The sequence below is a fragment of the Acidovorax sp. GW821-FHT10E04 genome (assembly GCF_059415185.1).
The window spans coordinates 1-227,784 of record NZ_JBWKMT010000006.1 but is presented as its reverse complement, the minus strand read 5'-3'; the positions used below and the strand labels follow the sequence as shown (position 1 = coordinate 227,784).

Sequence of the window (227,784 nt, the reverse complement as noted above, 5' to 3'; positions counted from 1 at the left end):
TGGCTGGCCTCCATCACGATGGCCAGGCCGTCGGGCTGGGTCTTTTCCATGATGAGGTCGGCCAGCTGCACCACGGCCTCTTCCTGGATCTGCGGGCGGCCCATGACCCAGTCCACCAGGCGCGCGTACTTGGACAGGCCGATCACGTTGGTGTGTTCGTTGGGCATCACGCCGATCCAGATCTTGCCGATCACCGGGCAGAAATGGTGGCTGCAGGCGCTGCGCACGGTGATGGGGCCCACGATCATGAGCTCGTTCAGGTGCTCGGCGTTCGGGAATTCCGTGATGGCCGGCTGCGCCACGTAGCGGCCCTTGAACACCTCGTTGAGGTACATCTTGGCCACGCGGCGCGCGGTGTTGTTGGTGTTGTGGTCGCCTTCGGTGTTGATCACCATGCTGTCGAGCACGCCCTGCATCTTGACCTCGACCTCGTCGAGCAGCTTCTCCAGCTCGCCGGGCTCGATGAACTCGGCGATGTTGTCATTGGCATGAAAACGCTTGCGGGCAGCGGCAAGGCGCTCTCGGATCTTGACGGAGACAGGCGTGCCTTCATCATCCGGCGGGGTGGACGTCATATCGGCGGCGGGTTGGCTGGACATGGCCAGAATCGTAACAGCGATTGACACACCGCAGATTTCAAAGGTTTTTGACCTCCACCGCTTGATGGCAAAGCGCCAGCAGCTATGTTATTCATAGCAATACTTGCCAACGGCGCCGCCCCACGCCAGTGCCACCGTGGAAGCGGCTTTGCCGGGCCGCGGGGTGGCGTCCCCGGGGGGAAAGCGGCGCAGCCGCTCAGGGGGGCTCAATAGCTTTTTCCGGTGATCCACAGCGCCAGCCGCATGAGGCCGAAGGCAATGCGGTCCAGCACGCGCTGGCGCAGCGGGCGGCCCGCGTAGCGCGCCGGGTCCATGCGCCGGCCGGCATGCTGCATCGCATGCACCAGGCGCTGGCGCAGGTCGGTGGCAAAGGCGGCGTCCTCCACCACCACGTTGGCCTCGCGCGCCAGCAGCAGGCTCAAGGGGTCGAGGTTGGACGAGCCCACCGTGGCCCAGGGCCTGTCGCCCATCGCGTCGATCACGGCCACCTTGGCGTGCAGGAAGCTGGGCGCGTATTCGTGGATCTCCACCCCCGCCTCCAGCAGCGCGCCATACACGGGCCGTGCCGCGTGGTACTGCATGAAGTACTCGTAGCGCCCTTGCAGCAGCAGGCGCACCCGCACGCCCCGGCGCGCCGCCATCACCAGCGCGCGGCGCAGCTTGCCGCCGGGCATGAAATAGGCGTTGGCGATGATGACTTCGTGCCGCGCGGCGCCGATGGCGCGGCGGTAGGCCTTTTCGATGCGGCTGCGGTTGCGCACGTTGTCGCGCAGCACCAGCGCGGCGCGCATGGGCGGGCCGGCCTCGGCGGCCTGCAGCGCATGCTTGGCCGCGCTGGCGGCGCGCAAGGCCTGCAGGGCCTCGGGCAGGCGGCGCTGGCGCGCGTCGCGCACCGCCTGCATGCGCCACCACAGCTGGTCCATGGTCTCGCTGGCCGATGCCACCAGGCTGCCCGTGGCCTGCACCGCGAAGTCAAAGCGCGGCGCCTCCAGCGCGCCGTGGTTGGGGTCGTGGAAGTCGTCCAGCACGTTGATGCCGCCGCAAAACAGCATGCAGCCGTCCACCACGCACAGCTTGCGGTGCAGCCGCCGCCACCGGTGTGGCAGCAGCAGGCCCAGGGGGCCGAGCGGCGAATACACGCGGTACTGCACGCCGGCCGCCTGCAGGCGCTGCGCCCAGCCGTGGGGCAAGGCGCCCGTGCCCACGCCATCCACCACCAGCTGCGTGCGCACGCCGCGCTGCGCCGCGCGCATCAGGGCCTCGGCCACGGCGGCGCCCGCGCCGGTGAAGTCGAAGATGTAGGTCTCGAACTGGATGTCCGACAGGGCGGCGTCCATGGCCTGGATCAGCGCGGGAAAAAGCTCCTCGGCCCCTTGCAGCAGGCGCACCTGGTGGTCGTCGGAAAATCCTGCCCCATGGGCCCGCGCGAAAGGCTTTCTTCTCATTTCGGAAGCCCGTCGCCCGGCGGGGGCGTCGCCCCTTCCAGGGAGGAAGGCGCCGCGAACGGCACAACGGGGGTCATAGCCTGAACTCGGCGATCAGCGGGAGGTGGTCGGACATGCGCCACCAGATGCGGCCGCGCGGCACATGCAGCGACAGCGGCGTGAGGCCGCGCACGTACACATGGTCCAGCTGCGCCAGCGGCAGCCGCGCCGGGTAGGTGAAGGTGCGCGGCGCGTCGAACTCGTGCAGCGCAAAGCCGGCCAGCATGCGCTTGACCTGCTGGCCCCAGTCATTGAAGTCCCCGGCCACCACGACGGGCGCGCCGGACGGCACCTCGCGCTCGATGAAGCGCTGCAGGCGTTCGATCTGGCGGATGCGGCTGCCGGGAATGAGCCCCAGATGCACCACGATCACGTGGATGCGCCGCCCGTGGGCATCCACCTCGACATGCAAGAGCCCGCGCTGCTCGAAGCGGTGGTCCGAGATGTCTTCGTGCTGGTGCCCGATCACGGGCCAGCGCGACAGCAGGGCGTTGCCATGTTCTCCGTGTTTGGTGGTGGCGTTGGTGCGGTACACGGCCTCGTAGCCCTCGGGCGCGAGGAACTCGGCCTGGGGCAGTTCGGGCCAGCGCTGAAAATAGGTCGCCTCGCGCCGGTGGAGCTTGCGCACCTCCTGCAGGCAGACGATGTCGGCGTCGAGCTGCTCCACCGCCAGGCCCAGGTTGTGGATCTCCAGCCGGCGCGCGGGCCCGATGCCCTGCACGCCCTTGTGAATGTTGTAGGTGGCCACCCGCAGAATATCGTCGTGTTCCATGTCCTGATTGTGTCGCAAGCCGCGCTGGCTGCGGGTTTGCCCGACGCTGAAAGCCGCGGCGGCGGCTTACACTTGGTTGCACTCCACTCCCCCGCCGTGGCGGGCCGGCACACACCCTGATGGCTACCGAGAACGACCCATCCGCCGCGCCTGCGGTGCTGGCGCTGATCGTCGACAGCAATGCCACTTCCCGCAGCATCCTCGTGGGCCAGTTGCGCGAGTACGGCGTGACCCGCATCGTGCAGTGCACCCGGGTGCAGGATGCGCGCAGCCGGCTGGAGCACACGGTGTTCGACTACGTACTGTGCGAGCAGTATTTCGGCGAATCGGGCTATTCGGGCCAGACCCTGCTGGACGACCTGCGGCGCGCGCAGCTGTTGCCCTTCTCCACCGTGTTCTTCATGGTCACGTCCGAGGCCTCGTACGCCGCCGTGGCCGAGGCCGCCGAGTCCGCGCTCGACGGCTATCTGCTCAAGCCCTTCACGCCCAGCGCGCTCTTCGAGCGCCTGAGCCTGGCGCGCCTGCGCAAGATCCATCTGCGCCCGATCTTCGACGCCATCGAGGCCGAGGATTTCGAGCGTGCCGCGCAGCTGTGCGTGGAGCGCTTCGAATCGCGCCAGCCCTACTGGCTGTATGCCGCGCGCATCGGCTCCGAACTGCTGCTGCGCCTGTCCCGCCACGACGAGGCCCGCACGCTGTTCGAGGCCGTGATCGCCGCCCGCGCCCTGCCCTGGGCCAAGCTCGGGGTGGCACGCGCGCAGATCGAATCCGGGCAGGCGGCGCGGGCCATCACCACGCTGCAGGAGCTGATCGGCGAGGACGCCTCCTTCGCCGACGCCTACGACGTGCTGGGCCGCGCGCAAGTGGAACTGGGCAACTTCTCGCAGGCCATCGAGACCTACCGCACGGCCAGCGGCCTCACGCCGGATTCGGTGGTGCGGCTGCAGAAGCTGGGGATGATGTCGTACTACATGGGCGACCGCGAAACCGCCACCAAGGTGCTGGCACGGGCGGCCGTGCTGGGCATCGACTCCAAGCTGTTCGACTTCCAGTCGCTGGTGCTGCTCACGTTCTCGTACTTCGCCGACAACGACCGCAAGGGCATCGAGCGCTGCATGGCCGACTTTGGCCGCATCCTGGAGCGGCACGAGTCCAGCGCCCGCATCCGGCGTTTCGCGGCGGTGGCGCGCACGCTGCAGCTCATCCAGCAGCGCCAGTTCTCGCAGGCCGTGGAATCCGTGCGCGGCATGGCCGGCGAGATCACCTCCAGCGGCTTCGACTTCGAGGCCGCGTGCAACCTGGGCAGCCTGCTGGCCGTGCTCGCGGTCACCTCGATCGACCTGTCCGAGGGCGAGGGCTGGGTGCGCGCGCTGGGCATGCGCTACGCCAACACGCGGGGCCTGACCGAGCTGCTGGCCAACGCCTGCGGCCTGCACACACCTTACGGAGAGATGGTGCGCGACTGCCTCGTGCAGATCAACAAGACCGCCGAGGCCGCCATGGCACAAAGCCTGGCCGGCGACCCGGCGGGCGCCGTGAACCACCTGCTGCAGCAGGCCGGGCACACGCTCAACTCCAAGCTGGTGGACATGTCCCAGCAGGTGCTGCTGCGCCACCGCGCGCGCATGGCCTCGCCCGAAACTCTGCAGGACGCCATCGACGCGCTGCGCACGCGTGTGGGCACCGCGCCCACGCGGGCGATCCTGGGGCAGGACAGCGAACGCCGGCCCGGCGGCGTGGTGCTGCGCGTGCGCGGCGGAGGCGATGAGCCCACCCGCATCCCGTCGCCGCCCCAGGACAGCCTGGCCCCCGACCCCGCCGACCCTCCCGACCCTCCCGACCCCGCGGCCGCGCTGCGCCTGCGGCCGGTCTGAGAACCCGGGGACGCGCCGCTGGACGGACGCCCCTCCGGTGCCATCGGCGACGCGCCTGGCGCCCCCCAAGCCTCAGGCCTGCCCGGCGAACCGGGGCAACAGCAGGCAGGCTTCGGCGTTCGACGCGGAAAAACAGGCGTCCGCGGCGGCCTGCCAGGGTAGCCACCGGAACGCATCGTGCTCGCGCGGGCTGAGCACGACCGGGGTGCCTGAAGGCACGCGCAGCCCGAACACACGCTCCCGGTTGCGCACCACGCCGGGCGCGTAGCGGTACAGCCACTGCGGCCAGATGTCGTAGACGTTCTCCAGCGCCCAATCGGTCAGCACGCAGCCGGGTGACCGCGCATCGATGCCGGTTTCCTCCGCCACCTCGCGGCGGGCCGTCTCCTCAAAAGGCTCCTCCAGGCGGTCCTTGCTGCCGGTGACGGACTGCCAGTGCCCCTCGCCGCCCACGCGGCGAATCAGCAGCACCTCCAGCGCCGGGGTGTGGATCACCACCAGCACCGACTCCGGGAGCTTGCAGGGCCGCTGCGCTGCCACCATGGCGCCCTCCTCACCCGCCCCTGGAGCGCGTGGCGGCGGCGGTGGTGGGCACGGGCGGGGGCAATTCCTTGGCCTGCAGCGCACGCACCTGCACCACCAGCTGGTTGTGCGCATCCAGGAACGCCGCGGCGATGACCTTGCCCTCGTTGGTATTGCTCCAGCCCGCCCCCGCCGCGCCACCGAGCTTGCCGAACACGAGCCCGCCCACCCCCAGGTCGGTGGTGCGTGCCGCCCCGGTGGCCGCGGCCACCTGCTCGGTGGTTTCGTTGTCGGACAGCAGCAGGGCCGTCTGCGCCTCCTTGAACTTGACCTGCTCCACCAGACCGGCCAGGCCGGCAATGTCGCGCAGCACCGGAATCATCGCGATCACCCCGGCCAGGCCGCGCCCCGCATCCTGCTCGCTGAAGGTCAGGCTGGGGGTGAGCGTGTACTGCGCCTCATAGCCCTTGCCCTTGGCCACGGTGGAGTTGTTCTTGCGCAGGATGCCGGAGTCCTTCAGGTCCTGCTCCTGGATGGTGCCGCGCAGGCCGGCCGAGCGGTCCACCACGCGAAAGCAGCCGCTTTGCTGCGCCAGCAGCTTGACCAGGGGCACGGGGGATGCCGGCAGGTGGTAGCCCGAACCCACGGTGTAGCCGTTGGGGTTCTCGGCCAGCGCCAGCGTGGCCACGGGTGCTTCGCAGCGGACCAGCTCGCGGGCGGCGTTCTGCGCGCCCTGGGGCCCGGCCGAACCGGTGACCACCGAGCCGCCCTGGCCCAGTTCGGTCTTCTTTTCGCCGCAGCCCGCCAGGGCCAGCAGCAACACCCCTGCCAGCAGGGCCGGGATCGTCATGGAACGCATGGAAGGCTTCCTTTCAACGCTGGGGAACCAGCCAAGAAAAAAGCGGCATGGGGCCGAGGCCCCTGCCGCTTTGTGGTGCGATGCCGCCGGAGTGCATCTGCGGGATCGATCTGGCGGATGCCCCGGATCAGGCCGCCTTGATGGCGTCGGGGTTGCGCAGGCGGATGTGCAGCTCGCGCAGCTGCTTTTCGTCCACCGGCGAAGGCGCCTGCGTGAGCAGATCCTGGGCGCGCTGGGTCTTGGGGAAGGCGATCACGTCGCGGATCGACTCGGCACCGGTCATCAGCGTGATCAGGCGGTCCAGGCCGAAGGCGAGGCCACCATGCGGAGGCGCGCCGTACTGCAGCGCGTCCAGCAGGTAGCCGAACTTGGCCTGTGCGTCTTCGGGCGTGATCTTGAGGGCATCGAACACCTTCTTTTGCACATCGGCGCGGTGGATACGCACCGAGCCGCCACCCAGCTCCCAGCCGTTGAGCACCATGTCGTAGGCCTTGGCGATGCACTTGCCAGGGTCCGTGTCCATCAGGTCCTCATGGCCATCCTTGGGCGACGTGAAGGGGTGGTGCACTGCGGCCCAGCGGTCGTTCTCTTCGTCATGCTCGAACATCGGAAAGTCCACCACCCACAGCGGTGCCCAACGGCTTTCGAACAGGCCGTTCTTCTTGCCAAAGTCGCTGTGGCCGACCTTCAGGCGCAGTGCGCCGATGGAGTCGTTGACGATCTTTTCCTTGTCGGCACCGAAGAACAGCAGGTCGCCATCCTGGGCGCCGGTGCGCTTCAAGATCTCGGCGATGGCTGCGTCGTGCAGGTTCTTGACGATGGGGGACTGCAGGCCTTCGCGGCCGTTGGCCACCTCGTTGACCTTGATCCAGGCCAAGCCCTTGGCGCCGTAGATCTTCACGAACTCGGTGTAGGCGTCGATCTCGCCGCGCGAGATCTGCGCGCCGCCCGGCACGCGCAGGGCGACCACGCGGCCGCCCTTGGTGGTGGCGGGCGCGGAGAACACCTTGAAGTCCACGTCCTTCATCACTTCGGTCAGCTCGGTGAATTCGAGCTTCACGCGCAGGTCGGGCTTGTCGGAGCCGAAGCGGAACGCCGCCTCCTGATAGGTCATGATGGGGAACTCGCCCAGATCCACGCCCAGCTGGGTCTGGAACACCTCGGCGATCATGCGCTGGAAGATCGCGCGGATCTCTTCCTCGCCCAGGAACGAGGTCTCGCAGTCGATCTGCGTGAACTCGGGCTGGCGGTCGGCGCGCAGGTCTTCGTCGCGGAAGCACTTGGTGATCTGGTAGTAGCGGTCATAGCCGGCCACCATCAGCATCTGCTTGTACAGCTGGGGCGACTGGGGCAGCGCGAAGAACTGGCCATCGTGCACGCGGCTCGGGACCAGGTAATCGCGCGCGCCTTCGGGCGTGCTCTTGCCCAGCATGGGCGTCTCGATGTCGATGAAGCCTTCCTTGTCCAGGAAGTTGCGCACCTGGATGGCCGTCTTGTAGCGCAGCATCATGTTGCGCTGCATGTGCGGGCGGCGCAGGTCCATCACGCGGTGCGTGAGGCGGGTGGTCTCCGACAGGTTCTCGTCGTCCATCTGGAACGGAGGCGTGACCGAGGGGTTGAGCACGTTCAGCTCGTGGCACAGCACTTCGATCTGGCCGCTCTTGAGCTTGTCGTTGGTGGTGCCGTCAGGACGGGGGCGCACCAGCCCCTTGACCTGCACGCAGAACTCGTTGCGCACATCTTCGGCGGTCTTGAACATCTCGGCGCGGTCCGGGTCGCACACCACCTGCACGTAGCCTTCGCGGTCGCGCAGGTCGATGAAGATCACGCCGCCATGGTCGCGGCGACGGTTCACCCAGCCCGACAGGGTGACGGTTTGGCCCATCAGGGCTTCGGTCACAAGACCGCAATAGTGGGAACGCATGGCCATGGCAGAAACTTCCGGCGCCCAGGGGGCGCGTTAAGGGGATTACTTACTTGGATGAAACGAGCGTCGGGTCCGCCGGAGCGACCACGCCCATCGAAACAATGTATTTGAGGGCGGCGTCCACGCTCATGTCGAGCTCGACGCAGTCGCTCTTGCGCAGCATCACGAAATACCCGCCCGTGGGGTTGGGCGTGGTGGGCACGTACACGCTCACGAATTCGTCGCGCAGGTATGCCGCCACCTCGCCGTTGGGCGCCCCGGTGACGAAGGCCACGGTCCAGACGTCCTCGCGCGGCCACTGCACCAGCACGGCCTTGCGAAACGCGTTGCCGCTTTCGGAGAACAGCGTGTCCGACACCTGCTTGACGCTGGAGTAGATGGAGCGCACGACCGGGATGCGGTGCACCAGGGCATCGCCCCACTGCACGAGCTTGCGGCCCGCGAAGTTGCTGGCGATGGCGCCCACCACCAGCAGGATGAGCAGCGTGAGGACCACGCCGAAGCCGGGAATGTGGATTCCCAGCAGCTTGTCGGGGTGCCATGCGCCCGGCAGGATCTGCAGGGTCTGGTCGAGCGTGCTCACGATCCAGTTGAGCACCCACGCCGTGATGACCCCTGGCACGATCACCAGAAGGCCGGTCAACAGCCATTTGCGCAAGGCAGCCATGAAGGTACTCAGTTCGACGAAGGGGTTGTGGAGGTTGAACCGCCGCCAGCGCTTGGTGCAGCTGCGCTGGACGCTTCTTTTTTAGGAGCATCTCCGGTGCTGGCGGGAGCGGGCGCGTCGGACTTCGACTCCGGCTTGGCCTCGGTGGCGGGGGCGGAATTCCCGCCGTTGCCGCCGCGGAAATCCGTCACATACCAGCCGGAGCCCTTGAGCTGGAAACCCGCCGCGGTCACCTGCTTGGAAAAGGCCTGCGCGCCGCAGGCGGGGCAGACCGTCAGGGGCGCGTCGGAGATTTTTTGCAGCACATCCTTGGCATGGCCGCAGGAGCCGCATTTGTAGGCGTAGATAGGCATGTCAGAGTGTTGAGGGAAAGTGCAAAACCCTCAATTATAGGCGGCATGCCCCCGGCCACCGTGTCACTCCGTGCCGACGAGCCTGTGGTGCGCCGCATGGCTGTTGCGGATGGCCTGCGGGCCCAGCGAGCCGATCAGCATGCCCGCCAGCGCGGCCAGCAGCCCTGCCAGCTGGGCGGGGAAGACCGCGCCCGCGGGCGTGGCCAGGAACAGCAGCCAGGTCAGCAAGCCCAGCACGATCGCGAAGATGGCGCCCTGCGTCGTGGCGCGCTTCCAGTACAGGCCAAACACCAGGGGCACGAAGGCCCCCACCAGCGGCACCTGATAGGCGCCGGACACCAGCTCATAGATCGACGTGCCCTGCATGTAGATGGCATACGCCAGCACGAGCGCACTGAACACCAGCGTGGTGACGCGCATGGTGCGCAGGTGCTGCCTGTCCGAGCTGTGCGGGCGGAACTGGCGCCAGATGTTCTCGGTGAACGTGACGCTGGGCGCCAGCAGCGTGGCCGACGCGGTGGATTTGAGGGCCGAGAGCAGCGCGCCGAAGAACAGCACCTGCATCACGAAGGGCATCTTGGACAGCACCAGCGTGGGCAGCACCTTCTGCGGGTCGTCCTTGAGCAGCTCGGCCGTCTCGGCGGGCATGATGATCAGCGCGCTGGCCACGAGGAACATGGGCACGAAGGCGAACAGGATGTAGCAGATGCCCCCGATCACCGGGCCGCGCGTGGCGGCCTGGATGTTGTTGGCCGACATCACGCGCTGGAACACGTCCTGCTGCGGAATCGAGCCGAACATCATGGTGACCCCCGCCGCGATGAAGAACACCACGTCATGGAACTTGGGCTCGGGCAGGAAGCGGAACAGCTCGCGGCTGGACGCGAACTCGATGACCTTGCCGGCACCGCCCGCCATGTTGCCCGCGAACACCGCGATCACGGCCAGCCCCACCACCAGGATGATCATCTGGATGAAGTCGGTCACCGCCACCGACCACATGCCGCCAAACAGCGTGTAGGCCAGGATGGAGACCACGCCGATGGTCATGCCCACGGGGATGCTGATGGCGCCGGCCGACAGCAGGTTGAACACCAGCCCCAGCGCCGTGACCTGGGCAGACACCCAGCCCAGGTAGCTGAGCATGATGATGAGGGAGCAGACGATCTCCACCGTGCGGCCATAGCGCTCGCGGTAGTAGTCGCTGATGGTGAGCAGCGTCATGCGGTAGAGCTTGCCCGCGAAGAACAGGCCCACCAGGATCAGGCAGAAGCCGGCGCCGAAGGGGTCTTCGACCACGTTGCCCAGCCCGCCCTCGATGAACTTGGCCGGGATGCCCAGCACCGTTTCCGAGCCGAACCACGTTGCAAACGTGGTGGTGATGATCATGTACAGCGGCAGATGGCGCCCTGCAATGGCGAAATCCGCGGCATTCTTGACTCGCCGGGCTGCCAGCAGGCCGATGGCGATGGTGATCAACAGATAGACAATGACCAGGGTCAACAGCACGGCATGCTCCTCGATGTCGCGAAGGGGTGGGGAAGGGAAACCTAGAAAATCCGGAAACGCAGAAGCACTTGCAACTGCTGTACCAGCATCAGCGACAGCAGGCCCAGCACGAAGCCCGCGCCCACGTAGATGATGCCCTGCAGCAGGCGGTTGGTGCGCTTTTGCGCAGCCAGCAGTTCCAGCAGCTCGCGCCGATGGTCCTGCGGCTTGTGGCGCAGGTAGTCGTACAGCAGCCGGGGCAGCTCGGGAATCAGCTTGGCGTAGTGCGGCGCCTCGGCGCGCAGCTCGCGCAGTACGCGCTGCGGTCCCATCTGCTCGAGCATCCACTTCTCCAGGAAGGGCTTGGCCGTGCTCCACAGGTCCAGCTCAGGGTCGAGCTCGCGGCCCAGGCCTTCGATGTTGAGCAGTGTCTTTTGCAGGAGCACGAGCTGGGGCTGGATTTCCACATGGAACCGGCGCGAGGTCTGGAAGAGCCGCATCAGCACCATGCCCAGCGAGATTTCCTTGAGCGGCCGGTCGAAGTACGGCTCGCACACCGCGCGGATCGCCGATTCCAGATCGTTGACCCGCGTTTCGGGCGGCACCCAGCCGCTTTCGATGTGCAGTTCGGCCACGCGCTTGTAGTCGCGGCGAAAGAACGCCACGAAGTTCTGCGCGAGGTACTCCTTGTCCGATTCGGTGAGGGTGCCCACGATGCCGAAGTCGAGCGAGATGTAGCGCCCGAAGGTCGCCGGGTCCAGGCTCACCTGGATGTTGCCCGGGTGCATGTCGGCGTGGAAGAAGCCGTCGCGGAACACCTGGGTGAAGAAGATCGTGACGCCGTCGCGCGCCAGCTTGGGGATGTCCACCCCGGCATCGCGCAGGCGCTCCGTCTGGCTGATGGGCACGCCGTTCATGCGCTGCATCACCATGACCTCGGGGTGGCAGAAGTCCCAGAACATCTCGGGGATCAGCACCAGGTCCAGCCCCTGCATGTTGCGGCGCAGCTGCGCGGCGTTGGCGGCCTCGCGCACCAGGTCCAGCTCATCGTGCAGGTAGTTGTCGAACTCGGCCACCACCTCGCGGGGCTTCAGGCGCTTGCCATCCGCCGACAGGTTCTCCACCCAGCCGGCCATCATGCGCATGAGGCCCAGGTCTTTCTCGATCACCGGCAGCATGCCGGGGCGAAGCACCTTGACCGCCACCTCGCGCTCGATGCCGTGGCGGTCGCGCAGCGTGGCGAAGTGCACCTGCGCGATCGAGGCGCTGGCCACCGGCACGCGATCGAAGGACGTGAAGACCTCATCCACGGGCCTGCGGAACGCCCGCTCGATGGTGGCGATCGCGACCTCGGGATCGAACGGGGGCACGCGGTCCTGCAGCCGGGCGAGCTCGTCGGCCACGTCGGGCGGCAGCAGGTCGCGCCGGGTCGAAAGCACCTGGCCGAACTTGACGAAGATGGGCCCCAGCCGCTCCAGCGCCAGGCGAAGCCGCTGGCCCCGGGGGGCGTCCAGGTTGCGCCCGAACGACAGGATGCGCGACACCGGCCGCAGCCAGGGCTTCTGGAAGCTGTCGAGCACCAGGCCGTCCAGGCCGTACCGGAACCCCACCCAGAGGATGGCGGCGCCCCGCAGGAATTGCTTCATGCGCCGGCCCGGTCGGAGCCGCTGGCCGGCGCTGCCGGCATGGGGGGCACGGGCACGGCCGCAAAGGACGACGGCGCCACGCGCGCGCCCACGAACTGGCGCAGCGCCTGCGCGGCGCGGCGCGCAACCTGCGCCACCGTGTGCGCCGGGGCATCGCCGATCACGCGTGCGAGGTCTTCCTCGACATCCCAGCGCACATGGTCGACCAGCCAGTTGATCTCGGCGGCCAGCTGCACATCGCCTTCGATGCGGATGGAGGGCTTGTCCCCCCGCAGGACCGCCTGGGCGAGCGTGAGCGGCGAGCTCTCGGTCACTTCAAGGCGCAGGTCGGGCGCCGCGGTCTCGGGCGCCAGGTTGAACAGGCCTGCGGGCGTGATGACAAGCGCCATCGAATAGGCGCGCCACTGCACGCGGGCGATGCGCCCCTTCTGGCGCACCAGGCGGTCGGTGGCCTCCTTTTCCTGCATGAGGACATGGTTGAGGAACAGCACCATGCGCTGCTGCATCTCGTGCACCAGCCACTGCGGAGGTTGGGGGCCGGCGGCCACACGCTCGAAGAGGCCGTCCAGAAACGAAAAAGGGGACTGTGGTGTTGCCATAGTCCCCGATTATTCCCTGAACTGGGATAGCCCCAAATGGGGGTATCTCCTTTATTACTGCAGGGCCTGCACCCCTGCCACCAGCCAGCCGCTGCTGCCCGCCTTGGGCTTGGTCATGTTCCAGACCTCGCGGAACGGGCTCGGGCCCGCGGAGGGTTCCTCGCGGATCATGCCAGAGAACTCGACGCTGGCCATGTAGCCGTCGCCCAGGTCCTCGATGCCCAGCAGCTGGGCCTCGATCATGACCACGTCCGTGTGGTTAGGCTGCACGCCGCGGTGCGCTTCGCGCTCGGTCAGCTGGGTGCGGATCTCGTCCAGCATGCTGTCCGTCATCATGGAACGCAGCGTGGTGATGTCCGAGCGGTCCCAGGCGGCCTGCAGCGTGACGAAGTTGCGCTTGGCGGCGGACAGGAACCCTTCGGTGTCGAAATCGGCCGGAACGCCCCAGTTCTGCGAGCCCGACAGACCCGAACCGATGACCACACCCGTGCCGGCCCCGCCCTGCGCTGCGCGCGAGGCATCGAACGCCATGCTGCTGCGCTCCCAGGGGCGCGCCGAGGCGTCGTTGCCCACGTTGTTGGGGCTGTACTGCGGAGGCACCTGCGCCGCCACCGGCGAGGCGGCCCCTGCCCCCTGGAAGGCGAACGGCGCGCCTCCAGCGGCACCACCGCCCTGGCTGGCGCCACTGCGCGCGCGCATCACCATCTTGAAGATGGCGAACGCGGCCAGCGCCAGCAGCGCGATCATCAAAATATTGCCGAACCCTGCGCCCAGGCCCAGCGAACTGGCCAGCCAGGCCAGGCCCAGGCCCGCGGCCAGGCCACCCAGCATCGCGCCCCAGGGCTTCTTCGCAGCCGCGGCGGCAGGTGCCGCGCCCGCCGTGGCCGGCTTGGCGCCTGCCGCATTGGTCGCGTTCTGTGCCGGAGCCCCCGGCGTTGCGGGCGGCGTTGCCGACTCGCGCTGCGTCACATTGCTCGACTGCTTGCCCACCGATTTGCCGCCAGCCAGTCGCCGGGCGTCGGCATCGGCGTGTGCAAACGCCAGCATCGCGACCAACACCACAGACCACAGTTTCATCATGACTTCTCCGTCTCCGTTAATGACCGAGCGAAACGCTCACTCAGCACTTGATTCCAACATGCAGGGCCACGATTCCCCCCGTCATGTTGTGATAGTCCACATGCCCAAAGCCATTTTTCTGCATGAGGCTTTTGAGTTCTTCCTGTCCCGGGTGCATGCGGATGGACTCCGCCAGGTAGCGGTAGCTGGCATCGTCGCCCGCCACCAGCTTGCCCAGCTGGGGCAGCACCTTGAACGAATACCAGTCGTACACTTTTTCCAGCGGCTTGGCCACCTTCGAGAATTCGAGCACCAGCAGCTTGCCGCCGGGCTTGAGCACGCGGCACATCTCGGCGATGGCCTGGTCCTTGTGCGTCATGTTGCGCAGGCCGAAGGCCACGCTCACCACGTCGAAATGCGCATCCGGGAACGGCAGCTTTTCGGCATCGCAGACCAGCGTGGGCAGCACCACGCCCGCATCGATGAGACGGTCGCGGCCCACGCGCAGCATGGCTTCGTTGATGTCGGTATGCACCACGCGCCCCGTGGCGCCCACCTTCTTCGAAAATGCCAGCGCGAGATCGCCCGTGCCGCCCGCGATGTCCAGCACCTGGCTGCCCTCGCCGAGGTTGGCCACCATCACGGTGTAGGCCTTCCAGGCGCGGTGCAGGCCGGCCGACATGAGGTCGTTCATCACATCGTATTTGGAGGCGACCGAATCGAACACGCCACGCACGCGGCGCGCCTTTTCCTGCTCGTCGACCGACTGAAAACCAAAATGTGTGGTGCTCATAAGAATCATGCTAGGCGCGCAAGCGCCAGAGGTACAGCGACAACCCCGCACTGAAATGGGGCTTGTGTCGCAATTAGGACAACGCCATCAAAGAGAAAACAGCCGCTACCGCTTGCCTATATTGCGCTGGCAGCTCTTCTTTCAATAGCACATTGGTCAACAAGGGCTTAGGGGCTGCCCTTCAGTGACCGCCACAGGCATGCCCGCCTGCACCACCCTTGGGCGCCATCGGCGCGTCGCGGTCCACGCCCGCCGCGGCCAGGCGCTCGGTGTACTGCGTCCACAGCGCGTCCTGCTTCTGGCCCAGTTCGTAGAGGTAGTCCCAGGTGAAGATGCCGCTGTCGTGGCCGTCCGAGAACGTGGGCTTGACGGCGTAGTTGCCCACGGGCTCCAGGTTGACCAGCGTGACCTCCCGCTTGCCCGTCTGCAGCACTTCCTGGCCCGGGCCATGACCCTGCACTTCGGCCGACGGTGAATACACCCGCATCAGCTCAAACGGAATGCGGAACGTGGCGTCATCGGAGAACCCCACTTCGAGCACCCGTGATGCTTCGTGCACCGTGATTGCCTGCGGCGTGGGCGCGCCCGCTTTCAAACCTGCCATGGATTCACCTGTGAGAAAACTGTTGTCAGAAAAGGCGGTTGTGATTGTCCCACCCGCCGCAGACCCCACCGCCCAGAGGGCCGGCAGACGCACCGACTCCTGACAGAGCGCCAGTCACGCAGTAGCCAGGGTCGCCAGTTGCTGGCGCAAGGCGCTTTCCAGCGCTGGCAGCAGCGCCTGCACGGAAGCCTCTTGCGCCACAGGGCTGGGGCGCTGCGCAGCCGCCCACACGGGTGAGGGAAAGTGACTGTCCCAGTCAAACCGCGCAAACACATGCCAGTGCAGGTGCGGCACCATGTTGCCCAGCGCCGCGATGTTGACCTTGGTGGGCGACAGGTGCTGGCGCAGGGCCTGCTCCACCACCGTCACGGCCTCCATGCAGTGGGCACGTTCGGCAGCAGCCAGGTCAGAGAACTCGGCCACATGCGCATTCCAGACCACGCGGTAGAAGGCAGGAAACCCCGCCTCCTGCGCACGGATGACACGCAGGCGCTCACCGCGCCAGACCAGTGCGCCACCGTCTTCAGCGCACAACGGGCAGGCCGTCACACCAGCACCCGCTCGATGCCGCCGTTGTTGGCGCGCTGCACATAGTCCGGCATCCAGTTCTCGCCCAGGATTTCGCGCGCCATCTCGACCACGATGTAGTCGGCTTCGAGCAGGCCGTTGTTCAGGTCGCCTTCGTAGCGGTTCAGGCCCTGCAGGCAGCTGGGGCAGCTGGTGAGGATCTTCACGTTGTCCTGCGCTCCCACTGCGCCGCTGGCACGCAGCTGGGCCTCGCCCTTCTTGATTTCTTCTTCCTTGCGGAAGCGCACCTGCGTGGACACATCCGGGCGCGTCACGCCCAGCGTGCCCGACTCGCCGCAGCAGCGCTCGCTCTTCAAGACCTGCTCGCCCACCAGCGCCTTCACGGTCTTCATCGAGTCCTGCAGCTTCATGGGGTTGTGGCAAGGCTCATGGTACAGGTAGGCACCCTTGCCCTGCAGCTGGATGCCCTTCTCCAGCAGGTACTCGTGGATGTCGATGATGCGGCTGCCCGGGAAGATCTTGCCGAACTCGTAGCCCTGCAGCTGGTCGTAGCAGGTGCCACAGCTCACCACCACGGTCTTGATGTCGAGGTAGTTGAGCGTGTTGGCCACGCGGTGGAAGAGCACCCGGTTGTCGGTGATCATCTTCTCGGCCTTGTCGAACTGGCCGCTGCCGCGCTGCGGGTAGCCGCAGCACAGGTAGCCCGGCGGCAGCACGGTCTGCACGCCCGCATGCCACAGCATGGCCTGCGTGGCCAGACCCACCTGCGAGAACAAGCGCTCCGACCCGCAGCCGGGGAAGTAGAACACCGCCTCCGTCTCGGCCGTGGTGGCCTGCGGGTCGCGGATGATGGGCACGTAGTCCTTGTCCTCGATGTCGAGCAGCGCGCGCGCCGTCTTCTTGGGCAGGCCGCCGGGCAGCTTCTTGTTGATGAAGTGGATCACCTGCTCCTTGATCGGCGCCGTGCCCACCGTCGCTGGCGGCTTGGCCGTCTGCCTGCGGCCCACCTTGCGCAGCAGGTCCACGGCCAGGCGCTGGGCCTTGAAGCCCACGTCCACCATGGCCGAACGCATGAACTTGATGGTGTCCGGATTCGTGGCGTTGAGCATGGTCATCGCCAGCGCGTTGCCAGGCCGGAAGGTTTTCTTGCCCATCTTGCGCAGCAGGTTGCGCATGTTCATGGTGACGTCGCCGAAGTCGATCTTCACCGGGCAGGGGCTCTCGCATTTGTGGCACACCGTGCAGTGGTCCGCCACGTCCTCGAACTCCTGCCAGTGCTTGATGCTCACGCCGCGGCGGGTCTGCTCTTCGTACAAAAACGCCTCGACCAGCAGCGAGGTGGCCAGGATCTTGTTGCGCGGGCTGTAGAGCAGGTTGGCGCGCGGCACGTGCGTGGAGCACACGGGCTTGCACTTGCCGCAGCGCAGGCAGTCCTTGACCGAATCGGCGATCGCGCCGATGTCGCTCTGCTGCATGATCAGCGACTCGTGCCCCATGAGGCCGAAGCTGGGCGTGTAGGCATTGGTCAGGTCGGCATGCAAGACGGCGGGCCTGGAAGCCGGCCTGGAAGCCAGATGGGCCTCCAGCGCTTTCCCATCCAGCGCAGGCAGCTCCTGATTTCGGAGCAATTTTCCTTTGTTGAAGCGCCCTTCGGGGTCCACCCGCTGCTTGTACTGCGCGAACGGCAGCAGCTCGGCGTCGGTCAGGAACTCCAGCTTGGTGATGCCGATGCCGTGCTCGCCCGAGATCACGCCGTCCAGGCTGCGCGCCAGCACCATGATGCGCTCGACCGCCTCGTGCGCGGTCTGCAGCATTTCATAGTCGTCGCTGTTGACCGGCAGGTTGGTGTGCACGTTGCCGTCGCCGGCGTGCATGTGCAGCGCCACCCAGACTCGGCCCTTGAGCACGCGCTTGTGGATGGCCGTGGCTTCGTCCAGGATGGGCTGGAACGCCGCGCCCGCGAAGATGCCCGACAGCGGCGCGCGCAACTGGGTCTTCCAGCTCGCGCGCAGGGTGTGGTCCTGCAGCTGCGGGAACAGGGGTTCGACATCCTGCAGCCAGCCGGCCCACAGCGCGCGCACCTCGGCCACCAGCGCCAGGGCTTGCGCCACGCGGTCCTCCAGCAGTTCGGCCGAGGGGATTTCGCTCGCGTCGTCGTGCTTGCCCAGCGGCAGGTTGCCGCGCTCGAAGAACTCGGTGAGCGCGTCGCACAGCTTGATCTTGTTGCGCAGGGACAGCTCGATGTTGATGCGCTCGATGCCGTCGGTGTACTCGGCCATGCGCGGCAGCGGGATCACCACGTCTTCGTTGATCTTGAAGGCGTTGGTGTGGCGGCTGATGGCGGCCGTGCGCTTGCGGTCCAGCCAGAATTTCTTGCGCGCCTCGGGGCTGATGGCGATGAAGCCTTCGCCGCTGCGCGAGTTGGCGATGCGCACGACCTCGCTGGTGATGCGCGCCACGTCGTCGGCGTTGTCGCCCGCGATGTCGCCGAACAGCACCATCTTGGGCAGGCCGCCCCCGTGCTTCTTGCTCTTGGTGGCGTAGCCCACCGCTTTCAGGTACCGGTCGTCCAGGTGCTCCAGGCCGGCCAGCAGCACGCCCGAGCGCTTTTGCTCGGCGAACATGAAGTCCTTGATCTCCACGATGCTGGGCACGGCGTCCTTGGCGTTGCCAAAGAACTCCAGGCACACGGTGCGCGTGTGCTCGGGCATGCGGTGCACCACCCAGCGCGCGCTGGTGATCAGGCCGTCGCAGCCTTCCTTCTGGATGCCGGGCAGGCCCGAGAGGAACTTGTCCGTCACGTCCTTGCCCAGGCCTTCCTTGCGGAAGGTGCGGCCCGGGATGGCCAGGCGCTCGGTGCGCACGGGCGTCTTGCCGTCGGCCTCGAAGTACTGCAGCTCGAAGGTGGCCGTCTCCACGTCATGGATCTTGCCCATGTTGTGGTCCAGGCGGGTCACCTCGAGCCACTGGGCGTCGGGCGTGACCATGCGCCAGCTGGCCAGGTTGTCGAGCGCCGTGCCCCACAGCACGGCCTTCTTGCCGCCCGCGTTCATGGCGATGTTGCCGCCGATGCACGACGCCTCGGCGCTGGTCGGGTCCACGGCAAACACAAAACCTGCGCGCTCGGCCGCATCGGCCACGCGCTGGGTGACCACGCCGGCCTCGGTCCACACCGTGCCCACTTCGCGGTCCATGCCCGGCAGGCGGCGCATCTCCACCTCGGTCATGGCTTCGAGCTTTTCGGTGTTGATGACCACGCTTTTCCACGTCAGCGGGATGGCGCCGCCGGTGTAGCCAGTGCCGCCTCCGCGGGGAATGATGGTCAGGCCCAGTTCGATGCAGCCCTTGACCAGGCCTGCCATCTCGGTTTCCGTGTCCGGCGTGAGCACCACGAACGGGTACTCGACGCGCCAGTCGGTCGCGTCGGTCACGTGGCTCACGCGCGAGAGGCCGTCGAACTTGATGTTGTCCTTGGCCGTCAGGCGGCCCAGGGTCTTCTGGATCTGGCGGCGCAGCTGCGCGGCCTGCTCGAAGGTGGCGTTGAATTCGGCCACGGCGCGGCGCGCCGCCACCACCAGCTCGCCGACCAGGCGGTCGCGCCCGGCGTCGTCGTCGGGGGTGCGGCGCTTGTCGATCTCGGCCAGGCGGTGCTGCAGGGCATCGACCAGCAGCTTGCGGCGGTTGGGGTTGTCCAGCAGGTCGTCCTGCAGGTAGGGGTTGCGCTGCACCACCCAGATATCGCCCAGCACTTCGTACAGCATGCGGGCGGAGCGCCCGGTGCGGCGCTCCTTGCGCAATTGGTCCAGCACGTCCCAGGCCGGGGACCCCAGCAGGCGGATCACGATCTCCCGGTCGGAGAACGAGGTGTAGTTATAGGGAATCTCGCGCAGACGCACGGGCTCGGCAGCCTGCATCTGCAAGGCAGCCAACGCAATCGGAACATTCATGGGGGTCTACCTGGGGTGGGGGCGTGATTTTATGCCACCGTGCCTTCCCTTGCCGGCGCCCGCCCCGCCCAGGCAAAACCCCCCGTTCAGAACAGCACCCGGCTGCGCAGCGTGCCGCCGACCTTCGCCAGCTTGTCCAGCGCCAGGTCGGACGAGGCCGCGTCGATGTCGATGACCACGTAGCCGATCTTCTCGTTGGTCTGCAGGTACTGGGCCGAGATGTTGATCTGGTTGTCCGAGAAGATGCGGTTGATCTCCGACAGCACGCCCGGCACGTTGCGGTGGATGTGCAGCAGGCGATGCTTGCCAGGGTGCGCGGGCAGCGCGACCTCGGGGAAATTGACCGACGAGGTGCTGGTGCCGTTGTCGCTGTACTTCACGAGCTTTTCCGCCACTTCAAGGCCGATGTTGGCCTGCGCCTCCATGGTGGAGCCGCCGACATGGGGCGTGAGGATCACGTTGTCCAGCCCGCGCAGGGGCGACTGGAACTCGTCCTTGTTGGTGCGCGGCTCCACCGGGAACACATCGATGGCGGCGCCCAGCAGTTTCTTGGCCTTGAGGGCCCCGGCCAGGGCCTCGATATCCACCACCGTGCCGCGCGCGGCGTTGATGAGGATGCCGCCGGGCTTCATGGCGGCGATCTCGGCCGCGCCGATCATTCCCTCGGTGGACGGCAGCTCGGGCACGTGCAGGCTCACGATGTCGCTCTGGCCCAGCAGGTCGTGCAGATGCTGCACCTGGCGCGCGTTGCCCAGGGGCAGCTTGCTCACCACGTCGAAGAAGGCCACCTGCATGCCCATGGCCTCGGCCAGCACCGACAGCTGCGTGCCGATGGAGCCGTAGCCCACGATGCCCAGCGTCTTGCCCCGGATCTCATAGGCGTTGTCGGCCGACTTGAGCCAGCCCCCACGGTGAGCCACCGCGTTTTTCTCCGGAATGCCGCGCAGCAGCAGGATGGCCTCGGCCAGCACCAGCTCGGCCACCGAACGGGTGTTGGAATACGGGGCATTGAAAACGGCAATGCCGCGCTCGCGCGCCGCGTTCAGGTCCACCTGGTTGGTGCCGATGCAAAAACAGCCCACGGCCACCAGCTTGTGCGCCTGCGCAAACACCTCCTCGGTGAGCTGCGTGCGCGAACGGATGCCCACGAAGTGCACGTCGGCAATCTTGCGCTTGAGTTCGTCGTCGGGCAGCGCGCCGGACACCGTCTCGATCTGGGTGTAGCCGGCACCACGGATCACATCCACCGCGGAAGGGTGGATGCCCTCGAGCAACAGGAATTTGATCTTGTTCTTGTCCAGCGAATTGATGGCCATGGCAATAAGGAAGAAGGAGGAGAGGGGGAAAAGCAACCGGCGCGCGACGACGCGAACGAACCGGCGCGGCAGAGGCCTGCGCGCGACCGACAGCATGGTGCATTGCACAAAACCTTGCAAGCCTCGGCAAATGCGCCACACCTTGTCACAAAAGAGTCACAATCGCTTCCCTCATGGGGACCCCAAGGGGTTTCCCCGGTTGTTGCAAGCGACAGGCTCATGCGACAACGACATATCAATGTCACATCGGCTGCATAGCATCCGGCCCTTGTGCTTTTTGTCATCTTCGGAGGAAATATTCATGCAAACGAAGCATCTGGCGGTCTGCGCTGCCATCGCCATGTCGGCGTGCCTGCCTGCACAAGCCCAGGCTCAGGCGCCGGTCGAGATTCAGTGGTGGCATTCGATGAGCGCAGCGCTCGGCGATTGGGTCAACGACCTGGCAAAACAGTACAACGCGAGCCAGACCAAGTACAAGGTCGTGCCCACCTACAAGGGCACGTATGACGAATCGATGACGGGCGCCATCGCCGCGTTCCGTGCGGGCAATGCACCCCACATCCTCCAGGTGTTCGAAGTAGGCACCGCCACCATGATGGCCAGCAAGGGTGCCATCGTGCCCGCGGCCAAGGTGCTCAACGACGGCGGCTTCAAGTTCGACCCCACCCAGTACGTGTCGGCCGTGGCCGGCTACTACACCGCGCCCAACGGCCAGATGCTGAGCTACCCGCTCAACAGCTCCACCACCATCTTCTATTACAACAAGGACGCCTTCAAGAAGGCGGGCCTGGACCCCAACACCCCGCCCAAGACATGGCCCGAGGTGTTCGCCGCCGCGTCCAAGCTCAAGGCCAGCGGCCACAGCTGCCCGTTCACCACGAGCTGGATCAGCTGGACGCAGCTGGAGAGCTTCTCGCTGTGGCACAACACGCTGTTCGCGTCCAAGAACAACGGCTTTGACGGCAACGACGCCCAGTTGCAGATCAACACGCCGCTGCACGTGCGCCACTTCGAGAACCTGGCCAAGGCCTCCAAGGACGGCAGCTTCGTCTACAAGGGCCGCGGCAATGTGCCGGACGCCTCCTTCCCCTCAGGCGAGTGCGCCATGATCACGGGCTCGTCGGGCCTGTACGCCCGCGTGGCCAAGGAAGCCAAGTTCGCCTATGGCATCTCGGCCCTGCCCTACTACGCCGACGTGAAGGGCGCGCCCCAGAACACCGCCATCGGCGGCGCCAGCCTCTGGGTGATGGCCGGCAAGAAGTCCGAAGAGTACAAGGGCGTGGCCGACTTCCTGAACTTCCTGAACGACACCAAGGTGCAGGCGGCCAGCCACCAGCGCACGGGCTACCTGCCCGTGACCACGGCCGCCTACAAGCTCACCGAAGCCTCGGGCTTCTATGAAAAGAACCCCGGCACCGACGTCGCCGTCACGCAGATGATCCGCAAGGCCACCGACAAGTCGCGCGGCATCCGCCTGGGCAACTTCGTGCAGATCCGTTCCATCATCGACGAGGAAACCGAACAGATCTGGTCGGGCAAGAAGACCCCCAAGGAGGCGCTGGACACGGCCGTGACCCGCGGCAACGAACAGCTGGCCCGGTTCGCGCGCGCCAACAAGTAAGTTCTGACGAGCGCCTATGGATGCGACCGGGCCCTTGCGGCCTGGGGACATCGAAAGCCCGCCGCCCCTGTAAACCCCTGCGGTTCACTGGGCGGCGGGTTGTCTTTTTTTGCCGCCGGGCTGCCCCGGGGCAAAAAGCGGCCCCCCGAAGGGGCAGCGCCCCTGCGCAACAGCCAGCACGGGGGCATTTTTTGAGAGTCTGGACATGGAAAAACGCGTTCTCTTTCGCTCTGCGTGGCTGCCGTGGGTGCTTCTGGCACCCCAGCTGGCCATCATCAGCGTCTTCTTCTTCTGGCCCGCAGGCCAGGCCCTGGTGCAGTCGTTCCAGATGCAGGATTCCTTCGGCTTCTCGAGGGAATGGGTCGGTTTCGACAACTTCCGGGACCTGTTCCAGGACCCCGGCTATCTGGCGTCGTTCAAGACCACCGCCTTCTTCTCGATCCTGGTGGCGGTCAGCGGCATCAGCCTGTCGCTGATCCTGGCGATCTTCGCCGACCGCATCATCAAGGGCGCGATGGTCTACAAGACCGCGCTGCTGCTGCCCTATGCCGTGGCACCCGCCGTGGCGGGCGTGCTGTGGATGTTCATGTTCTCGCCGTCGCTCGGGGTGGTGGCCTACATGCTGCGCCAGTCGGGCTTCGACTGGAACCACATGCTCAACTCCGACCACGCCATGGCGCTGATCGTGATCGCCGCGGTGTGGAAGCAGATCTCCTACAACTTCCTGTTCTTCCTGGCGGGCCTGCAGTCCATCCCCAAGTCGCTCATCGAAGCCGCAGCCATTGATGGCGCGGGCCCCTGGCGCAGGTTCTGGAGCATCCAGTTTCCGCTGCTCTCGCCCACCACGTTCTTCCTGCTCGTGATCAACGTGGTGTATGCCTTCTTCGACACCTTCGCCATCGTGGACGCCACCACGCAGGGCGGCCCGGGCCGCGATACCGCCATCCTGGTCTACAAGGTGTACCACGATGGGTTCAAGGCCATGGACATGGGCGGATCGGCCGCGCAGTCGGTGGTGCTGATGGTGATCGTGGTGGTGCTCACCGTGATCCAGTTCCGCTACGTCGAGAAGAAAGTGCAGTACTAGATGACTCCCCCCCGAAGCGCCTGTGGCGCCTCCCCCTCGAGGGGGCGCCTCCAGCGGCCCGGCAAAGCCGGTTCCGCGGTGGCACGCGCATTGGCCCTCCTTAATTCACGCATGTCTTCTTCATCGCCCCTCTCTCCTGGAGCCCTCGCATGGTAGAGCGCAGTCCTTATCTCACCGCGTTCTCGCACCTCATCATGGTGCTGGGCGTGATCATCGTCGGCTTTCCGCTGTACCTGGCCTTCGTGGCCTCGACCCACACCGCGCAGGACATCGTGCAGGTGCCCATGCCCATGGTGCCCGGCGGCAACTTCTGGCAGACCTACCACGACGCCCTGTTCGGCGGCGGCACGGGCGCGGGCTCCACCGCGCCGGTGGCGCGCATGATGTGGGTGAGCTTCGTCACCGCCATCGTCATCACGCTGGGCAAGATCGCCATCTCGCTGCTGTCTGCGTTCGCCATCGTGTACTTCCGCTTCCCCTTCAAGGGCATCTGCTTCTGGCTGATCTTCATCACGCTGATGCTGCCGGTGGAAGTGCGCATCGGCCCCACCTACCAGGTGGTGTCGGACCTCGGCATGCTCAACACCTATGCGGGCCTCACGGTGCCGCTGATCGCGTCGGCCACCGCCACGTTCCTGTTCCGGCAGTTCTTCCTCACGGTGCCCGACGAACTGGTGGAAGCCGCCCGCGTGGACGGCGCGGGCCCCATGCGCTTCTTCAAGGACATCCTGGTGCCGCTGTCGCGCACCTCGATTGCCGCGCTGTTCGTGATCCAGTTCATCTACGGCTGGAACCAGTACCTGTGGCCGCTGCTGGTGACCACCTCGGAAGACATGTACCCCGTGGTGATCGGCATCAAGCGCATGCTGGCAGGCGGCGACGCGGGCAACGAATGGAACATCGTGATGGCCACGGCCCTCCTGGCCATGCTGCCTCCGGCCTTCGTGGTGGTGGTCATGCAGCGCTGGTTCGTCAAGGGCCTGGTGGACACCGAGAAATAAGACAAAACCCCTGCCAGCGCTTATCCATTCAGCACTTGTAGCTATCAAATTCATTGCATCATGGCATCCATCTCCCTTCGCAACATCATCAAGCGCTACGGCCATGGCCCCAAGGCCAACCAGGTGATCCACGGCGTGAACGCCGAGGTCCAGGACGGCGAGTTCATCGTCATCGTGGGCCCCTCGGGCTGCGGCAAGTCCACCCTGCTGCGCATGGTCGCGGGCCTGGAGGAAATCTCCGGCGGCGAGCTTCGCATCGGCGACCGCGTGGTGAACAACCTGGAACCCGCCCAGCGTGACATCGCGATGGTGTTCCAGAACTACGCGCTGTACCCGCACATGACGAACTTCGACAACATGGCCTATGGCCTGAAGATCGCCAAGGTGCCCAAGGAGGAAATCAGGGCACGCGTGGACAAGGCCGCCAAGATCCTCGAACTGGGCCATCTGCTCGAACGCAAGCCGCGCGAGCTGTCGGGCGGCCAGCGCCAGCGGGTGGCCATGGGCCGTGCCATCGTGCGCCAGCCCCAGGTGTTCCTGTTCGACGAGCCGCTGTCCAACCTGGACGCCAAGCTGCGCGCCCAGACCCGCCTCGAGATCCAGAAGCTGCACCGCGAACTGGGCATCACCAGCCTGTTCGTGACGCATGACCAGGTCGAGGCCATGACGCTGGCGCAGCGCATGATCGTGATGAACGCCGGCAACATGGAGCAGTTCGGCACGCCCGAAGAGGTCTACCACACGCCCGCCACCACCTTCGTGGCCAGCTTCATCGGCTCGCCGCCCATGAACCTGCTCAAGAACGCCCCCAGCGCCGCGCCCGGCACCATCCTGGGCATCCGCCCCGAGCACCTGGACGTGCGCAGCGAAGGCTGGGAAGTCAAGGTCGAGACGGTGGAACTGCTGGGCGCCGAGCGCCTCATCTACGGCCGCATCCATGGCGAACAGATCATTGTGCGCGTGGAAGAAGGCACCCATGCGCCCGCGCCTGACTCGGTGATCCACGTGGTGCCGCGCCCAGACCGCCTGCATGCGTTCGACGCCACCACCGGAAAAAGAAAGTGACCCACCCCTGAGCGGCTTCGCCGCTTCCCCCTTCTCCCGGCTGCGCCGGGAAGGGGGACGACGCCGTCGCTGCGGGGCGGCCCTTGCTCGGCGTCCGCGCGCGGTGCCGTGCCAGTGGCCACCGCGGCGTGGCCCGCAAACCACGAGGCAAGATGACCATGTCTACTCCCTGGCCCTACCCCCGCTGGATCGCCCACCGTGGCGCCGGCAAGCTGGCCCCTGAAAACACCCTGGCCGCGTTCCGGCTGGGCGCCCGGCATGGCTACCGCATGTTCGAGTGCGACGCCAAGCTGAGTGCCGACGGCGTGCCATTCCTGATGCACGACGCCACGCTGGACCGCACCACCAACGCGGCGCAGGCGCTGGGCACCACCGCCAGCCGCACCGGGGGCGATCACCCCTGGAGCGCATTGGCCCAGCTGGACGCGGGCAGCTGGCATTCGCGCACCCACGCGGGCGAGCCGTTGCCCACCCTGGAGAACACGGCGCGCTATTGCATCGCCAACGGCTTCTTCCTGAACATAGAGATCAAGCCAACGCCCGGGGTCGAGGAAAAAACGGGCCGGGTGGTAGGGGAACATGCGGCGCGTCTGTGGCAGGGCCAGGCCGTGCAGCCCCTGTTCTCATCCTTCCAGCCCGACGCGCTGGCGGGCGCCCGGGCCACGGCCCCCCACATTCCGCGCGCGCTGCTGCTGGACACGTTGCGCGACGGCTGGTTGGACCTGGCCCGCCAGCTAGGCTGCGTGGCCATCGTGTGCAACCACGCACTGTGGGATGCGGTGCTGGTCGCGCAGGTCCACGGCGCGGGCCTGCGTGCGCTGAGCTACACGGTGAACGACGACTGGGCCGCGCAGCGGCTCCTCCACCTGGAAACCGACGGCATCATCACCGACCGCGTGGACTTTTTTTCGCCCGCCACGCCCTAGGGCCTGCCGTCGCCCCAACCCCGCCCCAAGGCCCGCGCCACCGTGGAACCGGCTTTGCCGGGCCACCGGTGGCGTCCCCCTTCCAGGGGGAAGGCGCGCAGCGCCTCACGGGGTCAGTCCAATTTAGCGCCCGACTTCTTCACCGCGTCGGCCCAGCGCGGCATCTCTGCAGCCAGGAATTTCGCGAAGTCGTCCGACCCCAGGAAGGCTGGGTCCGCCCCCTGGGTCACCATGCGGTTGCGCACCTCGGGCATCTGCAGCACCTGGCCGAAGGCATCGCTGAGCTTGTTGACAACGTCCTTGGGTGTCCCGGCCGGAGCCAGGAAGCCGTAGAAGCCCACCACCTCGAAACCCTTGATGCCGCTCTCGATCACCGTGGGCACGTCAGGCAGCGCGGGGTTGCGCTCCTTGCTGGTCACGGCCAGAGCGCGCACCTTGCCCTGCTTGTGGTAGCTGGCGGCCTGCGGAATGCTTTCGGCCATGAACTGCACCTGGCCGCCCATGAGGTCCGTGAACGCGGGTGCGCTGCCCCGGTAGGGGATGTGCACCATGAACAGGCCGGTGGCCGTCTTGAACATCTCGGGCACCAGGTGGCTGATGCCGCCATTGCCCGCCGAGCCGAAGTTGACCTGGCCCGGCCGCGACTTGGCGTAGGCCATGAACTCCTGCAGGTTCTTGGCGGGCACGCCAGGGTTCACCAAAAGGGCCAGCGGCTGCATGGCGGTGCGCGCGATGGGCACAAAATCCTTGAGCGTGGAATACGGCAGGCGGCTGTAGAGCCCGGGGTTGATCACCATCACGCCCGTGTTGGCCAGCATGATGGTGTGGCCGTCGGGCGGCGCTTTCATCACGTCCTGCGCGCCCACGGTGCCACCCGCACCGGCCTTGTAGTCCACCACCACGGGCTGGCCCAGCACGGCCTGCAGCTTGTCGGTGAGCAAGCGTGCATGCTGGTCCAGCGGGCCGCCGGCCGGAAAGCCGATGACGATGCGCACGGGCTTGGAAGGAAAGGCCTGCTGGGCCTGCGCGGCCACCGACAGGGCGAGCCCCGCGGCCAGTACGGGCCAGGAATGCTTGAGCGTCATCGTGTTCTATCTCCAGGTTTTTGTGTTGTTGAGGATCGGGGAGTGTGCACCCGCCCCGCCCGGCGGCGGGTGCGGGGCATGGCACGGCATTGCGCGCGGGTGTGCGGCCGGTCAGGCCTTCCAGCCGCGCACCAGCACCCACTGGCAGGTGGCGCAGGCCACCACCAGCGCGGCATAGGTCAGCATACGGCCGTCGCGCCCCCACACCACCAGTCCGGCGGCCAGGGTTGCCACGCCCACGGTGAAGACGATCGCAAGGCGAGACCCGCCAGACAGCGGCAGGGGTGTTCTGGAGCCGATGAAGCGCCCCGACAAGGCAAGCAGCAGGGCCACGGCCGCGGCGGGTGCCACGAAGTTGAGCAGGTGATTGAAAACGTCCAGAGGACCCATGGAATTGACCCACATCAAGGCTTGAACAGGCAAGGCCGCCTGTTCGGGCCAACAATTTTATAATCGGGAACTATGGCAGTCTGGGCCCTCGGCATCAACCACACCACCGCGCCGCTCGATCTGCGCGGCCGGTTCGCGTTCGCGCTCGACCAGATCGCCCCCACATTGCACGGTTTGCGCCAGTCGCTGGGCACCTCCAGCCGCCACCCCGGGGTGGAAACGGCCATCATCTCCACCTGCAACCGCACCGAAATCTACTGCGCGGGCGAGCAGCCCGCCATGGACCACACGCTGGGCTGGCTGGCCCAGAGCGGCGGCGTGAGCCCCGCGCTGCTGCGCTCGCACTCCTACACGCTCGAGGACAGCCTGGTCGCGCGCCACGCCTTCCGAGTGGCCAGCGGGCTCGACTCGATGGTGCTGGGCGAGGCCCAGATCCTGGGCCAGATGAAGGATGCCGTGCGCGCCGCCGAGACCGCTGGCGCCCTGGGCACCACGCTCAACCAGCTCTTCCAGCGCAGCTTCGCCGTGGCCAAGGAGGTGCGCACCAGCACCGAGATCGGCGCGCACAGCATCAGCATGGCCGCCGCCGCCGTGCGCCTGGCCAGCCAGCTGTTCGAAGACCTCGGCAAGATCCGCGTGCTGTTCGTCGGCGCGGGCGAGATGATCGAGCTGTGCGCCACGCACTTCGCGGCCAAGAACCCCAAGCAGATCGCGATTGCCAACCGCACCCTCGAGCGCGGCGAAAAGCTCGCCACCCGCTTTGGCGGCGAGGTGATGCGCCTGGCCGACCTGCCCGAGCGCCTGCACGAGTTCGACGCCGTCATCAGCTGCACCGCCAGCAGCCTGCCCATCATCGGCCTGGGCGCCGTGGAGCGCGCGCTGAAAAAGCGCCGCCACCGCCCCATCTTCATGGTCGACCTGGCCGTGCCACGCGACATCGAACCCGAGGTCAAGGCCCTGGGCGACGTGTACCTGTACACCGTGGACGACCTGGCCACCGTGGTGCAGACGGCCCAGGCCAACCGCCAGGCCGCCGTGGCGCAGGCCGAGGCCATCATCGACGCGGGCGTGCAGAGCTTCATGCACTGGATGGAGCTGCGCAGCCCGGCGGGCGAAACCGGCGGCGTGGTGCCGCTGATCCAGCAGCTCAACGCCCAGACCGACGAATGGCGCGCCCTGGAGATCGCGCGCGCCAAGAAGCTGCTGGCCAAGGGCGAGGATGTGGACGCCGTGCTCGAAGCCCTCTCGCGTGGCCTCACACAGAAAATGCTGCACGGCACCCTGGCCGAGCTGCGCGCGGGCGACGCCGAGATGCGCGCCCAGACGGCCCAGACCGTCTCGCGCCTGTTCCTGCGCTCGCAAAGCAAGACCCCCCATAACGGCCTGTAGCGGCGCCCGCCCGCACCCCAGCCCGTTCCGATTTCAAGCCAGATCGGCCCTCAGCGCTTGATACACAAGCGCTAACAGCTACAAAATACGTAGCAACCCATTTCTCCAGGATTCCATGAAACCCTTTCTCCGAAGCCAGCTGGAGCGCTACGCGCAGCGCCTGGGCGAACTCGACTTCCTGCTCTCGCGCGAGGACATCATGAGCGACATGGCGCAGTACCGCACCATCTCGCGCGAGCATGCCGAGGTCACGCAGGTGGCGGGCCGCTACGCCCGCTACCAGCAGCGCGAGGCCGACCTGGCCGGCGCGCGCGAGATGCTGGCCGACCCCGACATGGCCGAGATGGCGCAGGAAGAAATCACCAGTGCCGAAGCCGAACTGCTGCAGCTGGAAGACGAATTGCAGCGCCTGCTGTTGCCGAAGGACCCCGACGACGCGCGCAACGCGTTCGTCGAAATCCGCGCCGGCACGGGCGGCGACGAATCGGCCCTGTTCGCGGGCGACCTCACGCGCATGTACACCCGCTACGCCGACCGCGTGGGCTGGAAGGTGGAGATCGTGAGCGAGAACGCGGCCGAGCTGGGGGGCTACAAGGAAATCGTGCTGCGCATCGAAGGCCAGCCCGGAACGGGCCCCTCCGGTAGCGGTGTCTACGGCACCCTCAAGTTCGAGTCCGGCGGCCACCGCGTGCAGCGCGTGCCCGCCACCGAAACACAGGGCCGCATCCACACCAGCGCCTGCACCGTGGCCGTGATGCCCGAGCCCGACGAGCACGAGGCCATCAAGCTCAACCCGGCCGACCTGCGCATCGACACCTTCCGTGCATCCGGCGCGGGCGGCCAGCACATCAACAAGACCGACTCCGCCGTGCGCGTGGTGCACTTGCCCACCGGCCTCGTGGCCGAATGCCAGGACGGCCGCAGCCAGCACGCCAACAAGGCCAAGGCCCTGCAGGTGCTGCAGGCGCGCATTCAAGAAAAAGAACGCAGCGAGCGTGCCGCCAAGGAGGCCGCGCTGCGCAAGGGCCTGATCGGCAGCGGCGACCGCAGCGACCGCATCCGCACCTACAACTTCCCGCAGGGGCGCCTGACGGACCACCGCATCAACCTCACGCTGTACAAGCTGCTGTACGTGATGGAAGGCGACCTGGCCGACGTGCTGCAGGCCCTGGCCCACGCACGCGAGGCCGAGCAGCTGGAAGAGCTGGAGATGGGCACCACGGGCTGATCTCCATCCAGAATTTGAATCAAACTGGCCTCTGGCGCTTGATGGACATGCGCCAGTAGCTATCAAAATAGTAGTGAACAACACCTCCCCCACCCTGGCCCAGGCTTTGGCCCAGGCCCGCACCCTAGGCCTGGAACGCATCGATGCGCAACTGCTGCTGCTGCACGCCCTGGCCCGGCCCGACGCCGGCCGCGCCTGGCTGCTGGCGCACGACACGGACGCGCTGGACGAGGCCGTGCACGCCCGGTTCATCGCCCTGTGCCAGCGCCGCGTTGCGGGCGAGCCCGTGGCCTACCTCACCGGCCGCAAGGAGTTCTACGGCCTGCACCTGGAGGTGGATGCGCGCGTGCTGGACCCGCGCCCCGACACCGAAACGCTGGTGGACTGGGCGCTGGAGATGATGGCCCCATTGTCCGCCCCCCGCGTCGTGGACCTGGGCACCGGCAGCGGCGCCATCGCGCTGGCGCTGCAGCACCAGCGCCCCACAGCCCAGGTGCTGGCGGTGGACGCGAGCGCCGATGCGCTGGCCGTGGCGAAGGCCAACGCCCGGCGCCTGGACCTGGCCGTGCAGTTCCAGCCAGCGAACTGGCTGGCGGGCGTGCCGGGCCTGTTCGATGCCATCGTCTCCAACCCCCCCTACATCGCCAGCGCCGACCCGCACCTGGCCGCGCTCAGGCACGAGCCCCTGCAGGCATTGGCCAGCGGCGCCGACGGGCTCGACGACATCCGCGCCATCGTGGCCCAGGCCCCCGCGCACCTGCGGCCCGGCGGCTGGCTGCTGCTGGAGCACGGGCACGACCAGGCCCCCGCCGTGCGGGCCCTGCTCGCCGCCACCGGTTTCATCCAGGTGCAAAGCCGCAACGATCTGGCCGGCATCGCGCGCTGCTCGGGCGGACAGTGGCCGACAGTGAAATAATCCCCCCATCGCGGGCCGGTGAGGCTCGCCCGCCTCTTTCAAGGAGTATCCCCATGAGCGACACCCAGCAACGCATCGACGCCCTCGTCAAATCCAGCGACATCCTGCTGTTCATGAAGGGCAGCGCCAGCTTCCCCATGTGCGGCTTTTCGGGCCGTGCCATCCAGATCCTGAAGGCCTGCGGCGTGGACCCCAAAGCCGTGGTCACCGTCAACGTGCTCGAGGACGACGAAATCCGCCAGGGCATCAAGGACTACAGCAACTGGCCCACGATTCCCCAGCTGTACGTGAAGGGCGAGTTCATCGGCGGCTCGGACATCATGATGGAGATGTACGAATCGGGCGAACTCAAGCAGGTGCTGGGCACCGAAGGCTGAGCCCATATCGGTTCGCACCCACACAGCCGCCTGCGGGCGGCTTTTTGCTTTCGCTCCAGGGCGATATGGAAATGGGGAAACTACCCCATGGAGGGGCAACCGAGAATGTTTGACTTCATGGTAAAACCGCCGTCTGCTCAGGCTCTCCCCCAAGACACCCATGAATCCCAAAAGCACTTTTGGCAGACGTGTATCGCGCGTTGTCGCGGCCTTTTTTCTTACGGCCCTTCTCGCGGCATGCGGTGGTTCAGACGACCCGAGTCCACCCGTTGCGTCCGAGCCACCGCCCGGCAATCCAGTCCCGACCGACCCGCCAACTGTGCCCTCCGGGCTCGCGAAATATGTGGGCACCTGGGAAGCCTGCTCATCTGCATTCCTCAAAACGACTTACTCCATCACTCTGAACGAGAATGGCAGCTTGGGCCTGGTGGCAAAAGGCACCTATTACACCGGCCCAGGTTGTACGGGGGACGCCAGAGCTGAACTAACACAAACGCCCCGCGTTCTTTCACACGCTGGGCAAACCACGCGTACTGCACGCACGTGGAATTCTGCGCACTATCCTGAAATCAACATCACCGCCGAGTTCGACGATTTTGTCTCTACTGGCACGGTTGGCTGGACACTCATTGGTCCCGAGGTCCATGAGTTCATCCAGTTTGGCGTCTACTCTTGCTTGCCGGTTCCCATCGGAGGTCGGCAGTGTTACCTGCGCCCAAGCTCCCACATTCAGGAGATCAATGTGGCGATGCACCGGGTTGGCGCAACCATGTATTTCTTCAATCGGCCATCCGAATTGGGCGCCAGCATGTCGGAGGGCATCCCCTTCCAGAAGGTGCAATAGCCAACTGGTTGGGCCCGTAGAGCTTCGAGAGGCTTTGTAACACTCCGAGAGATTCAATGGACTTTCGTCCAATCCATTGAACCCCTATCATCCGGCCGGCACGTTGTGTGCTTGAATGATTGCGTGACCTCACATCATGAAGGAGCATGCAATGACCAGCCATAGCCTTGTTCCCCAGCCCCCGGCCCTGCGCCTGCCGGTGGCCCAGATGCGCAACGTGTTCCACCCCGGCGATGTCGAGCGCAAGCTCGCACGGCTGCAGGAGTCCGGCAACCAGCGCGAATACGAAACCCTGCGCACCGTGTACGAACGCATGCTGGAGCGTGGCCCGGAGCGCTTTCAGGTCAAGCCCTCGGGCATCCCCGACATGGCCAGCCTGTACGGGCAGTTGCCCAACTTCACCGAGGTGCTGGACGACGTGAAGCGCCACGTGGCATTGGCGCAGGACAGCAGCGACGGCCTGGAGGTCACGCCCATGCTGCTGCTGGGCCCACCCGGCATCGGCAAGACCCACTTCGCGCGCCATCTGGCCGAGTTGCTGGGCACCGGCATGAACCTGCTGCCCATGAGCTCCATGACCGCGGGCTGGCTGCTGTCGGGCTCGTCGGCGCAATGGAAGGGAGCGCGCCCGGGCAAGGTGTTCGAGGCCCTGGTGGAGGGCGAATACGCCAATCCCGTCATCGTCGTCGACGAAATCGACAAGGCCAGCACCGATGCGCAGTACGACCCCATGGGCGCGCTGTACAGCCTGCTGGAGCACGACACGGCGCAGAGCTTCACCGACGAGTTCGCCGAGATCCCCATCGACGCGAGCCAGGTCATCTGGATCACCACGGCCAATGATGAACGGGGCATTCCCGACCCCATCCTCAACCGCATGAATGTGTACCAGGTGCAGCCGCCCAACCAGGAACAGGCCCGCGCCATCGCCCTGAACCTCTACCACGGCATCCGCGCGGGGCATGACTGGGGGCGGCGCCTCGACCCCGACCCCACGCCGGACGTGCTGGACCAGCTGGCCCAGATGCCGCCGCGCGAGATGCGCCGCGCGCTCATGACCGGCTTCGGCAACGCGCGGCTCGCGCAGCGCAGCACCGTGGAGGTGTCGGACCTGCCGCGCGCCGCCAGCGCCAAGGGGCGCATGGGTTTCATGCAGTAGCCAGGGCACGCCGGCTGAAGTCGGCCGAGATGCCCGCGCGGCGCGGGCCTCCTCCAGCCTCGGCAGCGTGGGCGCGCACTGGGGCGGCAGGCAGGCTGGCCGCTACACTTGTCCAAGGGGCTTGCCCAGCGCCCTGCCCGCCTTCGCCGTAGCCCGTCCCATGACCCTGTCCCAAAGCCTTTTCATCATCGGCCTGCTCATCGCGGCCAGCGCCTTTTTTTCGATGGCCGAGATTTCGCTCGCGGCGGCGCGCCGCCTGCGTTTGCGCCAGATGGCCGATGAGGGGGACGCGCGCGCGGACCGGGTGCTGCGCATGCAGGAGCAGCCCGGCGACTACTTCACGGTGGTGCAGGTGGGCCAGAACGCCGTGGCCATCCTCGGCGGTATCGTGGGCGAGGGAGCGCTGAGCCCCCATTTCAGCGCATTGTTCGGACTGTGGTTTTCGGAGCCGACCGCGCAGACCGCCGGCTTCCTCGCGTCGTTCCTGGTCATCACCTCGCTGTTCATCCTGTTTGCCGACCTGTTTCCCAAGCGCCTGGGCATGGCCGAGCCGGAGCGCCTGGTGGTGCGGCTGGCACAGCCCATGGCCTGGTGCATGACGCTGCTGCGCCCCGTGGTGTGGTTCTACAGCCGGGGGGCCGATGCGCTGTTCCGGGTGCTGGGCATGTCGTCCCTGCGCGATGACCGCATCACCTCGGACGACATCCTGGCGATGATGGAGGCGGGCGCGCGCGCCGGGGTGCTGGCGGCCCGCGAGCAGCAGGTCATCACCAACGTGTTCGAGCTGGATACGCGCACGGTGTCCAGCGCCATGTCGCCCCGCGACCGGATCGCCTTCTTCCTGCGCGACGAGCCCGACTCCGTCATCCGCCTGCGCATCGCGGCCGAGCCGTTTTCGACCTACCCCGTCTGCGAGGGCGATATCGACCACGTGGTGGGTTACGTGGACGCGAAGGATCTCTTCCAGCGCGTGCTGAACAACCAGCCCATCTCGCTGGCGGACGACAGCCTGGTGCGCAAGGTGCTGATCGTGCCCGACCGGCTCACCCTCTCGGAGGTGCTGGAGCAGTTCCGCCAGGTGCACGAGGACTTTGCCGTCATCGTCAACGAGTACAGCCTGGTGGTGGGCGTGGTGACCCTGAACGACGTGATGAGCACGGTGATGGGCGACCTGGTGGGCCCGGCGGACGAAGAGCAGATCGTGCGGCGCGACGAGAATTCATGGCTCATCGACGGTGTCACGCCGATCGAAGACGTGCTGCATGCGCTGTCGCTCGACGAATTGCCCCACGCGGAAGAATACGAGACGCTGGCCGGCTTCCTGATGGTGATGCTGCGCCGCGTACCGCGCCGCACGGACAGCGTGAGCTGGGGCGGCTACAAGTTCGAGGTGCTGGACGTGGACAGCTACCGCATCGACCAGGTGATGGTGTCCCGCCTGGGTGCGCCCCAGGCGGAAAGCCCTGCCACGCCCCCTCCGGCGGACAGCACCGCGGCGCCTGTGAAGTAGGGATGCCTTCGCGGCCATGCCCGTCGGGCCCGGTGCGGCACGGCGCCTGCCACAGCGGCCTGCCAAAGCATGGATCAAATCGGGCTCCAACGCCCTCAGCATAAGCGCCAGCAGCTATAGGAATAGGAGCACCCGTATCCGCATCGGTGGCCGCTGCGCGGATTCCACGGGTCTGTCCTCCGGCGCCGGGCTGCGTTGGCACCAAGGCCGGGCGCCGCAGGGGACCGCTTCAGGCTGCGGGCAGCTGAGGCTTCTCGCCAAACAGCCAGTTGCGCTGGGCGCCAAACACCGCATCCGGGTAGGGCGAGCGCCCACGGCTGCCGTTGTAGCGGCCCAGCGCCATGAACAGGTCGCCCCGTTCCCGGTCGATGTAGTGGCGAAGGATCACGCAGCCAAAGCGCAGATTGGTCTGCAGATGGAACAGCTTGCCCGCATCGCCGTCGCCGATCACGCGCGTCCAGAACGGCATGACCTGCATGTAGCCGCGAGCGCCCACGCTGGAGACGGCAAACTTGCGGAAGGCGCTTTCGACCTGGATCAGCCCCAGGACCAGGGAGACATCGAGCCCGGCGCGCTTGGATTCGTACCAGGCGGTCTGCAGGAAGTCGCGCCGGATCTCCCACTCGGGTTTGCGGCGGCGCAGCCGGTCGCTCATGGTGCCCAGCCAGCGCAGGTAGTGGATGCGGGCCTCGGTGGTGAAGAACTCGGGTTCGGGCGGGGCCTGGTTGGCAATGGCCGAGCTCAGCGCCGTGCGCACGGAGTCCATCAGAGGCTCTTCGAGCTGGCCGCCCGCATGCGCCGCTGCAGGGGCCGCCAGCCACGCCGCGGGGGCGGACAGGGCGGCCAGGCATGCACGGCGGGACAGGCCGCCGCCCTCGGGCGTCCCCCCTGCCGCCAAAGCCAGCCGCGCCTCGCTCATACCGCCATGCGGCCCTTCACGTGGGCCAGGATGTCTGCCGTGGGCACCTTGGTGGCCGCCGTGTCACGGCGATGCTGGTATTCGACCACGCCCTCCTTGAGGCTCTTGTCGCCGATGGTCACGCGGTGCGGCACGCCGATCAGCTCCCAATCGGCGAACATGGCGCCAGGGCGCTCGCCACGGTCGTCCAGGATCACGTCCACGCCCGCGGCCAGCAGGTCCGCATACAGCGATTCGGCCGTGGCCTTGACGGCCTCGCTGCGGTCCATGCCGACGGGGCACACGACCACGGTGAACGGAGCGATGGCGTCGGGCCAGATGATGCCGCGCTCGTCATGGTTCTGCTCGATGGCGGCGGCGGGCAGGCGCGTGACGCCGATGCCATAGCAGCCCATCTCGAAGAAGGCCGGCTTGCCGTCGTCACCCAGGAAGGTGGCGTTCATGTCCTTGCTGTACTTGGTGCCCAGATAGAACACATGGCCCACCTCGATGCCGCGCTCGATGGCCAGTTCGCCCTTGCCGTCCGGCGAGCGGTCGCCCGCCACCACGTTGCGCAGGTCGGCCACGGCATCGGGCTCGGGCAGGTCGCGGCCCCAGTTGACGCCGGTGATGTGGAAATCGGGCTCGTTGGCGCCGCAGATCCAGTCGGCCATGACGGCCACCTCGCGGTCCACCACGATCTTGAGGGGCTTCTTCAGGCCGATGGGGCCCAGGTAGCCGGGCTTGCAGCCAAAGTGGTCCTCGATTTCGGAGAGCGTGGCAAAGCGGAAACCCGCCATGCCCGGCACCTTGGCCACCTTGATCTCGTTCATGTCGTGATCGCCGCGCAGCAGCAGCAGCCAGACCTGGGTCTTGACGATCTCGCCCGCCTCATTGGTTTCGTCCGTGGCCAGGACCAGCGACTTCACGGTGGTCGCCAGTGGCACGCCAAGCAGCTCTGCCACGTCGGCGCAGGTGCTCTTGCCCGGCGTGGCCGTCTTGGTCAGCGCCCGCGTGGCAGCGCCGCGTGGACCAGAAGGGGCCAGCGCTTCGGCCTTTTCCATGTTGGCGGCGTAGTCGCTCGCCGGGCAGTAGACGATGGCGTCCTCGCCCGTGGCGGCGATCACCTGGAACTCTTCGGAGAGGTCGCCACCGATGGCGCCGCTGTCGGCCGCCACGGCGCGGTAGGTCAGGCCAAAGCGGTCAAAAATGCGGCGGTAGGCCTGCGCCATGACCTGGTAGCTGGCCTTGGCCGCCCCTTGGTCGCGGTCGAAGCTGTAGGCGTCCTTCATGACGAATTCACGCCCGCGCATGAGGCCAAAGCGTGGGCGGCGCTCATCGCGGAACTTGGTCTGGATCTGGTAGAAGTTCTTGGGCAGCTGCTTGTAGCTCTTGAGCTCCTGGCGCGCGATGTCAGTGATCACTTCCTCGCTGGTGGGCTGCACCACGAAATCGCGGCCATGGCGGTCCTGGATGCGCAGCAACTCGGGGCCCATCTTGTCGAAACGGCCCGTTTCCTGCCACAGCTCGGCCGGCTGCACCACGGGCATGGTCAGCTCCACGGCCCCCGCGCGGTTCATCTCCTCGCGCACGATGGCCTCGACCTTGCGGATCACCCGCAGCCCCATGGGCATGTAGTTGTAGATGCCAGCGCCCAGCTTCTTGATCAGCCCCGCCCGCGTCATGAGTTTGTGGCTGACCACTTCGGCATCCGCCGGAGCTTCCTTGAGGGTGGAAATAAAGAATTGGGAGGCTTTCATCGGAATCGATTTCGGGCAGAACGGGGCAGCCCACTTGCTGCACGCTAGGCGCCGTGCATAATGGACATAGTTTAAAAATTTGGGGTTTGATTATGCTTGACCGGGACGGCTTTCGGCCGAACGTCGGCATCATCCTGCTCAACCAGAAAAACCAGGTGTTCTGGGGCAAGCGCATACGCACCCACAGCTGGCAGTTCCCGCAAGGCGGCATTGACCGGGGTGAAACCCCCGAACAGGCCATGTTCCGTGAACTGCATGAAGAAGTGGGATTATTGCCCAACCACGTGCGCGTGGTGGCCCGCACCCGGGACTGGTTGCGCTATGAGGTGCCTGACCGGTACATCCGCCGCGATGCACGCGGACACTACAAAGGCCAGAAACAAATCTGGTATCTGCTTCAACTGGTGGGCCACGACTGGGACCTGAACCTCCGTGCCACCAACCACCCGGAATTCGACGCCTGGCGCTGGAACGACTACTGGGTTCCGCTGGACGTGGTGGTCGAATTCAAGCGCGGCGTCTATGAGATGGCCCTCACGGAACTGGCGCGCTACCTGCCCCGCCACGAGCAGCGCAACCGCTACCTGCGCAGCGGCATGCGCACGCGCGAAGGGGAGCACGCGGGCACGATGTTCCGGACCGGGTCCATGCTGATCAATCCGGGAATGGAGCTCCCTCCGGGCGCCAGCTTCGATCCCGACCCGCAGAACAGTGTGCCGGGGGAGCTGGACGGCCTGCCCACGGTCACCACGCCGCGCTAGCCCTTCAGTGGCCAGCCACCATGAAAAACGCCTGCGCAGAGCAGGCGTTTGACTGGGTGCGAGTGGCCTGGAGCTTGGCCATCAGCTGGTGGCAGCCAGCACCAGATTGTCGCGGTGCACCATCTCCGGCTCCGCAACATACCCCAGAAGCCTTTCGAACTCCGTCGAGGGCTTGCGGCACAGCATCCGCGCCTCGGCCGCCGCATAGTTGGCCAGGCCGCGGGCAATTTCAGCGCCGGAGGCGTCGCGCACGGCAATCACGTCACCACGGGAGAAGTCGCCCTCCACCGCCGTCATCCCGATGGGAAGCAGGCTCTTGCCTTCATCCCGCACCTTGGCGGCCGCCCCGGCGTCCACCACCACCGAACCCCGCAGCTGCAGGTGGTCGGCCATCCACTGCTTGCGGGCCTGCTTCTTCTGCGTCTGGGCCACGAGCAAGGTGCCCAGCGCCTCGCCCCGCACGAGGCGGACCAGTACGTCGGATTCACGCCCCCAGGCAATCACGGTGGACGCCCCCGAGCCGGCAGCCCGTTTGGCCGCCAGGATCTTGGTGATCATGCCGCCCTTGCCGATGCTGGAACCCGCGCCGCCGGCCATGGCCTCCAGTGCCGGGTCGCCCGCCTTGGCTTCGTGGACGAACTGCGCCGATGCATCACGGCGCGGATCGGCGGTGTACAGGCCCTTCTGGTCCGTGAGGATGATCAGCGCATCGGCCTCCACCAGATTGGCCACCAGGGCACCCAGCGTGTCGTTGTCGCCGAACTTGATCTCGTCGTTGACGACGGTGTCGTTCTCATTGATCACCGGCACCACGCCCAGGCGCAGCAGCGTGAGCAAGGTCGAGCGCGCGTTCAGGTAGCGCTCCCGGTCGGCCAGGTCCGCATGGGTGAGCAGCACCTGCGCGCTGCCCATGCCCTGCTCGCGCAGCTTGGTTTCGTACATCTGCGCCAGTCCCATCTGCCCGACGGCGGCAGCGGCCTGCAACTCGTGGACTTCGTGCGGCCGCGTGGTCCAGCCCAGGCGCTTCATGCCTTCGGCAATGGCACCGCTGGACACCATCACGACCTCGCGCGGTACGCCGCCGTCGCCACGCACCAGGGCCGCCAGCTGGCGGCTCCATTCACCAATGGCGGTTTCGTCGAGGCCACGCCCCTCATTGGTCACAAGACTGGAACCCACCTTCACCACGATGCGGCGGGCATCACGCAATACGCTGGAAACCATTTTTTTAGTGTTTTTGGCCACTAGCGCCTGTCCATCAAGCGCCGATAGCTATTAAAAATATAGCACTCAAACCAGAAAGGCTTTCGGCGGATCAGGCCGGAGCATCTCCGGCAAAGCGGGGATCCACCTCCACCGGCTCGTTCTCCACCCGCTGCTCGGACTGCACGTGGCGGAAGATGGCATGGATCAGCGGCTCGCAGCCTTCGCGCGTGAGGGCAGAAATCTCGAAGACGGGCCCTTTCCACTTGAAGCGCTTGACGAAGTCCTTCACCCGCGTTTCCCGCTCTTCGGTGGGCACCATGTCCAGCTTGTTCAACACCAGCCAGCGCGGCTTGTTGTACAGCTGCTGGTCGTATTTCTTGAGCTCGTTCACGATGGCCTTGGCCTGGGCCACCGGATCCACCGCATCATCGAAGGGCGCCAGATCGACAATGTGCAGCAGCAGGCGGGTGCGCTGCAGGTGGCGCAGGAACTGGTGCCCGAGGCCTGCACCTTCCGAAGCGCCTTCGATCAGCCCGGGAATATCGGCCACCACAAAACTCTGCTCAGGGCCCACGCGCACGACGCCCAGGTTGGGGTGCAGCGTGGTGAACGGGTAGTCCGCGATCTTGGGGCGGGCGTTGGACACCGCCGTGATGAAGGTCGATTTGCCCGCATTGGGCATGCCCAGCAGGCCCACGTCGGCCAGCACCTTCAGCTCCAGTTTCAGGTTCTTCTTCTCGCCGGGCCAACCCGGCGTCTTCTGGCGGGGCGCGCGGTTGATGGCGCTCTTGAAGCGCATGTTGCCAAAACCACCATCCCCGCCCTTGGCGATGGTGATGACCTCGCCCGGGTTGAGCAGCTCGTACAGCACTTCGCCTGTTTCAGCGTCGGTGATGATGGTGCCCACGGGCATCTTGAGGGTGATGTCGGTGCCAGCGGCACCGAACATGTCCGATCCCATGCCATGCTCCCCGCGCTTGGCCTCATGGCGCCGAGAGTAGCGAAAATCCACCAGGGTGTTCAGATTCGGATCCGCCACCGCGAACACATGCCCGCCGCGCCCACCGTCGCCCCCGTTGGGACCGCCGAACTCCTTGTACTTTTCATGCCGGAAAGACACGCAGCCATTGCCACCATCGCCTGCGGCAATGTCAATAAAGGCTTCATCGACGAACTTCATGGGATATCCAGTTTACAAAAGGGCGCGGCACCGACGGCAGGTTACCCGGCAGGTCGGAGCAGCGGAACGCCTCGGAGGCGCTGTCTGCGAATGGCTTGAACGCGCCATCGTACAGACCAAACAACAAAGCCCCGGCAAAGCGGGGCTTCGATGGCTACCGGAGGAATGAACCTCAGGCAGGAGTCACATTGACCGTGGACTTGGACAACGCACCCTTGGTGCCGAACGACACGTGGCCGTCCACCAGGGCGAACAAGGTGTGATCCTTGCCCACGCCGACATTGTTGCCGGGGTGGAAACGCGTGCCGCGTTGGCGCACGATGATCGAGCCAGCGCTGATCAGTTCACCACCGAACGCCTTGACACCCAGCATCTTTGGCTTGGAGTCGCGCCCGTTTCGCGTAGAGCCGCCGCCTTTTTTCTGTGCCATGACTAGCTCCTTCGATTAAGCAGCAATCGCACCGATTTGCAGCTCAGTGAACTGCTGGCGATGGCCTTGGCGTTTTTGATAGTGCTTGCGACGGCGCATCTTGAAGATGTGCACCTTGTCGTGCTTGCCGTGGGCCACGACAGTGGCTTTCACGGTTGCGCCGGACACCAGGGGCGTACCGATCTTGAGTTCAGCGCCGTTGCCGACTGCCAAAACCTGATCGATCACAATTTCCTGGCCTACGTCCGCAGCAATCTGTTCTACTTTAATTTTTTCGCCGGAAGCAACGCGATACTGCTTGCCGCCGGTTTTTATGACCGCGTACATGTTGACCTCTTGATATGAGTTCTGCAGACGAATTTCCGCAGAGCCCAAGAGTATAGCGCATCGATCCGAGCAGCGCCAGCCCCCGCATGCCGGCCGAGCGGCGGCCTCGCGCAACGCGCCGGGGCGCCTTCAGGGCTTCCTATAATCCGGTCTCTTTCTGCGACCACCATCTTGACTGACCACACCGCCCCCGCCGCATCGCCCCTCCTGCTCGTTGCACAAGACATGCACGAGGTCGACAAGGTCATCGGTCAGCGCCTGACTTCCAGCGTTCCCCTGGTCGCGCAGATATCCCAATACATCATTGCCGCCGGCGGCAAGCGCCTGCGGCCCGCGCTTTTGCTCATGGTGTGCGGAGCCCTGGACTACCGAGGCGCGCAGCGCCACAGTCTCGCGGCCGTCGTGGAGCTGATCCACACCGCCACCCTGCTGCACGACGATGTCGTGGATGCCTCCACCCTGCGCCGCGGCCGCCCCACCGCCAACGAAACCTTTGGCAACCCTGCCAGCGTGCTCGTCGGCGATTTCCTGCACACCCGCTCCTTCCAGATGATGGTCGAGGCGGGCAGCATGCGCATCATGGAAATACTCTCGGAAGCCACCAATGTGATCGCCGAGGGGGAAGTGCTGCAGCTCATGAACATGCACGATGCATCGCTGGACGAAGCAGGCTACCTGCGTGTCATCCGGTCCAAGACCGCCAAGCTGTTTGAAGCCAGTGCCCGCCTTGGCGCGGTGCTGGCGGGCAGCCCGCCCGATGTCGAAGAGGCCTGCGCAACCTACGGCCAGGCACTGGGAACCGCCTTCCAGATCATTGACGACGTTCTCGACTACGACGGCGACGCAGTGGAAATGGGCAAAAATCTGGGAGACGATCTTCGGGAAGGCAAGTCCACCCTGCCCCTGATCGCCGCCATGGAACGCGGAACGCAGAGCCAGGCGCAGACCGTGCGCCACGCCATTGAACAGGGCTCCACCGACCAATTGGCCGAGATCGTGCAGATTGTCCGCGACACCGGCGCACTGGACATCACCCGGGCGGCGGCCTTCGGCGAGGCCCGCCGCGCCATGGCCGCGGCCGAGCAATTACCCGCCAATGCCTATTCAGCAGGTTTGCTAGAATTGGCCGCGCAATTGCTTGCACGACGCAACTGAGATGCCCCATTGCATCCACTTTCGAGTGCAATCGCACACAACGGGGTGTAGCTTAGCCTGGTAGAGCGCTACGTTCGGGACGTAGAGGCCGGAGGTTCGAATCCTCTCACCCCGACCACAAGACCGCATTTTCAACAAAAGCGCCGGTTCTGTGGTGCTGTTGCCAATATCGACGGCTGTACAGCTTGTGGCTGATCGGTGATGATAGGATGGATTCTTTTCCACACCTAACACATTACCGGTTACATGGCCGCTGTTGATACTGCCCCCAAAGAAGCCTCTGCAGTGGCCCTTCCCGGATTGGGCAGGGCGTTGATGTCCGCCGGCAAGTTGACCCAAAAGTCGGCAGAGGACATTTACAAAAAATCACAAATCAGCCGCACCAGTTTTATTGCGGAATTGACGGGATCTGGTGCCGTGTCGGCTGCCGATTTGGCGCACACCGTTTCAGCCGTGTTTGGTGCGCCCTTGCTGGATCTGGAAGCGATTGATCCGCTTCGACTGCCCAAAGAGCTTCTCGATCCCAAAATATGCCAGGCGTACCGGGTCGTTGTCCTCAGCAAACGCAATAATCGCCTGATCGTCGCGACTGCCGACCCCACCGACCAGGAAGCCGCCGAGAAAATCAAATTCACGACCCAGATGGGAGTGGATTGGATTATTGCCGAATATGACAAGCTCAGCCGGCTGGTAGAGTCCACCACGAAATCTGCCAGTGAATCGATGGACACCCTGGTGAGCGGTGGAGGCGACTTTGATTTCGACGATGTAGCCATAGAAGAAGCACCCGACAACAACGATGCAGGCGCCGGCGATGTGGAAGATGCGCCCATCGTCAAGTTTCTCCACAAGATGCTGCTCGACGCATTCAATATGCGCGCCTCGGACCTGCATTTTGAACCCTACGAACACCAGTATCGGGTGAGATTCCGGATCGATGGAGAACTACGGGAAATCGCGTCTCCGCCCATCGCGATCAAGGACAAGCTCGCATCTCGCATCAAGGTGATCTCCCGTCTGGATATTTCTGAAAAGCGAGTCCCGCAAGACGGACGCATGAAATTGAAGGTGGGCCCGGACAGGGTGATCGACTTCCGTGTGAGCACCCTCCCCACCCTGTTTGGGGAAAAAATCGTTATTCGTATCCTGGACCCGAGCAGTGCCAAGCTTGGGATTGATGCGTTGGGCTACGAGCCCCAGGAAAAAGAGCGGCTGCTGGAGGCCATAGGACGCCCCTATGGAATGATTCTGGTCACGGGCCCGACAGGTTCCGGCAAGACCGTGTCGCTATATACCTGCCTGAATCTTCTGAACAAGCCGGGCGTGAACATTGCGACCGCGGAAGACCCGTCGGAAATCAACCTGCCCGGGGTCAATCAAGTCAACGTCAATGAAAAAGCGGGGTTGACTTTTGCCGTGGCCCTGAAATCCTTTCTGCGGCAGGATCCCGACATCATCATGGTCGGTGAAATTCGCGATCTGGAGACCGCAGATATTTCCATCAAGGCAGCGCAGACGGGTCACCTGGTTTTGTCGACCCTGCACACCAACGATGCCCCCACGACCCTGACCCGGATGCGCAATATGGGGATTGCCCCATTCAATATCGCGTCCAGCGTGATTCTTATTACCGCGCAACGCCTTGCACGCAGGCTTTGCCCGGTGTGCAAGGTGCCGGCTGATATACCGCACGAATCCCTTCTCGAAGCGGGTTACAAGGATGAGGACATCGACGGAAGCTGGGTGACCTACCGTCCTGTAGGCTGTTCGGCCTGCAACAATGGCTACAAGGGCCGGGTCGGCATATATCAGGTGATGCCAATCTCGGAAGACATCCAGCGCATCATATTGCGAGATGGAAGCGCGCTTGAGATCGCCGAGCAGGCACGAGCGGAAGGTGTTCGCTCACTGCGCGAATCCGGCCTGCACAAAGCAAGATTAGGTTTCACTTCGCTGGAAGAAGTGCTTGCCGTCACCAACGAATAACGGGTTAGAGGGACCAGCATGGCAACTGCTGCATCATCACGGGATATCAAGGAATTTGTTTTCGAGTGGGAAGGCAAGGACCGGCACGGGAAAATCGTGCGCGGCGAGGTGCGCGCTTCCGGGGAAAACCAAGTGCAAGCCACCCTGCGCCGCCAGGGTGTTTTCCCGACGAAGATCAAGAAAAGGCGCATGCGGTCGGGCAAGAAGATCAAGCCCAAGGACATTGCTCTGTTCACTCGGCAGCTTGCAACCATGATGAAAGCTGGGGTACCTCTCCTCCAATCATTTGACATTGTGGGGCGAGGCAATACCAATGCAAGCGTTACCAAGCTGCTGAATGACATCCGCTCTGATGTGGAAACAGGTACGTCGCTGAATGCGGCATTCCGCAAACATCCGATGTATTTCGACAGTCTCTACTGCAATCTGGTTGAGGCCGGGGAAGCTGCAGGTATTCTAGAGGCCCTGCTAGACCGATTGGCCACTTACATGGAGAAAACAGAGGCCATCAAGTCAAAAATCAAATCGGCGTTGATGTATCCCATCTCAGTGGTCATTGTCGCTTTTGTCGTCGTCACTGTGATCATGATTTTTGTCATTCCCGCATTCAAGGAAGTCTTTACTTCATTTGGAGCAGACCTTCCAGCCCCTACATTGTTTGTAATGGGGATTAGCGAAGTATTTGTAAAGTGGTGGTGGTTGATATTTGGTATTATTGGTGGTGGTGTTTTCTTTTTCATGCAAGCATGGAGAAGAAATGAAAAAATGCAAATGTTTATGGACCGAATTCTATTGAAGGTCCCAATCTTTGGCGCATTGGTTGAGAAGTCCTGTGTGGCACGCTGGACTCGGACACTATCAACTATGTTTGCAGCTGGCGTGCCTCTGGTCGAAGCTCTCGACTCGGTGGGTGGTGCCTCTGGCAATTCCGTATATTCGATGGCGACCGAAAAGATCCAGCAGGAAGTCTCCACCGGCACGAGCCTTACCGCAGCCATGGGCAATGCCAATATTTTCCCGTCCATGGTGCTTCAGATGTGTGCCATTGGCGAGGAATCCGGCTCCATCGACCACATGCTGGGCAAGGCTGCCGATTTTTACGAGGCAGAAGTGGATGAAATGGTGGCAGGTCTGTCGAGCCTCATGGAACCCATCATCATCGTCTTCCTGGGAACGCTGATTGGCGGGATCGTGGTCTCGATGTACCTCCCCATCTTCAAGCTTGGCCAAGTCGTGTGATGGAGATGGAGACTTGGTGGAATGCGAGTTGGGGCGCGGTATTGGGGCTTCTGATCGGCAGTTTTCTCAATGTGGTCATTTACCGGCTGCCCAAGATGATGGAGCGCAGGTGGGCAGAAGAGGTTCAGGCGATGCAGGCGCCGGCCGCACAAGCTGATACCAGCCCGGCGCATCCCGAGCCAGAGCGGTTCAATCTCATGGTCCCCCGCTCTCGCTGCCCGTCCTGCGGGCACTTGGTGCAGTGGTACGAGAACATTCCTGTCGTCAGCTATCTCTTTCTGCGGGGCCGCTGCTCGGCCTGCAAGGCGCGGATCTCGCTCCGATACCCTCTGATCGAGATGGCGACCGGTGCCCTGTTCTTCTTTTGCATCCAGCGCTGGGGTGCCACGGCCACGGGGATTGCATGGTGTGGTTTCTCGGTGGCCCTGGTGGCACTGGCATTCATCGACTGGGACACCACCCTCCTGCCCGACGACATCACCCTGCCGCTGCTGTGGGCCGGCCTTTTGTCGTCTGCCCTGCAGTGGATCGCAGTACCGCTGCACGCCTCGGTGTTCGGCGCCGTGGCGGGCTATCTTTCGCTTTGGCTGGTCTACTGGGGGTTCAAGCTCGCCACCGGCAAGGAAGGCATGGGTTATGGGGATTTCAAGCTGTTTGCCGCGCTGGGGGCCTGGTTCGGCTGGCAGGCCCTCGTACCCATCATTCTGATGTCCTCGGTGATCGGCGCCGTCATCGGCATCGCGATGAAAATCTTCAGCAGCCTGCGTGAAGGCGGCTACATCCCCTTCGGCCCCTTTCTTGTCGGGGCGGGATTCACGGCGATGGTGTTCGGGCCCCACGCCATTCTGGACACGGTGCTGAAACTCCTGGGCCTTTGAACGATGAATCCACGCAAGCATCCCTTGCGTCTGGGCCTGACCGGTGGCATTGGCAGCGGCAAGAGCACGGTGGGCCATGTGCTGGCCTCCCTGGGCGCCAGCCTGATCGACGCGGACCAGATCGCCCGCGAGGTCACAGGCCCGCACGGAGCGGCCATGGAGGCCATCCGCGCGACTTTCGGCAGCGGCTTCGTGGATGCCAGCGGGGCGCTGGACCGGGGCCGCATGCGTGCGCTGGCCTTCAGCCGGCCAGAGGCACGGGCCCAGCTCGAAGGGATCGTGCACCCGCTCGTCACCCTTCACGGCAATTTGAAGGCCGAGCAGGCGGCGCACGAGGGCCATGCGCTGATCGTGTTCGATATTCCGCTGCTGGCGGAATCCGATCGTTGGGCCCGCAGGCTGGACGCGGTGCTGGTGGTCGATTGCTCTGCTGAAACGCAGATCGAACGCGTCATGCAGCGCAACGGCCTGACACGGGAGGTGGTGCTGGGCATCATTGCGTCGCAAGCCAGCCGCCCGGCCCGGCGGGCCGTCGCAGATGCCGTGATTGCCAATGGCAGGGATTGCACGCTGGAGAACCTGCACGCGCAAACCCGGCAGGCAGCGGCGCTGTTCGGGCTATGATGCGAACGAAACCGTTTGTGCTTTCACTCCATGCCGTGCGCCACCGGCGTCAGAATACCCCCTGAGCCTCCAGGAACCCGCCAGCGTGATCCTTTACGAATATCCCTTTAACGAGCGTCTCAGAACCTATCTGCGGCTTGAGCAGTTGTTTCGCCGGTTGGGGGAATTGATACCCCGCTCCCACGCGCTCGATCATCACTTCGCGCTGGTCACGATCTTCGAGATCATGGACGTCGCAGCGCGGGCCGACCTGAAGTCGGACGTGCTCAAGGACATCGAGAAGCACAAGCACCAGCTCGACAGCTACCGGGGCAATCCCTCGATCTCCGAAGCGGCGCTGGATGCGATCATCGCCCAGCTGGACCGCTGTTTCACCGCGCTCAATACCCAGTCCGGCAAGTCGGGCCACTCGCTCACGGAAAACGACTGGCTGATGAGCATCCGCAGCCGGGTCGGCATTCCAGGGGGTACCTGCGGCTTTGACCTGCCCGCCTACTACGCATGGCAGCACCATGCGCCCGCCGTGCGGCAGCAGGCGCTCGAGGAATGGGCGTCCACACTGGCCCCCCTCGCTGAATCCATCTACGTGCTGCTCAAGCTGCTGCGCGATTCCGGCGTGCCCCAGAAGGTGGCTGCCGAGCGAGGCCAGTTCCAGCAGAATCTGCCGCAGGGCCGCACGTTCCAGTTGCTGCGCCTGCGCATCGATCCCGCCCTGGACCTGATTCCCGAAATCAGCGGCAACCGCCTCATCGTCTCGGTGCGGCTCATGCGGCTGGAGGGCGATGGACGCCTGCACGCCTGCAGCGAGGACGCTGCGTTTGAACTGACCCTGTGCGCCTGAGGCTCGGCGCTGGGTCGTGATTTGAGGACGACGACGAGACATGGCCGCTCCCGCCCCCCGCCCCGATGCGGCAACCGCCGCCCGCACCGTGACCTGCCCCACCTGCGGTGGAGACAGCGTCTACAGCCCTGCCAATGCCTACCGCCCGTTCTGCAGCGAGCGCTGCAAGCAGGTCGACCTCGGTGCCTGGGCAAGCGAGGATTTCCGGATGCCCGCAGAGGCCCCGCCCACCGATGCGCAGTACGGCGATCCACGCCAGCAACACTGACCCCGGCTGGCAGGCCAGCCCGCATCTTCAGGGAAATCGCCGCCCAGCGCCCTATCTGCAAGCGCAAATAGCTATTAATTCAATAGCGGTCTACGGAGGTGGTGGCGAAAACTCCACGCCCCGCTCCTGCGCAAGCCACTGCAGCACCGGGTAGGCACCTGGCAAGACAGGCGATACCGTCAGCGGAATCTGCTGCCATTGCATGGCCTGCCCTTCACGCATCTCGAACTGTCCCGACCATTCCCACACCTTGCACCAGTGCAGGCGCACCAGGGCATGCGGGTAGTCGTGCTCGGTGACTTTCCATACGCTGGCCGCCCCAATGGTCACGCCCAGCTCCTCGATCAATTCGCGGCGCAGTGCCTGCTCCACGGTTTCGCCCGCCTCCAGCTTGCCGCCCGGGAACTCCCAGTACCCGGCATAGGGCTTGCCCGGCGGGCGGGTGGACAACAGCATGGCGCCATCGGCGCGCAGCAGGATGCCCACCGCGACCTCCGTGTGCTTTCGGCTGGCTTGCGGGGCGGGAACCAGGGGCGTGGTTGCGGAATCAGCCACTGTGCCGTCCCGCATAGTCGCGCGCGAACTGGTAGGCCACGCGGCCGCTGCGCGAGCCGCGCTCCAGCGCCCAGACGAGTGCCTCGGGCCGCGCGGCCGTGATCGCGGCCCCGGACACCCCCAGGGAGGACAGCCATTGGGCCACGATGGTCAGGTACTCCTCCTGGCTGAAGGGGTAGAAGCTCACCCACAGGCCGAACCGCTCCGACAGCGAAATCTTCTCTTCCACCACTTCGCCGGGGTGCACTTCGCCATCCTCGGTGTGGGTGTAGGTGAGGTTTTCCGCCATGTACTCAGGCAGCAGGTGGCGCCGGTTGCTCGTCGCATAGATCAGCACATTCGGCGTGGCCGCCGCCACCGAACCGTCGAGGATCGACTTCAGGGCCTTGTAGCCCGGCTCGCCCTCCTCAAAGCTCAGGTCATCGCAGAACACGACGAATTTCTCTGGCCGGTCGGACACCACGTCCACGATGTCGGGCAGGTCGACAAGGTCGGCCTTGTCCACTTCGATCAGGCGCAGGCCCCGCCCCGCATAGGCATTGAGGCAGGCCTTGATGAGCGAGGACTTGCCGGTGCCGCGGGCGCCGGTCAGCAACACGTTGTTGGCGGGCTTGCCCTGCACGAACTGCTCCGTGTTGCGCGCGATCCTCTCCTTCTGCCCGTCGATTTCCTTGAGGTCCGACAGCTGCATGCCGGCGACATGGCGCACGGGTTCCAGGGTGCCGTGGCCGCTGCTGCGCTTGCGGTAGCGCCAGGCAATCGAGCCCGACCAGTCGGGCGCGCCCAGCGGCTGGGGCAGCACGGATTCAATGCGGGCGATCAGTTGCTCGGCCCGCTCGATCAGGTGTTCAAATTTTTCGTTCATTTTCGCCTTCAGCGCTTGTGAATAAAGCGCTAGCAGCTATCAAATCAGGAGTCACTCACGAACGGTAGTCCGCATTGATGGTTACGTATTCGTGGCTGAAATCACACGTCCACACCGTGTCGGACACGCTGCCCCGGCCCAGCAGGACACGCACGGTGATCTCGCTTTGCTTCATCACGCGCTGCCCATCCTCCTCGCGGTAGGCCGGATTGCGGCCGCCCTTGACCGCCACATGCACATCGTCCAGGTACAGGTCGATGCCGGTCTGGTCCAGATCATCGATACCGGCATACCCCACGGCCGCGAGGATACGGCCCAGGTTCGGGTCGCTGGCATAGAACGCTGTCTTGACCAGGGGCGAATGGGCGATGGCGTACGCCACCTTGCGGCATTCGTCACCCGTCTTGCCACCTTCCACCCGGACGGTGATGAACTTGGTGGCTCCCTCGCCATCGCGCACGATGGCCTGGGCGAGCTTTTGCGACACCGCCAGCATGGCTGCCTTCAGGGCCTGGCCCTCGGCGCTGGCCAGGGAAGCGATGGGCGCATGCGCGGCCTTGTTGGTGGCCACCACCACGAACGAGTCGTTGGTCGATGTGTCGCCGTCGATCGTGACCCGGTTGAAAGAGCCATCGGCCAGTTCGCGGGCCAGCTGCTGCATCACGGCCGGGGCCACACAGGCGTCCGTGGCCATGAAGCCGAGCATGGTGGCCATATTGGGCCGGATCATGCCGGCGCCCTTGCTGATGCCGGTGATGGACACCGTGGCGCCGCCAATCTGCACCTGCGCGGAGAACGCCTTGGGCAGCGTGTCGGTGGTCATGATGCCTTCCGCCGCACGGGCCCAATGGCCGGACTGCGCGTCAGCAATCGCGGCGGGCAGGCCGGCCTCGATGCGGTCGCTGGGCAGGGGTTCCATGATCACGCCGGTGGAGAACGGCAGGATCTGCTCGGGCGCCACGCCGAGCTGGCGCGCGAGCGCGCCGCAGGTGGCCCGCGCACGCGCCAGGCCATCGGCCCCCGTGCCCGCATTGGCATTGCCGGTGTTGACCACCATCGCACGGATCGCCTGGCCGGCGGCAAGGTGGTCGCGGCTGATCTGCACCGGTGCGGCGCAAAAACGGTTCTGCGTGAACACGCCCGCCACGCTGGCGCCCTCGTCCAGCAGGAACACGGTGAGGTCCTTGCGATGGGCCTTGCGGACACCGGCTTCGGCAACACCAATGCGGACGCCGGCGATCGGGTGCAGATCGGCGGCCACGGGGGCGACAAGATTGACAGGCATGGGAGACAGGGCCTTTCTGATAAAAACTGCGGCCGATTATCCGGAAAACCGTGGCCTGCCAATGAAAACACGGGCCGAAGCCCGTGTCATGTAAATCCACAGGCGTGGTTTCAACGCCTGCACGCGGGGGCGGTGCCCCGGGGCCTCAGGCCAGCTTGCCGTGGCACTGCTTGTACTTCTTGCCGCTGCCACAAGGGCAGGGGTCGTTGCGGCCCACGCGCATGCCTTCGGGCAGGTTCAGGCCGTCGCCGGGCTGCGCGCCCGCGGTGGTCTCCACCTCCCCCGTTTCGGTGGGGGCGGTATAGGTCACGTTGGCAATGCTCTCGCCGCGGCTTTCCATGTCCTGCGCAGCCTGGTCGAGCTGGGCCTGCGACTGCACCTGCACGGTCATGAGGATCTTGGTGACCTCGTTCTTGACCTGGTCGATCAGCTGGCGGAACAGCTCGAACGCCTCCCGCTTGTACTCCTGCTTGGGCTGCTTTTGCGCGTACCCGCGCAGGTGGATGCCCTGGCGCAGGTAGTCCAGCGCGCTCAGATGGTCGCGCCAGTTGGAGTCAAAGCTCTGCAGCAGCACCATGCGCTCGAACTGGGTGAAGTTCTCGCGCCCGACCTGCTCCACCTTGCCGTCAAAGGAGGCATGGGCGGCCGCCAGAACCTTGTCCAGGATCTCGTCGTCGGTGATGGCGCTGGCACCCTGCACCTGCTGCTGCAGGGCAATGGACACCTGCCATTCGTCCACCAGCGCCTTCTCCAGCGCCGCGAGGTCCCATTGTTCTTCCACCGACTCGGCCGGCACGTACTGGCGCACCAGGTCGGTCATGCAGTCTTCGCGCATCGCGGCGATCACGTCCGACAGGTCGGATGCGTCCAGGATGTCATTGCGCTGCTGGTAGATCACCTTGCGCTGGTCATTGGCCACGTCGTCGTATTCCAGCAATTGCTTGCGGATGTCGAAGTTGCGGGCCTCGACCTTGCGCTGGGCCGATTCGATGCTGCGCGTCACGATGCCGGCCTCGATGGCCTCGCCATCGGGCATCTTCAGGCGGTCCATGATCGCCTTGACGCGGTCGCCCGCGAAGATGCGCATCAGCGAATCGTCCAGGCTCAGGTAAAAGCGCGAGGAACCGGGGTCGCCCTGGCGGCCCGAGCGGCCACGCAGCTGGTTGTCGATGCGGCGTGATTCGTGGCGCTCGGTGGCGATGATGCGCAGGCCGCCCAGTGCCTTGACCTTCTCGTGGTCGATCTTCCACTGCTCACGCAAGGCGCTGACCTTGGCGGCGCGGTCGGCTTCGGACAGGCTTTCATCGGCTTCGATAGCCGCCACGTCCTTTTCGATGTTGCCGCCCAGCACGATGTCGGTACCACGGCCCGCCATGTTGGTGGCGATGGTGATCATGCCCTCGCGGCCGGCCTGGGCCACGATATCGGCCTCACGGGCGTGCTGCTTGGCGTTGAGCACCTGGTGCGGCAGGCCTTCCTTGTTCAGGAGCTGGTCGATGATCTCGGAGTTCTCGATCGACGTGGTGCCCACCAGCACCGGCTGGCCGCGCTCATGGCATTCGCGGATGTCCTTGATGGCCGCTTCGTACTTCTCGCGCGTGGTCTTGTACACGCGGTCGAGCTGGTCGTCACGGCGACTCGGGCGGTTCGGCGGGATCACGGTCGTTTCCAGACCGTAGATCTCCTGGAACTCGTAGGCCTCGGTGTCGGCCGTGCCGGTCATGCCCGCGAGCTTGTTGTACAGGCGGAAGTAGTTCTGGAACGTGATGGAGGCCAGCGTCTGGTTCTCGGCCTGGATGTTCACGCCTTCCTTGGCCTCGACGGCCTGGTGCAGGCCTTCGCTCCAGCGGCGGCCCGACATCAGGCGGCCGGTGAACTCATCCACGATCACGATCTCGCCGTTCTGCACCACGTAGTGCTGGTCGCGGTGGTACAGGTGGTTGGCCCGGAGCGCTGCATACAGGTGGTGCATCAGCGTGATGTTGGCCGGGTCGTACACCGAGGCGCCCTCGGCGATCAGGCCGTGGCTGGCCAGGATGCGCTCGGCGCTCTCGTGACCCTGCTCGGTCAGGAACACCTGGTGGGTCTTTTCGTCCAGCGTGAAGTCGCCCGGCTTGGTCACGCCCTCGCCCGTGCGCGGATCGGCTTCGCCTTCCTGGCGCACCAGCAGCGGCACCACCTTGTTCATGGCGATATACATGGCCGTGTGGTCTTCGGCCTGGCCACTGATGATCAGGGGCGTGCGCGCCTCGTCGATCAGGATCGAGTCCACCTCGTCGACGATGGCGAAGTTCAGGCCCTGCTGCACGCGGTCCTGTGCTTCATAGACCATGTTGTCGCGCAGGTAGTCAAAGCCGTATTCGTTGTTCGTGCCGTAGGTGATGTCGGCGCGGTAGGCTTCCTGCTTTTGCTCGCGCGGCATGTTGGGCAGGTTGATGCCCACCGTGAGGCCCAGGAAGTTGTACAGCCGGCCCATCCATTGCGCGTCGCGGTTGGCCAGGTAGTCGTTCACGGTCACCACATGCACGCCCTTGCCCGACAAGGCATTGAGGTACACCGGCAAGGTCGCGGTGAGGGTCTTGCCCTCACCCGTGCGCATTTCGGAAATCTTGCCAAAGTGCAGCGCCATGCCGCCCAGCAATTGCACATCGAAGTGGCGCATCTTCATGATGCGCTTGGAGCCCTCGCGGACCACCGCGAAAGCCTCCGGGAGGATATCGTCCAGCGACTCGCCCTTGGCTACACGGTCCTTGAACTCCTGCGTCTTGGCGCGAAGCTGCTCGTCCGACAGCTTTTCGTAGTCGGGCTCCATCGCATTGATGCGGGTCACCGTCTTGCGGTACTGCTTGAGGAGCCGGTCATTGCGGCTGCCGAATAGTTTGGTGAGGAAGTTGGTGGCCATGCGAACAGGACCGCTTGCCCGCTGCAATCAGCGCGCCAAGCGACCGAAATCCCTAAGATGAATTGAGTTCAGGTGGGTCCATCGCCATGGATTGCAAGCTCCTTGCAATCCCGGGCCTGAACACCGGACCCGCGATTTTACCTGCCCGCTGCGGGCACGGCCGGCTGGCCGGGCGATGCGCGGGGCTGGACCGCCGCAACCTGCGCCGCGGGGCCCGCGCCGCCCGCGCTCAGAAACTTCTGCGGGTCCTGGAAAACACCCTGCACCAGCACCTCGAAATGCAGATGGGGGCCCGTGGAACGCCCCGTGGTCCCCACCTCCGCGATCTTCTGGCCACGGCGCACGATGTCCCCCTGCTTGACCAGGGTGCGCGATGCGTGGGCGTAGCGCGTGACCAGCTGGTTGCCGTGGTCCACCTCGATCATGTTGCCGTAGGCGGGGTGGTATTCCTGCGTCACCACCACGCCACCGGCAGCGGCCAGGATGGGCGTACCCGTATCGGCCTGGAAGTCGAGCCCCGTGTGCAGCGCCGACTGGCCCGTGATCGGGTCCACCCGCCAGCCAAAGGACGAGCCGGGCACGCGGCCGGTCACCGGCGCATGGGTGGGAATCATCTTCTTTCGGATGTGCTGGTCGAATAGGCGCGATTCGAGCACCGTCATCAGGTCCACCCGCTGGTTGGTCAGGCGCTCCAGCTCATCGAGCGTGGACTGCAGCTCCTCCATCGACAGATTGCGCGCGCTCACGAGCACGCCCCCCCGGGCATCCGATTTCTGGATATCGGAGGGCGCCATGCCCGCCAGGCCCAGGACGCGGTCGCCCAGCGATTCCAGCTGCACCATGCGGGCCTGCATCTCGCCGACGCGGCGGGCCATCGCATCCAGGTTGGCGCGCATGAACCGGTCCCGCTCGGCAAACTCGTCCTTCACGACCAGCCGGACCAGCGAACCCACGATCGGCCAGCCTTCGCGCGCGCCCTTGAGGAAAACCCAGTGGTAGAGCGTCGCAGCCACCAGCATGAGGCACAGCGACACCGCCAGCCCGGCCAGCAGCAGGCGCGTGCCCGACAGGTGAATGGCCCGGCTGCGCGCCAGCCTGGCGTCCGTGATAATCAGATGCACTACGAATTCTCCACGCCCGAAGACGCACACCATGAACCGCCGCCACTACGCCGTCAGCCTGCAGCAGGCCAGCGAGGACTCTCCCACGCTGGCCAAGCTCACAGCGTTGACACGCGATTCCAGTGATCGGCTCAAGGCCATTGAAATGCTGATTCCTGCGGCGCTGCGTCCCACGGTCCAGGCGGGGCCCATCGATGGGGACTCCTGGTGCCTGCTCGTCAAGAGCAATGCCGCAGCGGCAAAAATACGCCAGCTGCTGCCTGCTCTGCAGGCGCATTTGCGCAGCCGGGGGTGGGAGGTTAACGCGATTCGCCTGAAAGTTCAAACCTGACGGCCTGCGCCAGGATCGGGGAATGCGTGGGAGACACCAGGGACATGGTGCCGGTTGTCGGAATCGAACTGACGACCTACCGCTTACAAGGCGGGTGCTCTACCAACTGAGCTAAACCGGCGAAGGCTGCATTTTATAGTGGAAAAAGCAGCCTCAAAAAAATGCTGGGGCCGTTATTTGACCCGCTTGAGAGAAGGCCGGGCACCACCCGCTGCCGGGGGAGGCCGCGGCGCGTCGCCGCCGTCGCCGTCCTTCTTGCCATCGTCGGAGGGCACCAGTTGGACCACGCGGTCCTCGGGAGCAGGCACAGCCCCGGCCGCCACCACATCCTGCGCCGATGGCAATGCCTCCGGCAGCGCTGGCGCCGCCGGGCCCGCACCGCTGCTACCAGCGAGCACATCCACCGGGGGAGGAAACGCCATGCCCTGGCCGTTTTCACGGGCATAGATGGCGATGACCCGGCCCACGGGCACCAGGATCTCGCGCGGCTTGCCGCCGAAGCGGGCCTTGAACTCGATGAAATCGTTGCCCAGCTGCAAGGCGCTCGTCGCGTCAAAGCTGATGTTCAGGACGATCTCGCCATCCTTCACGTACTCGCGCGGCACTTGCACGGAATCGTCCACGCGCACGGCCACATAGGGCGTGAGCCCGTTGTCGGTGCACCACTCGTACAGGGCACGAATGAGGTACGGGCGCGTGGAGGTGGATTCCTGTGCGGTCATGAAGATGGGTGGCTGCTGCGGTAGATGAAGAGAAATTGGGCAGGCCGCAGATTACTTGCGCATGACCTTTTCGGACGGCGTCAGCGCTTCGATGTAGGCAGGGCGCGAGAAGATGCGCTCGGCGTACTTGAGCAGCGGCGCCGCGTTCTTGGACAGGTCGATGCCGTAGTAGTCCAGGCGCCACAGCAACGGGGCAATCGCCACGTCCAGCATGGAGAAGTTGTCGCCCAGCATGTACTTGTTCTTGAGGAACACGGGGGCCAGCTGCGTGAGACGGTCGCGGATGTGGGCGCGCGCCTTTTCCAGCGCCTTTTCGTTGCCCTTGGTGGCGCGCGACTCCAGGATGTTCACGTGCACGAACAGTTCCTTCTCGAAGTTGAGCAGGAACAGGCGCACGCGGGCGCGGTCGACCGGGTCGCCGGGCATCAGCTGGGGGTGTGGGAAGCGCTCGTCGATGTACTCATTGATGATGTTCGACTCGTACAGGATCAGGTCGCGCTCGACCAGGATGGGCACCTGGCCGTACGGGTTCATCACGCTGATGTCTTCGGGCTTGTTGTACAGGTCCACATCGCGGATTTCAAAGTCCATGCCTTTTTCGAACAGGACGAAGCGGCAGCGGTGGGAGAAGGGACAGGTCGTACCCGAATAAAGCACCATCATGGTGGGAGGCTCCTAAAAATCAAAAGAGTGGGACGCCAAAAGCGCCCACTCTGCAAACAATCCGGCGGCACCCCGAAGGGCGCCTTCTCATGGATCTACGGCTCGTGCTGCTTACTTCACATCCTTCCAGAAGGCTGCGTTCAGCCTCCAGGCGATGATGGTGAAGAAACCGAGGAAGATCAGCACCCACACCCCCACGCGCACGCGGGTGTTCTGGGCGGGCTCACCCATCCACTGCAGGTAGTTCACGAGGTCGCCCACGGTCTGGTCGAACTGCAGCGGGGTCATCGTGCCTGGCTTGACCTGCTCCCAGCCCTTGAACACCTGGGTCTTGTGGCCATGGCTCTCGTGCTCTTCGAACACGGGGCGGCGGTCGCCCTGCATTTCCCACAACACATGGGGCATGCCCACGCTCGGGAAAGCCAGGTTGTTCCAGCCGGTGGCCTTGGTGTCGTCGCGGTAGAACGTGCGCAGGAAGGTGTAGAGGTAGTCGGCACCCGTGCCGCCGTGGCCGGCGCGCGAACGCGCGATCACGGTCAGGTCCGGCGGGTTGGCGCCGAACCATTCCTTGGCCTGCTTGGGATCGATGGACGCCTTCATGGTCTCGCCGACCTTGTCGGTCGTGAACAGCAGGTTGTCCTTGATCTGCTGCTCGGTCAGGCCGATGTCGCGCAGGCGGTTGAAGCGCATGAAGGCAGCCGAATGGCAGCTCAGGCAGTAGTTGACGAATACCTTGGCGCCGTTTTGCAGGGAGGCCAGGTCGTTGGTCTTGTTGGGCGCCTTGTCCCAGGCGATGGTGTCACCACCCGAGGCGTGGGCGGCACCGGCCGCTAGGCCCACCGCGGCGATCAGCGTGAGGATGAGTTTCTTCATTGTTGTTGTCTCCAGGCTCAGTGCGCCACAAAGGTCACGCGGTCGGGCACTGCCTTGGCCTCGCCAATGCGGCTCCACCAGGGCATCAGCAGGAAGAAGCCGAAGTAGAACAGCGTGCCCACTTGCGATACGCGTTCGCCGATGGGAGACGGGGGCTGCACGCCCAGGTAGCCCAGGATCAGGAAGATGATCACGAAGACGCCATACAGGTACTTGTGCCAGTCCGGACGGTAGCGGATCGACTTGACCGGGCTGTGGTCCAGCCAGGGCAGGAAGAACAGGATGACCACGGCACCGCCCATCACCACCACGCCCCAGAACTTGGCGTCGATGGACAGCATCATCGCGATCACGACCACAGCCGCACCCGCGATGCCCACCTTGATGAAGCTGGGCAGCTTCGCCTTGAGCACGCCAAAGCCCGCACCGGCCACCACGCACAGGACCAGCACGTACATCATTTCGGTGGTGATCGCACGCAGCATCGAATAGAACGGCGTGAAGTACCAGACCGGCGCGATGTGCGCGGGCGTCTTGAGCGGATCCGCGGGGATGAAGTTGTTGTACTCGAGGAAGTAGCCGCCGAACTCGGGCGCGAAGAACACCACCGCCGTGAAGGCCATCAGGAACATGGACAAGGCAAAGATGTCATGCACCGTGTAGTAGGGATGGAAAGGCACGCCGTCGAGCGGCTTGCCATTGGCATCCTTGGGCGCCTTGGGGCCCTTGATTTCCACGCCGTCGGGATTGTTGGAACCCACATCGTGCAGCGCCAGCAAGTGCGCCACCACCAGGCCGAGCAGCACCAGCGGCACGGCGATCACGTGGAAGCTGAAGAAGCGGTTCAGCGTGGCGTCGCCCACCACGTAGTCGCCACGAATCAGCAGCGCGAGGTCAGGACCGATGAAAGGGATGGCCGCGAACAGGTTCACGATCACCTGGGCGCCCCAGTACGACATCTGGCCCCAGGGCAGCAGGTAGCCCATGAAGGCTTCCGCCATCAGGCACAGGAAGATGGCGCAGCCGAAGATCCAGACCAGCTCGCGCGGCTTGCGGTAGCTGCCGTAGATGAGGCCACGGAACATGTGCAGGTACACCACCACGAAGAACGCCGACGCGCCCGTGGAGTGCATGTAGCGGATCAGCCAGCCCCAGGGCACGTCGCGCATGATGTACTCGACCGACGCGAACGCCAGGCTGGCATCGGGCTTGTAGTGCATGACCAGGAAGATGCCGGTCACGATCTGGATCACCAGCACGACCAGCGCCAGCGAGCCGAAGATGTACCAAAAGTTGAAGTTCTTCGGAGCGTAGTACTCCGACATGTGCACCTTGTAGGCGTCGAAAGCGGTCGGGAAGCGGTTCTCGAACCAGTTCGTGACCTTGGCGCCCGCCGAGGCGTTGGGAGAGATTTCCTTGAATTCAGCCATGTCGTCGTGCTCCTTCAAGCCTTCTTGTCTTCACCGATCAGCAGGCGCGTCTCGGTAAGGTACATGTGGGGGGGCACTTCGAGGTTGTCGGGTGCGGGCTTGTTCTTGAAGACGCGGCCGGCCATGTCGAACGTGGAGCCGTGGCAGGGGCACAGGAAACCGCCCTTCCAGTCGTCGGGCAGCGACGGCTGGGCGCCGGGCTGGAACTTGTCGGAGGGCGAGCAGCCCAGGTGCGAGCAGATGCCCACGCCCACGAAGATTTCCGGCTTGATGGAGCGGGCTTCGTTGCGCGCGTACTCGGGCGTGAGTTCGGAAGGCTTGCGTTCAGACTTGGGATCCGCGAGCTGGCCATCGAGCTTGGGCAGCTCGGCGAGCTGCTCGGGCGTACGCTTGATGATCCAGACGGGCTTGCCGCGCCACTCCACAGTGACTTTTTCTCCGGGCTTGAGGGCGGAAATATCCACCTCGACGGCAGCACCGGCGGCTTTGGCGCGCTCGGAGGGCTGAAAAGTACTCACGAAAGGTACGGCGGTTGCCACGCCGCCCACCGCACCAGCACAGCCGGACGCGATCAGCCACGTCCGTTTGCTGGAGTCGATTGGAGTGTCACTCATGGGGATCCTCGATGAACATCGCTAGATTGGGGTCAACCGCGAATTGTAGCGGAGTGAAAATGGTTATTTCAAAGTGAGGGACTGTCTTGACAGGCCACCGCTCCGGGCAATACTCCGGGATCGCCATTCACACAAGGAGCACAACATGGGGATGATGCAGGAGTTCAGGGAGTTCGCGGTCAAGGGCAATGTGATTGACCTCGCCGTGGGCGTCATCATTGGGGGGGCCTTCGGCAAGATCGTGGACTCTGTCGTGTCGGACCTGATCATGCCGGTGGTCGGGCTGGTGTTCGGCAAGCTCGATTTTTCCAACCTGTTCGTGGTGCTGGGCACGGTGCCGCCGGGCACCGCCATGACGCTGGACGCCCTCAAGAAGGCAGGCGTGCCGGTGTTTGCCTACGGCAACTTCCTGACCGTGGCCGTCAATTTCATCATTCTGGCGTTCATCATCTTCATGATGATCAAGCAGATCAACCGCCTCAAGCGCGAAGCCCCCGCTGCCCCCGAAGCCCCGGCCGCGCCACCGGAAGACATCGTGCTGCTGCGCGAGATCCGAGACAGCCTGAAGAGATAGCCCCCTGAGGCGCTGCGCGCCTCCCCACGGGGGACGCGCCCGGTGGCCTGGCAAAGCCGGCTCCACGGGTGCGCTGCCGTGAGGTGCGCCGGTTTCGCGGGTGGCGCTGGTTTGGTGCCACTCTCTCGATTGCTATATAAACAGTAGCACTCAGCGCTTTACCACCAAGCGCCGGTGTGCAACTCACTCACACAGCGCCCGCGCCATGCGCACCGCCTCGATGAGGCTCGCGGCGTCGGCCACGCCCTGCCCCGCGATGTCGAACGCCGTGCCATGGTCGGGGCTGGTACGCACCAGCGGCAGGCCCAGGGTCACGTTCACGCCCTTGTCCACGCCCAGGTACTTCACCGGGATGAGGCCCTGGTCGTGGTACATCGCGACAACCACGTCGAACTCGCCAGCGCGCGCGGGTGTGCTGCGCGCACGCATGAACACCGTGTCCGGCGCGAACGGGCCGTGCACGTCCAGGCCCTGTGCCCGCGCCGCGGCAATGGCCGGTGCAATCACCTCCACTTCCTCGCGCCCGAACAGCCCGCCCTCGCCCGCGTGGGGATTGAGCCCCGCCACCGCCATGCGCGGCGCGCGGCCCAGGCTGCGCGCCAATGCGGCGTGCGTGATCTGCAGGGTCTGCAGCACATTGCCTGGCGTGACCGCGTCGATCGCGTCGCGCAGCGACACGTGGATGCTGACCAGCACCGTGCGCAGCTCGTCGCTGGCGAGCATCATGCGCACGGGCATCTGCGCCAGTGCCACGCCCTGGTGCGCAGCGGCCTCGGCCTGCAGCAGCTCGGTATGGCCCGGGAAAGCGACGCCGGCGGCCGACAGCGCCTCCTTGTGCAGCGGCGCCGTCACCAGGCCCGCCACCTCGCCCCGGAGCGCTGCCCGCGCGGCCCAGACCACGCTGTCGGCCGCCGCCCGCCCCGCCTCGGCGCTGATCCGCCCCCAGGGCTGCGGTCCCGGGATGCCGGGCAGGGCCAGCACCGGAATGCAGCGGGGAGGCATCGCCAGGGCCTGCGCCGCCGCCGCGATCTGCGCCACCGGCACGGCCGGAACGCCGGGGCGCACGATGGCCTGCGCCGCACGGCGCAGCGTGGCGACGTCGCCCACCACGAAACAGCCCTGCAGGTCCTGGGGCGCATCGCGGAAGGCCTTGGCGACGATCTCGGGGCCGATGCCTGCGGGATCGCCTTGGGTGATGGCCAGTGGTGTCATGGGGATGGAATGGAAATGGAATCAGCGTCCAGCGCCGGAGGGAAAAGCGCCAAATGCTATTGATTAAATAGCAATATCACCAAAAGGCTTCGCGGCCCTCAGGCCGGGTTGGGGATTTCGATGAACACATGCTCCAGGCCCAGCAGCCCGGACACGTGCGCGGCGACGGCCGGCGCTCCGTAGCGCTCGGTGGCGTGGTGCCCCGCCGCGATGAAACACACGCCCATCTCGCGTGCCAGATGGGCCTGGGGCTCCGAAATCTCCCCGGTGATGAAGGCATCCGCCCCCGCGGCAATCGCTGATTCGAAGTAGCCCTGGGCGCCGCCCGTGCACCAGGCCACGCGGCCCAGAGGCTGCTGCCGCTGCGCGCCCGCCGCCTCGGGCTGCACGAGGGTCACGGCCCGTCCCAGTGCCCGGGCCACGTGGTCGGCCAGCGCCTGGCCGTCGGCGAAGGCCGCCGGCGCGGAGAATCCCAGGTCCTGCTCCCCGAACCGCGCATCGGCGGCAAGGCCCAGCACGCGCCCCAACTGGGCGTTGTTGCCCAGTTCGGCGTGCGCATCCAGCGGCAGGTGGTACGCGAACAGGTTGATGTCGTGCGCCAGCAGCAGCTGCAGCCGCTGCTTCATCCAGCCCGTCACCCGGCCGTCCTGGCCACGCCAGAACAGGCCATGGTGCACGAAGATGGCATCGGCCCGCTCGCGGATGGCCGCCTCGATCAGGGCGCGGCTGGCCGTCACGCCACTCACGATGCGGCGGACTTCGGCCTTGCCCTCGACCTGCAGGCCGTTGGGACCGTAGTCCTTGAAACGCTCGGGCTGCAGCAGGCTGTCGAAGGCCTGCAGAAGGTGGGTGCGTGAAATGCTCATGCGGCTATTGTCGCGCGCGCCGGCGGTCCCAGTTGGGGGACAATGTGCCCGCAGAGGCGGCCAGGGCCTGCCGTGCAGGCCGAAAGCCCCAGCCCCACACCCCCTTCCGCCCCATCCTCATCGGTACAGAAGAATTTCATGAAGCGCATCTGGTTGCTGTTTTCCCAGGCCGTGACGGTGTTCGTTGCCGCCTATTTCGTCGTCGCCACGCTGCAGCCGAGCTGGCTGGGCCGGGGTGCCACCACGCGCTCGGGCGCGGGCATCGCGCTGCTGGAGGCTCCCGCGACCACCGCCAGCCCGCAGCCAGCGGCGGGAAGCTTCAGCGCTGCCGCGCGCCAGGCCGCGCCCGCCGTGGTCAGCATCAATACCAGCAAGGCCGTGCGCCATCCGCGCAGCAACGACCCCTGGTTCCAGTTCTTCTTTGGCGACCAGGGCGCGCAGGCGCAGGCCGGGCTGGGCAGCGGCGTGATCGTGAGTCCCGACGGCTACATCCTCACCAACAACCACGTGGTGGAGGGCGCCGACGAGATCGAGGTGACGCTGACCGACAGCCGCCGCGCCCGCGCCCGCGTGATCGGCACCGACCCCGACACCGACCTGGCCATCCTCAAGATCGAACTCGACAAGCTGCCCGTCATCGTGCTGGGCAACTCGGACGTGCTCGCCGTGGGCGACCAGGTGCTGGCCATCGGCAACCCGTTCGGCGTGGGCCAGACGGTGACCAGCGGCATCGTGAGCGCGCTGGGCCGCACGCAGCTGGGCATCAACACCTTCGAGAACTTCATCCAGACCGACGCGGCCATCAACCCCGGCAACTCGGGCGGCGCGCTGGTGGACGTGAACGGCAACCTCATGGGCATCAACACCGCGATCTACTCGCGCTCGGGCGGCAGCATGGGCATCGGCTTTGCGATCCCCGTGTCCACCGCGCGGCTGGTGCTGGACGGCATCGTGAAGGACGGCCAGGTCACGCGCGGCTGGATCGGCGTGGAGCCCAACGAGCTCTCCCCCGAGCTGGCCGAGACCTTCGGCGTGAAGGCCACCGAGGGCGTGATCATCACCGGCGTGCTGCAGGACGGCCCTGCGGCCCAGGCCGGCATGCGGCCCGGCGACGTGATCGTGCGCGTGGATGGAAAAAACGTGGGCAATGTGTCCGAACTGCTGACCGCCGTGGCGGGGCTCAAGCCTGGAACCGTGGCCCCGTTCAACGTGCAGCGCGGCGACAAGCTGGTGGAGCTGAGCATCAACCCTGGCGTGCGCCCAAAGCCGAGAAAGAGGTAACAAGCCCCGCGCCGCCGCGCGGCGCCCTCAACGGGGGCGCCGCGGACGGCCCGGCGAAACCCGCGTTCCATGGCCCCTGGCTGGCTGCGCGCCAGTTCCCACCGATGGCCACGCAGCTGCGGCCGCGCTGCGGCGCACTATCAAAAAAATAGCTGCCAACGCTTGATGGACAAGCGCTGGCAGCTATTTTTATCTGGATATTCCTTGCGGAGCAGGAGGCCCGGGGCTCCCAGTGCAACCCCGCCTTCCAGCGCGCCACGGCGGCGCGCCGATCGATCAGGACGACGCGGAGGCGGATTCCTCGGTGTCCTCAGGCGCCTTGGTGTGCTTGATGAAGATCTGCGCGGCCCAGATGCCCACTTCGTACAGCAGGCACATGGGCACGGCCAGCGACAGCTGCGAGACCACGTCCGGCGGAGTGACGACGGCGGCGATCACGAACGCCAGCACGATGAAGTAGCCGCGGAACTCGCGCAGCTTCTGCACGCTCACGATGCCCATGCGGGCCAGCACCACCACGGCGATGGGCACCTCGAACGCCAGGCCGAACGCGAGGAACATCGACAGCACGAAGCTCAGGTAGGCCTCGATGTCTGGCGCGGCCGTGATGCTCTTGGGCGCGAAGCTCTGGATGAACGCAAACACCTGCCCGAACACGAGGTAGTAGCAGAACGCCACCCCGATGAAGAACAGCAGCGTGCTGGAGACCACCAGCGGCAGCACCAGCTTCTTCTCGTGCGAGTACAGGCCCGGCGCCACGAAGGCCCACACCTGCCACAGCACGAAGGGCAATGCCAGCAGGAAGGCCGACATCAGCAAAATCTTGAGCGGCACCATGAACGGCGAGATCACCGAGGTGGCGATCAGCGTGGCGCCCTTGGGCAGGTGGGCCACCAGCGGCGCCGCCAGGAAGTCGTACAGCGCGCCAGGGCCGGGAAAGAAGAACAGGATCGCCGCCGCGATGGCGATGGCAATGAGCGCCTTGACCAGCCGGTCGCGCAGCTCCATCAGGTGCTGCACGAAGGGCTGCTCGGTACCGGCCAGCTCGTCTTCTTTGGAGGGGGTTTCGGACATATTGGGTTTTCAGGGGCGTGGAGGCCGCCCATGCAGCGCGCACGGCACGCCGCGCCGCATCGTCGTCATCAATGGAATTTCTGGGGGCGGTAGCGCGCGACGCGCGCCGCGCCGGACTGCGCCTTCGTGCGCACGCCACTGCGGGACTTGTACCACTGGGGCACCGCGCCCCGCTTGAGGCGCCAGTTCTTGCCAGGGTGCTTGTAGGCCGGCACCACGGGCGCCTGCGGCTCGTGCAGGTCGGCGTTGCTGGTCTCCGTGGCCGAGGCCCAGTCCTTCTCGAACTCGCTGGCGCTGGTCTGGATGGAGTTGTGCACGTCGCGTGCGGCGGTCTCCACCGTGTCCTTCATTTTCTTGAGCTCATCGAGCTCCATGGACCGGTTCACCTCGGCCTTCACGTCGGACACGTAGCGCTGGGCCTTGCCCAGCAGCGTACCCACCGTGCGGGCCACGCGCGGGAGCTTCTCCGGCCCGATGACGATGAGTGCCACCGCGCCGATCAGCGCCATCTTGGACAGGCCAATATCAATCATGGGTCAGGCGAAAAGGCATGCGAGGGCCGGTGCGGACGGCGCGCTCAGCTCTTTTGCTTGGCTTCGACATCGATGGTGGTCTTGTCGGCCGCCGGGTTGTTGGCAACCTGGCCTGCGGGAGGGGTGGCGGGGGCATCGGCCGAACCGTCCTTCATGCCGTCCTTGAAGCCCTTGACGGCGCCCCCGAGGTCGGAGCCCATGTTCTTGAGCTTCTTGGTGCCGAACACCATGACGACGATCAGCAGCACGATCAGCCAGTGCCAGATGGAAAAAGAGCCCATGGAATATCTCCTAACGAATTGCAGTCATTTTAGACGGGGGCCGCGACCGAAGTCCGACGCCCTTGCCCGCCAGCGGGAAACTATCGGCACGCGCCGTCAGCCTGGTTCAGCCTTTGAGCCACGGGCGGGGGCCGCCCATCACGTGAACATGCAGGTGGTGGATTTCCTGCCCGCCTTCAAGCCCCGTGTTTACCACGACGCGAAAGCCACCCTCGGGGTACGGGTTGCAGCCCTGCTCCAGGGCCAGCCGGGGCGCCAGCGCCATCATGCGCCCCAGAACTCCCGCATCGTCTGCGGTGACCTGCGCCATCGAAGGGACATGCCGCTTGGGCACCATCAGAAAGTGCACCGGCGCCCAGGGGTGGATGTCGTGGAAGGCGAAGATCTCCTCGTCCTCATAGACCTTCCTCGAAGGAATCTGGCCCGCGATGATCTTGCAGAAAAGGCAGTTCGGATCGTGCATGAGAAAAATGTCGGTACGAAATTAACAGTTCACCGGGCGCTGCTCAACCCCAAGCCATTGCCACCGGCGCGCCCCAGGCCAGCGCCACCGTGGAACTGGCTCCGCCAGGCCACGGGTGGCGTCCCCCTGAGGGGGAAGGCGCCACAGGCGACACAGGAGGCTTCACGCATTGTCAGCGATCTTGATGGTCGGGCGCACGCCCACATCCTTGCGGTGCGCATGCAGCCATTCCTGTCCGGCCGTGCGGCCCAGGGCGAACAGCTTGCGCACGAAGGCCAGGTCCGCGCGCATCTTGCTGTCGGCGCCGAACGGGGCCAGCACCGAGCCGCCGTCGATGCGGTGCATGCGCACGCTCTTGTAGCGGCGCGGGTCGAGCTTGCCCTCGGCGAGCAGGCGGCGCACGAACTCGATGGCGCGCATCTCGGCCAGCAGGCTGGCGTTGAAGGTGACCTCGTTCATGCGTTCCATGATCTCGGCGCCGGAATGCGGCAGCTCCAGGTGCTCGATGGGGTTGATCTGCACGAGCAGGATGTCCGAGGCCTCGGTCTGGTAGATCAGCGGGTGCAGCGCGGGGTTGCCCGAGTAGCCGCCATCCCAGTAGTGCTGGCCGTCGATCTCCACGGCCTTGAACATCAGCGGCAGGCAGGCCGAGGCCATCACGGCATCGGCGCTGAGCCTGGGGCCCGAGAAGATCTCGCCCCGCCCCGTGCGCACGTTGGTGGCGCAGACGAACACCTTGGGCCCGCCCGCCGCGCTGCTGGCGCGCCGCGCGGTGCACAGCAGGTCGAAATCCACCTCGCGCTCCAGCAGGCGGCGCAGCGGGTTGATGTCCAGCGGGTTGGTCTGGTAGGGCGACAGCCACTGCCGCATCAGCCCCATCATGGGGTTGGCGGCCGACAGCGGCGAACCCCACATCAGGCTGCCCAGCGTGCCCACGCCTTCCCACAGGCGGGTGAGCGTCTCGCGCGCCTGCTGGCAGCCCGCCAGGTGGGCTTCGTGCGGGTCCTTGTGTTCGTGTGCGGCCTTGGCAAAGCCGTGTGCCAGGGCCACGGCGTTCATGGCACCGGCGCTGGTGCCGCTCACGCCCTCGAAGTGCCACTGCCCGTCCTCGAGCAGCGCATCCAGCACGCCCCAGGTCAGCGCGCCGTGCGAGCCGCCGCCCTGCAGGGCCAGGTTCAGGCGGGGGAGCGGCGCGCCAGGCTCAGGCATCCACGGCCTGGTTCTTGCTCATGGCCAGCATGCCGCGCACGATGCGGTACAGGAACCACAGCGAAATGACGCCCCAGGCGATCCAGCCCGGCGCGATCAGCAGCAGCCACAGCGGCGACGTGACCGCGTACAGCACGCCGGCCCACAGCACGGACCGGATGCGCCAGGAAAAATGGTTGGCCTGCCAGGTGCCTTCGGCATCTCCGCGCTTGACCAGATCCAGCACCAGCGCAATCAAGAGCAGCACCAGGCTGCCCTGCGCCCCCGGAAGGACGGCGCCCACCGCCACGATCAGGTGCAGCACATAGCTGACCCAGCCGATGTTCTTGAGGCCCTGCGCCTTCTGGCTGGTGGTCTGCACGTCGACGATATCGTTCATGGGGAACCCTCCTGGGTGGCGCGCGCAACGGCCTTGCGCAAGGCTTTTTCCTCGATGCCGCTGGTGCCCTCGCGGCGCTCCAGCTCGGCCAGCACGTCGGCGGGCGTGAGGCCATAGTGGGCCAGCGCCACCAGGGAGTGGAACCACAGGTCCGCCACCTCGTAGACGAGCTTGGACTTGTCGGCGCCGTGGTCCACGTCCTTGGCGGCCATGACGACCTCGGTGGCTTCCTCGCCGATCTTCTTCAGGAACGCGTCCGGCCCCTTGTGCAGCAGGCGCGAGACGTAGCTCTTCTCGGGATCGCCGCCGTTGGCCGGCTTGCGGCTTTCAATCACATCGGCCAGGCGTGCGAGGGAATCGTTGGAACTCATGGCTCTTACTTGTAGATGGATTCAGGGTCTTTCAAGACCGGATCGACCGCCTGCCAGGCGCCATCCTTGAGCACGCTGAAAAAGCAGCTGTGGCGGCCCGTGTGGCAGGCGATGCCGGGCTCGTGGCCCAGCTGGGTCACCTTGAGCAGCACCACGTCGTTGTCGCAGTCCAGGCGGATTTCATGCACCGTCTGCACGTGGCCGGACTCCTCGCCCTTGAACCACAGCTTGCCGCGCGAGCGGCTGAAATACACGGCGCGGCCGAGCTCCGCGGTTTTCTCCAGCGCCTCGCGGTTCATCCACGCAAACATCAGCACGTCGCCCGTGCCCTGCTCCTGCGCGATCACGGGCACCAGGCCCTGCGCATCCCATTTCACTTCGTTGAGCCAGTTCATGGGCGGGATTGTCGGCGATTTGGATCGCCGGGAACGTGCGTGCCCCCGGATTTACTCAGTCTTTTGGGCATCTGGCGCTTTTCCATCAAGCGCCGACAGCTATTCTTTTAATAGCAATTGCTTCACAGCCGCACGGGAATGCCGCGTTCGGCCATGCGCGCCTTGGCCTGGCCCACGGTGTATTCGCCGTAATGGAAGATGCTGGCCGCCAGCACCGCGTCGGCTCCACCGGTCTGGATGCCGTCGGCCAGGTGGTCGAGGTTGCCCACGCCGCCCGAGGCGATCACGGGCACGCCCACGGCGTCGCTCACGGCACGCGTGAGGGCGAGGTCGAAGCCGGACTTGGTGCCATCGCGGTCCATGCTGGTGAGCAGGATCTCGCCGGCGCCCCGGCGCGCCATCTCGGCGGCCCAGGCCACGGCGTCCAGGCCCGTGTTCTTGCGCCCGCCGTGGCTGTACACGTCCCAGCCCTCTCCCACGGCCCGGCCGTTGGGGCCGGTGCGCTGGGCGTCTTCTGGCGAGCGGCGCTTGGCGTCGATGGCCACCACGATGCACTGCGCGCCGTACTTGGCCGAGACGGCGTCGATCACCTCGGGGTTGGCGATGGCGGCCGAGTTGAAGCTGGTCTTGTCGGCGCCCGCGTTGAGCAGGCGGCGCACGTCCTCGACCGTGCGCACGCCGCCGCCCACGGTGAGCGGGATGAACACCTGGCTGGCCACGGCCTCGATGATGGGCAGGATCAGGTCGCGGCCATCGCTGGTGGCGGTGATGTCCAGGAAGGTGAGTTCGTCGGCGCCCTGCGCGTTGTAGCGCGCGGCGATCTCGACGGGGTCGCCCGCATCGCGCAGTTCGACGAAGTTGACGCCCTTGACCACGCGGCCTCCGGTGACGTCGAGGCAGGGGATGATGCGTTTGGCAAGCATGTCAGTCAGCGATTCGTGGATGGGGCGTTGCCGAGGCCAGCGGACGCCGTGGAACTGGCTTCGCCAGGCCACTGGCGTCGTCCCCCTTGGGGGAAGCGGCGCAGCCGATCAGGGGGGTTATCCATTCAACTCGTCGGCGCGCGCCTGCGCTGCCGCGAAATCAAGGTCGCCGCTGTAGATGGCGCGGCCGCAGATCACGCCTTCGACGCCCTCTTCCTCGACGGCGCACAGCTGTTCGATGTCGGCCATGTTGGACAGGCCGCCCGAGGCGATCACCGGAATGGAGAGCGACTGCGCGAGCTTCACCGTCGCGTCGATGTTGATGCCCGAGAGCATGCCGTCGCGGCCGATGTCGGTGTAGATGATGGACTCGACGCCCCAGTCCTCGAACTTCCTGGCCAGGTCCACGACCTCGTGGCCCGTGAGCTTGCTCCAGCCGTCGGTGGCGACCTTGCCGTCCTTGGCATCGAGGCCCACGATGATGTGGCCGCCAAAGGCGCTGCACGCGTCCTTCAGGAAGCCGGGGTTCTTGACCGCCGCCGTGCCGATGATCACGTAGCGCAGGCCGCCGTCGATGTATTTCTCGATGGTGTCCAGGTCACGGATGCCGCCGCCGAGCTGCACCGGGATGTCGTCGCCCACCTCCTGGAGGATGGACTTGATGGCGGTGTAGTTCTTGGGCACGCCCGCGAAGGCGCCGTTCAGGTCCACCAGGTGCAGGCGGCGCGCACCGGCATCCACCCACTTGCGCGCCATGGCGGCAGGGTCTTCTCCGAAGGTGGTGGATTGGTCCATATCGCCTTGCTTGAGGCGTACGCAGTGGCCGTCCTTGAGGTCGATGGCGGGGATGAGCAGCATGGTGGTGAAGTTCGGGAGGAAAAGGGCGAGGCAGGGCTCGGCCCGAACGGGTTGGATTAGGGATTCCAGTGCAGAAAATTGCGGTACAGGGCCAGGCCGTGCTCCGCGCTCTTTTCAGGGTGAAATTGCGTGGCGAAAATATTATCGCGCGCAACGGCGGCGGCGAACACACCGCCGTAGTCCGCCTGCCCCGCGCAGTGGGCCGCGTCTCGCGGCACCGCATAGAAACTGTGCACGAAGTAGAAGTAGCTGTGGTCGGGCACGCCGGCCCACACCGGGTGCACCTTGCCCGCGTGCGGCACTTGGCGCACCTGGTTCCAGCCCATCTGGGGCACCTTGTAGCGGCTGCCGTCGGGCTGGGTGCGGCCCGCCAGGTCGAACTTGCGCACATCGCCGTGGATCAGCGACAGGCCGGGCGTTCCTCCATGGGGGCCCTCGGCACTGTGGTCCAGCAGCATCTGCATGCCCACGCACACGCCGAACATCGGCTTGGCGGCGGCCGCTTCGAGCACGGATTCCTGCAGGCCGGATTCGCGCAGCTCGCGCATGCAGTCGGGCATGGCGCCCTGCCCCGGCAGCACGATGCGCTGCGCCGCGCGCACGTCCTCGGGACGCTGCGTGACGACCACGGTCCAGCCGGTGCCCTCTGCGGCGGCCTGCACGGCCTGCGACACCGAGCGCAGGTTGCCCATGCCGTAGTCCACGACCGCAACGGTTTTTGCTTCCATATTCATAGCTATTGGCGCTTATTCATCAAGCGCTAGCGCTTGATCTGGCTCAAAAATTTCACAAGGAGCCCTTGGTGGACGGAATGACGCCCACCGAGCGCGGATCGCGCTCCAGCGCCGCACGCAGCGTGCGCCCGAAGGCCTTGAAGATGGTCTCGCACTGGTGGTGGGCATTGATGCCCTTGAGATTGTCGATGTGCAGCGTGACGCCCGCGTGGTTCACGAAGCCCTGGAAGAACTCGTACACCAGCTGCGTATCGAGCTGGCCGATGCTGCCGGCCGTGAACTTCACGTCGATGTGCAGCCCCGGGCGGCCCGAGAAATCCACCACCACGCGCGACAACGCTTCGTCCAGCGGCACGTAGGCGTGGCCGTAGCGGCGGATGCCCTTCTTGTCGCCCACGGCGCGCGCAAAGGCCTGGCCCAGCGTGATGCCCACATCTTCGACCGTGTGGTGGCCGTCGATGTGCAGGTCGCCTTCGCAGTCGATGTCGAGGTCGATCAGCCCGTGGCGGGCGATCTGGTCGAGCATGTGGTCGAAGAAGCCGATGCCGGTGGAAAGCTTGGCCTGGCCCGTGCCGTCGAGGTTGATGCGCACGCGGATGCGCGTCTCGGCGGTGTTGCGGCTGACCTCGGCGATGCGGTCGGCCAGGGGATCGGGCGTTGCGGAAGTGACGAGTGCGGAGGAAGTCATAGGGAGGCTTGCAGGGCGGCGAGCATCTGCGCGTTGTCGGAGGCGGCGCCCACCGTGAGGCGCAGGCAGTTGGCCAGCAATGGGTGCATTGTAGAAACGTTCTTGACCAGGACCTTGCGGTTTTTCATGCCCTCGTACGCCCGGGCGGAATCCGCCACACGGACGAGGATCATGTTGGCCTCGCTGTCCCAGCATTTTTCGATGCCGGGCATCTGCCGCAGGGCCGCCAGGAGCTTCGTGCGCTCGGCGCGGATCTCGGCGGCCTGCCCGGCGAACACGTCGGCGTGCTCCAGCGCGAACAGCGCGGCCTCGCAGTTGAGCACGCTCACGTTGTAGGGTGGGCGCACCTTGTCGATCTCGCTCACGAACGCGGCGGGGCCGATGAGGTAGCCCAGGCGCACGCCCGCCAGGCCGAACTTGCTGAGCGTGCGCATGAGCAGCACGTGGGCGTTGCGCGCGGGCTCGGCCCGCATGCGGTCGATGAAGGTGCGGCTGGCAAAGGGCTGGTAGGCCTCGTCCATGACCACGATGCCGCCCTGCGCGCCCGCGGCGTCGACGATGCGCTGCACCGCGCCCTCGTCCCACAGCGTGGCCGTGGGGTTGTTCGGGTAGGCGATGTAGGTGATGGCGGGGTTGTGCTGCGCGATGGCGGCCAGCATGGCGGGCTCATCCAGCTCGAAATCGGGCGTGAGCGGCACGCCGACAAAATCCAGGCCCTGCAGTTGCGCGGACAGCGGGTACATCACGAAGCCCGGCATGGGCGCCAGCATGGTGGCGCGCTGGCCCGTGCCGGGTTGCGCGCAGGCCAGGGCCAGCAGGGTGATGAGCTCGTCCGAGCCGTTGCCCAGCACGATGCCGTAGCCCTCGGGCAGGCCGGCGTATTGGGCCAGCGCGGCCTTCAGGTCCAGCAGGCGGTCGCCGGGGTAGCGGTTGAGCGCGACCGCGCCCAGGCGCTGGCCCAGCGCGGCCTGCAGATGGGCGGGCAGGCGGAACGGGTTTTCCATCGCGTCCATCTTGAGCATGCCGGCGGAAGGCTGCACGCCGTAGGCATGCATGGCGCGCACGTCGGGGCGGATGCGGGCCAGGGCCTGGAGGGGAGACGACGCGGGAGTAGTCATTCGGTGGTGTCCAGTTCGTTGGGGGTGATGAGAAACGGGTTGATGGGGCGCACGGCGTCCAGGGGCTCGCCGTGCGGCAGGGCTTCGGTCAACAGGTAGCGGCAGCCCTGCTGGTGGGCGGACGAGAGGATGAGCGCATCCCAGTAGCCCAGGCGGTAGCGGTCCTGCAGGTCCCAGGCGCCGTCCACGGTGTAGGAGTCCAGGTGCGGCGGCAGCCACACGCGCAGGCGGCGCACCTGGGCGCGCACCTGCTGCAGCACCTGCGGGCCGTCAAAGCGCTGGATCGCCTGGTTGTACAGCTCGTTGAGCACCTGCGAGCTGATGCGGCCGCTGCGCGTCTGCCAGCAAAAGCTGATCCATTCGCGGGCCCGCGCCTGGCGCTCGGCATCGCGGTCGTCCACGCTGGCCAGCAGGATTTCGGTATCGACAAAGATGGGGACGGTGCTCATGGGTATTGCACCGCTCAGCGCAGAAACAGGGTCTCGCGGGGCACGTACGGTCCGCTGGACGCGCCCCAGGATTCGAACCCCAGCGCCTCGCGCATGGCCTGGGCGTAAGCGTCTTCCTGGCGCATCTTTTCGGCCAGCCATTCCCCCAGCAGGCGCGAGACGCTGCTGCCGCGCCTGGCGGCTTCCACGCGCACCCATTCGGCGACGGTGTCGTCCATGGTCACGGTGATGTTTTTCATGGCTGAAATATTACACGAACTTCGTGCACCACGAACTTCGTGTTGTTTTCTGGGCGGTTACGCGGCCTTGAGCTGTGTCCCTGCCCGCAGCATCTGGCACGCCATGTCGCCCACGGTGCGCAGGGCCGCCAGATGGGCAGGCGACCAGTCGCCCCCCACCCCGATGCGCAGGCAGTTGCGAAAGCGCCCGCTGGTGCTGAACACCGTGCCCGGCGCGATCAGGATCTGCCGGGCCAGACAGGCCTCGTGCAGTTGCACCGAATCGAGCGCGCGTGGCAGCTCCAGCCACATCAGCAAGCCGCCGGGCGGGTCGCTCACCCGGGTGCCCTGCGGGAAGTGCGATGCGATCACGCGGCGCGCCTCGTCCATGCGCGCCGCCACGCCTGCGCGCAGCTGGCGCATGGCGGCAGCATGGCCCGCCTGGGTGATGAGGTCGGCCAAAGCCAGTTCCAGCACAGCCGACTGGCCGCCCGCCTGCAGGTCCTTGATGCCGCGCACCTTCTCGCTCCAGCGCCCGGCCTCCAGCCAGCCCAGGCGCAGCCCCGGCGCCAGCGTCTTCGAAAACGAATCGCACAGCATCACGTGGCCCGTGGTGTCGTACGACTTGACGGTGCGGCGCATCTCGTCGATTTCGACCAGGTCGTTGTAGATCGCGTCCTCGATCACCGCCATGTCGTGCCGCGCCGCCATCTGCGCCAGGCGCTTGCGCTCGGCCTGCGGCATGCAGCTGCCCAGCGGGTTGCTGAGCGTGGGGACGATCATCACGGCCTTGACCGGCTGGGTGTCCAGCGCCAGCTGCAGTGCGTCCAGCGACAAACCGTGGCGCGGGTGCGTGGGGATCTCCAGCGCGCGCAGGTGCAGGCCCTGCAGCACCTCCAGAAACGAAAAATGCGTGGGCGACTCCAGCGCCACCACGTCCCCCGGCTGGGTCACGGCACGCAGGCACAGCGCAATGGAGTCCATGCAGCCGCCGGTGATCACGATGTTCTCGGGGTCCAGGCTGCAGCCCATGCCGACGGCGTAGCGGGCCAGGGCGCGGCGCGCATCCTCGTGCCCGGCCGACGTGGGGTAGGTACACAGCAGGTTGCGGTGGCGCTGTGCAGCGCGCACCACGGCGCGGCGCACGCGGTCGGGGTTGAACAGCTCGAAGCCCGGCGTGCCGCTGCTGAAGGAGATCATGTCCTCGGGCTGGTTGCGCCCCAGGATGCGCTGGCCCAGCCAGTCCACAGACACTTCGCGCGGGCGGCGCAGGGGGCGCGGCGTGCTGGGCTCCGGCAGGCTCACCGGCCGCGCCGCCACGAAGAAGCCCGAGCGCGGGCGCGCGATGATCAGGCGTGCATCCTCGAGCCAGTGGTAGGCCTGCACCACCGTGGTCTGCGCCACGGCATGCTGGCGCGCCAGCTCGCGCACCGACGGCAGCTTTTCGCCGCGCGCCAGGGTGCCATTGCGGATCAGCTGCGCGAGCTGCTCGGCGATCTGCAGGTACAGCGGGGGTGCGTCATCGGTGGCCATGCTGCATTCTGTACTGGCACCCTGGCCGGCAGACAGTACAGAGGCGGGCCAGTACAACCAGTACAGATGGGCTGGTACATGGTTCTGTACTGGCCCAGATGGTCCATGCCTGTGGCTGGCGGCGCACGGCGGGTGGCCGCACAGTGAAGGCATGAACTCGCTGCACACCCCCACCCTCCCGTCGCCCGCTTTGCCGACCCCGCCAGCGGTCCCGCTCACCCTGCAATGGAAGCGCCAGCCGCTGCCGCCGCTGCAGGCCGTCCAGGTGCTGGACTTCCGTGCGGGCGACATGGCCCTGCTCGAAGTGGAACAAGGCCGCGTGTGGGTGACCTGCGACGGCCTGCTGGAAGACTATTTCCTGGAGGCCGGCCAGCGCCTGTCGTTCACCGGGCCCGTGCGGCTGCGCGTGAGCGCCGAAGGCCACCGGCCCGCCCGCCTGAACTGGGCGAAGCACCGGTCCGTGGCAGGGGCTGCCTGCCCGCCCGCCCCCGCTGCAGCCTCTCAGCCCAAGGCGACGGTACCCGCGCCAGGCACCCTGCCACGGGGTGCGATCAGCGCGGCTTGAGGGGCGTCGTCAGCCGCATCTCTGCCGCCTGCGCGTGGGCCTGCAGGCCCTCGCCGTAGGCCAGCTCGGCGGCGATGGTGCCCAGCACCTGGGCACCGGCCTCGCTCACCTCGATGAGGCTGCTGCGCTTCTGGAAGTCGTACACGCCCAGGGGCGACGAGAAGCGTGCGGTGCCGCTGGTGGGCAGCACGTGGTTGGGGCCCGCGCAGTAGTCGCCCAGGCTCTCGGAGGTATACGCCCCCAGGAAGATCGCGCCGGCGTGGCGCAGCAGCGGCTCCCAGCGGTGCGGGTCGGTGCTGCTCACTTCCAGGTGTTCCGGTGCGATGCGGTTGCTGATGGCGCAGGCTTCTTCCATGTCCTTGGTGAGGATCAGCGCGCCCCGGCCGGTGAGGCTCTTGGCGATGATCTCGGCGCGCGGCATGGTGGGCAGCAGGCGGTCGATCTCGCGCTGCACGGCGTCGAGGTAGGCGGCGTCGGGGCACAGCAGGATGCTCTGGGCCAGCTCGTCGTGTTCGGCCTGGCTGAAGAGGTCCATCGCTACCCAGTCGGGCGGCGTGCTGCCGTCGGCCAGCACCAGGATTTCGCTGGGGCCCGCGATCATGTCGATGCCCACCGTGCCGAACACGCGCTTCTTGGCGCTGGCCACGTAGGCGTTGCCGGGGCCGGTGATCTTGTCCACCTTGGGCACGGTTTCGGTGCCGTACGCCAGCGCGGCCACGGCCTGCGCGCCGCCGATGGTGAAGGCGCGCGTCACGCCCGCCACGTAGGCGGCGGCCAGCACCAGTTCGTTGCGCTCGCCCTTCGTCGAAGTGCCCTCGCCCGTTCCACCGGTGGCCAGGCTGCCGCGCACCGGCGTGGGCACGACCATGATGATTTCCTGCACGCCCGCCACGTGGGCCGGGATGGCGTTCATCAGCAGGCTGGACGGGTACGCGGCCTTGCCGCCGGGCACGTAGATGCCCACGCGGTCCAGCGGGGTGACCTTCTGGCCCAGCAAGGTGCCGTCCTCGTCGCGGTAGCTCCAGCTCTCGCCCGAGGCCTTCTTTTGCGCCTCGTGGTAGCTGCGCACGCGCTGGGCGGCAGCCTGCAGCGCGTCGCGCTGGGCCTCTGGAATGGCGTCGAACGCGGCCTTGAAGTCGGCCTGGGTCAGCTCCAGCGCCGCCATATCGGGGGCCGAGAGGCCATCGAAACGGGCGGTGTACTCCAGCACCGCGGCGTCACCGCGCTTTTGCACGTCGGCCAGGATGTCGGCCACGCGCTGCTCGATGGCCGCGTCGGTGTCGGCCGACCAGTGCAGGCGGGCTGCGAAATCAGCCTCGAAAGTGGCCGCAGCGGTGGACAGACGGGCGGGAGCAGCTACCAGAGTCATAGTGTCAGTCAGTGGGTGGGGGTCAATTCTTTTCCGCAGGAATGGCCGAGGCGAACGCATCGATGATGCGGCGCAGCGGCGCCTGCTTGAGCTTGAGCGCGGCCTGGTTGACCACGAGGTGCGAGCTGATGTCCATGATGCGCTCGACCTCCACCAGGTGGTTGGCCTTGAGCGTGTTGCCGGTGGAGACCAGGTCCACGATGGCATCGGCCAGCCCGGTGAGCGGTGCGAGTTCCATGCTGCCGTAGAGCTTGATCATGTCCACGTGCACGCCCTTGGTCGCGAAGAAGTCGCGCGCGATGCTGGTGTACTTGGTGGCGACCTTCAGGCGCGAACCCTGCTTGACGGCACGGGCGTAGTCGAAATCGTTGCGCACGGCCACGCTCACGCGGCACTTGGCGATCTGCAGGTCCAGCGGCTGGTACAGGCCCTGGCCGCCGTGTTCGATGAGCGTGTCCTTGCCGGTCACGCCGATGTCGGCGCCGCCGTACTGCACATAGGTAGGCACGTCGGTCGCGCGCACCAGCACCACGCGCACGTTGGGCTGGTTGGTGGGCAGGATCAGCTTGCGCGACTTTTCGGGGTCTTCCAGCACCTCGATGCCGGCGGCGGCGAGCAAAGGCAGGGTTTCGTCGAAGATGCGGCCTTTGGAAAGCGCCAGGGTAATCATGCTGCTGCTCATGCTGTGATCCGTTCAATGTCCGCGCCGATGCCGCGCAATTTCGCTTCCATGCAGTCGTAGCCGCGGTCCAGATGGTAGATGCGGTCCACCATGGTTTCGCCGTCGGCCACCAGGCCCGCGATGACCAAGCTGGCCGAGGCGCGCAGGTCGGTGGCCATCACGGTGGCGCCCGACAGGCGGGGCACGCCCTCGATGATGGCGACCTTGCCGTCGGTCTGGATCTTGGCGCCCAGGCGCACCAGCTCGTCGACGTGCATGAAGCGGTTTTCAAAAATCGTCTCGGTCACCGTGGCCGTGCCCTGCGCGATGCAGTCGAGCGCCATGAACTGCGCCTGCATGTCGGTGGGAAAGCCGGGGTACTCGGTGGTGCGAAAGCCCTGCGCCTTGAGCGTGGCGCCGCCCGCGCTCTGCACGCGGATGCCGCCGTCGACGGCCTGCACCTGCACACCGGCCTCGCGCAGCTTCTCGATCACGGCGTCCAGGTGGTCGGCGCGCCCATGGCGCAGCACCACGTCGCCGCCCGTGGCGGCCACGGCGCACAGGAAGGTGCCGGCCTCGATGCGGTCGGCCACCACGCGGTGGGTGCAGCCGTGCAGCTTCTCGACGCCCTGGATGCGGATGCGGCTGGTGCCGTGGCCTTCGATCTTCGCGCCCATGGCGATCAGCATCTCGGCCAGGTCGGAGATCTCGGGCTCCTGCGCGGCGTTCTCCAGCACGGTCTCGCCCTCGGCCAGCGCGGCGGCCATGAGGAAGTTCTCGGTGCCCGTCACCGTGACCATGTCGGTGGTGATGCGCGCGCCCTTCAGTCGCGTCCAGCCTGCGGGCAGCTTGGCGATCATGTAGCCGTGCTCGACCACGATGTCGGCGCCCATGGCGGCCAGGCCCTTGATGTGCTGGTCCACCGGGCGCGAGCCGATGGCGCAGCCGCCAGGCAGCGACACCGTGGCCTCGCCGAAGCGCGCCAGCAGCGGGCCCAGCGCCAGCACCGAGGCGCGCATGGTCTTGACCAGCTCGTACGGCGCCTCGGGCGTGTTCAGGCCGCTGGCATCGATGCGCACCGTGCCATCGTCGGCACGCGCGGCCGCCACGCCCATGTTGCGGATCAGCGTGAGCATGGTGCTCACGTCCTGCAACTGCGGCACGTTCAGCAGCGTGACCGGCTCGGCCGTGAGCAGCGCGGCGCACAACTCCGGCAGGGCGGCGTTCTTGGCGCCGGATACCAGCACCTCGCCATGCAGGCGGCGGCCGCCGCGGATCAGGAGTTTGTCCATCTCGAAACCAGAAATATGAATAAAAAGTGCCGCCAGCGCTTTTCCATCAAGCGCAGAAAGCTATCAAAAAAGGAGCATTCCAGCAATCACCGGGGCTGCGCGGCCCATTCAGCGGGCGTGAAGGTCTTCATCGACAGCGCATGCACCTCGTCGGTGTGCATTTTGGCGCCCAGCGTGGCGTACACGCGCTGGTGCCGCTGGATGGCGCGCCGACCCTCGAACTCGGCCGAGACGATGGTGGCGTACCAGTGGCGGCCGTCACCCTCGAGCGCGATGTGCTCGCAGGCCAGGCCGGCGGCGATGATGTCTTTGAGTTGGTCTGCGGTCATGTCAATTCCGAATTTTGTAGCCGGTGCGCAGCAGGTGGACCGCCAGGGCGCTCACGGCCAGCCAGGCCACGCCCACGATGGAGAGACTGAGCCACGGCGAGGTATCGCTCTGGCCAAAGAAGCCGTAGCGGAAACCGTCGATCATGTAGAAGAACGGGTTGAGGTGGCTCACGGTCTGCCAGAAGGGCGGCAGCGACTGGATGGAATAGAACACGCCCGAGAGGAACGTCATCGGCACCACCACGAAGTTCTGGAACGCCGCGAGCTGGTCGAACTTGTCGGCCCACAGCCCGGCAATCAGCCCCAGCGTGGCCAGCAAGGCCGCCCCCAGGAAGGCGAACGCAAGAATCCACAGCGGCGCGGCGAACTCGGGCCGGGCGAACGCCAGCGTGACGATGAACACCCCCAGCCCCACCACCAGCCCGCGCACGATGGACGAGCCCACATAGGCCAGGAACCAGGCCCAGTGCGACAGCGGCGTGAGCAGCACGAACACCAGGCTGCCCATGATCTTGCTCTGGATCAGGCTCGACGAGCTGTTGGCGAAGGCGTTCTGCAGCACGCTCATCATCACGAGGCCCGGCACCAGGAAGGCGGTGTAGCTGATGCGGTCGTAGACCTTCACATGGTCTTCGAGCACGTGGCCGAAGATCAGCAGGTACAGCACGGCCGTGAGCACGGGCGCGGCCACGGTCTGGAAGCTCACCTTCCAGAAGCGCAGCACCTCCTTGTAGAACAGGGTCTGCCAGCCGGTCATCGTTGTGCTCCCACGCTCGGCACTGCGGTCTCCGCGCCGCCCCCCAAGGGGACTGCGCCCTGCCTGGGGCGGCCCGGCGCTGCGGCAGCCTCCACCCCCGCCAGAGGAATATTGGATGCCGAGGTGCCCGACATCACCTGCAGGAAAACGTCTTCCAGGTCGGGCCGGCGGATCTCCATGTCATGCACGTCCACGCCCGCCACCCGCAGCGCGGCCAGATGGCTTTCGATCTCGGCCGCGTCGTGCGCGGGCAACTGCACGATGCGGCCCGTGACGCGGGCGAGCGCGTTGAGCGAAGGCGGCAGGACCGCATCGGTCTTGAACTGCAGGATGCTGCCGGAGGCCGCCTGCAGCAGCTCGCTCGTGCGGTTCAGGGCCACGATGCGGCCCGACTTGAGCATGGCGATGCGGCCACACAGGGCCTCGGCTTCTTCCAGATAGTGCGTGGTCAGCAGCACGGTGTGGCCTTCCTTGTTCAGGCGCGCCACGAAATGCCAGAGCGTCTGGCGCAACTCCACGTCCACGCCCGCAGTGGGCTCGTCGAGCACGATGATGGGTGGCTTGTGCACCAGCGCCTGTGCCACGAGCACGCGGCGCTTCATGCCGCCCGACAGCTGGCGCATGTTGGCCGTGGCCTTGTCGGCCAGGCCCAGGTTTTCCAGCAGTTCGTCGATCCAGGCTTCGTTGTTCTTCACGCCGAAGTAGCCGGACTGGATGCGCAGCGACTCGCGCACGTTGAAGAAAGGGTCGAACACCAGCTCCTGCGGCACCACGCCCAGCTTGCGGCGCGCCTGGGCAAAGTCGGCCTGCACGTCGCTGCCCTGCACCAGCACACGGCCGCTGCTGGCACGGGCCAGGCCCGCGAGAATGCTGATGAGGGTGGTCTTGCCGGCACCGTTGGGGCCCAGGAGCCCGAAGAACTCGCCCTCCTCGATGTCCAGGCTGACCTGGTTCAGTGCCTGGAAAGGGCCTTTGGGCGTGGCAAAGGTCTTGGAGATGGCTTGGAATGAGACTGCGGGCATGAAGCCCCTGATTTTACGGCCTTGCACCAAAGAGCGCCGACCGGGGTCTGGCACGGCCCCTGGGCCGTCGCCGGCCCGGCCTGCCGCCGCTGTCAGGACGCTGGCGCGAGCAGCGTGCCCACGCCATACAGCCCCGCCAGGCTGCGCAGGGCGGCGGGCAGGCCTTGGACGGCAAAGGTCTTGCCATCGTCGATCGCTTCGCGCCGGCATTCGAGCAGCACCGCCAGCGCCGACGTGTCAAACACCGCCAGCGCATGGGCATCCACCATGACGCAGGGCTCGCGGTGCGCCTTCAGGCCCTGCAGCAGCATGTGCAGGCACACCGTGGCCTGGCGGTGGGTCAGTTCGGCGGGCAATACCAGCATGTCAGTGCCCCATGGTGCCGCGCGCCGGCCGCGGCGCATGAAACCGGTGTGCCATTTCAGCCCTTGGCGCCGGCATTGCTCTTGTTGCGGGCCACCAGGGTCTCGATCAGGCCGTCGATTCCCTTGGCGTTGATCTCCTGCGCGAACTGGCCGCGGTAGGTTTCCACCAGCCACACGCCCAGCACGTTCAGGTTGTAGATTTTCCATCCCGCACCGTCGCCGGGGGTTTTTTCCAGCCGGTAGTCCAGCTGGATCGGATCGCCACGGCCGACGATTTCGGTGCGCACCAGCACGTCCTTGTCCTCCGGGGCGGCCCGCAGGGGCTTGACCTGGATGGTCTGGTCGTTCACCTGCGCCAGCGCCCCCGCGTAGGTGCGCACCAGCAGGATCTTGAACTCGTCCTGCAGGCGCTTTTGCTGCTCGGGGGTGGCCTGGCGCCAGCCGGGGCCCACCGCCGCGGCGGTCATGCGGCGGAAGTTCACGTTGGGCATCACGGTCTTGTCCACCAGCGCGATGATCTTTGCCAGGTCGCCGCTCTGGATGGCCTTGTCCGCCTTCACGGTGCTGAGCACATCGGCCGACAGGCGCTTGATCAGCGCATCGGGAGCTTCATCCGCGGCCAGGGCGGCCAGGGGCGCGGCGCCCAGCGCGGCCACGGCCGTCAGGCACAGGGCCATGTGGCCCAGGGTACGTCGGTTCATCGTCATGATGTCTTCTACTTTCTCGGGAGCTGCGGGCGCCGGTGGCACCCGGCGTTCATTCATTGTGGGCGGCCAGCGCAGGCCCCGTGCGTCGCGCGGGTTGCGGATTGCAAGCAAGTGCAACACGCCTGCCCCGGACACGGCCCGCCACGGATTGCGCCGCCGCCTCAGCGCGGAGGCTCTTCGGGCAGCACGCCATCATTGGCGTTGCGCTCGTCCTTGTCGTCGCCATTTTGCGCCGTGCCCGCCTGCTGCTGGCTGCGCACCTGCAGGAACACGTCGCGGGTGAAGCTGTACTTGTCCAGGGCGGCGCTGTCGAGCACGGACCCCGCGCGCAGCAGGTTGGCGCGCACGTCCACGGCACGCAGTGCATACAGCGCATTGCGGGCCGATACCGGGTCCACATAGCTCACCGCGTTGCCCTTCCAGTCGACGGGCAGGGCCAGCGTGTCGCGCACGGTGGAGGGGCCCAGGATCGGCAGCACCAGGTACGGGCCCGTGCCCATGCCCCAGTACCCCAGCGTGAGGCCGAAATCCTGCTTGTAGCGGTCGATGCCCAGTTCGCTGGCGATATCGAGCACGCCGCCCAGGCCCATGAAGGTGTTCACGTTGACGCGCATGAAGGTGGACGCGGCGGCTTCCGCCCGCAATTGCAGCACGTTGTTCACGAACGACCACACATCTCCCACGTTGGCGAAGAAGTTGCTGACGCCCGTGCGCACCGGTGCGGGCGTGGCTTCCTTGTAGGCAATCGCCACCGGCTTGAGCACCATCGCATCGACCTGCTCGTTGAAGTTGGTCATGCTGCGGTTGTAGGACTCCAGCGGGTCGCGCGGGTCCGGGTTGGCCACCGTGGCGCAGCCCGTGAGCAGTGCCGCTCCCAGCAGAAAGGCCAGCCACGCGGCGGCGCGGGCGGCGGGTTGGGAAAGCTTGGTCATCGTCGTCATTTCTTGTCACCTGCCCCTGCGGGCTTGCTGTTGCTGCCGTCTTCGGCCTTGTTGTAGAGGAATTGTCCGATCAGGTTCTCGAGGACCACGGCCGACTGCGTGGCGGTGACCATGTCGCCCGCCACCAGGTTCTTCTCGTCGGCACCGGCCTCGATGCCGATGTACTGTTCACCCAGCAGGCCGCTGGTGAGGATCTTGAGGGAGCTGTCCTTGGGGAAAGCGTAGCGGTTTTCCATCGCCAGCGTCACCCGCGCCTGGTAGGTCTTGTCGTCGAACGTGATGGACTCCACACGGCCCACCACCACGCCGGCACCGCGCACCGCGGCCTGGGGCTTGAGGCCGCCAATGTTGTCAAAGCGCGCGGTGATGCGGTAGCCGGGCTGGAAGTTCAGGCTCAGCAGGTTGGCCGACTGCAGCGCCAGGAAGACCAGCGCCACCGTGCCGAGCATGACGAACAGCCCTACCCAGAGATCGTTTTTGGATGGTTGCATTGTTTGATTTCTCCACTCCGGCGGCTTTTCGGGCCCGCCTCAGATACTGAACATCAGGGCCGTGAGCACGAAGTCCAGCGCCAGCACGGCCAGGGACGCCATGACCACCGTGCGGGTCGTGGCGCGCGCCACGCCTTCGGGCGTGGGCTTGGCGGCATACCCCTGCAGCAGCGCCACGAACGTGACGGTGAAGCCGAAGACCACGCTCTTGATCACGCCGTTGCCCAGATCGCGCCAGACGTCCACGCCGCCCTGCATCTGGCTCCAGAACGCCCCGTGGTCGACACCGATCATGAGCACGCCCACGATCCACCCACCGGCCACCCCCACGGCGCTGAACACCGCCGCCAGCAGGGGCATGGTGATCACACCGGCCCAGAACCGCGGCGCGAGGATGCGGCGCACCGGGTCCACGGCCATCATCTCCATGGCGGAAAGCTGCTCACCCGCGCGCATGAGGCCGATCTCGGCCGTGAGCGAGGTGCCCGCGCGGCCGGCGAACAGCAGGGCCGTCACCACGGGCCCGAGCTCACGCACCAGCGACAGCGCCACCAGCATCCCCAGGGCTTCGGAAGCCCCGTACCGCTGCAGCGTGTAGTAGCCCTGCAGGCCCAGGACAAAACCCACGAACAGGCCCGACACCGCGATGATGGCCAGCGAGTAGTTGCCCAGAAAATGGATCTGGTCGCGCACCAGCGACGGCCGCATGAAGGCCGCGCCCACCAGCTGCAGCAGCCGCGCGAACAGGCGGGCGGCCATGCCGATATCGGACAGTTTCTGGCGCACGGCGAAGCCCACGTCGGACGGCTTGTACCAGCTCATAGCACCCGCCCCCCGAACGGACCGAAGTCCTGCTCCACGGTCGGGCCCGCGTAGTGAAACGGCACGGGCCCGGTCGGCAGCGCGTTCACGAACTGGTGGACCAGCGGGTCGGCGCTCGCCCGCACCTCGTCGGGCGTGCCCTGCGCGGCCACCACGCCCGCGCCCAGAATGATCACATGGTCCGCAAGCCGGAAGGTCTCTTCCAGGTCGTGCGAGACCACGATGCTCGTGAGGCCCAGGGCATCGTTGAGCTGACGGATCAGCTGCGCCGCCGTCCCCAGGGAAATGGGGTCCAGCCCCGCAAACGGCTCGTCATACATCACCAGTTCGGGGTCCAGCGCAATGGCACGCGCCAGCGCCACGCGCCGCGCCATGCCCCCGGAAATCTGGCTGGGCATCAGGTCGCGCGCGCCGCGCAGGCCCACGGCATGGAGCTTCATCAGCACCACGTCCCGGATCAGCGCCTCGGACAGGTCGGTGTGCTCGCGCAACGGGAACGCCACGTTCTCGAACACGCTCAGATCCGTGAACAGCGCCCCGAACTGGAACAGCATGCCCATGCGGCGGCGCGCTGCATAGAGCTGGAGGGTGTCCATGCGCCCCACGTCGTCGCCATTCAGGAGCACCTGGCCAGCCTGCGCGCGCTGCTGGCCGCCGATCAGGCGCAGCACCGTGGTCTTGCCCCCTCCGGAGGCACCCATCAGCGCCGTCACCTTGCCCCTGGGCACCGCCAATGTCACGTCGCGCAGGATGACGCGGTCACCGTAGGAGAACGTGACATTGCGCAATTCGGCAAGGCAGGAAGACTCAGGCATGCAATGGAAGGGGTTCGGAAATCCGGAGAACGGGCGGCCGCGACGCATGGGAACATGCTGCGCTCACACAGCGGCGATGGTAGCCGAAGAAACATACATTCATGTATGTTTGCGTTTCAACGCCGCCGCCGGCGGGGCCACGGAAGCTATCCCGCGTGCGGCAACCCCGGATTGACAGGCACCGATTGTGCCAATAAAGGCCGCCATCCGCTGCGCTCTGCTCCAAGGCCCTGACCGACGGGCGTCCTGGCCGCGCCGGTGGCGCTGCCGCTCCCTCGGGCGAAAAAAAACGGCGCCCCAGGGCGCCGTTGTTGCAGTGCGACGCTGCCTCAGCGCGGCAGGTCGGAATATCCCATCAGGAACTCATCCACGGCACGGGCGGCCTGGCGGCCTTCACGAATGGCCCACACCACCAGCGACTGGCCCCGGCGGATGTCGCCGGCGGCAAACACCTTGGGCGCGTTGGTCGCGTAGCCGCCATCGAAGTCCGTGGTGGCGCGGGCGTTGCCGCGGGCATCCTTGTCCACGCCAAACGCCTCCAGCACGGCAGCCACGGGGCTCACGAAGCCCATGGCCAGCAGCACGAGGTCCGCCTTGAGGATCTGCTCGGAGCCGGCCACCTCAACCATCTTGCCGTCCTTCCACTCGACGCGCACGGTCTTGAGGCCGGTGACTTTGCCGGACTTTCCGTCTTTCCCGTCGCCGATGAACTCCTTGGTGGAGATCGCGAACTCGCGCTCGCAGCCCTCTTCATGGCTGGAGCTGGTGCGCAGCTTGATCGGCCAGTAGGGCCAGGTCATGGGGCGGTTTTCTTCTTCGGGGGGCTGGGGCATCAGCTCGAACTGCGTGACGCTCGCCGCACCGTGGCGGTTGCTCGTGCCCACGCAGTCGCTGCCGGTGTCGCCGCCGCCGATCACGATGACGTGCTTGCCGTCCGCGCGCAGCTGTCCCTTGAGCTTGTCGCCCGCGTTGACCTTGTTCTGCTGGGGCAGGAATTCCATGGCGAAGTGGATGCCGTCCAGATCACGGCCGGGCACGGGCAGGTCGCGCGACTGCTCGGCGCCGCCGGTCAGCAGCACGGCATCGAACTCCTTGTGGAGCTGCTCGGGCGTGACGGTTTCCTTGGCCCAGTTGGTGACCTTGGAGCCCTTGCCCAGGCCGTCCTTGGGCGCGCCCACGAACACGCTGGTGCGAATGACCACGCCTTCGGCTTCGAGCTGCTTGACGCGGCGGTCGATGTGCGACTTCTCCATCTTGAAGTCCGGGATGCCGTAGCGCAGCAGGCCGCCCACGCGGTCATTCTTCTCGAACAGCGTGACACTGTGTCCGGCGCGCGCCAGTTGCTGCGCGGCCGCCATGCCGGCTGGACCCGAGCCCACCACGGCCACCTTCTTGCCGGTCTGGTGCTTGGCAGGACGCGCCTGCACCCAGCCTTCGTCCCAGGCCCGGTCGATGATGGCGTGCTCGATGGACTTGATGCCCACGGCGTCGTCGTTCACGTTGAGCACGCAGGCCGCCTCGCAAGGCGCCGGGCAGATGCGGCCGGTGAACTCGGGGAAGTTGTTGGTGCTGTGCAGCACCTCGATCGCGCTCTTCCAGTCCTGGTGGTACACCAGGTCGTTGAAGTCCGGAATGATGTTGTTGACCGGACAGCCGTTGTTGCAGAACGGCGTGCCGCAGTCCATGCAGCGCGCGCCTTGCACCTTGGCCTGGCTTTCATCCAGCCCGATGACAAATTCCTTGTAGTGCTTCAAGCGCTCGGGCACGGGCTTGTAGCCCTCTTCGATGCGCTCGTATTCCATGAAGCCGGTAGTTTTTCCCATGACGATGTCCTTGTCTATGAATGCTGTGCTGGTCTCTGCGGCATCGCCTTACTTGGCGGGGACCGCTTCTTTTTTTGTAGCAGCTACCGCTGGCGTAGCGGACTCCTCCAGCACTTTTCGTTCATAAATTTCAGCCAACGCACGCTTGTACTCGGTCGGGAAGACCTTGACGAACTTGCTGCGCGATGCCGCCCAGTTGTCCAGGAGCTCGCGCGCACGCTTGCTGCCCGTCCAGCGGTTGTGGTCCTCCAGCAGCTTCTTGAGCTGCGCCTCGTCGGTCTGGCCGTTGTGCCAGATGGCGCGGGGCACGCTGGCCTTCTGCTCTTCAGCCGGAAGGATGCGCTCCAGGCTGACCATGGCCATGTTGCAGCGCGTGTCGAACTGGCCGTCCTCGTCATAGACATAGGCCACGCCGCCGCTCATGCCCGCGGCGAAGTTGCGGCCCGTCTTGCCCAGCACCACCACCGTGCCGCCGGTCATGTACTCGCAACCGTGGTCGCCCGTGCCTTCGACCACCGCCGTGGCACCCGACAGGCGCACCGCGAAGCGCTCGCCCGCCACGCCGCTGAAGAAGGCTTCACCCGTGGTGGCACCGTACATCACGGTGTTCCCCACGATGGTGTTGCGCACCGCGTCGCCGCGGAAGTCGATGCTGGGGCGCACGATCACGCGGCCGCCCGACAGGCCCTTGCCCGTGTAGTCGTTGGCGTCGCCGATCAGGTACAGCGTGATGCCGCGCGTGAGGAACGCGCCGAACGACTGCCCGCCCGTGCCTTCGAGCTGGATGCGGATGGTGTCGTCCGGCAGGCCCTCGGGGTGCACGCGCGTCACGGCACCGGAGAGCATGGCGCCCACGGAGCGGTTCACGTTGCGCGCCACCTCGATGAACTGCACGCGCTCGCCCTTTTCAATCGCGGGCTTGCTACGCTCGATGAGCTTGCGGTCCAGCGTGTGCTCGATGTTGTGGTCCTGCACATCCACGTGGAAGCGCGGGACATCGGCGGGCACGTTGGGCTGGGCGAACAGGCGGCCGAAGTCCAGGCCACGTGCCTTCCAGTGTTCCAGTCCCTGGCGCATGTCGAGCAGATCGGTGCGGCCGATCAGGTCGTCGAACTTGCGGATGCCCAGCTGGGCCATGATCTGGCGCACTTCTTCGGCGATGAAGAAGAAGTAGTTGACCACGTGCTCGGGCTTGCCCGAGAACTTGGCGCGCAGCGCGGGGTCCTGCGTGGCCACACCCACCGGGCAGGTGTTCAGGTGGCACTTGCGCATCATGATGCAGCCCTCGACCACCAGGGGTGCCGTGGCGAAACCGAACTCGTCGGCACCGAGCAACGCGCCGATGGCGACGTCGCGGCCAGTCTTCATCTGGCCGTCGGCCTGCACGCGCACGCGGCCGCGCAGACGGTTGAGCACCAGGGTCTGCTGGGTTTCGGCCAGGCCGATCTCCCAGGGGCCGCCAGCATGCTTGATGGACGACCAGGGCGATGCGCCCGTGCCGCCGTCATGGCCGGCGATCACGAGGTGGTCGCTCTTGCACTTGGTCACACCCGCGGCGATGGTGCCCACGCCGACTTCGGACACCAGCTTGGTGCTGATGCTGGCGTGCGGCGCCACGTTCTTCAGGTCATGGATGAGCTGGGCCAGATCTTCGATGGAGTAGATGTCATGGTGCGGCGGGGGCGAGATCAGGCCCACGCCGGGCACGCTGTGGCGCAGCTTGCCGATGTAGTTGGAGACCTTGCCGCCCGGCAGCTGGCCGCCTTCGCCGGGCTTGGCGCCCTGGGCCATCTTGATCTGGATCTGGTCGGCCGACGACAGGTATTCGGCCGTGACCCCGAAGCGGCCCGAAGCCACCTGCTTGATGCGGCTGCGCAGGGAGTCGCCATCCTGCAGGGGCAGGTCGACTTCGACGTTCTCGGCGCCGATCACGCTCTTGAGCGTATCGCCCTGCTTGATCGGGATGCCCTTGAGTTCGTTGCGGTAGCGCGCGGCGTCCTCGCCGCCCTCGCCGGTGTTGCTCTTGCCGCCGATGCGGTTCATGGCCACGGCCAGCGTGGCATGCGCCTCGGTGGAGATGGAGCCCAGGGACATGGCGCCCGTGGCGAAGCGCTTGACGATCTCCTTGGCGGGCTCGACCTCGTCCACGGGGATGGCCTTGGCAGGGTCGATCTTGAACTCGAACAGGCCGCGCAGCGTCATGTGGCGCTTGCTCTGGTCGTTGATGATCTGGGCGTATTCCTTGTACGTGTTCCAGTTGTTGGCGCGCGTGCTGTGCTGCAGCTTGGCGATCGCATCAGGGCTCCACATGTGCTCTTCGCCACGGGCGCGCCAGGCATATTCGCCGCCGGCGTCCAGCATGGTCTCGAGCACCGGGTCGTCACCGAAGGCGGCCTTGTGCATGCGGATGGCTTCCTCGGCGATCTCGAAGACGCCGATGCCTTCCACGCGGCTGGCGGTGCCGGTGAAGTACTTGCCCACCGTTTCCGTATTCAGGCCGATGGCCTCGAACAGCTGGGCACCGCAGTAGCTCATGTACGTGCTCACGCCCATCTTGGACATGATCTTGGACAGGCCCTTGCCGATGGCCTTGACGTAGTTGTAGATGGCCTTGTCGGCCGACAGGTCGCCCGCGAGGTCCTTGTGCATGTCGGCCAGGGTTTCCATGGCCAGATAGGGGTGCACGGCCTCGGCGCCGTAGCCGCCCAGCACGGCGAAGTGGTGCACTTCGCGCGCGGTGCCGGTCTCGACCACCAGGCCGGCCGTGGTGCGCAGGCCTGCGCCCACCAGGTGCTGGTGGATGGCCGACAGGGCCAGCAGCGCGGGGATGGCCACCTGGGTGGCGCTCACGGCACGGTCGCTGACGATCAGGATGTTGGCGCCGCCCTTGATGGCGTCCACGGCCTGCGCGCACAGCGAGGCGAGCTTGGCTTCCACGCCCTCACGGCCCCAGTCCAGCGGGTAGGTGATGTCGATGGTGGCGCTCTTGAACTTGCCCTGCGTGTACTTCTCGATGTTGCGCAGCTTGGCCATGTCGGCGAAGTCCAGCACGGGCTGGCTCACTTCGAGCCGCATCGGTGGGTTGACCTGGTTGATGTCCAGCAGGTTCGGCTTGGGGCCGATGAAGCTGTTGAGCGACATCACGATGGCCTCGCGGATCGGGTCGATCGGCGGGTTCGTCACCTGCGCGAACAGCTGCTTGAAGTAGTTGTACAGCGGCTTGTTCTTGCCCGAGAGCACGGCCAGCGGGCTGTCGTTGCCCATGGAGCCGATGCCTTCTTCGCCGTTCCTGGCCATGGGGGCCATCAGGAACTTGATGTCTTCCTGCGTGTAGCCGAAGGCCTGCTGGCGGTCGAGCAGCGGCAAGGGTGCGGCCTCAGGGGTGGACGCGGTGTCGGTGCCCACGCTGTCGAGCTTGATGCGCAGGTTCTCGATCCACTGCTTGTAGGGCTTGGTGTTGACGATGTTGGCTTTCAGTTCGTCGTCGTCGATCATGCGGCCCTGTTCCAGGTCGATCAGGAACATCTTGCCGGGCTGAAGGCGCCACTTGCGCACGATCTTGTTCTCGGGGATGGGCAGCACGCCGGATTCCGAGCCCATGATGACCAGGTCGTCATCGGTGATGCAGTAGCGCGAGGGGCGCAGGCCGTTGCGGTCCAGCGTGGCGCCGATCTGGCGGCCGTCGGTGAACACGATGGACGCCGGGCCGTCCCAGGGCTCGAGCATGGCGGCGTGGTATTCATAGAAGGCGCGGCGGCGCTCGTCCATGGTGGTGTGCTGCTCCCAGGGCTCTGGGATCATCATCATCACGGCCTGGCTGATGGGATAGCCGGCCATGGTCAGCAGCTCCAGGCAGTTGTCGAACGTGGCGGTGTCGGACTGGTCAGCGAAGCTGATGGGATAGAGCTTTTGCAGGTCGGCCGCGAGCACGGGCGAGGCCATCACGCCTTCGCGCGCCTTCATCCAGTTGTAGTTGCCCTTGACGGTGTTGATTTCACCGTTGTGCGCCACGTAGCGGTACGGGTGGGCCAGGGGCCACTCGGGGAATGTGTTGGTGGAAAAACGCTGGTGCACCAGGCCCACGGCCGAGATGCAGCGCTCGTCCTGCAGGTCCAGGTAGTAGGTGCCCACCTGGTCGGCCAGCAGCAGGCCCTTGTAGACCACGGTGCGGCTGGACATGCTCGGCACGTAGTACTCTTTGCTGTGCTTGAGCTTCAGCGCCTGGATGTTGGCGCTGGCGGTCTTGCGGATCACGTACAGCTTGCGCTCCAGCGCGTCCTGCACGATCACATCGTTGCCACGGCCGATGAACACCTGGCGCAGGATGGGCTCCTTCTTGCGCACGGTGGGCGACATGGGCATGTCGCGGTTCACCGGCACATCGCGCCAGCCGAGCAGCACCTGGCCTTCGGCCCTGATGGCACGCTCCATCTCCTGCTCGCAAGCCAGGCGCGAGGCATGCTCCTTGGGCAGGAAGATCATGCCCACGCCGTATTCACCGGCGGCGGGCAGCGTGACGCCCAGCTTCGCCATTTCCTCGCGGTACAGCGCGTCGGGAATCTGGATCAGGATGCCGGCACCGTCACCCATGAGCTTGTCGGCACCCACCGCCCCGCGGTGGTCGATGTTCTCCAGGATCTTCAGGGCCTGCGTCACGATGTCGTGGCGCTTTTCACCCTTGATGTGGGCCACGAAGCCGAGCCCGCAGGCGTCGTGTTCGTTACCCGATGAATACAAACCGTGTTGTTGCAGATGCTGGATCTCGGCAGCCGTGGTCATGGCGCACTCCTCATATTTTTCGCAGGGAGTGGAAGATTAGTGCATTGCAACATCTTTTGGCAAGCACATTAATTAGGGTCAGATTCTTAATCAATAGCTACAGATCAGCTCATCATTTTTATTGGGGACACATCATTTTTGGTAGCCATAGACCCGATGCGGCCTTATGCATGGCCACGAATCATTCAGATTTTTTGTGAAGCGCCGGCCGTCCCGCCTGTCCCCGGGTCACCCGACGCGGAGTGTGTTTTTGCAACTCTTGCACAAAGCCGGGGTCGCCCAGCGCCCAGCCGCTGAGCACGGATGACGTCAGCGCGGCCTGCTCTTGCGATCCGATGCCCGCCTGAACCAGTGCGGCGTACGCCGCCTCGCGCGCAAACGGCGTGTTGCCCAGCGCCCAGTACAGGGCATGGGGCGTGAGCAGGCGGTCGTGGCGCAGGCCCAGCCAATGGGCGTGGCTGGACCACACGTAGTCGCAGGCCTGCACCACCTGCCCCGTGCGCACGGGGTTCAGATCGAGGTAGACCATGCACGGAAGCAGGTACCGCTCAGGCTGCAGCACCGTGGAGCGGTAGCGCCCCTCCCACAACGTACCGGTGCGGGCATGGCGACGGTTGAAATACTGCACATAGCGCCGCCCCACCGCCTGCATCATCTGCGGCAAGCCATCGACGGTGGTGGGAGTTGCCAGCAGATGGAAGTGGTTGTCCATCAGCACATAGGCATGCACAGCCACCCCGTATTTCTGAGCGTTGTCCGCCAGCAGCAATAGCATGCTCTCGAAGTCTTCGTGGTCGATGAAGATGCTTTGGCGGTTGTTTCCACGCTGGATGACGTGGTGCAGATGACCGGGCAAGGTCAGGCGTGGCAGGCGGGCCATGGATGTCGACGGGAGCAAGGATGGGGGGCGATCATAAATCCGTCCCCGATTATCCCGTCCAGGCGGAGCCCTGCCTGCGGTGCGAGGCTAGTGTGGCACTGCGTCCGCAGCCACTAGCGTATCGCCAGCCTGCGGCTTCAATCCAAAACGCGCCCCCAGCGCCCTGTCGAGCCCGAACTCTTCCAGAATGGCGCGCAGCCGATCCGAGGCGCTGCGCTTTTTCTGGCCTGTGTACCGGGCAATGATGAGCTCGTTCTTCATGCTGTGCTCCCAGCCCACCAACTCCGTCACCGTGACCTGGTAGCCACTTGCCTCCAGGTACAGGCAGCGCAGCACATTGGTGACCTGGCTTCCCAGCTCGCGGGTGTGCAGCGGATGGCGCCAGAGCTCGGCCAGTGGCGTGCGCGCCAGCTGCAGGGCCTTGCCCTGGCGCAGGCAGGCGGCCATTTCGGCCTGGCAGCAAGGCACCAGCACCATGGCCCGGGCGTTTTTCTGCAGGCCGAAGGCGATGGCATCGTCGGTGGCCGTGTCACAGGCATGCAGGGCGGTGACCACGTCGATGTGGGCTGGCAATTCATCTGCGCCAGTGGATTCCGCCACGGACACATTCAGGAACGACATGCGCTGAAAGCCCAGCTTGTGCGCCAGCACACGCGACTTTTCCACGAGCTCGGCGCGCGTCTCCACGCCGTAGATATGGCCACGCCCGAGCGCCTTGAAATACAGGTCATACAGGATGAAGCCCAGGTACGACTTGCCCGCGCCATGGTCTGCGAGCGTGGGCCCCTGGCTGGTGGTGGACAGCTCTGCGAGCAGTGGTTCGATGAAGTTGAACAGGTGGTACACCTGCTTGAGCTTGCGCCGCGAGTCCTGATTGAGGCGCCCATCGCGCGTGAGGATGTGCAGTTCCTTGAGCAATTCCACGGATTGGCCTGGCCGCAGCTCGGACAGTTCCCCGGTCGGGGCAGCCTTGGCCTTAGCGTCAGCACCACTACCCGAGGAGTCCGGCGCCTGGGAATGGGTGCGGGCAGCTTTCTCTTTCGCGGCTTTCGTCATTGCCATGGTCCTTGCTCCGTGTCTTTTACCGCTGGCGGCGCCGGCAGGGAGGCCCCAGGCCCTACGCTCAGAGCGGCCCAACCCGACATGCCTAGTTCTTGCAAAACCTCGATGTTCCGCTCGAAGATCGTTTCCGCCTCGGGGAACACCTCGACAGCGCGGTCGATGCTCTCTTCGCGCAGCAGGTGCAACGTGGGATAGGGTGAGCGGTTGGTGCAGTTGGTCACATCGTCTTCCCGCGTACCCGCAAACTGGAACCGCGGGTGAAAGCTGGCGATCTGCAGCGTGCCTTCCATGCCCACTTCTTCCAGCACGGCCTCTGCCTCTTCCAGGAAGTCGTTGAAATCCAGGAAATCATGGAGGCAATGGGGAAGGATCAGCAGCGTGGTGTCTCGCACCTCGGAAGGATTAGCCGCCAGGGCGGCAAGTTCACTGCGCAGTACCTCCAGAATCGTTGCCAGATCCCCAGTCAGCGCTACCGCGTAGTGAATCTGCCCCTTCACGTGAACGCCCTTTGCAAAGGGGCACAGGTTGAGGCCGATCACCGCCCGCTCGAGCCACTGGACCGTGTCGCGAATGAACAATGCGGCAGGCTCCTCGGAGCCCACCGTAGCCGTGGAAGGGAATGAAGTCATGGGGAGGCGCGCGAAGCGCAATGAAGTGCCTGCGGATTTTACCGGGCGCCATTGCCTCCGGCGACAGCCTCCGCCTGCAACGACACGCCCCACATGCGCACAGCCGCGCGCAGCCCTCAGTCGAGAAGTCGCCGCCCAGTAAGGCGCCCATGTTCGCGCGCCGCAAATCGGTCGGTCATGCCCGCAATGAAATCCGCCACCGCCCGTGCCCTCAACGGGCCCTGGTCTGCCGAGGCCTGCTCCGCGAAAGCCGCCTTCATCTCTTGCGGCGACACCGTGTAAGCCGCGAACAAGTCGCGAACCACTTCCTGCGCGCGGCCCGTGGTCTCCATCACACGCGGATGGCGGTACAGATTCTTGAAAAGAAACCGCTTGAGAACCTGGGAGCGCTCCCGCATGCCATCACTGAACATCACCAGCGCGGGGGCTTGGCGAACTCCATCGACGCTGGCCGGGCCATGCCGTGCGAGCGCCGTCCTAGTGGTGTCGATCACGTCATAGACCTGCGCGCTGAGCATGCGCCGTATGGCCTCGTACAGCAGGCGCCGCTGGCGTGGCAGCTGGGCGAGGTCCGGATGCTCCGACTCGGCAGCAGCCCGGTACTCGTCGAACAATGGCACATCCTGCAACTGGTCCAGCGTGATCAGCCCCGAGCGCACACCGTCGTCGATATCGTGCGCGTTGTAGGCGATCTCGTCTGCCAGATTGCACAGCTGTGCCTCCAGGCTCGGCTGTTCGTGGCGCAAGAACCTCGCACCGACGCCATCGGGCTCTTCGTCTTCCAACTGCCGGGCGTGCTGCCGGGAACAATGCTTGAGAATCCCTTCCCGCGTTTCGAACGTGAGATTCAGCCCGTCATACTGTGGATAGCGCTCCTCCAGCTTGTCCACCACGCGCAAGCTCTGCAGGTTGTGCTCGAAGCCCCCGTGCTCGGCCATGCAGCCATGCAGCGCGTCCTGGCCAGCATGCCCGAAGGGCGTGTGGCCCAGGTCATGGGCCAACGAGATGGCCTCTACCAAATCCTCATTGATGCGCAGTGAACGTGCTATGGAACGCCCGAGTTGGGCTACTTCCAGCGAGTGGGTCAGGCGAGTACGGAACAGGTCGCCTTCGTGGTTAAGAAAAACCTGCGTCTTATAGACCAGCCGCCGAAACGCTGTGGAGTGAACAATTCGATCCCGATCCCTCTGGTACTCCGTCCGCGTAGGCGCAGCTGCCTCAGGATAGCGCCGCCCACGGCTCACTGTGGGGTCGCAAGCATAGGGGCGGAGATCCGAGTTGCGCCCCCAATTGGGGGCCAGCGCTCCGTCTTTATCGAGCATTTCTAGCTACAAAAAAATAGCAGCAATCGGCATTGCAATTGCATCGCGTTTGTATCACTTGCAGCAGGCATCGATCACGTCACGCACCAGACGGTCGGGCGCGGAACGCAGGGCAGCTCGGCCGGGACCATCGATGACGACAAAACGAATTTCGCCTGCTTCCGATTTCTTGTCCACGCGCATCAGCTCCAGGTAGCGTCCCGCGTTGTCGTTTGAATCAAGCACTGGTCCTTGGGTGGGCAGCCCAGCGCGGGCGATCAGCACCGTGAGTCGCTGCACAAAGGCTGCATCCACAAGACCCAGGCGATGCGACAGCTCAGCTGCCATCACCATACCGGCTCCCACACCTTCACCATGCAACCAAGCGCCATATCCCATTCCGGCTTCGATCGCATGTCCAAAGGTGTGGCCAAAATTCAGAATGGCACGCAAGCCCGATTCACGTTCGTCCTGCCCCACCACCCATGCCTTTATCTCACAACTGCGACGCACGGCGTGGACCAGCGCAGCGCGGTCGCGCGCCAGCAGGGCATCGATATGGGCTTCAAGCCATTTCATGAAAGCCATGTCCGCGATCGGTCCATACTTGATTACTTCCGCCAGACCCGCGCTGAGTTCGCGCGGAGGCAGCGTGTCGAGTACATCCAGATCGCACACCACCAGCTGAGGCTGATAAAACGCGCCGATCATGTTCTTGCCCTGCGGATGGTTGATCGCCGTTTTGCCCCCCACGGATGAATCCACCTGCGCCAGTAACGTGGTCGGCACCTGCACGAATGGCACACCACGCATGTAGCTCGCAGCGGCGAAGCCGGTCATATCACCCACTACACCACCACCGAGCGCAAACAGGACCGTCTTGCGGTCGCAGCCGCGCTCCAGCAGCACATCAAAAATCTTCTGCAGGGTCTGCCAGTCCTTGTGTGCTTCGCCATCCGGCAACCGTACCTCATGAACCTGCGGGTAGCGCTCCGACAGCGCGGCCCTCAGTGCCGCCATGTAGAGCGGGGCGACCGTTGTATTGCTCACAATCAATGCGGCACCGGCGCGCGGCAGGCCATCATAAGTGGTGGCACTACTCAATAGACCACCGCCAATCGCAATGCGATAGCTGCGGTCACCTAAGTCAATAGCGACTTCTTGGGCAGTAAGGGACATAAAAAAACGGTATTTTTACGACGACGCGATGCTTCGTCGCCAAAGCTATTGTGCATGCTGGAGATGCCGGCGGACAAATCAACCCCAGTAAAAGTGTCCACATACGCCCTGTGGCGAGAAAGATTCGCCCCGACGGGTGTGTGTGCGTGCGCCAACCATGCTAAGCAAGACCTCCACCTCGCCTGACAAAAACCAATCTGGAGAAGATGCTAGTCAGGACCAGAATCATCCGGTCGCTCAAACTCGAGACAAAAAAATCCCCGGACACGCCGGGGATGAAGTCATAGAAATTCTGATTAATTACCTGCCACCCTCTAGGGGTCGCAGGCTAACTACTCAGGGGCACGTGTAATCTTCCGGCACACCACCAGGAGGTATTGGTCCGGTCACAACGTCAATATTGAATGTGCGAGTCACCGAGGTCGCTCCCTTCGTCGCCGTGACCAAGAATCGTTGGCTACCGCAATTAGCCACCTTTGGTACGCCATTCAAAACACCAGCCGTGGGCGATGTTCCTGCAGTCAACCACGCTGGCAAGCCGCCAAAGGACCACGTCACACCCGTTGTCGACGAGACGAACGAATAAGTGAAGTTTTTCCCGACCGGCGCAGATCCCAGCGAACAAACCGCCGTGGAATTGCAATCGCCGATGGCAAAGTCTTCTGGCAGGCCGCCGACCACCTTGAATGTAATCGTGGCAGTTGCAGATATCTTGTTCTTATCAGTAGCAGTCACTGTAACGCGGTACTCACGCTCTGCCGCATCCTGGCTTACCGTGCCGCTCAGAATGCCCGTACTCGCATCCACGGCCAGCCCTGTTGGCAGGCCAGTAGCCGACCAGGTGAAGGGGGGCAAACCGTTCTTCGCCTCCAAGTACGCCGTGAATGGCACACCCTTAGTAACGGTCCCTAGATCCTTATTATCGATCGTAGGCGCAATTGTACGTGCCGCCATTACTTGAATCGGGAGAATGCCAACCATCGGATCAGAGATGCCGTTGCTCACATTGTTGTCAGCACGATCAGCCGTCATCTCCAGGAAGATCGTGCCGGTTTCCGTACCGCTCAGCAGTGAAAATAGTGCAACCCCGCCAATCGAAGGCAACTGAAGCACACTGCCACTCTGACTCCCCGCAACCAAACGGGCGCCTACGGCTGCGTCGGTTCCCGAGAGAATACGAACCTGCACATTCGAACCCGACGTGCTGCCAGTTGGCTGGTTCGCATCATCCATGACAAACGCCTGAATGGCCATTTGATTCAGAATACCGTTCGCATTGAACTTGGTTCCCAGAATATCATTGACCTGGGCTGCCAGACGGACGCTGGCAGGCTTACCTGTTGCACCCCCAACGGAAATCTCCACGCTGGCTGACTTTTGCTGTTTATCAAGAGGGTCTTGAACCGTACATGTAATACGGGCATTTCCCGCCTGGTCCCCTGCATGGAAATGAAAAGAATTGCCACCAGCGTTTGAGCCTAGCGTAATATTTCGATATGCGCTAGGAACCTTAACCGTCCCACCATTACCATCATCAACTTCTGTTTCGTGCTCCGCTTTACCATCCAGATAATATAATGCACCGGAGTCCAAACCTCCCGCAACATTACATGCAAAAATATCCTCGCCACCAGGTATTGGCAAATTTCCTTTCCGGGCTTCAACGTAAAGAGTTGTTGTGTAGGGTCGGTAGGCACCAAGACCGGGCAACGTATCAGCGATATTGATCGGCAACTGTGCCTTGTCCGCACGCAACGTAATAGTGTAGTGCTCCTGGGTCTCACCCGGGCTTCCACCACCTCCACCACACGCTGACAGCGCAATGGTTGTTGCGATCATGAGAGTTTTGAATCTTTTCTGCATCTTCTTTCCCTATAAATTTGCATCAACGAACCGCAGTACGTTCGGTAATTACCTTGGGTGTAATAAATATGAGCATTTCCTGCTTATTTGCCTGCTTGGTTTTTGTTTTAAACAAATTTCCAACGCCTGGGATGTCCCCCAGAAACGGAACTTTGGCCTCTGCATCATCCTCAAAAAGCTCAAAAATCCCGCCAATCACAACCGTTCCGCCATTTTCAACCAATACCTGGGTTTTAATATGCTTGGTATTAATTGCCCGTACATTCTGAAGAATTTCCCCCGGACTGTCTTTGTTAACATCCAGATCAAGAATGATATTTCCTTCAGGGGTTATCTGAGGCAGGACCTCCAACTTCAACACGGCTTTTTTAAAGGCTATGACGGTTCCGCCATTAGGAGCAGTCACTGGATAAGGAAATTCCGTACCCTGCTCTATCGATGCCTTGGTCTGATCTGCAGTCACAACCCGAGGACTGGAGACAATCTTGCCTTTCCCATCAGCTTCCATCGCCGATATTTCAAGATTCAAGAATCGATTGGCCGCGGAATTGAAAATAGATATTGCAAAACTAGCTGGATCGAATCCACCTTGCGCCTGTGCGGGTAGGTTAACAAAATTGCCCAAGGTATTCGCAGTCCCGCCCGCACCAGAGGATGCGACAGCGTTGCTGTAGCTAGTGCCGAAAGCAACACTATTACCACCGCCAAGATTGTACCCGCCTGTCCCGCCGCGATTAGCCCGCAGATCTGTCCCACCCAAGCGAACGCCCAGCGACCGCCCAAAAGTATCGGAAGCCTCGACAATTCTCGCCTCAATCATCACTTGCCGAACAGCGACATCCAGAGTCAACAGCAACTGGCGAACTTCCTCTAATTTGCTCGCAGTATCAGTCACAAACAGTTGATTGGTTCTGGGCTCAGCAATTGCACTCCCTCTCTCAGAAAGGAATCTATTTGATGTCCCTCCGGATCCCCCACCGCTACTTGACGTAGACAATTGAGTGACCATGTCCACCGCCTTCGCATAGTTCATTTGAAATGCCTGAGTCCTTAGCGGTTCCAGCTTTTGAATCGCCAGCGCGGCTTCATAGTCCTTTTTTGTCCGATCATCAATTTCATCTTTGGGAGCAATCCACAAAACCGTTCCTGATTTACGCATGCCAAGGCCCTTGGCATCCATGATGATTTGGAGTGCTTGATCCCAAGGCACATCTTTGAGGCGGAGAGTTAGTGAGCCCGAGACGGTGTCCGAGGTGACAATATTGAAATTCGTAAAATCAGCTATCACTTGCAAAAGTGAGCGAACTTCAATGTTCTGGAAGTTAAGCGACAACTTCTCTCCGCTGAACCCAGGGCCTTGAGTAAGCTTGTTCAGATCCACTTTCTTTTGGCGAATCTCAATTACAAACTGGCTATCACTTTGATATGCACTGTGCTCCCAATCGCCAACGGGATCGATCGTCATTCGCACTCTTTCACCTTGCTGCACGGTCGTAATAGCTTGCACAGGCGTACCAAAATCACCTACGTCCAAGCGACGGCGCAGACCTTCCGGCAAAGAAGATTTCAGGAAATCGACGACCAAGCCCTTGCCCTGTTGGCGTATATCAACCCCAACCTGGCTGGATGGAAGCATCACGATTACCCGTCCGGAGCCATCGCTTCCCCGCCTGAAATCCACGTCTTTTAATGTTTGAATATCATTATTTGCAGGATCCGAAAACGTTAGCGCCTGAGCAGGCTGGGATGCGGAATACGCTGAAGGAGCTATTGCCAAAGAAATCAACAACGAGTTTCCTTGAATTTCAGCTTGATAGGATGTCGATTGCTTCAGGTTAAGAACAACCCGAGACCGATCGCCAGCTTGAACCACATTGACAGATTTTACATTCCCCTGACCGACTTCAATATTGCTTTTTCCGATTGCATTCGATGCACCAGGAAAATCCAAGGCAATGCGCGGAGGCGTTTGAATCGCAAAGCCTGTTGGGATTTCCTTAAGAGGTTCCGCAAAATCAATACGTATGACGTCCACACCGTTTTGCACGCTCCCTGTCACAGAACGGATAACAGTATCTGCAAGAACCTCAAGAGGAGCCAAAATAGCGATTGAGAACCCAATCGCAATTCGACAGATTTTTACTATGTAAGCTTTCGAGTATTTCATTTTTTGCCCTCTTGCAGATCCAGCGAAACTGCGCGCTCAATCCAGTCACCTGTAGCGTCCTGCACGATCTCTCGCAGTTGAATTGAATTTTCGGTTATTTTTGTTATTTTCCCGTAATTTTGCCCGATATAATTTCCAGCTCGTACCTGATAAAGTAACTTGTCAACCTTTAAAAGTGCGGTGGGCATTCCTTTTTTATCCAGGCTACCGACCATGACCATGACATCCAACGGATAAGCCTCGAGCGGCTCTTTTCGTCTAGCCATCTCTGGCGCGATGAGAGCGGCGTTTGAGGTAGATTGCGTAGACTCCCGGCGTAACGCCTGCGTCAATTTCACCGCGTTAAAAGGCTCCACGCCCGAATCCATCGAATAGGCCTGAGGAATGAATTGCTTCGGTTCGGTCAACGGAGTAATGCGAGGCTTGGTTGTCGCGCGCAATTCAGACATCCATTGGCGCAACTCTTCGTCGCCCGATGATCCACAGCCGCTCAATAATAAAGAGACGAAAACCAACCCAGTCAGTTTATAAGACGTCATTTTTTATTAGCCTTTATCGCCTGCTTCTGAGCCTGAATTTCTTCGGGGTCAAGATACCTGAAAGTACGCGCCGTCGCTTCCATTGTCAGGACTCCGTTAGCATCCTTTGCAACGGGATTTATTGATATATTATTAAGAGTGACAATTCGAGAAAGATGAGCGATATCTGATGCGAACGCCCCCATATCATGGTACTTCCCCGTGACACGCACCTGGATTGGCAATTCGGCATAATACTCCCTTGCGACCACCTGCCCCGGTCGAAACAGGTCGAACTGCAAGCTCCGACCGAGCCCCGCCTGATTGATATCGGACAAGAGTGCTGCCATCTCAGCCTTGCTAGGCAACTGTTTTTCAAGCTGAATCACGTATTGCTGCACCTGCTCTCTTTGTCGCTTCAACGCCTCCAAGCTCACAGCCTTAACCAATTTCGATTGATAGTCCTGACGAAGAGCTTGCTCCTTCGCCACTTCAGCAGTGAGCTCCACCTCATACTCATTGATTTTTACGAACCATAAGATAGTTGCTACAGCAGCTGCAATAAAGAGGCAAAGCAATACTTTGGGGACTACCGGCCACAATGAAGGATCTTTGGTGTCCAGGTTTCGAAATTGCTTGGAAAGGCCGTCCTGCAAAGCAACGAAATCAACATTTGCCTTTGATTTTTTTGCCATGTTTTATTTCCCGATCGCGGCGCTGGCAGCGTCTTTTGCTTTTTGTGCTTCCCCGGTGCGCATCAGCCGGAAGCGCAGATTAAAGGATGAGACCCGACGCTGATCTTTGGAGGAAAGCGCAACGTTACTTGCTACAATTTCCACCAGCTCCGGCTTCGATAACCACGGGGTGTTATCCGTGAGATTGCGGAGCATTTCAGAAACACGCTCATTGGATTGAGCGACACCTTGCATGGCAATGACCTGCTCAGTTTGCTTGATGCTGGTCACATACGCACCCTCCGGTATCTGGCGCACAAGCTCATTGAGCAAATGAACGGGCAGATTGCGGTCAGATTGGAGATCTTCGACAGCTTTTTGCCTGGCTCGCAGAGCAGCAATCTCATCTTCAATCGTTGCGATCTCCTTGATCTGCCCTTCAAGAACTTTAATTTCGCTCTGCAAGAATGCATTTCGCTCCTGCTGGGCTGTGATCATCGTCTGAAACCACCAGTAAATCGAACCCGCAATAGCCAAACCGATGAGAAATGATGCAAACATCGTGGCCTGAAAGGCCTCTTTTCGACGTTTGCGCGCAGCTTCCCGGTGAGGAAGTAAGTTGATCAATATCACTGCAGGAACCTCCGCATGGCCAGACCGCATGAGGTCAGATACGACGGTGCTTCACGCACCATTTTTTTCAAACGAACGGAACTTCCAATTTCCATGCCGTCAAATGGATTGACGGCGCTGCACGCGAATCCGGTCTGCTGGGTCACTGCTTCTGTCAGGCCTGGCAATGGAGCAGATCCTCCGGCCAACATGATGTGATCAACGCGGTTGTGGGGTGTACTCGTGAAGAAGAACTGCAATGCCCGGCCAATTTCTTGTGCCATGCTGTCTACAAAAGGTCGAAGGACGGCAGATTGATAATCTTCAGGAAGGTCACCATTTCGCTTCTTGCTTTCGGCCTCTTCGATGGAGAACCCGTACTGGCGAACAATCAGTTGTGTAAGTTGCGCCCCACCAAATGCTTGGTCGCGGTCGTAAAGAACTTCCTCGTTGCGAATGACCTGCATGCTCGTGGTCAGGGCACCCACTTCAAAAAGTGCGACCATGGCATCCACCCCCTTCTTCGGCAACGCCTCAATCAGGCGGCCTGCAGCCAGACGGGACGCGTGGGATTCAATGTCCACCACCACCGGCTTGAGCCCGGCTGCCTCCGCCAAACCTTGCCGGTCCTGTACCTTCTCGCGGCGCGACGCGGCAATGAGGACGTCCACATCGCCAGGAGCGTTCTTGCTGGGCCCGATGACGCAGAAGTCCAGACTCACTTCGTCGAGGGAGAAGGGAATGTATTGATTGGCCTCGGACTCGACCTGAACTTCGAGTTCCTGTTCTGTCATCCCGCCTGGCAGCGTGATCTTCTTGGTGATGACAGCCGACGGCGGCAACGCCAAGGCGACGTTCTTCGTGCGCGTGCCGCTTTTCTTGACCAGTCGGCGCAGGGCATCAGCGACCTCATCGAACTTCTCGATGTTGCCATCGGCGATCCACCCGCGCTCCAGCGGCTCGATCGCACAGCGCTCCAGCACCAGACTGCCCGCCTTATCACGCCCCAGCTCGACCAGTTTGACGCTGGAAGAACTGATGTCGATTCCCAGCAGCGGCGCAGACTGGCGACTGAACAAAGACCCCATTGAGCTCAAGATTGGTCCCCTGTAACTTGCCAAAATGAGGCAACAAAACTTAACACTTCACATGAATGCTATCAGTAAGATAGTTCTCCAGCAAAGATTTTTCCCCGCGTAACACTTGCGGAGCGTTGCCAAAAGCAGACGAATTTTTGGCGCTTTGCAAGACCGTTTGGGGAGGGTGGCGCGCCTTTTGGCAACCTGCTCATCGCACGGCGCTGCGATTTTCCGTGTTCAGGAGCAGACATTTTTATAATGGGGGGCCCTACCCCTCCGGAGCGATATGCCGTCCTCTCCATCGAAGTCCACCGACAAGCCGGACTCCTCCCCCGCTCCCCACCGTCCCACCTGGCTTCGTTGGTTCCTGCGTGCAATCCTCTGGATCGCAGGCCTGGCAACTGCAGCCGCTTTCGGGCTGGCGCTGACCATCGCCGTGGCCCTGGCCGTCGCCTACCCGAACCTGCCGGACATTTCCGACCTCGCCGACTACCGGCCCAAGCTGCCCCTGCGCGTCTATTCAGCGGAAGGTGCTTTGCTCGGCGAATTTGGGGAAGAGCGCCGCAATCTCACCCCCATTGGAGAAATCCCCAAGGTCATGAAGGACGCAGTATTGGCCATTGAAGATGCCCGCTTCTTTCAACACGGCGGCGTTGATTACAAGGGCGTGGTTCGCGCTGGTCTCGCCAATCTGGGCCGCGTGAAAAGCCAGGGAGCATCCACTATCACGATGCAGGTTGCACGCAATGTTTACCTCTCTTCAGAGAAAACATTTACACGCAAAATTTACGAAATCTTACTGACATTCAAGCTTGAGCATTTACTGAGCAAGGATCAGATTCTTGAAATTTACATGAATCAGATTTATCTCGGCAATCGCGCTTATGGATTTGCGGCGGCCTCGGAGGCGTATTTTGGCAAGCCATTGAAATCCGTGTCGGTGGCAGAGGCTGCCATGCTGGCCGGCCTGCCCAAGGCGCCCTCCGCGTACAACCCGATCAGCAATCCGAAACGGGCGCGCTCCAGGCAGTTGTACATCATCGAGCGCATGGAGGAGAACGGATTCATCACAGCCCAGCAGGCCACGGACGCCAAGAAGGAAGAACTCAAAATCCGGTCAGGACCGGACAACACCCGGATCCATGCGGAGTACGTCGCCGAGATGGCGCGCCAGCTGATCTTCACTCAGTATGGCAACGAGGCCTACACACGGGGATTGAATGTCTACACGACCCTCAACGCGGCAGAGCAGGAAGCTGCCTATGGGTCGCTGCGCCGGGGCATCATGGACTACGAGCGGCGACAGCAGTACCGGGGGCCGGAGAAGTTCGTGGCCTTGCCCACTGCAGCCCAGGAGGTCGAGGATGCCATTGACGACGCATTGGCCAATCACCCGGACAACGGGGATGTCCTCTCCGCCGTCGTTCTGGAAGCCTCTCCCCGCAAGATCATTGCGGCCCGGGCCAACGGCGACAACCTCGAGATCACCGGCGATGGCCTGAAGCCCGCGCAGTCGGGCCTCAGCGACAAGGCACCGCCGAACATCAAGATTCGCCGAGGTGCGGTGATCCGGGTCGTGAAGACCCCCAAGAACGCCTGGGAGATCACACAACTGCCTGAAGTCGAGGGCGCGTTCGTGGCCCTGGACCCGCGCAGCGGAGCCATCCGGGCCCTGGTGGGTGGGTTTGACTTTGACAAGAACAAGTTCAATCACGCGGCCCAGGCGTGGCGCCAGCCGGGGTCTAGCTTCAAGCCCTTCATTTATTCCGCGGCGCTGGAAAAGGGGTTCACGCCCGCTACGGTCATCAATGACGCCCCGCTGTTCTTTGACGCCGGCGTCACGGGCGGCCAGCCGTGGGAGCCCAAGAACTACGACGGAAAGTACGACGGGCCCATAAGCATGCGCACCGGCCTGGCCAAGTCCAAGAACATGATCTCGATCCGGATCCTGCAGGCCGTGGGCCCCAAGACGGCCCAGGAATGGGTGTCGCGTTTTGGCTTCGATGCGGAAAAGCACCCGGCCTACCTCACGATGGCCCTGGGCGCGGGTTCGGTCACGCCGCTGCAGATGGCGACCGCCTATTCCGTGTTCGCCAATGGCGGATACCGTGTGAACCCCTGGCTCATCGCCAAGGTCACGGACCACAAGGGCCGCGTGATCTCGGAAACAACGCCACCGGTGACCAGCGAGCAGCCCCGCGCCATCGACGCCCGCAACGCCTTCATCATGAACAGCCTCCTTCAGGAGGTGACACGGTCCGGCACCGCCGCGCGCGCGCAATCCACGCTCAAACGCCCGGACCTTTACGGAAAGACCGGCACCACCAATGATTCGGTCGACGCATGGTTCGCCGGCTACCAGCCCACCATCGCCGCCGTGACCTGGATTGGTTACGACACGCCCCGCAACCTCGGAAGCCGCGAAACCGGGGGCGGGCTCAGCCTGCCGGTATGGATCAATTTCATGGAACGCGCGCTCAAGGGTGTGCCTGTCATGGAACCCACGGTGCCGGCTGGCGTCGTCAACGTCGGCGGGGAGTGGTTCTACGAGGAGTACGCCCGCCACAGCGGCATCTCCAGTGTGGGCATTGATGACCGCTCTGCGTCACCGGCGGTGGCCCCGCACGCACCGCCCCCGGCGGAGGAGCGAAACCGCATCCTGGACCTGTTCCGCAACTGACACGGCCGGGACTATCAGAGGCCCAGCCTGGGGGGCAGCAAGCTTGAGCCAGGCTGAGGCGGTTTCCCTAGGCCGAGAACTGCAGCGGCAGGCCCGCTTGCCGGGCTGCGTCCCGGCTCAGGCAGTCAAAGAACTCTCCCGCGCCCTTGGTGTCTTGCCATGCCTGGCCATCGAAACGGTAGTGGTAGCCACCGGAGCGCGCCGCCATCCAGACCTCGTGCAGCGGCTTTTGGAGATTGATCACGATCTGGCTGCGGTTGGGGAAGGTCAGCGTCACCATGCCCCCCGAGCGCTGGGCGTCCACATCGGCCTCGGTCGCGTCGTTGATACGATCACAACTGCGCTCGACGGCCAGAAGCAGTTTTTCGGCGTGGTCCAGGAATTCAAGGTCGGTCATTACAATTTGCGCATGTTGATAGCTTCCCAAATTCTAGTCAGGACGCTTGTCCTTGCCGCCAGTACGGCGGCCCTCGCCGGCTGCGGCCAGCGAGGCCCCCTGTATCTTCCCAGCAGCCCCGCGGCTGCACAGCGCGCAACCCTTCCGCAGACCCTGACACCCAGCGTCGGCACGACCACGCCCGCCCAGGCACCGGCGGCTGCCGCGTCGCAGCCGCGTTAAGCCGCGGCGAATCGCCGGCAGGGGCCTGCGGCCCACCTGGCTGCCACTACCAATGCCGAGTGCTTGATTTCCATCAAGGACACCTCGAAGGGTCAATCGTACAGTCCGTGCTTTATCGCACTGCAGGATGGCCATGGCCCTGGAACTCTACCGCGACAAGAATCACGCTTGTCTGATGTTCACCGACCTCATCGAGGAAGACGGCCAGGCCGTGCAGGCCAACCAGTTCCTGATCGTGGACGACGACACGGGCGCCATCATCGATCCCGGCGGCAACCTCGCTTTCAACGAGCTGTTCATGGGAATGACCAAGCATTTCCCGCCACACAAGCTGTCGTACCTGATCGCCTCGCACGCGGACCCGGACATCATTGCCTCGCTGGACCGGTGGATGACCAGCACCAAGGCAGACCTGGTGATCTCGCGGGTGTGGGAGCGTTTCGCCCCGCACTTCACCAAGGTCGGCAAGACGGAGAACCGGGTCATCGGGGTGCCCGACAGCGGCGGCCACCTGCCGCTGGGCCGCCATGAACTGGTGCTGCTGCCTGCGCATTTCATGCATTCCGAAGGCAATTTCCATTTCTACGACCCGGTCAGCCGCATCCTGTTCACGGGCGATCTGGGGGTGTCCATGATGTCCGGTGCCGAGGCACGCGTGCCGGTGACCGACCTCAAGGCGCACATCCCGCGCATGGAGGGGTTTCACCGCCGCTACATGGTCTCCAACAAGATCCTGCGGCTGTGGGTGCGCATGGCGCGGCAGCTCGATATTTCCATGCTCGTTCCGCAGCACGGCGCGCCGATCATCGGCAAGCAGGCCATCAGCGACTTCATGGACTGGATCGAGAACCTGATGTGCGGCATCGACCTGTTCGACGACCGGGCCTACCAATTGCCCACCAGCTACATCGATCCGGTGACCCGGCAGCTGCGTCCCGGGCTGGGGCGGTAGCACGGGCCGTTTGCTCGATCTTCAATAAAAACAGGGCCTGGCGCTTTACTGGCAAGCGCAGGTAGCTATATATTTTATAGCAATCGATCTAGCATCCATCCGCATTGCGTTACCGGGCCCCAGCGGCCGTCCGGCGGGGAGCCGCCGCCCCCTGCGCCGCCTGCCGCTTGCGCAGCCGGTGCCACAGCCGCCAGCCGAGCAGGGCCGCGAGCACCACCGCGTAGACCGCCACCTCGCCAAAATCGTTCTTGCCCGCGCGCATCCAGAAAAAATGCAGGATGGCCAGCCCCGCCACCGCGTACACGCTGCGGTGCAGGGCCTGCCAGCGCCTTGCACCCAGCGCCTTGATGGCGCGGTTGAACGACGTGGCGGCGAGCAGCGTGAGCACCAGCAGCGCCAGGGACCCCACCAGGATGAAGGGCCGCTTGACGATGTCGCGCACGATGTCGGCCACATCAAAGCCCATGTCGAACCAGGCGTAGCTCAGCAGGTGCAGCAACCCATAAAAGAACACGAACAGCCCCAGCATGCGCCGAAAGCGCGCGAGCTGGGGCGTGGAGGCGAGCACGCGCAGCGGTGTCACCGCCAGCACCAGGCACAACGCGCGCAGCGTCCAGTCGCCCGTGGCGCGGATCAGGGCTTCGGCAGGGTTGGCCCCCAGTTCGTTGGCGGCCGCGGCATACACCAGCCAGGCCAGCGGAAGCAGGCACAGCACGAACACCACGGGCTTGGCGGCAGGATGGAGCAGCAGTTTTCGCATGGGGGCAAGGGCCGGGCCGGGCTTTCGCCACCGGACGTGACGGCGAAGCCGGGCGGACGCGGCGGTCAGTAGAACTTCTTGAGGTCCATGCCCGCGTACAGCTGCCCCACCTGGGCTTCGTAGCCGTTGAACATCAGCGTCTTGCGCTTCTTGGCAAAGAGGCCGTCTTCGCCAATGCGCCGTTCGGTGGCCTGGCTCCATCGGGGGTGGTCCACCTCGGGGTTCACGTTGGAGTAGAAGCCGTACTCCTGTTTGGCCGCCTTGTTCCACGCCGTGCCTGGCTCCTTCTCGACAAAACGGATCTTGACGATGCTCTTGGCACTCTTGAATCCATATTTCCAGGGCACCACCAGGCGCACCGGCGCGCCATTCTGGTTGGGCAGCACTTCGCCGTACATGCCGAACGCCAGCAGCGTCAGCGGGTGCATGGCCTCGTCCAGGCGCAGGCCCTCCACATAGGGCCAGTCAAGCACGCGCGAGCCGACAAACGGCATGGTGGCCTTGTCGGCCAGCGTCACGAATTCCACATACTTGGCGCTGCCTTGCGGCTCCACCCGCTTGATCAGTTCGGACAGCGAATAGCCCACCCATGGAATCACCATCGACCAGCCCTCCACGCAGCGCAGCCGGTAGATGCGCTCTTCCTGGGCACTGAGCTTGAGCAGGTCTTCAATGCCGTACTTGCCAGGCTTCTTCACCAGCCCTTCGACTTCCACGGTCCATGGCGTGGTCTTCAGGGTGTGAGCGTTGCGGGCGGGGTCGGCCTTGTCGGTGCCGAACTCATAGAAGTTGTTGTAGGTGCTCGCGTCCTTGTAGTCGGTGAGCTTTTCCATCGAGATGGCGCCCGGCACGGTGGACTTCGCACTGGCCAGCGCCGCCAGCTTGCCAGGACGCGCGACAGTGCCCTGCTGTGCCAGCGCCTCGCGCCCGGCCCAGGCGGCCAGTGCCGCGCCCGCCGCCCCGCCGGCCATCAGCCGGAGCATCCTGCGCCGCTCCTCGTACACCGAGCGCGGCGTGATCTCGGAGGAATGCGGGTGGTTGAAACCCGGTTCGCGGGATGGAATCAGCATGGGTGTCTCCGGTGGTTCTCGGTTGAAACGGACTCTGCGATAGAGCGGAACAACTGCTAGTTCGTTCCCTGGGCCGTTCAGGTTACACCGAAGACACAATAGTTGCAGGCGCCGCCTGCCTGCCGGGCAGGGGCGTGCGGGCAGCCGCGGGCCTACAGCGTGCCGTAGCTGTGCAGCCCGCTCAGGAACATGTTCACGCCCAGGAACGCGAACGTGGTCACCGCCAGGCCGACCAGCGCCCACCAGGCCGAGACGGTACCCCGCAGGCCCTTCATGAGGCGCATGTGCAGCCAGGCCGCGTAATTGAGCCAGACGATCAGCGCCCAGGTCTCTTTCGGGTCCCAGCTCCAGTAGCCGCCCCAGGCCTCGGCCGCCCACAGTGCCCCCAGCACGGTGGCGATGGTGAAGAACGCAAAGCCCACGGCGATGGACTTGTACATCACGTCGTCCAGGATCTCGAACGACGGCAGGCGCGCCGCGATGCGCTTGCGGCCGAAGAGGATGCCCGCCACGATGAATGCCGAGATGCCGAAGTACACCATCCAGTAGCTGCCGCCGTTCTCGGTGGCGCCCTGGCGGAACACGATGGGCTCGAAGCACAGCACCACGCCCAGCAGCCACAGGGGGGCCAGCTTGTACCAGCGGGTTTCGGTGGCCTGCTGCTTGATGAGGTAGGCGAACGCCACCATGGCAGCCAGCGCGAACGTGCCGTATCCGATGAAGTTGGCGGGCACGTGCAGCTTCATCCACCAGCTCTTGAGCGCGGGCACCAGGGGCTGGATCTCATGCGCCTCGCGCACCACGGTGTACCAGAGCAGAAAGCCGACCGCCGCGCTCACCACCAGCATCACGAAGCCGCCCAGGGCGCGGGTGTCGTACTGCTGCTCGTAGTACAGGTAGAACGCCGCCGTCATCCAGCAGAACAGCACGAACACTTCATACAGGTTGCTCACCGGGATGTGGCCGATGTCCGGGCCGATGAGGTAGCTCTCGTACCAGCGCACCAGCGTGCCGATGAGCGCCATGGCCACGGCCACCCAGGCGATGCGCGAGCCGAGCATGCCCATGGTCCTGCCCTCGCCGCGCGAGAACATGCCGATCCAGTAGAACGCGGTGCTGATGAAGAACAGCATGCTCATCCAGAGGATGGCGGACTGGCTCGACAGGAAGTACTTGAGGCCGAACACCGTGTCCGCGCGCGCCAGGCTGCCCGCGCCGTCCTGCTGGTACAGGCCGATGGCAAAAAGCGCCACCGCCGTCACCACCAGCATCAGCACGCGCAGCGGCCGCCAGAACCAGCCCAGCCAGATGGTGCAGGGAATGGCACCCAGCAGGATGCCTTTTTCGTACACATCCATGTAGCTGCCGTAGCGCTGCAGCGCATAGAGGCCGCCCACCGCCACGATGGCCGCGAACAGCCAGTCGAACCAGTTGCGGCGGGCGAAGAACCCCTCATTCAGGGTGATCGCGGTATTCGTGTTGCCGGTGGCGGTGTTCATGCGGTGCCTTCCGGGGCCTTGCCGGCCCCGATCAGTTTCTGTGCGAGCTGTACAAACTCCTGGTCCCCGTCCATGGTCTTGCGGTTCGTGGACAGCGCCATGGTGGCGTGGCTGCCGCCGCCCTGCGGCGCCACCCAGACCCAGACACGGCGCTCGCGCACGTACAGCATGGCAAAAACACCGAGGATCAGCAAGGCGCAACCCAGATAGACAATGTTCTTGCCAGGGGCTCGGGCCACCTGGAACACGCTAGCCTGCACCTGGGTGAAGTCCTTGAGCTCGAACGCCAGTGGCGCGGGGTAGATCTGCGCGTCGCTGAGCGACAGCACGGCCTGGGTCATGAAGCCCCGTGTCTGTTCATCCTGCGGCAGGCGCGGCAGGCCCGCGTTCTGGCGCGACAGCTGGGCCACCTCAAACAGCGTGCCATTGAGGATGCGCACCAGCACTTCACCGGCGCGCGCGCGCTCGGCCTCCGGCACATTCGCCTCCATGAAGTCCGACACCGCCTGCAGGCCACCGGTGGGCTTGCCGTCCACCATGCCGCGTCCGGCGAACAACGCCAGCGCCCGCGATGCGGACTGCTGCAGCTGCTCGGCCAGATCCGTGCGCGAGGCATCGATGGCCTGCGCCACATAGCGGCGCACCGCCTGTTCGCGCGCCACCGGGTCGGCCAGCGTGGCCTTCAGGCGCATGAAGCCGTCCATGCCACCCTTGTCATCGGCCGGCACGCGAAGGTATCGGAACGGTTCCGCCGGGCTCTCGCGCACCCCCAGCAGGAACACCGGCACGCCGTCCCCCGTGTCCACGGGCAGCATGTAGTTGTGGAACTCGCGGGCCTGGCCCGCCGCGTCCCGCAGCTTGTAGCTCACGCTGGGGCCCACGTTGCGCAGCTCCTTCTTGGTCACGGTCTTGTTGGCCGCGCCCAAGCGGGACTCCACCGACTCGCGCAGGTCCACCTTGCGCACATCGACACCGGTGCCGCCCGGGCCTGCCCCGCCGAAGTTCTCGACATTGATGGTGCGCAGCGCCGTGAATTCCAGCGTCAGCGTCTCGCTGCCAGTGCCGCCGCCGTTGTTGGTCAGCTGGGTGGAATTGCCCACCACGCCCTCGACATCAAAGGCCTTGGCGCCTGCCACCATGGGCACGGCCCGCAGCTTCAGGTGCGAACCACCGTCGTCGAAGCTCGACTGGTAGATCTCGATGCCGCGGTAGCTGGCCGGGTGGTTCACCTCCACGCGCGCCGGGGTCTTCTCGCCCGTGGCCTTGTCATGGATGACGATCTCGCTGGCAAACAGCTTGGGCATGCCGGTGGAGTAGTGCTCGACGATGAATTTCTTGAGCTCGATGGCGAACGGCAGGTCCTGCAGCAGCACGCCGTCGGACTGGTTCAGGATCGCCGTGCTCGACTGCGTGCCCTCCGCCACGAGCAGGTTGCCGCGGAAGGTCGGGTTGCGCTCCGACAGGCGGTGCTCGGGCTTCACATCGGCGATCAGCCCGCCGCCCTGGTACGGGGTCTTGCCGCCCAGCAGCATCTGGGCGCGCACGATGAGGTCACCGTCCAGCAGGCCACCCACGCACACCAGCACGATGGCGCTGTGCGCCGCGATGTAGCCCAGCTTGTTGGCAGCCCCCGCCTTGGCGGCCACCATCCAGCCGGTACCGGGGCCGGCGGCCGTGTCGCGCTGCTGCAGGCGCACTTTCCAGCCGCCGCCCGCCAGCATCGTGCCGATGCGGCGCGCCTCGGCCTCGGCGGACCCGCTCAGCCCTGCCTCGGCCTTGTGGTGGAAGGCCTTGAGGCTTTGCTCCCGGATGTTTTCCTTGTAGACCTTCAGGTCGATGAGGATCTTGGGCGTGTTGCGGGCAATGCACAGCGAGGTGCTGACCACCAGGAACGCCAGGATGAGGAGGAACCACCAGGCGCTGTAGACCGCGTTGAGCTGGATGGCGCCGAACAGCTCGGCCCAGAACGGCCCGAACTGGTTGACATAGTTGACCGCCGGCTCATGCTGCTTGAGCACCGTGCCGATCACGGAGGCGATGCAGATCACCGTCAGCAGCGAGATGGCGAACCGCATCGAGGACAGCAGTTCGATCCCTGCGCGCAAGGCCTGGGAACCAGACTGGATGCGAAGGCCTTGGGTGTTGTCGGACATGGATGGAAACGTGGGCTTCGGGGCGCGAAAGAAAGAAAAAGGGCGGGACCATCTGTGCGATGGGCCCGCCCGTTTTGGGATTGTTATTGGCGGTAGGTTCCGTGCGGCCCGGTCTTTCGGGCCACAAGATTGACGAAAATCAAATCGCTCAGCGCAGGCCGGCGATGTAGTCGGCCACGGCCTTGATTTCCTTGTCGTTGAGCTTGGCCGCCACTTGCGTCATCTGGATGCTGTTGGCGCGCGAGCCGTCGCGGAAGGTGTTGAGCTGTGCCACGGTGTAGTCAGCGTGCTGGCCCGACAGGCGGGGGTACTGCGCGGGGATGCCGGCACCGTTGGGGCTGTGGCAGCCCGCGCAGGCAGCGATCTGGCGGTCGGCGATGCCGCCACGGTAGATGCGCTCGCCCAGGGCGACGAGGTCCTTGTCCTTCGCGAAGCCGGCCTTCGCGGGCTTGGCGGTCACCCAGTACGCGATGTTCCGCATGTCGTCATCCGACAGGGCACTGGCGAAACCCTTCATGACGGCGTTGTTGCGCTTGCCGGACTTGAATTCCTGCAGCTGCTTGACCAGGTATTCGGGGTGCTGCTGCGACAGCTTGGGGTTGGCCGCGATGGCCGAGTTGCCATCGGCGCCGTGGCAGGCGGCGCACACCGCGGTGTAGCTGGCCTCGCCCTTGACGAGATCCGGCTTGGCCGCTTTGGGGGCATCGCCCGCCGCAAAGGCCGAAATAACAGGTGCTGCCAGTGCGGCAGCCGTCAGCAAGGAGGCGAGCAACTTCATATCGAGGGTCTGTGTTTATGTGCGCAAAACCTCGCGATTCTACAATGAGGCTCCCTCGCATCCCAATTCCCCATGACGACATCTCCTACCGCGCCAGTTGCTGGCTCCCTTCCGCCCGCACCTGACGCCAAGACCGCCATGGGCTGGATGCACACGGCAAAGTTCCTGACCACGGCCGCGCAGCTGCACCACCTGCCGCCCATCGACGTGCCCGAAATCGCCTTCGTGGGCCGCTCCAATGCGGGCAAATCCACCTGCATCAACACGCTCACCCAGCAGAAGCAGCTCGCGTTCGCGTCCAAGAAGCCCGGGCGCACCCAGCACATCAACCTGTTTTCCCTGGGCAAGCAGGGCGTGATGGACGCGGTGCTGGCCGACCTGCCCGGTTACGGCTACGCCGCCGTGTCGCGCTCGGACAAGGTGCGCTGGCAGCAGGTGATGGTGAACTACCTGGTCAGCCGCCCCGGGCTCACGGGCATCGTGCTGCTGTGCGACCCGCGCCTGGGCCTGACCGAGCTGGACGAGGCCCTGCTCGAAGTGGTGCGTCCGCGCGTCGAAGAGGGTCTCAAGTTCCTCATCGTGCTGACCAAGGCCGACAAGCTCACCCGCGCCGAGCAGGCCAAGGTGCTGTCGATTACGCGACTGAACGCGGGCGGTGGAGAGGTGAAGATGTTCTCGGCCCTCAAGAAACAAGGCGTGGACGAGGTGGCGCAGCTGCTGTGGCAATGGGCACACCCGGTACAGCCGGCCGCCCCCGCAGCAGCGCCCGACGGCACCGCCGCACCGGAAGCCCCTGAGGATTCTCAGCAAAATTAGGCGTGGCGCTTGTCTGTCATGCGCTGCTAGCTATTCAATTCATAGCATCATGATCCAGACCCGCTCCGTCACCCTGCCCCACGGCATCACCCTGCACTGCCGCGTGACCGGCGTGGCCGGCCGCCCGGTGCTGCTGCTGCTGCACGGTTTCCCGGAAGGCGCCTTCATCTGGGACGAACTGCTGCTGCACTTCGCTCGGCCCGAAAACGGCGGCTACCGCTGCATCGCACCCTACCTGCGGGGCTTCGGGCCCTCCAGCAGCCCGGCCGAGGCCGAGGCCTACCGCGCCAAACACCTGGTGCAGGACCTCGCGGCCCTGATCGCAGCCGAGTCCCCGGGCGGCCCGCTCGAATGCCTGGTGGCGCACGACTGGGGCGGGGCCGTGGCCTGGAACCTGGCCAACCAGCAGCCGGGGCTGATGAAGCGCTTGGCCATCATCAATTCGCCCCACCCGGGCACGTTCCTGCGCGAGCTGCAGCACAGCCCCGCGCAGCAGGCCGCCAGCCAGTACATGCACTTTCTCTGCCGCCCGGACGCCGAGGCGCTGCTGGCCGAGAACGATTTTCGCCGCCTGTTCGGCTTTTTCGACGCACCGGACGGCCGCGCCCCCGCCTGGCTCACCGAGAGCGTGCGCGCCCAGTACCGCGCCCTGTGGCAGCAGGGCCTGACCGGTGCCTGCAACTACTACCGCGCCAGCCCCCTGCGCCCACCCCGCGAGGGCGACGACAGCGTGCAGGCGATCACCCTGCCGGACAGCATGCTCACCGTGGCCGTGCCGACCCTGGTGCTCTGGGCGATGGACGACCCGGCCCTGCTGCCCGGGCTGCTCGACGGCCTGCCGGGCTGGATTCCCCAACTGCAGCTGCACCGCGTGGAGCAGGCCTCGCACTGGGTCGTGCACGAACACCCCGAGCGCGTGGCGATGGAGCTGCGGCACTTTTTGCAGCAAAAATGATAGCTTTCAGCGCTTGAAGCGTAAGCGCTGCAGCCTGTTTGAACCCAGTGACAGGGTGCCTCGCCTGTCCGCGCCCGCGAGCGGCCAGCCAGCAGGAGCCGGCTGCGCCTCGCTTCATTCAGTACACCGAGCCTTCGCCCTCGGGCCGCGTCTTGAAGCGCTTGTGCACCCAGTAGTACTGGCCGGGCGACACATCGATGTAGCGCTGCAGATTGGCGTTCATGAGGGCGGTGTCCGCCTGCACGTCGTCGGTGGGGTAGCCGGGCCAGGCAGGCGAGATCTCGGCCACATAGCCCGTGGGCGTGAGGCGCGTGACCATCGCGATCACCTTGGCCCGCCCCAGCCGCGCAAAGCGCGACAGCGACGGCACGGTGGCGGCCTGCATGCCGTAGAACGGCACGAACAGCGAGTCGTTGCGGCCGAAGTCCATGTCGGGCAACAGGTACAGCAGGCCACCCTTGCGCAGATTGGCGATGATGGGCTTGACCCCGTCGTTGCGGTTGAGCATGCGCACGTCGCCAAAGCGCTGGCGCCCCTCGCGGAACCAGGCATCCACGGCCGGGTCCGGGTGGGTGGAGAAGATCGACGTGAACGCGCGCGACGTGTGCAGCGTGAGCGCCGAGCCGCCCGCATCCATGCCGTAGAAATGCGGCGCGAAGATGATGGTGGGCGTGTCGCCCTCCAGCTCGTTGAGCGCTCCCCGCAGCTTCACGCGCTCGAGCACCACATCCCGGGGCGCGAACCACAGCCAGCTGCGGTCCAGCCACGACTGGCAGAACACCACGAAAGTTTCCTGCGCCCAGGCACGGCGCTGCTGCTCGCTGGCATCGGGATAACACAGCGCCAGATTGCGCAGCGCCACGCGCCGGCGCGGCCCGGCCAGCACGAACAGGATGCGGCCGATCAGCCAGCCCATGCCGCGCAGCACCGGCAGCGGCAGGCGCGCCAGCACGCGCATGAACCAGACCCCCAGGCGGCCCGTCATGCGGCCACCTCGGGCGCCGCGGCGGACTCAGCGCGCGGCTGCTTGTAGCGGGCGTAGCCCCACAGGTACTGTTCGGGGCATTGGCGGATGAGGTGTTCCATGGCCTGGTTGATCTGCAGGACGGCGACGTCGATCTGGTCGGACAGCGGCTGTGCCAGCGGCTCGAAGTGGGTGACGAAACCCCGGCCCCAGGGCAGGCGCTCGCAGCGCGCCAGCACCACGGCCGCGCCCGTCTGCTGGGCCAGGCGCACGGCCAAGGTCATGGTGTAGGCGTCCCGGCCAAAGAAAGGCGCCCAGTGGCCCTGCCCTTCGGGCGGCACCTGGTCGGGCAGCAGGCCCACGGCCTCGCCCCGGCGCAGGGCCTTGATCATCTGGCGCACCCCCGCGAGCGTGGTGGGCACGGCGAGCATGCCGGGCCGGTTGCGCGCGGTTTCCATCACCTTGGCCAGCCAGGCCTGGCGCGCGGGGCGGTACAGCACGGTGATGGGCCCGCGCTCGGCGCTCCAGCGCCGGGCCGCGGCCTGCGCCGACAGCTCGAAGCACCCCTGGTGGGGCGTGAGGTACACGATGCCGCGCCCGGCCGCGTAGGCCGCCTCGACGCAAGCCTCTCCCTCCAGCCGGCAGGGCATGGGCGCGCCCAGCCACAGGCGGGGCAGCTCGGTCACCATCCGCCCCGCATGGGCCACGGCCGCGCGCACGGCCCCGAACGGATAACTCGCCAGCGCCACATTGGCCAGGAAGCGGCGCCGGTAGGTGGGCGAGGCGGCGAACGCCACCCAGCCCATGGCCGCGCCCATGATGTGCAGCAACCACAGCGGAAATACGGAAAAGAATCGGAAGACGACTGGCATTAAAATGGATGGGTCGCTGAGTTAAATGAGCAACTTGCAGGGCGACGTTAAATAAATCTGCTAAAGCGTTCGCCAAAGCTCCTTCGGGGTGAGGGCAACGCCCCAAATGCCGGAACACAGGAGTTTATTCAAATGGCGAACGACTTTCTCTTTACCTCGGAATCCGTCTCCGAAGGCCACCCCGACAAGGTGGCCGACCAGATCTCGGACGCGATTCTCGATGCGATCTTCAAGCAGGACCCCCGCTCGCGTGTCGCCGCCGAAACGCTGACCAACACCGGCCTCGTGGTGCTGGCCGGCGAGATCACCACCAACGCCCACGTGGACTACATCCAGGTGGCGCGCGACACCATCAAGCGCATCGGCTACGACAACACCGACTACGGCATCGACTACAAGGGCTGCGCCGTGCTCGTGGCCTATGACAAGCAGTCCAACGACATCGCCCAGGGCGTGGACCATGCGTCCGACGACCACCTGAACACCGGCGCCGGCGACCAGGGCCTGATGTTCGGCTACGCCTGCGACGAGACGCCCGAGCTGATGCCCGCGCCCATCTACTACGCGCACCGCCTGGTGGAGCGCCAGGCCCAGCTGCGCAAGGACGGCCGCCTGCCCTTCCTGCGTCCCGACGCCAAGTCGCAAGTGACGATGCGCTATGTGGACGGCAAGCCCCACAGCATCGACACCGTGGTGCTCTCCACCCAGCACCACCCCGACCAGAGCGAAACGCAAACCAAGATGAAGGCCTCGTTCACCGAAGCCATCATCGAAGAGATCATCAAGCCCGTGCTGCCCAAGGAATGGCTGCAGGACACCCGCTACCTGATCAACCCCACGGGCCGCTTCGTCATCGGCGGCCCGCAGGGCGACTGCGGCCTCACAGGCCGCAAGATCATCGTGGACACCTACGGCGGCGCCTGCCCCCATGGCGGCGGCGCCTTCAGCGGCAAGGACCCCACGAAGGTGGACCGCTCGGCCGCCTACGCCGCCCGCTACGTGGCCAAGAACATCGTGGCCGCCGGCCTGGCGCGCCAGTGCCAGATCCAGGTGGCCTACGCCATCGGCGTGGCCGAGCCGATGAACATCACGGTCTACACCGAAGGCACGGGCGTGATCTCCGACGAGCGCATTGCCGCGCTGGTGAAGGAGCAGTTCGACCTGCGACCCAAGGGCATCATCCAGATGCTGGACCTGCTGCGCCCGATCTACGAAAAGACGGCGGCCTACGGCCACTTCGGCCGCGAAGAGCCCGAATTCAGCTGGGAAAAGACGGACAAGGCGGCGGCACTGCGCGCAGCAGCAGGGCTGTAAAACCCACCGCGCGAATCACGCGCCGTAAGCCCTCCCCGGCCCCAAGCCGCAACGCCCAGGCGTTGCGGCTTTTTTTCGCGCTGCGTCTGGCAGCCGCGCCCAGGGGCCCTCTCCTACAGCGGCAACCCGCCCGGGCTGACGGCCGCGCACCCGCCCCACCGGTATCGTTCCTGCACACCCTCACGCAGCCCCGGGCTGCTCTTCAACCCCCGCAAGGAGCGACCATCATGCTGAAGTACGCCATCATTTTTGCCCTGATTTCCCTGGTTGCAGGCGCGCTGGGCTTCACCGGTGTGGCTGCCGGCGCCGCTGGCATTGCCAAAGTGCTGTTCGTGATCTTCCTGATCATCGCCGTGGTGTTCGTGGTCCTCGCCGCCGTGGGCGTGGGCGCCGCGCGCAAGGCGCTGAAGTAGCCGCCACGGCTTGGTTGCACCCCCACGATCCACGCACAAGAAAAGAAATCAGGAATCCCATGGCCCTCAACATCTTTGAAGCGCTGCGCGAAAGCCACGAACGGCAGCGCGCGCTGTGCAAGCAGCTGGTCGATACCAGCGGCGACACGCCCGAGCGGCACGACCTGTTCGAGCAGCTCAAGACAGAACTGCTGGCGCACGAGCTGGCCGAGGAGCGGCATTTCTACATTCCGCTGATGGCGCACGATGCGGGCGTTGATCTATCCCGCCACGCGATCTCCGAACACCACCAGCTCGATGAACTGGTGGAATCGCTGGAGGATGCCGACCCCGCAACGCCCGCCTGGCTGCCGCTGGCCAAAAAACTGGCCGAGAAGGTCGAGCACCACCTGGAAGAAGAGGAACACAAATTCTTCCAGATGGCCGGCAAGCTGCTGACCGAAAAGCAGAAGATGCAGCTGGCCAAGGAATACCTGGCGACCTACGAAGAAGCAAAGACGACGACTGCCTGAGCGGCGACGGCACCCTTCTCACCCCATGCGAAGACAGTGCGTGAATTGCGTGTCGCGCCCCCGCGGGGGAACGTGATCAGCGCCTCAGGCCACCGCTTCCTCGGCCTGCACCACGCAGTTGCGGCCCCGGGACTTGGCCACATACAGGGCGGTGTCCGCGCGCTTGATGAGGGCATGGGCGTCTTCGTGATGGTCCCAGGTCGCCACGCCAAAACTCGCGCTCACATGGCCCACCGAATCGAAGGGCGCGCCGGCGATGCGGGCACGCACGGCCTCGGCCATGGCCATGGCGGCGTCCACCGGGGTTTCCTTGAGCAGGATGATGAACTCCTCCCCGCCGAAACGCGCCGCGCAGTCGGACGAGCGCAGCAGTTCGCGCACGCGCAGTGCCGTGCTCTTGAGCACCACGTCGCCCGAATCGTGCCCGAAGGTGTCGTTGATGCGCTTGAAGAAGTCGATGTCGAACATCACCACCGACAGGTGGCTCTTCTTGATGCGGGTGTCGGCCATCTCGGTCTCCAGCCGTTCGAAGAAGCGGCGGCGGTTGACCAGATCGGTCAGGAAGTCCTTGGTGGCCAGGTCCTCGAGCTTGCGGTTCAGGCGCGCCATGGGCTCGATCACCAGCGAGGACAGCGACAGGTTCAGCACCACGAACAGCAGCACGAAGCTGCCCAGCAGCGCGCCCATCACGGTATAGAAGGTCTGGCGCGCCTTCTCCAGCGGGAAGTACATCGGCACCTTCACCACCTGGATGCCCACCGTTTCGTTCATGCCCCAGCCAAAGCCGTTCTTGTCGCCATACACCTTGAGCATGGTGGGGGGCGCCACGGCCGGTGTGCTGTGGCAGGCCATGCACTGGGCCTGCTTGATGGTGATGGGGCGGGCCACGTACAGGGCGCGGTGCATGCCCTCGCCCACCTCGCCGGAGACCTCCTTCTTGAGGTCCGCGCGGCCTTCGCGGAAGTCGCCGATGATGCGCTCCTCCCATTCCGTGGCGCGGTCGCGCAGATTGGTGGGATTGAGCACCGCCTCCTTGTACTCATACCCGGGAAAGCGGCTCTGCAGGCGACGCAGGGTCTCCGTGGCGGCATAGGCTGGCACCGTCTGGGGGAGGAATTTTTCCGCCAGCGTCACGTCCAGATGCGGCTTGACGAGCTCGGTGGTGTAGTCGCGGATCGCCATGGCCGCATGCATCATGATCTGCGAGTTGTGCTGCACCTCCTCGATCGCCGACTGCTGCAGGAATCGGTGCACGTACAGCCCCGCCCCCACCACCGCCAGCAGCAGCACACCCGCCAGCACCAGATTGAATTTCAGCCGCAAAGACATGGATGACCCTCAGGCGCCAGCGTCGGGCCGGCTTGTTGTTGTTGGCGGTGCGGCGGCGGCCCTCCCGGCCCGCCGGCGCGCACCCACCCTTCGTGGGACACAAAGTTTGCGTTTGTGCCAGATTTCCCCGGCGCGGTCCAACTTTTTCGTTCGTTCGTGCGTGCGTGCGCGCCGCCGCCAGGGCGCTACAGCCCCCGTGCGCTCAGCGACAGGCTGCGCCGGTAGGCGTGACGCACCCGGTACAGCTGCGCGGGCCGGTGGGCGCCGCCGGTCTGCAGGGCACCGGGCAGTGCCTCCAGCATCGCGAGCTCGTCCATCTTGCGGCGAAAGCTCACCTTGTTGATCGCCTCGCCCAGCACGGCTTCGTAGACCGCCTGCAGCTGCGGCAGCGTGAAGGGCTCGGCGCACAGGTGCACGGGCATGGACGAATACTGGCTCTTGCTGCGCACGCGCAACACGGCGGCATCGACGATCTGGCGGTGGTCGAACGGCAACGGCGGCAGGCCGCCGTCCACGGCCACCAGCTGCACACGGCCCTCCGCCTGGGCCAGCGTCCCGGGCGGGACCAGCGCACAGTACGCCACCGCCAGGGACCAGCCCCGCGGGTCCCGCACCGCGCCCGAGAAGGTGGCCAGCTGCTCCAGATAGGGACTCTCCAGGCCCGCCTTGGCACGCAGCACGCGGGCGGCGGCGGCCTGGGCGTCCACATCGTCCTGAGCGTGGATGTAACCGCCCGGAAGCGCCAGCGCCTGGGCGAACGGCGCGTGCTCCCGGCGCACCAGGGCCACCTTCAGCACCCCCTCTTCCAGGGTCAGCAGCACCACATCCACGGTGCAGATCACGGCACAGGCGCTGTCGTCGTTCATGGGGGAAGGCACATGGTTCATTGCAGAGATATACGAACGAGGCTACCACCGGGCGGCGCAAACCCCAAGCGCTTGCGTGCTGGCCGCTGGCGCACAGCGGAAACATGAGGTTTCACATTAGTTAGTTGCATTATTAACCTAACAAACCTACACTGTTCCCATACCGAAGGAGAAGCCCATGGCCCGCAATATCCAGCTGCTGGTGATCGACCCGCAAAACGACTTCTGCGACCTGCCGGCCGATTGGCAACCCCGCCAGCCGGACGGCACCCGCACGATGCCCAGCCTGCCCGTGGCTGGCGCCCACGCCGACCTGCAGCGCGCGGCCGCCTTCATCCGCGCGCAGGCGGGGCGGCTCGACGCCATCACGGTGACGCTCGATTCGCACCAGCGCTTCGACATCGCCCACCCCGGCTTCTGGCAGCAGGCCGACGGGTCGGCCGTCGCGCCCTTCACGCCCATCACGGCGGCCCAGGTGCGCAGCGGCGCCTTCACCCCCCGCAGCGCCGCCGCACTGCCCCGCACGCTGGCCTACCTGGATGCGCTGGAAGCCCAGGGCCGCTACACGCTCATGGTCTGGCCGGTGCACTGCGAGATCGGTAGCTGGGGCCACGGCGTGCATGCCGACGTGCTGGCCGCCTGCGGCGACTGGCAGCTGCAGCTACAGCGCGCGGTGCACCACGTGTTCAAGGGCACCAACCCCTGGACCGAGCACTACAGCGCGATCCAGGCCGAGGTGGTCGATGCCGCCGACCCGGACACCGCCCTCAACACCCGCCTGCTCGCGGCGCTCGACACCGCCGACCTGCTCCTCATCGCCGGCGAGGCCAGCAGCCACTGCGTGCGCGCCACCACCGAACACATCGTGCGGCACCTGCCCCGCCTGCAGGCGGCGGGCGCCCGGCCCGGCCACATCGTGCTGCTGACCGACTGCATGAGCCCCGTGGGCGGCTTCGAGGCGCAGCACCAGGCCTTCCTCGACGCCATGCGCGCGCAGGGCGTACAGCTGGCCACCAGCACGGAAATCAGCCTCTAGGGACCCTCTGCACGAATCATCGCGCCGTGTGCATCTGCGGTCTCGGGCGGCCTGCGGCGTTGCAAATACTCGCAATAGCTACGGCTATGGCTGCGTTTTGCGCCTTGCACTCCTTCCCGATCCGCAGTGCACACTTGGCAACTCGATTCGTGCAGAGGATCCCTAGCGCTTGCTGAACCAGCGCAACCAGCTACAAAAACAGGAGCATCACCATGACCCGCATCATCACCAGCCTGCTCGACACCGACCTGTACAAGTTCACCATGTGGCAGGCCCTGCTGCACCGCCATCCGCAAACACAAAGCGAATACCGCTTCGTGTGCCGCAACCAGCCCCTGTACCCGTTGTCCGAGCTGCTGCCGCAGGTGAACGCCGAGCTGGACCACCTGTGCTCGCTGCGCTTTACCAAGGGCGAGCTCGACTACCTGGGCAGCCTGCGCTTCATCAAGAGCGACTTCGTCGACTTCCTGCGCCTCTTCCAGTTCCAGCGCAACTTCATCGAGGCGCGGGCCGAGGGCGACACGCTGACCATCGTGGCCCGCGGCCCCCAGGTGCATGTGATGGGCTTCGAGATCTTCGTGCTGGCCATCGTGAACGAACTGTACTTTCGCCGCTTCGACGCGGCCGCAGCGCTGGCCAGCGGGCGCGAGCGCCTGGCCGCCAAGGTACAGCGGTTGCAGGACCTGGCCCGGCAAGCCACCTTGCGCCACCCCTTCGAGCTGTTCGACTTCGGCCTGCGCCGCCGCTACAGCGGCGACTGGCAGCGCGAGGTGGTCAAGACATTTGCAGAGCAGACACCCCAGTGGTTCAAGGGCACCAGCAACGTGCTGCTGGCGCGCGATTTGAACCTGGTGCCCATCGGCACCATGGCGCACGAATACCTGCAAACCTACCAGGCGCTGGGCGTGCGGCTGCGCGACTTTCAAAAGGCCGCGCTGGAGGACTGGGTGCAGGAGTACCGGGGCGACCTGGGCATCGCGCTGACCGACACCGTGGGCATGGACGCCTTCCTGGCCGACTTCGACCTGTACTTCGCCAAGCTGTTCGACGGCCTGCGCCACGACTCGGGCGACCCGGTGGCCTGGGGCGAAAAGGCGCTGGCGCACTATGCCAGGCTGCGCATCGACGCGCACACCAAGCGGCTCGTGTTCTCCGATGGCCTCGACCTGGAGCGCGCCCTCATGCTGTACCGCCACTTTGGCGACCGCACGCAGCTCGGGTTTGGCATTGGCACGAACCTCACCAACGACATGGGCGCAGACCACAGGCCCCTCAACATCGTGATGAAGCTCACGCACGCCAACGGCCAGCCCGTGGCCAAGCTCTCGGACACGCCCGGCAAGACGCTGTGCGACGATGAAACATACTTGGCATACCTGCGCCAGGTCTTCAGCATTGCATAAGAAGCCCCCCTGAGTCGCTTCGCGCCTTCCTCCGGGGAGACGACGCCCTCACTGCGGGGCGGCCCTTGCTCGGCGTCCCTGGCATGGGCTGCGCCCGTGTCGGCGGCTGCCGACGAAATCGAACCTTAGGATGAATAACACCATGCTCCGCATCACCATCGCCCAGCTCAACTTCACCGTCGGCGACATCGAGGGCAACGTGGCCCGCATGGTGGCCGCCGCACAGCAGGCGGCGCGCGAACAGGCCGACCTCATCGTGTTCAGCGAACTGTCGCTGTGCGGCTACTACCCCGGCGACATGCTGGAGGAAAGCGCCTTCCAGCAGCGCATCGAGGCCGGCCTGGCCGCGTTGCAGCAGGCCTCCGCCGGGCTGCCGCAACTGCACTGGGTGGTGGGTGCGCCCACGCCCGCGCGCGGCCCCGGCAAGCGGCTGCACAACAGCCTGCTGGTGCTGCAGGGCGGCACCGTGCGCCTGCAATACGCCAAGCAGCTGCTGCCCACCTACAACATCTTTGACGAGCGCCGCCATTTCGAGCCGGGACCCGACGTGGCCAAGGTGCTGCGCATCGGCAACGCCCAGGTGGGCCTGCTGGTCTGCGAGGACGGCTGGAACGACCACGGCGCCGACTACGCGACGAACCCCTTCGAGCGCATGCGCGACGCGGCACCCGACCTGGTGGTGAGCATCAATGCCAGCCCCAGCCACATCGGCAAGCGCGAACAGCGCCACCAGATCTTTGGCGGCTCCTCGCGCCGGCACGGCCTGCCCATCCTGTATGTGAACCAGGTGGGCGGGCACGACCAGGTGGTGTATGACGGCGCCTCGTTCGCCGCCGAGCCCGAGGCCGGCATCGTCTTCGAGGCGCCACGTTTCGTCGAGGACGTGCGCTCCCTGCAGTTCGACAACGGCCACTTCTCCATGGGCGACGGCCAGGCCCCAGCTCCCGTGCCGGCCGAGGGCATCCCCACGATGGAGTTCTACCGCCAGCAAATCATGCTGGGCCTCAAGGACTACGCGCGCCGCTGCGGCTTCACGCAGGTGGTGGTGGGCAGCTCGGGCGGCATCGACAGCGCGCTCACCCTCGCGCTGGCGGCCGAGGCGCTGGGACCCGGGAACGTGGTGGGCATCACCATGCCCTCGCGCTATTCCAGCAGCGGCTCGGTCGATGACTCGGTGGCGCTGTGCCGCAACCTGGGCGTGCAGCTCTTCACGCACCCGATCGCCGATCTGGTGGCGGGCTACGCGCGGCAGTTCGAGGCCAGCTTTGGCCCGCCGCTGGCGGGCCTGCCGCTTGAAAATTTGCAGGCGCGCATCCGTGGCACGGTGCTGATGGAGTATTCCAACGCCTTCGGCCACCTGCTGCTCACCACCGGCAACAAGTCGGAAATCTCGGTGGGCTACTGCACGCTGTATGGCGACACCAACGGCGGGCTGGGCCTGATCGGCGACCTGTACAAGACCGAGGTGTTCGCGCTTGCGCGCCATGTCAACGAACACGCCGGGCGCGAGCTGATTCCGCAGGCCATCATCGACAAGGAACCGTCCGCCGAGCTGGCGCCCGGCCAGCGCGACGTGGACAGCCTGCCCCCCTACCCGGTGCTGGACGAAGTGCTCAAGCTGCTGATCGAGGGCGACCGCCTGTCGAGCGCCGAGCATGCGGCCGCGCAGGCCTTCGTGGCCCAGCTGCAGCAGGAAGAAGCCGGCCGCGCGCTGGTGCAGCGCGTGCGCATGATGGTGGCGCGCAACGAATACAAACGCCGCCAGGCCCCCCCCATCGTGCGCGTGCGGGCCCGGGCCTTTGGCAGCGGGCGGCAGATGCCGATTGCGGCACGGTATGCATGAACCATCGATCAGATAAAATCACTACAAAAAAGATAGCTGCTGGCGCTTGATGGACAAGCGCCAGCGGCCAAAAAACCTCAAAAATACAACCCAGCAATGGAGACACATGCTCGATACCGCCATCTACATCGGGCGTTTTGAACCCGTGCACAACGGCCACATCGCGCTGCTGCGGCGCGCGCTCGACAGCGCGCAGCAGGTCATCGTGGTGGTGGGCTCGGCCTGGCAGGCGCGCTCGCCCAAGAACCCCTTCACCTGGCAGGAGCGCGAAGCCATGCTGCTGATGGCGCTGCCCGAGGCCGACCGCAGCCGCGTGCAGGTGCTGCCCATGCGCGACTACTACAACGAGGCCGTGTGGGTGCAGGCCGTGCGCCAGGGTGTGGCGCGTTTGACCGCACCGAATGCGCGCACCGGGCTGGTGGGCCACTTCAAGGACGCCACCAGCGGCTACCTGAGCGCGTTCCCCGGCTGGGAGCTCATCCATGTGGAGCGCCAGGGCCCCATCGACGCCACGGCCATCCGCGACGCCTGGTTTGGTGCGAGCCCCGACACCGTTCCCTCCGCCCTCGCCCCCCTGGCCAACCAGATGCCCCCCAGCACCCTGGCCACGCTGGTCCAGTTCGCGCAGACCCCGCACTACCTGGCGCTGCAGCAGGAGTGGCGGATGCTGCGCGGCTACCGCCAGGCCTGGGCGGCCGCGCCCTATCCGCCCGTGTTCGTGACGGTGGACGCCGTGCTGCGCTGCCGCGACCATGTGCTGCTGATACGCCGCGCCCACGCCCCCGGCAAGGGCCAGCTGGCGGTGCCCGGCGGTTTCATCGAACAGCGCGAAACCGTGTGGCAGTCGTGCCTGCGCGAACTGGTGGAAGAAACCCACTGCCACCTGCCCGAAGCCACCATGCGCGCCGCCCTGCAGTCGGTGGCGGTGTTCGACCACCCCGACCGCAGCCAGCGCGGGCGCACGCTCACGCACGCGCACTACTTCGATCTGGGCGACGCGCCGTTTCCCGTGGTGCAGGCCGATGACGACGCGATGCTGGTGCAGTGGACGCCCATCGGCCAGCTGGCGGGCCTGGAAGAGGAGTTCTTTGAAGACCACTTCCACATGCTGGACCACTTCCTGGGGCTGACGGAACTGCACTGACCGCGCACGGCCGCATTTCGGGCAAGAACTGCTGCCAGCGCTTGTCCATCAAGCGCTGGCAGCTATCATTCAGATAGCATCAAGTCCCCGCCCGCTCGAGCATGGCATGCAGCAGCACGTTGCACCCCGCCGTGATGTGCTCGGGCTTGGCATCCTCGATCTCGTTGTGGCTGATCCCGTCCTTGCACGGGATGAAGATCATGCCGCTGGGCGCCAGCTTGGCCATGTACACGGCATCGTGCCCCGCGCCCGAGACAGCGGGCATGTGGCTGTAACCGAGCTTGGCGGCCGCGCGGCCCACGGCCTCCACGCAGTTCTCGTGGAAGGCCTGGGCCGGGTAGCTGGACACCATCTCGATGTGCACCTGCACGCCGTGTTCCTGGGCCACCTGCCCGGCCAGGGCCTTCACCTCGGCGGCCATCTGGTCCACGAGTTCGTCGGTGCTGTTGCGCAGGTCGATGCTGAACTTGACCCGCCCGGGGATCACGTTGCGGCTGTTCGGGAACACCTGCACCATGCCCACGGTGCCGCGTCCGTGCGGCGGGTGGCGGTGGGCTGCCGCCACCACGTCCTGCATGATGCGCGTGGCGGCCAGCATCGCATCCTTGCGCAGCGCCATGGGCGTGGGGCCGGCGTGGGCTTCCATGCCGGTCACGGTGCAGTCGAACCAGCGGATGCCCAGCACGCCGCTGACCACGCCGATGGTCTTGTCGTTGTCTTCCAGCACCGGACCTTGCTCGATGTGGGTTTCGAAGTAGGCACCGATGGGGTGGTCGCCGGGTTCCTGGTCGCCGATGTAGCCGATGCGTTCCAGCTCGCCCTTCACCGTCTTGCCCTCGGTGTCGGTGGCGGCGTAGGCGTGCTCCAGCGTGAAGGCCTTGGCGAAGACGCCCGAGCCCATCATCACGGGCACGAAACGGCTGCCTTCTTCGTTGGTCCAGAACGCGACTTCGATGGGCGCCTCGGTCTCGATGCCGTGGTCGTTGAGCGTGCGCACCACCTCGATGCCCGCCAGCACGCCGTAGTTGCCGTCGAACTTGCCGCCCGTGGGCTGGGTGTCGATGTGGCTGCCGGTCATGATGGGCGGCAGGCTGTTGTTGCGCCCGGGGCGGCGCATGAAGCCGTTGCCGATCTTGTCGATGGTCACCGTCATGCCCGCCTCGCGCGCCCAGCGGGTGACGAGATCGCGGCCCTGCTTGTCCAGGTCGGTGAGGGTCAGGCGGCACACGCCGCCCTTGGGGGTGGCGCCGATCTGCGCCAGCTCCATGAGCGAATCCCACAGGCGCTGGCCGTTGATGCGCAGGTTCTCGATATCGGGTTTGACTTTGGTGTCCATGGTGTTCTCCAGAGGCATTGAATCGGTCAGCGAGTCCATCAACGTGCAACAGCGGTAGGGGCCAGGTCCTGCGCGCGCTTTTGCACGGCCTGGAAGTTGGCGCCGAACGCGGGGCGCTTGATGTAGCGGCCCTTGCCCTGCTCGGCCCGCAGGTCGCCGTTGGCGAACACCACGCGGCCCTGGCTGATGGTGTGGCTCGGGATGCCGCGCACGGTGCGGCCTTCAAAAATGTTGAAGTCGCCCTTGCTGAACTGCGTCTTGGCCGAGAAGGTCTTGGTGCCCTCGGGGTCCCACAGCACCAGGTCGGCGTCGGCACCCTCGCCGATGAAGCCCTTGCGCGGGTAGATGTTGAATAGCTTGGCGCAGTTGGCCGAGGTGATGGCCACGAACTCGGAGGGCGTGAGGCGTCCGGTGTTCACGCCCGCATCCCAGATGGCGGCCATGCGCTCTTCCACCCCGCCCGTGCCGTTGGGGATCTTGGCGAAGTTGTCCTTGCCTGCCGCCTTCTGCGCGGCGCAGAAGGTGCAGTGGTCCGTGGCGGTGGTGTGCAGCTGGCCCGACTGCAGGCCGCGCCACAGTGCCTCCTGGTGGACCTTGGGGCGAAAGGGCGGGCTCATCACATAAGCGGCCGCCTTGGCGAAGTCCGGGTCGCGGTACACGCTGTCGTCCACCAGCAGGTGCCCCGCCAGCACCTCGCCATACACCCTCTGGCCGCGCGCGCGGGCGCGGGCGATGGCGTCGGCCGACTCCATGCAGCTCACATGCACCACGTAGATGGGCACGCCCAGCACGTCGGCAATGGCGATGGCGCGGTTGGCGGCCTCGGCCTCGACCATGGGCGGGCGCGAAAGCGGGTGGCCCTCGGGGCCGGTGATGCCCATCTTGGCGACCTCCTGCTGCAGCAGGTACACCAGCTCGCCGTTTTCGGCATGCACCGTGGGCATGGCGCCCAGCTCCAGCGCACGCTTGAAGCTGTTCACCAGGGTTTCGTCGTCGCACATGATGGCGTTCTTGTAGGCCATGAAGTGCTTGAAGCTGTTCACGCCTTCCTGCTGCACCAGGGTGCCCATGTCGGCGCGCACCTGCTCGCTCCACCAGGTGATGGCGACATGGAAGGAATAGTCGGCAGCCGACTTCTCGGCCCAGCCGCGCCACTTTCGGTAGGCGTCGAGGATGGGCTCCTGCGGGTCGGGAATCACGAAGTCGATGATGCTCGTGGTGCCCCCGGCCAGGCCCGCGGCCGTGCCGGTGAAGAAGTCGTCCATGGTGACGGTACCCATGAACGGCAATTGCATGTGCGTGTGCGGATCGATCCCGCCAGGCAGCACGTACTGGCCGCTGGCGTCCAGGGTCTGTGCGCCCGCGGGGGCCTGCGCCGCCACGCTCTCGCCCACGGCCACGATGCGGCCGTCCACGCACAGCACATCGGCCGGCTGCTCGCGGTCGGCATTGACCACGGTTCCACCGCGGATCACAAGGGCTTGGGTCATGGGGATCTCCTTCAGGGATGCAGATCAAAAAGAGGCCCTGCGCTGGCACCAGGCCCAGGCAGGGCCGGAGGTCATTGCTTTTTCTTCGCGGTCAGGTAGTAGTAGGTGCCGGCCACGGCCAGGCTGAAGAACCAGCCCGAATCGAACAGGGTGAGCCAGATGGCGGGCATGCTGGCCTTGTCCACCACGCCCGACACCGCCAGATAGCCCGGCAGGCACGGCAGCACGCCCAGGAAGAAGGCCATGAGCGCATGCAGGTTCCAGCCGTTGCTGTATTCGTACTCGCCGCCGCGGCGGTACAGGTCATCCACCTTCAGCTCGCTCTTGCGCACCAGGTAGTAGTCCACCAGCAGGATGCCCGCGATCGCGCCCAGCAGCGTGCCGTAGCCGCCCAGCCAGGTGAAGAGGTAGCCGCCCGATGTGGCCAGGATCTTCCAGGGCATGAACACGAGCCCGATCAGCGCGGCGATGATGCCGCCCATGCGAAAGCTGATCCTGGTAGGCGCGCACTGGCTGAAATCATAGGAAGGCGACACCAGGTTGGCGGCCACGTTGGTGGTCAGGTTGGCCAGCAGGATCACCAGCAGGCCCAGGCCGGCCGCCACGCTGCCCATCTGGGTCAACAGGCCGTCGGGGAACAGCTGGGCCTTGCCGTACAGGATGGCCGACGCGGAAAAGCCGATGACGCCCACCATCGAGAACAGCGCCATGGGGATCGGCAGGCCGATGGCCTGGCCCAGGACCTGGTCCTTCTGCGATCTGGCGAAGCGCGTGAAGTCCGGAATGTTGAGCGCCAGCGTGGCCCAGAAGCCCACCAGCCCGGTGAGCGCGGCCCAGGTCTTGGGCCCGCCTTCCACCACCTTGGCGGGCAGGTTGAAGAGCTGACCCGAGGGCACCCGCACCATGAGCACCACCACCAGCAGGATGGAGGCGGCGATCATCAGCGGCGCGGCGATGACCTCCAGCTTGCGGATGGATTCCGGCCCTCGCCAGATGAACCAGATGTGCACCGCCCAGAAGGCGAGGAAACACATGAACTGCGAGGTGCTGATGGTCTGGCCATCGGCCGGCCCCGCGAGGTTCATGCCCACGATGTTCAGGAAGCCATGCAGCGCCAGCGCACCAAAGTAGCAGTTGATGGAGAACCAGCCGCAGGCCACCAGGCCGCGCAGCACGGCGGGCAGGTTGGCGCCCTTCACGCCGAACGATGCGCGGGCGAGCACCGGAAACGGCACACCGTACCTGGGGCCCACGCGCCCGATGAGCACCATGGGCACCAGCACGATGCAGTTGGCCAGGAACACCAGCCACACGGCCATTTGCCAGGAGAAGCCCTGGTCCAGCATGGAGCTGGCCATGGTGTAGGTGGGCACGCAGACCACCATGCCCACCCAGAGCGCGGCAAAGTCCTTCCAGGTCCAGTGCCGCTGCGCGGCGGTGGTGGGGAGCAAATCTTCGTTGGCGAGCGTGTTGGATGCTGCGCCGGGCATCAGCCCCGCCACATGGGCGGCGCCACCGGTACTGTTCGTCATGCCTGTACTCCTGTCAAAGACCTCATTGGGGTTGCACACAACCCGCTGTCTGGTCCGGCGCCCCGGTGCATTCAGATGCGGGCCAAAGGAAGCGAGCGATGCTATAGATCACGCAAGGACCGCACCAGATGCAGCGCAGCACGCGTTGCGAACGCGCACCACATCGGGCGCCTCCAGCGTCATGCCGCCGCCGGCACGCGCTGCGGGTTGTTGGGGTGCGTCGTCCAGTTGGCGTATTCACCGGTGACCGTCTTGCCCGTGCGCACATCCACCTCGCCGGGCTCCAGCGCGCGCATGGTGATGCACTCAGGCACGGGGCAGATCGACACGCACAGGTTGCAGCCCACGCATTCGGCCTCGTTGATCTCGAACTTGCGCACGCCACCGTCCTTGGTGAAGGTGATGGCCTGGTGCGAGGTGTCTTCGCACACCACATGGCAGCGGCCGCACTGGATGCAGGCATCCTGGTTGATGACGGCTTTCTCGATGTGGTTGAGGTTGAGGTTCTTCCAGTCCTTGACGGTGGGCACGGCCTGGCCCTTGAAGTCGTCGAGCGTGGCGTAGCCGTGCTCATCCATGAAGTTCGACAGCCCGTCGCACATGTCCTGCACGATCTTGAAACCGTAGACCATGGCCGCCGTGCACACCTGCACCGTGCCGCAGCCCAGGGCGATGTATTCGGCCGCGTCGCGCCAGGTGGTGATGCCGCCGATGCCGCTGATGGGCAGGCCGGCGGTCTGCGCGTCGCGCGCGATCTCTGCCACCATGTTCAGAGCGATGGGCTTGACGGCCGGGCCGCAATAGCCCCCGTGCGAGCCCCAGCCGTCGGTGCTGGGGCTCATCACCATGCGGTCCAGGTCCACGCCCATCACGGAGTTGATGGTGTTGATGAGCGACACCGCGTCCGCCCCGCCCGCCTTGGCGGCGCGCGCCGGGTGCCGCACGTCGGTGATGTTGGGGGTGAGCTTCACGATGACGGGCAGGCGGCTGTAGTGCTTGCACCAGGCCGTGACCATCTGGATGTACTCGGGCACCTGGCCCACGGCGGCGCCCATGCCGCGCTCGCTCATGCCGTGCGGGCAGCCGAAGTTGAGCTCGATGCCGTCGGCGCCGGTGTCCTCGACGAGCGGCAAAATGCTCTTCCAGCTCTGCTCCTCGCAAGGCACCATGAGCGAGACGATCATGGCGCGGTCGGGCCAGTTGCGTTTGACGCGCTTGATCTCTTCCAGGTTGGTGTGCAGCGGCCGGTCGGTGATGAGCTCGATGTTGTTCAGGCCGATCACGCGGCGGTCTTGCGACATCAGCGTGGAGTAGCGCGGGCCGTTGACGTTGACCACGGCCGGGTCTTCGCCCAGCGTCTTCCAGACCACGCCGCCCCAACCGGCTTCGAAGGCGCGGGTGACGTTGATCTCTTTGTCGGTGGGCGGTGCGGAGGCCAGCCAGAAGGGGTTGGGGCTTTGGATGCCCAGAAAATTGCTGCGAATGTCTGCCATGGGGTGCTCCCGTGAGTTGCAGTTGACGACGTCAGGCCACGAGTGCCACGGGCACGCTCAGCGCTTGATGCATGGAGACAGCGGCGACCTTGCCGTGCTCCACCGCCTCCACCGTGAGGTCGCGGCCACCCACGCGGCAGTCGCCTCCGGCCCAGACGCGCGCCAGACTGGTGCGGCCCTCCAGGTCCGTCACAATGCGCCCGGCTTCCAGCGCGATGGAGGCACCCACCGGCTCGGCCACAAAGGTCTGGCCGATGGCCTTGAGCACCATGTCGGCCTCCAGCATGAAGGTCTCGCCGGTTTCCACCAACTTGCCGCCACTCAGCGCCGTGGCGGCAAAACGCACGCCCTTGACAACACCGCCTTCGCTCAGCACCTCCTGGGGCGCGGCCCAGTGGCGGATCTTCACGCCGTGGGTCTGTGCCCATTCCTGCTCCACAGGCGATGCCGACATCGCGTCGGCGCCCCGGCGGTAGACGATGGTCACGTCCTCGGCGCCCAGCTTGCGCGACTGCACGGCGGCGTCCACCGCCGTCATGCCGCCGCCGATCACCACCACGCGGCGGCCCACGGGCAGGGTGGACAGGTCGCCGCTCTGGCGCAGCTCGGCGATGAAGTCCACCGCATTGCGCAGGCCTGTCGCCGCAGGCTCGGCAATGCCCAGGGCATTCACGCCCTGCAGGCCCAGGCCCAGGAACACGGCGTCATGGCTGGCCAGCAGGCCATCGAGCGTGATGTCGCGCCCCAGTTGCTGGCCGGTGCGCACTTCGATGCCGCCCACCGACAGCAGCCACTGCACCTCCTTCTGAGCGAAGTTGTCGGTGGTCTTGTAGCTGGCCAGGCCATATTCGTTGAGCCCTCCCAGCTTGGGGCGCGACTCGAACAGCACCACGTCATGTCCGCGCAGCGCCAGCCCGTGGGCGCAGGCCAGGCCCGCAGGCCCCGCCCCCACCACGGCCACGCGCCGGCCCGTGGGCGCGGCGCGCTGGAACATGGGCGCGCCCGGGTTGGCGAAGAAGGCATCGGTCGCGTAGCGCTGCAGCGAACCGATCTCCACCGGCTTGTCCTCGTTGGTGTTGCGCACGCAGGCCTGCTCGCACAGCACCTCGGTGGGGCACACGCGGGCGCACATGCCGCCCAGGGGGTTGGCCTGCAGGATGGCGCGGGCCGCGCCCCGATTGTTGTCCTGCGCGATGCGATGGATGAAGGACGGGATGTCGATGCCCGTGGGGCATGCCGTGGCGCACGGAGCGTCGTGGCAGTAGTAGCAGCGTTCGGCTTCGATCAGCGCCTGCGGGCGGGTGAGCGGCGGGTGCGCGTCGCTGAAGTTGCGGGCGTAGTCGGCCAGGTTCAGGCGCGCGGCATGTATGCCGCAGGCACGGCTTGCGGGTGTGTCCATCAGTCTTCCTCCGGAAGGTTCGGGGTGGAGATCCAGGCATGCGCGGCACGGGCCGCCCCGCGCCCTGGGGCTTTGTGGCACCTGTGGCGGGCATGCCGCGTGCCAGCCAACGCAGCGCAAGCCAGAGTGCTTGCGCCCGCGAACTTCGGAGGTTTCATCGTGGTCCTCGCTGTGGGGTGCAGGTGCCCGCCGCTTTATTTGCCGCGGTGCCCTGCGATGTGGGTCAATTTACCAACCCGTAAAAATTTACCAATTGGTAAAATCCCTAGAGCAAGCGCCATGCCAGCCAATTGCCAGTCTTCGAGGCCTCGCTTGTTCCACAATGGTGCGATGACAGACGCCCGCCAGTCCCCTCCAGATCCCGCCGCGCCCCCGCGGGCCAAGGCACCGAGATCCCCCGCCCTCGACGACACGGCCGCCACCCGCGCGCCCACGGCATCCCGCCTGCTCAAGGAGCAGGGCATCCTGGCGGAGGCCGAGAACCACTTCGCGCAATTCGGCTTCGAAGGCGCCTCGCTGGAGAACATAGCGGCCGCCATCGGCATCAGCCGCCACAACCTGCTGTACTACTTTCCGAGCAAGGAAGCGCTGTACCAGCGTGTGCTGGACGACGTGCTCACCCAGTGGCTGGCCGGCATGGAGGACCTTTCGCACAGCGAAGATCCCCAGCAGGCCCTGCGCCGCTACATCCGTGCCAAGCTTCAATACTCGCGCGTGCACCCCCAGGGAGCCAAGGTATTCACCAAAGAGGTGATTGCCGGTGCACCACGCTATGGCAAGGCCATCCGCGAGCGCGTCGGCCCGCTGCTCAAGACCGAGGTGCGCACTTTCGAGCGCTGGGCGCGCGAAGGCCGCATCGCCAAGGTGAACTTCACCCATCTGATGTTCATCATCTGGTCCGTGACGCAGGCCTATGCGGAACAGGAGGCGCAATTCGCCTTGTTGCTGGGCAAGCCGTCACTGACCGAACGCGACTATGAAAACGCCGAAGCGTTGATCGTGCGCATGGTGCTGAGCGCGCTTGCGCCGGATGCCGTGGCCTGACCCGCCGCCAGGGCCCCGAAGGCGTGCAGCGTGAAGACCGCCCCCGTGGCCCCTAAACCGCTACTCAATCCGCAGCACGAGGCCATGCAGAGGCGGGCGCTACCGGCAGATCTTCTCGGTAGGGGTTCTTGCCGGCGCGCCGCGACGCCAATGCTCCCCAGGCCGCCCACACGCCTTCGTTGCGCCTTCACGCCTGCCGCTGCTGCCACAGCACGTCCAGCACATGCTGGGTCGCCCGCTCCACAGCCCCCGCCCGGTGCGCGATGCCCAGTGGCCGCCACAGTGCGGGACGCAGCGCCAGCATGCGGATGCGCGGGTCCAGTGGCACGGCCGCGGACGCCTCGTGCGGCAACAGGGTGGCCCCATAACCCGCCGCCACCAGGCTCTTGATGGCATCGTTGTAGTTGAGCTGGATGCGCGCCTTGGGATGCCTGCCCGCCAGGGCGAGCCACTCGCTGGCCAGGCGCGACAGGCTGGTGCCCACGTCGTTGAGGATCAGCGGCTGGCTCGCCAGCCACTGCGGCGTCGCACACCGGGGTGCGGGCCATGCGGCCGGAACAAACGCCATCACCGGGTCACGCCGCCACGGCAGCACCTTGACACCTTGCACGGCGCCCTGCGGGAGCGCGACAAGGCCCACATCCAGCGAGCCGTTGGCCAGGCGCGCCATGGTCTCCTGCGACGTGAGCACCGCCACCTGCACGTCAATGCCGGGGTGATGCTGCCCGACCACCTCCAGCGCCCGGGGCAGCAGGTGCGCAATGACACCGGTGGAGGCACCCAGCCGCACGCGGCCCGACAGGCCCTGGACCTGCCGCTGCACGACGTCCAGCGCCTCCTCGGCATCCGCCAGCAGGCGGCGCGCCCTCTCGACCAGGGATTCGCCCACGCCGGAGGGTTTCACTTCGCCACGCTTGCGCACGAGCAGGGGCGCGCCTATCTGCGCCTCCAGGTCGGCGACATGCAGGCTGACCGTGGGCGCGGCAAGGTGCAACACGCGGGCGGCCTCGGCGAACGAGCCGAGGTCGGCGATGGTGACCAGCGTGCGCAGGCGGTCCAGATTGAGTTCGCGCATGATGTTCATTAAAACTGATGCTGATGTTTGTGAAATTCAACTTTTCAAATTCTATGCCTCCGTTGAAGATTCCGTACCAACATTCACACACCAGGAACACCCCATGAGCGCTCCCCTTGTTTTCATCGATGGCGACCAGGGCACCACCGGGCTGCAGATCCACGACCGCCTGCGCCATCGCACAGACCTGCGCCTGCTGACGCTGCCCGAGGGCGAGCGCAAGGACGCGGCCCGGCGGACCGAGGCCATCAACAGCTGCGACGTCGCGATCCTCTGCCTGCCGGATGCCCCGGCGCGGGAAGCGGCCGCCGCCGTCGTCAACCCCGCGGTCCGCGTGATCGATGCGAGTTCCGCGCACCGCACCGCCCCCGGCTGGGTCTACGGATTTCCCGAAATGGACAAAGAGCAGGCCGCGCGAATCGCCCGCGCCCGGCGCGTGAGCAATCCCGGCTGCTATCCCACCGGTGCCGTCGCCCTGCTGCGGCCTCTGGTACAGGCGGGCCTGCTGCCTGCGGACCACCCCATAACCATCCACGCAGTCTCTGGCTATTCAGGTGGCGGCCGGGCGCGCGTGGAGGAGCATGAAGGCGCCCACACCGCCAACGCGCCGGCCTTCCAGATCTACGGCCTGCAGCTGGAACACAAGCACACGCCCGAGATCGCCCTGCACGCAGGCCTGTCTGAGCGCCCGTTCTTCCTGCCCGCCTATGGCTCTTTTCGCCAGGGCATTGCGCTCACCATTCCCCTCTTGCTGCGGCAGCTGCCTGCGGGCACGACGGGCAGGCACTTGCACGCCTGCCTCGCGCGCCACTTCGCTGGCGCGGCGCATGTCGACGTCATGGACCTTGCCCAGGCCGAGGCGGCCGAGCATCTGGACCCGCAGGCCCTCAACGGCACCAACCAGCTGCAGTTGGGGGTCTTCGCCAACGACCGCCATGGACAGGTGCTTCTGACCGCGGTGTTCGACAACCTGGGCAAAGGGGCTTCAGGGGCCGCGGTTCAGAACCTGGAATTGATGCTGGCCCAGAGTGGCCGGGAATGACGGGTGCCGTGGTCCGCGGGCGAGGTGCGCATGTAACAAATCAACACCACAGAAAGCGAATGTATGTGCGGCATATGCAACGCCGCAGGCAGTTGTTTTGTGGGCTTTTTCACGGTTCGCCGCGTATTTTTGGTCTGCTACACTGCCTTCGCTGTACCGTTTTCTTGCAGGCGCGCAGCCCACATCCCCCACTCGCCCTCATGGCTGCACACGGCAAAGCACCCTATCTTTACGCTCTGGTTTTGTTGTTGGCCGTGCTGGGCGTCTACGTGCCTGGACTCCACAACGAATTGCTGTTTGATGACATGCGGCTCACGGATGGTTCCATCTTCGGCAGGTACGGCAACCTGCTGGAGATCAAGCAGCGCATGGTGTCGTATGGCAGTTTCGTCTGGGTCGACCAGCTCGTGGGCAGCGGCTGGTGGAAGCAGCGGCTGGTCAATATGGCGTTGCACCTGGGTGTGGTGGCTGCGATGTACGCGCTCTTCAAGTCGCTGATGGCCCATACCCGCTTCCCGCAGGACATCGAGGAACAGGCTCACTTCGCATCATCCCAAGACGCCGCATTGCGCGTGGGCATCGCTTTGTTTGCGCTCAATCCGGTAGCCGTCTACGCGGTGGGCTACCTGGTACAGCGATCAATCCTCATGGCAACGCTGTTCTCGGTGCTCGCGTGCTGGGCGTTTGTGCGCGCTTTGGAAACACAGCGAATGGTCTGGTATGTGGGCGCATTGGCCAGCTACTTGCTGGCCTTGCTGTCCAAAGAGCATGCGGTCATGACCGTCGCCGTGTGCATGGCACTGTATGTCCATGTTCGCCGCCCCAGCCTCAGAAACATCGCCATGGCGATGGGAGCCACGCTCTTGCTGCTGGCCTTGGCTACTGCCGCGCTCCTGCGCTTTCGCGGCGAGCTGATAGGCCAGCTCTTTGATGCGCAGTCCGTGGCCTTCGCCCAGCAGCTTGAGACGCTGCGGCCTGGAATTTCGCAGCAGATGTTCCCCTTGAGCATCCTCAACCAGGCTGCACTCTTCTTTGCCTACGGCCTGCTGTGGGTGGTGCCTTATGTTGGATGGATGTCCATCGATTTGCGCCCGGCATTTCCGTTGGGCTTCGCCTCATCCTGGCATATTGTGGGAGCCTTGGGCTATGTGGCACTGCTCTGCGGCTCCGCCTGGTTGCTGCTGCGGCGCACGGGCGCACTGAGCCTTGCGGCGCTGCTCCTCCTTTTTCCACTGTTGTGGTTTGCCACGGAGTTCGCCACCGTCTGGGTACAGGATCCACTTGTGCTGTATCGCAGCTATCTTTGGGGTGTGGCGCTTGCTGGATTGCTGGCGATAGCACTCACGGGCTTCAGGCCCCGTACCATCTATGCACTCGGCGCCGTACTCGGTTTGTTGTTTGCTGCACTGGCGCTGGAGCGCAATCTGTCGTTGCGTGACGAGGTGACTGCCTGGACGGATGCCGCGGAGAAAATCAACCTCAAGGCGCCCCCCAGCGCAGTGGGCCGCAGCCGCCCCTTTCTAAATCTGGGAGCGTATTACCTTGGCAAAAAGATGGTCGATCCAGCGGAAAGAAATCTGTCTGTTGCAAAAGCCCTTGGCGACCAGGGAGAGCTGGGGAATAGCACGCTGTTCAATACGGGCGTGATCCTCCAACTCAAGAAGAGGCATACAGAAGCGCTCCGTGCTTTCGCCACCGCCGAAGCCCAGGGGTATGCAGAAGTATCCCTGTACTACCATCGTGGCGAATCCCAAGCGGCGCTTGGACAGCTGGCGCCTGCATTTGAGAGCTTCAGTACGGCGCTGGACATGGCAGAGAAGGACCCTGAACAGGCAAGCATCCTGCCCACGGTGCGCGTGCGCCAGATCGAGACCGCCATGGCAGCGGAGCTTTATGATGAAGCTATCAAAGGCTTCCACGTTCTACTTCAAACCGCGCCCAATGACCCCCGACTTCTGCTTGGATTGGGAATGGCGCAGGTAGGAAAAGGCGAAACCGGGGCCGCTATTGAAGTGTTCAATCAACTCATTGCAAGCAACCCCAGCGCGGCCGCATACTACGGACGTGCCGTAGCACACCACCGTGCGGGTCATCAAAAGGAAAGCTTGGACGACTTGGACCAAGCCATCAAATTGGACCCGAAGCATCCGCAATATCCTCAGATGCGGGAAGTATTCGCGACCCCCAAGAAAAAATAAGGCGTGACACGTTGTGGCTCTGCGTGTCCTGCACATCGGCAAGTTTTATCCACCCCATCGGGGGGGCATGGAAGTTTTCCTGGCCGACCTCATCAAGGCACAGCGCACCGCAGGAATTGATGCAGCCGCGCTGGTGCACGGAACTCCCGAGCCAAACGATCCGCCGTGGATTACACGGGTACCTGTGCAGTTACAACTTGTCTATGCGCCGATAGCAATCGGGTTTCGTTCGGCCTTGGCAAGGTCCATTGCCAAGCACAAGCCCGATGTCCTGCATTTACACATGCCAAACAATTCGGCACTTTGGGTTCTCACTTTGGGGACGGCGCGAGGAATACCGTGGGTCGTGCACTGGCATTCAGACGTGGTGGCCTCGCGCATGCAGAGCGCGATAGGACTTGCCTACCGGCTATATCGCCCATTCGAGCAGGCTGTGCTGGACCACGCCAAGCGCGTCATCGCTACTTCGCAACCTTATCTCGAATCGAGCGAACCTCTGCAATCTTGGCGCCACAAATGCTCCGTCATCCCCCTGGGCCTGGATACCGAGAATTTGACGTTCGAGGTGCCCACGCCCTCCCAATGGAAGGCCAATAGGCTTCGTTTGCTGTCCATTGGAAGGCTCACGTACTACAAAGGCTTTAAAACGCTGATCAAAGCGGCAGCCCGCATGGAGAACGTGGAGTTGCTGATCGTTGGGGACGGAGAACTTCGCAGCGAGCTACAGGCGCTGATTGGCGCGCTTGCGCCCACTGACAAGCCAGCGAATGTGCGCTTGTTGGGCAATGTGTGCGACGAAGAGAAGAATGCTCTCCTGCAGGACTGCGATGTGTTTTGCCTGGCCTCGCATGAACGTACCGAAGCCTTTGGCATGGTGTTGCTTGAGGCGATGCACTATGCACGACCGTGTATCGTGTCGGCGCTGCCAGGCTCCGGAATGCCATGGGTGGTAGCCACCGCCGGCGCCGGACTCCAGGCGCGTCCTGAAGATGTAGCCGACTGGGAGGCCACCATTCGGCAGATGCAGAACGATCCCGCACTTCGCGCCCTGAAAGGTGAAACAGGGAAAGCTGCCTTGCAAACATACTTTTCGATTGATGCTTGCGCGCAGGCTGTTGCCGATCAGTACGTACTGGCGGCGCCGGAAGCCGATCATTTCCGCCGTCCCCCCAAAGACATTCTTATCGTCATTCCTGCTCGGAACGAGGCGGCAACAATAGGTGCATTGCTATTGCGTCTGAAGGCAGAGGGTTGGCACAACATCGTTGTCATCAATGATCAAAGTACCGACGATACAGGCGCCATTGCATCCGCCGCAGGTGCACATGTGTTGAACCCAGCCCTGCCCATGGGGGCGTGGGGCGGCATGCAAGCCGGCATCTGCTATGCCCTGCAGCAAGGCTATCGGGGCGTCATCACCATGGACGCGGACGGACAGCACGAGGTGGATGAACTCCCCGTGCTGCTTCAGGCAAGAAACCAGTCAGACTTGGTCGTTGGCGCCTTTCCAGAACGGGCCAGCCGCTTGCGCCATCTTGCATGGCAATGGTTTCGCCAACTGGCAGGTTTTGATTTGCGGGACTTGACTTCCGGTTTCAGACTGTACAACCATCATGCGATGAGGGTTCTCGCATCCCGCGAAGCCACGTTGCTGGACTACCAAGACCTCGGGGCCCTGCTATTGGTACGCAGGGCCGGTCTTACGATCTCGGAAGTTCCCGTGTCCATGAATTTGCGTGCAGTGGGGACATCACGCATATTCAACTCGTGGATCAGCGTGGCCAAATACATGGTTGCAACAACATTGCTTTGCTTGGCTCGATGGGACATTGGCCAGCGGAAGGCGCCCTAGATCATCCAAAGTTGTGCGTTTCTCCCGGCGATCAACCCGAAGACCACCCATATTCAATGCCAATTTGTATTTTCCCAGCGATGCAGTACAAATGAAATGACAAATATAAAAAAACCAAGCGAATTAATATGGAAATCGATAATTATTCTATCGATTTTTACGGCCATCGCTTTTCCGGGAACGGTCCGCGCACAAAAAGTATTGCAACTCGTCCCCGGGCAGCCGCCCCTTGCCGGCACGACAACTGCGGCACTCAACACAAAACCTGGTGAGGCATTGCGCATCGAAAATCTGATAGTTGATGACAAGCATCCTTCAGTAGTTCATCTTGAGCTTCACCGCTCCGAGGTGGTTGGCAGCGATACCCAGTATGTGGTGGTAGATGGAAAAGGGGCCCGCGCATTTCCATTTGCCGGTAACGCCCATTTCATTGGCGGCCTAGAGGGAAAGCCCGAAAGTTATGCTTTCGCAACAATAACCCCAGATGGCGAAATCCGAACTATCATTCACCGAGATAATGAGGTCATAGTGAATGAACTACTCCCCGCGCACGGCAGTAGCGGAGGGAAAGTCGCGTCGCGGCTGGTTGATCATCACAAGGATTTTGTCAATCGAGAATTTTCTTGTGGTGTAACACCCACTTTTCTTCAAAGTGAGCCGATTCAACGCAATATTCGCTTAGATGAGATTTTAAAAACGAGCAAGGCAAACTCTTCTCAAATTCTTGCAGAAAAAGCGGATAGCCCGCGCCGCGCCGACATCATCATTGACAGCGACTACGAGCTCTATCAAAAGCTTGGATCTGAAGCCGCAACCTTCACGTACATCACAAACCTTCTCACCTACATTAGCAGCAGGTACCAAACGGAAGTTGCCACGCGCTTCAACCTTAAACAGATACTCATCCGTACAACCTCGGCAGACCCGTGGAGCAAAACGACAACAGGTGAGATGCTCGATGAACTTCAAGCTTTTTGGAACTCGGGCGCAAACGCATCGGTTTCCAGACACCATGTGCACCTCATGAGCGGCAAAAACATAGGCGGTGGCATAGCCTATGTGGGCAGTTTGGCCAGTCCAACTATTGCCTATGGGGTTAGCGCAGGACTTTCGGGCAACTTCACTCCCTCAAACCCCCAAGTCATCTGGGATTCTGTGGTGGTTGCCCACGAAATTGGGCACGCCTTTGGAAGCTCACACACGCATGACTATGACAATCCATTCATTGCGCCATCACCAAACAATGGGGGCGCCATTGACTGCTGCTTCTCGGGGGACGCCACCGGGCAATGTGGTATCTCACTCGGAGGGGCTGGACGCCTTGGGTATCTGCCAGGTATCTCATCAATTTCAGGGGGAGGGGCTGGCCAACGCAACGGCACCATCATGAGCTATTGCCATCTTTTGAATGGCTCGATGGGCAATATCGCCTGGACATTTGGAACCAGTCATCCATACGGTGTGAATCCAGATCGCGTGCCTGCCGTCATGTCAAGCCAAGCCCAATCAAAGCTACCGCTTGATACATCTGGCACCTTTCCCTTGGCGGTGGGCATTTCCGGCACCGGCACCGTAACCAGTTCTCCCGCAGGCATTAACTGCGGAATTGACTGCAATGAAAGTTACGCGGCAGGGACTACTGTCATGCTGTCAGCTACAGCGGGAACGGGCTACACCTTCTCGGGATGGAGCGGTGACTGCACGGGGAACGGGCCATGCTCCATGACGATGAATGTGGCAAAGAACGTCATGGCCAGTTTTGTACCCACACCACAAGGGGTTCTCTCCATTGCCAAGGTAGGAACCGGCAGCGGCACTGTGGTGAGATCCGGAGGCGCCCTCAATTGCGGCAACACATGCACTGAATCGCTGCCCCCTGGCTCGATCGTCACCCTCACAGCCACGCCCGCCAACGGCAGCACGTTCACGGGATGGAGTGGGGATACTTGCACCGGCACGGGTTCGTGCTCATTCACGGTCAACGCAAACACGACCGTCAATGCCCAGTTCAACCTGAGTTCCGGTGGCAGCACATCGACACCTCTGCTACAAAGCAATTTATCTGGCAGTGCTGGCTCTACGCAGTACTTTTCCGTGGCGGTTCCTGCCGGAGCCATCAATCTCGTGATTCAGATCAGCGGCGGCACGGGAGATTCAGATCTCTACGTCAAACTGGGCCAAGTGCCAACCCTGTCGTCTTACGATTGCAGGCCATATCTCATTGGCAATATTGAGACTTGTACACTCCCCACACCGGCAGCAGGCACTTACCACATTATGCTCACTGGCTATGAGCCTTTTTCCGGATTAACGTTGGCCGCCAGCTATCAAATGCAATCCCCCCCAGACATCGGCACAATTATAAATCTCCTGCTTTTGAATTAAGACGAGCCAAGAGGATATATGAAACTCCAAAAATACTTCTGCATTCTTGCAACAACCATTGGTGCACTTTGGGTCCACGCCGCGCAGGCTCAGACTTTCTACATCGAGGAAGATCCAGTTTACCTTCGATTTGAACAATATACCGGAATCAATGGAAATCTCTCTTTTTGGCGCTTACCGACCCCGGGGGTTTCGACGTTCCCCGGGGGAAGCTGTACCAACTTGCGAATCCCCCCTGATCGCCCAGAGCAGGCTTCAAGATTCATGGCGCTATATCTCTTCTCAAAGACCAACAACAAGAAAATTTTCTACCTATACAATACAACTTCGTGCGTCATGGTCAGTTTCGGCACGAATGGCTGATGAAATTTATTTACGAAGGATTTTGGCAGCCTAGGAAGAGGCGCTGATTCAGCGCATATATTCGTTGCGTTGGCGATTTGCAGACGCGAAAAGAATACTATGCACGACATCGCTTTAGTTGTTGCCGAGACTACTTGGCTACGCCACTTCAAGCTTCAAGCATCCAGCGCAACGTCTCCTCCAACGGCGGGACTTCCCAATCACCAATCAGACCAAGCAGTTTGTCCGCACTCCCTCTTAGCGAGCGAACCTCGTTACCGCGGACAAATGCTGGATTGACCTGAACATCCAGGCTGTGGCTGGAAATGCGCCCCATCATGTGCAGGACTTCTCGCAGCGAGTGCATGCGACCAGAGCACACATTGACTGTGGCCCCAGCAGGGCATATCTGCAACAACCGGCGATAGGCCTGTGCAACAGCGCGCACATCTGAAAAGTCTCGCCAAACATCCAGATTTCCCAATTGAATGGTATCCGCGCGCCTGCGGAAATGCGCCGCCATTTTAGGCAGCAGAAAGTCCTCAGACTGCCCCACACCGGTGTAATTGAAGGGCCTGGCAATCACAATGGGCAACTGGTCCATCCACAGCCGCGCCATGAATTCCATGGCAAGTTTGCTCACTGCATAGTCGTTTGCCGGATTGAGGGGCGCGGCCTCAGTCAACACACCTTCTATAGAGTTGCCATACACATTGGCGCTGCTGGCTAACAGCACACACTGTGGCTTGCGCCGAGCGTCTGCAAGCACCGCCAGCAAGTTGCGCGTGCCTAACAGATTCACACGATAAAACGCATCTGCATCTCCATGGCCCACAAACGCTATGGCCGCCAAATGAACCACCACATCGGGCTGCACGTCTTCCACCACCAGCTGCAATGCAGATGCGTCCAGTAAATTTGCACAACGATAGCGAGGGTCGGCCGCATCGGGTTGCGTTCCGACACCCCAGACGTCCCATCCATGCGACTGCAACTCTGCAGCCACATAGCGGCCAGTAAATCCCTTCATGCCGGTGATCAGCGCTCTCGGTTGGGTCATGGCATCCAAGCCCTTGCCTTCAGAACGAGAAACCAGCCTGATTACGCCTCAAGTCAGCCTCTACCATCATCTGGCACAACTGCTCCAGCGTTGTCTGCGGCTCCCACCCCAGTTTGGCTCTCGCCTTGGCAGGATCGCCGATGAGCAACTCCACCTCTGCCGGACGATAGAACTTTGGATTTACGCGCATGACCGTTCTGCCTGTCCCAGCATCGACAGCCATTTCGTGATCAGCCGAGCCGATGAAGTCCACTTCAATACCGGCCCCCTTGAATGCCATGCGCACGAAATCACGCACAGTTTCCGTGCGGTTGGTAGCCAATACGAATGTATCGGGTTCATTCGCCTGCAGCATGCGCCACATACCCTCTACATACTCTTTGGCAAAACCCCAATCCCGCTTGGCGTCCAGATTGCCCAACTCCAGAACATCGAGTTTCCCTAGCTTGATTCTGGCCACGCCGTCGGTAATCTTTCGAGTTACAAACTCACGACCGCGCAATGGGCTCTCATGATTAAACAAGATACCGCTACTGCCAAATATGCTATAGCTCTCCCTGTAATTTACAGTCATCCAATGCGCATAAAGCTTTGCAACACCATATGGACTGCGCGGATAAAAGGGTGTGCTTTCCACTTGAGGCACGGCCTGGACTTTACCAAACATTTCAGACGTACTTGCTTGGTAAAAGCGTATATCCGGATTAACCAAACGAATAGCTTCCAATAAATTGAGAGCACCGAGGCCGGTAATTTGAGCTGTGGCAGTTGGCTGTTCAAACGACACCCCCACAAAACTCTGAGCAGCCAGATTGTAAATTTCGTCGGGCTGAACCTTTTGCAGCAATGAAATACTCGAACCCAAATCTGTAAGATCGTATTCAAGCAAGTGAAGATGGGGGTTACTTTCAATCCCCAATTCTTCGATTCGCCAAAAATTGACCGAGCTCGTGCGTCGATAAGTACCATAAACGGCATATCCTTTTAGCAACAAAAGCTCCGCCAGATATGCACCATCCTGCCCCGTAATCCCAGTAACAATTGCTTTTTTCATGATCGAAATTAATTAATCATTCCAATATAAATGAATAAAATCCTTTTGGACTGGCCTCCGACAGGAATTCGAACATGTCACGCCCAGAATAGAGCTCTTTTCCATTCAAATCGGCGGCTTGGAGCCGGTTTACCCACACATCAGTCCCAATGCCATGCCCCTGGAGATGCCCAAGATGGAGCTCCAAATGCGAATACCGAGCATGCTTCAAAATTCTGGCATAACAGGGGCATGCCAGTAGGTCGAGCTCATATCCCTCTATATCCGTCTTAGTGAAGTCAAATTTCAGATCATCCATTCGATCAATACGATAGCCGCGCAAAGGCATATTCATAAAATCCACTAGCATCTTGGAATTTTCATCCCCTTCTGATGCGTTGGAGGCCAGAACCGCAAACGGAATAACAGTAACCTTACCGATGACGCCATTTATGAAGCAATTAAATGTCCCAATAGCGACATTTAGAATGGATGGCTCATAAGAAATGACCTCAGTCGTATCAGATTGCAGCGCATAGTAGCATGCCCATATCATCTGATGTCCGCCCAGGTCCAAATAGCGCTTGGAGTTTGCAAATAGCCCACGTTTTGACTCCAAAAGGAAATCAAAAGCATGCTCTGCGCCATCCCTCCCATACCACTCCAAAGACTGCTCATTAATTATCGCAACAGATAGCCCGTCACCCCCATCAAATCTGAAGTCCCTTACATACGGTTTCTTCAAAAACCGGTGACTGGAGTTCAAATTTTTCCCAAGCACACGCTCTAGACTATTTTTCAAATCGCCAACCGCGCCCAACCAGTTGCCATTTCTTGCAGCAAGCAGGGCAGAATCAGAAAATTTGAAACACCCATCCTCTACATATATGTCGTGAGCACGAAATGCCGCATTCATTTTTTTGACATAGATCTCATAATCACCATCAAAAGACATCTCAACTCCTTCGAATTATATTAATCAGCGCGCTACTTTTTCCACAAAACCGACAACAAGATCAGAGAAATACCTGCCCAACTGCTCAAAATCATTACACAGCCTCCACCGCTGAGACTGTTCCCTTATTTTGGCTATTTCCTCTACATCTTGCCCGACGGCATGGATGATTTTACCGATGCCCAGCGCCAAATCCTCTGAATTTGTTCCTGGCAATTCATACACAAAATTACGAACATCTTCAAAAATACTTAAAGGAGTAACCGCCACCAAAACTCCAGAGGCCAACCCCATTCTTACAGCAGCACTTGACGATTCAGAAGTATTTTGATAAGGAAAGACTACGAGATCAGCTGAGGACAAAAGACTTAAAGAATCCTCATTCTCCAAGTAATCAGTAATCATTCGAATTCTTGAAGACAAACCTCGGTCGCTGATAATTTTTTTGCACCGATTAATCAGCGCTTCCGACGCTGAATCGGAATATATGGCATTGACCATATCCAGCCTTATTTCAACACCCTGCCGGGACAACATGTCCACTGCAATAATAAGTTGCTCCAAGCCTTTGTGAGGCAACGCGAAACCGTAAGAAGCGACTTTAAATATACCTCCCTCGGTTTTTTTCTCAGATGCTGATGCCTTAATAACGCCCTGAGGGAAAAATACCAAGTTTTTATGAATGCCCAATCGATTGAGATTCACCACATCATTAAGAGAATGTATCAAGACAGCATCACACACACCAAGAGCTAGGGCAAGTTCAGAGAGCCGACGATTGATCACTTCAGGCGGAGGATCCACTGTGGAATGGAGCGTCACTGTCACCACCCGGCCTTTGGTTTTTTGGCGAACTATAAAATCCGAAAGAACAGAAAAATCGTGAAAACCAAAATTCAATTGTATGGATAATACGTCAACATCAGCACGGTCTACGGAGGCGTTGAGCATCGAGAGATTGCCGCCGCCATTTCTCCAACAGCGAATGATATTTACCCCATCATTATCTATCAGGGCTTGTTCGAACGGAGCAAAAATGACAGATGGTTGATTGATAGCACCTACCAAGTTCTTAGAATACGACGCTATTCCACACTTCGTATTCCAAGTAGTAACCCATCCGATTTTCACCTCCCGTTTTAGCTTACCCAAAGCAAGAAATGCGGAGATTTCATTATCCGCTACAGCCGAAGAGGACCTGAGCAAAAAATTATCGGGAACGTTCTTGATATCAGGGCATTCCGCCACTCTAGAAAGAAATTTTCGATAAATAATGCCGCCGCCCAGAGCAGACTCTTTGTCATCAATAAGACGCTCAGTGGTCTCCATGAATTCTATTGCTCTTTTTGCAGACATCTCCCAGGAAAAATTTTTCGAATGCGCGAGAGAATGCTTTTTCAAAGACTCATAAAAAGACTGATCAAGCAATGCTTTCTCCAACTTAGCCGAAATCGCACTCGTGTCTTGTGGATCAAACATCGCATCGGATCGACCCAAAACCTCAGGAATACTTGTCGTGTTAGAGCCGATCGCGGGCACGCCACAAGACATCGCCTCTAGAACAGGCAATCCAAAGCCTTCCCTGAAAGATGGAAAAACAAATAAGGAAGAAAGATTATATAAATCAATCAAATCCTCATCAGCAATATGGCCCAAAAAAAGAACGGCATCATCCCTTAGACCCGAATCCTTGCCGATTTTTTTAAGGCGACGATAAATCTCATCCCAGCCTTTTCCGACAATAACCAGCTGATAGTTGTTCACAATATCAGACGATGTCAGTGCAAAAGCCCTTATTAATCCCTCCTGATTTTTACGAGAATCAAAGCTCGCAACATAAATGAGAAATTTTTGCCGGATACTAAATCTATCTCGCAGATCCTGCTCTCGCTCTATCGATATTAGGCGTGGCTTGAATTTTGAGTCTACGGCAGACGAGATATTTACAATGCGGTCTGATGCGAATTCACCGACATCATGCCCCTCGATTTTTGAATAGTTAGAAATAGCCAGAAGAATTCCGGCATTGCGCATGTGATCGATTTTTTTGAAAAAATGCTTTTCAAGTACATGATTTGTAAGGTACTTCTCCCGCTCCACCAACGGAATCAAGTCATATAGTGTCACCGCAGTCCTGGATGCGGGAAAAAGCAGGCCAACCGAAGTAACGACATCATCGCCCAAACCTTCTATCAAACTGGTCACATGCACGATGTCAGGAGAAAGGTCTGCGATAAATTTTTCTCGAATAAGCTCCGCCATCCTTGTCAAACCAATTTGACCAGTTGCAGCGGTCTTATTTTCTGCAACATCTGAAGGAATATCGATCGCTAATATTTTATGCTGAGGAATCAAGTCAATGAATTCAGCCCGCACCTCATTCTCTGAGGGCAATGATTTATTCAGAAGGACATAAAAATCATGGCAATGGCCTACTCGCATCATTGCTTTCGCCAAAGCCATGGAATAGCGGCCGATTCCACCAAATCTGCTACCAGACTGGCAGCTCTGAAGATCAATCAGAATTTTCATTAATAAATGTAAATGCTAGGAAATAAGCAGCTCTAAGCAAATCAGGACAATGCCTATTGTCAATTGAAATATTACTCAGTGACTACTCTTGCAGGCGCCTCGAAGATCTGTGTATATCTTATGACCTCTGGGCGTAAGATCTTCTCTGCTCAGCTCTTTTGATTGGCCAAATCCAGCCATCATAAAACTATCGATTCTTCCCGGTCGGGAGTGAATGTCCAGCAATTGCGCGTGCAATGCCGGATATTTTTGCAAAAGCCATTGATTTATTCTGGCACTGGCTTTTGGCTTTTGCAAAACGAAGGAGATCAAATACGATAATGGCCGCCGACACGCATTGATTGCACCATGTATTGCCCGATTGAGACCATGACGGATCAGAGGGAAGAAATGAAGTGCCAGATCTGCAAGGAGACGCAATGGCAAAGTAATGCGCCATGACATGCTTTGACGCAATCTCGAGATCTCATGCTCTGCATTCACCGCCCTGCGTTCCAGAGCCACCAGCCTCGCTTCCATTCTTTCAACATTCTTGGCAAACGCCCGGTCTGCCTCGCTGGCCTCGCTTTTCAATATTGATGCCTTCGCCTTCAAAGCTTCAACCATTCCCTCAGACTGCAAGAGTTTTTGCTCGATTTCAAATTGAGCACGCAATTTAAAGCCATCGAATATATTGGGTGGAAATTTAAATGCCGGAGTTAAATAGGCGTGCTCTTTCGCAACGTAGAATCTATTCAATCCATCCGTGTAAACAAAAAAATACTCCGAGGTCAGCAGCAGTTTTTCCCAACCCTCATATACCTCAATTTGAGAGTTTGGAATGGTGGCTTCGACAAGAACAATCCAGGGGCGATTCTTGGTCCAATCATTCCCCTCCAGCACCGCTTGCTCAAAACCCTCTACATCAATTTTCAAAAAATGAACTTCCTCTCCCCGCGGAAAATAACTATTCCAAATTGCATTAAGGGTCGTTACAGAAACCTGCTGACGAATATAAGGCCGCCCCGCAACCACCCCCTCCTCAGCAATTGAATCCACAAGAGTGGAGAGCCCGGAGCCTTCGAAAATAGTAATGGGAAGCGTCCCCGGTGCACGACCAAGCGCCATTCCGACATTACTATCGCGAGGACGCTTATTTTGTAGAAGCTTTAGAAAATCCGGGTTTGGCTCAATATTAATGCCATGCCAGCCCTTTTCATAGAATGCTCTGGTGACTGAATCCTGATCAGGCCAAGCCGCACCAACGTCGATATAGCGCCCCCGCTCTATGTTTGCGAGTGCGCGCATCAACATCACATCTTCAAAGTTCTGGGCATAAGAAATCATTGTATTTTCAGCTACCACTGGTAGGTGCCGTTTTTATCCAGATAGCGATTCAAATTGGACCTGATAAAACTTATCTGATCTTGGCTAAGCAACTCAGATGCATCTTTGGATCTCAACGATGAAACATGGCGTCGGTGATAAAAGTTGACTTTATTATAAAAACTAAAACCTATATCGACACTATCGCCCACATTCATATTACTAGTTTTTTTAAATACCGCCTTCTTTTTATTGTTCAGCCAGATTTTTTGAATCTCAAATGCACCCCATTTCCCGAAAAGATATTTGCTGATTTTTCTTATCACAAGCCAAGGATATCGATCAATATCCTCATATTTTATGTTCAACATATTTTTGTGCATTTTTTGGTGCCATGAAAGCCATTGCTCATAAGTAGCAACGGACTCTTCCAGAGAAAAACCAAAAACATTCATCCATGACGCAATAGCGTCTTCTGGCTTGCGCACAGTGCAAACACATGGAACACCTCTTTTATTTAGAAGTGCATTTATCAGCTCATCAGGCGAATGGCTTTTGACGATTGCATTGATTGGCCCGTCAGATTCAGAAAGAACGTCGTTTATCGAGTTTGAAGAGGATGTAGAAACACCGCCTCTTGCATCAAGAAGCTCTCGGACAACGTTGTAGGAAAATGTCGACCCACTTCTCTGCATCCCCGCCACGATGACTATCACTTTTTTTCCACCTCAACATTGCCAAATAGGTTCGCAAAGCCATAAGAGCTATAAGCGTGTGCACTTATTACACGGAATATCAAAACGTCGACTCTGCGATGCAACATCTCTTCCTTGTCGCGCCCTTCTCTCGTCACTCCCACATTAAGGTAATAAGTCCCAGGAACCAAATTTCCTTGTAGCCCGAACCGAATACGAGCAGATTCAGCAGATTGGAAAGATCTTTTCGGATTTCCAATATTGGCATTTGCATTGGTAGCATAAACGCATACTCCATCCACAGACTTCACCATCATTCCGAAATTCACGCGATCAGCCGGCTCTTTAAAATCAACCTCATAGCTAACAAATATGGGATGTCCTTCAGGGATAATATTCGTTACAGCCCCATCGCTATCTGAAATATTAACATTGACTATTTCTGCCCCCCTGCTTCCGTATTGAACCTCGACACTGCTAGAGGCCAAGGATGAGTCATACAGCGGGACTATCTCTTTTTTTTGCTCTCTCGTATCTTTTGCAGCCCCAAAAAGCAATCGCTCATATGCATCGCAAACGGTTCTAGCTTTTCCAATTTCAGATATTATTCCGTTATTAACAAGAATAGCCCGATCACATATTTTTTTTACCGTCTCTGTATCATGGCTAACAAAAAGCAGGGTAGTCCCCGCCTCCTTATACTCCTCGATGCGTCTAAAACACTTTCTTTGAAAAGCAGCGTCCCCGACCGAAAGGGCCTCATCGACAATCAGTATGTCCGGCCGAGTTGCGGTAGAAACTGCGAAAGCCAGCCTGACCTGCATTCCACTTGAATACGTCCTCAGAGGCTGATCAATATAATCACCAATATCAGCGAATGCCTCTATTTTCGGCATCAAGGCATGGATTTCATCAACGCTATACCCCAGCAACTGCCCGGTCATATACGCATTTTGACGCCCCGTGAAATCAGCGTGAAATCCCATCCCTAATTCAAGCAAGGCGGCTACTCTCCCTTTGACATGAACGCCGCCAGTAGTCGGCTGTGTAGTTCCCGTAATTATTTTCAGCAAGGTACTCTTACCTGCACCATTGACCCCCACAATTCCCACTGCCTCCCCTGGCTCAATAGTGAAATTGATGTCTCGCAGCACCCATGTTTTTTTATGTTGATCGCGACCAGTTATCCATTCAAGCATCCTCGCCCATTTATTGGGGTAGCGTTTATATGCCTTACTAACATTCGAAACAACAATAGTTCCCATCAGAGTTCGTCCACCAGTTCACCGACGCGCGACAAAAAGAACCAAGCGCCCAAAATCAAAAAGAACATCGTCAGAAAAACGAGCGGAGCCAAGCTAGCAAAATCTGGAACACGCTGATTCAAAAATAGAGTCTGATAGGCCACCATCAAAGGCTGCATCGGGTTGTACTGCAGCACCGCCCGCGCAGCGGCTGGCAAGGAGTCGAATACATACACAATAGGCGTGAGCCAGAACCAGAACTGCACCACGATGCCCGTGAGCTGACCCACGTCTCTGAAGAACACATTGAGCGTGCCCAAAAATATGCCCAGTCCCAGGGTAAAGAGCACCTGCAAGGCCAATAACGGCACCATCGCCCACAAGGCCCAGCCCGGCCAGTGGCCAATCAGTGCCAGAAAGGCGAGATACAGCCCAAACACAATGCCAAAGTTGACCAGCGCAGACACCGCCACAATGGCCGGAAGGCAAATGCGTGGAAAGCTGGATTTTTTGATCAGGTTTCCGTGCTCCAGGAATACGCCATTCAGTCGTCCGAGCATTTCTGCAAACAGGCTCCAGGTAAGGACCCCGGCGCACAGATAGATGCTGAATGCAAACGGTGTTTGCTCATGGCCTGCAAGACCAGGTCGCATGAGCTGACCGAACACGACGGTATAAATGACGATCATGGTCAGCGGGTTGGCAACTGACCAGAATGCGCCGAGCAAGGATTCGCGGTACTTGCCGTGGAACTCGCGCATGACGCTGCTCCACACGAAGCCACGGTAGCCCCACAGGGCTTTCAGCATGGGTAGGCCGGGCATAGCAAGGTCAACCTTCTTTGGCACTGCTGCCTTGCGGTGCCGGCACCGCCCGGCCGTAAGTGTCCTCAAACCGCACTATGTCGTCCTCATCCAGGTAGCTGCCAGATTGCACTTCAATGATTTCAAGAGGCACTTTGCCAGGGTTTGTCAACCGGTGCACATGCCCCAGGGGGATGAAGGTGGACTCGTTTTCGCCCAGCAAAAAAACCTTGTCCCCGTTGGTGACCTGGGCGGTGCCCTTGACCACGATCCAATGTTCGGCGCGGTGATGATGCATCTGCAGGCTCAATTGGGCGCCGGGTTTGACCACGATGCGTTTGACCTGAAAGCGTTCGCCGCCATCGATGCTGTCGTACCAGCCCCAGGGCCGGTGAACTTTGCGGTGGGTTGAAGCCAGGCTGCGCTTTTGGGCTTTGAGTTCAGCCACGATTTTTTTAACGTCTTGCGTACGGCTTTTTTCCACCACTAATATGGCGTCAGGAGTTTCCACCACCACCACGTTGTCCATCCCCACGGTGGCTACCAAGCAAGACTCGGAAAACAATAGGCTATTGCGAGTGTCGATGGCCAGCGTCTGGCCGGCATGCGCATTGCCGTCAGCGTCATGTGGCAAAACATCCCAGAGAGCGTCCCATGCCCCCAGATCAGACCATCCCGCATCCAGTGGTACCACGCGGGCGGCTATGCCCAGCGCATCGTTGCCGGGCAGGTGCTCCATCACGGCATAGTCGATGGAATTTGACGGACAAGCAGCAAAAGCTTCGTTGTCTGGGCGTACGAAGTCCATGTCGCGGACACTTCTTTCGATGGAAGCTTGGCAAGCCTGGAGCATTTGAGGCTGCAGGACTTCCATGGCGCGCAACCATTGGTCGGCGCGCACCATGAACAAACCGCTATTCCATAGATAGCTACCGCTGGCAACATAGTCCTGCGCCAGGGCCAAGTCGGGTTTTTCAGCAAAGCTCTGAATGGCAAATGCGTTACCGCCTTCGATGGCCTCACCTTTTTGTATGTAGCCATACCCGGTTTCTGGACGGCTGGCCACGATGCCAAAAGTCACCATGTCACCCCCCTGGGCGAGCTGCCAAGCGATTTCAACGGCTTGGTGGAGCCGCGCTACGTCGGACATGACATGGTCCGCGGGCATGGCCAGCAAGATGGCATGCGGATCTGCGACCAAGGCCGCAAGAGTCAATGCGGGTGCGGTGTTGCGGCCTACGGGTTCCAGCACCAGAGTGGCATCGTCGAAGCCAGCTTCCTGCAGTTGCTGCGCCGCCAGGAACCGATGCTCGCTATTGCACACCACTATGGGCGCAGCCCTGGGGATGTGGGGCACTACACCGTCCAGGCGCCTGGCCGTGTCTTGCAGCATGGAAATTCCGTTTCCCCGAACGGAGAGAAATTGCTTGGGATAGGTTTCGCGCGACAGCGGCCACAGACGGGTGCCTGAGCCGCCACACAAGATGACTGGCAGCAGTGGATGGATCATGGATGGGGGATATCAGACGAAGAGGCCTTGTCGCGTGAGCGGCGTATTTCGGCCTCCAGAATAGCCAGCCGTTGATTGAGACGGCGCATATCGCGTTCGATACGGGTGTTGACCATATCAACATGCAAGGCCTTCAACAGAAGAACAATGCAAACAAAAAGTAACAATAGCGCCGGGGGGTAGCTGATGCGGAGAAGCAGTGCCAAGCCGTCGATCAAGCCGGGCCACATCCCCAAAAGTGCTGCGGCGCCGGCCACGACCACCCAGAAAAGGCCATGCATGAGGTACAGATGATCGCGGCGAACCAGATAGAGGATCAGCACAGCTAAGCCTATTCCCATCAATGCCGTGGTTGCTTGCAAGGATGCCATCAGGTGGTCTCCCCCTCTTAAGTTAATTAGGTTAGGAGCATCCCGTTGCGGGGGTCAAAACAGCCACAGTAGCTGTCGGGCGACCACATCGCAGGCTTCAGGCGCCCAGAAGATCAAACAAATGCACAGGGCCTTGCTTATGCGGGGCATTGTAGGTGCGGAACGCCATCGCGCCTTCGTCTCGAGCGTTACGTAAATCATTGATTTGTTTGAGCCCTTGGCAGCACACGACAGAAAGGTTTAGATACCTGTGCCACTCTGGATTGGTTCGCGAGGATTCCATGCCACTGGACTTTAGATTGTGTCCGGTTCCCTTCTGGTTTCCCGTAGACAATGTTTGGTTCGGGTTCAATCGCATTCGCTTGTTTCGCCTCCCAGACTGCCATCGCCCCATGTTGCGAGAGGACCAATTGAATCCCCTTTGTGCCTGGGCCATATTTGTGCAGAGAAATTTCAGTCTACGAGGTGCCAGGGCGCTGCCCATGGCTGGAACGATCAACATCTAGGTTGCAGCGACCCCGACACAGGCGCAGCCCTGGGAAATATCGGCCAAGGCAGTTCAGTTCAGCGTTCGAGTTGAGCAGAGGTGTAGCCATCGCCATATCGGACGATCTGTGTCCTATAGTGGATGACCGTCCCGAACCGATCGCCATTTCAAGCAGCGCAGCTCTTGTACCAAGCGAAGAGCCCATCGCGCTCGGGGCAAAACTCAGTTTGTCGGACCTCAAATACCTTTGCGCCAGCGCGGTGCGCAGGCTCCAACGATCTCTCGATCATCGACGTGCTGATGCCACACGCATGGTTCTATGCGAGATTCGGCACCCAGCTTTGCCGCGTCCAGTAACTGACAGACTGATTGCATGGGGTAGAGGCAATGCTGAGCGTTGAGGTGAGCGGACGCTACGGACGGTCCGATTGAATGCCCATGTCATCCTTCAGCGCAGATATGTAGTAAGCGCCGTCACAGCGAGGGCCAACATGAAGCGCCCAGGTTTTAGTAGGAGGCCATTCCTCGCGACAGGGCGCGTGGCGGCTCCCGGGCTCTCAAGGCGCCTTTGCTGAACGGTCACAACGACCTCTCACCTCCCGCCGCTCAAGCTTGTTCGAGAAGCGCGCGCGGAACGGCGCGGGGAACGGCGCGTGCCGAAGGACGATTCAGCGTAGCTCCAGGCGCATCCTCCAGTTGGAAGGTGCTCACGGCTTCGGTGAGTTGCTGGGCCTGCAGCTCCAGGCTCTTGGCGGCGGCGGCGCTTTGCTCCACCAGAGCCGCGTTCTGCTGCGTGGCGTGGTCCATCTGGTTGACGGCCTGGCCGATCTGGGAAATGCCCGTGCTCTGCTCGGAGCTGGCGGAGCTGATCTCGCCCACGATGTCCGTCACCCGCTTGATCGCGCCCACAACCTCGACCATGGTCTGCCCGGCTTGATCCACCAGGCCCGTGCCCACGGACACCTTCTCCACGCTTTCGTTGATCAGCGCCTTGATCTCCTTGGCGGCGCTGGCGCTGCGCTGCGCGAGGTTGCGCACCTCGGTGGCCACCACCGCAAAGCCTCGGCCCTGCTCGCCGGCGCGGGCTGCCTCTACCGCGGCGTTCAGCGCCAGGATATTGGTCTGGAAGGCAATGCCATCGATCACACCGATGATGTCCGAGATCTTGCGCGAGCTGTCGTTGATGTCCCGCATGGTGGTGACGACCTTGGAGACCACCTCGCCGCCCCGTGTGGCCACGGCGGATGCGCTGATGGCCAGCTGATCGGCCATCTTGGCGTTCTCGGCGTTGTTGCGGATCGTGGAGGTGAACTCTTCCATGGTGGCGGCGGTCTGCTGCAAAGCGCTGGCCTGCTCTTCGGTGCGCTGGCTCAGGTCTGCGTTGCCCATGGCGATCTCGCTCGTGCCGGTGGAGATGGAGTCGGTGGCGCCCCGTACCTTGCTCACGATGCTGGCCAGGTTCTGCTGCATGGCACTCAGCGATGCCAGCACGCTGCCGCCGGGGGCTGCGCTCGCCCCCGCAATGCTGGACAGGTTGCCGCCCGCCACCTTGCTGGCGGCACTGCTCAGTGCATCGGGCTCGGCACCCAGGGCCCTCAGCACTCCGCGGGTGATGGCCACCCCGCATGCCACCGCCATCACGGTGGCCAGCAATGCCAGGCCGATCAAGAGCCGGCGCTGGAATTCGAAATCGGCCTCGGAGGAATCCACCAGCTGTTTGGAGCGCTCATCGGTTGTCTTTTGGTACTCGTCGGTCTTGGCAATCAGGGCGGCGAGAAGCGGCCGGCACTCGTCATTGATTTTCGCAATGGCTTCGTCCTTTTTGTCGGCCATCGCCAAATCGACGATGGACAGGGCCACCGGCCCATATGACTGCTCGATCTTTGCGAGTTCGGCCACCAGCGTCCTGACGTTGGCTGGAATGCCTGGGCCTTCTACCGCCTGTTTGAGCAGGGCCAGGCGTTTTTGGACGTCTTCGTGGGCTTTGACGACAGCCGCCTTTTCCGCGTCGCGTTCTGCAGGCTTGGTCGCCAGCACCATGTTCCGAGCGGCCACGGCGCGCGCGTCGACGGCGCTCCGTATTCCTTGGGCCACATGTGCCCGTGCGTCGATACCGGTCACGAAGTCATGAAATTGCGTCTTGGCGCTGCTCATGTCCTTGATGGCGAACGCGGACAGGACCACGATAAGCACCACCATCAAGCCAAACGACAGTGCCAACCTCGCCCGCATCGTCATGTTCTGAAAACCCATCGCAGTCCCCCAATGTTCATCTGCGTTATGGTCAGTAGATTTGTAATATTTTGTCAATAGACAACAGCTATTGTGATGAGGGATATGGATTCAGTGTTCATTGCTGCGCTGCCACGTGATCCATGTGCGGAGAAATAGATCACACCGGGGACACGGCATTCCCCCCGGGGATCACCGCTTCGGCCCGCCTCACCGCTCGCAAGGGCTTGATCGTTCTTGGCACCACCAACATCATTCCATCGACTGTTCGGTAGCTGCAAGGCCTGGCCTCACCGCTGCAGACCAGGCCGTTGCTCAGACCCCTTTCAGGCCTCTTCGCGCAGCGACGCCCTGAGGATCTTTCCCACCGGCGACTTGGGCAATTGCTCGCGGAAAACGATCTGGCGTGGCACCTTGTAGGCCGTGAGCTGGGTGCGGCAGTGGCGCTCCACGTCCTCGGGCGTGAGCGCCGGGTTGCGCGCGACCACGAAGGCGCGCACGGCCTCGCCGGTGCCGGCATCCGGCACACCGATGACGGCGGCCTCGGCGATGTCGGAGTGGGCCGCGAGCACGTCTTCCACCTCGTTCGGGTAGACGTTGAAGCCGGACACCAGAATCATGTCCTTCTTGCGGTCGACGATGCGGATGAAACCGCCCTCCTCCAGCTGCGCAATGTCGCCCGTGTGCAGCCAGCCGTTCCGGATCGCGCTGGCACTATCTTCCTGCGCATGCAGGTAGCCGGCCACCACCTGCGGGCCCTGCACCAGCAACTCGCCGCGCTCGCCCTGAGGCAGATCGCGCCCCTGGTCATCGACGATGCGCACCCGGCAGCCCGGCATGGGCACGCCCACGGTGCCCAGGCGCGGCGTAGCCGAGGGCGGGTTGCACGAGACGATGCACGATGTCTCGGTCATGCCGTAGCCCTCCAGGATGGGGCAGACCACCGCCTGCCAGGCCTGCGCGGTCGACGTGCGCAGGGCCGTGCCACCCGAGAAGGCGTAGCGCAGCTTCGGTGGCCTGGCCTGGAACCAGGGCTCGGCCAGCAGGCCGGCGAACAGCGTGTCCACGCCGGCAGTCCACTGCACGTCGAACTGCTCGAAGGTCTTTTGCAGGTTGGACATGGGGCGCGGGTTGGGCACCAGCACGTTGCGTGCACCGACCTCGAAGAACACCAGGAAGTTCACCATGAAGGCGAACACGTGGTACATGGGCAGCACGGTGAGCATCGTCTCGCCCTGCTTCGGCCCGTCGTAGGCGTCGAGAAAATCGCGCGTGATGCGCAAGGTGGCCAGGATGTTGCTGTGCGTGATCACTGCGCCCTTGCTGCGCCCGGTGGTGCCGCCCGTGTACTGGTACACCGCCACGGGGTGGCTGCGGTGTTCGACGGGCTCCAGCGCCTGCCCGCGCACCAGCGCGTCGGCCATGCGCGGCAGCGGCGCCGCGGTGGAGTCCGCGGGCCCGGCCATCTTGGCGCGGATGGCCGATGCCACAGGTTCCTCAAAGAAGTCCCACAGGCTGGCCGTGAGCACGGGCAGGCCCAGGCCCTCGGCCACAGGCTGTGCCACCGGCAGGAACAGGTCGCACACCAGCAGCAGCTTCGCACCGCTGTCTTCGAGCTGCAGGCGCAGCTCGCGCCCGGTGTACAGCGGGTTCACGTTGGTCACGATGAGCCCGGCCTTCCAGGCGCCGAACACCGCAATCGGGTAGTGCAGGCAGTTGGGCATCTGCAGCGCAAGCACCCCGCCCGTCTGCAGCCCCTGCTCGCGCACCAGCCAGGCGGCAAACGCGTCCGACAGCGCATCGATCTCCTTGAAGCTGCGCACCACGTTGGCGCCCGTGGGCAGCACGAAGGTGAAGGCGGGCTGGTCCCCATGGTCGGTGGCGGCCTGCGTGGCCAGGTGCGCGGCGTTGGCGGGCAGTGCCGCCAGGTCGAGCCGGTAGTTGCGCAGGGCCTCGGGGTAGGACCCTTCCCAGGGCGAGGACGCTGGCGGTGCGGCGGTGGCGGTCATGGGCTTGTCTCCTGTCTCTTCTTTTTATGAACGCATCAGGCCTTGGCTTTGAACGCTGGGAGCTTGTCACCCAGCCGCGCGCCCATTTCGGCTCCCAACGCCTGCAGGCCGCTCAGGGGGCGCACCATGACTTCGAACTCAGTGATCTGCCCCTCTTCATTGAAGCGCACCAGATCGATGCCCTTGAGCTGCTTGTCGCCCACGCGCGCGCTGAACTCCAGCACGATGTTCAGGCCGTCGTCGGTGGCCAGCTGGCGGTGGTAGGTGAAGTCCTCGAACACCTGGATCACGGTGGACAGGGCCAGCATCAGCGCCGGGGCCGAGGTGTAGGCCGTGTTCGCCATGGGCGAGCGGAACACCGCGTCGGGGTGCACGATGCTCAGCAGGTTCGACAGGTCGCGGCTGGCCACCATGTGGTGCCAGGTGTCGAGCGAGCGGGCGACGGCGGGGTGGATGTTCTTCGGGGCTTCGGTCATGGATGTCTCCTGGGGTGAGGTTGTTGGATCAGATGGCGGCGGCAAGCGTCGTGCCCTGCAGGATGGCGCGCTTGGCGTCGAGCTCGGCGGCCACATCGGCACCGCCGATGAGGTGCGCGCTCTGGCCCGCGGCCAGCAGCACGTCGTACAGTTCGCGCAGCGGCTCCTGGCCGGCACAGACCACGATGTGGTCGACATCGAGCACGCGCGGCTGGCCGTCGATGGTGATGTGCAGACCGGCGTCGTCCACGCGCTCGTAGGCCACGCCCGAGCTCATGCCCACATTGCGCGCCTTGAGCGAAGTGCGGTGGATCCAGCCCGTGGTCTTGCCCAGCTGGTCGCCCACCTTGCTGGCCTTGCGCTGCAGCAGGTGCACCTGGCGCGCGGGCGCCTCCACCTGGGCGGCGCGCAGGCCGCCGGCCTGGGCATAGGCGGTGTCGATGCCCCATTCGTCATTGAACTTGGCGGGCGCCAGGGCCCCGCTCTCGCCTTCGTGCGTGAGGTACTCGCCCACGTCGAAGCCGATGCCGCCCGCGCCGATCACCGCCACGCGCTGGCCCACGGGCTGCTTGTCGCGCAACACGTCCAGGTAGCTCAGCACCTTGGGGTGGGTGATGCCGTCGATGTCGGGCGTGCGCGGCCGGATGCCCGTGGCCACCACCACCTCGTCATAGCCCTGGCCCGCCAGTTCCTGCGCGGCCACGCGGGTGGAAAGGCGCACCTCCACGCCATGCAGCTCCAGCTGGCGGCGGTAGTAGCGCAGGGTCTCGTAGAACTCCTCCTTGCCCGGCACCTGCTTGGCGATGTTGAGCTGGCCGCCGATCTCGCTGCCCGCATCGAACAGCACCACCGCATGGCCCCGCTGCGCGGCCGTGACGGCAAAGCTCAGGCCGGCAGGGCCGGCGCCGACCACAGCGATGCGCTTCTTGGCGGCGGTGGGCGCGATAACCAGTTCCGTCTCGTGGCAGGCGCGCGGGTTCACCAGGCAGCTCGTGATCTTGCCGCCGAAGGTGTGGTCCAGGCAGGCCTGGTTGCAGGCGATGCAGGTGTTGATCTCGTCGGCCCGGCCCTGGCGTGCCTTGCGCACGAAGTCGGCATCGGCCAGCAACGGCCGCGCCATGGAGACCATGTCGGCGCAGCCCTCGGCCAGCAGGCGCTCGGCCACCTCGGGCGTGTTGATGCGGTTGGAGGTGATGAGCGGTATGCCCACCTGCCCCATCACCTGCTTCGTCACCCAGGCATAGGCCGCGCGCGGCACCTTGGTGGCGATGGTGGGGATGCGCGCCTCGTGCCAGCCGATGCCGGTGTTGAGGATGGTGGCGCCCGCCGCCTCGATGGCCTGGGCGAGCTGTATCACCTCGGCCAGCGTGGAGCCGCCCTCCACCAGGTCGAGCATGGACAGGCGGTAGATGATGATGAAATTCGGCCCCACCCGCTCGCGCGTGCGCCGCACGATCTCCACCGGAAAGCGCATGCGATTGGCATAGCTGCCGCCCCATTCGTCATCGCGGTGGTTGCTGCGCGCTGCGATGAACTCGTTGATCAGGTAGCCCTCGGAGCCCATGACCTCCACCCCGTCGTAGCCCGCGTGCTGGGCCAGCGCGGCGCAGCGCGCGAAGTCTTCGATGGTCTGCTCCACCTCTTCCGCCGTGAGCGCGTGCGGCACGTGGGGGTTGATGGGTGCGCGCAGCGCGCTCGGGGCCACCAGGTCGCGGTGGTAGGCATAGCGGCCGAAGTGCAGGATCTGCATGGCGATCTTGCCGCCCTCGGCGTGCACGGCCTGCGTCACCTTGCGGTGCTGCCCGGCCTCGTGTTCGTTGACCAGCATGGCCCCGCCCTGCATGGGCCGGCCGCGCTCATTGGGCGCAATGCCGCCGGTCACGATGAGCCCCACCTCGCCACGCGCCCGCTCGGCATAGAAGGCCGCCATGCGCTCGAAGCCGTTGGCCACCTCCTCCAGCCCCACGTGCATGGAGCCCATGAGCACGCGGTTCCTGAGCGTGGTGAAGCCCAGGTCCAGCGGGGCATGCAGGTGGGGATAGGGACTGCCGCTACCAGCAGCCTGTGGAGCCGGGGCAGGTTTCGGGACGGCGTTCATCGGGGGTCTCCTTGTTTATGCAACCAGTTGCATAAATATAGCCAGCATCACGCATTTATGCAACTGGTTGCGTAAACAATGGAGAGCAGTCCCGATTCAGGCAAGATGGCGAACTACGCAGCTTTCTCCGGCGCCCTCTTCCGATGTCCCTGCCCCACGCCCTTCTCACCGCCCTGGTCGAGCACCCCTGCTCGGGCTCGGAACTCGCCGAGCGCTTCGACAAGTCCATCGGCTACTTCTGGCACGCCACGCACCAGCAGATCTACCGCGAGCTGGCGCGGCTCGAAGAAGCACTGTGGATCGAGGCCCTGCCGGCCGAGACGGGCCGCGGCCGCAAGCGCCAGTTCCGCCTGCTGCCCGCGGGCCGCAAGGAACTGCGCCGCTGGATCGCCGAGCAACAGGACCCCACGCCCCTGCGCGACGAACTCATGGTGCGCCTGCGCGCCGAGGCCGCCGTCGGCCCCACCGGTCTGGAAAAGGAAATCGCCCGCCTGCAGGCCATGCACGAGGACAAGCTGGCCGTCTACCAGCGCATCGAACAGCGCGACTTCATGGGCAAGGAAGCGAGCCGAGAGCGCCGCCTGCAGCACCTGGTGCTCAAGGCCGGCATCCTGCAGGAAGAGCTGTCGCTGGCGATCGCGAGAGAGGCGCTGGAGATACTCGGCACACCGCGCCCGCCTCCGACGCCCTCTGCCCGGTGACCACATGTCACTCGCAGCGCCATGACCAGCCTCCGGCGTACCCCAGTGCCAGCGCCAGCTAGTCACACCAAGCAGCACCACGCCATCGGAGCATTCAAGATGCCGAGTCCTCATGTCTCCGCCCAAAACCTATTTCAGCGCGCAGTGGACGGCCTAAATGATCTTCATGGCGCTGGCGGGGAGGGATCGGCACCATAGAAGGCCCCATTCTCGGCGCGCTGCTTTCCTTGCGGTAGAGACGACGTGGGGCGGACAGGGCGTGCTGTATCTCATCGGCCCTGGTGCCATTGCCATGCTGTTCGCGCTGTTTTTGCCCAGGGGCGCTTGAGGGGCAGTGCAGCAGCGCTGGAACGTGCGACCGCTGTCCGCGGGCTATCGGATGCGTACGCGCGCCACACATGTTCCAGAAAGAGAGGAGCAATATTCAAAATCAATAGCAAACAACGCTTATGGGACAAGCGGTAGATGCCATTTTCAATCGAAAAATTCGATGGTACGCGGGTCTTTGCACCCGTCGAAATGCTTTTGCAGCATGGCGTGAAACACGCTGCCCGGCGCAGAAACTTCGCCAAACAGCGTCATGCTGGAGCGCAGCTTGAGATCGTCCGGCGTGCCAAACACATCCAGCGCCGAGCACGTCCCCAGGCCCAGCAGGATCTGGCAGCACTCGCGCAGCCGGCCGGCAAGCACTGGATGCGCCAGGTAGGCCTGCGCCTCGGCCAGCGACTGGATGGCATAGCGCTGGGCCACGTCGCTATGCCCCAGTCCCTTGATCTGCGGGAACACAAACCACATCCAGTGCGTGCGCTTCTTGCCCGCCCGCAGCTCGGCGATCACGCGGGGCCAGACGGGATCCTGGGCTTGCAGGAAACGGTCGAGGACAGGGGGAAGGGGCATGTTCGGGTAGTGGATGCTGGGCTGGCTGAAGTGAATGGTGACCATGAATTCACCGGAAGACAACAGTTGAATGGTGACGGAAAGGCAGGGCTGGCTGCAGGTGATGTGCCCGAAACACCTGGATCAGATCACCATGCCAGAATGACCCGATGAGCACATCGACATCCTCCTCCTTTCTGTCTAGCGCAGACGGCATCCCGGTCATCACCTACACCTGGGCCGAGACCCCCGGCAAACCCGTGGGCGCCGTGCAGATATCTCACGGACTAGCCGAGCACGGCGAGCGCTACGACCGCTTTGCGAAGGCCTTGAACGCTGCCGGCTTCATCGTCCATGCCGTGGATCATCGCGGGCACGGGCGCACCGCTGGTGGCAGGTTGGGGGACTTTGGCGCCGCAGGTTTCAGCGGGCTCATTGCCGATGTGGCCCAGTACGGCGCACTGCTGCGCACGCAGCACGCCGGCCTGCCGCTGTTTCTGTTTGGGCATTCGATGGGTTCGTTTGCGGCGCAGGCGGCGATCCTGGATCACGCATCGACCTGGTCAGGTGTGTTGCTCTCAGGTTCAACCGCGCTGGATGCGCTCGCCGCAGCGATGGCCAATGCTCCCGCAGACGCGCCTGCCGGATTGGAGGCATTCAACGCAGGTTTTGAGCACCGTACGGGATACGAATGGCTTTCGCGGGACGGTGCGGAGGTCGATGCCTATGTAGCGGATCCGTGGTGTGGGTGGGATGTGCCGGACGATGTGATCCCGTCGCTGTTCGCTCCGGCTTCCCGGCTGGCGGATCCAGCGCTGCTAGCAGGTATCCGCAGTGACCTGTCAATCTTCATTGCCTCTGGCGACGCAGATCCGCTCGCGGGGGGCGGTGCGCTGATTCAGCTGCTGGGTCAGCGCTACCGCGATGCAGGCATCACCGACGTGACAGTCAAGCTGTACACGGCTGCCCGCCACGAAATCCTCAATGAGACGAATCGTGATGAGGTGACTGCCGACATCGTGGCCTGGCTGCGTGCCCATGTGGGGTAGCCTGATGCGGTGTCGCGCATTGCACGACTGGAGGCCTGACCTCGGAGGGCCTCGAGCCTGAGTCCTGCTATTTGAACGACCGATACTCCACATTCATGGACTGAACCAGTTCGGCGGCAGTCGGCAGGGACGTCACACCCGACACCGAATGCCCCGCACTCCACAGATCCGACCACCGTTGGATGACGGGTCCTTCAGATCCGCCTCCGAATTTCTTGCGGGCCTCCTGCACGGATACCGTCTCGTCCAGTCCATCGGGGTCGAGTCCGACACGGACGATGGACGGTTTCAAGAAGTTCGCGGGCAACCCCGTAAAGGCACGCGTCGCAAGCACATCGTCCATGGAGCTTTCCAGAAGCATCTGCTTGTAGTCTCCCCCAGCCAGGCTTTCCTTGGTGGCGATGAATCGCGTTCCCACGCACCCCAGGTCGCAACCCAGGACCGTCGCTGCGCGCAACGCCACACCGTCGGACAGGCCACCTGACAGCACGATGGGGCCATCGAACAGCTGGCGCACGGCGCGCACGAAAGCGAACGGGTTGGCCCAGCCGGTGTGCCCGCCCGCGCCGGACGAGAGCAGCACCAAGCCATCGACGCCCGCCTCCAGAGCACGCTCTGCATGGTGCAGCGAGGCCACATCGGCAAACACGAGGCAGCCGCCGTCGTGCAAGATGGGAATCACCGACGCGGGCGACCCGACGCTGGTGATCACCAGCTCTGCGCCGTGGCGCACGATCAAGTCCGCTTCGGCCTTGAGGCGTGCGGGGTCGCGGCGCATGATGAGATTGGGGCAATAGGGCGCCCGGCTGGGCTGTTCTTCGGCCTCGCGCTGAAGCCGCTGAAGCCAGGTCTCGAACTCGTCCAGAGACGTGCAGTTGGCCGTGGGAAATGCGCCGATGACGCCAGCGGCGCAGGCAGCGGAGACCAGTTCGATTCCCGAGACACGCAGCATGGGGGCCGCAATGACGGGCACCACCAGCCGCTCCATGAAAGGCAGTCGGTTCATTCTTGCTCCATTGAATCCAGTGAATGCACTGTGCGCAGGGCCGTGATGGCCTGCACTGCTTCGTCCACCAGGCCGTTCACGATGGCCTGCAGCGGCTCGATACGCTTGGCGAATGCGATGGCTGGCCCCAGGGAGGCCATGCCATGACGCCAGTCGCCCTCGGCGTAGCAGCGGTCGCGCGCGACCGTTCCGCTGATGAGGTCGCCGAACGCGGCGTGTTCGGTGGCGCCTGCCCGTTCGATGGCCTGAACCTGGCGCGCAGTGTCGTTGAGCAGCACGCGCCAGGTGGTGCCCAGCGATTGCAGCAGCCGCACCGTGGAGTGCTCGTCGCAGGTCAGCAGATGCTCTTTGTAGCGGGGGTGCGCCTGGATTTCCTCGCACACCAGGAAGCGGCTGCCGACGAGTACGCCGTCAAGCCCTTGGGCCAGCACCGCAGCCAATTGCCTGCCGCGGCCGATGCCGCCGCCCAGCACCACCGGCACGCTGAACTGGCCGTATGCCAGCGCCCCCATGAGCATCGTGGGCAGCTCATTCATGCCCGGGTGCCCGCCTTCCTCCATGCCGACCAGGGCAATGGCATCGGCGCCAGCGCGCTCCGCCGAAAGAGCGTGGCGGATGTTAGAGGCTTTGTGAACGACGATGGCATCTGCCTTGTGAAGAGCGGTGATGAGGTCCGCCGGTGCATGTCCGGCTGTCTCGAAGATCCTCACGCCGTGCGTCAGGGCTGCATCCATCCAGCGCGGAATCATGGTGTTGGCTTCGGGCCGGTGCGAGAGCGTGAGGTTGACACCAAACCGTTTGCCATGGGTCAGTTCCGAGCACAGCGCAAGGGCTTCGCGGAAATCCGCTTCGCTGGCGTACGACCGGGGCGTGATGAAGCCCATGCAGCCCGCATTCACCAGCGCGGCAACGTACCGTGCGTCGGACAGCCACATGAGGCCGCCGCCCAGGATGGGATGGTCGATCCCCAGCAGCCGGGTGATCCTCGTGTGCAAGACGCTGCCCATGGCCTACCAGCCTGAACTGCCGAGCTGCGGTGCGCCTGCAAGGTCCGCACCGCCCATTCCCTCGAGTGGAACGGGGAACCTGACCAAGGGCAAGTCTTCGCCGGGAGCGAATTTGCCGCGTGAGGCAAAGTGCGGCTGGGCGGCCAACTCTGCGGGCGGCACCACTGGCGCGGCGGGCACATCGTGCCGGCACAGCAGTTCAAAGGCCTCGTGCGAATCCAGGTGCTGCATGGCCTGCTCGATGCGCAGGTTGATCGCATCCGCCACAGATTTTCTCGCCTTGTGGGTGGCGTACTTCGCGCCGTCGAAGGGAGCCAGGTCCAGCACCGCACACAGGCGCTTCCAGAAATGATCCTCCAGCGCAGCAATCGACACGTAGCGGCCATCCTTGCACCGGAAGGCGCCGTAAGCCGCCTTCACCAGCGTTGCCTCGCGCTGCGCTTGCAGCGTGCCTGCGCCTGCGGAGCGGTAGGCGCCCAGCCGCGGGTTCATCCAGTGCAAGGCGCAATCGGCCAGCGCCACGTCCAGGTGCTGCCCCCGGCCGGTGGCCTGGCGCTGAAACAGCGCGGCGAGTGTGGCGGACAGCGCGTACATGGTTCCGCACAGATCGGCCACGGGCAGGCCGAAGCTCTGCGCGGGTGCGCCGTCCGGCGCACCCGAGACGGCCAGCACCCCCGCGGCAGCCAGGTAGTTGATGTCATGCCCCGGCAGGTCGGCCCAGGGACCGGTCTGGCCGTAGCCGCTGAGAGACACATAGATGAGTTGCGGATGCGCCTGGCAGAGCGAAGCGGCATCCAAGCCCAGGCGCGCCATCACGCCAGGGCGGTAGGACTCGACCACGACATCGGCCGACGCGATCAGCTCGCGGACCTTGTCGCGCTGGGCTTCGTCCTTGAGGTCCACCAACAGGCTCTGCTTGCCCCGGTTCACGGCCTCGAAAGCGCCCTGGCCCAGGTGACGGGCGTTGTCGCCATGCGGCGGGCGCTCGATCTTGATGATGCGTGCGCCCATCTCCGCCAGGTTCTGCGTCAGAAACGGCCCCGGCAGCAGCTCGCTGAAATCCACCACCGTGATGCCCTGCAACGGCGGCCGGGCGGCGGTGGCCGTCATGCGGACGCTCCTTCGGCGGTTCTTTCGATGATCACGGCGTCCAGCGGCAAAACGCCTTCTCCGCGTGCGCCAATCCACACCGGGTTGAGGTCCATTTCCTCGATGCGGCCAGCGTTGTGCATCACGAAGTCCGAGATGCGCAGCAGCAGCGTCTGCAGCGCCTCCAGGTCCGCCGCTGGGCGGCCGCGCGCACCTTCCAGCAGGGGAAAGCACCGCATCTCACGCACCATCGCCGCGGCCTCGCTGGCGCTGAGCGGCAACATGCGGCGTGTCACATCGCGCAGGATCTCCACGTAAATGCCCCCCAGGCCGAAGGTCATCACGTGGCCGAACACCGGGTCGCGCGTAACGCCGACCATCAGCTCCAGCCCGCCGCGGGGCGCCATCTTCTCGATCAGCAGGCCGTCGATGTGCGCGTCGGGCCGGTGGTGCTTCGCGGCGTCCATGATGTCCGCCCAGGCCTGGCGCAGTTCGTCGGCATTTTGCAGCCCCACCTTGACGCCGCCGATGTCCGACTTGTGGACGATCTGCTCGCTGGCGATCTTGGCCACGACGGGGTAGCCCATGGCGTTGGCGGTCACCAACGCTTCTTCCATGGTGGACGCGAGCATGTTGGGCAGCAGGCCGATCCCCGCAGCCTGCAGCTGGCCTTTGGCCTGCGCTTCAGACAGGCTGAGGGTGGCGGCGGCTGGCGGCAGAACGACCACAGGCTGCATGGGCGGCTGGGTGCCACGCGAGCGCTTCCAGCGGCCATATTCAACCCAGCGCTGAATGGCCTTGATGGCTTTGCCCACCGAACGCGGCGGGGCGAAACCGCCTTCGACCAGCATGCGATACCCCTCCCCCATGCGGTCACTCATCCAGATGGGAATGATGGGTGTTGCGCAGCCTTTCTGCGCCGCGATGATGGTGCGCGCCAGCTGGATCGTGGTGTCGCCATAGTCCAGTGCAATCGGAACGATCACGCAACCGAGGTTCGGGTCCACGGCCACCGCGCTCAGCGATTTTTCGATCAGCGCCGCATCGCTCAGCACGGCGGCGGTGGTGTCCACCGGGTTGTCCAGCGCCGCGAAGTCGGGAAGCAGCGAGGCCAGCACCTCCCGCGTGTGCGGGGTGAACTGAGCGAGGGTCAGGCCTGCGGTGCCCACAGCATCCGCCGTCAACGCCGCCGTCCCGCCCGAAGAGGTGTAGATGGCCACCCCTTCGCTTGGGGGCGGCTCCGCGCGTGCGAACAGCCAGGCTGCATCGACAAGCTCGTCGATGTCATCGACCTCGATCACACCGCACTGTCTGAACACCGCGCTGTTCACCTCGGCCGACCCCGTGAGGGACGCTGTGTGCGATTGCGCCGCCTTTTGCCCGTACTCAGACTTGCCGACCTTGAGCGCAATGACTGGCTTGCCATTGGCGGCTGCGCGGTTCACGGCAGCCACGAACTTCGCGCCATCCTTGATGCCTTCCAGCAGGGTCACGATCACCTTGATGTCGGGTGCATCGGCCATGTAGTGGATGAAGTCGGCCACCTGCAAGTCCACCTCGTTGCCGGTGGAGGCCCACAGGCCAATGCCAATGCCGCGGTCCATGGCCTGCATCACGTTGCGCCCCAGGCCGCCACCTTGCGTGGCCAGGCCAATGGGACCCTTGACGAGGTCGTGCGGGAAGGATGGCGAGAAAGTCAGTCCCAGGCGGTGGTTGACGTTGGTGAGGCCCGGGCAGTTCGGCCCGTACAGGCGCATGCCGCCCCCGTCGGCGATTTCCTTGAGGCGCACCTGAGCGCGTTCGCCTTCTTCGCCTGCCTCGCCAAAGCCCGATGTCAACACGATGGCAAAAAGGACGCCCCGGTTGGCACATTCCTCCGCCACGGCCAGCACGCCGGATGCGGGCACCACGATCACAGCAACGTCGGGCGTGGCTGGCAGTGACGCAACGCTCGGCCAGCAACGGTGCCCGCGGATCTCCGCCTTGGTCGGGTTGACGAGGTAGATGTCTCCGTCGAACTCGGAATGGTCCAGCAGATTGGTCAGCGTGCGCTCGCCGATGCTTTGCGGGCGGTCCGAGGCGCCCACGAGGGCAATCGAGCGAGGGCGGATCAGTCGTGAAAGGTCTGTCAATCTTGTCTCCTGGTCGTTATGGAGGTGGTGCTGCCGAGGGTCAGGCAATCGCCGAGATGCCGAGGATTTCGCGACCGGCGATCAAGGTCTGCACTTCCGTGGTGCCTTCAGGGATCGTGCCGCCGCGCGTGTCGCGGAAGATGCGCTCAATGGGGTAGTCGGTGGCATAGCCCAGGCCGCCATGCACCTGCAGCGCCATGCTTGCGACTTCGTGTGCGGCCTCGGTGGCGTAGAGCTTGGCGATGGAGCAGGCAGTGCGCGCATCGGCATTGGCGTCGAGGGCTGCGGCGGCGCGCAGGCTCAGTGCTCGGGCGGCTTCCACACGGATCGTCATGTCCACGATGAGCTTTTGCACCAGCTGGAAGCTGCCGATAGGCTTGCCGAACTGGGTGCGGGTGCGGGCATAGTCGATCGAGAGGTCGAGGGCCGCTTGCGCGGCGCCGACCGCACCCATGGCAATGTTGACACGGGCGCCGTCCAGGCCGATGAGCATCTTCTTGAGCGCCTTGCCTTCCTCGCCCAGCAGGTTCTCGCGGGGCACCTTGACATTGTCGAATGCCAGCTCCGCCGTGCCGGTGCTGCGCAGCACCATCGTGTCGACGTTGCGCACTTCATACGGAGACACCTCGCGCTCCACAAGGAAGGTGGAGAGCTGCCCCTGGCAGTCGGGGCTGAACGTACGCGCGACCACGATGCCGAAGTCGCCAAATGCCCCGTTCGTGATCCACAGTTTTCGGCCGTTGAGGACGTAGTGGTCCCCCTGCAGGTCTGCACGGGTCTGGACCTGGGCGATGTTGGAGCCCGTGCCTGGCTCGCTGATGGCGTTGAACACGCGGCGGTCAGATGCCAGCAAGGGCTTCAGGAAGCGTTCGCGCTGCTCCTCGTTCGCCTCTGCGGCCAGCTTGTTGATGGCCGCATTGGTGATGTTCACCATCGTGCGCAACGACAGCCACGTGTAGCCCGCCTCTTCCATGAGCATCGCCCAGGTCATCTGGTCCATGTCCATGCCGCCCAGGGCCTCGGGCAGCCTGCCGCCGATGTATCCGAACTGCGACAGCTCCTTGAGAAGCTCGAAGGGAAAGGTCTTGTCCCTGTCGTGCTGGGCGACGCGGGGAGCGACTTCGCTTTTCATGAAGCGGCGCACGCTGTCGCGCAGCATTTCTTGTTCGGAATTCATCGTTGCATACATGGCTAGGTCTCCTGGGTTGAATGCATGGATCCGCCGCTAGGCGGCGGTGGTGTCTCTGGTGCCCGCGCCGCGCCGGCCGGATGCCGTGGCGCGCAGCGTGGGAGCCGCGTTCTGGGGGTGGAACACAAGTGCCTGCACCTCTTGCAAGGCTTGCAGGCAGGCGTCCTTGGTACGGCGAAGGCGTTCGGTGGGGCCGGCGATCGACAGCGCGAGGGGTTCATCGCCCAGGTAGCCAGCGACGGCGATGGCGGCCAGGCCGTCGAAGCCTTCGTTTTCCACCCAGATCCAGCCTTGCTGGCGTGCTTGTTCGATCTGTGCCTCCAGTGCTGCGAGGTCCGTGATGGACCCGGGGGCGATCTGCTTGAGCGGCTTGAGCCGCAGCTGGCGTGCGGCTTCTTCGGGTGTACCCAGCGACAGCGCCGCCTTGCCCAGCGCGGACACGTGCAACGCAATCTTGTTGCCCACGTTTTCCACATAGCGCAGCGGATGAGTTCCCTCGGCAAACGCCAGTACCTTGACCACGCCCGCCTCCACGCGGCCGCACATCCCTGTCTCTCCCGTCTTGTCACGCAGCAACTCGCACGCCTCGGACGCCACGGCGTAGAGCGAATCACCCGCAGCGATGCCTTTGGCAATCGTGAGCAGACGGGCCGTTGGATAGAAGCGTCGGGTTCGCGCCGTCCGCATCAGGTAGCCCAACTCATGCAGCGTGTGCAGCAGATCGGAGCAGCTGCTCTCGGGAAGGTCCATCAGGCGCGCAAGGTCTGAATTGGAGAGTTCGCGGCGCTCCCGGGCAAAGACCTCCAGCAGGGCCATGGTGCGAGAAGCGGCGGGGACAATGGTTGGCATAAGTTCTCCGGTATTTCGTAGATGTCACCGAATCATAACTTTGAGGTGAGCGCGGTTGCAGCAGGCCATTCCTTATGAGGTTCAAATTTTCTTTTGAATGCAGCTCACAAAATTTCTTGTATTTCTACGAAATATTGAAGTATTCTACGACCAGCCGCAATAAAGTGGCAACAAAAATGGAGACAAGCATGCGTAGAACCTTCCGAGAACTGATTGTTTTTGTCATTGCCTCGTTGGCCTTTGGCGTCCTGCATGCAGCAGGAGATGCGTGGCCGAGCAAGCCCATCACCTTCGTGGTGCCGTTCCCACCCGGGGGCATCACGGACAACACGTCGCGGCTTTTGGCCAAGCTGCTCAGCGCACAGCTGGGACAGTCGGTGGTGGTGGACAACCGTCCCGGTGCCGGTGGCTCCATCGGTGTGGAGTCGGCTTCGCGCCAGCCGCCAGACGGCTACACCATCATTTACGGCACGCAGGGAACGCATGGCGCCAATCTGGCGCTGTACAAGAACGTGCGCTACGACCCCGTGACGGACTTCGTGCCCGTGCATGCCATGTCGGAAACGCCGCTCATGCTGGTGATCAACCCCTCACGCCCGTTCAAGACGGTGCCCGAGCTGATCGCCTATGCCAAGGCCAATCCCGGCAAGCTCAACTACGGCTCCGCCGGTCCAGGCACGGGCACCCACCTGACGGCCGAGTTGTTCCAGACCGCCGCGGGCATCAAGATGACCCATGTGCCATACCGCGGCAGCGCGCCGGCACTGAGCGACCTGATGGCCGGGAGCATCGACCTGATGTTCGACTACCCGGCGGTGGTGTTGCCCCAGGTGCAGGCGAACAAGCTCAAGGCGCTGGCGGTCACCTCCAAGAAGCGTTTGTCCAGCTCCCCCGACGTGCCCACCGTGGGCGAGCTGGGCGTTCCCGAAGCGGAATCCACGGCCTGGGGCGCGGTGTTCGTTCCGGCCAAGACGCCGCCGGACATCGTGAAGCGCCTGGGCGACGAGATCGCCAAGGCCATCGTTCACCCCGAAATGCTGCAAGCCACCGAGAAATTCGGCAGTGTCCCGCTCGCCGGCCTGCGCGACGCCAAGCTGGGTGCCTTCGTGAAATCGGAGATGACCCGGTGGCGTGCGGTTGTTCAGCAGTCGGGCGCCAAGCTCGATTGACGGGGTCGCGGGCACTACATGCCCGCCCCCGCACCTTTCCCTTTCACCCCCTTCTTTCTATGACCGATTCAAAGACCTCCTTGAAGCCGTTGCAGCCGACTCTGTATGAGCTGGCTGATGACGGCCACTCGCTCAACTTCTTCTTTGCGCAGTGCGGCGCCTGCGGTGGGATGAGTTTTCCTGCCAACGCACCGGGATGCATGCACTGCGGAGACCCGCTGAGCGGAGCGCAACGCGTCACGCGCCCGGGGGGCGGAGAGTTGCTGGAGTTCGTGACCCTGCACGTGCCGCTGTTGCCTGGCATGGCGGCGCCCAGCATTGCTGGAGACATCCGCATCGCGCCCGGCATCGTCGAAGAAGGTGTGATGGCCGTTGGGGACGAGACGGCGCTGAAGCACGGCATGGCGGTTCGTGCCGTTGCCGAGGTGAAGCGGGAAGAAGGTGTTTACGCCTGCCGCTTTGTGCCCGCGAATGAAGGAGCCGTGCAGTGAGCAATACCAATCAATCCACTTCAGGCAACTGGCTGGATGCCCATGGCGGTGTGTTCATCGCCGGTGTCGGTCTGCACCCCTATCAGTTCCCCACCGAGACGCCTTACACCGAGCTGGGCCTCAGGGCTGTGCGTGCCGCACTCGAGGACTCGGGTGTTTCCTGGGCCCGTGTGCAGAGTGCCTACGTGGGCACAACCTCGATTGGCATGGCCGCCGGCCGCGTGATGCTGCGCCACCTGGGATCCACGGGTCTGGCGGTGACGCAGGTGGAAAACGCGTCGGCCTCTGGATCGTTCGCTTTCCGGCAGGCATGCATGGAAGTGGCTAGCGGCATGAGCGATGTGGTGCTGGCGGTGGGCGTGGACAAGCACGGTGACGGGCGCCGCGCTGCCAACAAGGACGGACTGGAAAGGCTCAGCGAGACCGCCACCATTCCGGCGGTGAAGTTCGCGATGATGGCGCGCACCTACCTGCGCGAGCGCGGCGCCTCCGTGGAGGAGATGGCCGGCGTGGCGGTGAAGAACCACGGCAACGCAGCGCGCAATCCGTTTGCTCAGTTTCGCAAGCCCCGGACGCTGGAGCAGGTGCTCGCATCGCCGCGCGTGGTGGGCGACCTCACGGTGCAGCAATGCTGTCCACGCGGCGAAGGGGCCGCGGCGGTGATGCTGGTTTCTGGCAACGCCATCCGAAAGCTGGGACTGGATGCGCGGCGCTGCGTGCGCGTGAAGGCTTCCGTGGCAGGCAGCGAGCGCCCCGAGGTGCAGTACGGCGACAGCGCTGTGGAGCTGGTCCGCACCAGCGCGGAGGCTGCTTTTGAACAAGCGGGCATTGCGCCCAAGGAGCTCGATCTTCTGGAGCTGCACGACGCCTTCTCCGTGGAAGAGCTGTTGTACAGCGAAGCCATCGGTGTGTGCGAGCCAGGCGAGGGCGCCCGCTATCTGGCGCGTGGCACTTCGCACATCGGTGGCCGCTGCGCCATCAACGCATCGGGCGGCTTGATCGGCATGGGCCACCCACTCGGGCCCACGGGCATCGGCCAGTTGGCAGAAATCACGCGCCAGCTGCGGGGCGAGGCGGAGGGTCGCCAGCACCCCAACGCGCGCTGGGGCATGGCCCACATGATCGGGCTCGGCTCGGTCTCCGTCGCCCACGTGCTGTCGGCATCGGCCTGACGGCGCCGCACACTTCTTTGTGGAAAGCAATCCAATGACTACCCCTGACATCCAGGACCTGGGCACATTGCTCTATGAGGTGCGCGACCGCGTGGCCGTGATCACCCTCAACCGGCCCGAGCGCATGAACACGCTGGGCAGCACGATGAAGCCCGACCTCGCCCGCGCCTTCTTCGAACTGGCCCGCAACGACGACCAAGTGCGCGCGGTTCTGATCACCGGCAGCGGCGACAAGGCGTTCTGCGCGGGCGCCGACATCAAGGAGCGCGCCACCGACGTGGTGCGCGGCACGGAGTACTTCGTGCGCCAGAAGGCGACCCACGAACTGTTTCGCAACATCGAAGAGTTCGAGAAGCCCGTCATCGCTGCCATCAACGGCGTGGCCCTGGGCGGCGGGCTGGAGATTGCGCTGTGCTGTGACCTGCGCATCGCGGCCTCCCACGCGCGCTTCGGCTTGCCAGAAATCAAGCTGGGAGTCATCCCGGCGGCCGGTGGCACGCAGCGGCTGCCACGGCTGGTGGGTGAAGCCCGGGCCAAGGAACTGATCCTGACGGCCGACCTGGTGGATGCAGAGACGGCGCTGCGCTACGGCCTGGTCAGCCGTGTGGTGCCGCAGGCCGAGCTGATGACGGCTGCGCTGGAACTGACCCAGCGCATAGCGCAACACCCCCCGCTGGCAGTCCGTTTCGCCAAGCGCGCCATCAACCGCGGCATGCAGACCGACCTGGACTCGGGCCTGGAGTACGAACGCTACGCGGCCGCAATGATCGTGGACAGCGAAGACCGCATCGAGGGCATGCGCGCCTTCGTCGAGAAACGCGAACCCCAATTCAAAGGACGCTAGTGCAATACCGCACTGGTGACTTCATTCAGACAACACGCACGAAAGGAATCCCATGGAACTCGGATTGAACGGACAGGTCGCTCTCGTCACTGGCGGCGGACAAGGCGTGGGCAGGCAAATTTGCATCGAACTCGCAGCCGAAGGGGCGCGCGTGGTGGTGAACGACCTTTTTGCCGAGCGTGCCCAAGCGGTGGTTGATGAAATCAACGCCGCTGGCGGAAAGGCCTATGCAGCGCCTGCGGACATCACCCAACTGGAGGAGGTCGATGCCATGGTGGCAGGTGCTGCCCAGCACTTCGGCGCGCCCATCACCGTGCTGGTGAACAACGCGGGGATCATTCCCGAGCGCCGCGAGAAAGGTGGCCGCACACCCGCCTTCGTGGATACACCCGTGGTGGACTGGGCCAAGATCGTGAACCTCAACGTCTACGGCACCATGCACTGCTGCCGCGCCGTGCTGCCCGGCATGGTCGGGCGCAAGACGGGCCGCATCATCAACATCATCTCGGAAGCAGGCCGCATCGGCGAGGCCAACATGGCCGTTTACTCGGGCGCCAAGGCGGCGATTGCCGGGTTCGCCAAGGCCCTCGCGAGGGAGCACGGCCGCCACGCCGTCACGGTCAACTCGGTGGCCCTTGGCGCCGTGTCCCACGAGGGGATCAAGGACGGCCCGCTGAACATCCACGCCACGGTGGAAAACAACGAGCTGCTGGGCAAGATGCTCAATGCATACCCCATCTCCAAGGGCGTGGGGCGCCTCTCCCGCCCAACGGATGTGTCCGGCATCGTCGCGTTCCTGGCGTCAGACCGCGCGCTGTTCATCACGGGGCAGACCATCGGTGCATCCGGCGGGTTCGCGATGGTTTGAAGCAGGGCGAAACGAGAGGTGCTGCATTCACACGCGGCACTGCCGAACACACAACAAGGAGACAAGACCATGATGAACCGCCGCCACTTCTCGGCATCCATGGGTGCTTTGGCACTCTCGCCCTCGGCATTTGCACAGAACGCTTACCCGCAGCGCCCCATCACACTGGTCGTGCCCTTCTCCGCGGGAAGCGTGGTCGATGTCCAGGCCCGTTTGATCGCACCGGCGCTGAGCGACAACCTGGGCCAGCCCATGGTCATCGACAACCGGGTCGGTGTGAGCGGGTCCATCGGCGCCGAATTCGTGGCCCGTGCGGCGCCCAACGGGTACACCCTCCTGATCGGAACGCAGGGCACGCAGGGCACCAACACCGCTCTCTTCAAGAACATCCGCTACGACCCGGTCAAGGACTTCGTGGCCATCCACGGTCTGACGGGGAACGCCAACGTTCTGGTATCCCATCCAGGCCTGAAGTTCAGCACCATGGCCGATGTGATCGCGTTCGGCAAGCAGAAACCAGGAAAACTCAACTTTGGGTCTGGTGGCAACGGTACGTCAGCGCACCTTTGCCTGGAACTATTGCAAACCCAGACCGGCGCGCGCTTCAACCATATCCCCTACAAGTCGAGCACGGCGGCCATGGTCGATCTGATCGCCGGCAACCTCGATGTGATGTTCGACTACGTGCAGACCTCCCGGGCGCAGATCCGGGACGGGAAAATTGCCGCGCTGGTCGTCACCAGCACCAGCCGCCTGACCGTGCTCGCCAATGTGCCCACCATGGCCGAGGCCGGAATCCCCAGCGTGGTGGCCATGAACTGGGGCGGTGTCTTTGCACCAGCCAACACGCCTGCGCCCATCGTCAAGCGCTTGTCCGATGCGGTGGGCCAGGCACTGAACTCGCCCGAGGTCACGGCGTCGCTGGACGCGGTTTCGAGCGTCAAGATGGGCATGCCGCACGAGCAGTTTGCCCCCTTCGTGGCCGCCGAGGCCGCCAAGTGGGGCGAGGTGATCCGCAAGTCCCGAGCGAGTCTCTGATGCCGACGCCCCAAGTAGCCGTTGTCACCGGCGCGGGCAGCGGCATCGGACGCGCGCTCGCGCTGGCCTGTGCCCGCGAAGGCATGGCGGTGGTGCAGGCGCCGCCTGCCTGGCGCAGTGTTGCGACGTGTCCGACGCCACGGACGTGGAGCGGCTGGCCGAGGCCAGCTGGAACCGGTGGGGCGGTGTGGACTGGCTATTCAACAACGCCGGCGTGGCGGTGCTCGGGACAGCCTGGAATGCCACGGACGACGACTGGCGGTGCGTGCTGGCATGGCCGCTTCTGCCATCAGTGCCGAGGATGTAGCGCGCGCCGCGGTCGAGGCGATTCATGCGCGCCGCTTCTACGTCATTCCCCATGCCCACACGGGTGCGTCCGTGAGGGACCGCAGCCAAAAGATCATGGGCGATTTCCACCACATTCACCAGGAGAGTCTTCAGTGACCGCAGTCCACCCACCAGCCGACCTTTCAGCCTCGCAGGACCTTGTCCGAGCGCTCACGGAACGCGTTGAACGCATGGAGAGCATTGAAGCCATCCGCGCGCTGCGCGCCCGATACCACGAAATGGTGAATGAGGATGAGGGGAACCGCCTCTACGAATTGTTTGCCCCCGATGCCTACGTCGCCTACGGCGGGCGTCCTGAGGTGCGGGGCCGGGACAACATCCGTGCGTTCTTCGCCGCGTTTCCGGTCCAATCGGCCCGGCAGTTCATCCATAGCCATGTCGTGCAGGTGCAGGGCGACCGGGGCACGGGGTCCAGCTACCTGGACGGTCGGCCCGTGCGGGACGGCAAGAGCTACTACGTGGTGGGCCGCTTTGACGACGAGTACATCCATCTGGATGGGCAGTGGTTCTTTCAACGCGTCACCTTGAGCGTGCACTACATGATCGAGGCTGCCGAGCGCTGGGACCACCTCATTCCCCTGCAGGTGGAGCGTTGATGCACAGCAGAGCCGCCATGGCCTTGTTGCCTTCCTTGTTCGATCTGACCGGCCAACGTGCGCTCGTGACCGGTGCCGCCAGTGGCCTCGGGCTGGCCATCGCAGAAGCCCTGCTGGACGCGGGCGCGGAAGTCGTGCTGTCCGACAGCGACGCCCAGGCATTGGACGCCGAGGTGCACCGCCTGCGCAAGACGCACGCGAAGGTGCAGCAGCGGGTGATCGACGTGAGCGATGGCGCCGATGTGGACCGCAACATCGACGCGATGGCGGCAGAGGGGCCCATCGATTGCGTGTTCGCCAACGCGGGCATGAGCGCCGGGCGCGGATTCCTGGTGGAGCCTGGGCGCCTGGAGAACGTGGACCCGGCTTCTTGGGAGCGGGTGCTCCAGGTGAACCTGAGCGGCGTGCTGGCCACGTTGCGCGCGGCCACCCGCCACATGAAGCCCCGGGGCCAGGGGCGAATCATCGTGACCTCGTCCATCGCGGGGCTGCGGGCGGAGGCGCACTCCGGATATGCCTACGTGGCCTCCAAGGCTGCGGTGAACAACGTCGTGCGCCAGGCGGCCATCGAGCTGGCGCCCTTCAACATCCTGGTGAACGCCATCGCCCCCGGCCCATTTGCCACCGGCATCAACGGAGGACGCCTGCGCCTGCCGGAAAGCGCCGAACGCATGCGCACCTACATCCCGCTTGGCCGTATCGCCCAGCCGCACGAGATCCAGGGGCTCGCGTTGCTGCTGGCGTCACCCGCCTCGAGCTACATGACCGGTGCCATCATCCCTATCGACGGCGGCGCCAGCGCGCGCTAGCGCGGCATCATCATTTCAACCACCGACGACAGGAAGGCACACCATGATCATCGTTACCGGCCATGTGATCGCACGCAAGGACACGGAGGACACCGTTGAGCGGCTGGCCCTGGAGCATGTCCTGCGCTCCCGGATGGAGGCGGGATGCGTGTCCCACGAGGTGAGCCGCGACGTGCAGCAGCCGCTGCGCTTTGTGTTCATTGAGCGCTGGAGCGACCTGGCCGCGTTGCAGGCCCATTTCCGAGTAGAAGCCTCGCGCGATTTCGCACACTCGATGGCAAGCTTGTGTGAGGAGGCTCCGCAGATTGATGTATACGAAGCGGAAGTGATTTCCATACGCTGACGGCGTTGGTCCAAGACGAGGCAATCCAGCAAGCGGAGCAAGGTATTTGGATCAAATTTTCCGAGACGCGTTTGAGGCCCCGCGACGATTCAACACAGCCCACGGCGTTGTGGTCAGTACCTATTCGAGAAGTTCGCGCTGATGCGCTGGCGCAGGTACTCCGCGCCCGTGATGGGCGGGTACTTCTTCGCCGGGCCTTCAATGAGCGCGTCCTCATTGGCTTGGCAGAAGAAAGCCAGGCTGTAGCGCGCGCCCTGGTACTCGTGCGGCAGAGGGTTGCGCACCCGGTGGAAGTTGCTGGGCAGTTGGTCGTCGCTCCAGCGCGTGAGCATGTCGCCGATATTGCAGGTGATCACGCCCTCGGCTGGCTCCACGCTGGTCCACTGGCGGCCCTCGGCCTCCTTGCCGGGCAGCACCTGCAGGCCGCCCTGGCCGGGGCGCTGGAACAGCAGGGTGAGGCAGTCAAAATCGGTGTGGGCGCCGGCGCGCCACAGGCCCAGTTCGTCCTTGAGCGCCGGATCCACCGCAAAGTAGTGCAGCATGCGCAGCGTGCTCTGGTAGGTGGGCAGGTCGGGGTCGTGGGCGCGGGTGAAGAAGTCCGCATCAAAGCCCAGCTTGTAGGCAAAGCACGAGAGCAGGCGCATGCCCACTTCCCAGCACTGGCGCTCGAATGCCAGCGTGGCGGCCTGGAAGCCGGGCAGCTCGGCCTCGGTGGGCCAGAGGCCCGCCATGCGTGGGCGCGTGACCTGGTAGGACTCCTTCTGGTCCGGCGTGCGCGTGGAGGGGCGGATCTGCGCCTTGTGCTCCCAGCCGGCATTGCGTGCCAGGGGCCACTGGGCCTTGGTGGCCTGGGGCTGGTCGAAGAAGGCTTCGGCGCGCGCGAAGGCGGCGCGGATGTCCTCGACGGGGATGCCGTGGTTCGTTACCTGGAAGAAGCCGATGTCGACCGACGCGCTCCACAGCTGCTCGGCGATTTCCTCTTTGCGGTTGTCGAAGTCGGAGATGTCGATGCAGCGCACTTCGCGCGTGGAGGTCTCGCCGTCCATCGCGCCGCCCATGCGCGATTCTTTTTCGAGCTCGCCCAGCACGTCGGGGGCGACGGTCGGTTCGTAGACGGGGGATGTGGTGGGGTTTGCGGCAGTGCTGTGCATGGCGTGATTTCCTCGTTGAGTCGTCAATGGCAACAAGGCACACGGCAGGCCGCAGCAAGGAGTGAAGTTGCGGCACGGCGCCATGTGGCTCTTGAAGGGGACAATGGCAACGGCCCGCAGGCTGCGCGGGCCTTCAACAGGCACCACGCACCGCACGCAAGCCGCCACCGGCTTCAAGAGCAATGACCCGCCAGCCGGTCCACGCAATGCGGATGGGCTGGACTGAACGCTTCTACTCTTACCCCGGATGCTAGCAAACGGCAGGCCAGCAATGCCGTCGCGCACTCCATAGGAAAGCCGCACCGCGCCATGCGGCCCAAGGCCCGGGCACTCACCAAACCAGGGCAGCGGCGCACCAAGCCTGCGCACCGCAAATGCGTGCCCAGCGCTTGCCAGCTCCATCGCACAGGGGGGCCCCGCAGCGGCTTGCGCCAAGGCAAGATCTGGGCAAAACGTGCCTGGCGCTCAGCACGGCGCAGCGCTTTCGCGACACCGGGCACGCTTTCTGCATCAGCTCCTGCCGAGTAGAAGCGTTCAGCGCTGCCATCCCTTGCGGGTGGTAGCGCCCGGAAATTGCTCAGTTCGACCCGGTCCCGCGGCGGCACACGCCTGTGGGTGCAGGGCATTCCACCGAACCTGGGCCACCACCATGTTGATGCAACGCCGCCGCTTTCTCTTGACCACCCTCGCCCCTTCCATCGCCGCCACGCTGGGCGCCCCTGTCGTGGTGCGTGCGCAGGGCGCATCACTCACCCCGCTCAAGTTCACGCTGGACTTTCGCGTGACCAGCCAGACCTCGCCCTTCTTCCTGGCGCAGGCCAAGAGCTATTTCAAGGAAGAAGGCCTGGACGTGACCATCGACGTGGGCTCGGGCTCAGTCGCCTCGATCACGCGCGTGGCCAGCGGTGCCTACGACATCGGCCTGGGCGACATCAGTTCGCTGGCCGAGTTCCACGCGCAGAACGCCGACACGCCCGTGCAGGCCATCTACCAGTACTACAACCGCGCGCCCTTCGTCATCATCGGCCGCAAGGACCGCGGCATCACCACCGATTTCCAGTCGCTCAAGGGCAAGAAGGTGGCGGCGGCCGCCGTGGAAGCCACGCGCCGCAGTTGGCCCATGGTGGCCCGCGCGCTCAAGACCAGGCCCGAGCTGTTCGACTGGGTGACCACCGACTTCAGCGCGCGCGACAACGTGGTGGTGCGCGGCGATGTGGATGCCGCCACCTATTTCCACGACTCGGCCGTGTCGCTGTTCGCGCGCGTGCCGGCCAAGGACCTGTCGGTGCTCGAATACAACAAGGCGGGCCTGAACCTGTATGGCAACGCCGTGCTGGCCGGCAAGCTGCTGCAGGAGAAGCCCGAGGTGGCCAAGGCATTCCTGCGCGCGAGCAACCGCGCCCTGCGCGAGACGCTGGCCAACCCCGAGGCCGCGTTTGCCGCCATCAAGGCGCGCGAGGCCATTCTGAACATGGAGGTGGAGCGCGAGCGCTGGGCCATCACGCGCCAGTACCTGCAGACGGCCGAATCGCAGGCCGTGGGCCTGGGTGGCGTGCAGGGCGCCGTGCTGGCGCACCAGATCGAGGAGGTGGCGGCCGTGTTCAACCTGGCGCGCAAGCCCGCGCCCGAGCGCGTGTTCAACCCGGCCTTTTTGCCGGCCCTGGCCGACCGCAAGGTGGTGGCATGAACGGCAGCGCAGCACCCGCCGCACTGCTGCCGCAGGAGGCCACCATCGACGAGCGCGACGGCAGGTACCTGCGCCAGGCCATCGTCCTGGCCGACAAGGCCCGTGCACGCGGCAACCGGCCCTTTGGCGCGGTGGCGATCGGCGCCGATGGCAGGCTGCTGGCCGAGGCCTACTGCAATACCACTGAAACCGGCGACTGCACCGGCCATGCCGAGACCAATGCCGTGCGCCAGCTCAGCCCGCGCGTGGGCCGCGATGCACTGGCACAGGCCACCCTGTACTCATCGGCAGAGCCCTGCGTGATGTGCGCGGGCGCCATCTTCTGGTCGGGCATCGGCCGCGTGGTGTTCGGCATCGACGCGGTGCGGCTGCGCGGGTTCCGCGGCGAACGCGCCGAGCAGCGCGATGCCGAACTCTCGTGCCGCGACGTGTTCGCCGCATCGCCGCACACCATCGAATGCATCGGGCCGGCCCTCATCGCGGAAGCGAGTGCCTCGCACGTGGGCTTCTGGAAGCTCTGAGCAACCAGCGACAATCGCCCACCATGCCGCCCAAAGCCCCGTCCATGACCGAACCCGAAGCCGATGGCAGCAGCAATGTCTCCGGCGCACTGCTCAGCCGCTCCAAGCAGGGGCGCGAGCGCATCCTGGGTGCGATCCGCGAGGCGGCGATTGCCGAGTTCAGCCGCCATGGCTTCAAGGGCGCGTCCACCAAGGCCATCGCCGAGCGCGCAGGCCTGACCAAGCCGCAGCTGCACTACTACATCGCCAGCAAGGAAGAACTGTACGAGGAGCTGCTGTACTCGGTGCTCAACGGCTGGTCGGGTGCCTTCCAGTTCGACAGCCAGAGCGACGACCCGAAGAAGGTGCTGAGCACCTATGTGCGCAAGAAGCTCGACTACGCGCTCGACAACCCGGGCCTGTCACGCATCTTCACCACCGAGGTGCTGGGCGGCGGGCGCAACCTGGGCCGGTACTGGCCCGTGGCCGTGAAGTCCACCCAGCAGAAGGTGGACCTGATCGACCGCTGGATCGCCGAGGGCCGCATGCGCCCGCTGGACGCGCGCCTGCTGCTGATGCAGATCTGGGGCATGACGCAGCACTACGCCGACTACGGCGTGCAGGTGCACATCATGCTGGGCCTGGCGCCCGAAGAGACCATCGACCGCGAACCCATCGTGCGCGAGCTCACCAATTTCGTGCTGCTGGGCTGCGGCCTGGCACCCGATTTCGCACCAGAGTGAACAGGCCTGCACGCTTGCGGGCGTGGCAGAGCCCCTGTACGGCGCCTTGACCCAGGGCAAGGCAGGCCACGGCCCGAAAGCCTGCTGGCACAGCATTTGCAATAGTTTGACCAATCGATCAAATCAAGTGGTCAAACATGCAAACCCCAGCCACGGCAGCGCCGCTGCCCGCCACGGAACAGACTTTTGAACTGGTGCTTGCGCGCAGCCAGATGCGGCTGCCCGTGCAGCCTGGCGAAAGCATGGCCGATGTGCTGCAGCTCGCCGGCATCGCCATCGACACGCTGTGCGAACAGGGCGTATGCGGCACCTGCGCCACGCGCTGGCTGGCCGGCGCGCCCGACCACCGCGACAGCTGCCTGAGCCCTGAGGAACAGGCCACCCATGTGGCCGTGTGCTGCGCGCGCAGCCACGGGCCCACGCTCACGCTCGACCTTTGAAGAAGGAGCCCCCGCCATGCGCATCCTCGTGATCTATTGCCACCCGGTGGAGACCAGCTACAACGCGGCCCTGCATGCCGAGGTGGTGCAGCAGCTGCGCGGCGCCGGCCACGCGGTGGACGACTGCGACCTGTATGCCGAGGACTTCAACCCCGTGCTCAGCCGCGAGGAGCGCCTGGGCTACCACGAGGTGCCCAGCAACCGCCTGCCCGTGCAGGGCTATGTGGACCGGCTGCTGTGGGCCGAGGCGGTGGTGTTCTGTTTTCCCACCTGGTGCTTCGGCATGCCGGCCATGCTCAAGGGCTTTTTCGACCGGGTGCTGATGCCCGGCGTGGCCTTCGACATCAGCGACCCGCACAACGTCAAGCCTTCGCTCACGCACATCCAGCGCATCTCGGCCGTGGTGACCTATGGCCGCCCGCGCTGGACGGCGCTGCTCATGGGCGATCCGCCACGCAAGTCCGTCACGCGCTACATGCGCCTGCTGACCGGCGGCAAGGCGCGCGTGGACTACCACGCCTACTACCACATGAACGTGGCTACGCCGCCGCGGCTGGCCGCCTTCAAGGCGCGCGTGGGCCAGGCCATGGCGCGCTTTGCCTGAGGGGATCTTGTCCATGCACGCATCCAACGCCCCCGACCACCTGCTGCGCGCGCGGCTGCCGCGCTGGCTGCTGCCGCGCCAATGGCCCGCCCAGGGCAGCCAGCCCACACTGGCCGATGTGCACCTGGTGCAGGGCCGCGTCGAGTCCATCACGCCGCACCACCCTGCCCAGCCCCCGGCCACGGGCGCCACCTGGGACCTGGCCGGCGCCCTGGTGCTGCCCGGCCTGGTGGATGCGCACACCCACCTGGACAAGGCCTTTACCCTGCCACGCATGGGCACGGTGAAGCCCGGCCTGCTGGGCGCCATCGAGGCCATGATGGTGGACCGCCAGGGCTGGACCGAGGCCGACATCCGCGCCCGTGCCAGCCGCGCCCTGCAATGGGCGTACGAGGCCGGCACCGTGCACCTGCGCACCCACTGCGATTGGTGGGAGCCCGATGCACAACCGCTCGCCTGGAACGTGCTGCGCAGCCTTGCGCACGAATGGGCGGGCCGCCTGCTGCTGGAGCGCGTGGCCCTGATCCCCCTGCACCTGTACACCGAACGCACCACCGCCATGCGGCTGGCCGCCACCGTGGCCGACAGCGGCCCGGGCGCGCTGCTGGGGGGCTTCGTGCATTCCACCAACTGGGACCGACAGGCCCTGCGCCACCTGTTCGAGGCCGCGCAGCACCATGGCCTGAACGTGGACCTGCATGTGGACGAGGAACTGCACCCCGGCGCCCAGGGCCTGGCCAGCACGGCCGCGCTGCTGCAGGAGCTGCGCTTCGAGGGCCACGTGGTCTGCGGCCACACCTGCGCGCTGGCCGCACAGGACGAGGCCACCGCCTTGGCCACGCTGGACACCGTGGCGCGCTGCCCCATCACCCTGGTCACCCTGCCCATCACCAACCTGCTGCTGCAGGACGCCACCACGGGCCGCACACCACGCCAGCGCGGCATCACCCTCATCAAGGAGGCGCGTGCGCGCGGCATCCCGGTGCTGGTGGCCAGCGACAACATCCAGGACCCGTTCTGCCCCGTGGGCAGCCTGGACCCGCTGGAGGCCCTGGCCACCGGCGTGCTGGCGGCGCAGCTCGACGCGCCGTTCGACCGCTGGTCCGAAGCGCTGTGCCGCAGCGACTGGCTGCGCCGCGGGCCCGATGCCTTGCCGCTGCAGCCCGGCATGCCGGCCGACCTGATCGTCTTCCAGCAGGCCGATGGCTGGGGCTTTCCATCGCGCACGCAGCAGCGCGTGGTGCTGCGCCAGGGCCGCGTCACCAGCGGCCATGCCAGCGCGGCGTGGCATGTGGCCAACGCCACCCCAGCCCCCTCCCCCATTCCTGACCGGAGCCTTGCATGACGACCGCTTCCACCACCCCCTCGGGCATTGCCCAGCCCCTGGCCCGCTATGCCGCCTGGCGCCGCGCGGGCGACCTGATGTTCCTGTCCGGAATCATTGCCGTGGACCCTGCGGCCAGCCGCATCGTGCGCGGCTATGCCGACATCCCCGACGAGGCGGCCACGCTGATCGGCCGCACGGGCGAGTTCAGCAGCGACATCAAGGAGGGGCCCATCCTGGCGCAGAGCTGGTATGTGCTCGACCGCATCCGCCAGACCATCGAGGCCGCGGGCGGCCAGATGTCCGACGTGTTCAAGCTGGTGCAGTACTTCAAGCACCTGGACCACTTCCCCCAGTACAGCCGCGTGCGCAAGCTGTTCTTCCCGGGTGAGCCGCCGGCCTCCACCGTGGTGGAGGTCACCGGCATGCTGCCCACTGCCGACATCCTGATCGAGGTCGAAGCGACTGCCTACCTCCCCTTGCGCTGACCTCTCCATCCCCCTTCACGAAAGACCCGCCCATGCTGCACGGCTACACCCCGCCCCACCGCTACCTGCCCTACCTGAGCTGGACCGAGATCGCCGACCTGCCGGACAAGGAGAACACCGTGATCGTGCTGCCCACGGGCGCCACCGAGCAGCACGGCCCGCACCTGCCCTGCGCGGTGGACACGGTGATCAGCGCGGGCGTGGTGGGCCATGCGCTGGCGCGCCTGCCGGCCGAGGTGCCGGCCTTTGCCATGGCCCCCATCACCTACGGCAAGTCGGAGGAGCACCTGCACTTCCCCGGCACGGTCACCTTGAGCGGCGAGACCCTGCTGGCCACCATGAACGAGGTGGGCGAGTCGGTCTACCGCGCGGGCTTTCGCAAGCTGCTGTTCGTCAACGGCCACGGCGGCCAGCCGCAGGTGATGGAGATGTGCGCGCGCGAGCTGCGCCTGCGCCATGGCGACTTCATCGTGGTGCCCAGCTTCACCTGGCGCGTGCCGCACGTGGCGGGCAAGTATTTGTCGGAGCAGGAAAAGAAGCTGGCCATGCACGCCGGCCATGCCGAGACGGCGCTGATGCTGGCCCTGGCGCCCGATACCGTGCACATGGAACGCGCGGTGGTGAACTACCCGCCCGTGTTCGGCTCGCCCCTTCTGTCGCCCGACGGCCGCCCGGCCTGCGCCTGGAGCGCGCGCGACTTCGGGCCCAGCGGCATCATCGGCGACCCGCTGCCGGCCACGGCCGAGCAGGGCCACGCCATCCTCGATTCGCTGGCCGTGAGCTGGGCCGCCGCCATCACCGAGCTGCACCAGCTGCGCTGGGCCCCGCGCGCCGAAGCCACCTGGGGCCGCGCCAACCACACGGGCCATGTGGAGCACTCCACCGCCCTGGCTTGAAACCTGCGAACGCAGCCGCATCCCTCCCCCGTTTTCGTCCCTGTTCCCCCTCCACCACCTACCGGAGCACTGCCATGATGAAGAAGACCGCCTCCCGCCTTTCCAAACTTGGTGCAGCCGCGCTGCTCGCTGTGGGTGCCGCCGGCACCATGCAGGCCCACGCGCAGGAAAAGTTCACCTACATGACCAACTGGTATGCGCAGGCCGAGCATGGCGGCTTCTACCAGGCGGTGGCCACGGGCCTGTACAAGAAGTACGGGCTGGACGTGACCATCAAGATGGGGGGCCCGCAGGTCAACATCGTGCAGATGATGGCGGCCGGCCAGGCCGAGTGCGTGATGGGATCGAGCGACCTGCAGATGATCCAGATGCGCGAGGGCGGCGTGCCCGTGACCACGGTGGCGGCCGTCTTCCAGAAAGACCCGCAGGTACTCATCGCGCACGACGACGTGAAGAAGTTCGAGGACCTCAAGGGCAAGACCATCCTCATCGCCTCGTCGGCCCAGCGCGGCTACTGGCCCTGGCTGAAGGCCAAGTACGGCTTCAACGATGCGCAGACGCGGCCCTACACCTTCAACATCCAGCCCTTCGTGGCCGACAAGAACACTGCCCAGCAGGGCTACCTGACGTCGGAGCCCTTCGCCATTGCCAAGGCCGGCGTGAAGGCCAACACCCTGATGTTCAGCGACCAGGGCTACCCCGCCTATGCCACCACGGTGAGTTGCATGGACAAGACCGTGAAGGAGCGCGGCACCGCCGTCGCCTCCTTCGTGAAGGCCACCATGGAAGGCTGGAAGAGCTACCTGGCCGACCCGGCCCCGGCCAATGCCCTGATCAAGAAGGACAACCCGAACATGACCGATGAGCAGCTGGCCTACAGCGTGGCCAAGCTCAAGGAGATGGGCATGGTGACGGGTGGCGACGCGGCCAGCATGGGCATCGGCGTGATGACCGATGCGCGCGCCAAGGCGAGCTACGACTTCCTGGTGGAGGCCAAGCTGATCGACCCGGCCAAGGTGAAGCTGGCCGACACCTACAGCACGGCCTTTGTCAAAGACCTCAAGGTCATGCCCTGAGCTTCGGACAACCTCCCCTGCCCTGAAACAGCCCCCGCCGCCTGCGGCGGGGCGCATCCATCGAAAGGCGCGCACGATGACAACCAACGCTCCCGCTGAATCCCCCACCCTGGCACCTGCACCGCGCAGCATCCCCGCCGTGCAGGTGCTGTCGGCCGAGAAGACCTACCCCAACGGCACGCAGGCCCTGCTGCCGGTGGACCTGAGCATCGACGAGGGTGAGTTCGTCACCCTGCTCGGCCCCTCGGGCTGCGGCAAGAGCACCTTGCTGAAGATGGTGGCCGGCCTGCTGGAGCCCACCGATGGCCGGCTGCAGCTGTGGCACAAGCCGGTGGCACAGCTGGAGGAAAGCGGCAAGAAGATGGCCTTTGTCTTCCAGTCGCCCACGCTCATGCCCTGGGCCAGCGTGCAGACCAATGTGCGCCTGCCGCTGGACCTGGCCGGCGTCCCGCGCCCCGAGGCCGATGGCCGCGTGGCCGAGGCCCTGGCCCTGGTGGGTTTGTCGAAGTTCGCCAACGCGTTGCCGCGCGCCCTGTCGGGCGGGATGCAGATGCGCGTGTCCATCGCGCGCGGCCTGGTGACCCAGCCCGACCTGCTGCTGATGGACGAGCCCTTTGGCGCGCTGGACGAGATCACGCGCCACAAGCTCGACGCCGACCTGCTGGACCTGTGGCGCAAGAAGAAGCTCACGGTGATCTTCGTGACCCACTCGATCCACGAGGCGGTGTTCCTGTCGAGCCGCGTGGTGATGATGGCCGCGCGCCCGGGCCGCGTGGTGGAGGAGTTCCGCATAGCCGCGCCCTACCCGCGCACGGCGGACTTCATGGTCTCGCCCGAATTCAGCCGCTATGCCAAGCAGCTGCAGGACAGCCTGCTGCGCGCCAGCGCAGACACCGAGGAGACCGCAGCATGAGCACCCCTTACCCTACTGCACCTGCAGCGCCCGCACCGGCAGAGCGCAGCGCGCAACCCGCCCGAGCCAAGGCGCCCAAGCCCGTCGCAGCGCGCGTTCCCCTCATGGCCCAACCGCGCGTGCAGCGCGTGGTCTACCCGCTGCTCGTGGGTCTGGTGCTCATCGCGCTGTGGCAGGGCCTGGTCACGGCCATGGAGCTGCCGCCCTACCTGGTGCCCTCGCCCCTGCTCATGCTCAAGACGCTGTTCACCGACTGGGCGGCCCTGGGTGGCTCGCTCTGGGTCACCGTCAAGATCACCGTGCTGGCCTTTGCCGTGGCCACGGTGGCCGGGGTGCTGATCTCGTTCTTGTTCGTGCAGAGCAAGCGCATCGAGACGGCGCTGTTCCCGTACGCCGTACTGCTGCAGGTCACGCCCATCGTGGCGGTGGCGCCGCTGATCATCATCTGGGTGAAGGATCCGACGGCGTCGATGGTGATCTGCGCCGCGCTGGTGGCGCTGTTCCCCATCATCAGCAACACCACGCTGGGCCTGCGCAGCGTGGAGCCGGACCTGCAAAGCTACTTCCAGCTCAACCGCGCCACGCGCATGCAGACCCTGCTGCGCCTGCGCATACCGAGCGCGCTGCCCTACTTCTTCGGCGGGCTGCGCATCTCCAGTGGGCTGGCGCTGATCGGCGCCGTGGTGGCCGAGTTCGTGGCCGGCACGGGGGGCCAGGGCGCGGGCCTGGCGTACCAGATTTTGCAGGCGGGATTTCAGCTCAACATCCCGCGCATGTTCGCCGCGCTGCTGCTGATATCGCTGACCGGCGTGGCGCTGTTCGCGCTGATGGCCTGGGGCACCCGCTTGGCCCTGGGCAGCTGGCACGCCAGCGAAAACTCGCACGACTGACCCTACCCCCCAACCGAACCGCATCCACTTTTTGACACCGCGCACGCGTGGTGGGGGCCGCGCATTGCCCGCCACCACCCGCCGCACAGACAGGAGAGACACATATGACCACCATAACCGCCCCCCAACTGCCCGAACAACTGCCCGGCCTGGACTGGATTGCCGACCCGCTGCGCGTGGGCCGCCTGTCGCAGGACTTCGCCTGGTTCAGCCCCGTGCTCAAGCGCGACCTGGCCGGCAAGCGCGGCGACGTGGCCGTGCGCCCGCGCACCGAGGACGAGATCCGCCAGGTGGTGGCGGCCTGCGCGCGCGCGCAGATCCCCCTGACCGTGCGCGGCAGCGGCACCGGCAACTACGGGCAGAGCACCCCGCTGCATGGCGGGGTGATCCTCGACCTGTCGGGCTACAACGGCTTTGGCTGGGTGCGCGGCGCCGTGGGCCGGGCGCAGGCGGGCATCCGCCTGTCGGACTTCGACGCGCAGGCCAAGCCCCTGGGGCAGGAGCTGCGCTGGCTGCCCTCCACCTACCGCAGCGCCACCTTGGGCGGGCTGTTCGGCGGCGGCTTTGGCGGGGCCGGGTCGATCAACCACGGGCCGCTGGCCGCGCCGGGCAACGTGCTGGCGGTGCGCGCCATGACGGTGGAGCCCGAGCCCCAGGTCATCGAGCTGCGCGGCCCCGAAGCCATGCTGCTGCACCACACCTACGGCACCAACGGCATCGTGCTGGAGCTGGAGGTGGCGCTGACCCCCGCCGTGGCGTGGACGGAGTGCATCGTCACCTTCACTGACTTCGACGCCGCGCTGGAATTCGCCGACCGCTTTGGCGCCGCGCCGGGGCTGGAGAAAAAGGAGGTGTGCTTTCTGGCCGCGCCCATCCCGGCCTACTTCACCAGCCTGGCCAAGCACCTGCCCACAGGCTGCCACGCGGTGATGCTGCTGGTGGCCCCGCATTCCGAAGACGGCATGCGCGACATGGCCACCCGGTCCGGCGGCACCGTCAACTACCGCAAGACCGCCGACGAAGTGGAAAAGAGCCACAAGACCCTGCTCGAATACACCTGGAACCACACCACCCTGCATGCGCTGAAGGTGGACAAGACGCTCACCTACATCCAGAGCGGCTTCAACCCCGCCACCCGGCTGGAGCAGGTGAAGGCGCTGGAAAAGGCCCTCGGCGGCGAGGTGATGATGCACCTGGAGTTCTTGCGCACCAAGGAAGGCGCGTTCAACTGCAGCGGGCTGCAGCTCATCCGCTACAGCACCGAAGAGCGCCTGAACCAGATCATGCAGATCTACCGCGACCACGGCGTGCAGATCAACAACCCGCATGTGTACATCGTGGAGGACGGCAAGCAGAACAACCTGGATCCTGCCGTGGTGGGCACGAAGCGCCGCTTCGATCCGCAGGGCTTGCTCAACCCCGGCAAGCTGCGCAGTTGGACCTCCCTGTAGTGACGGGGGTTTTCTGCCATCGCCAATCCATCTGGTGGCGCCTTCCGATGGCCAGGGCGAAGCAAACGTAGGAACCGGCGCATGGGCGTGATGCCGGCCCCCGTGTCGGTGGGCGCGCACCTGCAAAAGACCCATGGGCTGGTGCAGGTGGGCACCAGCCCCGACGCGCAGGAGCAGTTCCACCTGATCTACAGCGCGCGCAAGGTGGTGCACCCGCTGCTCACGCGCCTGCTGGAGGCCGAGAAAAGCGGAATGCTATTGATCAATAGCTGTTTGCGCTTATTGGAAAAGCGCTGGAGGCCAGTTTCATTCAACCCCCCAGGCGCCGCCGCCCACGCCAGCCCAGGGCGCCCAGCAGCGCCGACAGCAGCAGCACGCCCCACTCCGACAGCGTGGGGATGGCCTGCGCACCCACTACGGGTGGCGCGGCAAACAGCAGCAGCGCGTGCGGGTCGGTGATCGCGCCCGGCGTGGTGGTGTCGCCGTCGCCCACGCCGTTGTCCGTCACGGTGAAGGTCAGCCGGTTACCCGCCACGCTACCGTGAGGGAACCACGTGGACGCCGGGGCGCCCACGCTGGCGGGGCCGAACTTGTGGGGCTGCAGGCCCGCCAGGCTGCCTGCGGGGTAGTCCATCTGCACCGTCAGCGTGGCGCCCGCGCAGCCCGTGGCGGCAAAGCGCAGCACGCCCAGCGGGGCCGTGGCGTTGGCGGGCAGGTTGTCGCCTGCGGTGGCAGCGCTCAACGTGAGGCTGCCCACCACGCAGCCCGCCGGGCCGCCGCTGATGCCCACCACCACCTGCTGCCCCATGCCGCCGCCGGGCAGCGGCAGGCTGACCGGGCTCACGGTGTGCGTGATGCCCGCCAGGGCGCCCGTGTTGTTGGCGTCGCCGCCGTAGCTGGCGGTGATGGCCTGCGTGCCCATGGGCAGGGTGTTCACGGCGCAGACGGCAGCGCCGCCGACGAGGGGCGCGGCCGCGCACAGCGGCACGCCGCCTGCGCTGAACGCCACCGTGCCCGTGGGGCTGTCCGCCCCGGACAGCGTGGCGGTGAAGGTGACGCTGGCGCCTCCGGGGCTGGGGTTGGCGCTGGCGGCCAGGGCCAGCGCGGGCGTGGCATGGGTGCTTGTCGGCAGCGCATCGGACACCATGCCGTTGACGAACACGCGCAGCGCGTAGCGGCCACGCGGCAACACGCCCGGCGCGGCCACGTCCACCGTGGTGGCCGACGATGCCGTGGGCGTGAGCCAGCGCGTGGCGCCGTTGTCCAGCCGCCGCAGCTGCACCAGCGGCAGCGGCGTGGGCGATGCGCCCGTGCCACCGCCGCTGGCCTCGCTGTCGCCGTGCAGGCGCAAGCCGCCCAGGGTGAAGGCGGTACCGTCCACCAGGCGGGCCGGGCCGCTGGCAAGCTGGGGCACGCGGGCCGCTGGCACGGTGCCTCCAGCGGGGTCATAGCGTTCGGCACTGGCCAAATTGCCACCGGAACCAATGCCGCCCGCGGCCAGCACGTGGCCCGAAGGCAACAGCACGCTGGCGTGCTGCGCACGGCCCGTGATCAGCGGTGGCGTGCTGGCCCAGGTGTTGGCAGCGGGGTCGTACAGCTGGCTGCCGCTCCGTGCCCCGCTGAGGTAGCCCCCAACCAACAGCACCTGGCCGCCGGGCAGCAGCATGGCCGTTGGATCGCTGCCGCCGGTACCTGCGGCCAGCGTGCCCGCGGGCGACCAGGTGCCGGTCGCCGGGTCATACAGCTCGGCGGTCAGCTCGGCGGTGGGGCTGTTGAAGGGGCCGGTGGCGCCGCCCGCCACCAGCACCTTGCCCGAGGGCAGCAGGGTCGCGGTGTGGTCGCTGCGCGGGATGGCCAGCGCGCCCGTGGCGGTCCAGGTGTCTGATTGGGGGTCGTAGATCTCCGCGAGGGCGGTGCGGCCACCGTTGGTGAACCCGCCCGCCACCAGCACGCGCCCATCGGGCAGCATCACGCTGCTGCCAAAGTAGTGCCGGACCGAGAGCATCGGCGCGCGCAATGCCCAGGTGTCGGTCGCGGGGTCGTAGAGCTCCACGGTGTTGCTGGATGGGCCTGTCCCGTTGGCCCCGCCGACCACCAGTACCTTGCCCGACGCCAGCAGCGCGGCGCCCCCGCCTCTGTGTGCGGCGTTCATGGGGCCGGTGGCCGTCCAGGTGTTGGTGTTCTCGTCGTAGCGCTCGGCGCTGGCACCTGTGCCGCTGGCCACCAGCAACTGGCCGGACGCCAGCAAGGTCAGGGTGGGCATTTCGCGGCTGGTGAGGTGGTTGGCGGCAGGGCTCCAGCTGTTGCCCACGGGGTCATACAGCCGTGCGGAGGTCGACAAACTGGTAATCGCCAACACCTTGCCTGACGGCAGCAGCGAGGCCCGCGTGACGCTGCCCCCCATGCCCATGCTGCCCGCCGCGCTCCACGCGCCGCTGGCGGGGGTGTAGACCTCCGTGCTGGCCAGAAGCGGGCCGGCGCCGGCGCCAGCCACGGCGAGCACCGTGCCATCGGGCAGCACCGTGGCCGTGTGGTAGAGGCGCGGGCTGGCCAGCGCGGGGGCCGCAGTCCAGCTGTTGGTGCCGGGGTTGAACAACTCGGCGCTGCCGAGCAGCCCATGGATCAAGTTGGAGCCTGCCGCGACCAGCACCGTGCCGTCGGGCAGCAGGCTGGCCGTGTGGCTGAAGCGCCCCGTGGTCAGCGGGCTGACGGCGGTCCAGGTGCCGGCACCGGGGTCGTACAGCTCGGCCTGGGCCAGGGCCAGGGCCAGGCTGTCGGCTCCGCCCACCACAAGGACCTGGCCGCTGGGCAGCAAGGTGGCCGTGTGGTCATAGCGCGCGGTGGCCAGCGTATTGCCGACGGTGGTCCAGATGCCCAGGGCGGGGTCGTAGAGTTCGGCGCTATTCAAAGCGGCGCTGCCATTGGCCGTGCCCCCTGCGACGAGCACCTTGCCATCGGGCAGCAAGGTGGCCGTATGTTCAAAACGCGGCTGGGCCAGGGCGCCGGTGTCGGACCAGGCGCCCAAGCCGCCGTTCGCGGCGGGGTCGAAGAGCTCCGCCGGGCTGGTGGCTGGGCCGGGGGGCCATCCCCCCGCCACGAGTACCTTGCCATTGGCCAACAGCGTGGCGGTGGCTTCGCGGCGGGCATGGCCCAGGGCGCCAGCGGCGGCCCAGGTGCCAGTGGCGGGGTCATACAGCTCGGCACTGGCCAGGACAGCGCCATCCATGCCCCCCGCCACCAGCACCTTGCCGCTGGGCAGCAACGTGGCGGTGTGGCCTTGGCGCGCCGCAGCCATGGCGCCCGTGGCCGCCCAGGCGCCGGTGGCAGGGTCGTACAGTTCGGCGCTGGCGGTGCGCGCGTTGCCTGCCACTTGCCCACCGGCCACCAGCACCTTGCCATTGGGCAGCACGGTGGTGCTATGGTCGCTGCGCGCGGCAGCCAGGCTGGCACCGCTGGCCCAGCCCACAGCCTGCGCCTGCGCGGCGCCCGCCTGGAGCAGCAGCCAGCCCCCCAGCAGCCAGGCCAGACACAAGGCGGCACGATGGCGCGCGGACAGCAGGTTTCTTGGCATGTTTTGACCTCCGGCGCTTATCCATTCAGCGCAAGCAGCTATTGTTTTGATAGTTCTTCAGCCATGCGCCTGCGCACAGGCGAGTGGTGCGCGCGATGCTGCCATCGCGCCGGGCCGTTGTCTGTCCTCAGAACTGATGACATCACACAGCTCACCACAATATGGGCGCGGCGCCCCGTCATGTGCATGATCACAGTCGTCACGAACCCGGGAGGGCAGTCAACGAGGTGCAAGCCACGGGAAGGCAACCAAGGAAAAGACAGAGGACAACCTTCGGTTCACGACGGCGCATGGTTCCTCTGGGTCGACACGCGCCGGTGCTCACACACCAAACCGGTCACTCGCACCGGTATCCCCGTCGGCAACGATCGAACGCCCGGTCTCGGCGGAGCAGTGGCCGTCGGTGCGGCTGCCCGTCGATTGACCGCTCAATACGAAGCCGTCGCTCAGGTTGTCGACGCGAATGACTTGGTACAGCCTCATGCCGTCGGCAATTGCTCTTGCCGAGAACGATTGGCGCACTGGTCTACCTAACCAATACAGCAGAGCTCTTTTGGGGACTCTCGTGAAAGGCCATGACAACCACTTGGTCCAACGCACCAAAAGGCCCCTCCGCCCCCTCGGGGTGAAGCGCTGTGATGCGTACCCGCTCCCTAAAGCGGAGGAAAGAGGTGTGCGGCGTCCCTTCAGCTAGGACCTCAACCATGCGGCGTTCGGCAATGCAGGACGAACCAACGTTGACATCTGTGTTGGACACAGTGCCCGAGCCGATGATGGTGCCGGCCGATAACTTGCGCGTGCGCGCCGCATGAGCAATCAACTGGCCAAAGTGAAAATGCATTTCACCGCCATGTGGGTGACCAAACCATTCGCCGTTGCGCTGCGTCTGCAGCCGCAGGTGCACGCGGCCGCCCTGCCACGCGGGGCCCAGTGCATCGGGCGTGACGGCGATAGGGGCAAACGCGGTGGAGGGCTTGGCCTGCAGAAAGCCGAAGCCGCTTTTGGCCTCGCGCGGGCCGAAGGCACGCAGGCTCCAGTCGTTGATGAGCACGATGAGGCGCACATGCTGCAGCGCCTCTTCAGCAGTGACGCCCATGGGGGTTTCGCTGAGCACCACGCCAAACTCGCCCTCGAAGTCGATCTGGTCGGCTTCGGACGGCAGGGCCACATCGTCGTGCGGGCCCAGAAAGTCGTCGGCTGCGCCCTGGTACATGAGCGGAATGGTCTCGAAGTCCGCCACCGGCGGCACCTTGAAGGCGCGCTCCATGAGATGGCCGTGGTTCAAGAACGCTGAACCATCGAGCCACTGCCAGGTGCGCGGCAGCGGCGCCAAACACTGGCGTGCATCGAAAGGCATGGTTCCCAGGGCGGCAGGCGCGTTCACGGTGCGGGCCAGGTCGTGCAACGCGGGTTCCACCCCACTCCAGCGTTCCAGCGCATCAAGCAGCGTGGGGGCCACGGGGCAGGCGTCGATGCAGCGGCGCGCGTCGTCCGACACGACCACCAGGCGACCATCGCGCTGGCCGTTTCGCAGGGTGGCGAGTTTCATGGCGTCACCCCGGCCGCAGGCTGCAGCGGCAGCACCGGGTCGAAGATGGCAACAGCCCGCGTCCATCCTGCCGAGGCGCCGCGCACCTTGACAGGAAAGCACGAGATGTAGAAGCCGCTAGCAGGCAGCGCCTCCAGGTTGTGCAGTTTTTCGAGGTGGCAGTAGCCAATGTCGCGCCCGGCCTTGTGGCCCTCCCAGATCAGCGATGCGTCGCCGCTTTCTGCATAGCGCTGCGCGGTGTAGGCAAAGGGGGCGTCCCAGCTCCAGGCGTCGGTGCCAGTCAGGCGCACGCCGCGCTCCAGCAGGTACATGGTGGCCTCGTAGCCCATGCCGCAGCCCGCCCGCGTGTAGCCGGGCGTGCCGTAGGCGCTGCCCGCGCGGGTGTTGACCACCACGATCTGCAACGGTTGCACCGTGTGGCCGATGCGGGCGAGTTCGGCCTCTACATCGGCGGCCTGCACCACGTAGCCGTCAGGCAGGTGGCGAAAGTCCAGTTTCACGCCGGGCTGAAAGCACCAGTTCAGATCCACCTCGTCGATGGACAGCGCGCGCTGGCCGCCGTCCATGGTGGACGCGAAGTGGTACGGCGCGTCCAGGTGGGTGCCGTTGTGGGTGTTGAGCTGCACATCCTCCACCGCCCACGACTCGCCGTCAGGCAGGTCTTCCTTCTGAAGACCCGGGAAGAACTGCGCCAGGTCCGCAAAGCTCATCTGGTGATCGATGTAATTGATGCGCGGGCCCAGGCCTGGGGGGTCGGAGACAACATCGTTTTCAAGGTGCATCGAGATATCGACGATGCGGCGCGCAGGTGTGGCGAGCGTGGTGGTCATGGCGGGGTCGGGTGGAAAGGTCGAAACAAGGCGATCAGGATTCGGCCGTGAAGCCGGTCTGCTTGATGAGGCCGCGCCACTGGTCGGCATCGGCCTTGAGCATCTGCGCCAGTTGGGCTGCGGTCGAAGACCGGACCTCCAGGCCGTACTGCTTGCCATAGTCCACGACCTCTGGGTGAACCAGCGCGCTTTGTAGCGCTTGCGACGCGCGCTTGACGGTATCGGCAGACGCCTTGCCGGGCAGGAAGAAGCCATACCACTCGCTGACCTTGAGGGGGTAACCCAGCTCCGTCAGCGTAGGCACCTGCGGCAGAAACGGCGAGCGCTTGGCACCTGCAATGGCCAGCACGCGCAATTTGCCGCCCTTGCTGTGCTGCAGGTAGTCGCCAATGGGCCCCCAGAACGCGGGGATCTGCCCGCCCAGCAGGTCTTGCATGCCGGGCACCGTGCCCCGGTAGGCGATGTGGCGCATGTCGATCTTGCTGAACTGGCCCAGCAGCACGCCCACCATGTGCGGCATGGAGCCTGCGCCGGGGCTGCCGTAGTTGGCGTTGTTGGGGTTGGCCTGCAGCCACGCAAGAAAGTCGGCCAGCGTTCGCACACTGTCAGGCACGCCGGGGCCCACCGCCAGGCCGTGGTCGAACATGGCGCCCAACGACACGGGCGCCACGTCATCGAGCGTGTAGCGCAGCTTGGGGTAGGTGTAGGGGTAGATGGACAGCATGGACGACGGGGTGATGAGCAGGCTGGTGCCGTCGGCCGGGCTGTCGCGCAGGTTGAGGATGCCGATCTGCCCGCCTGCGCCGGGCTTGTTGTCCACCATCACGGCACCGGCGTACTGTCCTCGCATGCGGTCACCCACCCGGCGGGCCAGCGCGTCGGCCGTGCCCCCGGCGGGAAATCCCGAGATGATGCGCGCCATGTCGGGCATGGCGTCCTTGCCGGCCTGCGCCCAGGCAGCGGGAGCAACGCCCAGGGTGGGCAACAGGGCGGCAGAGAGCTGGGTGAAGCGGCGGCGGGTGATCATGTTGTCTGTCTCCGGTAGGTATGGGTGGGTATGCAGCACAAGCCCCGCAAGCCCTGTGCGACAGGGCCTGCAGCGGGCGGCATGAAAAAATTATACGAACGTACAAACGCAGAATCACCAGGGTTTGTACGAGTGTTCAATGAATTTATACAAACGTATAAACCAGCCTATGCCCAAATCCACCCCCTCCAAAAAAGCAGCGGCTGCAGCGCACACAGCCTTGGCGGCCAAAGCACCACTACCGGCGCGCAAGCGCGCTGCCGCCCCCAGCGCCACTAGCGAAGAAGCGCTGGCCCCCAACCGCCAGGCCAACATCCTGCAGGCGGCCGAGCGGCTGTTTGCCACGCGCGGCTTTCACGGCGTCTCGATCCGCGACATTGCCGACGAGGCTGGCGTGCCGCTGGCACTGGTGGGCTATTACTACGGCCCCAAACTGTCGCTGTACCACGCCATCTTCCGCGCGCATGCGGGCTACATCGACGTGCGGCTCAAGTCGCTGGCCGATGCCCAGCAGAAGGCACCGCCCGGCCAGTTGCTGGAAGAGATCGTGAAAGCCTTTGTGCTGCCCGTGCTGGAAGTGGCCAGCCAGCCCGCAGGCCACCACTTTCTGCGCCTTTTGTCACGCGGCATGAACGACCACCTGGAAGAAGACGAGCCCATCATCCGCGAGCTGTTCGACCCGCTGGCCCATGCGTTCATCGACGCCATTGCAGCCGCCCTGCCCCAGGCCACGCGCAGCCAGGCCGCGTGGTGCTACCAGTTTGCGCTGGGCGCGCTGCTGCACCACGTGAACGACCAGCGCATCGAGCGCCTTTCGTACGGCCAGAACCAGCCCGGCGACGAGGCCACGGCTGGGCCGCTGCTGGTGCGTTTTATTGCGCAAGGCATGCGCGGCGCCTGTGAAGGCGCAGTGCACTGACGCCGAACCGCTGACACCCCGCCCCGATCACCAGCACTGCCGCGCGAGCGCCGCATGCCAGGCACAGCCACGCCCATTTTTATGGCCTCTGCCCACCGCTACCCCAGGTGGCTGGGGCCCTGCGCTGCCGCCCCACCCACGGCGTCGGCACGCCAGACCGGCGCACCCTAGCCGCCACGACCCGAGCGCACATAACGCGCTGACACCTTTCCCCCGTTGAACTGCCTCTTCGGAACAGCCCTGGCTGCGCCGTGGGCCGGTTCGCCCTTCGCTTGCCCCCTACCCATCGAAAGACACCATGAAACCTCGCACATCCCCCACGCCCCACCCCTCCCACCCTGGGGCCCGTCAGCCCTGGGCGCGCAGCCTGGGCACCGCAGCAGTCCTGTCTGCCGCCACGCTCGCCGCGCAGGCCCAACCCGCATCAGGCCCCGGCCTGCAGCTGTATGGTCTGGTCGATGCCGTTGTGGGCCGCTTTGCGGGTCCCGCTGCCGGCATCAATGCGCAGGACCGCGCCGTGACCAAGCTCGACGGTGGCGGCATGTCCACCAGCCACTGGGGCGTGCGCGGCACCGAAGACCTGGGCGGCGGGCTGTCGGCACAGTTTGAGCTATCGTCCTTTGTGCGCAACGACTCGGGCGCCACCGGCCGCAGCGACGCCTTGCCTGCGCCCGTGAACGTGGCGGCCGACCCCGTGTTCTCGCGCGCCGCCTGGGTGGGCGTGTCGCACCGCGACTGGGGCCGGGTGCGGCTGGGCAATGTCACGTCGTTGCTGTTCCTGAGCTCCATCACCTCCAACGCGTTCGGCGACTCCACCGTGCTCGGGCCGCTGAACCTGGTCACCTTCATCGGCAGCCCGCTCACAGGTGGCACGGCATGGGCCAACTCGGTGGTGTATGACAGCCCCAACGTCGCGGGCTTCAATGCCTCGGTGGCGCACGCCATCTCCGAAGGCCAAGGCGGCGGCAACAGCGCTGCGCGCCTGGCCTACGCCAAGGGCCCCTGGGCCGCATCGCTGGCGTGGCAGAGCGTGAAGAAGAACCCCGGCACTTTTGCCGACGGCACCTCACCCAACGACACACGCGCCTGGCAGCTGGCCGCGTCGTACGACTTCGAGGTGGTCAAGCTGTTTGCCCACCTGGGCCGCATCGACAACCGGGGCACGGCCGCTGCACCGCTCAACGTGGCATACCGCGTGTGGGATGTGAGCGCTGCCGTGCCCGTGGGCGCGGGCCGCGTGCTGGCGGGCTACGCGGTGCGCCGCACCAGCGACACCGTGGGCCCCGTGCCCGCCACGGTGGCGGGCGGCAATGTGGAGCGCAAGGTGTTCACCCTGGGGTATGACTACTTCCTGTCCAAGCGCACGGACCTGTATGCCATGGTGATGCGCGACAGCACCCAGACCCGCACGCTGCCTGCACCGCCCTCGGTGATCAGCGCACAGGGCACCAGCTTTGCAGTGGGGGTGCGCCACCGGTTCTGAGCGCACTTCACAACGGTTGTCTCCAAGTTTCAGGGCGCCTTCGGGTGCCCTTTTTTTCAGCGACAAGCGCGTTCACAGCATGCAACTTGAAGCATCTGCTAGCACAGAAAGATCTTGATAGCACGTTCCGGCCCGAGCCCGCTAATACTTGCGAGGACGAACGCAAACGACGGCTGTGCAGCGTTTGCTGTCGTTCGCAAAGCCTATTCCGAACGTCCGCTGTCGGCCAAGAAGCGGGCCTCCTGGACTGACAAAACCACTTCGCCCACCGAATCGGAGCGCAGCAGGTCTTTGGCTCTCAGCTCTGCGAGGATGAGACTGGGCAGTTATGACAGCATTTCCTCTGGCTGGGCTCGTATCCAGGCCTTCACTTTGTCCGGAGGCAGCGAAGAGTCAGTGATGAGGCCCGCAATTGCGGATGCGGTGATTCGGGACAGCCCGAACTCTACGAGCGACCTGCCGGTCTTCGTTGACAGCCGAAATGTGCGCGGCGTCTTGAAACCGCCACAAATGCCCGTATCATTAGCACTCACCACAGACGAGTGCTAACACCGCACCGCCTGCCGGAAATTTCGCAGCGCCTGGTCCCCCGGGTGCTGGTAAGTCAGCTTTTTTTCACTGAAAACAGGAGCAATGCAATGAACCTTCGCCCTCTGCACGATCGCGTGATCGTCAAGCGTATCGAAAGCGAAACCACGACCGCCTCCGGCATCGTGATCCCTGACAACGCCGCTGAAAAGCCCGATCAAGGTGAAGTGCTGGCCGTTGGCCCCGGCAAGAAGAACGACAAGGGCGAACTGATCGCCCTGAACGTGAAGGTCGGCGACCGCGTTCTGTTCGGCAAGTACTCGGGCCAGACCGTCAAGGTCAAGGGCGACGAACTGCTGGTCATGAAGGAAGACGACCTGTTCGCAGTCGTCGAGAAGTAATCCTTTCTCCTTCGGTTTACTCACTTTTTCATAGCTGCCAGCGCTTTACCAATAAGCGCTAGAAGCATTTTTGATTCAAATCTTGTAGGAGCCAAACATGGCAGCAAAAGACGTAGTTTTCGGCGGCGAAGCCCGCGCACGCATGGTTGAAGGCGTGAACATCCTGGCCAACGCGGTCAAGGTGACCCTGGGCCCCAAGGGCCGCAACGTGGTGCTGGAGCGCTCGTTCGGCGCCCCTACCGTGACCAAGGACGGTGTGTCCGTGGCCAAGGAAATCGAACTCAAGGACAAGCTGCAGAACATGGGCGCCCAGCTCGTGAAGGAAGTGGCCTCCAAGACCAGCGACAACGCTGGTGACGGCACCACCACCGCGACCGTGCTGGCACAAGCCATCGTGCGCGAAGGTTTCAAGTACGTGGCCGCTGGGATCAACCCGATGGACCTCAAGCGCGGTATCGACAAGGCCGTGACGGCCCTGGTCGCCGAGCTGAAGAAGGCTTCCAAGCCCACGACCACCTCCAAGGAAATCGCCCAGGTGGGCTCGATCTCCGCCAACTCCGACGAAACCATCGGCAAGCTGATCGCTGACGCCATGGACAAGGTCGGCAAGGAAGGCGTGATCACCGTGGAAGACGGCAAGTCCCTCGACTCCGAACTGGACGTCGTGGAAGGCATGCAATTCGACCGCGGCTACCTGTCGCCCTACTTCATCAACAACCCAGAAAAGCAATCCGCCATTCTGGACAACCCCTTCGTGCTGCTGTTCGACAAGAAGATCAGCAACATCCGCGACCTGCTGCCCACGCTGGAGCAAGTGGCCAAGGCCGGCCGTCCGCTGCTGATCATTGCCGAAGAAGTCGAAGGCGAAGCCCTGGCTACCTTGGTCGTGAACACGATCCGCGGCATCCTGAAGGTCGTGGCTGTGAAGGCACCTGGCTTCGGCGACCGCCGCAAGGCCATGCTGGAAGACATCGCCATCCTGACGGGCGGCAAGGTCATCGCTGAAGAAGTGGGCCTGACCCTCGAGAAGGTGACCCTGGCCGACCTGGGCCAGGCCAAGCGCATCGAAGTGGGCAAGGAAAACACCATCATCATCGACGGCGCCGGTGCTGCGGGTGACATCGAAGCCCGCGTCAAGCAAGTGCGCGTGCAGATCGAGGAAGCCACGTCCGACTACGACCGCGAAAAGCTGCAAGAACGCGTGGCCAAGCTGGCTGGCGGCGTGGCCGTGATCAAGGTCGGCGCTGCCACCGAAGTCGAAATGAAGGAAAAGAAGGCCCGCGTGGAAGACGCGCTGCACGCAACGCGCGCAGCTGTGGAAGAAGGCGTTGTGGCCGGTGGTGGCGTGGCCCTGCTGCGTGCCAAGCAAGCCGTGGGTGACTCGATCAAGGGTGACAACGCTGACCAGGAAGCCGGTATCAAGCTGGTGCTCAAGGCCATCGAAGCGCCCCTGCGCGAAATCGTGAACAACGCCGGCGGCGAAGCCTCGGTGGTGGTGAACGCTGTGTTGGCCGGCAAGGGCAACTACGGCTTCAACGCTTCGAACGACACGTACGGCGACATGCTCGAGCTGGGCATTCTGGACCCCACGAAGGTCACCCGCACGGCCCTGCAGAACGCTGCCTCCGTGGCGTCGCTGCTGCTGACGACCGAAGCCATGGTTGCAGAAGCACCCAAGGACGAGGCCGGTGCCGGCGGCGGCATGCCCGACATGGGCGGCATGGGTGGCATGGGCGGCATGGGCATGTAATGGCCGGCCGCTCCGGGTGGAACCCAGGTTCTGCCCGGTAGCCCACAAAAAACCCCGCAGGTCGCAAGACCTGCGGGGTTTTTTACTTGGACCACGTGAAGCACGTCGTGGCACGGGCCGCTCTTTCGACATTTGTATCGCGATTCACTGCACCGCGCCAACCCAGAGCAAAGGGCCCGGCCTTCGCATGGGCACTGTCCCGTGCCAGTGCCGCCGTGCAAGGGCCGCCCCGCCGCATGGGCGGCGTCCCCCTCGGGGAAGACGCGAAGCGGCTCAGGGGGGTTAAAACCTATACGTCGCGCTCAGCACCACGTTGCGGCGCGTGGCCCACCAGCAGTCACCGCGCGACAGGCAGGTGCTCATGTACTTCTTGTCGGCGAGGTTGCTGATGTTGAGGGCATAGCGCCAGTCCTGGGTGTCGTAGGCCAGCAGCGCATCGACCACCCCGGCGGACGGAACCTCGGGGCCGGTGCCGTCGCGGAACGACGACAGCCAGCGGTAGCCCGCGCCCGCCGAGAAGCCGCGCACACCGCCGATGGAAAAGCGATACACGCCCCACACGGCGGCCTGGTGGCGGGGAAGCCCTTCCAGCAGGGGATCGACGTCCGTGTAGTTGTAATGGGCCGTCAGGTCGAAGGCCGTGGCCACGCGGGCCTTGTACTCCAGCTCCAGGCCCTTGTTGCGGGTCTGGCCCACCTGCAGCGAGTTGTCGGGGTTGGTCGGGTCGGCCACCTTCTGGTTCTTTTCCTTGAGGTCGTACACCGCCGCCGTGAATTGCGTGGAGCTGCCCGCGGGCGCGTACTTCACCCCCACCTCGATCTGCTCGCCCTGCAGCGGCTTGAAGCGCTGGCCATAGGCGTTGGTGCCGCTCACGGGGCTGAAGGACTCTGCGTAGCTGATGTAGGGCGTCCAGCCCCCGGCCAGCTGGTACATCACGCCCAGGCGCTTGGTGGTGTCGCTCGTGCGGTCATCCGTCTGGCCCGCCAGGCCGTTCACGGCGCGGTCGTGGCGCAGGCCGGCGATGAAGATCCACGGGCCCCACTTCATCTGGTCCTGCACATACAGGCCGCTTTGGCGCTGCACGTTCTCGGGCCTGGCGATGAGCGTGGGGTTCAGGCGGTGGCCGTACACCGGCGCATAGGCGTCGATGGGCGTGTTGTAGGCATCGTCCGCCTCGTTCTTGTTCTCGGTCTGCCGGTTCCAGTCCACGCCCAGCAGCAGCTGGTGGCTCAGCGCGCCGGTGGTGAGGTTGCCCTGCAGGTGGGTGTCGACCGCGGCCATGCGCGTGCGCGTGATGTTCTTGCCGTAGATGCGGCCCGTCAGGCGCTGGTTCACGGGGTCCCAGCCGAACCCGCCGGGGACCGTGAAGAAATCGGCGTAGTGGTAACCACCGCGGTTCTCGTTGCGCGCCAGGCGCAGGTTCTGGCGCACCGTCCAGGCATCGTTGAAACGGTGCTCGAACAGGTAGCCGATGGATTCGCGGTCGCTGTCGTAGTAGTCGCCGGGCTCGCCGATGAAGCGGTTGATGGGCAGCATGCCATTGGGGTTGGGCAGCAGCGTGCCCGACCAGGGCAGGAACTGCGCCGTGCTGCCCGTGCGGTCCTGCTGCCAATGGGCCTGCAGGGTGAGCGACGTGGCGGCATTGGGCCGCCAGGCAAGCGAGGGCGCGATCAGGCGCCGGTCGTTCTGCACGTAATCGGTCTGCGTGTCCGCATCGCGCGCCACGGCCACCAGGCGGTACGACCATTCGCCGTCCTGGGTGAGCGGGCCGGTCAGGTCGGCCTGCAGCTGCTTGCGGTTCCAACTGCCGATCTGCACGCCCACCTCGCGCTGCGCCTCTTGCAGGGGGCGCTTGCTCACCATGTTGACCACGCCGGCCACCGTGCCTGCGCCGAACAGCATGCCCGAAGGGCCGCGCAGCACCTCGAGGCGCTCCAGCGTGTACGGCTCGGCGGGGGTGCTGCTGGTGTACCAGTTGTAGTTCTGGCGCAGTCCGTCGAGGTAGGTGTCTGGCGAGCTGCCGCGCACGCGCACGCTGTCGGAACGGCTGTCAAGGCCGTAGGCGTCGCTGCGCACGCCCGCCGCGTACAGCAGCGCCTCCTGGAAGGTGGTGGCCCCCTGGTCCACCAGCTGGTCGCGGGTGACCACGGTGACGGACTGCGGGGTTTCCGACAGCGGCGTGTCGGTCTTGGTGGCGGTGGCTGCATTGCGCGCGCGGTAGCCCACCACCGGGCCGGTAGCCGTCTCCTTCTCCGCGCTGGCGTCGACGCGCACCTCGGACAGCGTGGCCGCCGCGCCCTGTGCCGCCGCCCAGGTGGGGGCCAAACCGAAGGCCAGCGCGATGCCCATGCAGACCGCCGTCTGCCGATGTTGGATTGCCATGATTTTTCAGAATGGAAGTAAGAATGATTACCATTTTAAAAATCAAAGCAGCCTCCTGGACGGATCCGGCGCGGGATGTCGTACAACGACAACATCCTTGGCCCCCGATTTTTTCCTGAATTCATCAAATTTAATAGCAGCTCACGCTTGTATATCAAGCGCAAAGGCCACTTTTATTCACGATCCGGGCGGCGGACTCCCTCCAGAAAAACCAGGGCGATGCCCATATGCCCACAAGCGCGGCCCCAACAAAAAAGCCCGCCGGCCGTAAGGCAAGCGGGCTTCGCGGGTTGCAGGCCAGGCGGGCCTGCCTGGGGCGGGATCAGCCCTCGCTGGGCTGCACCCACCAGTAGATCAGCACCAGCACACCGATGCCGGTCAGGGTCAGCAACTGCCACCAGCCCGAGCGGCCGATGTCATGCAGGCGGCGCGCGCCCACGGCCAGCCCGGGCAGCACCAGCGCGAGGGAGACGATGCCGGAGATCACGTCGCCCAGGAAGCTGGCGACCACCATCACCGCGACCTGGAACAGAAAGAACCACCAGAACTCGGAGCGCACGGCGCGACCCGAGAAACCCGCGTACTGCGTCAGGCAGCTTTTGACAGCCGAAACAAAATCCATACAGAACTCCCTCTCTTTGAAACGTGAAGCCGTTGTGGCAGGGCCAAGCCCCGCGCCATGATAGGGGCGCACAGGGCATCCAGTCCACACGTCCCACCACCCCATCGGCGGCCCCACGCCCGGCAGCCGGGCCACAGGGCAAATTTTGCTTCTTTTTTTATAGCTTGCAGCGCTTGCCGGATAAGCGCTGACGGCCTATTTGAGCATGAATCCTGGTGCTCACGCGGCCTTGCGCAACGCATGCGTGTCGCGCGCCAGCTGCGTGATGCGCGCCCAGTCGCCCGCACGCACGGCGTCGGCGGGCGTCAGCCACGAGCCGCCCACGCAGCGGACGTTGGGCAGCGCCAGGTAGTTGGACGCGGTGGCCTGGGTGATGCCCCCCGTGGGGCAGAAGCTCACCTGGCCGAACGGGCTGGCCCAGGACTTGAGCAGCGGGATGCCGCCCGCGGCCTCCGCCGGGAACAGCTTGAGGAACGAAAACCCGTCCGCCAAGGCCGCCATGATCTCGCTGGACGTGGCCACGCCCGGCAGCAGTGGCAGGTTGAGCCCCTTGCAGGCGCTGCCCACCTCGGACGTGTAGCCAGGGCTCACGGCAAAACGCGCCCCGGCCTCGCTGGCGCGCCGCGCATCGTCGGCGTTGAGCACCGTGCCCACGCCCACCACCGCTTCGGGCAACTGGCGCGCGATGGCGGCGATGGCGGGCAGGCCGGCGGCGGTGCGCAGCGTCACCTCCAGCACCTTCACGCCACCGGCCAGCAAGGCCTCGGCCAGAGGCAGCGCGTCTTCCACGCGGTCGATCACGATGACGGGAATGACCGGGCCATGGCTGGCGATGTCGAGAGGATTCATGGGTTTGTGCTCCTTGGTGTGTTCGGTGTCGGATGCCGCAAGCGGCCTACAAAACTAGCGCGCCTGCTACAGCCATGTGCAGGCGCCTTGTTCCGCACCGCCCGCGTGGCGGCGGAAGTTGGTGAAGAGTTCGCGGCCGAAGCCGGTGGCGGGGTGCGCGGTGTACGGCGCTACAGGGCGGGCGGCCCAGGTGGCCTCATCGACCAGCACATCCAGCGTGCCGGCCACGGCATCCACCCGCACGATGTCGCCATCCAGCACCTTGGCCAGCGGGCCGCCGGCCAGCGCCTCGGGCGTGACGTGGATGGCGGCGGGCACCTTGCCCGACGCGCCGCTCATGCGGCCGTCCGTCACCAGCGCCACCTTGAAGCCCTGGTTCTGCAGCACCGCCAGCGGCGGGGTGAGCTTGTGCAGCTCGGGCATGCCGTTGGCCTGCGGGCCCTGAAAGCGCACCACGGCCACCATGTCCTGCTGCACCTCGCCCGCGCTGAACGCGGCCAGCAGTGCCTCTTGCGAATCGAACACGCGCGCGGGCGCCTCGATGACGTGGCGGTCTTCGGGCACGGCCGAGACCTTGATCACCGCGCGGCCCAGGCGCCCCTGCAGCAGGCGCAGGCCGCCCGTGGGGGAAAACGGATGGGACACCGGGCGCAGCACGGTCTCGTCGCCCGACACCGCCGGTGCGCCCTGCCCGCCCGCGGCGATGCCGCCCGCGTTCACACTGCCCACGCCCGGGTGCATGAAGCCCCCTTGCAGCAGTTCGCGCAGGATCCATGCGGGCCCGCCCGCGGCCTGGAACTGGTTCACGTCGGCATCGCCATTGGGGTACACGCGGGCCAGCAGCGGCACGGCGGACGACAGCTCGTCAAAGTCCGACCAGTCGATCAGGATGCCCGCGCTGCGCGCAATGGCCACCCAGTGGATCAGGTGGTTGGTGGAGCCCCCCGTGGCCAGCAAGGCCGCCATGGCATTGACGATGCAGCGCTCGTCCACCATCCGCCCGATGGGCGTGAAGCGCTGGCCGCGCTTGCCGATGTCGAGCACGGTGCGCACGGCCTGGCGCGTGAAGGCTTCGCGCTCCTCGGTGCCGGGCGGTGCAAAGGCCGCGCCGGGCACGTGCAGGCCCATGGCCTCGAGCAGCATCTGGTTGCTGTTGGCCGTGCCGTAGAAAGTGCAGGTGCCAGGGCTGTGGTACGCGGCGGACTCGGCCTTGAGCAGTTCGTCGCGCCCCACCAGCCCTTGCGCGTACTGCTCGCGCACCTTGGACTTGTCCTTGTTCGACAGCCCCGTGCCCATGGGGCCCGCGGGCACGAACACGCAGGGCAGATGCCCGTAGTGCAGCGCGCCGATGAGCAAGCCGGGCACGATCTTGTCGCACACGCCCAGCAGCAGCACGCCGTCGAACACATCGTGGGACAGCGCTACCGCAGTGGCCATGGCAATGGCGTCCCGGGAGAACAGGGACAACTCCATGCCGGGCGTGCCCTGCGTCACGCCGTCGCACATGGCGGGCACGCCGCCCGCCACCTGCGCGGTGGCGCCGTGGCGCGCGGCCTCGTCACGCAGGATGGCGGGGTAACTCTGGTACGGCTGGTGGGCCGACAGCATGTCGTTGTAGGCCGTGACGACGCCGATGTTGGGCGCCTTCTCCACGGTGACCTTGAATTTTTCGGCGCCGGGCAGGGCCGCGTAGGCATGGGCCAGGTTGGCGCAGCCCATGCGGTCTTGCGCGGGCTTGCGCTGGATCATGGCCTCGACGCCGGCCAGATAGGCGGCGCGGGTGTCCTTGCTGCGCTCGATGATGCGGGCCGTCACGCGCGCTACGACTGAATGCATGGGATGCTCCATCGGTGGGTTGGGCCTGGGCACCTGTTCCAGCGCAGGCCACTGTTTGAGGCCCTAGAATGTAACTCGATAACCATCCCATTTCAACCCATGACCTTGCAGTGCCTGCCCCTTGCGCCCTCCGAACTGGGCGAATCGCCGTTCTGGCACCCCGAGGAAAAATGCCTCTATTGGTGTGACATACAGGGACTGGCGGTGCACGCCTGGACCCCGGGGGACGGCCGCCACCGGCAATGGAAGACTCCCAGCGAACCCGGCTGCTGCGCGCCCGCCGCCGACAAAAAAATAGTAATCGGGTTACGGGACGGCTTTTACCTGCTGGACACCACCACCGGCGCGTTCACCCTGCTGGCCCTGCTGCCCCCCGCCCGCCACGACACCCGCGTGCTGCGCCTGAACGATGGTCGCTGCGATGCGGCGGGCCGGTTCTGGGCGGGGTCGGTCATCAGCCCGCGCACGGCCCCCGACGCCGCGCTCTGGCGCCTGGAGGTGGCCGAGGGTGGTTACCGCGTGCACTACATGGCGGGCGACAACTTCACCGCCAACGGCCTCGCGTTCAGCCCCGACAACCGGTATCTGTACTGGTCCAACACCCCGGAGCACCGCATCGACCGGTTTGACTTCGATGTGGCGACGGGCGCCATCGCCAACCGACAGCCCTGGGTGCAGTTCGACCGCAAGGTGGAAGGCCAGCGCTACGGCGGCCGGCCGGATGGCGCGGCGGTGGATGTGGAAGGCAACTACTGGGTGGCGATGTACGAGGGGGCCTGTGTGCTGCAGCTGTCTCCAGCGGGGCAAGTGCTGCAGCGCATTGAAGTGCCAGTGCAGTGCCCGACCATGGTGTGTTTTGGAGGGGCGGATTTGCGGACGCTGTACATCACGTCGGCGCGGGCGGGAAGGCCGGTGGAGGAACAGGAGGCGGCGATTCCTGCGGGGTCGCTCTTGAGCGTACGGGTCACGGTGACCGGTCTTCCGGTGAACCGCTTCAAGGCCTGAACCGGGCAGGCGAAGGCGCGCGGGGCGGGGCCTCGCGGCATATTGCCCATTCAAAGTTGAGCGCAGTAGACGTCGCGACTGCCGAACTTACCGGGTGAGCACCGGGCGGGGGCCAGCGCGACTTTTCAACCCTTGCTCCCAGTCCGTCCGCCGGGTCCGCATCAGGATCAGCACACCCAGAACCGTTCCGATGGGGAATGCAAAAAGCAGCAGGATTCCGAGAGTTCGCGATAAATTCCGACCCCACAAATGGCCGGAGCGGACACCACGCAATGCGGCGCAATGAAGCACGAAAGGCGTGCCGAAGATGCCCGCAAGAATCAACACTCCGCTTCCACTCGCGTTGTCACCGGCCAAGTAAATGACGCAAAGCAGCGCCGCGCCGATGCCGTAGAAGATTGACAGCCCGAAGTGGATTCGGGCGAGCGACCTGTTCATGAACTGCTCCTTTTGGCGGGATCGTTCCTGTGCACCATACCCGCCCCGCCATGCATGCGCCGCCGCAGCCGCGTGCGGTGCCAGCCGAGGCGACGAAGCCCACGGCTCAATCACCCGTTTTCATCGCCCCCAGCACGTCATAACACGCCCCCATGTTGTGATAGTCCACCTTCCCCGCGTTGCTCTTCTCTCGCGTGTGGTTGCGGTTGGCACCGTCGAGGACGCGAAACCACGCGCCGTGTTCGTGGTCCACGAAGTGCTCCCAGCAATACGCCCAGATTCGGTCGTACCAGTCCCAATAGCGCTCGTCGCCCGTGCGCACAGCCAGCACCGTCGCAGCCGCCATGCTCTCGGCCTGCACCCAGTGGTATTTGCCGTCGTCGCAGATGCTGCCGTCGGGCGCCATGCCGTAGACGATGCCGCCGTGCACGGCATCCCAGCCCTTCTCCAGCGCTGTGTCGAAGAGGAAGCGCGCGCAGGGCAGATGCCAGTCCGCCGGCGCCAGGGCGTCCAGTTGCAGCAGCAGCTTGGCCCATTCGGTCTGGTGGCCCCAGGGGCGGAAGATGTTGCTGCGGTCGTGGCGGTTGTAGTCCCAGTCCACCGACCAGTCGGCGTGGTAGTGCTCCCACACCCAGCCCTCGGCGGCAGGGGCCGAGGTGCGGTCCGACAACGCGGCCTGGCGCTGGCAGATGCCCTGCGCGAGCTGTTCGGCGCGCTGGATATAGCGCTGCTCGCCGGTGGCGCGAAAAGCCGAGATCATGGCCTCACAGGCGTGCATGTTGGCGTTCTGGCCCCGGTAGTCCGCCAGCACCCAGTCGGGCGACGCCTCATCGGCGTACAAGCCCTGCGCGGGCTGCCAGAAGTGCTGCCCGGCGGTGTCGAAAGCCTCGGCCAGCCAGGCGCGGGCCTCGGGCACGCCGGCCTCGAACGCACGCGCGTACGCCAGCATCACGAAGGCCATGCCGTAGCAGTGCCGCGTGGCATCGAGCACAGTGGCGCGGCCATCGTGCCAGTCAATCAGCCATGCATAGCCGCCCGTGGCGGGGTTGAGGAAGGCGTCGCGCACAAACTGCAGCGCGTGCCGCATGCTGGCCTGGTAGCGCGCCTCGCCCGTGGTGCGGTACAGCATGGCGTGCGTGACCACAAAACGCGTGGCGCTGACCAGGTGGCGGGTGCGCGTGTCGTACACCGTGCCGTCGTCCAGGAAGAAGTGGTGCATGCCGCCGCTCGCGTCGGTGGCCACGGGCTCGTAGAACGCCATGGTCTGGCGGATGTGCGCGCGCAGGAAGTCGGCGGACCGGAAATCCGGCCGGGGTGCGGTCATGGTGTCTCCTCGAAAAATCGCCAGTGCCCGTGGTCGCGCCGCCACAGGACGGCCGCCACCGGTCTTTGTCAAATGCCGGCGCGCAGCCGGGCGAGCAACCCGGCGGTGGAACCGTCGAGCCCTGCGGCATCGCCGCTGGCCAGGCGCGCCTCGATGTCCTTGGCCAGCACCTTGCCCAGTTCCACGCCCCACTGGTCGAAGCTGTTGATGCCCCACAGGCTGCCGCTCACGAACACGCGGTGTTCCTGCAGCGCGATCAGCGCGCCCAGCGACGCGGGGGTGAGCGCATCCAGCAGCAGGAAGGTGCTGGGCCGGTTGCCCGGGAAGTGGCGGTGGCCGTCCTCCCCGTCCTTGCCCACCATCAGCGCCTGGGCCTGCGCCAGGGCGTTGGCCAGCAGCTTGTCGTGGTGGCCTTCCAGTGGATGGGTGGGCTGGCGCACGGCGATGAGCTCCAGCGGCAGCACGTCGGTGCCCTGGTGCAGCATCTGGAAGAACGCGTGCTGGCCGTTGGTACCCGGCTCGCCCCACAGCACGGGCGACGTGGCATAGGGCAGCGGCTGGCCGTCCAGCCCCACGCGCTTGCCGTTGCTTTCCATCTCGAGCTGCTGCAGATAGGCCGGCAGGCGGCGCAATGCCGCGTGGTAGGGCGCGATACAGCGGCTGGTGAAGCCATGGAAGTTGCGGTACCAGATGTCCAGCAGGCCCAGGCGCACCGGCAGGTTCTGCGCCAGGGGCGCCGTGCGAAAGTGCTCGTCCATGGCGTGCGCTCCGGCGAGCAGATCGCGGAAGCCCGCAGAGCCAATCGCGATCGCGATGGGCAGGCCAATGGCCGACCACAGCGAATAGCGCCCGCCCACCCAGTCCCAGAAGCCGAAGGTGGTGGTGATGCCCAGCGCCTTCGCGGCATCGACATTGGTGGTGAGCGCCGCAAAGTGGCGCCCCACATCCTGACCACCTTGCGCCACAAACCAGGCCAGCGCCGAGCGCGCGTTGGTCATGGTTTCTGCGGTGGTGAAGGTCTTGGAGGCGATGAGGAACAGCGTGTTCTCGGCCTTGAGCGACTGCATCACCGTGTGCAGTTCGTGGCCGTCCACGTTGGAGACAAAGTGCAGCCGCTTGCCCCGCGCGCGGAACTGCTCCAGCGCCAGCACGGCCATGTGCGGGCCCAGGTCCGAACCGCCGATGCCGATGTTCACCACGTCGGTGATGGCGCCATCCGCACGCACCGTGTCGGCATAGGCCAGCATGGCATCCAGCGTGGTGTGCACCTGGGCCAGCTTCTGCGCGATGTCCGGCCCGTCGCCGGGCAGCGCCAGGCCCCGGGGCCGGCGCAGCAGCGTGTGCAGCACGGCGCGCCCTTCGGTGCTGTTGATGGGCTGGCCACCGAACATGGCGTCGCGGTGCTGTTCCAGGCCACAGGCGCGGGCCATGTCCAGCAGCAGCGCCTCGGTGGCGGCGTCCCACAGGTTCTTGGAAAGATCCGCAAACACCTCGGGCGCGTGCTGGCTGAAGTGCCCAAACCGCTGCGCATCGCTGGCAAAGGCCTCCCGCAGGTCCAGACGGCTGCCATCTGCGGTGAACGCGGCCTGCAACTGAGGCCACTCTAGGGTTTGGTCGCAACGGAGGGAGGGCATGGTGGATTCAGGATATCGGGGAGGTGAAAACCGGCGAGATAGTAACTTGATTACACAATTTTTCTGATACTTTTCTGCACACGAACTGTCAAAAAACGTTTACAGCCTCTACAGCTACACAACCCAATGTAACGAGATTACAATTTCCAGCCTCAGACGCACACAACACCCTGATATGGAGACCCCATGAGTTTTGACCTTGTCCTGTTCGGTGGAACAGGTGATCTGGCGTGGCGCAAACTCATGCCGGCGTTGTTCCAGGCGTTCCGGCACGGAACGCTGCCCGAGGGAGGCCGCATCATTGCGGTGGCGCGCGACGAGCTGAGCCATGAACAATACCGCAGCCTGATCCAGTCGCGCTTTGACAGCGTGGATCTGGCCAAGCGCCCCACCCCGGACGAGTTCGAACGCTTCGGCGCCCTGCTGCACTACCTGCGCATGGACCTGTCGCAAACGCAGGACTACGCGCGCCTGGCCACCTTGCTGCACGAGCGCGCCGCCGACACCGTGGTGATGTACGTGGCCACCGCGCCCAGCCTTTTCACCAACGTGTGCGAACAGATCGCCGCCGTGGGCCTGAACGGCCCCGCCACCCGCGTGGTGCTGGAAAAGCCCCTGGGCCACGACCTCAAATCCAACCAGGCCATCAACGACACGCTGCGCCGCGTGCTCAAGGAAGAGCAGGTCTTTCGCATCGACCACTACCTGGGCAAGCCCGCGGTGCAGAACCTGTTTGCGATGCGCTTTGGCAACGCGCTGTTCGAGCCACTGTGGCGGCGCGAGAACATCGCCAACATCCAGATCACCATCGCCGAGGAGCTGGGCGTGGAAACGCGCGGCGCCTTCTACGACCAGACCGGCGCGCTGCGCGACATGGTGCAGAACCACGCGCTGCAGCTGCTGTGCGCCATCGGCATGGAGCCGCCCATCAACTCCAGCGCCAATGCGATCCGCGACGAGAAGCTCAAGGTGCTGCAGTCGCTCAAGCCCTGGAGCATGGAGACCATTGGCCAGCACGTGATCCGCGGCCAGTACGCCGCGGGCAAGACCCACGGGCACAACGTGCCGGGCTACCTGCAGGAAAAAGGCGTGGCCAGCGACAGCACCACCGAGACCTTCGTGGCGCTGCGCACCGAGATCAGCAACTGGCGCTGGGCCGGCGTGCCGTTCTACATCCGCACCGGCAAGCGCCTGGCGGGGCGCGATGCGCACATCGTCGTCAACTTCCGCCCCGTGCCGCACCCCATCTTCAAGATGCCCTCGGGCGCGGTGAACCGGCTGGTGATCAACCTGCAGCCCAGGGACGGCCTGGAGCTGCACCTGCTGGCCCAGGGCGCGGCCCAGCACCAGACCGAACCCGCGCTGTCGCAGGTGGCGCTGAACCTGGACTTCGACCAGCGCTTCGGCACCGAGCGCGTGGGCGCGTACGAGCGCCTGCTGCTGGACGTGATCGCCGGGCGGCTGAACCTGTTCGTGCGCAGCGACGAACAGGAGGAAGCCTGGCGCTGGGTGGAGCCCATCCTGCAGCACTGGAAGAACGACCCCGCGGGCCCGCGGCCGTACGCACCGGGCAGCTGGGGCCCGAGCGCCGCCAGCGCCATGATCGCGCGCGACGGGCATTGCTGGAGCGAAGAGATGTGATGCCATGGAAAAGAAAGGCCCTGCGGGGCCTTTCTTGCTCCCGGCCCCGGCGGTCTAGCGCCTGACGGGCCCCGGCCCCACCAGCTCGATCGGCAGACCGTCCGGATCGGCGAAGAAAGTAAACGACGCGCCCGTGAACGGATCGATGCGCACCGGCTCTGCCGCCACGCCATGCGCGGCCAATGCCGCCAGACTGGCGTCCATATCCGCCACGCGCAAGGCCAAGTGGCGCAGGCCGCAGGCCTCGGGATACGACGGGCGGGCCGGCGGGTTCGGAAAGGAAAACAGCTCCACCTGCGAACCATCGGGCAATTGCAGGTCCAGCTTGTACGACTCGCGCTCGGCACGGAACACCTCGTTCACCACCGGCAGGCCCAGCACCTCGGTGTAGAAGCGGCGCGAGCGTGCGTAGTCGCTGGCGATGATGGCCACATGGTGCACACCGCTGACCTGCAAGGCGGGGCCGCTCATCCTCCGGAGCCCGCGATGTCCAGCGCGCGCGACGCGCCGTGCAGCGCGGGCGTGGCGCTCGGATCGATGACCCAGCAGGGTATCGACGCGAGGTACGGCTGAAACCGCCCCTTGGCCTCGAACCGCGCGCGGAAGGAGGATTTGTCGAACCACGCGCCCAGGCGCGGCACCATGCCCCCGCCGATGAAGACGCCCCCGCGTGCCCCCAGGGTGAGTGCCAGGTTGCCCGCCACGCTGCCCAGAAAGCCGCAGAAAAGATCCAGCGCCTCCAGCGCCAGCGCGTCGTGGGACTGCAGTGCCAGCTCGGTCACCTGGGCGGCCGAGCTGACCTCCTTGCCACCCCGCTGCGCGAGGCGGCGCAGCGCGTGGTACAGGTCCACCAGCCCCGCACCACACACAGCGCGCTCGGCCGACACATGGCCGTAGCGCTCCTGCAGGATGGCCAGCACATCGAATTCGCGCTGCGTCTGCGCCGCCAGCGACACATGCCCGCCCTCCCCCGACAAGGGCACGCCGTTGCTGGAGCCGGGCGGGAACACCAGCCCCGACACGCCCAGGCCCGTGCCCGGGCCCAGCAACGCTATCGCGGCGCCCGGCACCGCCTCGCCGCCGCCCACGGGGCGCAGCAGGTCGGGCGTGAGCAGGGGCAGCGCCAGTGCCAGTGCGGTGAAGTCGTTGATGACCACCAGCCGCTCGAAACCAAACGCCTCGCGCACCGCACGCTGCGAAAAGCTCCAGCTGTGGTTGGTCATGCGGATCGCGTCGCCCGTGACGGGGTTGGCAATGCCGAAAGCCGCCTCGCGCGGGGTGGGCACACCCACTTCTTTCAGATAGGCCGCCAGCGCGGCATCCACGGTGGGGAACTGCGCGCAGGGCAGCACCCGCGTGTCGTTCAAGGGACCGCCCGGCTCGTTCTGCCAGGCCAGCCGGATGTTGGTGCCGCCGATGTCGGCGAGAAGGCGCTGAGGGTGCATAGGAAAAAGATGGAGACCAAAGGTCACACGCCCCGCTGCCCTGCGGCAGACGGCGGCCCGTGGATCATGAATGCTATTATTTATATAGCTATTCGCGCTTTATGGACAAGCGCTGGAGCCTCTTTTTACCTGAATTACCTCTCCAGGCAAAGACCAAAGCCCCTTCTTGCGGCGACCCAGCGGCGGGAGGCTCGTCCTTCTCAGCCCGTCAATCGCTCTTCGGACTTCGCATCGAACCAGTGGGCGTTGGCCGGTGCCACCGTCAGGCCCACCTGGTCGCCCGGCTGCACCCGGGTTTGTGCGTCGGTGCGCAGCGTGACGCTGCCTGCGGCGGTGTCCACCATCACGTAGGTGTCGGGGCCCGTGGGCTCCACCACGCTCACCTGCCCGCGCCAGGGCGCACCGTCCTGCAGCTGCAGGTGCTCGGGGCGCACGCCCAGCAGCATCTCCGCGGCGCCCGTGGGCGGTGCCAGGTCCAGCGCAGCGCCCACGATGCCAAACTGACCGCCGGCCTGCACGCCACCGCGCAGCAGGTTCATGGTGGGCGAGCCGATGAAGGTCGCCACGTAGGTGTTGGCCGGGCGGTTGTAGATCTCGTCGGGGGTGCCCAGCTGCTGCACGACGCCGCCCTTCATCACCGCGATGCGCGAGCCCAGGGTCATGGCCTCGACCTGGTCGTGCGTCACGTACACGCTGGTGATGCCACTGGCCTGGTGCAGGCGCTTGATCTCGGCGCGCATCTCCACGCGCAGCTTGGCGTCCAGATTGGACAGCGGCTCGTCGAACAAAAAGAGCTGCGGCTGGCGCGCCAGCGCCCGGCCCATGGCCACGCGCTGGCGCTGGCCTCCCGAGAGCTGGCTGGGCCGGCGGTCCAGCAGGTGGCTGATCTGCAGCATGGCCGCCACTTCGTCGATGCGCTTTTGCCGCTCGGGCCTGGGCATCTTGCGCATCTCCAGCGCAAAGCCGATGTTGTCGGCCACGGACAGCGTGGGGTACAGCGCGTAGCTTTGGAACACCATGGCGATGTCCCGGTCGCGCGGGGGCATGCCCACCACGTTCTTGCCGGCGATGCGGATCTCGCCCTCGGTGGGCTCGTCCAGGCCCGCAATGATGTTCAGCAGCGTGGACTTTCCGCAGCCCGAGGGGCCGACCAGGATGAGGAACTCGCCTGGCGCGACGTGGATGTCCACCTTGCGCAGCACCTCCACGCTCTTGTCGCCCTTGCCAAAACGCTTGTTGATGCCTGCGATGTCGAGTGATGACGCCATGATCTCTACTTACCTTCTTAACCTTTGACGGCGCCGGCAGTGAGCCCGCGCACAAAAAACTTACCGGCCAGCACATAGATCACCATCGTGGGCAGGCCCGCGATGATCGCGGCCGCCATGTCCACGTTGTAGGCCTTCACGCTGCTGCTGGTGTTGGCCAGGTTGTTCAGGCCCACGGTCACCGGCTTGGAGTCGGTGCCCGAGAACACCACCCCGAACAGGAAGTCGTTCCAGATGTTGGTGAACTGCCAGATCAGCGTGACCATGATGATGGGCGTGGACAGCGGCAGCACGATGCGCCAGAAGATCTGGAAGAAGCTCGCGCCGTCCATGCGCGCGGCGTTCACCAGCTCTTTCGGAATGGCCGCGTAGTAGTTGCGAAAGAACAGCGTGGTGCCGGCCAGCCCCGCCAGGCAGTGCACCAGCACCAGGCCCGTGATGGAGCTCGACAGCCCCAGCCAGCCGAGCACCTGGCTCATCGGCAGCAGCACCACCTGGAAGGGCATGAACACGCCGAACAGCAGCATGCCGAACAGCGCATCGCTGCCCCGGAACTTCCACAGGCTGAGCACGTAGCCGTTGAGCGCGCCCCACACGGTGGAGATCAGCACCGCCGGCACGGCCATGGCCACCGAGTTCAGGAAGAACGGGCGCAGGCCGTTGCAGTCCACGCCGGTGCAGGCGCTGGACCACGCGGTGCCCCAGGCCGACCAGTTCAGCGCGGCGGGCAAGGCCAGCAGCGACGTGCTGCGGATCTCCTCGGCGTCCTTGAAAGACGTGACCAGCATCGCGTACAGCGGCAGCAGGAAAAAGGCGGTGGCCAGGGCCAGCACCGCGTAGACCAGCAGGCGGCCCACGGAAGGAAATACAGAAGGCTTAGCGGTCATGGGGCTTGGTCCGCAGTTCGCTGTAGAGATAAGGAATGACCAGCGCCGCCACGGTGGCCAGCATCATGGTCGCGCTGGCCGCGCCCAGGCCGATCTGGCCGCGCGAGAACGACATGGTGTACATGAACGTTGCGGGCACGTCGGTGGCAAAGCCGGGGCCACCGGCCGTGAGTGCCATCACCAGGTCGAAGCTCTTGATCGCCAGGTGCGACAGCACCATGAGCGTGGAGAAGAACACCGGCCGCAGCGCGGGCAGCACGATGCGCCAGTAGATGCGCGGCAGCGATGCGCCATCGACCTGCGCGGCCTTGATGATGCTGTCGTCGATGCCGCGCAGGCCGGCGAGGAACAGCGCCATCGCAAAGCCCGCGCTCTGCCAGATGCCGGCGATCACCACGCAGTAGATGGCCATCTCGGTATCGACAAGCCAGCCGAATTCAAAGTGAGGAAAGCCCCAGTCGCGCACCATTTTTTCGATGCCCAGGCCCGGGTTCAGCAGCCATTTCCAGGCCGTGCCCGTGACCACGAAGGACAGCGCCATCGGGTACAGGTAGATCGTGCGCAGCGCGCCCTCGGCGCGGATTTTCTGGTCCAGCAGCACGGCCAGCACCACGCCGATGGCCAGGGACCCGCCCACGTAGCCCACGCCGAAGATGCCCAGGTTCTTCAAGGCCACCCACCAGCGGTCCATCTCCCACAGGCGCTCGTACTGCGCCAGGCCCGCCCACTCGTAGTTGGGCAGCATGCGCGAAACGGTCAGGCTCAATACGCCGTTCCACAGCATCAGGCCGTAGATGAACGCAAAACCCAGAACAAAAGCCGGTGTCACGACCAGCTTGGGCAACCATGTCTCGAACGTATTCTTGGTCATCGCCGGGCCCCCCCATGGTGAAGAAACATCCCCCTCGGGGGCAGCGACCCGCGCGGCGGCGGAGCGTGGGGGTCATTTTTCATGGCTGCGAAAAAATTTCTGGCATGTGCCTGCATATGAAAAAAAGGGGGGCACGCACAGAGTGCCCCCCAAAGAACAAAGTCACCTCTGACTAACTCGCTAACTCACTTCACCATTCCATGTCCGGGCCACAGGGGCCGCCGCGCCGGGCCAAGCCCCGCGCCGCGCCTCCCTGCGGCCCGAAGTGGAATCACTTACCACCAGACCTCGTACTGCACACCCACCAGCGTGCGCGAAGTCTTGCCGTTGGCACCGAAGGTGGCCGCATTGGCCACGGCGGCGGCCTGGTTCCAGTTGGCCTTGGTTACATACAGGCGCAGCTCGGGGCGCGACCAGAAATCTTCCGACAGGGCCAGGGCACCCGCCAGCGTGACCTTGGACAGGCGCTGGTCGGGGCCCGTGCCCTTGCGCGTGGTGGTGGACAGCTCGGCCAGCATCTTGAAGTTCTGCGTGAACGCGTACGAACCACGGCCGCCCAGCGAGAAGTCCTTGGTCTCCACGCCGGTCAGGTCGGCCTTGTTGGTCTGGTAGCCAATGAGCGCCTGGCCGCCGAAGGGGCCGCTTTGCCAGTTGATGGAGTCAGCGATGCGCGTGGAGCGCCGGCCGGGCCGGCTGCCGTCGATGGCCTCGAACTCCCCGTCGATGCGGGCATGGCCCCGCGAGGTCTGCAGGTACAGGGTATTGCTGATGCTGGGCAGCAGGAATTCCTTTTGCGTGTGCATCAGCGAGACGCCCGAGCCCGAGCCGCCATTGGCCTGGCCCTTGCCGCCCACGGCCGTCAGCAGCACGCGCAGCTTGCCGCCGGGGTTGGTGTTGATTTCCGACAGGTCGGCGTTGATGCGGTGCGCCTTGACGTTGTTGGGCAGGTTGCCGTCGAACTTGTCGCCGGTGAACACGCCCACACCCAGCTTCATGCCGCCGATCGGCACATCGGTCACGCCGGCGCCGATGTTGTCGCCGTAGTTGAGCAGGAAGTAGTCGACGATGTGCACGTCCTGGATCCGCAGGCGGCGCTGGCCGGCCCAGAACTTGGCCTCGGGCGAGAACGAGAAGCCGCTCATTTCCACGTAGGCCTGCTCGGTGCTGATGTCGCCGCTGCCCCACTTGGCGGGCATGTAGTTCACCTTCCACTTGATGCCGTTGGTCTCGAAGCCGCGCGCGAAGTTGACTTCGATGCCGTTGTCGCCCTCGTTGCCCAGGCGGAACTTCTGCAGCTCGCCGCCGAGCGACAGGTTGCCCTTGACGCCGTCGGAGTGGTTGAACACGGGACCACCCCGCGAGTAACCGTTCATCTCGAAGCCGGCAACTTCCAGTGCCATGGCTCCATTCATCGCGCATGCGGCGGCCAAAGCCACCGCCGTGAGGCGGTTTCTTTTCATCATGTTGATTCCCTCAGTGGTGGTGGTTTATTTGGTCTTCGCGGCGGTCGCGATCTTCTTCATGGCGTCGGCGACGCTCACCTTGTCGTCATTCCAGAACTGGCTGACCACGTCCTTGATGGCGCCTTCCGTGGCGGGCGCGATCGCCATGCCATGGGCCACGCTGGGCAGCAGGCTGCCGCTCTTGGCGGTGTCGGCGAAGTCCTTGGCCGAGGCCTTGGCGCAGTCGTCGAACTTGTCCATCTTCTGGCCGGCGCGCACCGGGATGGAGCCCTTGTTGAGGTTGAACACCTCCTGGAATTCGGGGCTCATGATGGAACTGGCCAGGTCGCTCTGCGCCTTCTGGGCAGCGGCATCCTTGAGCTTGAACAGGATGAACGAGTCCACGTTGAAGGTGAACGACGTGGTCGTGCCCGGCGCCGCGGCGCACAGGAAGTCCTTGCCCGGCGCCTTGTTGGCCGCCAGGAACTCGCCCTTGGCCCAGTCACCCATGAGCTGGAAGCCCGCCTTGCCCTGGATCAGCATGGCCGTGGCCAGATTCCAGTCGCGGCCGGGTGCGCCGGGGTCGGTGTATGACTTGATGCGGCGGAAGGTTTCCAGCGACTTCTTCATGGTGTCGCTGTTGATGGCCTTGTCATCGAGCTTGACCAGGGCGTCCTGGTAGAACTTGGGGCCGCCGACGCCCAGCACCACCGATTCGAAGGTGGTGAAATCCTGCCAGTTCTGGCCCCCGTGGGCCACGGGCACCAGGCCCGCGGCCTTGAGCTTGTCGGCGGCGGCGAAGAACTCGTCCCAGGTCTTGGGCATGGCGGTAACGCCGGCCTTCTTCAGGGCCTCGGAGCTGCCCCACATCCAGTTGACCCGGTGCACGTTGACGGGGGCCGCCACGTAGGCGCCCTTGTACTTCATGACATCGGCGACCACCTTGGGCAGCAGCTCGTCCCACTTCTCGGCCTTGGCCAGGGCGTCCATGTTGGCCAGCACGCCTTCGGAGGCCCACTCCTGGATGGCCGGGCCCTTGGTCTGCGCGGCCGAAGGCGGGTTGCCCGAGATCACGCGGCTCTTGAGCACGGTCATGGCGCTGTCGCCGCCGCCGCCGGCCACGGCGAAATCACGCCAGGTGTGGCCCTTGGCCTGCATGATCTTCTTGAGCTCGGCCACCGACTTGGCCTCGCCGCCCGAAGTCCAGTAATGCAGGACCTCGACCTCCCCCGCGCTGGCGGACATCGCTGCCGCCAGGCCCACCGCCACTGCGGCGATCTTTGTCATCTTCCACATACCCTTGTCTCCTCGATGTTTGAATCCGTTTGGTGCGCAGCAGACCGGTGCCGTTCAGCGCAGTCGGTACTTTAATTACAATAATTAATGAACATATCAGGACTTTCCCGGGGTGTGCTTTCTCCGCCAGGGCTCCACCCTGTTACCGGATTACGTGCGGCGCGCAGGCCCCGCCCCCGCGCCACCCCGGGCAGGCGGACCGGCGCAGCCGCGCAGGCCGCTTTGTTATGCTCAATCCCATGGCCACGATACTGATAGTCGAAGATGATGCCCTGTTGCTGGACGCGCTGACCGGGCAGCTGCAGCAGCTGGAGTTCGGCGTCTGCACGGCGTCGAGCGTGGCCGAGGCCACCGCCCTTTTGCAGGCGCAGGCGGTGGACGGCATCATCCTGGACCTGGGCCTGCCGGGCGCCGACGGCATGGAGCTGCTGACCTGGGCGCGCACCCACATCGCCGGCCTGCCGGTGCTGATTCTCACCGCGCGCGACGGCGTGGAGGACCGCGTGCTGGGCCTCAACGCCGGGGCCGATGACTACATCACAAAACCCTTCAACATGCAGGAGCTGCAGGCCCGCCTGCAGGCCATGCTGCGCCGCGCGCGGCAACCGGCGTTCACCCAGGCGAGCAGCGCCGGGGGCCCCGGCACCACCATCGGCCCCCTGGCGCTGGACCACGCCAGCCACAGCGCGGCCCTCGACGGCGAGCCGCTGGACCTCACCCAGCGCGAATGGGAGCTGCTGGAGCTGCTCGTGAACCGCTGCGGCGAGGTGGTCACGCGCGACGACGTGCTGGCCGCCTGGCGCGCCAGCCCGCCCGAGCCCGGGCAGACCGCCGCGCCGCTGAACTCCAATGCGCTGGAGGTCTACGTGCACCGGCTGCGCAAGAAGCTCGACCCGTCGCCGCTGAACATCCGCAACATCCGGGGCCTGGGCTACATGCTGGCGAAACCATGAACAACCCCCTGAGGCGCTGCGCGCCTTCCCCCTTCTCTCGCGCTGCGCGCGGGAAGGGAGACGCCGCCGGCGCGGCGGGGCGGCCCTTGCGCGGCGGCCCTGGCATCGGCCGCGCCAGTTTCATACGGCCTGCACTGGGCCACCACTGACATGCGGCAGGTCCCGGGGGTCTCCCTGCAGCGCAAGCTGCTGCTGTGGCTGCTGCTGCCCCAGCTCGTGCTGTGGCTGTCGGGCGGTTTCCTGGCGTGGCGCATCGCGCTGCAGAACGGCGAAAAGGGCATCGACCAGACGCTGACCCAGTCGGTGCGCGCGCTGGCGCGGCAGATCAAGCCCATTGGCGACGGGCTGCTGGTGGATTTCCCCAAGGCCGCGCAGGACATCCTGGAGCAGGACCCGGCCGACCGCATCACCTACATGGTGTCGTCCCCGCCCGGCCGCTTCCTGCTGGGCAATGCCCAGCTGCCCGCGCCGCCACCGGTGGAGGTGCGCGTGGGCGATCCGTACCTCTACCACGCGCGGGTGGACGACCGCCCCGTGCGCGTGGCGCTGCTCGACGTGGACTACGGCACGCCCCAGACGCGGCAGACCCTGCGCGTGCAGGTGGCCCAGAGCCTCACGGTGCGCGAACGCATCGCGCAGGAGCTGCTGGAGCAGATGGTGTTCCCGATGGGGCTGATGGGGCTGGCGCTGAGCGCGGTGGTCTACGCGGGCGTGCTGCGCGGCCTGCAGCCGCTCAAGCGCCTGGAGGCCCAGATCGAGCAGGCCGGCGCCCGGCCCCAGGCGGGCACCACGCCCCTGCCGCCCATCGAGCTGACCTCGGCCCCCCAGGAGGTGCATTCGCTGGCCAGCACCATCAACCGGCTGCTGGAGACCGTGGCTCGCGGGCAGCAAAAGGAAAAGCGCTTCCTCAACGATGCCGCGCACCAGCTGCGCACGCCGCTGGCGGGGCTCATCGGCCAGACCGAGCTGGCGCTGCACGAGAGCCATGAGCCCGCGGTGCAGGAGCGGCTGCACAAGGTGCTGTCGGCCGCGCAGCGCAGCGCCCACCTGGTGCACCAGCTGCTGCAGCTGGCGCGCTCGGAATCGAACGTGGAGATGCAGTCCATCGACCTGGCGGCGCTCGCGCGCGAGGTGGCCCGCGAATGGGCGGCCCGCGCCCTGGCGCAGGGCATGGACCTGGGCTATGAGGGCGACGACCAGCTGGCGGTGCAGGGCCACCCGCTGCTGCTGCGCGAGGCGCTCAACAACCTCATCGACAACGCGCTGCACTACGCGGGCGAAGGCGCCACCGTGACGGTGCGCGTGGGCCGCGAGGAGCCCGGACGCTGGGCCCTGCTGGTGGTGGAGGACGACGGGCCCGGCGTGCCGGCCGAGCACCTGGGCGATCTGTTCGCGCGGTTCTGGCGGGGGTCGGACAAGGCGGGCGGGTGCGGGCTGGGGCTGTCGATCGTGGAGGAGATCGCGCTGCGGCATGGGGGCCGGACGGTGGCCGAGGGGGTGGTGCCGAGGGGATTGCGGGTGGGGATGCGCTTGCCTGCGGGGTGAATCTTTAGGTGTTTTGGCTCCTGGCGCTTATCTATCAAGCGCTAGCAGCTATTGTTTTTATAGTTCACGCCGTGCCTGAGTGAAGGGCGGAGGCCGGGGTGTGCGCCCGGCGGCGCAGTGACTTTCTTTTGCTTCGCCAAAAGAAAGTCACCAAAGAAAAGGC

At 64.5% G+C, this 227,784-nt stretch carries 211 protein-coding genes, 2 tRNA genes and 1 pseudogene (1 of these 214 only partly in view); 78 read left to right on the top strand and 136 right to left on the bottom strand.

Features of this window, described 5'->3' with window-relative positions:
* The 3 genes from folE to AC07OC_RS20060 all read right to left on the bottom strand — a co-directional run.
* Positions 1-599, bottom strand: partial view of a GTP cyclohydrolase I gene (gene folE / locus AC07OC_RS20070; protein ID WP_218293511.1) — the 5' portion only. It extends 130 nt beyond the left edge of the window; the window shows 599 of its 729 coding nt (coding positions 1-599); the start codon lies at positions 597-599; its stop codon lies off the left edge, out of view.
* Between the two features lie 206 nt (positions 600-805).
* Positions 806-2,044 carry a cardiolipin synthase ClsB gene (gene clsB / locus AC07OC_RS20065; RefSeq protein ID WP_218293510.1) on the bottom strand — a complete coding sequence of 413 codons (1,239 nt, stop codon included), beginning with the start codon at positions 2,042-2,044 and terminating at the stop codon, positions 806-808.
* A 73-nt stretch (positions 2,045-2,117) separates the two neighbouring features.
* Positions 2,118-2,855 carry an endonuclease/exonuclease/phosphatase family protein gene (locus AC07OC_RS20060; RefSeq protein ID WP_218293509.1) on the bottom strand — a complete coding sequence of 246 codons (738 nt, stop codon included), beginning with the start codon at positions 2,853-2,855 and terminating at the stop codon, positions 2,118-2,120.
* Positions 2,856-2,974: 119 nt separating this feature from the next.
* Between AC07OC_RS20060 and AC07OC_RS20055 the strand changes: the two genes are divergently transcribed.
* Positions 2,975-4,729 (top strand): response regulator, encoded by a 1,755-nt coding sequence (locus AC07OC_RS20055; RefSeq protein WP_494602023.1) that lies wholly within the window; start codon positions 2,975-2,977, stop codon positions 4,727-4,729.
* A 72-nt stretch (positions 4,730-4,801) separates the two neighbouring features.
* On the opposite strand, the gene nudB is transcribed toward AC07OC_RS20055, so the two are convergent.
* The 14 genes from nudB to serA all read right to left on the bottom strand — a co-directional run bounded on the left by nudB (position 4,802) and on the right by serA (position 21,037).
* On the bottom strand, positions 4,802-5,272 hold the full coding sequence (gene nudB / locus AC07OC_RS20050; protein ID WP_218293507.1) for a dihydroneopterin triphosphate diphosphatase: 471 nt from the start codon (positions 5,270-5,272) through the stop codon (positions 4,802-4,804).
* Positions 5,273-5,282: 10 nt separating this feature from the next.
* Entirely contained in the window at positions 5,283-6,101 is an 819-nt protein-coding gene (locus AC07OC_RS20045) for a CsgG/HfaB family protein (protein WP_370627873.1), read from the bottom strand.
* Between the two features lie 136 nt (positions 6,102-6,237).
* Entirely contained in the window at positions 6,238-8,040 is a 1,803-nt protein-coding gene (gene aspS, locus AC07OC_RS20040; protein WP_218341531.1) for an aspartate--tRNA ligase, read from the bottom strand.
* Between the two features lie 43 nt (positions 8,041-8,083).
* Positions 8,084-8,704 (bottom strand): DUF502 domain-containing protein, encoded by a 621-nt coding sequence (locus tag AC07OC_RS20035; RefSeq protein WP_494602021.1) that lies wholly within the window; start codon positions 8,702-8,704, stop codon positions 8,084-8,086.
* A gap of 8 nt (positions 8,705-8,712) precedes the next feature.
* Positions 8,713-9,057 (bottom strand): FmdB family zinc ribbon protein, encoded by a 345-nt coding sequence (locus AC07OC_RS20030; protein WP_369641678.1) that lies wholly within the window; start codon positions 9,055-9,057, stop codon positions 8,713-8,715.
* Between the two features lie 63 nt (positions 9,058-9,120).
* Positions 9,121-10,566, bottom strand: coding sequence for a high affinity choline transporter 1 (locus tag AC07OC_RS20025; RefSeq protein ID WP_218341533.1), 1,446 nt, complete (start codon positions 10,564-10,566; stop codon positions 9,121-9,123).
* 41 nt (positions 10,567-10,607) lie between these two features.
* Positions 10,608-12,191, bottom strand: coding sequence for a ubiquinone biosynthesis regulatory protein kinase UbiB (gene ubiB, locus AC07OC_RS20020; protein ID WP_218293501.1), 1,584 nt, complete (start codon positions 12,189-12,191; stop codon positions 10,608-10,610).
* The gene (locus AC07OC_RS20015; protein ID WP_218341534.1) at positions 12,188-12,790 is read right to left on the bottom strand and encodes a hypothetical protein; all 603 of its coding nucleotides are present in this window, start codon (positions 12,788-12,790) and stop codon (positions 12,188-12,190) included. The genes ubiB and AC07OC_RS20015 overlap by 4 nt, the downstream gene beginning before the upstream one ends.
* A 54-nt stretch (positions 12,791-12,844) precedes the next feature.
* The gene (locus tag AC07OC_RS20010) at positions 12,845-13,870 is read right to left on the bottom strand and encodes a Tim44 domain-containing protein (protein ID WP_218341535.1); all 1,026 of its coding nucleotides are present in this window, start codon (positions 13,868-13,870) and stop codon (positions 12,845-12,847) included.
* Between the two features lie 40 nt (positions 13,871-13,910).
* Entirely contained in the window at positions 13,911-14,642 is a 732-nt protein-coding gene (ubiE, locus tag AC07OC_RS20005; RefSeq protein WP_218293498.1) for a bifunctional demethylmenaquinone methyltransferase/2-methoxy-6-polyprenyl-1,4-benzoquinol methylase UbiE, read from the bottom strand.
* A gap of 181 nt (positions 14,643-14,823) precedes the next feature.
* Positions 14,824-15,246: a gamma-butyrobetaine hydroxylase family protein gene (locus AC07OC_RS20000; protein WP_218293497.1), complete on the bottom strand. Its 423-nt coding sequence runs from the start codon at positions 15,244-15,246 to the stop codon at positions 14,824-14,826.
* 114 nt (positions 15,247-15,360) lie between these two features.
* Positions 15,361-15,780: an HIT family protein gene (locus tag AC07OC_RS19995; RefSeq protein WP_255591741.1), complete on the bottom strand. Its 420-nt coding sequence runs from the start codon at positions 15,778-15,780 to the stop codon at positions 15,361-15,363.
* An 11-nt stretch (positions 15,781-15,791) separates the two neighbouring features.
* The gene (locus AC07OC_RS19990; protein WP_494602018.1) at positions 15,792-19,721 is read right to left on the bottom strand and encodes a DUF3683 domain-containing protein; all 3,930 of its coding nucleotides are present in this window, start codon (positions 19,719-19,721) and stop codon (positions 15,792-15,794) included.
* A gap of 86 nt (positions 19,722-19,807) precedes the next feature.
* On the bottom strand, positions 19,808-21,037 hold the full coding sequence (gene serA, locus AC07OC_RS19985) for a phosphoglycerate dehydrogenase (RefSeq protein ID WP_218293494.1): 1,230 nt from the start codon (positions 21,035-21,037) through the stop codon (positions 19,808-19,810).
* A gap of 301 nt (positions 21,038-21,338) precedes the next feature.
* On the opposite strand from serA, the gene ugpB reads away from it, so the two are divergent.
* The 5 genes from ugpB to ugpQ all read left to right on the top strand — a co-directional run bounded on the left by ugpB (position 21,339) and on the right by ugpQ (position 26,737).
* Entirely contained in the window at positions 21,339-22,658 is a 1,320-nt protein-coding gene (ugpB, locus tag AC07OC_RS19980) for a sn-glycerol-3-phosphate ABC transporter substrate-binding protein UgpB (RefSeq protein ID WP_218340308.1), read from the top strand.
* 205 nt (positions 22,659-22,863) lie between these two features.
* On the top strand, positions 22,864-23,745 hold the full coding sequence (gene ugpA, locus AC07OC_RS19975; protein ID WP_218293492.1) for a sn-glycerol-3-phosphate ABC transporter permease UgpA: 882 nt from the start codon (positions 22,864-22,866) through the stop codon (positions 23,743-23,745).
* A gap of 149 nt (positions 23,746-23,894) precedes the next feature.
* Complete coding sequence (ugpE, locus tag AC07OC_RS19970; RefSeq protein ID WP_218293491.1) at positions 23,895-24,746, top strand: sn-glycerol-3-phosphate ABC transporter permease UgpE; 852 nt, start codon at positions 23,895-23,897, stop codon at positions 24,744-24,746.
* A gap of 60 nt (positions 24,747-24,806) precedes the next feature.
* Entirely contained in the window at positions 24,807-25,811 is a 1,005-nt protein-coding gene (gene ugpC / locus AC07OC_RS19965) for a sn-glycerol-3-phosphate ABC transporter ATP-binding protein UgpC (RefSeq protein ID WP_218293490.1), read from the top strand.
* A 152-nt stretch (positions 25,812-25,963) separates the two neighbouring features.
* Positions 25,964-26,737: a glycerophosphodiester phosphodiesterase gene (ugpQ, locus tag AC07OC_RS19960; protein WP_218340309.1), complete on the top strand. Its 774-nt coding sequence runs from the start codon at positions 25,964-25,966 to the stop codon at positions 26,735-26,737.
* A gap of 113 nt (positions 26,738-26,850) precedes the next feature.
* Here ugpQ and AC07OC_RS19955 read toward each other — a convergent pair whose 3' ends face one another.
* Complete coding sequence (locus AC07OC_RS19955; RefSeq protein ID WP_218293488.1) at positions 26,851-27,822, bottom strand: Bug family tripartite tricarboxylate transporter substrate binding protein; 972 nt, start codon at positions 27,820-27,822, stop codon at positions 26,851-26,853.
* A 111-nt stretch (positions 27,823-27,933) separates the two neighbouring features.
* Positions 27,934-28,212, bottom strand: a complete 279-nt coding sequence (locus tag AC07OC_RS19950) for a hypothetical protein (RefSeq protein WP_218340310.1) — start codon at positions 28,210-28,212, stop codon at positions 27,934-27,936.
* A 72-nt stretch (positions 28,213-28,284) separates the two neighbouring features.
* Here AC07OC_RS19950 and hemA point away from each other — a divergent pair, with 72 nt between their 5' ends.
* The 7 genes from hemA (at position 28,285) to paeA (ending at position 35,635) form a co-directional block, all read left to right on the top strand.
* Positions 28,285-29,601 (top strand): glutamyl-tRNA reductase, encoded by a 1,317-nt coding sequence (gene hemA / locus AC07OC_RS19945; RefSeq protein ID WP_218293486.1) that lies wholly within the window; start codon positions 28,285-28,287, stop codon positions 29,599-29,601.
* Between the two features lie 115 nt (positions 29,602-29,716).
* On the top strand, positions 29,717-30,829 hold the full coding sequence (gene prfA, locus AC07OC_RS19940; RefSeq protein ID WP_218340311.1) for a peptide chain release factor 1: 1,113 nt from the start codon (positions 29,717-29,719) through the stop codon (positions 30,827-30,829).
* A 73-nt stretch (positions 30,830-30,902) separates the two neighbouring features.
* The gene (gene prmC / locus AC07OC_RS19935) at positions 30,903-31,745 is read left to right on the top strand and encodes a peptide chain release factor N(5)-glutamine methyltransferase (RefSeq protein ID WP_218340312.1); all 843 of its coding nucleotides are present in this window, start codon (positions 30,903-30,905) and stop codon (positions 31,743-31,745) included.
* Positions 31,746-31,798: 53 nt separating this feature from the next.
* A complete protein-coding gene (gene grxD / locus AC07OC_RS19930) occupies positions 31,799-32,122 on the top strand; it encodes a Grx4 family monothiol glutaredoxin (protein ID WP_218293483.1) in 324 nt (107 codons plus the stop codon).
* Between the two features lie 160 nt (positions 32,123-32,282).
* Complete coding sequence (locus AC07OC_RS19925; protein WP_218340313.1) at positions 32,283-32,966, top strand: hypothetical protein; 684 nt, start codon at positions 32,283-32,285, stop codon at positions 32,964-32,966.
* 151 nt (positions 32,967-33,117) lie between these two features.
* Positions 33,118-34,125: an AAA family ATPase gene (locus AC07OC_RS19920; protein ID WP_218340314.1), complete on the top strand. Its 1,008-nt coding sequence runs from the start codon at positions 33,118-33,120 to the stop codon at positions 34,123-34,125.
* Between the two features lie 160 nt (positions 34,126-34,285).
* Positions 34,286-35,635, top strand: coding sequence for a polyamine export protein PaeA (gene paeA, locus AC07OC_RS19915; protein ID WP_218340315.1), 1,350 nt, complete (start codon positions 34,286-34,288; stop codon positions 35,633-35,635).
* Between the two features lie 229 nt (positions 35,636-35,864).
* Here the strand turns inward: paeA and AC07OC_RS19910 are convergent, their stop codons facing one another.
* Entirely contained in the window at positions 35,865-36,554 is a 690-nt protein-coding gene (locus tag AC07OC_RS19910) for a lytic transglycosylase domain-containing protein (RefSeq protein ID WP_218293479.1), read from the bottom strand.
* Positions 36,551-38,293 carry a proline--tRNA ligase gene (locus tag AC07OC_RS19905; protein ID WP_218340316.1) on the bottom strand — a complete coding sequence of 581 codons (1,743 nt, stop codon included), beginning with the start codon at positions 38,291-38,293 and terminating at the stop codon, positions 36,551-36,553. The genes AC07OC_RS19910 and AC07OC_RS19905 overlap by 4 nt, the downstream gene beginning before the upstream one ends.
* Before the next feature lie 92 nt (positions 38,294-38,385).
* Between AC07OC_RS19905 and AC07OC_RS19900 the strand changes: the two genes are divergently transcribed.
* The gene (locus tag AC07OC_RS19900) at positions 38,386-39,054 is read left to right on the top strand and encodes an RNA pyrophosphohydrolase (RefSeq protein WP_218293477.1); all 669 of its coding nucleotides are present in this window, start codon (positions 38,386-38,388) and stop codon (positions 39,052-39,054) included.
* An 81-nt stretch (positions 39,055-39,135) separates the two neighbouring features.
* Here AC07OC_RS19900 and proB read toward each other — a convergent pair whose 3' ends face one another.
* From proB to rplU, 4 genes are all read right to left on the bottom strand, one after another.
* Positions 39,136-40,278 (bottom strand): glutamate 5-kinase, encoded by a 1,143-nt coding sequence (gene proB, locus AC07OC_RS19895; protein WP_218293476.1) that lies wholly within the window; start codon positions 40,276-40,278, stop codon positions 39,136-39,138.
* A gap of 91 nt (positions 40,279-40,369) precedes the next feature.
* On the bottom strand, positions 40,370-41,440 hold the full coding sequence (gene cgtA, locus AC07OC_RS19890) for an Obg family GTPase CgtA (protein WP_218293475.1): 1,071 nt from the start codon (positions 41,438-41,440) through the stop codon (positions 40,370-40,372).
* Between the two features lie 172 nt (positions 41,441-41,612).
* On the bottom strand, positions 41,613-41,870 hold the full coding sequence (rpmA, locus tag AC07OC_RS19885; RefSeq protein WP_008905145.1) for a 50S ribosomal protein L27: 258 nt from the start codon (positions 41,868-41,870) through the stop codon (positions 41,613-41,615).
* A gap of 15 nt (positions 41,871-41,885) precedes the next feature.
* Positions 41,886-42,197, bottom strand: a complete 312-nt coding sequence (gene rplU / locus AC07OC_RS19880; RefSeq protein ID WP_010462012.1) for a 50S ribosomal protein L21 — start codon at positions 42,195-42,197, stop codon at positions 41,886-41,888.
* A 225-nt stretch (positions 42,198-42,422) separates the two neighbouring features.
* On the opposite strand from rplU, the gene AC07OC_RS19875 reads away from it, so the two are divergent.
* The 8 genes from AC07OC_RS19875 (at position 42,423) to AC07OC_RS19840 (ending at position 49,188) form a co-directional block, all read left to right on the top strand.
* The gene (locus AC07OC_RS19875; protein WP_218294407.1) at positions 42,423-43,352 is read left to right on the top strand and encodes a polyprenyl synthetase family protein; all 930 of its coding nucleotides are present in this window, start codon (positions 42,423-42,425) and stop codon (positions 43,350-43,352) included.
* A gap of 41 nt (positions 43,353-43,393) precedes the next feature.
* Positions 43,394-43,470 (top strand) — tRNA-Pro (locus tag AC07OC_RS19870).
* Between the two features lie 128 nt (positions 43,471-43,598).
* Positions 43,599-45,338: a type IV-A pilus assembly ATPase PilB gene (gene pilB, locus AC07OC_RS19865; RefSeq protein ID WP_218340317.1), complete on the top strand. Its 1,740-nt coding sequence runs from the start codon at positions 43,599-43,601 to the stop codon at positions 45,336-45,338.
* An 18-nt stretch (positions 45,339-45,356) separates the two neighbouring features.
* Positions 45,357-46,577, top strand: coding sequence for a type II secretion system F family protein (locus tag AC07OC_RS19860; protein ID WP_218340318.1), 1,221 nt, complete (start codon positions 45,357-45,359; stop codon positions 46,575-46,577).
* A complete protein-coding gene (locus AC07OC_RS19855) occupies positions 46,577-47,455 on the top strand; it encodes a prepilin peptidase (protein WP_218340319.1) in 879 nt (292 codons plus the stop codon). The genes AC07OC_RS19860 and AC07OC_RS19855 overlap by 1 nt, the downstream gene beginning before the upstream one ends.
* Before the next feature lie 3 nt (positions 47,456-47,458).
* The gene (gene coaE / locus AC07OC_RS19850) at positions 47,459-48,079 is read left to right on the top strand and encodes a dephospho-CoA kinase (RefSeq protein WP_218340320.1); all 621 of its coding nucleotides are present in this window, start codon (positions 47,459-47,461) and stop codon (positions 48,077-48,079) included.
* An 85-nt stretch (positions 48,080-48,164) separates the two neighbouring features.
* Entirely contained in the window at positions 48,165-48,920 is a 756-nt protein-coding gene (gene zapD, locus AC07OC_RS19845) for a cell division protein ZapD (protein WP_218340321.1), read from the top strand.
* 40 nt (positions 48,921-48,960) lie between these two features.
* Complete coding sequence (locus tag AC07OC_RS19840; RefSeq protein WP_218340322.1) at positions 48,961-49,188, top strand: DNA gyrase inhibitor YacG; 228 nt, start codon at positions 48,961-48,963, stop codon at positions 49,186-49,188.
* A gap of 90 nt (positions 49,189-49,278) precedes the next feature.
* Here AC07OC_RS19840 and AC07OC_RS19835 read toward each other — a convergent pair whose 3' ends face one another.
* From AC07OC_RS19835 to AC07OC_RS19815, 5 genes are all read right to left on the bottom strand, one after another.
* Positions 49,279-49,758 carry an NUDIX domain-containing protein gene (locus AC07OC_RS19835; RefSeq protein WP_255591193.1) on the bottom strand — a complete coding sequence of 160 codons (480 nt, stop codon included), beginning with the start codon at positions 49,756-49,758 and terminating at the stop codon, positions 49,279-49,281.
* Entirely contained in the window at positions 49,736-50,608 is an 873-nt protein-coding gene (locus AC07OC_RS19830) for an ATP-binding protein (protein ID WP_218293468.1), read from the bottom strand. Before AC07OC_RS19830 ends, AC07OC_RS19835 begins: the two co-directional genes overlap by 23 nt.
* Before the next feature lie 55 nt (positions 50,609-50,663).
* The gene (gene argJ, locus AC07OC_RS19825) at positions 50,664-51,893 is read right to left on the bottom strand and encodes a bifunctional glutamate N-acetyltransferase/amino-acid acetyltransferase ArgJ (protein WP_369641660.1); all 1,230 of its coding nucleotides are present in this window, start codon (positions 51,891-51,893) and stop codon (positions 50,664-50,666) included.
* A gap of 145 nt (positions 51,894-52,038) precedes the next feature.
* Positions 52,039-54,795: a preprotein translocase subunit SecA gene (gene secA, locus AC07OC_RS19820; RefSeq protein WP_218340323.1), complete on the bottom strand. Its 2,757-nt coding sequence runs from the start codon at positions 54,793-54,795 to the stop codon at positions 52,039-52,041.
* A 137-nt stretch (positions 54,796-54,932) separates the two neighbouring features.
* On the bottom strand, positions 54,933-55,916 hold the full coding sequence (locus AC07OC_RS19815) for a M23 family metallopeptidase (protein ID WP_370627804.1): 984 nt from the start codon (positions 55,914-55,916) through the stop codon (positions 54,933-54,935).
* A gap of 31 nt (positions 55,917-55,947) precedes the next feature.
* On the opposite strand from AC07OC_RS19815, the gene AC07OC_RS19810 reads away from it, so the two are divergent.
* Positions 55,948-56,247, top strand: coding sequence for a hypothetical protein (locus AC07OC_RS19810; RefSeq protein ID WP_218293464.1), 300 nt, complete (start codon positions 55,948-55,950; stop codon positions 56,245-56,247).
* Positions 56,248-56,292: 45 nt separating this feature from the next.
* Here the strand turns inward: AC07OC_RS19810 and AC07OC_RS19805 are convergent.
* The 6 genes from AC07OC_RS19805 to petA form a co-directional block, all read right to left on the bottom strand.
* Positions 56,293-56,368 (bottom strand) — tRNA-Thr (locus tag AC07OC_RS19805).
* Positions 56,369-56,420: 52 nt separating this feature from the next.
* Entirely contained in the window at positions 56,421-56,969 is a 549-nt protein-coding gene (locus tag AC07OC_RS19800) for a ClpXP protease specificity-enhancing factor (protein ID WP_218340325.1), read from the bottom strand.
* 51 nt (positions 56,970-57,020) lie between these two features.
* Complete coding sequence (locus tag AC07OC_RS19795) at positions 57,021-57,632, bottom strand: glutathione S-transferase N-terminal domain-containing protein (protein ID WP_007854512.1); 612 nt, start codon at positions 57,630-57,632, stop codon at positions 57,021-57,023.
* A 111-nt stretch (positions 57,633-57,743) separates the two neighbouring features.
* A complete protein-coding gene (locus tag AC07OC_RS19790; protein ID WP_218293462.1) occupies positions 57,744-58,505 on the bottom strand; it encodes a cytochrome c1 in 762 nt (253 codons plus the stop codon).
* Positions 58,506-58,522: 17 nt separating this feature from the next.
* Positions 58,523-59,935 (bottom strand): cytochrome b, encoded by a 1,413-nt coding sequence (locus AC07OC_RS19785; RefSeq protein ID WP_218293461.1) that lies wholly within the window; start codon positions 59,933-59,935, stop codon positions 58,523-58,525.
* A 14-nt stretch (positions 59,936-59,949) separates the two neighbouring features.
* On the bottom strand, positions 59,950-60,549 hold the full coding sequence (petA, locus tag AC07OC_RS19780; protein ID WP_218293460.1) for a ubiquinol-cytochrome c reductase iron-sulfur subunit: 600 nt from the start codon (positions 60,547-60,549) through the stop codon (positions 59,950-59,952).
* Between the two features lie 145 nt (positions 60,550-60,694).
* Here petA and mscL point away from each other — a divergent pair, with 145 nt between their 5' ends.
* Positions 60,695-61,123, top strand: a complete 429-nt coding sequence (gene mscL / locus AC07OC_RS19775) for a large conductance mechanosensitive channel protein MscL (protein WP_218293459.1) — start codon at positions 60,695-60,697, stop codon at positions 61,121-61,123.
* 183 nt (positions 61,124-61,306) lie between these two features.
* Here mscL and pdxA read toward each other — a convergent pair whose 3' ends face one another.
* Together pdxA and AC07OC_RS19765 are read right to left on the bottom strand one after the other, a co-directional pair.
* Positions 61,307-62,335 carry a 4-hydroxythreonine-4-phosphate dehydrogenase PdxA gene (gene pdxA / locus AC07OC_RS19770; RefSeq protein ID WP_218293458.1) on the bottom strand — a complete coding sequence of 343 codons (1,029 nt, stop codon included), beginning with the start codon at positions 62,333-62,335 and terminating at the stop codon, positions 61,307-61,309.
* A 98-nt stretch (positions 62,336-62,433) separates the two neighbouring features.
* Positions 62,434-63,201: a Nif3-like dinuclear metal center hexameric protein gene (locus tag AC07OC_RS19765; RefSeq protein WP_369641655.1), complete on the bottom strand. Its 768-nt coding sequence runs from the start codon at positions 63,199-63,201 to the stop codon at positions 62,434-62,436.
* 138 nt (positions 63,202-63,339) lie between these two features.
* Here AC07OC_RS19765 and AC07OC_RS19760 point away from each other — a divergent pair, with 138 nt between their 5' ends.
* Positions 63,340-64,482 carry a S1C family serine protease gene (locus tag AC07OC_RS19760; protein ID WP_218293456.1) on the top strand — a complete coding sequence of 381 codons (1,143 nt, stop codon included), beginning with the start codon at positions 63,340-63,342 and terminating at the stop codon, positions 64,480-64,482.
* Positions 64,483-64,758: 276 nt separating this feature from the next.
* Here AC07OC_RS19760 and tatC read toward each other — a convergent pair whose 3' ends face one another.
* The 16 genes from tatC to AC07OC_RS19680 form a co-directional block, all read right to left on the bottom strand.
* Positions 64,759-65,556, bottom strand: a complete 798-nt coding sequence (tatC, locus tag AC07OC_RS19755; protein WP_218293455.1) for a twin-arginine translocase subunit TatC — start codon at positions 65,554-65,556, stop codon at positions 64,759-64,761.
* Between the two features lie 68 nt (positions 65,557-65,624).
* Positions 65,625-66,089: a Sec-independent protein translocase protein TatB gene (gene tatB, locus AC07OC_RS19750; protein ID WP_218293454.1), complete on the bottom strand. Its 465-nt coding sequence runs from the start codon at positions 66,087-66,089 to the stop codon at positions 65,625-65,627.
* 44 nt (positions 66,090-66,133) lie between these two features.
* Positions 66,134-66,370, bottom strand: a complete 237-nt coding sequence (gene tatA / locus AC07OC_RS19745; protein WP_218293453.1) for a Sec-independent protein translocase subunit TatA — start codon at positions 66,368-66,370, stop codon at positions 66,134-66,136.
* A gap of 106 nt (positions 66,371-66,476) precedes the next feature.
* On the bottom strand, positions 66,477-66,833 hold the full coding sequence (locus AC07OC_RS19740; RefSeq protein WP_218340326.1) for a histidine triad nucleotide-binding protein: 357 nt from the start codon (positions 66,831-66,833) through the stop codon (positions 66,477-66,479).
* Between the two features lie 162 nt (positions 66,834-66,995).
* Positions 66,996-68,042 (bottom strand): patatin-like phospholipase family protein, encoded by a 1,047-nt coding sequence (locus AC07OC_RS19735; RefSeq protein WP_218293451.1) that lies wholly within the window; start codon positions 68,040-68,042, stop codon positions 66,996-66,998.
* On the bottom strand, positions 68,035-68,421 hold the full coding sequence (locus AC07OC_RS19730) for a DUF4870 family protein (RefSeq protein WP_218293450.1): 387 nt from the start codon (positions 68,419-68,421) through the stop codon (positions 68,035-68,037). Before AC07OC_RS19730 ends, AC07OC_RS19735 begins: the two co-directional genes overlap by 8 nt.
* Positions 68,418-68,792 (bottom strand): phosphoribosyl-ATP diphosphatase, encoded by a 375-nt coding sequence (locus tag AC07OC_RS19725; protein WP_218293449.1) that lies wholly within the window; start codon positions 68,790-68,792, stop codon positions 68,418-68,420. Before AC07OC_RS19725 ends, AC07OC_RS19730 begins: the two co-directional genes overlap by 4 nt.
* Positions 68,793-68,797: 5 nt before the next feature.
* Positions 68,798-69,196 (bottom strand): phosphoribosyl-AMP cyclohydrolase, encoded by a 399-nt coding sequence (hisI, locus tag AC07OC_RS19720; RefSeq protein WP_218294405.1) that lies wholly within the window; start codon positions 69,194-69,196, stop codon positions 68,798-68,800.
* Positions 69,197-69,309: 113 nt separating this feature from the next.
* Entirely contained in the window at positions 69,310-70,110 is an 801-nt protein-coding gene (hisF, locus tag AC07OC_RS19715) for an imidazole glycerol phosphate synthase subunit HisF (RefSeq protein ID WP_218340328.1), read from the bottom strand.
* Between the two features lie 117 nt (positions 70,111-70,227).
* Positions 70,228-70,968, bottom strand: a complete 741-nt coding sequence (gene hisA / locus AC07OC_RS19710; protein ID WP_218340329.1) for a 1-(5-phosphoribosyl)-5-[(5-phosphoribosylamino)methylideneamino]imidazole-4-carboxamide isomerase — start codon at positions 70,966-70,968, stop codon at positions 70,228-70,230.
* 56 nt (positions 70,969-71,024) lie between these two features.
* A complete protein-coding gene (gene hisH / locus AC07OC_RS19705; protein WP_218340330.1) occupies positions 71,025-71,702 on the bottom strand; it encodes an imidazole glycerol phosphate synthase subunit HisH in 678 nt (225 codons plus the stop codon).
* A gap of 52 nt (positions 71,703-71,754) precedes the next feature.
* Positions 71,755-72,390: an imidazoleglycerol-phosphate dehydratase HisB gene (gene hisB, locus AC07OC_RS19700; RefSeq protein WP_218293446.1), complete on the bottom strand. Its 636-nt coding sequence runs from the start codon at positions 72,388-72,390 to the stop codon at positions 71,755-71,757.
* Positions 72,387-73,508, bottom strand: coding sequence for a pyridoxal phosphate-dependent aminotransferase (locus AC07OC_RS19695; protein WP_218340331.1), 1,122 nt, complete (start codon positions 73,506-73,508; stop codon positions 72,387-72,389). Before AC07OC_RS19695 ends, hisB begins: the two co-directional genes overlap by 4 nt.
* Positions 73,505-73,957 (bottom strand): PIN domain-containing protein, encoded by a 453-nt coding sequence (locus AC07OC_RS19690; protein ID WP_218293444.1) that lies wholly within the window; start codon positions 73,955-73,957, stop codon positions 73,505-73,507. Before AC07OC_RS19690 ends, AC07OC_RS19695 begins: the two co-directional genes overlap by 4 nt.
* Before the next feature lie 14 nt (positions 73,958-73,971).
* Positions 73,972-74,196 (bottom strand): hypothetical protein, encoded by a 225-nt coding sequence (locus AC07OC_RS19685; protein ID WP_008905190.1) that lies wholly within the window; start codon positions 74,194-74,196, stop codon positions 73,972-73,974.
* Between the two features lie 57 nt (positions 74,197-74,253).
* Positions 74,254-75,708, bottom strand: a complete 1,455-nt coding sequence (locus AC07OC_RS19680; protein ID WP_218340332.1) for an aminotransferase-like domain-containing protein — start codon at positions 75,706-75,708, stop codon at positions 74,254-74,256.
* A 151-nt stretch (positions 75,709-75,859) separates the two neighbouring features.
* On the opposite strand from AC07OC_RS19680, the gene AC07OC_RS19675 reads away from it, so the two are divergent.
* Positions 75,860-76,273 (top strand): DUF2917 domain-containing protein, encoded by a 414-nt coding sequence (locus tag AC07OC_RS19675; protein ID WP_218340333.1) that lies wholly within the window; start codon positions 75,860-75,862, stop codon positions 76,271-76,273.
* Here AC07OC_RS19675 and hisD read toward each other — a convergent pair.
* The 25 genes from hisD to AC07OC_RS19550 form a co-directional block, all read right to left on the bottom strand.
* Positions 76,260-77,642 (bottom strand): histidinol dehydrogenase, encoded by a 1,383-nt coding sequence (gene hisD, locus AC07OC_RS19670; RefSeq protein ID WP_218340334.1) that lies wholly within the window; start codon positions 77,640-77,642, stop codon positions 76,260-76,262. The genes AC07OC_RS19675 and hisD overlap by 14 nt on opposite strands.
* Positions 77,643-77,664: 22 nt before the next feature.
* Positions 77,665-78,324, bottom strand: coding sequence for an ATP phosphoribosyltransferase (gene hisG, locus AC07OC_RS19665; protein WP_370627805.1), 660 nt, complete (start codon positions 78,322-78,324; stop codon positions 77,665-77,667).
* Positions 78,321-79,595, bottom strand: a complete 1,275-nt coding sequence (gene murA / locus AC07OC_RS19660; RefSeq protein ID WP_218293439.1) for a UDP-N-acetylglucosamine 1-carboxyvinyltransferase — start codon at positions 79,593-79,595, stop codon at positions 78,321-78,323. The genes hisG and murA overlap by 4 nt, the downstream gene beginning before the upstream one ends.
* Before the next feature lie 86 nt (positions 79,596-79,681).
* Complete coding sequence (locus tag AC07OC_RS19655; RefSeq protein WP_218293438.1) at positions 79,682-79,924, bottom strand: BolA family protein; 243 nt, start codon at positions 79,922-79,924, stop codon at positions 79,682-79,684.
* 1 nt (position 79,925) lies between these two features.
* Positions 79,926-80,681, bottom strand: coding sequence for an ABC transporter permease (locus AC07OC_RS19650; RefSeq protein ID WP_218293437.1), 756 nt, complete (start codon positions 80,679-80,681; stop codon positions 79,926-79,928).
* Positions 80,678-81,703 (bottom strand): ABC transporter ATP-binding protein, encoded by a 1,026-nt coding sequence (locus AC07OC_RS19645; RefSeq protein WP_218293436.1) that lies wholly within the window; start codon positions 81,701-81,703, stop codon positions 80,678-80,680. The genes AC07OC_RS19650 and AC07OC_RS19645 overlap by 4 nt, the downstream gene beginning before the upstream one ends.
* A 92-nt stretch (positions 81,704-81,795) precedes the next feature.
* On the bottom strand, positions 81,796-82,068 hold the full coding sequence (locus AC07OC_RS19640; RefSeq protein WP_218293435.1) for an STAS domain-containing protein: 273 nt from the start codon (positions 82,066-82,068) through the stop codon (positions 81,796-81,798).
* A 56-nt stretch (positions 82,069-82,124) separates the two neighbouring features.
* Positions 82,125-82,775, bottom strand: a complete 651-nt coding sequence (locus tag AC07OC_RS19635; protein ID WP_218340335.1) for an MlaC/ttg2D family ABC transporter substrate-binding protein — start codon at positions 82,773-82,775, stop codon at positions 82,125-82,127.
* Positions 82,776-82,936: 161 nt separating this feature from the next.
* Positions 82,937-83,707 (bottom strand): MlaA family lipoprotein, encoded by a 771-nt coding sequence (locus AC07OC_RS19630; protein WP_370627806.1) that lies wholly within the window; start codon positions 83,705-83,707, stop codon positions 82,937-82,939.
* A 5-nt stretch (positions 83,708-83,712) separates the two neighbouring features.
* Entirely contained in the window at positions 83,713-84,207 is a 495-nt protein-coding gene (gene mlaD, locus AC07OC_RS19625) for an outer membrane lipid asymmetry maintenance protein MlaD (protein WP_218293432.1), read from the bottom strand.
* 39 nt (positions 84,208-84,246) lie between these two features.
* Positions 84,247-85,029 carry a lipid asymmetry maintenance ABC transporter permease subunit MlaE gene (mlaE, locus tag AC07OC_RS19620; protein ID WP_218340336.1) on the bottom strand — a complete coding sequence of 261 codons (783 nt, stop codon included), beginning with the start codon at positions 85,027-85,029 and terminating at the stop codon, positions 84,247-84,249.
* Complete coding sequence (locus tag AC07OC_RS19615; RefSeq protein WP_218340337.1) at positions 85,026-85,844, bottom strand: ABC transporter ATP-binding protein; 819 nt, start codon at positions 85,842-85,844, stop codon at positions 85,026-85,028. Before AC07OC_RS19615 ends, mlaE begins: the two co-directional genes overlap by 4 nt.
* Positions 85,845-86,173: 329 nt before the next feature.
* Entirely contained in the window at positions 86,174-87,667 is a 1,494-nt protein-coding gene (locus tag AC07OC_RS19610; protein ID WP_218293429.1) for a glutamate synthase subunit beta, read from the bottom strand.
* A 48-nt stretch (positions 87,668-87,715) separates the two neighbouring features.
* Complete coding sequence (locus AC07OC_RS19605) at positions 87,716-92,446, bottom strand: glutamate synthase-related protein (RefSeq protein ID WP_218340338.1); 4,731 nt, start codon at positions 92,444-92,446, stop codon at positions 87,716-87,718.
* A 181-nt stretch (positions 92,447-92,627) separates the two neighbouring features.
* Positions 92,628-93,326, bottom strand: a complete 699-nt coding sequence (locus AC07OC_RS19600) for a transposase (protein ID WP_218340339.1) — start codon at positions 93,324-93,326, stop codon at positions 92,628-92,630.
* A gap of 87 nt (positions 93,327-93,413) precedes the next feature.
* Positions 93,414-94,382, bottom strand: a complete 969-nt coding sequence (locus tag AC07OC_RS19595) for a class I SAM-dependent methyltransferase (RefSeq protein WP_218340593.1) — start codon at positions 94,380-94,382, stop codon at positions 93,414-93,416.
* Entirely contained in the window at positions 94,379-95,017 is a 639-nt protein-coding gene (locus AC07OC_RS19590; protein ID WP_218340340.1) for a DUF1415 domain-containing protein, read from the bottom strand. The genes AC07OC_RS19595 and AC07OC_RS19590 overlap by 4 nt, the downstream gene beginning before the upstream one ends.
* A 116-nt stretch (positions 95,018-95,133) precedes the next feature.
* The gene (locus tag AC07OC_RS19585; protein ID WP_218340341.1) at positions 95,134-96,339 is read right to left on the bottom strand and encodes a deoxyguanosinetriphosphate triphosphohydrolase; all 1,206 of its coding nucleotides are present in this window, start codon (positions 96,337-96,339) and stop codon (positions 95,134-95,136) included.
* A 54-nt stretch (positions 96,340-96,393) separates the two neighbouring features.
* Complete coding sequence (aroB, locus tag AC07OC_RS19580; RefSeq protein WP_218340342.1) at positions 96,394-97,497, bottom strand: 3-dehydroquinate synthase; 1,104 nt, start codon at positions 97,495-97,497, stop codon at positions 96,394-96,396.
* A gap of 336 nt (positions 97,498-97,833) precedes the next feature.
* Positions 97,834-99,336 carry a putative Ig domain-containing protein gene (locus AC07OC_RS19575; protein WP_255591218.1) on the bottom strand — a complete coding sequence of 501 codons (1,503 nt, stop codon included), beginning with the start codon at positions 99,334-99,336 and terminating at the stop codon, positions 97,834-97,836.
* Between the two features lie 46 nt (positions 99,337-99,382).
* A complete protein-coding gene (locus tag AC07OC_RS19570) occupies positions 99,383-101,527 on the bottom strand; it encodes a type IV pilus secretin PilQ (RefSeq protein WP_218340344.1) in 2,145 nt (714 codons plus the stop codon).
* The gene (locus tag AC07OC_RS19565) at positions 101,524-102,066 is read right to left on the bottom strand and encodes a pilus assembly protein PilP (RefSeq protein ID WP_218340345.1); all 543 of its coding nucleotides are present in this window, start codon (positions 102,064-102,066) and stop codon (positions 101,524-101,526) included. Before AC07OC_RS19565 ends, AC07OC_RS19570 begins: the two co-directional genes overlap by 4 nt.
* Positions 102,063-102,740: a type IV pilus inner membrane component PilO gene (locus AC07OC_RS19560; protein WP_218340346.1), complete on the bottom strand. Its 678-nt coding sequence runs from the start codon at positions 102,738-102,740 to the stop codon at positions 102,063-102,065. Before AC07OC_RS19560 ends, AC07OC_RS19565 begins: the two co-directional genes overlap by 4 nt.
* Positions 102,741-102,743: 3 nt before the next feature.
* Positions 102,744-103,352 (bottom strand): PilN domain-containing protein, encoded by a 609-nt coding sequence (locus AC07OC_RS19555; RefSeq protein ID WP_218340347.1) that lies wholly within the window; start codon positions 103,350-103,352, stop codon positions 102,744-102,746.
* On the bottom strand, positions 103,349-104,428 hold the full coding sequence (locus AC07OC_RS19550) for a pilus assembly protein PilM (protein WP_218340348.1): 1,080 nt from the start codon (positions 104,426-104,428) through the stop codon (positions 103,349-103,351). The genes AC07OC_RS19555 and AC07OC_RS19550 overlap by 4 nt, the downstream gene beginning before the upstream one ends.
* A 268-nt stretch (positions 104,429-104,696) precedes the next feature.
* On the opposite strand from AC07OC_RS19550, the gene AC07OC_RS19545 reads away from it, so the two are divergent.
* A complete protein-coding gene (locus AC07OC_RS19545) occupies positions 104,697-107,090 on the top strand; it encodes a penicillin-binding protein 1A (RefSeq protein WP_494602002.1) in 2,394 nt (797 codons plus the stop codon).
* Positions 107,091-107,157: 67 nt separating this feature from the next.
* On the opposite strand, the gene cyaY is transcribed toward AC07OC_RS19545, so the two are convergent.
* On the bottom strand, positions 107,158-107,487 hold the full coding sequence (gene cyaY, locus AC07OC_RS19540; RefSeq protein ID WP_218293416.1) for an iron donor protein CyaY: 330 nt from the start codon (positions 107,485-107,487) through the stop codon (positions 107,158-107,160).
* Between the two features lie 12 nt (positions 107,488-107,499).
* Between cyaY and lptM the strand changes: the two genes are divergently transcribed.
* Both lptM and AC07OC_RS19530 read left to right on the top strand, forming a co-directional pair.
* Positions 107,500-107,709 carry an LPS translocon maturation chaperone LptM gene (gene lptM, locus AC07OC_RS19535; protein ID WP_218293415.1) on the top strand — a complete coding sequence of 70 codons (210 nt, stop codon included), beginning with the start codon at positions 107,500-107,502 and terminating at the stop codon, positions 107,707-107,709.
* A gap of 133 nt (positions 107,710-107,842) precedes the next feature.
* Positions 107,843-108,661, top strand: coding sequence for an oxygen-binding di-iron domain-containing protein (locus AC07OC_RS19530; protein WP_218293414.1), 819 nt, complete (start codon positions 107,843-107,845; stop codon positions 108,659-108,661).
* A 109-nt stretch (positions 108,662-108,770) separates the two neighbouring features.
* Here AC07OC_RS19530 and msrQ read toward each other — a convergent pair whose 3' ends face one another.
* The 5 genes from msrQ to AC07OC_RS19505 all read right to left on the bottom strand — a co-directional run bounded on the left by msrQ (position 108,771) and on the right by AC07OC_RS19505 (position 114,921).
* Positions 108,771-109,421 (bottom strand): protein-methionine-sulfoxide reductase heme-binding subunit MsrQ, encoded by a 651-nt coding sequence (gene msrQ / locus AC07OC_RS19525; protein ID WP_218293413.1) that lies wholly within the window; start codon positions 109,419-109,421, stop codon positions 108,771-108,773.
* 65 nt (positions 109,422-109,486) lie between these two features.
* On the bottom strand, positions 109,487-110,491 hold the full coding sequence (gene msrP, locus AC07OC_RS19520) for a protein-methionine-sulfoxide reductase catalytic subunit MsrP (RefSeq protein WP_218340350.1): 1,005 nt from the start codon (positions 110,489-110,491) through the stop codon (positions 109,487-109,489).
* A 152-nt stretch (positions 110,492-110,643) separates the two neighbouring features.
* Positions 110,644-111,990 carry a c-type cytochrome biogenesis protein CcsB gene (ccsB, locus tag AC07OC_RS19515; protein ID WP_218293411.1) on the bottom strand — a complete coding sequence of 449 codons (1,347 nt, stop codon included), beginning with the start codon at positions 111,988-111,990 and terminating at the stop codon, positions 110,644-110,646.
* Positions 111,987-114,143, bottom strand: coding sequence for a cytochrome c biogenesis protein ResB (locus AC07OC_RS19510; protein ID WP_218340351.1), 2,157 nt, complete (start codon positions 114,141-114,143; stop codon positions 111,987-111,989). Before AC07OC_RS19510 ends, ccsB begins: the two co-directional genes overlap by 4 nt.
* Before the next feature lie 148 nt (positions 114,144-114,291).
* The gene (locus tag AC07OC_RS19505) at positions 114,292-114,921 is read right to left on the bottom strand and encodes a c-type cytochrome (protein WP_218340352.1); all 630 of its coding nucleotides are present in this window, start codon (positions 114,919-114,921) and stop codon (positions 114,292-114,294) included.
* 72 nt (positions 114,922-114,993) lie between these two features.
* Between AC07OC_RS19505 and yihA the strand changes: the two genes are divergently transcribed.
* Positions 114,994-115,737: a ribosome biogenesis GTP-binding protein YihA/YsxC gene (yihA, locus tag AC07OC_RS19500; protein WP_218293408.1), complete on the top strand. Its 744-nt coding sequence runs from the start codon at positions 114,994-114,996 to the stop codon at positions 115,735-115,737.
* Between the two features lie 49 nt (positions 115,738-115,786).
* Positions 115,787-116,692, top strand: a complete 906-nt coding sequence (locus AC07OC_RS19495) for an alpha/beta fold hydrolase (protein WP_218340353.1) — start codon at positions 115,787-115,789, stop codon at positions 116,690-116,692.
* A gap of 118 nt (positions 116,693-116,810) precedes the next feature.
* Here the strand turns inward: AC07OC_RS19495 and AC07OC_RS19490 are convergent, their stop codons facing one another.
* Complete coding sequence (locus AC07OC_RS19490; RefSeq protein WP_218293406.1) at positions 116,811-117,677, bottom strand: lysophospholipid acyltransferase family protein; 867 nt, start codon at positions 117,675-117,677, stop codon at positions 116,811-116,813.
* Complete coding sequence (locus tag AC07OC_RS19485; protein ID WP_218340354.1) at positions 117,674-118,528, bottom strand: lysophospholipid acyltransferase family protein; 855 nt, start codon at positions 118,526-118,528, stop codon at positions 117,674-117,676. Before AC07OC_RS19485 ends, AC07OC_RS19490 begins: the two co-directional genes overlap by 4 nt.
* Positions 118,529-118,660: 132 nt before the next feature.
* Between AC07OC_RS19485 and metK the strand changes: the two genes are divergently transcribed.
* The 3 genes from metK to AC07OC_RS19470 all read left to right on the top strand — a co-directional run bounded on the left by metK (position 118,661) and on the right by AC07OC_RS19470 (position 120,767).
* Entirely contained in the window at positions 118,661-119,842 is a 1,182-nt protein-coding gene (gene metK, locus AC07OC_RS19480) for a methionine adenosyltransferase (RefSeq protein ID WP_218340355.1), read from the top strand.
* A 227-nt stretch (positions 119,843-120,069) separates the two neighbouring features.
* Entirely contained in the window at positions 120,070-120,255 is a 186-nt protein-coding gene (locus AC07OC_RS19475; RefSeq protein WP_218340356.1) for a DUF1328 domain-containing protein, read from the top strand.
* 59 nt (positions 120,256-120,314) lie between these two features.
* Positions 120,315-120,767, top strand: coding sequence for a hemerythrin domain-containing protein (locus tag AC07OC_RS19470; protein WP_218293402.1), 453 nt, complete (start codon positions 120,315-120,317; stop codon positions 120,765-120,767).
* A gap of 84 nt (positions 120,768-120,851) precedes the next feature.
* Here AC07OC_RS19470 and AC07OC_RS19465 read toward each other — a convergent pair whose 3' ends face one another.
* Complete coding sequence (locus AC07OC_RS19465; protein ID WP_218340357.1) at positions 120,852-122,096, bottom strand: diguanylate cyclase; 1,245 nt, start codon at positions 122,094-122,096, stop codon at positions 120,852-120,854.
* Between the two features lie 185 nt (positions 122,097-122,281).
* Positions 122,282-122,962 carry an NUDIX hydrolase gene (locus AC07OC_RS19460; RefSeq protein WP_218340358.1) on the bottom strand — a complete coding sequence of 227 codons (681 nt, stop codon included), beginning with the start codon at positions 122,960-122,962 and terminating at the stop codon, positions 122,282-122,284.
* Positions 122,963-123,140: 178 nt separating this feature from the next.
* On the opposite strand from AC07OC_RS19460, the gene AC07OC_RS19455 reads away from it, so the two are divergent.
* The 4 genes from AC07OC_RS19455 to AC07OC_RS19440 all read left to right on the top strand — a co-directional run bounded on the left by AC07OC_RS19455 (position 123,141) and on the right by AC07OC_RS19440 (position 128,388).
* Positions 123,141-123,998 (top strand): cysteine hydrolase family protein, encoded by an 858-nt coding sequence (locus tag AC07OC_RS19455; RefSeq protein WP_218340359.1) that lies wholly within the window; start codon positions 123,141-123,143, stop codon positions 123,996-123,998.
* A gap of 212 nt (positions 123,999-124,210) precedes the next feature.
* Positions 124,211-125,401 carry a nicotinate phosphoribosyltransferase gene (pncB, locus tag AC07OC_RS19450; protein WP_494601997.1) on the top strand — a complete coding sequence of 397 codons (1,191 nt, stop codon included), beginning with the start codon at positions 124,211-124,213 and terminating at the stop codon, positions 125,399-125,401.
* Between the two features lie 142 nt (positions 125,402-125,543).
* The gene (locus AC07OC_RS19445; protein ID WP_218340361.1) at positions 125,544-127,244 is read left to right on the top strand and encodes an NAD+ synthase; all 1,701 of its coding nucleotides are present in this window, start codon (positions 125,544-125,546) and stop codon (positions 127,242-127,244) included.
* A 106-nt stretch (positions 127,245-127,350) separates the two neighbouring features.
* Positions 127,351-128,388 carry a bifunctional nicotinamide-nucleotide adenylyltransferase/Nudix hydroxylase gene (locus AC07OC_RS19440; RefSeq protein WP_218293396.1) on the top strand — a complete coding sequence of 346 codons (1,038 nt, stop codon included), beginning with the start codon at positions 127,351-127,353 and terminating at the stop codon, positions 128,386-128,388.
* 79 nt (positions 128,389-128,467) lie between these two features.
* Here the strand turns inward: AC07OC_RS19440 and AC07OC_RS19435 are convergent, their stop codons facing one another.
* From AC07OC_RS19435 to AC07OC_RS19415, 5 genes are all read right to left on the bottom strand, one after another.
* The gene (locus tag AC07OC_RS19435; RefSeq protein ID WP_492254678.1) at positions 128,468-129,724 is read right to left on the bottom strand and encodes a Zn-dependent hydrolase; all 1,257 of its coding nucleotides are present in this window, start codon (positions 129,722-129,724) and stop codon (positions 128,468-128,470) included.
* 38 nt (positions 129,725-129,762) lie between these two features.
* Positions 129,763-131,214: a dihydropyrimidinase gene (hydA, locus tag AC07OC_RS19430; RefSeq protein WP_218340363.1), complete on the bottom strand. Its 1,452-nt coding sequence runs from the start codon at positions 131,212-131,214 to the stop codon at positions 129,763-129,765.
* A 71-nt stretch (positions 131,215-131,285) separates the two neighbouring features.
* Positions 131,286-132,746 (bottom strand): NCS1 family nucleobase:cation symporter-1, encoded by a 1,461-nt coding sequence (locus tag AC07OC_RS19425; protein WP_218340364.1) that lies wholly within the window; start codon positions 132,744-132,746, stop codon positions 131,286-131,288.
* A 179-nt stretch (positions 132,747-132,925) separates the two neighbouring features.
* Complete coding sequence (preA, locus tag AC07OC_RS19420) at positions 132,926-134,239, bottom strand: NAD-dependent dihydropyrimidine dehydrogenase subunit PreA (RefSeq protein WP_218340365.1); 1,314 nt, start codon at positions 134,237-134,239, stop codon at positions 132,926-132,928.
* Between the two features lie 31 nt (positions 134,240-134,270).
* Positions 134,271-135,638, bottom strand: a complete 1,368-nt coding sequence (locus tag AC07OC_RS19415; protein WP_218340366.1) for an NAD(P)-dependent oxidoreductase — start codon at positions 135,636-135,638, stop codon at positions 134,271-134,273.
* Between the two features lie 330 nt (positions 135,639-135,968).
* On the opposite strand from AC07OC_RS19415, the gene AC07OC_RS19410 reads away from it, so the two are divergent.
* Positions 135,969-136,682 (top strand): TetR family transcriptional regulator C-terminal domain-containing protein, encoded by a 714-nt coding sequence (locus AC07OC_RS19410; protein WP_218340367.1) that lies wholly within the window; start codon positions 135,969-135,971, stop codon positions 136,680-136,682.
* Positions 136,683-136,869: 187 nt separating this feature from the next.
* Here AC07OC_RS19410 and AC07OC_RS19405 read toward each other — a convergent pair whose 3' ends face one another.
* A complete protein-coding gene (locus AC07OC_RS19405) occupies positions 136,870-137,757 on the bottom strand; it encodes a LysR family transcriptional regulator (RefSeq protein WP_218340368.1) in 888 nt (295 codons plus the stop codon).
* A 103-nt stretch (positions 137,758-137,860) separates the two neighbouring features.
* Between AC07OC_RS19405 and argC the strand changes: the two genes are divergently transcribed.
* From argC to AC07OC_RS19380, 5 genes are all read left to right on the top strand, one after another.
* Entirely contained in the window at positions 137,861-138,799 is a 939-nt protein-coding gene (argC, locus tag AC07OC_RS19400) for an N-acetyl-gamma-glutamyl-phosphate reductase (RefSeq protein ID WP_218340594.1), read from the top strand.
* A gap of 200 nt (positions 138,800-138,999) precedes the next feature.
* Positions 139,000-140,997, top strand: a complete 1,998-nt coding sequence (locus AC07OC_RS19395; RefSeq protein ID WP_218340369.1) for a tetratricopeptide repeat protein — start codon at positions 139,000-139,002, stop codon at positions 140,995-140,997.
* 67 nt (positions 140,998-141,064) lie between these two features.
* Complete coding sequence (locus AC07OC_RS19390) at positions 141,065-142,849, top strand: glycosyltransferase (protein ID WP_218340370.1); 1,785 nt, start codon at positions 141,065-141,067, stop codon at positions 142,847-142,849.
* A gap of 96 nt (positions 142,850-142,945) precedes the next feature.
* Positions 142,946-145,234: an InlB B-repeat-containing protein gene (locus AC07OC_RS19385; protein ID WP_494601992.1), complete on the top strand. Its 2,289-nt coding sequence runs from the start codon at positions 142,946-142,948 to the stop codon at positions 145,232-145,234.
* A gap of 18 nt (positions 145,235-145,252) precedes the next feature.
* On the top strand, positions 145,253-145,597 hold the full coding sequence (locus AC07OC_RS19380; RefSeq protein WP_218293385.1) for a hypothetical protein: 345 nt from the start codon (positions 145,253-145,255) through the stop codon (positions 145,595-145,597).
* 148 nt (positions 145,598-145,745) lie between these two features.
* Here AC07OC_RS19380 and AC07OC_RS19375 read toward each other — a convergent pair whose 3' ends face one another.
* The 14 genes from AC07OC_RS19375 to AC07OC_RS19310 all read right to left on the bottom strand — a co-directional run bounded on the left by AC07OC_RS19375 (position 145,746) and on the right by AC07OC_RS19310 (position 164,386).
* Positions 145,746-146,636, bottom strand: coding sequence for an NAD-dependent epimerase/dehydratase family protein (locus AC07OC_RS19375; RefSeq protein WP_218340595.1), 891 nt, complete (start codon positions 146,634-146,636; stop codon positions 145,746-145,748).
* A 19-nt stretch (positions 146,637-146,655) separates the two neighbouring features.
* Complete coding sequence (gene gmd, locus AC07OC_RS19370; RefSeq protein ID WP_218293384.1) at positions 146,656-147,690, bottom strand: GDP-mannose 4,6-dehydratase; 1,035 nt, start codon at positions 147,688-147,690, stop codon at positions 146,656-146,658.
* Positions 147,691-147,706: 16 nt separating this feature from the next.
* The gene (locus AC07OC_RS19365) at positions 147,707-148,624 is read right to left on the bottom strand and encodes a class I SAM-dependent methyltransferase (RefSeq protein WP_218340372.1); all 918 of its coding nucleotides are present in this window, start codon (positions 148,622-148,624) and stop codon (positions 147,707-147,709) included.
* A gap of 24 nt (positions 148,625-148,648) precedes the next feature.
* Complete coding sequence (locus AC07OC_RS19360) at positions 148,649-151,156, bottom strand: glycosyltransferase (RefSeq protein WP_218340373.1); 2,508 nt, start codon at positions 151,154-151,156, stop codon at positions 148,649-148,651.
* Positions 151,157-151,231: 75 nt separating this feature from the next.
* The gene (locus AC07OC_RS19355; RefSeq protein ID WP_218340374.1) at positions 151,232-152,482 is read right to left on the bottom strand and encodes an FkbM family methyltransferase; all 1,251 of its coding nucleotides are present in this window, start codon (positions 152,480-152,482) and stop codon (positions 151,232-151,234) included.
* Positions 152,483-152,493: 11 nt separating this feature from the next.
* On the bottom strand, positions 152,494-153,177 hold the full coding sequence (locus tag AC07OC_RS19350; protein WP_218340375.1) for a sulfotransferase family protein: 684 nt from the start codon (positions 153,175-153,177) through the stop codon (positions 152,494-152,496).
* Complete coding sequence (locus AC07OC_RS19345; protein WP_218293379.1) at positions 153,174-154,421, bottom strand: ABC transporter ATP-binding protein; 1,248 nt, start codon at positions 154,419-154,421, stop codon at positions 153,174-153,176. Before AC07OC_RS19345 ends, AC07OC_RS19350 begins: the two co-directional genes overlap by 4 nt.
* Complete coding sequence (locus tag AC07OC_RS19340; RefSeq protein WP_218293378.1) at positions 154,421-155,209, bottom strand: ABC transporter permease; 789 nt, start codon at positions 155,207-155,209, stop codon at positions 154,421-154,423. Before AC07OC_RS19340 ends, AC07OC_RS19345 begins: the two co-directional genes overlap by 1 nt.
* A gap of 22 nt (positions 155,210-155,231) precedes the next feature.
* The gene (locus AC07OC_RS19335; RefSeq protein ID WP_218340376.1) at positions 155,232-156,713 is read right to left on the bottom strand and encodes a mannose-1-phosphate guanylyltransferase/mannose-6-phosphate isomerase; all 1,482 of its coding nucleotides are present in this window, start codon (positions 156,711-156,713) and stop codon (positions 155,232-155,234) included.
* Positions 156,710-157,084 (bottom strand): DUF2304 domain-containing protein, encoded by a 375-nt coding sequence (locus tag AC07OC_RS19330; RefSeq protein WP_218340377.1) that lies wholly within the window; start codon positions 157,082-157,084, stop codon positions 156,710-156,712. The genes AC07OC_RS19335 and AC07OC_RS19330 overlap by 4 nt, the downstream gene beginning before the upstream one ends.
* A gap of 1,093 nt (positions 157,085-158,177) precedes the next feature.
* Positions 158,178-159,824 carry a methyl-accepting chemotaxis protein gene (locus AC07OC_RS19325; RefSeq protein WP_304505097.1) on the bottom strand — a complete coding sequence of 549 codons (1,647 nt, stop codon included), beginning with the start codon at positions 159,822-159,824 and terminating at the stop codon, positions 158,178-158,180.
* A 305-nt stretch (positions 159,825-160,129) separates the two neighbouring features.
* Positions 160,130-161,812, bottom strand: coding sequence for an AMP-binding protein (locus tag AC07OC_RS19320; protein WP_218293375.1), 1,683 nt, complete (start codon positions 161,810-161,812; stop codon positions 160,130-160,132).
* A gap of 35 nt (positions 161,813-161,847) precedes the next feature.
* On the bottom strand, positions 161,848-162,288 hold the full coding sequence (locus tag AC07OC_RS19315) for a nuclear transport factor 2 family protein (RefSeq protein WP_218293374.1): 441 nt from the start codon (positions 162,286-162,288) through the stop codon (positions 161,848-161,850).
* Between the two features lie 28 nt (positions 162,289-162,316).
* On the bottom strand, positions 162,317-164,386 hold the full coding sequence (locus tag AC07OC_RS19310) for a 2,4-dienoyl-CoA reductase FMN-binding domain-containing protein (RefSeq protein WP_494601987.1): 2,070 nt from the start codon (positions 164,384-164,386) through the stop codon (positions 162,317-162,319).
* Between the two features lie 143 nt (positions 164,387-164,529).
* Here AC07OC_RS19310 and AC07OC_RS19305 point away from each other — a divergent pair, with 143 nt between their 5' ends.
* Positions 164,530-165,087 carry a PadR family transcriptional regulator gene (locus tag AC07OC_RS19305; protein WP_218293372.1) on the top strand — a complete coding sequence of 186 codons (558 nt, stop codon included), beginning with the start codon at positions 164,530-164,532 and terminating at the stop codon, positions 165,085-165,087.
* A 474-nt stretch (positions 165,088-165,561) separates the two neighbouring features.
* On the opposite strand, the gene AC07OC_RS19300 is transcribed toward AC07OC_RS19305, so the two are convergent.
* The gene (locus tag AC07OC_RS19300; protein ID WP_492244510.1) at positions 165,562-165,984 is read right to left on the bottom strand and encodes a DUF1810 domain-containing protein; all 423 of its coding nucleotides are present in this window, start codon (positions 165,982-165,984) and stop codon (positions 165,562-165,564) included.
* A 149-nt stretch (positions 165,985-166,133) separates the two neighbouring features.
* Between AC07OC_RS19300 and AC07OC_RS19295 the strand changes: the two genes are divergently transcribed.
* Positions 166,134-167,012, top strand: a complete 879-nt coding sequence (locus AC07OC_RS19295) for an alpha/beta fold hydrolase (RefSeq protein WP_218293371.1) — start codon at positions 166,134-166,136, stop codon at positions 167,010-167,012.
* Positions 167,013-167,079: 67 nt separating this feature from the next.
* Here the strand turns inward: AC07OC_RS19295 and AC07OC_RS19290 are convergent, their stop codons facing one another.
* From AC07OC_RS19290 to AC07OC_RS19265, 6 genes are read right to left on the bottom strand one after another with little or no spacing between them, the layout of a single operon-like run.
* Positions 167,080-168,018 carry an NAD(P)H-dependent flavin oxidoreductase gene (locus AC07OC_RS19290; protein ID WP_218293370.1) on the bottom strand — a complete coding sequence of 313 codons (939 nt, stop codon included), beginning with the start codon at positions 168,016-168,018 and terminating at the stop codon, positions 167,080-167,082.
* Positions 168,015-169,025, bottom strand: a complete 1,011-nt coding sequence (locus AC07OC_RS19285; RefSeq protein WP_218293369.1) for an NAD(P)H-dependent flavin oxidoreductase — start codon at positions 169,023-169,025, stop codon at positions 168,015-168,017. Before AC07OC_RS19285 ends, AC07OC_RS19290 begins: the two co-directional genes overlap by 4 nt.
* Before the next feature lie 3 nt (positions 169,026-169,028).
* Positions 169,029-170,135: a CaiB/BaiF CoA transferase family protein gene (locus tag AC07OC_RS19280; RefSeq protein WP_218340386.1), complete on the bottom strand. Its 1,107-nt coding sequence runs from the start codon at positions 170,133-170,135 to the stop codon at positions 169,029-169,031.
* Positions 170,132-172,246: an acetate--CoA ligase family protein gene (locus tag AC07OC_RS19275; protein WP_369641596.1), complete on the bottom strand. Its 2,115-nt coding sequence runs from the start codon at positions 172,244-172,246 to the stop codon at positions 170,132-170,134. The genes AC07OC_RS19280 and AC07OC_RS19275 overlap by 4 nt, the downstream gene beginning before the upstream one ends.
* A gap of 40 nt (positions 172,247-172,286) precedes the next feature.
* Positions 172,287-173,435: an acyl-CoA dehydrogenase family protein gene (locus AC07OC_RS19270; RefSeq protein WP_255591221.1), complete on the bottom strand. Its 1,149-nt coding sequence runs from the start codon at positions 173,433-173,435 to the stop codon at positions 172,287-172,289.
* Positions 173,436-173,471: 36 nt separating this feature from the next.
* A complete protein-coding gene (locus AC07OC_RS19265; RefSeq protein ID WP_494601984.1) occupies positions 173,472-174,284 on the bottom strand; it encodes an IclR family transcriptional regulator in 813 nt (270 codons plus the stop codon).
* A gap of 188 nt (positions 174,285-174,472) precedes the next feature.
* On the opposite strand from AC07OC_RS19265, the gene AC07OC_RS19260 reads away from it, so the two are divergent.
* From AC07OC_RS19260 to AC07OC_RS19210, 11 genes are all read left to right on the top strand, one after another.
* Positions 174,473-175,453, top strand: a complete 981-nt coding sequence (locus tag AC07OC_RS19260; RefSeq protein ID WP_218340388.1) for a Bug family tripartite tricarboxylate transporter substrate binding protein — start codon at positions 174,473-174,475, stop codon at positions 175,451-175,453.
* 59 nt (positions 175,454-175,512) lie between these two features.
* Positions 175,513-175,944, top strand: a complete 432-nt coding sequence (locus AC07OC_RS19255) for a PhlB family protein (protein WP_255591222.1) — start codon at positions 175,513-175,515, stop codon at positions 175,942-175,944.
* Positions 175,941-177,116, top strand: coding sequence for a thiolase family protein (locus tag AC07OC_RS19250; protein WP_492244395.1), 1,176 nt, complete (start codon positions 175,941-175,943; stop codon positions 177,114-177,116). Before AC07OC_RS19255 ends, AC07OC_RS19250 begins: the two co-directional genes overlap by 4 nt.
* 34 nt (positions 177,117-177,150) lie before the next feature.
* Positions 177,151-177,960, top strand: a complete 810-nt coding sequence (locus AC07OC_RS19245; protein ID WP_369641592.1) for an enoyl-CoA hydratase/isomerase family protein — start codon at positions 177,151-177,153, stop codon at positions 177,958-177,960.
* A gap of 52 nt (positions 177,961-178,012) precedes the next feature.
* A complete protein-coding gene (locus AC07OC_RS19240) occupies positions 178,013-178,828 on the top strand; it encodes an SDR family NAD(P)-dependent oxidoreductase (protein WP_218293362.1) in 816 nt (271 codons plus the stop codon).
* A gap of 69 nt (positions 178,829-178,897) precedes the next feature.
* Positions 178,898-179,866 carry a Bug family tripartite tricarboxylate transporter substrate binding protein gene (locus tag AC07OC_RS19235; protein WP_494601980.1) on the top strand — a complete coding sequence of 323 codons (969 nt, stop codon included), beginning with the start codon at positions 178,898-178,900 and terminating at the stop codon, positions 179,864-179,866.
* 127 nt (positions 179,867-179,993) lie between these two features.
* Complete coding sequence (locus tag AC07OC_RS19230; RefSeq protein ID WP_369641590.1) at positions 179,994-180,173, top strand: hypothetical protein; 180 nt, start codon at positions 179,994-179,996, stop codon at positions 180,171-180,173.
* Positions 180,140-180,310, top strand: coding sequence for a hypothetical protein (locus tag AC07OC_RS19225; RefSeq protein WP_255591320.1), 171 nt, complete (start codon positions 180,140-180,142; stop codon positions 180,308-180,310). The genes AC07OC_RS19230 and AC07OC_RS19225 overlap by 34 nt, the downstream gene beginning before the upstream one ends.
* Positions 180,307-180,810, top strand: coding sequence for a nuclear transport factor 2 family protein (locus tag AC07OC_RS19220; protein ID WP_494601978.1), 504 nt, complete (start codon positions 180,307-180,309; stop codon positions 180,808-180,810). The genes AC07OC_RS19225 and AC07OC_RS19220 overlap by 4 nt, the downstream gene beginning before the upstream one ends.
* A gap of 17 nt (positions 180,811-180,827) precedes the next feature.
* On the top strand, positions 180,828-181,619 hold the full coding sequence (locus AC07OC_RS19215) for an SDR family NAD(P)-dependent oxidoreductase (protein ID WP_492805503.1): 792 nt from the start codon (positions 180,828-180,830) through the stop codon (positions 181,617-181,619).
* A gap of 43 nt (positions 181,620-181,662) precedes the next feature.
* The gene (locus AC07OC_RS19210) at positions 181,663-181,962 is read left to right on the top strand and encodes a putative quinol monooxygenase (RefSeq protein WP_218340392.1); all 300 of its coding nucleotides are present in this window, start codon (positions 181,663-181,665) and stop codon (positions 181,960-181,962) included.
* A 113-nt stretch (positions 181,963-182,075) separates the two neighbouring features.
* Here the strand turns inward: AC07OC_RS19210 and AC07OC_RS19205 are convergent, their stop codons facing one another.
* Complete coding sequence (locus AC07OC_RS19205) at positions 182,076-183,020, bottom strand: isopenicillin N synthase family dioxygenase (RefSeq protein ID WP_255594599.1); 945 nt, start codon at positions 183,018-183,020, stop codon at positions 182,076-182,078.
* 748 nt (positions 183,021-183,768) lie between these two features.
* Here AC07OC_RS19205 and AC07OC_RS19200 point away from each other — a divergent pair.
* From AC07OC_RS19200 to AC07OC_RS19140, 13 genes and pseudogenes are all read left to right on the top strand, one after another.
* The gene (locus AC07OC_RS19200; protein WP_494602098.1) at positions 183,769-184,800 is read left to right on the top strand and encodes an ABC transporter substrate-binding protein; all 1,032 of its coding nucleotides are present in this window, start codon (positions 183,769-183,771) and stop codon (positions 184,798-184,800) included.
* Entirely contained in the window at positions 184,797-185,321 is a 525-nt protein-coding gene (locus AC07OC_RS19195; protein ID WP_494601975.1) for a nucleoside deaminase, read from the top strand. Before AC07OC_RS19200 ends, AC07OC_RS19195 begins: the two co-directional genes overlap by 4 nt.
* Before the next feature lie 44 nt (positions 185,322-185,365).
* Positions 185,366-186,043 carry a TetR family transcriptional regulator C-terminal domain-containing protein gene (locus AC07OC_RS19190; RefSeq protein WP_057229621.1) on the top strand — a complete coding sequence of 226 codons (678 nt, stop codon included), beginning with the start codon at positions 185,366-185,368 and terminating at the stop codon, positions 186,041-186,043.
* A gap of 137 nt (positions 186,044-186,180) precedes the next feature.
* Complete coding sequence (locus AC07OC_RS19185) at positions 186,181-186,483, top strand: 2Fe-2S iron-sulfur cluster-binding protein (RefSeq protein ID WP_492254654.1); 303 nt, start codon at positions 186,181-186,183, stop codon at positions 186,481-186,483.
* Between the two features lie 16 nt (positions 186,484-186,499).
* Entirely contained in the window at positions 186,500-187,087 is a 588-nt protein-coding gene (locus AC07OC_RS19180; RefSeq protein ID WP_492244388.1) for an NAD(P)H-dependent oxidoreductase, read from the top strand.
* Positions 187,088-187,100: 13 nt separating this feature from the next.
* Positions 187,101-188,432 carry an amidohydrolase family protein gene (locus tag AC07OC_RS19175; protein ID WP_494601972.1) on the top strand — a complete coding sequence of 444 codons (1,332 nt, stop codon included), beginning with the start codon at positions 187,101-187,103 and terminating at the stop codon, positions 188,430-188,432.
* A complete protein-coding gene (locus AC07OC_RS19170; RefSeq protein ID WP_494601970.1) occupies positions 188,429-188,899 on the top strand; it encodes a RidA family protein in 471 nt (156 codons plus the stop codon). Before AC07OC_RS19175 ends, AC07OC_RS19170 begins: the two co-directional genes overlap by 4 nt.
* 32 nt (positions 188,900-188,931) lie before the next feature.
* Positions 188,932-189,795 carry a creatininase family protein gene (locus AC07OC_RS19165; RefSeq protein ID WP_492254651.1) on the top strand — a complete coding sequence of 288 codons (864 nt, stop codon included), beginning with the start codon at positions 188,932-188,934 and terminating at the stop codon, positions 189,793-189,795.
* A 77-nt stretch (positions 189,796-189,872) separates the two neighbouring features.
* A complete protein-coding gene (locus tag AC07OC_RS19160; protein WP_494602096.1) occupies positions 189,873-190,871 on the top strand; it encodes an ABC transporter substrate-binding protein in 999 nt (332 codons plus the stop codon).
* A gap of 76 nt (positions 190,872-190,947) precedes the next feature.
* Entirely contained in the window at positions 190,948-191,784 is an 837-nt protein-coding gene (locus AC07OC_RS19155) for an ABC transporter ATP-binding protein (protein WP_494601967.1), read from the top strand.
* Positions 191,781-192,674: an ABC transporter permease gene (locus tag AC07OC_RS19150; protein WP_218293351.1), complete on the top strand. Its 894-nt coding sequence runs from the start codon at positions 191,781-191,783 to the stop codon at positions 192,672-192,674. The genes AC07OC_RS19155 and AC07OC_RS19150 overlap by 4 nt, the downstream gene beginning before the upstream one ends.
* 104 nt (positions 192,675-192,778) lie before the next feature.
* Positions 192,779-194,125, top strand: a complete 1,347-nt coding sequence (locus AC07OC_RS19145; RefSeq protein ID WP_494601965.1) for an FAD-binding oxidoreductase — start codon at positions 192,779-192,781, stop codon at positions 194,123-194,125.
* 81 nt (positions 194,126-194,206) lie between these two features.
* A pseudogene (locus tag AC07OC_RS19140) lies at positions 194,207-194,383 on the top strand (LysR family transcriptional regulator); the annotation flags it as partial.
* Positions 194,384-194,435: 52 nt separating this feature from the next.
* Here the strand turns inward: AC07OC_RS19140 and AC07OC_RS19135 are convergent.
* From AC07OC_RS19135 to AC07OC_RS19115, 5 genes are all read right to left on the bottom strand, one after another.
* The gene (locus AC07OC_RS19135; RefSeq protein ID WP_494601963.1) at positions 194,436-197,696 is read right to left on the bottom strand and encodes an IPTL-CTERM sorting domain-containing protein; all 3,261 of its coding nucleotides are present in this window, start codon (positions 197,694-197,696) and stop codon (positions 194,436-194,438) included.
* Between the two features lie 321 nt (positions 197,697-198,017).
* Positions 198,018-198,218, bottom strand: coding sequence for a hypothetical protein (locus AC07OC_RS19130; RefSeq protein ID WP_218366904.1), 201 nt, complete (start codon positions 198,216-198,218; stop codon positions 198,018-198,020).
* A gap of 4 nt (positions 198,219-198,222) precedes the next feature.
* Positions 198,223-199,245, bottom strand: a complete 1,023-nt coding sequence (locus AC07OC_RS19125; RefSeq protein ID WP_218340405.1) for a fumarylacetoacetate hydrolase family protein — start codon at positions 199,243-199,245, stop codon at positions 198,223-198,225.
* On the bottom strand, positions 199,242-200,075 hold the full coding sequence (locus AC07OC_RS19120; RefSeq protein ID WP_255591224.1) for a cyclase family protein: 834 nt from the start codon (positions 200,073-200,075) through the stop codon (positions 199,242-199,244). Before AC07OC_RS19120 ends, AC07OC_RS19125 begins: the two co-directional genes overlap by 4 nt.
* Positions 200,076-200,109: 34 nt before the next feature.
* Positions 200,110-201,102: a tripartite tricarboxylate transporter substrate-binding protein gene (locus AC07OC_RS19115; protein WP_218340406.1), complete on the bottom strand. Its 993-nt coding sequence runs from the start codon at positions 201,100-201,102 to the stop codon at positions 200,110-200,112.
* Positions 201,103-201,271: 169 nt separating this feature from the next.
* Here AC07OC_RS19115 and AC07OC_RS19110 point away from each other — a divergent pair, with 169 nt between their 5' ends.
* The 4 genes from AC07OC_RS19110 to groL all read left to right on the top strand — a co-directional run bounded on the left by AC07OC_RS19110 (position 201,272) and on the right by groL (position 206,183).
* A complete protein-coding gene (locus AC07OC_RS19110) occupies positions 201,272-202,021 on the top strand; it encodes a TetR/AcrR family transcriptional regulator (protein WP_255591225.1) in 750 nt (249 codons plus the stop codon).
* Positions 202,022-202,319: 298 nt separating this feature from the next.
* Positions 202,320-203,504 (top strand): porin, encoded by a 1,185-nt coding sequence (locus tag AC07OC_RS19105; protein WP_218340407.1) that lies wholly within the window; start codon positions 202,320-202,322, stop codon positions 203,502-203,504.
* 638 nt (positions 203,505-204,142) lie between these two features.
* Positions 204,143-204,433: a co-chaperone GroES gene (locus AC07OC_RS19100; protein ID WP_005799501.1), complete on the top strand. Its 291-nt coding sequence runs from the start codon at positions 204,143-204,145 to the stop codon at positions 204,431-204,433.
* 97 nt (positions 204,434-204,530) lie between these two features.
* On the top strand, positions 204,531-206,183 hold the full coding sequence (gene groL / locus AC07OC_RS19095) for a chaperonin GroEL (RefSeq protein WP_010462232.1): 1,653 nt from the start codon (positions 204,531-204,533) through the stop codon (positions 206,181-206,183).
* Between the two features lie 282 nt (positions 206,184-206,465).
* On the opposite strand, the gene AC07OC_RS19090 is transcribed toward groL, so the two are convergent.
* The 4 genes from AC07OC_RS19090 to edd all read right to left on the bottom strand — a co-directional run bounded on the left by AC07OC_RS19090 (position 206,466) and on the right by edd (position 211,872).
* Positions 206,466-208,565 carry a TonB-dependent siderophore receptor gene (locus AC07OC_RS19090; protein WP_494601960.1) on the bottom strand — a complete coding sequence of 700 codons (2,100 nt, stop codon included), beginning with the start codon at positions 208,563-208,565 and terminating at the stop codon, positions 206,466-206,468.
* Between the two features lie 322 nt (positions 208,566-208,887).
* Positions 208,888-209,187, bottom strand: a complete 300-nt coding sequence (locus tag AC07OC_RS19085; protein ID WP_218293348.1) for a DUF805 domain-containing protein — start codon at positions 209,185-209,187, stop codon at positions 208,888-208,890.
* A gap of 219 nt (positions 209,188-209,406) precedes the next feature.
* Positions 209,407-210,036, bottom strand: coding sequence for a bifunctional 4-hydroxy-2-oxoglutarate aldolase/2-dehydro-3-deoxy-phosphogluconate aldolase (gene eda / locus AC07OC_RS19080; protein WP_218293347.1), 630 nt, complete (start codon positions 210,034-210,036; stop codon positions 209,407-209,409).
* Between the two features lie 66 nt (positions 210,037-210,102).
* On the bottom strand, positions 210,103-211,872 hold the full coding sequence (edd, locus tag AC07OC_RS19075) for a phosphogluconate dehydratase (RefSeq protein ID WP_494601958.1): 1,770 nt from the start codon (positions 211,870-211,872) through the stop codon (positions 210,103-210,105).
* A gap of 99 nt (positions 211,873-211,971) precedes the next feature.
* Here edd and AC07OC_RS19070 point away from each other — a divergent pair, with 99 nt between their 5' ends.
* A complete protein-coding gene (locus AC07OC_RS19070) occupies positions 211,972-212,877 on the top strand; it encodes an SMP-30/gluconolactonase/LRE family protein (RefSeq protein ID WP_494601956.1) in 906 nt (301 codons plus the stop codon).
* An 87-nt stretch (positions 212,878-212,964) separates the two neighbouring features.
* Here AC07OC_RS19070 and AC07OC_RS19065 read toward each other — a convergent pair whose 3' ends face one another.
* The 3 genes from AC07OC_RS19065 to pgi form a co-directional block, all read right to left on the bottom strand.
* A complete protein-coding gene (locus AC07OC_RS19065) occupies positions 212,965-213,315 on the bottom strand; it encodes a hypothetical protein (protein ID WP_218293344.1) in 351 nt (116 codons plus the stop codon).
* A 106-nt stretch (positions 213,316-213,421) separates the two neighbouring features.
* Complete coding sequence (locus tag AC07OC_RS19060) at positions 213,422-214,639, bottom strand: AGE family epimerase/isomerase (RefSeq protein ID WP_494601954.1); 1,218 nt, start codon at positions 214,637-214,639, stop codon at positions 213,422-213,424.
* Positions 214,640-214,707: 68 nt separating this feature from the next.
* Entirely contained in the window at positions 214,708-216,273 is a 1,566-nt protein-coding gene (gene pgi, locus AC07OC_RS19055; RefSeq protein ID WP_494601952.1) for a glucose-6-phosphate isomerase, read from the bottom strand.
* A gap of 186 nt (positions 216,274-216,459) precedes the next feature.
* Here pgi and zwf point away from each other — a divergent pair, with 186 nt between their 5' ends.
* Positions 216,460-217,914 carry a glucose-6-phosphate dehydrogenase gene (gene zwf, locus AC07OC_RS19050; RefSeq protein ID WP_218293341.1) on the top strand — a complete coding sequence of 485 codons (1,455 nt, stop codon included), beginning with the start codon at positions 216,460-216,462 and terminating at the stop codon, positions 217,912-217,914.
* 54 nt (positions 217,915-217,968) lie between these two features.
* On the opposite strand, the gene gloA2 is transcribed toward zwf, so the two are convergent.
* From gloA2 to AC07OC_RS19015, 7 genes are all read right to left on the bottom strand, one after another.
* Entirely contained in the window at positions 217,969-218,385 is a 417-nt protein-coding gene (gene gloA2, locus AC07OC_RS19045) for an SMU1112c/YaeR family gloxylase I-like metalloprotein (protein ID WP_492244375.1), read from the bottom strand.
* Positions 218,382-219,359, bottom strand: coding sequence for a glucokinase (glk, locus tag AC07OC_RS19040; protein WP_218340417.1), 978 nt, complete (start codon positions 219,357-219,359; stop codon positions 218,382-218,384). Before glk ends, gloA2 begins: the two co-directional genes overlap by 4 nt.
* Positions 219,360-219,559: 200 nt before the next feature.
* On the bottom strand, positions 219,560-220,627 hold the full coding sequence (locus AC07OC_RS19035; RefSeq protein ID WP_218340418.1) for an ABC transporter ATP-binding protein: 1,068 nt from the start codon (positions 220,625-220,627) through the stop codon (positions 219,560-219,562).
* A 17-nt stretch (positions 220,628-220,644) separates the two neighbouring features.
* Positions 220,645-221,514: a carbohydrate ABC transporter permease gene (locus AC07OC_RS19030; protein ID WP_218340419.1), complete on the bottom strand. Its 870-nt coding sequence runs from the start codon at positions 221,512-221,514 to the stop codon at positions 220,645-220,647.
* Positions 221,504-222,385 carry a carbohydrate ABC transporter permease gene (locus tag AC07OC_RS19025; RefSeq protein ID WP_218293336.1) on the bottom strand — a complete coding sequence of 294 codons (882 nt, stop codon included), beginning with the start codon at positions 222,383-222,385 and terminating at the stop codon, positions 221,504-221,506. Before AC07OC_RS19025 ends, AC07OC_RS19030 begins: the two co-directional genes overlap by 11 nt.
* A gap of 275 nt (positions 222,386-222,660) precedes the next feature.
* Entirely contained in the window at positions 222,661-223,845 is a 1,185-nt protein-coding gene (locus tag AC07OC_RS19020; protein ID WP_494601949.1) for a carbohydrate porin, read from the bottom strand.
* A gap of 27 nt (positions 223,846-223,872) precedes the next feature.
* Positions 223,873-225,123 carry an ABC transporter substrate-binding protein gene (locus tag AC07OC_RS19015; protein ID WP_218340420.1) on the bottom strand — a complete coding sequence of 417 codons (1,251 nt, stop codon included), beginning with the start codon at positions 225,121-225,123 and terminating at the stop codon, positions 223,873-223,875.
* Between the two features lie 239 nt (positions 225,124-225,362).
* Here AC07OC_RS19015 and AC07OC_RS19010 point away from each other — a divergent pair, with 239 nt between their 5' ends.
* Positions 225,363-226,076 (top strand): response regulator transcription factor, encoded by a 714-nt coding sequence (locus tag AC07OC_RS19010; protein WP_218293334.1) that lies wholly within the window; start codon positions 225,363-225,365, stop codon positions 226,074-226,076.
* 150 nt (positions 226,077-226,226) lie between these two features.
* The gene (locus tag AC07OC_RS19005; protein ID WP_218293333.1) at positions 226,227-227,621 is read left to right on the top strand and encodes a sensor histidine kinase; all 1,395 of its coding nucleotides are present in this window, start codon (positions 226,227-226,229) and stop codon (positions 227,619-227,621) included.
* The last annotated feature ends 163 nt before the right edge of the window (positions 227,622-227,784 follow it).

Coding starts and splice junctions, on each gene's coding strand:
- AC07OC_RS19175 (WP_494601972.1), top strand. CDS start 187,101: ATGCACGCATCCAACGCCCCCGACCACCTGCTGCGCGCGCGGCTGCCG.
- AC07OC_RS19925 (WP_218340313.1), top strand. CDS start 32,283: ATGAATCCCAAAAGCACTTTTGGCAGACGTGTATCGCGCGTTGTCGCG.
- tatA (WP_218293453.1), bottom strand. CDS start 66,370: ATGGGCTCTTTTTCCATCTGGCACTGGCTGATCGTGCTGCTGATCGTC.
- AC07OC_RS19145 (WP_494601965.1), top strand. CDS start 192,779: ATGACCACCATAACCGCCCCCCAACTGCCCGAACAACTGCCCGGCCTG.
- AC07OC_RS20000 (WP_218293497.1), bottom strand. CDS start 15,246: ATGGCAGGTTTGAAAGCGGGCGCGCCCACGCCGCAGGCAATCACGGTG.
- AC07OC_RS19510 (WP_218340351.1), bottom strand. CDS start 114,143: ATGTCCGACAACACCCAAGGCCTTCGCATCCAGTCTGGTTCCCAGGCC.
- paeA (WP_218340315.1), top strand. CDS start 34,286: ATGACCCTGTCCCAAAGCCTTTTCATCATCGGCCTGCTCATCGCGGCC.
- nudB (WP_218293507.1), bottom strand. CDS start 5,272: ATGGTGGCAGCGCAGCGGCCCTGCAAGCTCCCGGAGTCGGTGCTGGTG.
- AC07OC_RS19125 (WP_218340405.1), bottom strand. CDS start 199,245: ATGAAACTCGCCACCCTGCGAAACGGCCAGCGCGATGGTCGCCTGGTG.
- AC07OC_RS19025 (WP_218293336.1), bottom strand. CDS start 222,385: ATGACCAAGAATACGTTCGAGACATGGTTGCCCAAGCTGGTCGTGACA.
- AC07OC_RS19470 (WP_218293402.1), top strand. CDS start 120,315: ATGGCCCTCAACATCTTTGAAGCGCTGCGCGAAAGCCACGAACGGCAG.
- AC07OC_RS19475 (WP_218340356.1), top strand. CDS start 120,070: ATGCTGAAGTACGCCATCATTTTTGCCCTGATTTCCCTGGTTGCAGGC.
- AC07OC_RS20060 (WP_218293509.1), bottom strand. CDS start 2,855: ATGGAACACGACGATATTCTGCGGGTGGCCACCTACAACATTCACAAG.
- pgi (WP_494601952.1), bottom strand. CDS start 216,273: ATGCCCTCCCTCCGTTGCGACCAAACCCTAGAGTGGCCTCAGTTGCAG.
- hydA (WP_218340363.1), bottom strand. CDS start 131,214: ATGACCCAAGCCCTTGTGATCCGCGGTGGAACCGTGGTCAATGCCGAC.
- AC07OC_RS19560 (WP_218340346.1), bottom strand. CDS start 102,740: ATGGCAAAAAAATCAAAGGCAAATGTTGATTTCGTTGCTTTGCAGGAC.
- AC07OC_RS19020 (WP_494601949.1), bottom strand. CDS start 223,845: ATGAAAAGAAACCGCCTCACGGCGGTGGCTTTGGCCGCCGCATGCGCG.
- prfA (WP_218340311.1), top strand. CDS start 29,717: ATGAAACCCTTTCTCCGAAGCCAGCTGGAGCGCTACGCGCAGCGCCTG.
- AC07OC_RS19360 (WP_218340373.1), bottom strand. CDS start 151,156: ATGAAAATTCTGATTGATCTTCAGAGCTGCCAGTCTGGTAGCAGATTT.
- AC07OC_RS19955 (WP_218293488.1), bottom strand. CDS start 27,822: ATGACGCTCAAGCATTCCTGGCCCGTACTGGCCGCGGGGCTCGCCCTG.
- AC07OC_RS19585 (WP_218340341.1), bottom strand. CDS start 96,339: ATGCTCGATAAAGACGGAGCGCTGGCCCCCAATTGGGGGCGCAACTCG.
- AC07OC_RS19440 (WP_218293396.1), top strand. CDS start 127,351: ATGCTCGATACCGCCATCTACATCGGGCGTTTTGAACCCGTGCACAAC.
- AC07OC_RS19855 (WP_218340319.1), top strand. CDS start 46,577: ATGGAGATGGAGACTTGGTGGAATGCGAGTTGGGGCGCGGTATTGGGG.
- AC07OC_RS19270 (WP_255591221.1), bottom strand. CDS start 173,435: ATGTATGCAACGATGAATTCCGAACAAGAAATGCTGCGCGACAGCGTG.
- AC07OC_RS20010 (WP_218341535.1), bottom strand. CDS start 13,870: ATGATGAAACTGTGGTCTGTGGTGTTGGTCGCGATGCTGGCGTTTGCA.
- AC07OC_RS19760 (WP_218293456.1), top strand. CDS start 63,340: ATGAAGCGCATCTGGTTGCTGTTTTCCCAGGCCGTGACGGTGTTCGTT.
- AC07OC_RS19205 (WP_255594599.1), bottom strand. CDS start 183,020: ATGGGCGGCGCGATGGACGGCGAGACCTCCACGCGCGAAGTGCGCTGC.
- aroB (WP_218340342.1), bottom strand. CDS start 97,497: ATGTCCCTTACTGCCCAAGAAGTCGCTATTGACTTAGGTGACCGCAGC.
- rplU (WP_010462012.1), bottom strand. CDS start 42,197: ATGTACGCGGTCATAAAAACCGGCGGCAAGCAGTATCGCGTTGCTTCC.
- AC07OC_RS19215 (WP_492805503.1), top strand. CDS start 180,828: ATGGCCTTGTTGCCTTCCTTGTTCGATCTGACCGGCCAACGTGCGCTC.
- argC (WP_218340594.1), top strand. CDS start 137,861: ATGAGCGCTCCCCTTGTTTTCATCGATGGCGACCAGGGCACCACCGGG.
- pncB (WP_494601997.1), top strand. CDS start 124,211: ATGACCCGCATCATCACCAGCCTGCTCGACACCGACCTGTACAAGTTC.
- AC07OC_RS19675 (WP_218340333.1), top strand. CDS start 75,860: ATGAACTCGCTGCACACCCCCACCCTCCCGTCGCCCGCTTTGCCGACC.
- AC07OC_RS19280 (WP_218340386.1), bottom strand. CDS start 170,135: ATGACGGCCACCGCCGCCCGGCCGCCGTTGCAGGGCATCACGGTGGTG.
- AC07OC_RS19595 (WP_218340593.1), bottom strand. CDS start 94,382: ATGACGAAAGCCGCGAAAGAGAAAGCTGCCCGCACCCATTCCCAGGCG.
- AC07OC_RS19590 (WP_218340340.1), bottom strand. CDS start 95,017: ATGACTTCATTCCCTTCCACGGCTACGGTGGGCTCCGAGGAGCCTGCC.
- ubiE (WP_218293498.1), bottom strand. CDS start 14,642: ATGAGCACCACACATTTTGGTTTTCAGTCGGTCGACGAGCAGGAAAAG.
- AC07OC_RS19395 (WP_218340369.1), top strand. CDS start 139,000: ATGGCTGCACACGGCAAAGCACCCTATCTTTACGCTCTGGTTTTGTTG.
- coaE (WP_218340320.1), top strand. CDS start 47,459: ATGAATCCACGCAAGCATCCCTTGCGTCTGGGCCTGACCGGTGGCATT.
- AC07OC_RS20045 (WP_370627873.1), bottom strand. CDS start 6,101: ATGACGATCCCGGCCCTGCTGGCAGGGGTGTTGCTGCTGGCCCTGGCG.
- AC07OC_RS20035 (WP_494602021.1), bottom strand. CDS start 8,704: ATGGCTGCCTTGCGCAAATGGCTGTTGACCGGCCTTCTGGTGATCGTG.
- ugpB (WP_218340308.1), top strand. CDS start 21,339: ATGCAAACGAAGCATCTGGCGGTCTGCGCTGCCATCGCCATGTCGGCG.
- hisB (WP_218293446.1), bottom strand. CDS start 72,390: ATGACTTCCTCCGCACTCGTCACTTCCGCAACGCCCGATCCCCTGGCC.
- AC07OC_RS19605 (WP_218340338.1), bottom strand. CDS start 92,446: ATGACCACGGCTGCCGAGATCCAGCATCTGCAACAACACGGTTTGTAT.
- AC07OC_RS19795 (WP_007854512.1), bottom strand. CDS start 57,632: ATGATGGTGCTTTATTCGGGTACGACCTGTCCCTTCTCCCACCGCTGC.
- hisD (WP_218340334.1), bottom strand. CDS start 77,642: ATGACTCTGGTAGCTGCTCCCGCCCGTCTGTCCACCGCTGCGGCCACT.
- AC07OC_RS19390 (WP_218340370.1), top strand. CDS start 141,065: ATGGAAGTTTTCCTGGCCGACCTCATCAAGGCACAGCGCACCGCAGGA.
- AC07OC_RS19185 (WP_492254654.1), top strand. CDS start 186,181: ATGCAAACCCCAGCCACGGCAGCGCCGCTGCCCGCCACGGAACAGACT.
- AC07OC_RS19190 (WP_057229621.1), top strand. CDS start 185,366: ATGACCGAACCCGAAGCCGATGGCAGCAGCAATGTCTCCGGCGCACTG.
- AC07OC_RS19240 (WP_218293362.1), top strand. CDS start 178,013: ATGGAACTCGGATTGAACGGACAGGTCGCTCTCGTCACTGGCGGCGGA.
- AC07OC_RS19380 (WP_218293385.1), top strand. CDS start 145,253: ATGAAACTCCAAAAATACTTCTGCATTCTTGCAACAACCATTGGTGCA.
- AC07OC_RS19920 (WP_218340314.1), top strand. CDS start 33,118: ATGACCAGCCATAGCCTTGTTCCCCAGCCCCCGGCCCTGCGCCTGCCG.
- AC07OC_RS19600 (WP_218340339.1), bottom strand. CDS start 93,326: ATGGCCCGCCTGCCACGCCTGACCTTGCCCGGTCATCTGCACCACGTC.
- AC07OC_RS19160 (WP_494602096.1), top strand. CDS start 189,873: ATGAAGAAGACCGCCTCCCGCCTTTCCAAACTTGGTGCAGCCGCGCTG.
- cyaY (WP_218293416.1), bottom strand. CDS start 107,487: ATGACCGACCTTGAATTCCTGGACCACGCCGAAAAACTGCTTCTGGCC.
- AC07OC_RS19035 (WP_218340418.1), bottom strand. CDS start 220,627: ATGGCGTCATCACTCGACATCGCAGGCATCAACAAGCGTTTTGGCAAG.
- AC07OC_RS19465 (WP_218340357.1), bottom strand. CDS start 122,096: ATGTCTTTGCGGCTGAAATTCAATCTGGTGCTGGCGGGTGTGCTGCTG.
- AC07OC_RS19330 (WP_218340377.1), bottom strand. CDS start 157,084: ATGGCATCCTTGCAAGCAACCACGGCATTGATGGGAATAGGCTTAGCT.
- pdxA (WP_218293458.1), bottom strand. CDS start 62,335: ATGACACCACTGGCCATCACCCAAGGCGATCCCGCAGGCATCGGCCCC.
- AC07OC_RS19155 (WP_494601967.1), top strand. CDS start 190,948: ATGACAACCAACGCTCCCGCTGAATCCCCCACCCTGGCACCTGCACCG.
- cgtA (WP_218293475.1), bottom strand. CDS start 41,440: ATGAAGTTCGTCGATGAAGCCTTTATTGACATTGCCGCAGGCGATGGT.
- AC07OC_RS19860 (WP_218340318.1), top strand. CDS start 45,357: ATGGCAACTGCTGCATCATCACGGGATATCAAGGAATTTGTTTTCGAG.
- AC07OC_RS19490 (WP_218293406.1), bottom strand. CDS start 117,677: ATGACGGGCCGCCTGGGGGTCTGGTTCATGCGCGTGCTGGCGCGCCTG.
- AC07OC_RS20015 (WP_218341534.1), bottom strand. CDS start 12,790: ATGGCAACACCACAGTCCCCTTTTTCGTTTCTGGACGGCCTCTTCGAG.
- preA (WP_218340365.1), bottom strand. CDS start 134,239: ATGGCAGACATTCGCAGCAATTTTCTGGGCATCCAAAGCCCCAACCCC.
- AC07OC_RS19135 (WP_494601963.1), bottom strand. CDS start 197,696: ATGCCAAGAAACCTGCTGTCCGCGCGCCATCGTGCCGCCTTGTGTCTG.
- AC07OC_RS19785 (WP_218293461.1), bottom strand. CDS start 59,935: ATGGCTGAATTCAAGGAAATCTCTCCCAACGCCTCGGCGGGCGCCAAG.
- AC07OC_RS19070 (WP_494601956.1), top strand. CDS start 211,972: ATGACCTTGCAGTGCCTGCCCCTTGCGCCCTCCGAACTGGGCGAATCG.
- AC07OC_RS19530 (WP_218293414.1), top strand. CDS start 107,843: ATGGCCCTGGAACTCTACCGCGACAAGAATCACGCTTGTCTGATGTTC.
- AC07OC_RS19085 (WP_218293348.1), bottom strand. CDS start 209,187: ATGGATTTTGTTTCGGCTGTCAAAAGCTGCCTGACGCAGTACGCGGGT.
- AC07OC_RS19875 (WP_218294407.1), top strand. CDS start 42,423: ATGCACGAGGTCGACAAGGTCATCGGTCAGCGCCTGACTTCCAGCGTT.
- AC07OC_RS19345 (WP_218293379.1), bottom strand. CDS start 154,421: ATGGGAACTATTGTTGTTTCGAATGTTAGTAAGGCATATAAACGCTAC.
- AC07OC_RS19225 (WP_255591320.1), top strand. CDS start 180,140: ATGGCCGCTTCTGCCATCAGTGCCGAGGATGTAGCGCGCGCCGCGGTC.
- glk (WP_218340417.1), bottom strand. CDS start 219,359: ATGCACCCTCAGCGCCTTCTCGCCGACATCGGCGGCACCAACATCCGG.
- AC07OC_RS19610 (WP_218293429.1), bottom strand. CDS start 87,667: ATGGGAAAAACTACCGGCTTCATGGAATACGAGCGCATCGAAGAGGGC.
- AC07OC_RS19730 (WP_218293450.1), bottom strand. CDS start 68,421: ATGAACGATATCGTCGACGTGCAGACCACCAGCCAGAAGGCGCAGGGC.
- AC07OC_RS19685 (WP_008905190.1), bottom strand. CDS start 74,196: ATGAAAAACATCACCGTGACCATGGACGACACCGTCGCCGAATGGGTG.
- argJ (WP_369641660.1), bottom strand. CDS start 51,893: ATGCCTGTCAATCTTGTCGCCCCCGTGGCCGCCGATCTGCACCCGATC.
- AC07OC_RS19300 (WP_492244510.1), bottom strand. CDS start 165,984: ATGCCCCTTCCCCCTGTCCTCGACCGTTTCCTGCAAGCCCAGGATCCC.
- AC07OC_RS19455 (WP_218340359.1), top strand. CDS start 123,141: ATGGCCCGCAATATCCAGCTGCTGGTGATCGACCCGCAAAACGACTTC.
- AC07OC_RS19505 (WP_218340352.1), bottom strand. CDS start 114,921: ATGAAGTTGCTCGCCTCCTTGCTGACGGCTGCCGCACTGGCAGCACCT.
- AC07OC_RS19565 (WP_218340345.1), bottom strand. CDS start 102,066: ATGACGTCTTATAAACTGACTGGGTTGGTTTTCGTCTCTTTATTATTG.
- AC07OC_RS19635 (WP_218340335.1), bottom strand. CDS start 82,775: ATGACGATGAACCGACGTACCCTGGGCCACATGGCCCTGTGCCTGACG.
- AC07OC_RS19110 (WP_255591225.1), top strand. CDS start 201,272: ATGCCCAAATCCACCCCCTCCAAAAAAGCAGCGGCTGCAGCGCACACA.
- AC07OC_RS19655 (WP_218293438.1), bottom strand. CDS start 79,924: ATGACCGCAGACCAACTCAAAGACATCATCGCCGCCGGCCTGGCCTGC.
- ccsB (WP_218293411.1), bottom strand. CDS start 111,990: ATGAACACCGCCACCGGCAACACGAATACCGCGATCACCCTGAATGAG.
- edd (WP_494601958.1), bottom strand. CDS start 211,872: ATGCATTCAGTCGTAGCGCGCGTGACGGCCCGCATCATCGAGCGCAGC.
- AC07OC_RS19570 (WP_218340344.1), bottom strand. CDS start 101,527: ATGAAATACTCGAAAGCTTACATAGTAAAAATCTGTCGAATTGCGATT.
- AC07OC_RS19105 (WP_218340407.1), top strand. CDS start 202,320: ATGAAACCTCGCACATCCCCCACGCCCCACCCCTCCCACCCTGGGGCC.
- AC07OC_RS19315 (WP_218293374.1), bottom strand. CDS start 162,288: ATGACCGAAGCCCCGAAGAACATCCACCCCGCCGTCGCCCGCTCGCTC.
- gloA2 (WP_492244375.1), bottom strand. CDS start 218,385: ATGAGCGGCCCCGCCTTGCAGGTCAGCGGTGTGCACCATGTGGCCATC.
- AC07OC_RS19410 (WP_218340367.1), top strand. CDS start 135,969: ATGACAGACGCCCGCCAGTCCCCTCCAGATCCCGCCGCGCCCCCGCGG.
- ugpE (WP_218293491.1), top strand. CDS start 23,895: ATGGTAGAGCGCAGTCCTTATCTCACCGCGTTCTCGCACCTCATCATG.
- gmd (WP_218293384.1), bottom strand. CDS start 147,690: ATGAAAAAAGCAATTGTTACTGGGATTACGGGGCAGGATGGTGCATAT.
- hisG (WP_370627805.1), bottom strand. CDS start 78,324: ATGAGCAGCAGCATGATTACCCTGGCGCTTTCCAAAGGCCGCATCTTC.
- AC07OC_RS19030 (WP_218340419.1), bottom strand. CDS start 221,514: ATGACCGCTAAGCCTTCTGTATTTCCTTCCGTGGGCCGCCTGCTGGTC.
- AC07OC_RS19435 (WP_492254678.1), bottom strand. CDS start 129,724: ATGGACACCAAAGTCAAACCCGATATCGAGAACCTGCGCATCAACGGC.
- AC07OC_RS19950 (WP_218340310.1), bottom strand. CDS start 28,212: ATGGGTCCTCTGGACGTTTTCAATCACCTGCTCAACTTCGTGGCACCC.
- hemA (WP_218293486.1), top strand. CDS start 28,285: ATGGCAGTCTGGGCCCTCGGCATCAACCACACCACCGCGCCGCTCGAT.
- tatC (WP_218293455.1), bottom strand. CDS start 65,556: ATGTCCGAAACCCCCTCCAAAGAAGACGAGCTGGCCGGTACCGAGCAG.
- AC07OC_RS19835 (WP_255591193.1), bottom strand. CDS start 49,758: ATGCGGGACGGCACAGTGGCTGATTCCGCAACCACGCCCCTGGTTCCC.
- AC07OC_RS19800 (WP_218340325.1), bottom strand. CDS start 56,969: ATGACCGCACAGGAATCCACCTCCACGCGCCCGTACCTCATTCGTGCC.
- AC07OC_RS19460 (WP_218340358.1), bottom strand. CDS start 122,962: ATGAACGACGACAGCGCCTGTGCCGTGATCTGCACCGTGGATGTGGTG.
- AC07OC_RS19090 (WP_494601960.1), bottom strand. CDS start 208,565: ATGGCAATCCAACATCGGCAGACGGCGGTCTGCATGGGCATCGCGCTG.
- AC07OC_RS19495 (WP_218340353.1), top strand. CDS start 115,787: ATGATCCAGACCCGCTCCGTCACCCTGCCCCACGGCATCACCCTGCAC.
- ubiB (WP_218293501.1), bottom strand. CDS start 12,191: ATGAAGCAATTCCTGCGGGGCGCCGCCATCCTCTGGGTGGGGTTCCGG.
- AC07OC_RS19065 (WP_218293344.1), bottom strand. CDS start 213,315: ATGAACAGGTCGCTCGCCCGAATCCACTTCGGGCTGTCAATCTTCTAC.
- mlaE (WP_218340336.1), bottom strand. CDS start 85,029: ATGAGCTGGTACAAGCCGTCCGACGTGGGCTTCGCCGTGCGCCAGAAA.
- serA (WP_218293494.1), bottom strand. CDS start 21,037: ATGGCCATCAATTCGCTGGACAAGAACAAGATCAAATTCCTGTTGCTC.
- AC07OC_RS19200 (WP_494602098.1), top strand. CDS start 183,769: ATGCAACGCCGCCGCTTTCTCTTGACCACCCTCGCCCCTTCCATCGCC.
- AC07OC_RS19310 (WP_494601987.1), bottom strand. CDS start 164,386: ATGAACGCCGTCCCGAAACCTGCCCCGGCTCCACAGGCTGCTGGTAGC.
- AC07OC_RS19060 (WP_494601954.1), bottom strand. CDS start 214,639: ATGACCGCACCCCGGCCGGATTTCCGGTCCGCCGACTTCCTGCGCGCG.
- AC07OC_RS19295 (WP_218293371.1), top strand. CDS start 166,134: ATGAGCACATCGACATCCTCCTCCTTTCTGTCTAGCGCAGACGGCATC.
- AC07OC_RS19170 (WP_494601970.1), top strand. CDS start 188,429: ATGACGACCGCTTCCACCACCCCCTCGGGCATTGCCCAGCCCCTGGCC.
- AC07OC_RS19010 (WP_218293334.1), top strand. CDS start 225,363: ATGGCCACGATACTGATAGTCGAAGATGATGCCCTGTTGCTGGACGCG.
- AC07OC_RS19015 (WP_218340420.1), bottom strand. CDS start 225,123: ATGTGGAAGATGACAAAGATCGCCGCAGTGGCGGTGGGCCTGGCGGCA.
- AC07OC_RS19405 (WP_218340368.1), bottom strand. CDS start 137,757: ATGCGCGAACTCAATCTGGACCGCCTGCGCACGCTGGTCACCATCGCC.
- hisF (WP_218340328.1), bottom strand. CDS start 70,110: ATGCTTGCCAAACGCATCATCCCCTGCCTCGACGTCACCGGAGGCCGC.
- secA (WP_218340323.1), bottom strand. CDS start 54,795: ATGGCCACCAACTTCCTCACCAAACTATTCGGCAGCCGCAATGACCGG.
- AC07OC_RS19645 (WP_218293436.1), bottom strand. CDS start 81,703: ATGCCCGCAGTCTCATTCCAAGCCATCTCCAAGACCTTTGCCACGCCC.
- AC07OC_RS19320 (WP_218293375.1), bottom strand. CDS start 161,812: ATGACCGCCACCGCCGCACCGCCAGCGTCCTCGCCCTGGGAAGGGTCC.
- hisH (WP_218340330.1), bottom strand. CDS start 71,702: ATGAATATGGAAGCAAAAACCGTTGCGGTCGTGGACTACGGCATGGGC.
- AC07OC_RS19325 (WP_304505097.1), bottom strand. CDS start 159,824: ATGGGTTTTCAGAACATGACGATGCGGGCGAGGTTGGCACTGTCGTTT.
- AC07OC_RS19630 (WP_370627806.1), bottom strand. CDS start 83,707: ATGACCAAGCTTTCCCAACCCGCCGCCCGCGCCGCCGCGTGGCTGGCC.
- AC07OC_RS19365 (WP_218340372.1), bottom strand. CDS start 148,624: ATGTCTTTTGATGGTGATTATGAGATCTATGTCAAAAAAATGAATGCG.
- AC07OC_RS19340 (WP_218293378.1), bottom strand. CDS start 155,209: ATGCTGAAAGCCCTGTGGGGCTACCGTGGCTTCGTGTGGAGCAGCGTC.
- AC07OC_RS19375 (WP_218340595.1), bottom strand. CDS start 146,636: ATGACCCAACCGAGAGCGCTGATCACCGGCATGAAGGGATTTACTGGC.
- AC07OC_RS19615 (WP_218340337.1), bottom strand. CDS start 85,844: ATGCCTGAGTCTTCCTGCCTTGCCGAATTGCGCAATGTCACGTTCTCC.
- eda (WP_218293347.1), bottom strand. CDS start 210,036: ATGAATCCTCTCGACATCGCCAGCCATGGCCCGGTCATTCCCGTCATC.
- AC07OC_RS19180 (WP_492244388.1), top strand. CDS start 186,500: ATGCGCATCCTCGTGATCTATTGCCACCCGGTGGAGACCAGCTACAAC.
- ugpQ (WP_218340309.1), top strand. CDS start 25,964: ATGACCATGTCTACTCCCTGGCCCTACCCCCGCTGGATCGCCCACCGT.
- zwf (WP_218293341.1), top strand. CDS start 216,460: ATGAGTTTTGACCTTGTCCTGTTCGGTGGAACAGGTGATCTGGCGTGG.
- msrQ (WP_218293413.1), bottom strand. CDS start 109,421: ATGCGAAAACTGCTGCTCCATCCTGCCGCCAAGCCCGTGGTGTTCGTG.
- lptM (WP_218293415.1), top strand. CDS start 107,500: ATGTTGATAGCTTCCCAAATTCTAGTCAGGACGCTTGTCCTTGCCGCC.
- pilB (WP_218340317.1), top strand. CDS start 43,599: ATGGCCGCTGTTGATACTGCCCCCAAAGAAGCCTCTGCAGTGGCCCTT.
- petA (WP_218293460.1), bottom strand. CDS start 60,549: ATGAGTGACACTCCAATCGACTCCAGCAAACGGACGTGGCTGATCGCG.
- AC07OC_RS19725 (WP_218293449.1), bottom strand. CDS start 68,792: ATGAGTTCCAACGATTCCCTCGCACGCCTGGCCGATGTGATTGAAAGC.
- AC07OC_RS19810 (WP_218293464.1), top strand. CDS start 55,948: ATGAACCGCCGCCACTACGCCGTCAGCCTGCAGCAGGCCAGCGAGGAC.
- AC07OC_RS19640 (WP_218293435.1), bottom strand. CDS start 82,068: ATGCTGGTATTGCCCGCCGAACTGACCCACCGCCAGGCCACGGTGTGC.
- aspS (WP_218341531.1), bottom strand. CDS start 8,040: ATGGCCATGCGTTCCCACTATTGCGGTCTTGTGACCGAAGCCCTGATG.
- AC07OC_RS20055 (WP_494602023.1), top strand. CDS start 2,975: ATGGCTACCGAGAACGACCCATCCGCCGCGCCTGCGGTGCTGGCGCTG.
- hisA (WP_218340329.1), bottom strand. CDS start 70,968: ATGCTGCTCATCCCCGCCATCGACCTCAAGGACGGCCACTGCGTACGC.
- AC07OC_RS19740 (WP_218340326.1), bottom strand. CDS start 66,833: ATGCACGATCCGAACTGCCTTTTCTGCAAGATCATCGCGGGCCAGATT.
- AC07OC_RS19260 (WP_218340388.1), top strand. CDS start 174,473: ATGCGTAGAACCTTCCGAGAACTGATTGTTTTTGTCATTGCCTCGTTG.
- AC07OC_RS19355 (WP_218340374.1), bottom strand. CDS start 152,482: ATGATTTCTTATGCCCAGAACTTTGAAGATGTGATGTTGATGCGCGCA.
- rpmA (WP_008905145.1), bottom strand. CDS start 41,870: ATGGCACAGAAAAAAGGCGGCGGCTCTACGCGAAACGGGCGCGACTCC.
- AC07OC_RS19210 (WP_218340392.1), top strand. CDS start 181,663: ATGATCATCGTTACCGGCCATGTGATCGCACGCAAGGACACGGAGGAC.
- proB (WP_218293476.1), bottom strand. CDS start 40,278: ATGGTTTCCAGCGTATTGCGTGATGCCCGCCGCATCGTGGTGAAGGTG.
- AC07OC_RS19695 (WP_218340331.1), bottom strand. CDS start 73,508: ATGACTACTCCCGCGTCGTCTCCCCTCCAGGCCCTGGCCCGCATCCGC.
- AC07OC_RS19680 (WP_218340332.1), bottom strand. CDS start 75,708: ATGGCCACCGATGACGCACCCCCGCTGTACCTGCAGATCGCCGAGCAG.
- AC07OC_RS19265 (WP_494601984.1), bottom strand. CDS start 174,284: ATGCCAACCATTGTCCCCGCCGCTTCTCGCACCATGGCCCTGCTGGAG.
- AC07OC_RS19120 (WP_255591224.1), bottom strand. CDS start 200,075: ATGACCACCACGCTCGCCACACCTGCGCGCCGCATCGTCGATATCTCG.
- AC07OC_RS19335 (WP_218340376.1), bottom strand. CDS start 156,713: ATGATCCATCCACTGCTGCCAGTCATCTTGTGTGGCGGCTCAGGCACC.
- AC07OC_RS19245 (WP_369641592.1), top strand. CDS start 177,151: ATGACTACCCCTGACATCCAGGACCTGGGCACATTGCTCTATGAGGTG.
- AC07OC_RS19100 (WP_005799501.1), top strand. CDS start 204,143: ATGAACCTTCGCCCTCTGCACGATCGCGTGATCGTCAAGCGTATCGAA.
- AC07OC_RS19765 (WP_369641655.1), bottom strand. CDS start 63,201: ATGAGCATTTCACGCACCCACCTTCTGCAGGCCTTCGACAGCCTGCTG.
- AC07OC_RS19650 (WP_218293437.1), bottom strand. CDS start 80,681: ATGACCGGCTGGCAGACCCTGTTCTACAAGGAGGTGCTGCGCTTCTGG.
- AC07OC_RS20030 (WP_369641678.1), bottom strand. CDS start 9,057: ATGCCTATCTACGCCTACAAATGCGGCTCCTGCGGCCATGCCAAGGAT.
- AC07OC_RS19305 (WP_218293372.1), top strand. CDS start 164,530: ATGTCCCTGCCCCACGCCCTTCTCACCGCCCTGGTCGAGCACCCCTGC.
- AC07OC_RS19900 (WP_218293477.1), top strand. CDS start 38,386: ATGCTTGACCGGGACGGCTTTCGGCCGAACGTCGGCATCATCCTGCTC.
- clsB (WP_218293510.1), bottom strand. CDS start 2,044: ATGAGAAGAAAGCCTTTCGCGCGGGCCCATGGGGCAGGATTTTCCGAC.
- metK (WP_218340355.1), top strand. CDS start 118,661: ATGGCGAACGACTTTCTCTTTACCTCGGAATCCGTCTCCGAAGGCCAC.
- groL (WP_010462232.1), top strand. CDS start 204,531: ATGGCAGCAAAAGACGTAGTTTTCGGCGGCGAAGCCCGCGCACGCATG.
- AC07OC_RS19285 (WP_218293369.1), bottom strand. CDS start 169,025: ATGGGCAGCGTCTTGCACACGAGGATCACCCGGCTGCTGGGGATCGAC.
- tatB (WP_218293454.1), bottom strand. CDS start 66,089: ATGATTGATATTGGCCTGTCCAAGATGGCGCTGATCGGCGCGGTGGCA.
- AC07OC_RS19255 (WP_255591222.1), top strand. CDS start 175,513: ATGACCGATTCAAAGACCTCCTTGAAGCCGTTGCAGCCGACTCTGTAT.
- AC07OC_RS19150 (WP_218293351.1), top strand. CDS start 191,781: ATGAGCACCCCTTACCCTACTGCACCTGCAGCGCCCGCACCGGCAGAG.
- mscL (WP_218293459.1), top strand. CDS start 60,695: ATGGGGATGATGCAGGAGTTCAGGGAGTTCGCGGTCAAGGGCAATGTG.
- AC07OC_RS19575 (WP_255591218.1), bottom strand. CDS start 99,336: ATGATCGCAACAACCATTGCGCTGTCAGCGTGTGGTGGAGGTGGTGGA.
- murA (WP_218293439.1), bottom strand. CDS start 79,595: ATGGACAAACTCCTGATCCGCGGCGGCCGCCGCCTGCATGGCGAGGTG.
- yihA (WP_218293408.1), top strand. CDS start 114,994: ATGACGACATCTCCTACCGCGCCAGTTGCTGGCTCCCTTCCGCCCGCA.
- AC07OC_RS19545 (WP_494602002.1), top strand. CDS start 104,697: ATGCCGTCCTCTCCATCGAAGTCCACCGACAAGCCGGACTCCTCCCCC.
- AC07OC_RS19005 (WP_218293333.1), top strand. CDS start 226,227: ATGCGGCAGGTCCCGGGGGTCTCCCTGCAGCGCAAGCTGCTGCTGTGG.
- AC07OC_RS19115 (WP_218340406.1), bottom strand. CDS start 201,102: ATGATCACCCGCCGCCGCTTCACCCAGCTCTCTGCCGCCCTGTTGCCC.
- msrP (WP_218340350.1), bottom strand. CDS start 110,491: ATGCTGATTCCATCCCGCGAACCGGGTTTCAACCACCCGCATTCCTCC.
- ugpA (WP_218293492.1), top strand. CDS start 22,864: ATGGAAAAACGCGTTCTCTTTCGCTCTGCGTGGCTGCCGTGGGTGCTT.
- AC07OC_RS19485 (WP_218340354.1), bottom strand. CDS start 118,528: ATGCCAGTCGTCTTCCGATTCTTTTCCGTATTTCCGCTGTGGTTGCTG.
- AC07OC_RS19905 (WP_218340316.1), bottom strand. CDS start 38,293: ATGAAAGCCTCCCAATTCTTTATTTCCACCCTCAAGGAAGCTCCGGCG.
- AC07OC_RS19385 (WP_494601992.1), top strand. CDS start 142,946: ATGACAAATATAAAAAAACCAAGCGAATTAATATGGAAATCGATAATT.
- AC07OC_RS19290 (WP_218293370.1), bottom strand. CDS start 168,018: ATGAACCGACTGCCTTTCATGGAGCGGCTGGTGGTGCCCGTCATTGCG.
- AC07OC_RS19165 (WP_492254651.1), top strand. CDS start 188,932: ATGCTGCACGGCTACACCCCGCCCCACCGCTACCTGCCCTACCTGAGC.
- mlaD (WP_218293432.1), bottom strand. CDS start 84,207: ATGCAACCATCCAAAAACGATCTCTGGGTAGGGCTGTTCGTCATGCTC.
- grxD (WP_218293483.1), top strand. CDS start 31,799: ATGAGCGACACCCAGCAACGCATCGACGCCCTCGTCAAATCCAGCGAC.
- AC07OC_RS19990 (WP_494602018.1), bottom strand. CDS start 19,721: ATGAATGTTCCGATTGCGTTGGCTGCCTTGCAGATGCAGGCTGCCGAG.
- AC07OC_RS19840 (WP_218340322.1), top strand. CDS start 48,961: ATGGCCGCTCCCGCCCCCCGCCCCGATGCGGCAACCGCCGCCCGCACC.
- ugpC (WP_218293490.1), top strand. CDS start 24,807: ATGGCATCCATCTCCCTTCGCAACATCATCAAGCGCTACGGCCATGGC.
- AC07OC_RS19235 (WP_494601980.1), top strand. CDS start 178,898: ATGATGAACCGCCGCCACTTCTCGGCATCCATGGGTGCTTTGGCACTC.
- AC07OC_RS19425 (WP_218340364.1), bottom strand. CDS start 132,746: ATGACGAACAGTACCGGTGGCGCCGCCCATGTGGCGGGGCTGATGCCC.
- AC07OC_RS19830 (WP_218293468.1), bottom strand. CDS start 50,608: ATGAACGAAAAATTTGAACACCTGATCGAGCGGGCCGAGCAACTGATC.
- AC07OC_RS19690 (WP_218293444.1), bottom strand. CDS start 73,957: ATGAGCACCGTCCCCATCTTTGTCGATACCGAAATCCTGCTGGCCAGC.
- AC07OC_RS19735 (WP_218293451.1), bottom strand. CDS start 68,042: ATGCCTGAGCCTGGCGCGCCGCTCCCCCGCCTGAACCTGGCCCTGCAG.
- AC07OC_RS19195 (WP_494601975.1), top strand. CDS start 184,797: ATGAACGGCAGCGCAGCACCCGCCGCACTGCTGCCGCAGGAGGCCACC.
- AC07OC_RS19790 (WP_218293462.1), bottom strand. CDS start 58,505: ATGAAGAAACTCATCCTCACGCTGATCGCCGCGGTGGGCCTAGCGGCC.
- AC07OC_RS19415 (WP_218340366.1), bottom strand. CDS start 135,638: ATGGACACACCCGCAAGCCGTGCCTGCGGCATACATGCCGCGCGCCTG.
- AC07OC_RS19910 (WP_218293479.1), bottom strand. CDS start 36,554: ATGAGCGAGGCGCGGCTGGCTTTGGCGGCAGGGGGGACGCCCGAGGGC.
- AC07OC_RS19445 (WP_218340361.1), top strand. CDS start 125,544: ATGCTCCGCATCACCATCGCCCAGCTCAACTTCACCGTCGGCGACATC.